The following is a 224802-nucleotide window of genomic DNA, read 5'->3' as shown; positions in this document are numbered from 1 at the left end:
GACGGTGTGAGGTCACGGCGGGGTGATTGGACCGGGACGGGGTTGGGCGGCCAGGGTCGGGGCAACAGGAGGATAGGTCATGTTGATGAAGTTGAGACGCGGACGGCCGATGATGCTGGCCATGATGATCGCGCTCGGGATCGCGGCGAACTGCGCCCCGGCGAAGGCGGCGGCCACGGAGACGGCGGTGCTGGCGGGCGGGTGCTTTTGGTGTGTGGAAGCGGATTTCGAGAAGCTGAAGGGCGTTGGCGAGGTGGTCTCCGGGTTTGCCGGCGGAACGGTGGCGAACCCGACCTACAAGCAGGTCGTTGCCGGGGGGACCGGGCACTACGAGGCGGTCGAGATCAGCTACGATCCGGCCGTGATCACATATGACCAGATCCTCCACGCCTTCTTGCGCAGCGTGGACCCGACCGATGCGGGCGGGCAGTTTTGCGACCGGGGCGAAAGCTACCGGACCGCGATTTTTGTCTCTGACTCAGCGGAAAAGAGCGCTGCGGAGGCAGCGATTGCCGATGCCGAGAAGGCGTTGGGCAAGGATGTGGTGACGCCGGTGCTGCAAGCGGCCCCGTTCTACCCGGCGGAGGCCTATCATCAGGATTACTACAAGAAGTCGGATGTGATCCTGACCCGGTTTGGCCCGAAATCGAAAGCGAGTGCCTACAAGCGCTATCGGGAGGCCTGTGGCCGGGATGAGCGTGTGCGGCAGCTCTGGGGCAGCGCGGCGCCCTTTGCTGGCGGATGAGGACCGACGAAGCGGAAGGATTCGCGCCTTAAGCGTCGGCCTCGATCTCGGCGCGGGAGGGCATGGCGGGCGCTGCACCGGGGCGCGTGACCTGGATCCCGGCAGCGGCGGTGGCCAGTTCGAGCGCATCCTTGTGCGAGAGCCCCTCCGAGAGCGCGGCGGCGATGACGCCGGTGAAGCAATCGCCCGCGCCGGTGGTATCGACCGCATCGACCTTGCGGGCGGGCACATGGGTAACGCCGCCGGTGCTCTGGTCGCGCCAAAGCGCCCCATCGGCCCCGAGCGTGACAAGCACGTGGGGCACCGGAATTTCGGCCAGGGGCATGCGGTTGCGGCGCTCCAGCTCTTCGCATTCGCCCCGGTTCATCACCAGCAGGTCGATGTAGGGGAGCATGGCGCTGACGGCGTCGGCCTCGAAGGGAGCGGCGGAATAGATGACGAAAAGGTCTCTATTCCGGCCTGATTTGGCAACTTCCTCGGTCAGCGGCGTTTCGTTCTGGAGCAGCAGGATGTCACCCGAGGCGGCATCGGACAGGGCGGCCTCGACCCGGTGGAGGGATTGCTGCGCATTCGCACCGCTCTGGATGACGATGGAGTTCTCGCCGGTGGGATCGACGTAGATGACCGCATGGCCGGTTTCGGCCTCCGGCGCTTTCTGGATGTGGGAGATATCCACGCCGTAGCCTTCGAGCTGGCCGAGGGACCAGGTGTCTTCCTGCCCGACAGCTCCGATATGCACGGTTTTGGCGCCGGCCCGTGCGGAGGCAACCGACTGGTTTGCGCCCTTCCCGCCGAGGCCGACGGAGTAGCGCGTGGCTGCGATGGTTTCTCCCGCAGCGGGCATATGCGGCACCTCGTGGATGAGGTCGCGGTTGATCGAACCGAAGTTGAAGACAGTCACGGCGCTCCCCAGGCTACCCGATTTTGGCCGCTGCCAGCACGGCCATGTTCAGAATGTCGCTGGCTGTGGAGGTTGTCGAGCAGATCTGCACCGACTTGTCGATGCCGGTCAGGATCGGTCCGATCACGGTGGCGCCCGCCATTTCCTGCATCAGCTTGGTGGAAATCGACGCAGAGTGACGCGCCGGCACCACCAGAACGTTGGCGGGGCCGGTCAGACGGCAGAAGGGATAGTTGGCCATCTGGTCGCGGTTCATCGCGACATCCACCGTCATTTCGCCATCGTATTCGAAATCCACGCCGCGGGAGTCGAGAACCTTGGGCGCAAGGTGCATCTTTTCGGCCCGCTCGGACACCGGGTAGCCGAAGGTGGAGAACGACAGGAAAGCCACGCGCGGCTCGATGCCGAGAGAGCGGGCAACGGCGGCGCCGCGCTCTGCGATGGTGGCGAGATCCTGCTCGTCGGGCCATTCGTGCACGAGGGTATCGCCGATCAGCACGATCCGGCCGCGGTGCAGCAGCGCGGTGACGGCCACGGCGCCGGATTCGGGGGTGATGTCGAAGACATTGCCGACGAGTTGCAGGGCGTGGGCCGATTTGCGGGTTGCCCCGGTGATGAGGCCGTCGCCGTGGCCGTGGGCCAGCATGAGGGCGCCGAAGACGTGGCGGTCGCGGGCAGCGAGGCGGTGCACGTCCTGCCGGTCGATTCCCTTGCGTTGCAGGCGGGCGTAGAGAAACTCCTTGTACTCGTCGAGTTGCGCGGTGTTGGCGGCATTGACGATTTCAAGCTCGCGCACGGCATCGCCCAGCCCGGCCCCTTCGAGCCGATCGCGTACATCCTCCTCGCGGCCCACCACAAGGGCCTTGCCGCAGCCCTGTCGCTGGTAGGCAACGGCGGCCCGGAGCACGCGCACGTCGTCGCCCTCGGCAAAGATCATACGGGCCTGGGCGTTGCGGGCGCGGGCGTGGATGGAGCGGAGGATGGAGGCGGTCGGGTCCATCCGGGCGCGGAGGCTGGCCTCGTATCCATCCATGTCGACGATCGGGCGGCGGGCAACGCCGGTGTCCATGCCGGCGCGCGCCACGGCGGGCGGGATGACGTGGATCAGCCGGGGATCGAACGGCGTGGGGATGATGTAGTCGCGCCCGAAGGCGAGCTTGCGGCCATAGGCCATGGCCACTTCGTCGGGCACATCGGCGCGGGCAAGCTCCGCGAGCGCCTCGGCGCAGGCGATCTTCATCTCGTCGTTGATGGCCCGTGCGTGAATGTCGAGCGCCCCGCGGAAGAGATAGGGGAAGCCGAGCACGTTGTTGACCTGGTTGGGATAATCGGAGCGGCCGGTGGCGACGATGGCATCGGGGCGGACCTCGTGGGCCTCTTCCGGGGTGATCTCGGGATCGGGGTTGGCCATGGCGAAGATTACCGGCTTGTCGGCCATGCTCATCACCATGTCCTGAGTGACGGCGCCCTTGGCGGAGACGCCGAGAAACACATCGGCCCCTTTCATGGCATCGGCCAGTTCGCGCAGGTCGGTCTTGACCGCGTGGGCCGATTTCCACTGGTTCATGCCCTCGGTGCGGCCCTGGTAGATGACGCCCTTGGTGTCGCACATGATGCAGTTGTCGTGCTGGGCGCCCATGCTCTTGAGCAGTTCGAGGCAGGCGATGCCGGCGGCCCCTGCCCCGTTGAGCACGATCTTCACGTCTTCGATCTTCTTTCCGGAGATGTGCAGCGCGTTGATGAGGCCAGCCGCACAGATCACGGCGGTGCCGTGCTGGTCGTCATGGAACACCGGGATATCCATCAGCTCCTTGAGCTGCTGCTCGATGATGAAGCACTCGGGGGCCTTGATGTCCTCGAGGTTGATGCCGCCGAAGGAGGGGCCCATGAGCTTGACGGCATTGATGAAGGCATCGGCGTCTTCCGTGTCGAGCTCGAGGTCGATGCTGTCGATGTCGGCAAAGCGCTTGAACAGCACGGCCTTGCCTTCCATCACCGGCTTGGAGGCCAGCGCGCCCAGATTGCCGAGCCCAAGGATGGCGGTGCCGTTGGAGATGACGGCCACGAGGTTGCCCTTGGCGGTGTAATCATAGGCGGCGGCCGGGTTTGCAGCGATGGCCTCGACCGGCACGGCGACGCCCGGGGAATAGGCCAGCGACAGGTCGCGCTGGGTGGTCATGGCCACGGTGGCATTGATCTCGAGCTTGCCGGGGCGCGGCTCAAGGTGAAAGCTCAGCGCCTCTTCAGGCGTGATGCGGGATTTGGCCATGTTTCTCCTCCTCTTGCGCAGGCTGGGTAACCCGCCAATCTTTGGACGTCTACCGGGGGTTTAGCCTTTCGGGCGCGGGGGCTATGGTCCGCCAAATGAGCAGGCGGGGGCAAGTGTGAGTTCTGCAGCAGTCACACCGATGATGGCGCAATACCTGGAGATCAAGGCAGATCATCCGGGGGCGCTTCTTTTTTATCGTATGGGCGACTTCTACGAGATGTTCTTCGAGGACGCCGTGGCGGCCTCGGAGGCGTTGGATATCGCGCTGACGAAGCGGGGCAAGCACGACGGCGATGACATTCCGATGTGCGGGGTGCCGGTGCATGCGGCGGAATCCTACCTGCTGACGCTTATCCGCAAGGGGTTTCGGGTGGCCGTCTGCGAGCAGATGGAAAGCCCGGAGGAGGCAAAGAAGCGCGGGTACAAATCGGTTGTGCGGCGCGAGGTGGTGCGGCTGGTGACGCCGGGCACGCTGACCGAGGAGAGCCTGCTGGAGCCGAGGCGGCACAACTACCTTGCCGCCTATGCCGAGGTGCGGGGCGAAGGGGCGCTGGCCTGGGTGGATATTTCGACCGGGGCCTTTCGGGTGGTGCGATGCGGCGCGGAACTGCTGGGGCCGCAACTGGCTCGGCTCGGCCCGCGCGAGGTGCTGGTGAGCGAGCGTGCGGAGGCGTTTCAGGCTGAAATAGTATCTGATCTTGGGACCGCGGCCACGCTGGCCTCGGCAGAGAGCTTTGACAGCGAGAGCGGCAAGGCCCGGCTTTGCGCAGCGCTGGGCGTGAAGACGCTGGATGCCTTTGGCAGCTTCGGGCGCGCCGAGCTTTCGGCCATGGGTGCGATTGTTGCCTATCTGGAGCTGACCCAGAAGGGGAACCTGCCGCTGCTGCGCCCGCCGGTGGCCGAGGACATGGGCGGCGTGATGCAGATCGACGCCGCGACCCGCCGGAACCTGGAACTGACCCGCAGCCTGAGCGGCGGGCGTGAAGGCAGCCTGATTGCCGCGATCGACCGGACATTGACCGCGGGGGGCGGGCGGCTGCTGGAGCGGCGGGTGTCTTCGCCCTCGCGGAATCTTCAGGAAGTTCACCGCAGGCTCGACACGGTGGAATGGGCGCTGGATGCCGGGGTGCGGGAGCCGCTGCGGGATGCGCTGCGGCGGGTGCCCGACATGGACCGCGCCCTTTCGCGGCTGGCACTCGACCGGGGTGGCCCGCGCGACCTTGCCGCCATTCGCAACGGTTTGGGGCAGGCCGAACTGCTGGCGGGCTCGCTCGACGGAGAGGTGCCGGAGCTTGTGGCCGATGCCGCGCAGGCGCTGCGAGGGCATGATGAGTTGGCCGACCTGCTGGATGCGGCACTGGTGGCGGAGCCGCCGCTGCTGGCCCGGGACGGCGGCTATATTGCCGCCGGCTACGACGAGGAGCTCGACGAGGTCCGGACCCTGCGCGACGAAGGGCGCGGGGTGATTGCCCGGATGCAGTCCGAGTTTGCCGAGCAGACCGGGATTTCGGCGCTGAAGATCAAGCACAACAATGTGCTGGGGTACTTCATCGAGACCACGGCGACCCATGCCGACAAGATGATGAAGCCGCCGCTCTCGGAGGTGTTCATTCATCGCCAGACAACGGCCAATGCGATCCGCTTTACGACGGTGGAGCTGAGTGAACTCGAAACCCGGATTCTGAATGCGGCCGGGCGGTGCCTGGAGATCGAGAAACGTCTCTATTCCCGCCTGAGAACGGCTATTATCGACGCCTCCGCCGAAGTGGGCGGCGCTGCGCGGGCCCTGGCGGAGCTGGACCTTGCCTGCGCCCTTGCGGATCTTGCCAGCGGCGAGGGTTGGGTGCGGCCGGTGGTGGATGAGGGCAGGGCCTTCGAGGTGGAGGGCGGACGGCATCCGGTGGTCGAGGCGGCGCTGCGCCGGGAAGGCGGGCAGGCGTTTGTGGCCAATGACTGCGGGCTGTCGGATGGTGGCGAGGGGGCACACATCTGGCTTCTGACCGGGCCGAACATGGCGGGTAAATCGACCTTCCTTCGGCAGAACGCGCTGATCGCCCTGCTGGCGCAGGCGGGCAGCTTTGTGCCAGCGAAGCGGGCGCATGTCGGGATCGTTTCGAGCCTGTTCTCGCGGGTCGGGGCGGCAGATGATCTGGCTCGCGGGCGCTCGACCTTCATGGTGGAGATGGTGGAAACGGCGGCGATCCTGAATCAGGCGGATGACAGGAGCCTGGTGATTCTCGACGAGATCGGGCGCGGGACGGCCACCTATGACGGGCTGTCGATTGCCTGGGCGGTGATGGAGCACCTGCATGATGTGAACCGGGCGCGGGCGCTTTTTGCCACCCATTACCATGAAATGACCGCCCTGTCGGCCAAGCTGGACGGGGCCGAGAACGCCACCGTTGCGGTGAAGGAGTGGGAAGGCGACGTGATTTTCCTGCACGAAGTGCGGATGGGCGCGGCGGAAGCGAGCTATGGCGTGCAGGTTGCCAAGCTGGCCGGGCTGCCCGAGGCGGTGGTGTCGCGGGCGCGGATGGTGCTGGAGCAGCTTGAGAAGGGTGAGCGCGAGGGTGGCGACAAGTCGCGGCTGATCGACGACCTGCCGCTCTTTGCCGCGATGCCGAAGGTGGCGCCGCCAGCGCCGAAAGCGGAAGTGGATGCGCTCAAGGAAAAGCTCGCCGGGGTGCTGCCCGACGAGCTGACGCCCCGAGAGGCGTTGGATGTGATCTATGAACTGAAGCGCCTGGCGGAGTAGGCGGGCAGTTTGCCCGACCCTCAGCCGGGGTTGCTGGACACACCAACCTGCGCAGGACGCAGCAGGCGGTCATGCAGCATGAAGCCCTCGGCCGCGACCTGGATGATGTCACCCTGCTTGGTGTCGGGCAGCGGGGCCTCGAACATCGCCTGATGATGCTGCGGATCGAATTTGTCGCCCACTTCGGGGGAGATCTTGGTGATTCCGTGCTTTTCGAATATATTCAGCAGCTCGCGCATGGTCAGCTCGACGCCTTCGATCAGCGCGGACATGCCCTCGCCCTTGCCATCGGAACCGCCTGCGGCCTCGAGTGCGCGCTTGAGGTTGTCGTAGACCGGCAGCATGTCGCGCGACAGCTTCGAGCCGCCATACTGCTCGGCTTCGCGCCGGTCGCGCTCGCCGCGCTTGCGGGCGTTCTCGGCATCGGCCAGGGCCCGCATGAAACGGTCGCGCATTTCATCGCGCTCGGCGCGGAGGATTTCGACCTCTTCGATCTCCTGCGGCTCCCCGGCTTCATCTGCCAGTGCGTCGATGTCGATCAGCTCTTCTGGTTCCTGCTTGGGATCCGCCATGTTCTACCCTTTGCCTCGATCCGCGATCAGCTTTCCGACGAGCTGCGCGGTATAATCCACGATTGGAACGATCCGGCCGTAGTTGAGCCGCGTGGGCCCGATGACGCCCACGGCGCCGATGATCTTCCGGTCGGCATTCATATAAGGAGAAACCACCAAAGATGAACCCGAAAGTGAGAAGAGCTTGTTCTCTGAACCGATAAAAATGCGCACACCCTCGCCCTCATCGGTCAGTTCGAGAAATTCTGCGATATCACGTTTGCGTTCGAGGTCGTCGAAGAGGGTGCGGATGCGGTCGAGTTCTTCGGGTTCCGACTCGGCAAGGAGATTCGCGCGGCCCCTTACGACAAGGCGTTCGTGGGGTTCGCCCTGCGCTTCCCAGATCGCGGTGCCCTCGGCGACCAGCTCGGCGGCGAGCGTGTCGATCTCCTGACGGCGCGCGCCGATTTCGCGGGCGATGAGGCCGCGCATCTCGGAAAGGGAGTGACCCTCTGCGAAGGAGTTCAGAAAGTTCGCCGCTTCGCGCAGGGACGAGGGCGTTTGGCCGGCGGGGGGCGTGAAGACGCGGTTTTCGACATGGCCATCGGAGAAGACCAGCACCACGAGGGCGCGCTCCGGGCCGAGCTGCACGAACTCGATGTGCTTGATCTCGGCCTCATGCTTGGGGGCCAGCACGAGACTGGCCACCTGGGTGGTGCCGGACAGTGCGGAGCCGACGCGGGCAAGGAGGCTGGAGACATCGGTGGAGCTGGTGCCGAGGGTGGCGTCGATCTTCTCGCGGTCTTCGGAGCCGAGATCGCGCACCTCGAGCAGGCCGTCGACGAACATGCGCAACCCCTGCTGGGTTGGAATGCGCCCGGCACTCACGTGCGGGCTGTTGAGCAGGCCGAGGTATTCGAGATCCTGCATCACGTTTCGGATGGTCGCGGCCGATACCTTTTCTTCGAGCACCCGGGTCAGGGTGCGCGACCCGACTGGCTCGCCGGTGGCGAGATAGCTTTCGACCACCCTGCGAAATACTTCGCGGGAGCGGTCATTCATTTCTTCCAGCAATTTTGCGGCGTTGTTCATGGGCTTTAGATAGGGACGCAAGGCGGAGAAGGTCAATCTTGCTTGCGTCTGCGAGCCGTGAGGGCCAAGAGGGGAACGACCCACGAGGAGGATATGTTATGCGCCCTTCCGGCCGCGCCCTGAGCGATATGCGCCCGATCACGATTGAAACAGATGTCACCCGTTATGCGGAGGGCTCGTGCCTGATCAAATGCGGCGAAACCCATGTGATCTGCACTGCGACCGTCGAGGAGCGGGTGCCGCCGTTTCTGAAGAACAGCGGCAAGGGCTGGGTGACGGCGGAATACGGGATGCTGCCGCGGGCGACGCACAGCCGGATGCGGCGTGAGGCGAAGAACGGACAGAGTGGAAGAACGCAGGAAATTCAACGGCTTATCGGGCGTGCGCTGCGGGCTGGCGTGGATTTTCAGGCGCTTGGTGAGCGGCAGATCCAGATCGACTGTGATGTGATTCAGGCCGATGGCGGGACCCGCTGCGCCTCGATCACCGGCGGTTGGGTTGCGCTCAAGCTGGCGGTGCAGAAGCTGATGAAGGCAGGGCTGGTGAAGACCGATCCGATCCTCGACCACGTGGCCGCCGTGAGCTGCGGCATCTACGCCGGGCAGCCGGTGGTTGACCTGGACTACGCCGAAGACAGCGAGGCCGGCACGGATGGCAACTTTGTGATGACGGGCGCGGGCAAGCTGATCGAGGTGCAGGCCAGTGCCGAAGGCGCAACCTTTGCGCGCGCCGAGATGGACGCGCTGATGGATCTGGCCGAGGCCGGCGTGGCCGAGCTGGTGAGTGCGCAGAAGGCGGCCGTGGGGGGCTGAAGGGTGCGGACGTTCGACAGCAGCAAACTGGTGATCGCCACCCACAACGCGGGCAAGCTGCGGGAGATCTCTGCACTGCTGGCGCCGTTCGACGTGGCGGTGACGAGCGCCGGTGAACTCGGGCTGGAAGAGCCGGAAGAGACCGAGGCGACCTTTATCGGGAATGCGCGGATCAAGGCGCATTTTGCCGCGAAAGCATCTGGCTACCCGGCGCTTGCCGATGACAGCGGGATCGAGGTGGATGCACTTGGCGGCCGTCCGGGGGTGTATACCGCGGATTGGGCCGAAACGCCCAATGGCCGAGATTTCGTGCTGGCGATGACGCGGGTTTGGGAAGAGTGCGAGGGCATTGCCGCGCCTCAGCCGCGCCGCGCGCGGTTTCGGGCCACGCTTTGCCTTGCCTGGCCGGACGGGCACGATGAGATCTTTGAAGGAGCCGCCGAAGGACAGCTGGTCTGGCCGATGCGGGGGAACCAGGGCTTCGGGTTCGATCCGATGTTTCTGCCAGATGGCCATGATCTGACGTTTGGCGAGATGTCCCCGGAGCAGAAGGCCCCTCTCACCCACCGAACCGCGGCTTTCGAAAAGCTCGTTGCAGGCTGCTTTGCCCGCTGATTGGCAGGCCGGGGGCTTCGGCCTTTACATCCACTGGCCGTTTTGCGCGGCCAAATGCCCGTATTGCGACTTCAACTCCCACGTCACGGCCCGGATCGACCAGTCTGCATGGCGTGAGGCCTACCTGCGCGAGATCGGGCGGGTCGGTGCGGAGACTGAGGGGCGGGTTTTGCAGTCTGTCTACTTTGGGGGCGGAACGCCGTCGCTGATGGAGCCCGAGACGGTGGATGCGATCTTGCGCGAGATCGGACGGTTCTGGCCCCGGGCCAATGATATCGAGATCACGCTTGAGGCCAATCCGTCCTCGGTCGAGGCGCGGCGGTTTGCTGGATATGCCGAGGCGGGCGTGAACCGGGTGTCTCTCGGGGTGCAATCGCTGCGCGACACGGATCTGCGGGCTTTGGGGCGGTTGCATGATGTTGCGCAGGCCAAGGCGGCGGTGGAGGTTGCCAAGGCGCATTTCGGACGGATGAGCTTTGACCTGATCTACGCGCGGCAGAACCAGACGCTTGAGGATTGGCGCAGCGAGTTGTCGGAGGCGCTCGAGATGGCGGGCGATCACCTGTCGCTCTACCAGCTGACGATCGAACCGGGCACGGCCTTTGGCGATAGGTATGCGATTGGCAAGCTGCGGGGGTTGCCGGATGATGACCTTGGGGCCGACATGTTCGAGCTGACCCAGGAGATGACGTCGGCGGCCGGGTTTGAGGCCTATGAAGTCTCTAACCATGCGCAAAGCGGCTCTGAATCACGGCATAACCTCGTGTACTGGCGGTACGGCGATTACATCGGGATCGGCCCGGGGGCGCATGGGCGTGTGACGTTTGAGGGCGAGCGGATGGCCACGGTGTGCAAGTCGATGCCTGCAGCTTGGCTTGAGGGCGTTAAGGCTGGAAATGCGGAGAGCCGGGAGCGCCTGAGTGGAGGTGATCAGGCCTCGGAGTACCTGATGATGGGGCTGCGGGTTGGAGAGGGGATCTCTCTTTCACGCTTCTCGGCGCTATCGGGCGAGGCCTTGCCGGCTGAAAAACTTGGTGAACTCGTGGGTTCCGGCCTGGTTGCGCAGGACGGTGACCGCTTGAGGGCCACGCTGCGCGGACGGATGGTGCTGAATGCGGTGATCCGGGAGTTGATGGTGTGAGATGAAGGCGATCTGGGCCACGGCGGGTTTGGTGAGCCTGTTGCTCGGGGCAATCGGGATCGTCTTGCCGCTTCTTCCCACCGTACCCTTTGTGCTCCTCGCCGCCTTCTGTTTTGCCCGCTCGTCGGAACGCCTGCACGACTGGCTCTTGGCGCATCGCACCTTCGGCCCGATGATCGCGGACTGGCGCCGCGCCGGGGCGATCCGCAGGGGGGCGAAATGGGCGGCGACAGTCTCTGTTCTTGCGGTTTTCGGGGTTTCCTTGGCGCTTCAGCTTCCGGTGAAGCTGCTGGCGATTCAGGCCGTGACGCTGAGTTGCGTGCTGCTGTTTATCTGGACACGTCCAGAGGCGTAGCCGTCAGCACGCGGCAGAGCGCGTCGAGGTCATCGAGATCCCGGTAGGAAATGGTCATCCGGCCGGCGCCGCTTGCGTCATGGTCGATGGCGACCTTGAGGCCGAGGTTGGCGGCGAGGTCTCCCTCGAGAGCGCGGGTGTCGGCATCCTTGGTCGGCGTGGGTGCTTTGGTGGCAGAGGGTTTCTTTCCGCCCTTGGCCAGCTTCTCGGTGTCCCGCACCGAAAGGCCCTTTTGCACGACCTGCTTGGCAAGTTCCGAGGCATTTTCGGCGGTGATCAGTGCGCGGGCGTGGCCGGAAGAGAGCTTGCCGTCGCGGAGAAATCTTTGAACGTCTTCAGGCAGTTGCAGCAGACGCATCAGGTTGGCGACATGGCTGCGGCTCTTTCCGAGCGCCTGCGCCAGATGCTCTTGGGTGTGACCAAAGCGGTCCACCAGCTGGCGATAGCCCTGGGCCTCGTCGATCGGGTTCAGATCTTCGCGCTGGACGTTCTCGATGATGGCAACTTCGAGAACTTCTTCGTCGGTGAATTCACGGACGATGACCGGGACATCGTGCAACTGCGCCATCTGCGCAGCGCGCCAGCGGCGCTCGCCCGCGACGATCTGGAAGATGTTGGGCTTGGACGGGTCCTTGCGCACGATCAGAGGTTGGATGATTCCGCGCTCCTTGATGGAGTCGGCAAGCTCCTGCAGCGGCTCCAGCTCGAAGTCGCGGCGCGGCTGATCGGGGTTGGGCTCGACCTGCTCGATCGGCAACCGCCGTTCAGTGGACGCAGATGTGGTGGTTTGGTCTTCCCGAGGCGCAACATCGGCCATAAGGGCAGACAGGCCGCGGCCCAGGCCTCTTTTCTTGTCAGCCATCGCTCTTCTCCCTATTGCGCCGGACGTGCCAGCAGCTCTTTGGCCAGATCCCGATACGCGACGCTACCCTTGGACGTGGGATCATAGTCCAGGACCGGCATCGCGAAACTCGGCGCTTCGCTCACCCTTACGTTTCGGGGAATGCGCGTTTGAAACACGAGGTCTCCGAGCGCTTCGCGAGCGTCGTCGTCGACCTGTTGTGACAGGTTGTTGCGTTGATCGAACATCGTCAGCACCACGCCCTCAATCCGGAGGTTCGGGTTGGCCGTCTCGCGGACTTCACGAAGGGTCAGCATGAGCTGCGACAGGCCTTCGAGCGCGTAGAACTCGGATTGCAGTGGGACCAGCACGGAATCTGCGGCGATCATGGCGTTGACCGTCAGAAGATTGAGCGAGGGCGGGCAGTCTATGAGGATGTAATCAAGCGAATAGCGGTCGATCTCGGGCTGGCGCAGGGCGTCGTGCAGCAGGTGGCTGCGGCGCTCGTTGGCGACAAGCTCAATGTCGGCCGAGCTGAGATCGGTGGTGGAGGGGGCGAGCAGCAGATTTTCGACGTCGGTTGCCAGGATCACTTCGCGGAGGGGGGCGTCATCCAGAAGGAGATCGTAGGTTGTTTTCTTGCGGTCGACCGGTTCGACCCCGAGGCCGGTGGAGGCGTTGCCCTGCGGGTCCAGGTCTACGATGAGGACGGCCTTGCCTTCAGCCGCGAGCGCAGCGCCAAGGTTGATCGCCGTGGTGGTCTTGCCCACGCCGCCCTTCTGATTAGCGACAGCAATGATTTTTGGCGCCTTGGGACGAGTCGGGTCAGACACGGGTGATGTTTCCTATGGTCAGAAGTGCGCCGGCTGGGTCGGTTTCACTGGGGTGTTTCTGAACGTCAAAGGCCCATTTTTCAAGGGCCTTCGCAAGCTCTGCTTCATGTTGCGCCCCTTTGAGAAAAAGGGCTCTGCCTGTTGGGGCAAGATGGCGTTCGGCATGTTCAAGCAGGGTGGTGAGCGGGGCGAGGGCGCGGGCGGAAAGGGCCTGGGCTGCGCAGGAATCGAGGGTTTCGACGCGGGCTGTGTGGATGATGGCCTTGATCCCGGTTTCTCTGAGGACCGTCGAGAGGAAGGTGCATTTACGCTGGTCAGACTCCACAAAGGCGAAAGTGAGGTCGGGCGCGGTATCTGCGGCGAGGATGGCGCAGATCAGGCCGGGAAAGCCGCCACCGGTACCGATATCGAGCCAGAGGCCGGTTTTGGGGCCATGGTTGAGCACCTGGGCGGAATCGAGAAAATGGCGTGACCAGAGGTCGGGCAGCGTGGCGGGGGCGACGAGGTTGATCGCCTTGTTCCACTTGGTGAGGAGGGCGGCGTAGGTGTCGAGTCGAGCCACTGTTTCACGTGAAACATTCAGCCGCGAAAGCACCTCTTCCCGTGCCGTCACGAGGCTTTCCTTTTCTGCTCGCGCCGAAGGCGGGCGAGAATGAGGCCGAGCGCGGCGGGGGTCATGCCGCCGATGCGCGAGGCCTGGCCGAGCGAAGCGGGCCTTGCGGCCTCCAGTTTGGCTTTCAGCTCGTTGGAAAGCCCGTGCAGCTCGGCGTATTCGAAATCTTCGGGAATAGGGCGCATCTCGTCGCGCTGAAGGGCGGCCACATCGAGTTCTTGGCGGGCGATGTAGTTGTGGTAGAGCGAATCCCTTTCGACCTGCGTGGCGATCTCCCGGGATACTTCGGAGAGGTCTGGGCAAAAGGGCAGGAGCTTTTGGAGGCTGGCGTCGGGTAGGGCGAGGGCCTCGATCCCGTTTCGGCGAGGTCCGTCCGCGTTGACGCGGAAGCCGGCGGTTGCGAGCTCGCGGGAGGAGAGTTTCAACTCAGACAGGGTCCTGCGGGCAGAGGTGAGCGCATCCATCTTGGCGGAGAAGGCGGATTGGCGGGCGGCACCGACGCATCCGATGTCGATGCCCTTGGGGGTCAAACGCTGGTCGGCATTGTCCGCGCGGAGGGACAGGCGATACTCGGCTCGGGATGTGAACATGCGGTAAGGTTCGGCGACGCCGTGGGTTGTCAGGTCGTCGATCATGACGCCGATGTAGGACTCCGAACGACCAAAGATCACCGGATCTTCGTCACGCGACCGGCGTGCGGCGTTGAGACCCGCGACCAATCCTTGCGCCGCGGCCTCCTCATATCCTGTGGTCCCGTTGATCTGGCCCGCAAGATATAGGTTCGGAAGAGCTCGAAGCTCGAGGGAAGAGGTAAGTGCTCTGGGGTCGATGTAATCGTACTCGATTGCGTAGCCCGGTTGAAAGAACTCCGCATGCTCCAGGCCGGCGATAGAGCGGACGTAGGCCTTCTGCACGTCTTCAGGAAGCGACGTGGAGATGCCGTTGGGGTAGATCGTTGGATCGTCGAGGCCTTCGGGCTCGAGGAAGATCTGGTGAGAGTCCTTGCTGGCGAAGCGGACCACCTTGTCTTCGATCGATGGGCAATAGCGCGGGCCGACACCTTCGATATGACCGCCGTACATCGCGCTGCGATGAAGGTTCTCGTTGATGATCTCGTGGGTGCGGGCATTGGTGTAGGTGATGCCGCAGCTTATCTGCCGGGCAATCGGGGCGTTGTTCAGGAAGGAGAAGACGGTTGGATCTTCGTCGGCGGGCTGGGACTCGAGCCCGTCCCAGTTGATGGTGCGGCCATCAAGCCGGGGTGGGGTGCCGGTTTTGAGGCGACCGAGGGGCAGGGACAGTTCTGAGAGTTGGTTGGCGAGTAGTTGGGAGCGCTCCGCGCCCATGCGACCGCCGGGATAAGACTTGTCGCCGATATGAATTGTGCCACGCAGGAAGGTGCCGGTGGTGAGAACGACTGCAGCGGCGCAGAGATTTGATCCATCTCCCAGGACCACGCCTTTGACGGCTTGATCTTCGATAACCAATCCGGAGACCTCAGCCTCGATTACGGAGAGATTCGGGGTGTTGGCGATCTCGTGGCTCATCGCCTGCCGATACAGCTTGCGGTCAGCCTGCGCGCGGGGGCCTTGGACGGCGGGGCCCTTCTTGCGGTTTAGGAGGCGGAACTGGATACCGGCTGCGTCGGCGACACGGCCCATCAATCCGTCGAGCGCGTCGATCTCACGGACGAGATGCCCCTTGCCGAGGCCGCCGATTGCCGGATTGCAGGACATTACGCCCAGATCGGTGATCCGCAACGTGATAAGCCCTGTCCGTGCGCCCATCCTTGCCGCGGCGTGGGCGGCATCGGCGCCGGCATGGCCGCCGCCAACAACGATGACGTCGAAGTCATGTTTCACGTGAAACACTCCTACTTTCCGATACAAAAACTGGAAAAGATTTCACCCAGCAGGTCTTCAACCCCGATGCGGCCCGTCAGGGCTTCGATACGGCGAAGGGCGGTGCGCAACTCTTCGGCCGCCAGTTCCGCCCTCTCGGGTCCAGCTTCTACCTCGATTCGAGCCGCCCGCAAAGCGGCGCTCGCCTCTTCTAGCGCAACACGATGACGCGCGTGTGTTGCCGTGATTTGGGCGGGCAGGCGGGATGACAGCTCGGCTTCGATCCGGGTCAGCAATTCTTCGATGCCCTGGCCAGTCAGGCCGGACAGGCCCAGGATATCTCCGGGCACATCTCCTACATCCGCCTTTGGGTGCGCGGAGATATCACCAGCCTTCAAATCAACTCCCGGAGCCTCGCCGAGGATGACCCGAAGGTCCGCCGCAACGGCACGTGACCGGGCGCGCTCGACGCCGATGGACTCCACCGTATCGAGCGTTTCGCGCAGGCCAGCGGTGTCGAGGAGGGTGACGGGGAGGCCACCGATATCCATCCTGACCTCGATGACATCGCGGGTGGTGCCGGCAACTTCGGAGGTGATTGCGGCATCGCGACCGGCAAGCCGATTGAGAAGGGTGGATTTGCCAGCGTTCGGGGGGCCGACGATGGCAACTTCGAACCCTTCGCGGATGCGTTCTGCAGCGCCGACGCCGAGAGCTTCGGCGTCGAACTCGGTGGTGAGGGCGTCGACGAGGGCGAGGACATCGGCTGTCGTGTCCTCCGGAACCTCCTCATCTGCGAAGTCGATCATGGCTTCGAGCAAGGCAGCGGCACGGATCAATCGGCTGCGCCACGCTTCGACCTTCGCGCCGAGCGCGCCGGAGAAAGTGGCTTGCGCCAGCAAACGCTGGGCTTCGGTTTCTGCTTCGATGAGATCGGCGAGGCCCTCGACCTGGGCGAGGTCCAGGCGGTCATTCTCTAATGCGCGGCGGGTGAACTCGCCGGCCTCTGCAAGGCGGAGACCTTCCATGGCGACCAGTTCGGCGATAATCGCGCGGGTTACGGCGACGGAGCCGTGGGATTGAAGCTCAACCACGGTTTCACCAGTGAAGCTCTCGCCTTCGTTGAAAACGAGCACCAAGGCCGTATCGAGCACGCCTGCGGACCCTTGCAAACGCATCAGCGTGGCGCGGCGCGCCTCGGGGACGCGCCCGGCTAATGCCTTGAGGGCAGTGAGGGCTGCGGGGCCGGAGATACGGATCACCGCAACCCCTGCGCGGCCGGGCGCAGAAGCTTGGGCGACGATGGTATCCATAGTTAACTCTTTGATTTACCTGAAATATCAGGTGTTCATGGAGTCGAAAAACTCGGCGTTGCTCTTGGTCTGCTTCAACTTCCCGATGAGGAACTCGATGGCATCTGTGGTGCCCATCGGGTTGAGAATGCGGCGCAGAACGAAGGTCTTTTGCAGGTCTTTCGAGTCGACCAGCAGATCCTCTTTCCGGGTGCCGGACTTGAGGATGTCCATCGCCGGGAAGACACGTTTGTCGGCCACCTTGCGGTCGAGAACGATCTCGGAGTTGCCGGTGCCTTTGAACTCTTCGAAGATCACCTCGTCCATCCGTGAGCCGGTGTCGATCAGGGCGGTGGCGATGATGGTGAGCGAGCCACCTTCCTCGATGTTCCGGGCGGCACCGAAGAAGCGCTTGGGACGCTGGAGGGCGTTGGCATCGACACCACCGGTCAGCACCTTGCCGGAGGACGGCACCACGGTGTTGAAGGCACGGCCAAGGCGGGTGATGGAGTCGAGCAGGATGACGACGTCGCGCTTGTGCTCGACGAGGCGCTTGGCCTTTTCGATCACCATTTCGGAGACGGCAACGTGACGGGTTGCAGGCTCATCGAAGGTGGAGGAGACGACCTCACCTTTCACCGAGCGCTGCATGTCGGTGACTTCCTCAGGCCGTTCGTCGATGAGCAGAACGATCAGGTAGCACTCCGGATGGTTCTTTTCGATCGAGTGCGCGATGTTCTGGAGCAGAACGGTTTTACCAGTCCGCGGCGGGGCCACGATGAGCGAACGCTGGCCTTTGCCGATGGGGGCCACGAGGTCGATGATGCGGGCGGAGCGATCCTTGATGGTCGGATCGTCGATTTCCATCGTCATCCGCTCGTCGGGGTAGAGCGGGGTCAGGTTGTCGAAGTTGATCTTGTGGCGGGCCTTCTCGGGCTCTTCGAAGTTGATCTGGGTGACTTTCGTCATGCAGAAGTAATTTTCGTTGTCGCCGGGTGCCTTGATGAAGCCCTCAACCGTGTCGCCGGTGCGCAGGCCATGCTGGCGGATCATCTCGGGCGACAGGTAGATATCATCCGGGCCCGGCAGGTAGTTGGCCTCGGGGGAGCGCAGGAAGCCGAAGCCGTCTTGCAGCACGTCGAGAACGCCGTCGCCGGAAATGTCCCAGCCTTCTTCTGCCCGCTCCTTGAGGATGGCGAACATCATGTCGCCCTTGCGCATGGTGGAGGCGTTGTCGATCTCGAGTTCCTCGGCCATCGACAGTAGGTCGGCCGGGGTCTTGGATTTGAGATCGTAAAGGGAAACTTGGGGTTGGGTCATCTGGCGCGCCTTCGGCAGCACTGAACACAGGGAAGCTGTGCAGCGCAAAATATCTGTACGGGAAAGTCCACGACCGGACGGTCGCTTGCGCAGGTGAAATAAGGCCGGGGGCCCGCTGAGTCAAGCTCCGGGAGGACGCGGGCTAGAACGGGCGGACGACGATGGAGATGACGATGATGACGAGAAGCAGCGTCGGCACCTCGTTCATCATTCGGTAGGTGCGGCCCGACACGGTGTTGGTGCCCGCCGCGAACTCCTTGCGCCGCCGTCCGAGCCAGTGATGAAACCAGGTGAGGCCGAGGATCCCTGCGAGCTTGGTGTAGGGCCAGATGGCGGACCAATCGACGATGCCGGGGGTCAGCGCCAGCATGAGGCCGAAGATCCAGGTGGCGATCATGGCCGGGTTCATGATGAGCCGGAGAAGTTTGAGCTCCATCGTCTTAAGCATCTCGTCCGAGTGAATGTTCTCGATCCCTTTCTCAGCATGATGCACAAAGAGACGGGGCAGATAGAACAGGCCGGCCATCCATGAGATGACCGCGAGGATGTGAAGCGTCTTGGTCCAGGGGTAGAGCCAGGCGAGAATGTCTGAGAGCACGGGAACCTCCTAGCTACTCTTCAATAATAAAATAGAATCTTAAGAAAGTTGTTTTTGTAGTAGGGGCTGGGGATATGGGGATTACTCGGTTTTCCACAGTTATGCACACAGAGGCGCAGCGATCTTGGAAGATGAGCCCGTTCCGAAAAGTTCTCTAAATTCCAGTAAGTTACGCGCATACCCTGTGGATAACTCGCGGGATAACTCGTTGGAGATTTAGGGGAAGACAAAATTCTTCAGACCCGCCGGGAGTGCTTTTCCTCATGGGGAGGAAACTTGGTCGATTGGGGAGAAGCGATGAGTTTGCCACCGGGTTGCAGCTTATCCAGAATGAGGCCACACCGGAGTCACACCTAACCCCCAGAGTCATCCACGAGGTTATCCACATGGCGGCGCCACTTCTTCTGGCTTCGGGCTCCGAGATCCGCGCGAGCCTGCTGAAAAATGCGGGCGTTCCGTTTGATGTTGAGGTTGCGCGGGTGGACGAGGCGGCGTTTCGGGCGGCGCTCGAGGCCGAGGGCGCACCGGCTCGCGATGTGGCGGACGCTTTGGCGGAAATGAAGGCGGCGAAGGTTGGCGGAAAGCGCCCGGACCGCATGGTGCTTGGCTGCGACCAGGTGCTGGAGTTCGACGGGAAGCTGCTTGCGAAGCCGGAGAGCCGGGAAGAGGCGGTGGCGCAGATCACTGCGATGGCCGGGCAGAAGCACATGCTGTTTTCGGCGGCGGTGATCTACGAAGATGGCAAGCCGGTCTGGCGCCATGTGGGTGTGGTGCGACTTTACATGCGGACGCTTTCGCCCGGTTACATCCAGGATTACGTGGACCGAAACTGGGACAGCATTCGCTGGTGCGTGGGCGGATACGAGCTGGAAAAGGAAGGTGCGCGGCTGTTCGCCCGGGTGGAGGGCGACTATTTCAATGTCCTGGGATTGCCGCTATTGGAGGTATTGAACTACCTCGCGATCAAGGGTGTGATCCCGACATGACGGAGAAGATACCGCTCGCCGGAGTCATCGGTTCGCCGATTGCACATTCCCGCTCTCCCGCGCTGCACCGGCACTGGCTGGATAGCCTTGGCCTGCGTGGCCATTACGTGCCCATGGATGTGAGCCATGAGAACCTCGCGGAGGTGCTCAAGGTGCTGCCCAAGCTGGGCTTCGTGGGCTGCAATATCACGATTCCGCACAAGGTTGCCGCGCTGAACCTGGCGGATGCGGTAAGTGACCGCGCGGCGCTGATCGGCTCTGCCAACACGCTGATCTTTCGGGATGATGGCAGTATTTATGCTGATAATACAGATGGTTACGGCTTCATTGCCAACCTGAAGGCCGGCGCCCCGGATTGGCAGGCGCAGGATGGGCCGGTGGCGATCTTCGGGGCTGGCGGGGCCTGCCGTGCGGTTTTGGCCTCATTGATAGAAGCGGGCTGCACCGACATCCGGCTGGCAAACCGCTCGCGCCCGCGGGCAGAGGCCTTGCGCACCGAGTTCGGGCCGAAGATCACGGTGTATGACTGGGTTCTCGCCGGATCGATGATCGAGGGGGCGGCCCTGATCGTGAACACCACCTCGCTGGGCATGGTGGGCAAATCGGAGTTCAAGGTGCCGCTCGATGCGTTGACCCCCGATATGGTGGTGACGGATATCGTCTACACGCCGTTGGACACCGAGCTGTTGAAGACCGCCGCTGCCAAGGGCTGCACGACCGTCGATGGGCTTGGCATGCTCATTCACCAGGGTGCGCCCGGCTTTGAGCGCTGGTTTGGTGACCGCCCGCCCGTGACAGAAAAGACCCGCGCGGCGGTGATGGGCTGGTGAGCCAGCCTTTCCGGATAGGACTGACGGGCGGAATCGGAATGGGAAAATCGACCACCGCTGCGATGTTCGCCGAGGAAGGCGTAGCCGTTTGGGATGCGGATGCGGCGGTGCATCGGCTTTATTCCAAGGGCGGTGCGGCGGTGGAGCCGATCCGGGCGCTGAACCCGGAGGCGGTTGAAGATGGTGCGGTGTCTCGGGCGGCTCTGCGACAGTGGATTGCGGAAGACAGCACGGCGTTGAAGCAGATCGAGGCGGTGGTGCATCCGCTGGTTTTGCGGGATCGGGCGGAGTTTACGGCGCATTCGGATTCCGAGATCCTGCTGTTTGATATTCCGCTGCTCTTCGAGACGGGCGCGGACGCAGAGATGAACCTTACGGTTGCGGTTTCGTGCTCTGCCGAGGAGCAGCGCCGCCGGGTGCTGGCCCGCGGCACGATGGACGACGCGGCGCTTGAGCGTATTCTGAAGGCGCAGATGCCGGACGCGGAGAAGCGGGCAAGGGCTGACAGGGTTATTGAGACAGATACGATGGAAGGCGCGCGGGCCCAGGTGAAGGCCATCGTGGCGGAGATCAGGGAAAAGACCGATGCGTGAGATCGTGCTTGATACTGAAACGACCGGGTTTGACCCGTTCAGCGGCGACCGGATCGTGGAGATCGGCGCGGTGGAGCTGGTGGGGCATATGCCGACGGGCAACCACTATCACCAATACATCAACCCACAGCGCGACATGCCGACAGAGGCCTTTGAGGTGCATGGGATCAGCGAGGAGTTTCTGAAGGACAAGCCGCTGTTTGCCGCGATTGCGCAGGATTTTCTGGATTTCATCGGGGATGCCAAGCTGGTCATCCACAATGCCGCCTTCGACATGAAGTTTCTGAACGCGGAACTTGGGTGGGTGAACAAGCCGAAAATCCCCAATGATCGGGCCATTGATACCGTGGCGATGGCGCGAAAGAAGTTTCCGGGTTCACCGGCGTCGCTCGACGCGCTGTGTCGCCGGTTTGGCATTACGACGGAACGCGAGCTGCACGGCGCTCTGCTCGACAGCCAGATTCTCGCGGATGTGTATCTGGAGCTGATCGGCGGCCGGCAACCGGGGCTGGTGCTTTCGGAAAAGACCGGCCGGAGCGAAGCCGGCATCACGGATGCGAACTGGAGGCCATCGCCACGCCCCGAGGCGCTTGCGGCACGGCTGACCGAAACGGAAAGCGCCGCGCACCAGGCCTTTGTCGAAAAGCTCGGTGACGCGGCGCTCTGGAAACGCTTCAGTTAGGCGTCGGCGCGGGGCTGGGACTCGGCGCGCTTGGCCAGTTCCTGACGGTAGAGTGCAACGAAATCAATGTTTTGCAGGTTCACCGGCGGGAAGTTCCCATCGCGGGTGACATCGGAGACGATGCGACGGACGAAGGGGAAGATCTGGCGGGGGCACTCGATCAGGAGGAAGGGGTGAAGCTGGTCTTCGGGCACGCCTTCGATCTGGAACACGGCGCCGTAATCGAGCTCGAGCAGGAAGAGCGTGGCGCTGTCGGAGCGGTTCTTGCTCTCGACCTTGCACTTGAGCGTCACCTCATACTGGTTGGGAGTGGTGCGCTTGCGGGCGTCAACGGCCACGGCCACCTGCATTTCGGGCTGCACTTCACCCTGAACGCCCTTTTGCACCACGATATTTTCGAACGACATGTCGCGGATGAACTGGGCGAGGATCTGAAGTTGAACCTGCTGAGGCTCTTGCGGCGCGGCGGCGCCGTTCTCGGGGGTGTCGGCCATGGGGCCCTCTCTGGTTTTCTCAGGTCGGGCTTGCTTTATCAGGAGCAGGCGGCGGCCTCAATGGCGTGTCCAGCCGGAGTTTCCGGGCGTGGAGTTCGTGGGGATTGACGGTTTGTCGGGCTCGACCTCGCGATAGCTGCCCTCGACCACATCGTCGCGCGATGGGCGATGCCGGGCGGGGCCGCCGGGGCCCATGGTAAAGCTCTGCACCTTCACCCGCTTGCGAAGCCAGCCGAAGGCGGCGGTGCGAAAGGCGGGGACGAGCAGAAGAAAACCGACGAAATCGGTGAAGAACCCGGGTGTCAACAACAGGGCACCCGAGAACAGGATCATGGCGCCATGTGCCAGCGGCTCTGTCGGGTCGCGCAGCTCGTTGAAGCGGCCCTGAAGCTCGGCCAGAACCTGCCGACCCTGACTTTTCACCAGCCAGGTGCCAAGGATTGCCGTAACAATGACGATGCCGAGCGTCGGCCAAAGCCCGATCAGGCCGCCGACTTGGATGAACAGGGCGATCTCGATGATCGGGACCGCGATAAAAAGCGCCAGAAGTGGCATCAAACCTCCGTATGTGTCGCATGGCGGCTGGTGGACTCGCCCCCTGCGAAGCCCTACATATGATCGGAACGTTCTAAATGCCAACTTTGTGCCCGAGGCCCCAATGAATCTTGCCGTGATCCAGCTTCTTGTGCTTGCCGGTGTAGCGATCTTTCTGATCCTGCGCCTGCGCTCCGTGCTGGGCACAAGAGAGGGCTTTGAAAAACCCCAGGCCCCGTTGCCCGGTCCGAGCCGTAGCACCGAGTCCAGCCGCCGTGACTTCGAGGTGATCGAAGGCGGGGTGGATCGCGATATTGCCGATCATGTGGATGAGGGCGAGGCGGCCGATGCGCTGGCGCGGATGAAGACGGTCGAGCCCGGATTTTCGGTTGGCGAGTTCCTGCACGGTGCGCGTGGCGCCTACGAGATGATCCTGATGGCCTTCGAGCGGGGCGATCTCGAGAGCGTTGCGCCGTTTCTGGATGAGGACGTCTTGGAGAGCTTTTCGGATGTCGTGAAGATGCGCGCCGAGAATGGCGTGACCGTGGAGGCGAGCTTTATCGGTGTTCGCGAGACCACGCTGAAACGGGCCAGCTTTGACCCGGTCGTGGGTGAGGCCGAGATTACCGTGCGCTTTGTCGGGGAGATCACCAGCGTCGTGCGTGACGCTGCCGGTGACATCGTGGAGGGTGACCCGAACGCGGTGAAGCGGCAGCGCGACGTGTGGACATTTGCGCGACAGATGGGCACGGGCGATCCGAACTGGAAGCTGGTTGCCACCGGCGAGTAAGTCGCCTTGGCCCGGATTGCCTTGGTGAACCTGCCCGGCTGGGCGGAGGATGACCACGAGGCGACACTTCAGACCTACCTTGCAACGGCCGCGCCGGATGACCCGGCCCGAAATGTTGCCGCGGGTGGGGCGCGTTTCTTCTTTGAAGAGCATTTCGAGGCCGAGCTTGTATCGGACTCTGCAACCATGACTGGCTATTTCGAACCGGTCTACCTGGGTGCGCGTGAGGCTGGTGGGCCGTTCGTTGCGCCGGTTCATGCCATTCCGGAAGGGTGGGAGCAGGGGCAGGGCTTTGCCTCGCGGCGCGAGATCGAAGAGGGCAATCTGCTGGCCGGGCGTGAATTGGCCTGGCTGACCACGCCGCTCGATGCCTTTCTGTTGCAAGTGCAGGGCTCCGGTCGGGTGCGGCTGGCGGATGGATCGGAGCTGCGGCTGGGATACGCCGGGAAGAACGGGCACCCCTATGTGTCGCTCGGGCGTTTGCTGCTGGAGCGCGGTGAACTGTCGCCTGACGATATTTCGATGCAGGCGCTCCGGGCCTGGTATGCCGCGAACCCGGAGGCGGGGGAGGCGGCGTTGCTGGAAAACCCGAGTTACGTGTTCTTCAAGGTGCTCGATGCCCTGCCGCCCGAGCTTGGGCCGATTGGCACCTCGGGCGTGCCGCTGACGCCGCAGCGGAGCATTGCCGTTGACCCCGACAGCACAGCGCTCGGCAGCCTCGTCTACATTGATCCTGCGGGTATCGACGTGCCGCCGCGGCTATGTGTGGCGCAGGATACCGGCGGCGCGATCAAGGGTTTGGGGCGCACGGATCTGTATTGCGGAACCGGTGAGGCGGCGGGCGAGATGGCCGGGTCGCTGCACATGACGGTTCGGTTCTTGCGCCTTGTTCCGAGGGTGGCCGGATGAGCCGGAAAACCCCCAAGCGCCTTTCGGCCGAAGACGAGGCGCTGTGGCGCAAGGTTGTGGCCAAGGCGACGCCGCTCACCAAGAGCCGGCCCAAGGCGGACCCGATGCCAAAGCGGGTGGTTCACGAGCCGGAGCCCAAGCCGGCCTTTGTGCCACGTCCCTTCAGCGTGGGAGAGACCGCGCAACCCAAGCCGAGCGCCACCCCCAAGCCCAACCACACGCCGACGATGGACCGCAAGGCCTTCAACCGGATGAAACGGGGCAAGCTGAAGCCGGAGGGGCGGATTGACCTGCATGGCATGACGCTTGCCGAGGCCCACCCGCGGCTGGTCCGGTTTGTGCATGGGGCATCGGCGGACGGGAAGCGGCTGGTGCTGGTGATTACCGGCAAGGGGCGCACGCGGCCTGACGATGAGGGGCCCATCCCATCGCGGCCCGGTGTGTTGCGGCGGCAGGTGCCGGACTGGCTGAGCCGCCCGCCCCTTTCAGCGCTTGTGCTTGAAGTTACCCCGGCGAGCCTTCGGCATGGCGGCGACGGGGCGTTTTACGTGTATCTACGCCGCGCGCGGTAGACGCTGGCGGGCGGCGGCGATGCCGATGGTGATGCTTGCGGCGGCGAAACAGAAATAGCCCGCGATCCAGGGCAACTGGTCTTCGAAGTCGAGGCCCGCGTCGATCAGCCAACCCGACACGCCGGGGCCGATGGCCGAACCGAACACCATGATCGCGCCCGCCATGGCCTTGATCGAGCCGATGTGCCGCGTGCCGAAGAACTCGGCCCAGTAGGAGCCGGGAAGGGTGGCCTGTGCGCCGGTGCCGATCCCGAAGATCGCAAGGCCCACGGCGGCGAGCATGAGGCTTTCGGCCTGCCAGAGCACGAGGAAGCCCAGCGCGAAGGGCAGCATGTAGAGCATCATCAGGCGCGCGGTTCCGATGCGGTCGATGAGGGCGCCGGTAACGAAGGTGGAGGCGATGGAAACCGCGGTGAACACCGGCATCAGCGCCACGTAATCGACCAGTTCCCAGCCCTTTTCGCCGGCAAAGTGAACCTGCTGGAAGAAGAGCGCCGTACCCCATGCCGGTGGGCCGAGCAGGAGCGGTATGGAGAACCAGAAGAGCGGGTGGCGGAGCACTTCGGCGCGGGTCCAGTGGTGGCTGTCCATCCCGGCGGAGGGCGTGGCATTGGCCACGGATTGCGGGGTGCGTTCGGCGCGGAGCAGGACGGCGAGCAGCGGCAGAACCGCGAGCGCCATGCCGGCGGCAACCACCCAGAGCCAACGCCAGCCGACAAAGCCGAGGGCGGCGGCGAAGCCGACCGGCAGCAGGGCCTGGCCCACTGCAAAGCCCATGGACGAGATCGACAGCGCCGTGCCGCGCCGCCCGACAAACCAGCGGGCCATGGCGACGATGGAAAGATGCGAGAACAGTCCCTGACCGAAGAGCCTGAGCGCGAAGATGACGAAGATCAGCACCACCGGCCCGGAAACAGCAGCCATGGCGAGACAGGCGAGCGCCAGCCCGGGCCCTACGACATTGGCCAGCGCCCGGACGCGAAACTTGTCGGTCAGCGCCCCGGCCCAGACCATGGTGACAGCCGAGATTGTGGTGCCGATCGTGTAGATCAGGCCCCACTGCCCGTCGGTCAGGCTGAAGGTTTCCATGATCTCGCCCGCGAAGATCGAGATGAAGAAGGTTTGCCCGTAGGACGAGGTGAAGGAGAGGAGCACTCCGGCAAGGAGGAATGGCGCGTTTCCGCGCAGGAAGCCGATGAGACCCATGCCGCTTTATTGCGCCGTCACGCGGAGATGAAAAGCCCTCAGTTCCCGGCGAGTGCGGTGACGGGAGAGAGGATGATAGAGGTTGCGCTCTGCACCGTCAGGATCGTTCCGGGCACCAGGCCTGTGCGCCCGGCATTGTCCCTGCCAAAGGCGGAATCGACCTCGGTGACGCGCCCGAGGATCTTCAGCAGGGCGGGGTTTTCGGCGGCGGTGAAGTGGTCGAGCGCGCCGGCATCGAAGCTGGATACGTCGATGAGGGTGACATCGAGATCGGCCACCTCCTCGACGTCGGAGATGTTGCCGAGCCGGGCGGGCAGGCCGGTGAGGCGGGCCGAGAGGCGGAGGGCCTTGTCGCGGCTGGAGACGAAGATGAGGAACGGCTGCGGCAGGTTTCCGATGCGTTTGGCCTGAGAGCGGAAGAGATCGACATCGAGGTCGGGCGACATGAGCACCACGCCGTTCAGCTTGGGCAGCACCTCGCGATCGCCGCGAATGGCCATTTGGCGCAAGGTTTCCATCACCACGAGAGACCCCATGGAATGGCCGACGATGGTGATGGAGCGGGTGCCGGAGCGGGACACTTCCAGCAAAAAATTCTCGAAGCCGTCGCGGGCGAAGAGGGCAGAGTCGCGGTCGTAGGCGTAGGCGAGCGGGTTTTCTGCGGAGGGCCAAGTGTAGCTGATCGGCACATCGTCGATCTTGAGATCGTGGGTGAGCTGGGTCACCCGAAAGACGGAGTCGGCCATGGTGTTGTTGTAGCCGTGCACGTAGATCACCACGCCGCGCCGCGCCTTGGGGTGTGCCTTGAAGGCCGACTGGAGGCCGGAGCGAAAGCCTTGGGGCGAAGGGAATACGGAGGATTTGGTGGCGACGAAGTCACGCTGCACATCGGGGCCCTTGCGACGCGCCGTGCGCACCTCGCCCGGCTTGTGCAGGGGTGGCACCGAGACGTTGTAGGAGAGATAGCCCAACGGAGCGCGCTCGGTGTAACGGAGCTGCTTGGAGTTCGGGTCGCGTGCCCGGGTGCTGCCGACGAAGATGGTGTAGGGCGTGCCGATACCGACGGCCGAGGGCACAAGCACCAGATTGGCGCGCGGCGCGCAGGCCGCGAGCGCAAGAATCAGCAGTGAAAGACGCAGAATCCCCTTCATGGCAGGTAAGTTAGCCCGCGGTTGGGGAAGGTTCCATTGCTATAGGACGTAGCGCGACAGATCTGTGGAGCGGGACAGCTCACCGAGGTTCTCTTCGACGTAGTCGGCGTTGATCTCGACGGATTCGCCGGCCTTGTCGGGGGCCACGAAGGACAGCTCCTCGAAGACCCGCTCGATCACGGTGTAGAGGCGGCGCGCGCCGATGTTCTCGACGCTCTGATTTACCTCGGCGGCGATACGGGCAAGTGCGGCGATGCCGTCATCCGTAAAGCTCACATCGACGCCTTCGGTCTTCATCAGGGCGGTGTACTGACGGGTCAGGGCGTTGTCGGTTTCGGTGAGGATGCGGATGAAGTCCTCTTCGGTGAGGGCGCGGAGTTCGACCCGGATCGGCAGGCGGCCCTGAAGCTCGGGCAGCAGGTCGGAGGGCTTGGCGATGTGGAAGGCGCCGGAGGCGATGAAGAGGATATGGTCGGTCTTGACCGGGCCATGCTTGGTGGAGACGGTCGTGCCCTCGATCAGCGGCAGCAGATCGCGCTGCACGCCTTCGCGGGATACGTCGCCGCCGCGGGTTTCGGCACGGGCGCAGACCTTGTCGATCTCATCGATGAAGACGATGCCGTTTTCCTGCACAGCTTCCAGCGCCGCCGCCTTGACGACCTCGTCATCGAGCAGCTTGTCGGCTTCTTCTCCGATCAGCACATCGTAGCTTTCGGACACGGTCAGCTTGCGCCGGGTGGAGCGGCCCCCGAAGGCCTTGCCGAAAAGATCCTGAAGGTTGCCCATGCCCTGGAGCCCGCCGCCGGGCTGGCCGGGGATTTCGAACATCGGCATGGAGGGGGCGGGCTCTGCGATATCAAGCTCGATCTCGGTGTTGTCGAGTTCGCCGCGACGGAGCTTGTCGCGAAACATCTCCAGGGTCTTGCCCCGGGCATCCTCGCCGGCAATGGCGCGCAGCACGCGCTCTTCGGCAGCTTCGCGGGCCTTTGCGGTAACGTCTTCGCGCATCATATCGCGGGTCTGGGCGATGGCAGAATCTACCAAATCGCGGATGATCTGCTCGACATCGCGGCCGACGTAGCCGACCTCGGTGAACTTGGTGGCTTCGACCTTGATGAAGGGCGCGCGGGCCAGCTTGGCGAGGCGGCGGGAGATTTCGGTTTTGCCGACGCCGGTGGGCCCGATCATGAGGATGTTCTTGGGATAGACTTCGTCGCGCAGATCGTCGGTGAGCTGCTTGCGGCGCCAGCGGTTGCGCAGGGCGACCGAGACGGCGCGCTTGGCGTCTTTCTGGCCGATGATGAAACGGTCGAGTTCGGAAACGATCTCGCGGGGGGTCAGGTCTGTCATGCTTGAAGCTCTCTCGGCCGCGTCCAGGGCGGCAGTCTGTCTTTTCCGGGGAAGGCGGGGAGGCCGGCCATGATGCCGCCGCGGATGGTTTCCCAGAAGGCGCCCAGGGCGACGAGGAAAACACCGAGCAGCAGGATGAAGGCCCATGTGCCGTCTTCGGCGACGAGCGTGACGAGCGCCACGACGTAGCCGATGCCGGATATGAGGAAGGAGCGGCGGTCGATCACGATGGCAAAGAGCGCCATGAGGGTGAGGAACGCCAAGAGGATTGCGTAGGCGCCCACGCCGCCCTGCTGGAAGAGCGTGAGGGCCACGGTGTTGACGATGGCGGGCGCGGCGATGACGTGAAGCCAGAAACCCTGCGAGGCGCGGCGGGTGACGCGGTGCGGGTCCGACATGTCGAACCGTAGCGCCACGGTCAGGCCGATCAGGCCGAGGGCGAGGGTGATCCAGGCAAAGCTCGCGTTGGCGGACAGCAGGAAGACATCCTGATAGCTGCCCAGCTCTGCACCACCCAGCGAGGTCAGGGCAAAAGCGCTGGCGTAGGTGGCGAGTGCAATGAGGAACATTGCGAAGGGCACCCGGAAGAGCAGCCAATAGACCAGAAGGGTGGCGGCACAGAACAGGGACGCGATGAGGACGGTGCCTTGCTGGTCGTCGGTGATGAAGGTGCCGAGGACGAAGCCTGCCTGCATTGCCGAGAGCGCGAACATGATTGCCAGGGTTATAGACGGGGCGATCATGCGGCGCCGCACCGTGAAGTAGGCCGCGAGCGCACAGCTCGTTCCCATGCCGATGAGGGCAAAGATGAACAGCGGACCCTCGGGATTGCTCGTCATGAAGGAGGAAAAGCCGGTGAGGCCGCTCCAGCCTGCGTAGAGAATCCAGAGGCCGACGACGATGAAGATCTCGTTGAAGCCCTTGAACAGCTCGAAAGGTTCATCGAGGCCATCGAGATTTTCGCGGGCGCCACGGCGGGCATCGGAGAGCGAAACGATGGCGGTGGCCTGCGCTTCGCTGATCTTGCCTGCCCCGACGGCGGCGCGAATATCATCGCGAGTGATTGTCATCCGGCGATCTTTTCCACGGTCAGGTTGCCGTTGGTGTAGACGCAGATGTCGGCGGCGATTTCCATGGCGCGCCGCGCGATGGCCTCGGCGTCGAGGTCCTGGTCGATGAGGCCGCGTGCGGCGGCGAGCGCGTAGTTGCCGCCCGATCCGATGGCGGCAATGTTGTGCTCGGGCTCCAGCACGTCGCCTGCGCCGGTAATTACCAGCAATTCCTTGCCATCGGTGACGATGAGCATGGCCTCCAGCTTCTGCAGGTACTTGTCGGTCCGCCAGTCCTTTGCCAGCTCCACGCTTGCGCGGGCAAGCTGGCCGGGGGTGGCTTCGAGCTTCTTTTCAAGCCGCTCGAGCAGGGTGAAAGCATCGGCGGTGGAGCCTGCAAAGCCGCAGACCACCTCGTGCCCGCCGGGAGAGATGCGCCGCACCTTGCGGGCAGTGCCCTTGATGACGGTCTGGCCGAGGCTCACCTGGCCATCGCCGGCCACCACGACCTCGTCGCCCTTGCGCACACCGATGATGGTGGTGCCATGCCAGCCGGGAAATTCGCTTTCGCTCATGCCGTTCTCCGTTGGTTCGGGCGTTATATGGCTATCCCCTGCGCTGGCCGCAAGAAAAAGGGGCGCCGAAGCGCCCCGTTTCGCCGCGTGAAGCAGGCCTCAGATCGACTCTTCGATCCAGCTTTGCAGCGATGCCTTGGGGGCTGCGCCGGTCTTGTTGGAAACCACCTGGCCGTCCTTGAAGAGGAACAGCGCCGGGATGCCGCGCACACCCATCTGGGCGGGAGCATTGGGGTTTTCGTCAACGTTGACCTTGACGATCTTCACCTTGCCGTCGAGCTCTGCGCTGAGCTCTTCCAGCGCCGGGCCGATCTGCTTGCAGGGGCCGCACCACTCGGCCCAGAAATCCACCACGACGGGCAGATCGGATTCCTTCACCTCGGCATTGAAGGTGTCGTCGGTCACGGCAACGGTCGCCATTTCGGCTCTCCTGATGTTTTGCGGTTCGGGTGGGGAAGGTAGGGTTGGGGAGTGGGCAGGTCAAGCAGATGCTGTGGCTTTTAGTGCATTCGTCACAAGGTCGTGTGGGAGAATATCCAGCCGGGGAATGCGGGTCCAGAGCAGGGCTGTCTGGACCTTGTGGGCGGGGTAGATCTGTACCAGCGCAGAGGCATAGGCCCCCATCTGGGCGAGCAGGCCGGAGGGGATGCTGGCCAGGTCGTCGGGAACGATCACGTTGGATTTGTAGTCGATCGCGGTGACGGTGGTTTCGGTCACGATCAGCCGGTCGATGACGCCCTGCATGGGTTGGCCGCCGAGTTCCGGCAGGTGGGCGCTGATGGGCACTTCAACCAGGGCACTGCCGGAGAAGAGGGATGCGAGCGCCGGCTCGGATAGGACCGCGAGGGCCTCTGCCACGGTTTCTGGGTCGGTGAGTGGATCATGGGCCTGCACCAGTGCGGCGGCGTGGGCCTCTCGCGCTGAGGGCGGCAGGCCGGGGAGGAATTCGAGAAGCAGGTGAAGCGTGGTGCCGCGGGCCATGGCGTCGGGGTTGCCCTCGCCCTCTGTGGGGAGGGTCTTGGGGCCCGGGAGCGAGGAGGGAGAGAGGATTTGCGCGGGCCGGGCGGGCACGGCGGCCGGGGTCAGGGCGACGGCTGGAAGCGTCACTGTTTCGTCTGAAACTGGCCTCACCGGCACTGTTTCCTGTTCCGCCGGGCGCGCATTTTCGTACCGCTGGCCGGAGCCGAAGGGAAACAGGTGGTGGACCGCGCCGACCCGCTCGAGGGCGCCCTCGGTGCGGCGATACCAGTTTTCCTTGTCTTCCTTCGCCGCGCCCGCCCCGCAGACGATCAGCCATTGCTCGGCACGGGTCATGGCGACGTATTGGAGGCGCAGGCGCTCTTCTTCCTGCTTCTCCTTCAGCGCGTCGAAGAGGGGCAGGATATCGGCCGGCGTGTCTGGCTTGGAGGGTTTCCAGAGGGGTGGAAACCCGTCGAGCAGCACGGCGCCATCTTCGCGCGGGGGCTGCCGGTCGCCACTTTCCGCGAGGATGACAATGGGCGCTTCGAGACCTTTTGCACCGTGGACGGTCATTACCCGAATGGCCCGCCCGCCACTTTCCTGGCCCCGCTTGATGTCGATCTCGCTGGATTCCATCCAGGACAGGAAACCGGAGAGGCTGGGGGTTTCGGCCTGCTCATAGGAAAGTGCTGTAGACAGCAGCAGGTCGATCGACTCCTCGGATTCTTCCCCGAGCCGCGCAAGGAGCCGGGGGCGGCCTTGGTGGTGGGTCAGAATGCGTTCGAGCAGTTCGTAGGGCCGGAGAAAGCCCGCGCTGTTGCGGAGGTCGGTGAGGATTGCGCGGGTGGTGTCACCTTCAGGGCCGTGATCGCGGAGGGCTTGCCACAGGGTGCCGAGGCGGGGTTGGGCGAGGCGGTAGAGGGCGTCTTCGCTCCAATCAAACAGGGGCGAGCGCAGGGCGGCGGCGAGCGACAGGTCGTCATCCGGCATGTCGAGAAAGGCGAGCAGGGCGAGCAGGTCTTTTACTGCCATGGCGTCGGTCAGCCGCACCCGGTCGGCACCGGCCACATGGAGCCCGGCGGCCTTGCAGGCTCGGATCACCTCGTGAAAGATCAGTTTGCGGCGCTGGACCAGGATGAGGATGTCGCCATCAATGATCCGGCGGGTTTGGTAGGAGCCGTCGACGGCCTCGAACAGTCTCTCTTCCGCCTTCATTCGCAGGATTTCCTGCGCGATCCTCTCGGCAAGCTGCACCTGCGGATCGTCCTCGCTGACCATGTCGACCGGGTTGAACCAGGGGGTATCGTCCTCGGTCTTCTCGGGTTTAGGGATGAACGGCCAGAGATCGACCCGCCCCGGCATGTCTTCGTGGAACGCGATATGGGTGAGGGCGCCGCCCATGGCGCGGGGATCGTTGGGGAAGGCCTCATCGACCACTCGCAGAACGGGCGCGGCGGAGCGGAAGGAATACTGGAGCTCCATCCGTTGAGGCGCTTCGCCCGATTGGCCCAGGCGGTCGGTGAAGGTATCGGCCATGCGCTCGAAGCCGTCAGGGTCGGCACCCTGAAAGCCATAGATCGACTGCTTTTTGTCGCCGACCACGAAAATCGTGCGTTCACCGGCCTCTCGTCGCCCGCTTCCGGAGGTGATTTCGCGGGAAATCAGGTCGATCACCTGCCATTGCGCGGGGCCGGTATCTTGCGCTTCGTCGACGAGGATGTGGTCGATGCCGCCGTCGAGCCGGAAGAGCACCCAGTCGGCGACGCCTTCGCGGCTCAGAAGATCGCGGGTCTTGAAGATCAGGTCGTCAAAATCGAGCTCTCCGCGCTGGGCCTTGGCGGCGTCATAGGCAGGGAGGAACGCCTGCGCGAAGGCATGAAGCGCGTGGGAGCGCTGGGCAAGCCGGAGTTGCTTGGCCCTGTCGTGGGCCTCGGCGACGCGCTCCATCAGGGCTTCGAGGTCGGCAAGAAGGTCGGCGGGCATCGCCTCGCGGGTTGCTTTTGTCGGGAAGCTACCGATCTTCGGGGCGCCGGCCGACTTTCCGGATTGACCGACAAGGCGCTTGTCGAGCACGGCCAAGGCAGACATACGATCGGCGGGGAGCTCCGAGAACTCGTCTCCGGCCTTGGCATCGGCGGAGCTTCCGGCGAGGAGTAAGGGGATGAGTGCTGTGAGCAGGTCGTCTTCTCCGCCGACGAACACGTCGCCAAGCAAGCGCGCTTCGGAGAAACCCGGAGGGAGGCCAAGTTGGGCGGAAATCGTCTCGAAATCTGCGGGGTCGGTGAAGGCCTCTCGCTGACCCGCGAGCTTCCTGCAGAACCCCTCGATTTCAAGTCCGGAGAACAGGGCTGCGAAGGTGTCAAACACCTGTGGTGCGGTCCGCGCCACGTGATCGAGCGCTTCCTGAAGGCGCGCCTTTGCAGAGGTGTCATCCAGCTCGGTGAAGCCCGGCGGAACCCCGGCCTCCAGCGGAAAACGGCGCAGGATGGCGGAGCAGAAGGAGTGGATCGTCTGGATCTTGAGGCCGCCCGGCGTTTCGATCGCGCGGGCGAAGAGGCGGCGGGCCTTGGCGAGACGTTCGGCACCGGGCGTGTCTTCGCCCACGGAGATGAGGGCCTCGCCCAGCGCGTGGTCGTCTAGCATCGACCAGCTGCCGAGCCGGGCGAAGAGCCGGTTTTGCATTTCGGCTGCCGCGGCCTTGGTGAAGGTGAGGCAGAGGATGTTTTGCGGCGGAACATCGCGGAGCAACAGCCGAGCGACCCGGTCGGTGAGCACGCGGGTCTTGCCGGAGCCCGCGTTGGCGGAGAGCCAGGTTGAAAACCCGGGCCGGGCGGCCTGGATCTGCGCGGCGGATGCTTCGTTGGGCGCGGTCATCGGCCCACCGGAATGGTTTTTGGCGATGCGGTGTCATCCCACTCGCCGTAGCGTGACAGGTGATCGTAGTCGCTTGCGTAGACCAGCAGCTGGGGAGCCCGACGCGCGGTGTAGCCCTTTTCGGGGTCTGAATAGGCCACGATCAGCGCCGCGAGTTCCTGCAGAACGGCGTCGGGGCGCCAGAGGCCTTCGATTTCGAGCAACTCGTCCCGCGAGTTCGCCGGGTTGCCGATGGAGATGTAGCCGACGCGTTGTGCTCTTTGTGCGCCCAGAGATTTGAAGCCGCCCGCCTCCGCGATTGCGGCCTCGAGCAGCAGTTGCTTGTCGAAGGCCTCCACCTCTTTAGCCGAGGGTGGCTTGGTAGAAGTTTTGTAGTCGAAGACGGCGCATCCACCAGTTGCCAAGGCGTCGATCCGGTCTGGTTTGGCCGCCACTTTGAAATCCACGTTTTGCAGTGGAATAGAGCCGATTTCCTCCACAATGACCGGCGTTCCGGCCGCTTGGAAACTTGCTTCGCGGCGGACCAGCTCGGGCGCGACGGCGGAGAGTCGACCAAGCCAGAGGCGGCGGGTCGCGGGCCACGGAATGTGATCGTCGATGACCTCTGATGCCAGCGCGAGAAACTCTGCAACCACCTGATCGGGATCGCCGGCGAAGGTGAAGCCATCGACCAAGCAACGCTCCATCACGGCGTGCAGCACGGTTCCGCGGAGGGCCGCATCGGCCTCGGGGGCGCGTGGCCCAAGGCGACGCAGCCTCAGGACCTGGCGGGCGTAGATGGCGTAGGGGTCGCGGATAAGCGTCGCGACGGAGGTGACGAAGAGTTCCTTGGGGCGAACGCCGGGGGGCGGGGCCGGGGAAGGGCGCGGCGCGGGCTGGGGCGACAGCGGATCTTCTGTGTGACGCGCGAGAGCCGTGGACACGGTGAGCAGGCGGGTGCCACGTTCCTGCATGGCCTCGAGCGCGGCGACCCCGGGTGTGTTCAGGCCGGTCAAGAGGTTGGTCAGCCGGTTGAGCCAGCGGGATGGGACGGTTTCGGCGTCGGCGCTGCGTGCGCTGCGGCTCAGAATGACCTCTTTCGCGCCGAGCGCGAGTTGGAAGTCGTGCGCTGCGAGGCCGACGCGCCGCTCTGGCAGGAGCATGCCTGCATCGCGCCGCATCGAGCGGTTCATCCACGGATCATGTGGCAGGGTTGCGGGCCATGTTCCCTCGTTTAGCCCGGCGAGAATGCAGAGATCGAGGGTTCTAGTCCGCGCTTCGATCGTGCCCCAGATCGACACCTGCGGGTGCGCGACCGAGGCCTCGCGCACCTCCTTCTCCCCCAGAAAGCTGCGAAATAGGCTGGAATAGTCACTGTTCGAGACGCTGCCACCATAGGCCGCCGACTCGCGCAGCTCTGTCAGAGCAAGCCCTGCCGCCTCCCCGGCCTCTTCCAGCCAGAGCGCACCCGATCCGGCTTGCCCGGGACCGGCCGCAAGCGCCTCTGCGAGGGTGAGGTGGCGGGAGAGGCGTGACTCCAGCGTTTCGGTAGAAGCCTCGGAGACGGGCTCCAGCAGGTTAGCAAGCCAGCGGGCCCAAACCTGCGTTGCCTCATCGGCTTTTGCCTTGGCCAGCCATTTGGCCAGAGTTCTCGAATCGAACCGCGGTGCCCCGGTGCGGCGGGCCCATGTTTCGAAGCGGCCGGTGAAGAGCAGGTGTTGGCCGCGGGTGGCATCGGAGGAGGCGGTGAGGGGGTGTTTCAGGAGAGAAAGCGCGGAGGCCAGGTCGAGCGGCTGGCCGAAGAGGGCGGCGGTTTCGATCAGGAAGCGCCCGGGTGGGCTTTGATGCAGGGGCAGGCCGGCGGAATCGTCGGGGATGATCGACCAACGGGCGAGGGCGGCGGTGACTTGCCGGGCCAGGGTCCTGTCCGGGGTGACGAGGGCCGCGGATTTGCCGTGCTCGACGGCCTCGCGCAGCGCAAGTGCGATGGCGCCGGCTTCCTGTCGGGGCGTCGGGGCCTCGATGAGCGTCAGGCCTTCCGTGGCTTCGGGCAAAGACTCGACGAGGAGGGGGCCGTCGCGGCGCCACTGGTCGGTGACGGGGGCCGGTCGGAGCGATAGGGATACGAGCTGGTTGCGGGCGGGCGCGGCGGGGGGCTGATCGGCCCAGGGGACAATATCGGAAGAGTTCATGCCGAGCCGGTGGAGCAGCGCGGCGAAACGGTATTGGGGGTGATCTTCCTCCGGGTGCCGGTCGGGTTGGTGGGCGGACTTGAGCAGGCTGTTCCAGACACTTTCCGGCATGTCGTCATCAACACCGGGAAGGATCACTGCCCCTTGGGGCAGGCGGGCCACGGCCTCCATGAGCAGGCGCGTGGTGCCCCGGGAGCCGGTGGACCCTGCGACGATGACCGGATCGGCAGGCGGTGCCTCATGCCAGCGGTGCAAAAGGGCCGTGAGGGCGTCGCGGTTCAGCGCGGACTGGCCGCGGAAAACGTCACTATCCTGCCCTGAAAGGATGGAAATGAGCGACAGGCTTCGTGCCCAATGTGCCGAGTGGTCGGCGACGTCGAGCTCGGAGAGGGAGGCCGGATCCACGCCCTCGTCGTCGAGTTCCTCGAGAAGTGAGGCGAGGCTGGTTGCGAGATCGAAGGCTGCTGTCGGAGGCGCGAGGTCGGGTTGCAGGTCGATCAGGCGAGACACGGCCTGGCGGAGTTGGAGACGCAGCCGGAGAGAGGGGTTTGCAGGCTCGAGACCGATCAGCCCGAGTGATTTGGCGAGGCTCGTGACGAGGTGGATACGGGGCATCAACCGGGGCGGACCCTTGGCGAACTGTTCGTCCAGATGACGGCGCATCCGGGTCGTGTTGACGAAGATCGTGACACGCCCCCAGGCCTCGGGCGGTGCATCGGATAACCGGGTTTCCAGCCCGCGCAGTAAGGCCGCGCCGAAATCGACACCGATCGGAACGCCAAAGAGGCGCGGTTTGTCGCTGGCTTCAAACATTGGCCAACATGGCCTCCGCCTCGGCAATTCCGCCGGGATGGCCGACGTCGCACCACCCCCCGGGATGAACGACCCCAAAGAGGCGGCCTTCCGGCTGCATGACATTCCAAAGCACATTGAGCGAGAATGCAGCTTCGGGAATTTGTGCGAGGCCGTCGGGCTTGATGATCTGCGCGCCCGAATAGATGAGGCCCGGCCCGCGTGTGAGCCGCCCGTCGGCGTCTTGCGAGAAATCACCCGTGCCCTCGTAGCCGCGCGCATTTGCGACCGGAATCAGGAGCAGAAGCGCATCCATCCGGTCGGGCTTCCAGGCGTTGCGGAGTGTTTGCAGCGGGTTGGGGCCGGTCCAGACCGCATCGGAGTTGAGGGTGATCACCGGCCCGGTGCCGAGCAGCGGAAGCGCATTGCGCAATCCGCCTCCGGTATCGAGGATTTCGGGCTCGTGGATGGTTTGAACGGTGCGGCCTGCGAGGTGACGCGCGATCTGGTCGCCGAGGTAGTGGGTGTTGACCACCACCCGCTCGGTGCCTTCGGTGAGGTCCAGGGCGCGATCGAGCAGCGGTTTGCCTGCGACCTTGATCAAGGGCTTTGGGCGGGTGTCCGTGAGCGGGCGCATACGGGTGCCGAAGCCCGCGGCAAAGATCATCGCGGCTTGAGGGTCGCTCATGCCGCCACCTTGCGAATGCGCTCCAGCCGGTTGGGGGTTGGTTCGGGGATGGTTTCGAGCACGGCCTCACGCAGCGTCGCGAGGTCTGGGTGGGCGAGGTCCGCCATGAGCAGGGTCCAGACCCGCGGCATGAGGGAAAGGTAGGCAGGCTTTTTCAGGACGGTGCAGAGCCGGGTAAAGACGCCGAGGATACGCAGGTTGCGCTGGGCGCCCTGGGTGGCGATTGCGGCCCGGAACAGGGCCTCGTCGAGGCCGGTCGCCGCAAGATAGTGATGAATGCAGGCTTCTTTCACTGGCTCGGGAACATCGCGGCGGACATCGCCGAGAAGCGAGGCAAGGTCGTAGGTCGGATGCCCGGCGAGGGCGTCCTGAAAGTCGAGCAGGCCGACGCGTGCGGGGCCGGCACGCTCCGGAAGCCAGAGCAGGTTTTCGGCGTGGTAGTCGCGGTGGATCAGCACCGGGGGGGCGATGTTGGTGGCGAGAAGCGCCTCTTCGAGCGCTGCCGTCAGGTGGAGCCAGCCTTCATGGGTCACGGGCTCACCGGCGGCGCGGGCGTAGTACTCTGCGGCGGGGCCGATCATCGGGGCCATTTCGGCGGGGCCGTAGAGTTGCAGGCCCTCGGGGAGCGGGGCGGCGAGGAGGGCAATCAGAACGTCGGTGGCCGCGAGGTAGAGCGCATTCTCACGGCTCGGGTCGGCGGTTGCGATCCGGGCAATCAGCCCGTCGCCCATGTCTTCCATCAGCACCAGCCCCTGATCCGGGGCGGCGGCAAGGATAGATGGCGCAGAGAGGCCCTGTGCCGTGAGGTGTTTGGCGATGGCGAGGAACGGCAGGACGTCGCCCTCGGGATCCTTCATCAGAACGGCGGTTTCCGCGCCGAGGCTGAGGCGTTCATAAGCGCGGGACGAGGCGTCACCAGCGAGGGGGCGGCGTTCGGCATTGGCCCAACCGGCGTCGGCAAGGAAGCTCTCAACGGCGTTCATGGTGTGACCTCCAAGGCAGAAGCGATGCGACTTTCCCAAGGTTTGCCGCCGGCGATGGTCAGGGTTCGGGCGTCGTCGCCTTCGCCTGTTTCGAAATGGAGCCGGAGGGCGTGGGCGGGCGGGGTTGGCAGGCGGTCGGGCCATTCGACGAGGCAGATCGCCTCTTCGAAAGCGGCGGCCAATCCGAGCTCTTCAACTTCGTCCGGGTCCGACAGGCGATAGAGGTCGGCATGCCAGAGTTCGCCATCGGGAAGCGGGTAGGTCTGGACCAGTGTGAAGGTTGGAGAGGGGACATCTTCGAGCGCATTGACACGCCGCATCCGCCAACGGATCAGACCGCGTGAAAAATGGCTCTTTCCGGCGCCGACCCGCCCGGAGAGCAGCAGCACGTCACCCGCGCCGAGCAATGGCGCCATGGCCTCGGCCAGCCGAGTGGTGTGCTCGGGTGAGGAGAGGTGGAGCGTGAGTGGAAACGAAGCACTGCGGGTCATTGCCGCCAGATTATCCGCCGTGCGGCGCAGGGCAAGGCGGAAGCAGGTCAGGCGGTTTGAGGAATGCTCTCGGCGGCGGGTGCGGGGAGCGGCAGATCCTTGTGGCCGAGCGTGAACCCGACGAGGGCATTGCCGCCTGCAACCGGCATGAAGCGACATTTCACCTTGCCGTAGGCCGCGCTTTCGATCTCGGCGCTCCAGGCCCGCCTGTCATCATTGCCTGACAGAAACCGGGTGGCGCGGCTCCAGAGTGCGTCGTCGTTGCAGAGCGCGGACCAATCGCGCACGGCATCCTGCGCGCCGATATCGGAGAGGGTGCCGACCAGTTCGCAATGCCAGAGCTCCTGATAGGCGCGGTTGCACAGAACCATGGAGCCCGTGCGGGAGAACACGGCGATGGCCTCGTCGAGGCTGTCGACCACCGCCTGGCCCATCTCGAGTTCGGAGCGGAAACGGCGGGTGAGTGACATTTCGGCTGAAATATCCTCGAACAGGAAAGCCACGGCCCCGTCGGGGTGCGGCTGTCCGGTGACACGATAGGTCTGCCCGGTGGGGAGGGACCAGATTTCCTGATGAATTCCCTCCGAGGCCGCGGACTCCAGCTCGGCAATCGACGCCCGCCATTCCTTGTAGTCCTTCGGCTCGGGCATGCGCTGTGCCTCACGGAGATGGTCGAGAAATGCCACAAGGGTGGGCCGTGCGGACAGAAACTGTGGCTCCAGCGCCGAAAGATCCGTGAGTGCCGGGTTGAAGAGGCTGAGTTGGCGGTTGCGGTCGAACACCGCGAGGCCTGTGGGGAGGTCGGCAAAGGTCTTGGTCAGGGTTTGCAGGAACTCGAGCCGCGAGCGTTCTGCCTGCACCAGCCGATCTGCCGGGGTGGCATAGACCAGAACCTCCTTGTCGATCTCCCGGGTCGTGCACTCATACCAGATCACCTGTTCGATGTAGGGGATGTTGACGGAGACCCTGTAGACAACATCCGACTCGCTCTCATGAAATGTGTGGGCGAAGGCCCGTGGTAGGGGCCATGCCAGCGTGGTTCGGTCGGGGTGCATGCGGTAGAGCAGGTCGATGTATGCTCCGTTGGCCCATGTGACGTTGCCGTCTTCGTCTTCGCGCCATGCCAGCAGGGGGGCGTCGTCGACGACGCGACGCAGGATGTCGACCTCCTCCGTCATGGCTGTGACCGAGAAGCTATCGTATTCGGGGGGCTCGATATCTTCGCCCTGATGGAGCGCGAACCTGGTCAGTCCGTTCTTCCACTCTGCCTCCAGCCGGGCCGAGCCGTCTCGAGCGCGGAGATCCATGATGCCGACCTCGGGAAGACGCGCCGCGCGGGCTCCGATATCGGGAAAGGAGCCAGCGAGCAGCGCCAGAAAGCGGGGCCAGGATGGCAGGGAGATTGGACCGTTGGCGAGGAAGGTGCGCGCCTCGTCGGTTGCATCGACCAGCTCTTCATCCTCGAAGAGAAAGGTCATGCCTTCGGTGCCGCTGCCGAACCTGTCCCATGTCACCCGGCGCTTGGGTTGGAGGAGGACTGCGACCAGCAATGCGAGAAATGCGGTGCCGAACGATGCTGCCACAAGCACCAGTGCGAACGTCCAACTCAAACCGCTCACTTTACCAGCCTCTCTCCAAACGACACCGCCTTGTCCATGTCCCAACAGACGTGAATTTGGTTAATCAGCGGTTAACTCGTCGGACGAGCAGAAAGAAAACTTAAGGTCAGGCCTGGATCGGCCGGTTGAGGCCCAAAGCGGTCCGCGCCTCGCCCTCTTCGGACACAAGTAGGGCCCTTGGCCAAGTGACCTCGACAATGGCACCGCCCCTGTCGGGGCGTTCGTCGGGGGCAAGAAACGGGTCGGACCCGTTCGCGAAAGTCAGCGCGGCACCGATCCGCTCCAACAGGGTCTTGGCGATGAACAGGCCAAGCCCCATGCCCTCATACTGCGGCCTGCGCGACCCCTCATCGGATCCGCGCCTGCGCCGCACGAACGGGTCGCCTATGCGACCGATCAGCTGGGGCGGATACCCCTCGCCATCGTCGATGACCCGCACCGTGATCCGTTCGCTTGTCCACCTCGCCTCGATCCACACGTTGCCGGCGGCAAAATCTACGGCGTTCTGGATCAGGTTGCGCACCCCGTGGATCATCTCGGAGCTCCGTTGCACCTGCGGCTGCCGCTCTTCGCCGCCCGGGCCGGGCTGCATATCGAAGTGCAACACCTTGCCCCGGTCCTGATGGGGCTCTGCCGCCTCTTCCAGCACGGATTGCAGCGGTGCGCTGCGCATGTGCAGGTCGTCCTTTCCGGCGCGACCCATGGAGCGCAGGATTTCGCGGCACCGATCGGCCTGCTCTCCGATCAGGCGTGAGTCATCCAGAAGGCTCTCGCGGTCGGCCTCGCCCTGAAGCTCGTCGGCCATTTCGGAGCTCACGAGCTTGATGGTCGCCAGGGGCGTGCCGAGCTCATGGGCTGCGGCCGCGACGACCCCGCCGAGGTCGGTGAGTTTCTGTTCGCGGGCGAGGGCCAGTTGGGTGGCCAGCAACGCGTCGCCCATGGCGGCGATCTCGGTTGTGACCTTGCGGGCATAGAGCGCGAGGAAGGAGACACCGATGACAATGGCAATCCACGATCCGAACAGGAAGATCGACGGAACGCGCAGCACGAAACCCTCCACCGTGCGCAGCGGCAGGTACTGGAACGCCACGAAGGTGACGAGCCCGATTGCCACCGCGCCGACAGTGAGCACCGCGTTCAGCCCGAGCGCCGTTGCGGCAATGGTAACGGGCGTGAGCAGGAGCAGCGCGAAAGGGTTGTGCAGCCCGCCGGTGAGAAAAATGAGCAGAGCGAGCTGGGCGAGGTCGAACACCAGCATCAGCATCGTCTCGGTTTCGTTCAGCCGCTTGTTGGCGGGATAGATGAACATGGCGACGAGGTTGGCGACGACCGACATGCCGATGGCCAGAACGCAGAGCCCGAATTCCAGCTGCAGGCCATAGAGAAAATGCGCGATGGCCACGGCAATGCTCTGCCCTGCAACGGCGACCCATCGCAGGACGATGAGCGTGCGCAGCCTGATCCAGTTGGCCCGGCGCGGGTGCTGGAAGGCGAGGTCGGATGGGCCGGTCTCGGGCATGTGACTTGCTGCTTTGGCCTGTGGTGTGACAGTCGGACCCATTGTTAGCCCGGGGCGACGGAGTCAGCAAAGGGCAAGGCTGAGCTGAGGGAGAAATCAATGCGCACGGCGATTTGGGCAACGGCGGCCACGGTGGCGATTTGCGGCTTGGTCGGCGTGACTGTGTGGAAGGTGTATCCCGGGGCGCCCGACAATGCCTTTGCCGAATGCGGTGGCGGCGCGAGTTCGGCCGCGATCGGCGGGCCGTTTGAACTGGTGAATGCCGCGGGTGAAACGGTGACGGATGCGGATGTGATCACCGAGCCATCGCTGATCTACTTCGGTTATACCTTCTGCCCCGATGTCTGCCCGCTCGACATGGTGCGCAATGCCGAGGCGGTCGATATCCTCGCCGAGCAGGGGTATTCGGTGAAGCCCGTTTTCATCACGGTCGATCCGGCGCGGGACACGCCCGAGGTTGTCGGGGACTTTGCCGACACCATCAGCGAAAGGATTGTAGGCCTGACAGGCAGCCCCGAGCAGGTTGATGCCGCGTCCAAGGCTTACCGCACCTATTACAAGGCGCATACGGAGGATGACCCCGAGTACTATCTCGTCGATCATTCCACTTTCACCTACCTCACCCTTCCCGAAACGGGGTTTGCCGGGTTCTTCCGGCGCGAACTTTCCGGCGAGCAGCTGGCGGATCAGGTGCAGTGCTTTCTGGATGCGGGATAAACGCCTGTACGGAAAGGCTTGTGGCGCTATTGCCGCCCGTATAGCGTGTTCTGACAAAACCAGCGACCAGCGGAGGGAGCGCGTGGCCGAGCGGGATCTCAGCGAGATCGGGGAAGACAAATCCCTTCTGATTGTGGATGACGACGAGCCGTTTCTGCGGCGGTTGGCAAGGGCAATGGAGAAACGCGGATTTGAGCCCGAAATGGCTGGATCCGTTGCTGCAGGACGTGCAATCGCTACTGCCCGCCCGCCGGCCTATGCCGTGATCGACCTGCGCCTCGAAGATGGCAACGGGCTCGACGTGGTTGAAACCATTCGAGAAAAACGGCCCGACGCCAAGGTGGTTGTGCTCACTGGCTATGGTGCGATTGCAACGGCCGTTGCGGCGGTGAAGATCGGGGCCACGGACTACCTGTCAAAACCCGCTGACGCCAACGAAGTGACGGCCGCCCTCCTGGCCAGTGGTGACGAACTTCCGCCGCCGCCGGAAAACCCGATGAGTGCCGACCGGGTGCGATGGGAGCATATCCAGCGGGTGTATGAGCTTTGCGACCGCAACGTCAGCGAAACCGCGCGACGGCTCAACATGCACCGCCGTACCCTGCAGCGTATTCTGGCCAAGCGTTCCCCGAAATAGGACGCGCGATGACACGGCATCTTCTGGCATTCTTCCCGGTTCTTCTTGCCGGATGCGTTGCCACCTCCGAAGGCACACAGCCTGCCGGTCCGGCGCTGGGCTACGAGCTTCGTCCGACCGGCATCGGCGTGCCGGGCTCACCGCAGGAAGTCAGCTTCGACCGGGTAAACCCCGGCGCCACCGTTGCGCTGCAAAAGCTTGCAGGGCCGGTGGTGACGGAAGAGCCCTGCGGCAACGGCCTTGGGTTGATCGGCTTTCGGGACGGGTTGGTGGTTGTCTTTCGCGGGCGGGAGCTTGTGGGCTGGATGGAGGGCGAGCGCTCGGCCGGCATAACCTGCGGCCGCACCTGAGGCGCGCCGAGCGGCGAGCTACGGCGCGCAGCCAAAGGGCACGAAGGTGCTCGCCATTCCCTCGTTCATTGTCATGACGGTCAAGAGATTGGCCAGCGCGACCTCTTCGGGAGTTTCGGCACAGACGCTTTGGCGCGTGGAGCACCCGGTTGCAACGAAGGCGTCATTTTCGGCGAGAAAGCTCTCTCGCAGACCGGAGGGCCCCTGTATGGAGAGGGCATCGGCAAAGGCCATCTCGTAGAGCTCGCATTTGCGGGCCGTCCATTCTGGGGTGACATTCTGGGCGGTGGCAGGGGTTGTGGTGAGGAGGAAGGCGGCGAGGCGGGTCATCACGCTGATGGGCGGAATGCCGTGCCTCGGGGGTTGAGCCGAACGGGTTGCTGTCATCCTGTCGAAATCCTGCGGATTGGCTGCTTGGGCGTGGCGGGCGGCATAGGATCCCTATGCAATACTAGAGATCGAACCGTTTGAGCACCTTGTCGACCACGGTGCCATCTCCCATCACATAGCCTTCGATGCGGCCGTAGTCCTCGAAGCCGCGCGATTGATAGTAGGCCAGGCCGCCTGCATTGTCGGCGCGGATATTGGCGCGGATCCAAGTGTAATCGAGACGTCTTGCGGCCTCTTGCGTAGCTTTGAAAAGCGCGGAGCCAATGCCGAGACCCGTGCGGCCCTTGCGGGCGAAGGTGGCGATTTCGGCGCAGGTTTCGGGCTCTTCGATCATCGGGTCGATCCATTGGAAGCCGAGCAACTCGCCAGTTTCGTCTTCGGCCACATGCCAGGCGGCGCGGGGCGTGGCGCGTATCTGGGCTGCGATGTCTTCGCGTTTCACCTGTCCGGTGATCGCAGTCGTGCCGCCGGCATCGACGATCTCTTGCAGGAGCTCGGTGATGGCGCGGGCGTCGGCTGGGGTGGCGGGGCGAATGTGGATCATGAGCGGGACTCGGCTCGGTTTGTGATCACATGCAGAACGGCGTTGTGCATGTCGGTCAGGATGAGGTGACCCCAGGGCTTGAGATAGGGGTTGATCGGGGTATTCAGACGGTAGGTCGTGGTTAGGGTGACGCGGGTGAGCGACGGCCCGAGCGGCTCGAAGCTGTAGCGACCTTCCAGCATGGTGACTTCAGGGCCAATGGGGGAAACGCGCGGATCGAGCGCCTTCATTAACTCCGGGTCGGGGAAGGCGAAGCGCCAGGCAAGGTCCGGGCCCGGCAGAAGGTGCTCCTCGAAGCGCACCCCCTTGGTCCAGGTGGCGTATCGGATGCCGTCCCGGGTAGCAGCCGAGACCGGCCGCGGCGCCCGCAGAAGGTTGTGGGTTATCGTCCAGATCTGCTCACTTTCGGCAATGTTAGAGACATTTTCCGCCTCGGCGCGGATCACCGACTTCGGGGCGGCGATGACGATTGAGGTGGAAACGGAGACATGCTCGGACATGTCGGGCACGGGGAGGTCGAAAAAGGGCGCAGCGAAGGGAACGGCCAGAAGCGCGAGGCAGAAATGCGCCTGACGCTCGAACCGGGCCATCAGAAGGCGGGTAAACCAGATGCCCGGAGCCGCGGCGGCGATGGCGATGGGCAGGGCCATGGCGATGCAGATCACTGTCTCAACCCAAAGGACGACCAGCAGGGCGGATACCAATAGCAGGGCGAGCGACGTGCGGCCGAGGACGGTCAGATAGCTATGGCGTCGGTGCCAGTCGAACAGGAGCTGCCCGGCGAAGCCCAGGCCGAGGCCGAGCCAGAGCAGGATGGCTATGGTTGCGACCGGGGCGGGGGTTAGAGCTTTCAGCGTCTGCGGCACATGAAAAAGTATGCCGTAGGAACAGAAGGCGTAGACGACGAAGGCCAGAGCCCGGAAGGCCGCCGGCGCCATCAGAGCGCAGCCAGCAACTGGTTGTGCCGCGCGGTAAAATCGTTGCGGACGTCCACTGGGGGCCTCAAGGTGATTTCCAGGTTCTCGATCAGCGCGGGGGCAGGCACTCCGAAGAACTTGTTGGCCTCGGCCACGGTGAACCCCGCAATTCTTGTAGCCTCCAGCCAGGCAGAGATGCGATCGGCCTTCTTGATCTGCCTTTTCACCGCCACAGGCACCTGCGCGGGCAGGCCGAAGCGAATGTGGATTGCGGAGGTGAGGCGATCATCCAGCGCGCCGTAGCCGGGGCCGACGGCGGCCTTTACGGGAGAAATCATGTCTCCGATGACGTACTCGGGCGCATCGTGCAGCAGGGCAGCCAGCTTCCACTTGACCGGGGCATCGGGGTTCATCCGGCTGTAAAGCGCTTCTACCAGAAGCGAATGCTCGGCCACGGAATACGCGAAGTCGCCATGGGTCTGGCCGTTCCACCGGGCGACGAAGGCGAGGCCGTGGGCGATATCCTCGATCTCGATATCCACTGGCGTCGGATCCAGCAGATCAAGCCTGCGACCCGAGAGCATGCGCTGCCATGCGCGGGGCGGTGCCTTGGCCATTTTCGTCTCCCTCTCGCAGGGAATTGGGTAGCGCGATCACGGCGAGGTGTAAACGCGGCGCGGAACCTCACGGGGGCTTTGGGGGTTAAGCTGCTGACAAGACGAAAAATTCACTCATGGGTCGCGCCGAGAACGAGAGGTTGGCGGCCCGAAGGACAGGATCATGAAAACCGCCCTTGCAACCACCGCACTTCTGCTCGCCTCTGCCCCCCTCGCGGCACAAACGGCTGACGGACCCTGCGGCAAACGGCAGTTCTTCGTCGACCAGCTTGTAGAGACGTATCAGGAGCAGCCCGTCGCCGGCGGCCTGCAGAGCGAGGACTCCCTCGTCGAGATCTGGGCATCGAAGGAAACGGGCAGTTTTACCATTCTCGTGACCGATCCGGGCGGCGAGACCTGCGTGGCCTTCACCGGTGAAGACTTTCATGAAGCAACCGGGTTTGTCGGCGTGAAAGGTGAAGCATCCTGAACGCCAAACGCCCTGCATTCGCCAGGTCTGGTTGATGGGGTGCGGGCCGGGTGCTATGTGCCGCTGCAAGTGAAACTTGCAGTTGGAGCGCCCAATGGCTGCCGATTACGTTGTTAAAGACATCTCTCTTGCCGAGTTCGGCCGCAAGGAGCTGGATATTGCCGAGACTGAAATGCCGGGTCTCATGGCCTGTCGGGCCGAGTATGGCGACAGCAAGCCGCTGAAGGGCGCGCGCATCGTCGGGTCCCTCCACATGACCATTCAGACTGCAGTGCTGATCGAAACGCTGGTCGCGCTGGGTGCTGATGTGCGCTGGGCAAGCTGCAACATTTTCTCCACTCAGGATCATGCTGCGGCGGCGATTGCGAAATCGGGCGTGCCGGTTTTTGCGATCAAGGGCCAAAGCCTGGAAGAGCATTGGGACTATCTCGACAAGTCGTTCATGTTCCCCGAGGGCGCGAACATGATCCTCGATGATGGCGGCGACGCCACGCTTTACGTGCTGCTGGGTGCTCGCGCCGAGGCGGGTGAAGACATCATCCCTGTGCCGCAGTCCGAGGAAGAAGAGGTCATCAAGGCGCAGATCAAGAAGCGCATGGCCGAGAGCCCCGGGTGGTTCACCAAGACTCGCGAAGCGATCAAGGGCGTGTCGGAAGAGACGACGACCGGCGTGCACCGTCTGTATGACCTGCACAAGAAGGGCCAGCTTCCCTTCCCTGCGATCAACGTGAACGACAGCGTCACCAAGTCGAAATTCGACAACAAGTATGGCTGCAAGGAATCGCTGGTTGACGGCATTCGCCGCGCCACGGACGTGATGATGGCCGGCAAGGTCGCCGTTGTCTGCGGCTACGGCGACGTGGGCAAGGGTTGTGCCGCGAGCCTTCAGGGTGCGGGTGCGCGCGTGAAGGTGACAGAGGTCGATCCGATCTGCGCGCTTCAGGCGGCGATGGACGGTTTCGAGGTGGTCACGCTGGAAGAGGTGGCCGCGAGTGCCGACATCTTCATTACCACCACCGGCAACAAGGACGTGATCCGCATCGAGCACATGCGCGAGATGAAGGACATGGCGATCGTCGGCAACATCGGCCACTTCGACAACGAGATTCAGGTGGCCAATCTGCGCAACCACAAATGGACCAACATCAAGGACCAGGTGGACATGATCGAGATGCCCGGCGGCAGCCGGATCATCCTGTTGTCCGAAGGGCGGCTGCTGAACCTTGGCAATGCCACCGGCCACCCCTCCTTCGTGATGAGTGCGAGTTTCACCAACCAGGTGCTGGCGCAGATCGAGCTGTGGACCAAGGGCGAGGAATACCAGCCCGGCGTCTACATCCTGCCCAAGCATCTCGACGAGAAGGTGGCGATGCTGCACCTCGACCGGATCGGGGTGAAGCTTTCGAAGCTCTCGACGGAGCAGGCGGCCTATATCGGCGTCACGCCGGAAGGGCCGTTCAAGCCGGAGCACTATCGGTACTGAGATTGAGGTGGGTTTTACCCTACGGATGGCGGCCTCGGGGGAGAACCCGGGGCCGTTCTCTTAGGCGCGTACTTCCAGTTTTCCGGGGCCGGGCGGAAACTTCCACGCCAGCAGGCAGCCTGCGGCCAGTATGAAGGCGTGCGGGAGCAGAACGTTGGGGAAGAGAAACACCGGCAGAACTTTTTCGCCGATAGTTCCGGCCCAGTCGCCGATGATCGCGAAGCCCTCACCGCATTCGGCTGACAGTCTCTCGAGTTCGCGCAGGCGGGGGAGGTAGGCTCGCTGGTAGGTCTTCCAGAGGCCGTCGACAATGTAGAATGGCACGGTGGAGAAGGCGGCAAGGAGCAAGGCGATGCGGCCGTTCTTCAGGATTGGCTGGCTGTAGGCCGAGAGCATCGCCGCCAGGCCAACGGTGACAGACCAGCCTTTGAGCGTGAGGGCATGCCCGTCAAAATCCGCATAGGCGCCGAAGAGCAGTTGATACTCGTTCCAGATCAGATCGCATGACATCGAAAGCCGCCCTCCGATTTGCACTAAAGCCGGGAGGGGCGCGTGGCGCAACCAGCGGGCCGCGGCTTTGCGGTTGCGCGATCTACCGTCTGGTGGAAGTTTGCCCGGGCAACAGGAGGAATGTGATGCGGATCATCGTGCACGGAGTTGGTGCAATCGGAGGAGTCGTGGCGGCGGCTCTGTCGTTGAGCGGGCAGGAGGTGATCGGCATCGCCCGCGGGGGAATGCTGGACGCGATCCGCGCCAAGGGCCTGCTGCTCGACAGTGAGCGCGGGCATGAGGTGGCGCGGTTTCCCTGTGTCGGTCATCCGAATGAGATCAAGTTTCGCGAGGACGATGCCGTTCTGCTCTGTGTGAAGGGGCAGGACACCGCAGGAGCTCTGGCCGATCTGCGGTCGGCGGGGCTGAACCGGCAACCCGTTTTCTGTTGTCAGAACGGAGTAGCCAACGAGCCTTTGGCGCTGCGGTTCTTCCCGAATGTGCATGCCGTCACGGTCATGATGCCTGCCAGCTATCTGGAGCCGGGGGAGGTTGCGATCCACTGTCAGCCGAGCTTCGGGATCTTCGACCTGGGGCGCTTCCCGTCGGGCCATGATGAAGCAGATCTGGCCATGGCAGCGGCGCTGGAGCGGGCCAATATTCCGACGTTGGTGCGCGATGACGCCATGGCTCCGAAGTATGGAAAATTGCTTCTGAACCTCGGGAACATTACCGGTGCCCTTCTGCCCCATGGTGCCGATTGCAAGCCGTTCGATGACCCGCTCCGCGAGGAGGGGAAGGCGGTGTTGGCGGCGGCAGGCATAGGCTGGGCCGACGTAGGCGATACCGAACGACGGCGCATTCATATGAAAGATCGTGAGAAGGCTGCGCAGGGTCGTGGCGGAAACTCGACAGTTCAGAGCCTGGCCCGGGGCACAGGTAGCGTCGAAACCGATTATCTCAACGGGGAGATTGTTGCCCTTGCGCGGACCTGCGGCGTGGAAGCGCCCCTCAATGAGCGGATTCAGTTGCTGTCTGTCGAGTTGATGGCGCGAGGTGGCCAGCCGGAAAGCCTTACCGAGGATCAGCTACAGGAAAAGCTCTTCGGCTAAGGCGTGCGGTGGATGGCGCCCCGCGAGTGTTCGCGGAGCGCCGGCTTTCTCAATGCTTGAACCGTTTGATCTCGCCGGACTTGAGCCGGGAGACATAGCTGTTCACCTCACGCTTGACGATCGGCATCAGCAGGTAGAGCGCGATGATGTTCACGATCGCCATGGAGAAGAGCATGGCATCGGAGAAGTCGATCACCGGGCCGAGGTTGGCGGCGGCACCGATCACGATGAAGATGCAGAAGATCACCTTGAAGAGCACCTCGGTCGTGCCGCCTTCCCCGAAGAGGTAGGTCCAGGCCTTCAGCCCGTAGTAGCTCCACGAAATCATGGTGGAGAAGGCAAAGAGCACCACGGCCACGGCCAGAAGCACCGGGAACCACGTGAAGGCCTTGGCGTAGGCTGCAGAGGTGAGTGCCACGCCGGACACATCACCTTCGGTCGCGATCCGCCCGGCTTCGGCGTTCCAGATATAGAGGCCGGTCTCGGGATCGACGTTCAGAACGCCGGTGATGACGATCACGAGGGCGGTCATGGTGCAGATGACCACGGTGTCGATGAAGGGTTCGAGCAGGGCAACGTAGCCCTCCGTCACCGGCTCCTTCGTGCGCACCGCCGAGTGGGCGATGGCGGCAGAGCCGATGCCGGCCTCGTTGGAGAAGGCTGCCCGGCGGAAACCCTGGATCAGGGCGCCGGTAAAGCCGCCCAGCACACCGAGACCGGTGAAGGCGCCCATGAAGATCTGCCCGAAGGCCCAGCCGATCATGTCGAAGTTCATCAGCAGAATGATGACCGACACGCCCACGTAGAAGATGCCCATGAAGGGCACGACCTTTTCGGTGACCTTGGCGATCGACTTGATGCCGCCGACGATGACCGCAAAGGTGACAATCGCGAGGACGAAACCGGTGATCCAACCGGGGTAGTCCCCGATCACGCCGGCAAGTTGGGCGTGAGCCTGGTTGGCCTGGAACATGTTGCCGCCGCCAAGCGCGCCGAGGATGGTGAAGATGCAGAACAGGACGGCAAGAAACTTGCCGCCCGGCAGGCCGCGCTCGGAGAAACCCTTGGTGATGTAGTACATCGGGCCGCCGGAGACGCGCCCGTCGGGGTACTCGTTGCGGTACTTCACACCCAGCGTGCACTCGGTGAACTTGGTCGCCATGCCGAAGAGGCCCGCGACGACCATCCAGAAGGTTGCGCCCGGTCCGCCGATCCCCACGGCGACCGCAACGCCGGCGATGTTGCCGAGGCCCACGGTTCCCGAAAGGGCCGTGGCGAGAGCCTGGAAATGGCTGACTTCACCAGCGTCGTTCGGGTCTGAATAGTCGCCCTTCACCAGCCGGATCGAATGGGCAAACCCTTTGAGCTGGATGAAGCCGAAATAGAACGTGAACACCAATGCGCCGACGACAAGCCAGAGCGCGATCCACGAAAAGTTGGTGCCCGGAAGGGGTGCGAAGATGAAGGAGACATACCAGCCGGTATAGTCCGCGAAGATTGTGTTGATGGTTTCGTCAATGCCCTGTGCCAGCGCCGGGAAGGGCGCGAAGATTGTGGCGAGAAGAGCGGCGAGTGCTTTTTTGAATGTCATCTGTCTGTCTCCGTCGCTCAGGGCACGATTACGGTGGGAACGGGCGCAACCTGTGCGAGCCCTATGGGCACCGAGCCGAAGACCCGTGCAGCGATGGATTGCGAGCCGGCGCGTCCGACAAAGATCATAGAGGCCCCTGTCTCGCTCGCGATCTCGACGATCTTGTCGACGACGCTGCCGTACCGAAGTTCGCACCTGGCTTCGAGGCCGGCGGCCTGCGCCCTGGCAACGGCCGGATCGAGCACGATTTCCTTCGCGCGCGACATCTCCTGCTTGCGACGACCGTGACGCTCTTCGATTTCTTCGGGCGTGAGGAAGCTGTAGGGCGACCACTCCAGAATATGCACGATAAGCAGACTGGCGCCGTCCTTCGAGGCGCGTTCCATGGCGTAGTCGAGCGTGGGCGTATCGCCTTCTTTGCCCTCGTACGCCACAATGAATGTCTCTGAACTCATTGAATATCCCCCGTGATTTTACATCTGTCGATCCCATCTCAATTCCCCGAAAAACGCAGGTTTCGATGGGCCACACTATGAGCCTGTGCGATACGTCACAGTTTTGTCACGGAATTTCTGGGGCAATTGGCGGGATTTCGGCAGTGTCTCGCCTGAATGGCGGGCATTTGGAAGCGTCACGCAATATGTCGCCTGACAACGGCTTGACCCAGCGTTCGGGGCATTTTTCCTTTGCCGCCATGGGGCTGTTGCGTATGTTTCAACGCAACGGCGGGAGAACTCGCCGGAGTGCCACCATGCGAGGGAGTGAAGCATTATGGGCAAGAGAGACGAGTTGATCGCGAAATATGCCGACGATCTGAAAAACAAATGCGGGATGACGCCCGACATGGACTTGCTGACGAAAGTCACCATCGGCTGCGGCCCGTCCATCTATAACGATGATGCTTCCACGGTTGCCGCGAGCCAGAAGAGCGAGTTGGAAACGATCGAGAAGAACTTTCTGATCAAGAAACTCGGCCTGAAAGCCGGGCCCGACCTGATGGCCGGTATCGAGAAGGCGATCGAGACCTACGGCAAGTCGGACCGCAACAAGTATCGCGCGGTCTTTTATTATCTGCTCGTGAAGCAGTTCAAGAAAGACTCCGTTTACAAGTAAGGCGGCCAGAACCCGCCGATATCGTAAACGCTGAAGACAATTGTGGCGGTGCCGCCAAGGCTCTGCCATTCAATGGGGCAACCGCCGAATGGTGGTTCCGTCTTGTGTTACAGATACTTGACCTCCTTGGGCCCGATGCGACGGCGCATCCTCGAGCGGCGCGTAACGCGCGGTGTTGGTTAACGTGACACACTCACTAACCTACTGTAAATAAGACAGTTTTCGGAACGCAACGTTTGCCTTCTTGCCCGAACTGAGGTAGAAGATTGGCAAGCGAACGGTCAGGATGACCCGGGACATACCAGATACGAGCGGTGCGATTGGGAGCTCGTGGGAAGATGGAGGGTCTCGAGGGGTCGAGGCCCTCCATGTTGTTTCAGGGCCGCCATTTGCACTCTGCCTGGATATATGACGACGGTGAACTTGGCTCCAGCGGTGACGCCACCACGAGCCTGCCGTGGTGGAGCTTTTCCAAAACCATAATAGCCGCCTGCGCCCTGCACCTCGCAAGAGAAGGACGGCTCGATCTGGATGCCGCGGCGCGAGGGCCATGGACCCTACGCCAGCTGCTGCAACACCGCGCCGGAGTGCCCTGCTATGGCGGCTTGAAGACCTACCATGACGCCGTGGCGCGACGCGATGTGCCGTGGAGCCGGGCGCGGCTGATGTCGGAGGTCGGCGAGGTCCCGAATTTCGCGCCGGGAGAAGGCTGGGCCTATTCCAACGTGGGTTACATGCTGGTGCGCGAGGAGATTGAGGCCGTCGCGAGCTGTGACATTGGCGCCTTGGCGACGGAGCTCTTTGGAGCGCGGCTGGGCCTGTCGACGATGCGACTGGCCAAGACCCCCGAAGATTTTGCCCATGTGCCCGGGGCAGATGGGTATCACCCCGACTGGGTCTATCATGGCTGCTTCATGGGGTCGCCGATGGATGCGGCGACGCTCGTGGCCGCCTTGGTTGACGACCTTCTCGACGAGGGCGTGCATCCGTTGGGGGGAGGCATCGAAGGCCGGCCCTGGACCGAAACGGCCTACGGTCTCGGGTTGATGGCGGGACGGGCGGGGGCGCTGGGCCGGGCGACGGGGCATGCGGGTGTCGGACCGTTCTCCTGCTGCAGCATTACCCGTTTCAGCGATGTGTCGCGCCCTGTGAGTGTTGCGGTGTTTGCGGAAGGGTCGAACGAGGCGATCCCGGAATGGGAGGCGGTCCGAATTGCGCGGGCCTAGGCCGATGCGCACCCTAGCGCGCCGGTTCAGAACAGTCCGAGGACGAGACCGATCACGGTAGGCCCGAGCACCGAATAGCCGCCGTCCAACAGGGTCAGTTCGCGTTTGCGGTTTGCATAGGCATAGTTCATCGCGACCCAGGGGGTGATCATGAAAAGCCCTATTCCGAGGCCGACCAGCGCCGACTTTCCCACGCCCTCGATGCCCGCCATCACCAGTATGTGCCGCAACATCCCGGCCACGAGCAGCATGGCGATGCCGGAGATCACGAAGGGCATCGGTGAAAATTCCGCCACCGGCTTGCCGCTCTCGTCGCAGGGGATCTCCGCCGCCGCCAGCCATGGCTTGGAGAGGGAAATGTACCACGCCGCGCCCACGGCGAATCCTGCGATTGCGGCGACCAGAACAGCGATAAATCCCATGACGATCCCTCCGATGTGTCGGAAGTATGGGGTAGATCAGGCTTTCTGGGAATACCCGCCAAGGGCACAGATCACCTGCCACTCGGCCTCGGATACGGGCTGGACCGACAGGCGGGTGTTGTTGACGAGCACCATCTCGGCGAGCGAGGGCTCTGCCTTGCAGTCGGCAAGGGTCACCGGTTTGGGCATGGGACCGACTGCCTTGATGTCGACGCACTCCCAGCGCTCGTCATCGGTGGTGCTGTCGGGGTGCGCTTCGGCGCAGACCTCGACGACGCCGACGATCTCCTTGTCCTTCTGGGAATGATAGAAGAAGCCGAGGTCACCCAGCTTCATCTCGCGCATGTGGTTGCGTGCCTGATAGTTGCGCACGCCATCCCATTCTTCACCGGCGTCGCCCTTGGAAACCTGGTCGTCCCAGCTCCACGTGGACGGTTCGGATTTGAAGAGCCAATAGGCCATGTGTCACTCCCTCGTCAGCGGGCGGGAGAGGAGCACCGCCATGGCTTCACCCGCAGAAAGGGTGCCCGTGGTCAATGCGGCCACCGCCTCAGTGATCGGCATTTCCAGTTTTCGCCTGCTGGCAAGCCGAAGGGTTGCCTCGGCGGTTGCGATGCCCTCGGTCGTCACGCCGGCAGGGGGCGTCTCGCCACGACCAAGCGCCAGCCCGTGCCGAAAGTTGCGGCTTTTCTCGGAGGTGCAGGTCAGCGCGAGGTCGCCGAAGCCGGACAGCCCCGCGAGGGTTTCCTTCTTGCCACCGAGGGCGGAGGCGAGCCGCGAGATCTCGGCAAATCCGCGCGTCATCAGCGCGGCGCGGGCGCTCTCGCCAAACCCCGCTCCGATGCAGGCGCCACATGCGATAGCGATGACATTCTTGAGCGCGCCGCCCAGTTCTGCCCCGATCGGATCAGTCGACAGGTAGAGCCGTAGGGTGCTGGTGGAGAGCGCCGATTGCAGCATTTCGCCTGTGCGCTTGTCGGCGCAGGCCAACGTCAGCGCCGTGGGCAACCCGCGGGCAATATCGACAGCAAAGGACGGGCCGGTGAGGATGGCAGGGATTGCCTTCCTGGCGGCCCCCTCGATGATGCCGGTTGGCCCCTTGGCACGCTCCAGGTCCACACCCTTGCAAGCGGCCACCACGCAAGACTCCCCGATATGTTCGCGGTAGGTTTCGAGCAGCCCGGAAAGGGTTTGCATGGGTGTTGCCATGATGAGGATCGGCGCGGCGAAGGCACCGTTGTCATTCACCACGGCCAATTCGGGAGGCAGGGCCACACCGGGGAGGCTTTTTGCATTCTCCCGGGTTTCGTTCATGACGGCGGCCTGTTCCGGGTCACGCGCCCAGAGAGTCACGGTCGGCCCGTTCTCGCCCGCCAACTGGCTTGCAAGTGCTGTGCCAAAGGCACCGGCCCCGATCACGGAAATATCGCTCATGCCTTTGCGCCTTTCTTGCCGGAGCCGAGCATTGGAGTAGCGGCTCTGTCAAGCGGCCAGCGCGGACGGGCCGAAAGGGTCAGGTCATCCGCCGGTGCTCCGGACCGAAGCAGTTCGATCCCGGCCCAGGCGATCATGGCGGCATTGTCGGTGCAAAGGGCTAGCGGCGGGGCGGTAAACCGGACGCCGGCCTTCTCGGCCTCGCTGGCCAGAGCCGCGCGGAGGACATCGTTGGCGGCAACCCCTCCGGCCACCGCAAAGGCGGGTTCGCTGGGCGACAGGGCGAGGTAGGCCTGTAGGGCGCGCGATGTCTTTGCGGCCAGCACGTCGCGGATGGCGGCCTGAAAGCCGGCGGCAAGATCATTGACGTCTTCTCGCATCAATCGGCTGCCGTCCTGCAGCACCGAGTCGCGGGCGCGGAGCAGGGCGGTCTTGAGCCCGGAGAAGGACATATCGCAATGCGCCTCCCGCAGCAGCGGACGGGGCAGCGCGAACCGGTCCTCATTTCCCTGCAGGGCCGCTTGCTCGATTGATGGACCGCCCGGTTGGGGTAGGCCGAGCAGGCGGGCGGACTTGTCGAAGGCCTCCCCCGGGGCATCGTCAATCGTGCCGCCGAGCCGTTCGAAGCTGTCGGGTCCGTGGGCAATGAGAAACTGGCAATGACCGCCGGACACCAGCAAAAGCAGATAGGGAAAGGCGAGGGCGTCGGTGAGGCGTGGGGTCAGGGCATGGCCCGCGAGGTGGTTGATTCCGAGGAGCGGCAGGCCGGTGGCGGCAGAAAGACCCTTCGCGCACATCACGCCAGACACCACGCCGCCGATCAGCCCGGGGCCGGAGGTGACGGCGATGGCATCGAGACCGTCCAAAGCAACATCGGCATTCTGCAGTGCGAGCTCTACCATCAGGTCGAGCCTTTCGGCATGGGCGCGTGCGGCGATTTCGGGGACCACGCCGCCGAAGGCCGCGTGCAGATCGGTCTGACCCGAGACCTCGGAGGAGAGCACATGCGCGGCGCCATCCCACCGCAGGACTGCGGCGGCTGTGTCGTCGCAGCTCGATTCTATCCCGAGAACGGTCAGGGTGCTCATATCTTGCCTTTTCAGGGGTCGCACGGCATCACCACCTCAGATGGCTGAATGTTGTTATCCCGCCGGGTGCGGCTTGTGAACCGCCTGCCCGTATTGCTAACCCGCCCGGCGCGGGGCAACGGGGAATTTGCGGAAGCCTTGCGCGGGGCCCTTGGGGCCGTCGAGATCATCGAGAACCCGTTGCTCGAGATTGTGCCGCTGGAGCCGGTTGAGTTGCCCGGGCCGGAAGACGGGGTGATCTTCACGTCCGCCCGCGCCGTGGAAGTGTTCTCGAACTGGCAAGAAGGCGCCGGGCGGCGGGCCTGGTGCGTGGGAAACCGGACAGCGGAAGCCGCGCGCGAGGCGGGGTTTGCCGCGGTGGCGGGCGACGGTGCGGCTGCGCATCTGCCGGCCCTCCTCGGTCGTGAAGACACGGTGCCGCCGCTCTGGCACCTTCGCGGTGTGCACCAGCGCCGGGACGTTGCGGCGGAGTTGCAGGCGCTGGGCTACGACTGCCGCAGTATGATCATCTATGACCAACGGGCGTTGCCTCTGGCGGCGCAAATCCGCACCCGTCTCGAGGCCGGCGAGGCCATGGTTGCCCCCCTCTTCTCACCTCGTACCGCAGGGCTATTGGCCGCAGAAGTCAAAAACATGGGTGCGAATCTCCGGGTTGTGGCGTTGAGTAGTGCGGTGGCCGATAAATGGCCCGCGCCCTCGGCCGTGGCAGAGCGCCCAGACGCGGCAGCCATGCTTGAAGCAGTGCGGCGGGAGGTTGGTTGAGCGGCTGCATCCGTCAGGCTAGGGTGGCATGCGGCAGTGCGGCGAAGTGACGAGAGGAATGCAAGTGGCGGGTTCGGACGACAAGTCGGAAGAAACAAAGGGCGAGACCGCCAAAGACGAGGCCAAGGCGCCTGCCGTCAAACGGAATAGTCGCAAGAGCACGGCAAGCAAACCCGCCGCTTCGACGACGAAAAAGGCCGTTGAGCCGAAGGATACCAAGCCCGGTGACGCTGACCCCAAGGGGGCGAACGACAGCAATGCAGCACCTGAACCGGTCGAGGCCAAGGATGCGCCGTCTGGCGATGTGACTAAATCCGATGCAGCATTTAAACAGTCCGAGCCGCTCAAGCCGGGACCGACGGACAAGGGATCGGAAGAGCCAAAGAGCGAGCCCGGTGGGGAGCCCGATGCGAAAGTCGAGGCAGAGCGCAAGGCTGAAGCAAAGCCATCGGAACCGAAAACGCCCGCTTCTGTCCCCGTGCCGGTGCCCACACCTGAACGATCCGACTTCGTGCCGATGCTTCTGGGCGGAATCGTCGCCGGGCTGATCGGTTTTGCAACGGCCTGGTATGTCTGGGGCCGAGAGGATACCAGCGCGGAGCTTTCCGCGAAGGTCGACGCGCAGGCCGAGTCGGTTGCGGGACTCGAGGCGTCGATCGCGGGCATGGCCTCTTCGGAAGAACTTTCGGCAGTGGCCGAACGTCTGGCAACGCTGGAATCCACCCCTGCGGCCGACACCGGCGCGACCGATGCCACGATCGCCGCCCAGGCAGAGGCGCTTGCGGCGCTGTCTTCGCGCATTGAGGCGCTCGAGAAGGCGCCCGTGGAAGGGTCTGCGGATCCGGCTGCGCAAGCGGCCTTGGCGGCATATGGGCGGGAAGTCGAGGCGTTGCGCAAGGAAGTCACCGACCAGATGGCGCAGATGAACGCAGCCCTGGAGGCGGCAAAGGAAACCGAGGCTCAAGCCGCCGCGCGGCAGGAAGAGGCCGCCGCCGCCGCCGCACGCGCTGCCGAACAACGCGCCCTTCTTGACGTGCAGCAGGCGCTGGAAACCGGTGCACCTTATAGCGAGGCGTTGGGCCGCATCTCCTCTGCGGAGATTCCGGAAGGGCTTGCAGGGCCAGCGGCCGATGGTGTGCCGACGCTCGACTCTCTCAAGGCGAGTTTTGCGCCCGCCGCCCGCGAAGCCCTCAAGACCGCCCGTCAGGAAACGGCTGGTGAAAACGGCGGGGGGTTCGGGTCCTGGGTGACACGGCAGGTCGGCGCCCGCTCGCTGGAGCCCAAGGAGGGCGATGACCCGGACGCCGTGCTATCTCGCGCGGAATCTGCTCTAAACGCCGGTGATCTCTCGACGTCCCTCTCCGAAATCGCAGCCCTCCCTCCGGGTGGGCAAGAGGCTATGGCCGGCTGGGTCGCCAAGGCCAGCCTTCGAAATGATGCCGTGTCCGGGGCCGATGCCCTGTCTGCCACGCTGACAAGTAACTAGGAGAAGCAGACGAATGCTCTGGTCGGTTCTCAAGATCCTGTTCTTTGTGGTGATCGTTGCGGCGTTGGCGCTTGGTGCCGGCTTCGTAATGGAAAACGGTCCCTCGGTGCTGCTGCGTGTCGGCTCCATCGAGTTTGCGCCCTCACCGCTCGTAGCCATCATCTGCGCCCTGCTACTGCTGCTCGCGGTCTGGCTCATCCTGAAGCTCGCCGGCCTTCTGGTGGCGGTTGTCCGCTTTCTCAATGGCGATGAAACCGCGATGAGCCGCTACTTCGACCGCCACCGCGAGAAGCGCGGGTATGAAGCGCTCTCGGAAGGCATGATGGCGCTGGCGTCCGGCGAGGGGCAATTGGCCCTGACCAAGGCCAACCGGGCGGAGCGTTACCTTGGAAAGCCGGAACTGACCCGGCTGCTCACGGCGCAGGCGGCGGAGCAGGTGGGCGACAGGAAGACGGCGGAAGAGGCCTATAAGGCGATGCTCACCGACGACCGCACCCGCTTTGTCGGGGTGCGTGGGATCCTGAAGCAGAAGCTTGCTGACGGAGACACCGAGACAGCGCTGAAGCTGGCCGAGAAAGCCTTTGCCATGAAGCCGGGCCACACTGAAACGCAGGATACCCTGTTGCAGCTGCAGGCTGGGCAATCTGACTGGGCCGGTGCCCGGAAGACCCTGAGTGCGAAGCTGAAGCATGGCTCCTTGCCGCGCGATGTGCACAGAAGGCGCGACGCGGTTCTGGCGCTCTCGGAAGCCAAGGATGTGATCGAAGAGGGCGGCACCATCGAGGCGCGTGAAGCCGCGATTGAGGCCAACCGTCTGTCTCCCGATCTGGTGCCTGCCGCGGTCATGGCGGCACATGGCTACATCGCCCAGGACAAGCCGAGGTATGCCACCCGCGTTCTGAAGAAGGCATGGGATGCCCAGCCGCACCCCGACCTTGCCGCTGCTTTCGCCGCCATTCAGCCTGATGAAACGCCTGAGGCACGCCTGAAACGCTTCCAGCCGCTCCTGCGCTCGCACCCCGAACACGAGGAAACGCGGCTTCTGGCCGCCGAGTTGAACCTTGCTGCCGAAGATTTTCCGGCGGCCCGCAAGGCGGTTGCCCAGATTGCCAGTGCAGAGGGGGCCAATGCACGAGCCCTTACCATCATGGCAGCCGTCGAGCGTGGCGAAGGGGGTGACGATCACGTTGTGCGCGCATGGCTAGCCCGCGCCGTCACCGCGCCGCGCGGTCCGGCATGGGTGTGTGACAACTGCCAGAACATCCACGGGCACTGGGCACCAACCTGCGATAACTGCGGTGCCTTCGACACGCTCTCCTGGCGCGAACCGCCGCGCAGCGAGGTGTCGATGCCGGGTGGCGTTGAGATGCTGCCCCTTCTGGTCGGCCCCGCGCCGAAACCGGAGCCGGAAGACGCCCCTGTGGTGTTGCACGAGGGTGAGGTGGAAGATGCCGAAACGCTGGAAACCGAAGATGACGGGCCGGTGGAAGAGAAGGCAAAATAGGGCTGGCCCGATGAGGGCAAGCGCGGTATAGACCGCGCCGGTCGCCGCTGTAGCTCAGCTGGTAGAGCACGTCATTCGTAATGATGGGGTCGGGGGTTCGAGTCCCTTCAGCGGCACCAGATTCTTCAGGCAAGTATCTGCTTTAGCCACCGTCCTTTGTGGGCGGTGATTTGCGGTGCTTGGGCCGTGCGACGATCCCATCACTTCACGATACGGCATGGGGCCGTTAACCCAGTTCCTTGATCGCTGGAGCAAGCAGAGGCGTGAGGCGATCGGTTGATAAATTGACACGCAAAATAAACTGCAATAAATGTTGCAATGAATTGCCTGTCGCCGGTTTGGATCACGCTGGTCCTCAAGGGCCGCATGCGTCGCGGAGGTCGATGGAGAGTGTGCCGGCCCAGGCCGAGATCGGGTGACTTCGCCATTGGAGGATATCGGAGAGCAAAATGCAGAAAATTCGTTACGCCGTTGTCGGCGCCGGCTGGATCTCGCAAGAGGCCTTCATGCCGGGAGCGGGGCTGACAGAGAACTCCGAGATGACCGCAATCGTTTCCGGCTCGACGGAAAAGGCCCGCAGGCTGGCAGAGTTTCACGAGGTGCCGGCAGTCTATAGCTACGAGCAGTACGACGAGATGCTCGCCGCCGATGTCTGCGATGCGGTTTACGTGGCGCTGCCCAACTCCATGCACGCCGACTACACAATCCGGGCGGCGCGGGCGGGCAAGCACATCCTTGTCGAGAAGCCCTTGGCGACGAACATTGAGGATGCCGAGGCGATGATTGCGGCGGCGGAAGAAAACGGCCTTTACCTGATGACGGCCTATCGGCTGCACAACGAGCCCGGCACCGTGGACGTGCTCGAGCGCATCCGGGCTGGCGAGATCGGCGACCCGCGTATCTTCAGCGCAATCTTCTCCTTCTTCGCGGCACCGGGCAATCACCGCCTGAAGGCGAGCCATTGGGGCGGGCCGTTGCAGGATATCGGGGTCTATTGTCTGAACGCGGTGCGCCATGTGTTTGGCGCCGAACCGGAGGAGGTGACCGCGGTGCGCAGCCATGGAAATGGGGATGCGCGTTTTGCCGAGGTCGAAGAGAGCATTGCCGTAACGCTCAAATTCCCCGAAGGCCGACTGGCGCAATTCATTGCCAGTTTCGGGGGTGACAGCCGGGACTGCTACACCGTGGTCGGGACCAAGGGCAGCCTCACGCTTGATCCGGGATTTCGCTTCGAGACCCCGATGGCGATGCAGCGGCGCAATGGCGAAGAGATCGCCTTCGAGACCTTCATGCACACCGATCACTTTGCGGGGCAGACGGCCTACTTCTCCAACTGCATCATTGGGGGCACCCCGCCCGAGGCCGATGGGGGGGAGGGGCTCGCGGACATGCGTGCTCTTCTGGCCATCGAGAAGGCCGCCGAGACTGGACAGCCGCAGAAGGTGAATACCCCGCCGCGTCCGACACATCCGACGCGGAAGATGGTTCATGAGTTTCCGCTGACCGACAAGCGCCTGCTGCTCTGAGCCCGCAACACCCCGGCAAAAGAAAAGCCCGGCCACGGAAATGCGTGGCCGCGCTTACTTGATCTCAAGCTGTGCTCAAGCCTTGCGGCGCACATCCAGCGTGTCGATCAGCGCGGCGAACTCATCCGCGCTTGTGCGCTTGGCGAGCGCTTCGCGCATCATGTCTGCGTGGGTCTTGGGTGACATTCCGCCAACCGCGGGGTCGGTATCGAGGTTTGTCGGAAAGGCGTAGCCCTCGGCACTGGCCGCAACGACACGATCGAGCTCGTCGTCGCTCAGGCCGCTGCCGACCAGCTCGGGGTAGAGCGCCTTGATCATGGAAGTGCGGTCGATTGCCTCCATTGTCCGGCCCATTGCCGAGGAGACCTGCAGCAGGTTGACCAAGCGATAGCGGTCTTCGGTGACATTGGCGCCGGCGCCGTGCATGACGGCGGGGTTGAAGAACACGGCATCGCCCTTCTTCATCGGAAGTTGCGAGCGGGCTTCCTTGAAATACTCTTGGAATTCCTCGCGCTCGAAGGCGAGGTAGCCTTCGTAGAAATTCTGGCTGTAGGGCAGATAGAGCGTCGGACCGGTTTCGATCGGCATGTCGATATGGGCCACCGCACCTTGCAGCGTGAGCATCGGCGAAAGTTCCTGCACATGGCCGGGGTAGCTCTCTTGCCGCTTGGGCGTCATGAAGCCGAGGTGATAGTCGCGGTGGGCGTCCTGCGCCTTGCCGCCGGGATTGACCCGAAAGCACTGGGCCGTCATCTGGTATCCCGGTCCCAGCCAAGCCCGGCAGGCGATGTCGATTGCTGGAAACTTGAAGTAATCGGCGAAGTTTTTCGGGTCGGCCAAGCAGTGTTTCTGGAGCGAGTTCCAGACCCTGTCGTTGGAGCCTGCGGTGATGAAATAGTCGCCGCGCGAACTGGCATCCTTTTCCTCTGCGATGATGTCGGAGAAGGTCGCGGTGGCCTTGTCGATGACCGCCTCGTCAGGGATTGCGCCGCGCAGAACGATGACCCCGGGGCCGCTGCGGAAAACCGTGGCCCACTCTGCCATAAGCGAAAGACGGGCCTCGCCCTGAAGTGCTGCTGCGTCGGCCGCGTCGTAGATCAGCACGTTCTGCTCAACCTCGACGGCATGGGGCCAGTCTTCCAAGTTGGTCGTGCGGTCGCAGATCCGCTTCAACTCGTCGAGTGAGCCATCGTTGCGGCTGATCCAGACCTGCCGGCGCCGTTCGTCCGCCGACACGTGATTTGCGTCTTTCATGGTGTCCTCCCTGGTTTGCCAACCCGTTCCTCCGCCCGGGGACAAGCGCCACGAGCTCCTCGGGATTCACGAGCCATTGCATCGAATGCATATTGTCAAAGAATAATGTTTGCAATAAAAATTGCATCGTGTTTAGATTTGGAGGTTCCGATGCGGGGGGAGGGACTCCATCGCGATCTCGGGGCGCAAACAGCAAGAACGTCGAGCGGCCTGCCAGTCATGGCGCGCGGCGGCGCAAGGGAGGATAATTCATGAAGACATTGTTCAAGGCGGTGGCGATCGCCGCCGTATCCACACTTGGCCTCGGGGCCGGAACCGTGGCGAAGGCCGAGGGCGAGAAGCTCGTTTACATCTACCATTCCGGTGACGAGGATTTTTGGTGGAACACCATCAAGAACACCCTCGACCAGGCCGAGAGCGAGCTGGGTATCACAGTCGATGTGCGCAACCCGCCCAACGGTGATTCCGCCCAGATGGCGCGGATCGTCGAGCAGGCAGCCGCCGCCGACTACGACGGCATGATCGTGACGATCGGCGACTATGACGCCCTGCGCGACGCCATCACCGGCGCAGTCGACAGCGGCATGCCCGTGATCACCGTCAACTCCGGTACCCAGGAGCAATCCGAGAGCATGGGTGCACTGATGCACATCGGCCAGCCCGAGTTTGACGCCGGAAAACTCGGTGGTGAGCGTGCCAAGGCCGATGGCGTGTCCGACTTCGTCTGCTTCAACCACCAGATGGGGAACATCCCGCTGACCGACCGCTGCGCCGGCTTTGCCGAGGGCCTCGGTCTTCCTGAGCTTGGTGACCGCATGGTCGACCTTGGCGGCGACCCGGTCGAAGCCAAGAACCGGGCCTTCGCCTACCTCAAGGCCAACCCCGACGTGGAAGCCATCCTGACGCTCGGCCCGAACGGTGGTGATCCGACGCTGCAGGCACTCGAAGAACTGGGTCTCGCCGGCGCGATCTACTGGGCGTCCTTTGAACTGAGCGATGACATGATCGGCGCACTGAAGGATGGCTCGCTGAAATGGTCCATCGACCAGCAGCAGTTCTTCCAAGGGTATCTCGCGGCAAACCTGCTGACCAACTACATCCGCTATGGCGTCCGCGTGCCGCACCACATCAACTCCGGCCCGGGGTTCCTGACGAAGGACAACATCGAACAGGTGGAGTCCCTGATCGGAACCTTCCGCTGATCCTTAACAACGAAACGACACTCGGCAGCGCCGCCTCTTGGGGCGGTGCTGTCGGCACAGCGAGGTTTGAGGCTTAGAGAATGACTGACCATACAGCAGATGCACCCGACGAGAGGGTCAAGGATCTATCCTTGTCGCAGCGCTTCCTGATGCGCCCGGAAATGGGCTCGTTCTGTGGTGTGATCCTCGTTCTGATCTTCTTTCTATTGATCGCGTCCGACAACGGCATGTTCAACCCGGACGGCATCCGCAACTGGTCGGTCGTATCTGCGCAGTTCGCGATCATTGCCGTAGGGGCCTGCCTTCTGATGATCGCGGGCGAGTTTGACCTTTCCGTCGGCTCCATGATCGGTTTTGCGGGGATGGTCCTTGCCATTTCCAACGTCCACTACGGCCTGCCGATGTGGATGGGCATCCTCGCCGCCTTCGTCCTGTCGGTCGCCCTCGGGGCCTTCAACGGGTTCCTGGTGATCAAGACAAAGCTGCCGAGTTTCATTGTAACGCTCGCCTTTCTCTACATCCTGCGCGGGCTGACGATCTACATGTCGGTCACAACGACCAGCAAGACCATCCTCAGCGGCATGAAACCCGCAGCCGAGGCGGACTGGCTGGCCCCCATCTTTGGCGGCGAGGCCTTCAAGTTCGTGTTCACCTGGATGGCCGAGCAGGGATGGATCGCGACGTTCACTCGCGGCACCTTCGAAGGGCAGCCGGTTGTGAGTGGGGTTCCCGCACTGATCCTCTGGGCCATCGGCCTGGTGATCTTCGGTCAGTTCCTTCTGACCCGCACACGCTTCGGCAACTGGATTTTCGCCTCTGGGGGCGACGCCCACGCGGCGGAGTATGCCGGCATTCCGGTGAAGCGCGTGAAGGTCCTGATGTTCATGTTCACCGCCTTCTGCGCCTGCATTTTCGCCATGTGTCAGGTTACGGAGTTCGGCTCCGCCGGGGCGGATCGCGGCCTGCTCAAGGAGTTCGAGGCAATCATCTGCGTGGTCATTGGCGGTGCTCTGCTGACGGGCGGCTACGGCTCGGTTATCGGGGCAGGACTGGGCGCCATCATGTTTGGCGTGGTGCAGCAGGGCTTGTTCTTCTCTGGAGCAGAAAGCTCGCTGTTCCGGGTCTTCCTCGGCAGCCTGCTGCTGATCGCGGTGATCACCAACACTTACATTCGTCGTCGCATCATCGGCGCAGGAGACTGAGATGAGTGAGCCAATCCTCAAACTCGAGAACATCAAGAAGCACTTCGGCTCCGTCATCGCGCTTGATGGTGTTTCCTTCGACCTCCAGCCCGGTGAGTGCCACTGCCTGCTTGGTGACAACGGCGCGGGCAAGTCGACCTTCATCAAGACCATGTCGGGGGTGCATCGCCCCAGCGAAGGCAAGATCTACTACGAGGGCAAGGAGGTGCAGTTTCACAGCACCCATGACGCCATCGAGCGCGGCATTGCCACCGTGTATCAGGACCTAGGGATGATCCCGATGATGTCGGTCAGCCGCAACTTCTTCATGGGAAATGAACCAACCTACAACCGGCTGGGAGTGAAGCTTTTCGATCACAAGCGCGCCAATGACGTCACCGTCGAAGAGATGCGGCGCATGGGCATCAACCTTCGCAGCGCCGAGCAGGCGGTAGGGACGCTTTCCGGCGGTGAACGCCAGACCGTGGCGATTGCCCGCGCCGTTCATTTCGGCGCCAAAATCCTTATCCTCGACGAGCCGACCTCGGCGCTTGGGGTCCGCCAGACATCGAACGTGCTGCACACCATCGACAAGGTGCGGAAGCAGGGGGTTGGCGTGGTGTTCATCTCACACAACATCCGCCACGCCCTTGCGGTGGGCGACAGGTTCACCGTGCTCAATCGCGGGCGCACGCTGGGCACGGCGCGGGCCGGTGAGATCGCCGAAAGCGAATTGCAGGATCTGATGGCTGGCGGACAAAAATTGGCGGTCCTCGACTCGTCACTGGGCGGGACGGTTTGAGGAGGTGCGGTCCTGCAATGATTGTTGCACCGCGCGGAGTGGTTTAATAGCCTGACCCGCAGTTTTGAGCAGGAGTGGGCAATGAAGAGTGGCAAGCAGCGGGACGGGGCGGATACGCGTCCTAAGGACTACGAAAGCCTGATCCGGCTGATCCACGAACGCCACGACTCCATGAGCAAGACTTATCAGCGGATATCGGTCTTCCTCACACAAAACCCCAACGACGTGGCCGTGCAATCGGTGAACTCGATTGCCGAGCGATGCGGCATCCACGCATCGTCCTTCGTCCGCTTCGCCCAGGCGCTTGGCTACACGGGCTTCAAGGATCTTCAACAGCTGTTCCAAAAGCGGCTGGCCACGGCTGCCCCGGGCTTCGAGGCGCGGGTGGCGGCATTGGAGGAAGAGCTTGCGACGCGCACGGATCACTCGGAGTTCGGCTTTCTGCGCGATCTCGTGGTTCGTGACATCGCATCCCTTCAGGGACTCCTCGACCAGATCGACTTTGCCGAGATCGCCCGCGCCGCCGACATGATAGATACGGCCGAGAGCGTCTACCTGATCGGCCAGCTCCGCTCGGCCCCTGTGGTAGAGTTGCTGCGCTACATCCTGACCATGCTCGGCAAGCAGGTGATCCTGCTCGATCCCGGCGGCGGGCTGGCCACACATATGGCCCGCACAATGCGCAGCAATTCGCTGCTGATCGCGGTGTCCTTCCGCTTCTATGCCAACGAGGTGGTGAACATCGTCGAGGAGGCGGAGGCTGCGGGTGTCCCGATCGTGGCGATCTCTGACAGTTCCTTGAGCCCGCTGGCGAAGTCGGCCGACATCCTCTTTGCGGTGCCCGAGCACGACTATACCTTTTCGCGCTCGCTTGCCGCGCCGATGTGCCTTGCGCAGGCGCTTACGGTGGCAGTTGCGGCTCGGGTTCAGAAGAACGCCGAGAGCCCGCGCATTCCGACGGTGACCCATCCGTAAGCGCCCTCGTGGCGTGGCTTCGGAACTTTCTGAATGGCCTCAGAGAGGCGGGCCACCGCGCATCAAGTGAACTCTCCCAGCAAGAATTGCAATGATTGTTGCAAGAGCGATTGCAAGTGGTATTGTCATTGCAACGGGAGGAGAATCAGCGATGGTGCAAGCCATTACGGTAAGTCTGAGCCGGAGCCGTGTTTGCTTCGCCGTGTACCGCTCGACAGACAAATATATCGATCACGACAGTGCCAGGTTCGATCACACGAAAGAACGTGGCGGACTTCTCCTTCCCTGACAGCCCCTAATGATCGGCTGTACCGGTGCCGGGGGCGCGCTCCCCACGAGTCTCCGGCACGACAACTCGAGCTGCGGAGCCAGCAATGACGGATAAACCCACGCTGAACGTCGGACTGATCGGCACCGGATTCATGGGCAAGGCCCATGTATTCGGCTATGCCTCGGCCCAGTGCGTTTTCGACCTGCCGAACCGGTTCACAATGCACAGCCTCGCGGACGTTACCGAAGACGTGGCCACAGCGGCGGCCCGCCAGTTCGGCTTCGGACGCGCAACCACCGATTGGCGCGAGCTGGTGAACGACCCTGAGGTCGATATCGTCAGCATCACCGCGCCCAATGCGCTTCACAAGGAGATGGCGCTGGCCGCCATTGCTGCGGGTAAACATGTCTACTGTGAAAAGCCTCTTGCCCCACTGGCCTCCGACGCCCGCGAGATGGCCGAGGCGGCAGAGGCGGCTGGCGTGAAGACGCAGGTTGGTTTCAACTATCTCTGCAACCCGATGCTGCAACTGGCTCGCGCGATGATCGAGGCCGGCGAGCTGGGTGAGATCCGCGGCTATCGCGGCATCCACTGTGAAGATTACATGGCCGATGCCACAGGCCCATTTACCTTCCGCCACGATCCGGCAGGTGGTGGCGCACTGGCCGACATCGGGAGTCATGCGCTGGCGACGGCGGAGTACCTCTGTGGCCCCGTTGCCCGCGTCATGGGCGACTGTGTGACGATGATCGACTCCCGCCGGGATGGCCGGGGCGGCCACCGTGCGGTCGAGGTTGATGATGTGGGCCGCGCCTTCCTGCGGTTCGAAAGCGGAGCGACCGGCTCGATCGAGGGCAACTGGATCGCAACCGGCCGCAAGATGCAGCATGACTTCGAGGTTTACGGCACGAAGGGTGCACTCGCCTTCAGCCAGGAGCGCTTCAACGAGCTGCAATACTTCGACACTGCCGACAGGACGGGGCGGCAGGGCTTCCGGCGGATCGAAGCCGGCCCCGACCATGCGCCCTACGGGCTCTTCTGCGTCGCACCGGGCCACCAGCTCGGCTTCAACGACTTGAAAGCCATCGAAGTGGCTGGCTTTGCCCGGGCCATCGCCGGAGAGATTGACGAGCCGTTCAATTTCCGCGCCGGCCTGCGCATCCAGCATCTTGTGGAAACCATCCAGACCTCCTCGCGCGAGGCGGCCTGGCTGGACGTATGACCCTCGGCCACGCGCCGGGAAGCTATCAAGGGAGGACAGATATGAACAAGTCAGCGACATTCCTCGACCGCTTGAGCCTTGACGACTTCAAGGCCTCGGTCGAGCGCGAAACACGCCCCGAGGATTACCCCGGTGCGGTTGATATACAGAGCAAGATTCCGGTCTATGATGGAACGGCGGTACACGACGGGCTGATCCCGGAGTGGACAAAGCTGTTCGAGCAGGGCCCAGGCGTGATGGTGCTGAAGCAGGCTTTCCGGGACAACGATGCCATCAATGCGGCCACGGAGGTCTTCCGCGAGATCATCGAAGAGGAGAAAGCCGCCGGGATTGCTGCCGCCGATCACTTCGCCAAGGCCGGGGCAAATGACCGGATTTGGAACTCGCACCAGAAGCTTTGCCTGAAAGCGCCCGAAGTCTTCCTGCGCTATGTCACCAACCCGGCGATTGATGTGCTTTACCGCGCATGGCTCGGCCCCGGCTACCAGATGGCGGCGCAGGTCAACCAGGTTCGACCCGGTGGCAAGCCGCAGAATCCGCATCGCGATTATCATCTGGGTTTCATGACCGACGCGCTCCTGCGCCAGTATCCTGAGCCCGTGCACCGCCACTCGCACCTCTTCCTGCTTCAGGGCGGTGTCGCTCATGTGAATGTGCCCGTCGAGGCGGGGCCGACCAAGCTGCTGCCCTATAGCCAAGTCTATCCGCAGGGCTATGCCGCTGCGGCGCTGCCGGAGTTCCGCAATTACTTTGAGGAGAACTTCGTGCAACTGCCCCTGGAGAAGGGTGATTGCATCTTCTTCTCGCCGGCACTGTTCCATGCCGCCGGGGAGAACCGGACCAATGACGTGGTGAGGATGGTCAACCTGCTCCAAGCCTCTTCCACCATGGTGCGCGCAATGGAATCGCTCGACCGGGCAGGCATGGCGCGAGCCGTCTTCCCGCACCTCAAGGGGCTGGATGACGAGATGCTGCGGCTGGCCATCGCCGCAACCGCCGAAGGCTATGCCTTCCCCACCAACCTTGACAGCGATCCGCCCATCGGCGGCCTGGCGCCCGAAAGCCAGCAGGGCCTTCTGTTGCGCGCCGTAAAGGAAGACTGGAGCGAAGACCAGCTCGCCGAGGCGCTCGACGCGCAGCTCGCACGCCGCCAGGCCTGAACGGGAGCATTTCACTGAATGGGTGAAGCCGCCTGAATGTGTTCCGAGGCGAAGATGATCGCAGGCTGGCTTTAATCAGCAGGCCAAAAGACGCGATCGCGCCTCGGACGCCGACCTCACTTCAGAGAACGTGACGTAGCCAGCCACGCTTCCAGCGTCCGCATACGGCTTACATACCCTTCGGAAGTTACGCAGTTGCTCGCCATGAGCCGCCACCCTCCCGGTCCACCAGGCCGATTGCAATAAGCGGAACCCAACTTGCAAGCCCGAGCTTCATCGGTGGACCTCGGGGGCCGCACGGCCTATCCCGACGGGGACTGTAGCCCTGCTCCGAGCGCCCGCCTGATGATCCGGCTTTTCTTCGAATACTACCGCCCGCACATGCGGCTCTTCTGGCTCGATTTCGGCTGTGCCGTGGCCTCGGGCCTGTTGGAACTTGCCTTTCCGCTCGCTATCGCGGGCTTCATCGACACGCTGCTGCCGCAGGGCGACTGGCCGCTTACCGTTCTGGCGGCTGCGGGGCTTGTCGCGGTCTACCTGATCAACACCGTGCTCATGGCCATTGTCACCTACTGGGGCCATATGCTGGGCATCAACATCGAGACCGAGATGCGCGCCCGTGCGTTCGACAGGCTCACACGGCTCAGCTGGTCGTGGTTCGACCGCGCCGAGACGGGCAAGCTGGTGGCGCGCGTAACCCGAGACCTCGAAGAGATCGGCGAGGTCGCGCACCATGGGCCGGAAGATCTTTTCATCGCGATCATGACCTTCATCGGGGCCTTCGCGCTCATGCTATGGCTGCACCCGCACCTCGCTCTGATCACGCTCGTGATCGTGCCGGTCATGGCCTGGTTGCTGGCCCATTACGGTGGGCGGATGACCCGGGCCTGGCAGGCGATCTATGCCCGGGTGGGCGCCTTCAACGTGCGGCTGGAAGAGAGCATCGGCGGAATCCGCGTGGTGCAGGCCTTTACCAACGAGCCGCACGAGCGCGCACTGTTCGGGGCCGACAACACACGCTACCGCACCACCAAGCTCGAGGCCTACCGGATCATGGCGGGCGTCTCAGCGCTGCACTACATGGGCCTGCGGGTTGTGCAGGTCGTGGTGATGGTGGTTGGCGCGGGCTACGTGTTTCAGGGCAGCCTCAGCACCGGTTCCTACGTGGCTTTCCTGCTGCTGGTCGGCGTGTTCTTCCGCCCGCTGGAAAAGATCGCCGCCGTTCTGGAACTCTATCCACGCGGGATCGCGGGCTTCCGCCGCTATCTGGAACTGATGGATACCGCCCCCCAGATCACAGATGCCGTGGGCGCGCGGGAAGCCCCCGCGCTGACCGGAGCGATCACCTTCGAGCGGGTGAGCTTTGCCTATGACGGCGCCCGTGGCGTGCTGCATGACATCGACCTCGAGATCGCGCCCGGCGAGCAGGTGGCGCTGGTTGGCCATTCCGGGGCTGGAAAGACCACGCTGGCGGCACTTGTGCCGCGCTTCTACGAGCCGAGCGCAGGCGAGATCCGCATCGACGGAATCCCGATCCGCGACATGACGCTGGCCTCGTTGCGCCGGCAGGTCGGACTTGTGAGCCAGGATGTGTTCCTGTTTGGCGGCACATTGCGGGACAACATCGCCTATGGGGCGCTCGGGGCGGATGAATCCGCGGTTGCCGCGGCGGTCGAGAATGCACAGCTTTCGGAGCTGGTCGGTGAGTTGCCCGATGGGCTCGATACGCTGGTGGGCGAACGGGGCGTGATGCTCTCCGGCGGCCAGCGCCAGCGGGTGGCGATTGCTCGCGTCTTCCTGAAAAACCCGCCGATCCTGCTGTTGGACGAGGCAACCTCTGCCCTCGATCGCGGCACCGAGCGCGAGGTGCAGGCCGCCCTGTCGCGGCTCTCAGAGGGGCGCACGACACTGACCATTGCACACAGGCTCAATACCATCCGCGATGCGGATCGGATTATCGTGCTCGACCAGGGCCGGATCGTGGAGATCGGCACCCACGACGAGCTTGCAGCGCGGCAGGCTGCCTATCACGCGCTCATCATCTGAGCTTGCCCTTCCGGCTGGCCCGCTGCGCCTTGGCGCGGTAGAGACACGAGGCCAGACCAGCAAGGGGACCAGCATGGAAGACCGGACCAGCGGCCGCGCCGATCTCTTTGCCAATGACGGCGACCCGGCGATGGGCGCCAACCGTGTGTGGTTCAACATGCTGCGCATCCACCGCAGCACCGGCGCCCGCATCGCCCGTGCCCTGCGCGATATCGGCGTGGGAGATCCGGTCTGGTACGAGATCCTGCTGGAGCTTGAGCGGGCCGGCCCGGACGGGCTGCTCATGGCAACGCTGGAGCGCAAGCTTTTCACCGCGCAATATGCCCTCTCGCGCCACGCCGCCCGCCTGGAAGAGGAGGGCTGGATCGCCAGCGCCGCCGCGCCTGGTCCGGGACGCGGCAAGGTGCTGAGGCTCACCGGGGAGGGCAAGGGAATGCATTCTCGGATCTGGGAGGTCTATCAAGCGGCCATCGCCGAAGAGATCGGAACCCGTCTCTCGATTGACGAAACCTACGCGCTGGCTCGCCTGCTCATCCGCCTCTACGATTGATAACGCCGCCGATGCTGGGAACCGGCGGCGTCTGTCTGCCGGATGGCTCCGGGCTCAGAACTTGGCCACGGCCACCAGCGATATGGTGCGGCCCGGCTCGCGCAACTGGGTGATCGTGCCGTATTCGCCGCCGTAGGTCGCGCGGTCGGCGTATTGCTCGTCGAACAGGTTGTTCACCTCGGCGCGGATGGTCAGGTTCGGCGTGCTCGGCGGAACATATTCGGCCCATGCGTTCACCACGGTGTAGCCATCGAAGTCGTTCAGGGACGGGTCGTCGAAATCGTAGTCCAGCGCCACGTCCAGCCCGCCACCGACCTTCAGCCCGTCAACGCGGGTTTCCTGCTCGATCTCGAAGGCAACCAGTGTACCAAGCGGTGCGCCGTAGTCCTGCGCGGTAAAGCCCTCGCCCGGCGCGCCGTTGATTTCCACGTCGCTGTGCGACAGCGTCATGCGGGCAAAGCCGGTGGTCCAGCCGTAGGTGGCACCGAGGTTGAAACCCTTGCTCTTGAAATCGAAGTTGCTGGTGCTGCTCCGCGCGTTCTTGATCTCGGTCACGAAGACCTCGCCGGAAAGCGTCAACTCGCCACGCGTCCAGTCGAACCCGATGGTCGCATTGTCGGCCCGCGCTGCCTCCAAGCCGTCATAGGCCGTTGGGGCCAGCATCCGCCAGTACTCGTAGTTGTCTTCGATCACGAGGCCGCCGAAAACGGAAGACATCCCGCCGCGCAGGGTGAGCTCCTCGGTCGCGGCGAACGCCAGCGAGGCGTTGCCGGACCAGCCGGAGAAGTCTCCCTCAAAGCCGTTCACGCCGGTAAAGCTTTGCCTGTCGTAGCGGGCGCCGAACGACACCTTCAGCCGGTCGGTTGGCTGCAGACGCGCCTGTGCAAAGATGCCGACATTCTGCGACTCTTCGGTCTGATCTTCGGAATAGGTCGGGCTCAGGTAGTTGCCGAACCGATCCTGGTAGTCGATCCCGGCCGTCACCGTGTTGCCTTCGCTGAAGTGGAAAGTGTTCTGCAAGGTGGTCGAGAAGGTGCCGGAGCGTCCGTTGCTGTCCCACGGGTCGGGCTTCACGATTTCGCTTTCGGAGTAGCCGATGTGCACCCGCGGATCCCACATGCCGGTGGCATCGGGGGTTTCGTAGACGAAGGAATAGCTCTCGCGCGTGGTGTTGTAGAGCAGCAGGTCGTCATCCACCCCGCCAAAGCCGCCGAAGTTCGCGCGCGCCTGACGCAGCGAGCTGTCCATCAGCCGCTGGGCCGAGAACTCGAAGCGGTGACCGTTGTTCTCGTAGGAGAGCTTGCCGAGGTAGCTCTCCAGCGCGGCACTTGTGCCGTAGATGCGGGTGCCATCGCCGTCTTCATAGTCCTCGCCATCGGCGGATTTGCCGTAGAGAAGCCACTCGAAGCCGCCCTGCTGACCGGCCAAGGTGAGCGCCGATTGCAGCGTCTGGCCGTTGTCGCCGAAAGACAGGCGCAGATTGCCGCCGAAGCTGTCGCCCGGTTCGAGAATGTCGGATGCATCCACGGTTTCGAACACCACCGAACCAGCGAGCGCATAGGGCCCGGCATCGGCCGGCGACACCGTGGCATCGGCGCGAACCTGCTTCAGCAGGCCGGGGTCGATCGCGTTGGCCGAAACGTGGTGAAAGGCGCGGTTGTTCTGAGCCGTGCCATCAACCGTCACCCCGAGGTTCAGCATGTCGACGCCGTTGACGAAGATCTTCTGGGTCAGCGGCAGTGCCCCGCCGACGGAGACGGAGGCGATGCCCGAGAACACGTCTTTCAGGTCGCCGGTGCGGGCGCGCTCCAGCTCACGGTCGGACACGTAGGCAGAGGTGGCGCGGTCAGCCTCATCGCCAAGCTCGTCGCGCTGCTGAACGATGATCGGATCGAGGGTGAAAACGGCGGTGGCGTCCTGCGCGTGCAGGGCACCGCTCGAGAGCGCTATCAGCGCAAACGCGGAGCAGGAAGCAGCATGAGGGTTGCGGCGGAAGATGAGTGGCATTTGTGTCCCCTGAGTGTCGTCAGTCCTGGCTGGGCTCAGAGGCTTGGCTACCCCGTGCCGTAGAGGAGGAAGTTATTTAATGCAAGTGCATGTAACCATGATTTTATGGGATTCCGGCCCTTTCCCCACGGCGCGGCCTAGCTTTCGGGCGCTGTCCAGTACGCGGCGACCTGGTATCCATCGCGCGGGGCGGCGGCCTTGGTGAGGCGTGCCCGCAGGGTCATCGCCTCACTGCGCTCTCCGGCGAAGAAACGGAAGCTTCCGTCAGTGGGCGCACCGAGTTGCTCGAAGGCTTCGAGCGGCGAAAGCCCCACGCTGCGCAGAACCCATGTCACCTCCATGCCCGGCGGATGGGCAAGCTCTTGCACATCCGCGGCGTCGGGCACGAAGAGCACGGCCTTGCCCCGCGTATCCGGCGGCTGCGCGGCGAGTTGCCGGGCGATCACCGGCACGGCAGTTTCATCGCCCACCAGCCCCACCCATCGCGGCCCCGCGATCAGCTTGCTCCCGCCGGGACCGGTAAGAGCAATGCGGGCCCCGGGTTGCAGCGTGCGGGCCCATTCCGTCACCCTTCCCCCGTCATGGACAAACACATCGAAACCGATCCGCGCAGCCGCCCCCTCGAGCGTGATCTCCCGCGTCGTGTAAACAGGGCGATGCCAGGCCTCGATGCCGCCGGGCCACCGGGTGACTCCGGATTCGTCGGTCGCAGGCAGGTCCACGCCCTCGGGGCCGAACAGCAGCCGAAAGTGAAGCCCGCCCTCCCCGAAACGGGCCAGGTCTTCACCCTCAATGACGACGCGAATGTAGGACGGCGAGAGCTGCCTGACATTGACCACCCGCGCCACGCTCAGGTTTGCAGGCCGGCGCCCTGCCACCGCACCCTTCCAAGCCGGCTTCTGCCCCATGCCCTCCAGCCGGGCGCTCAGCAGGTCGCGCATGATCTGCAGATCGCCGTCAGACTGCGCCTCGATCCGCAGCAGCGTGCCCGAGCCCTCGCCGCGAAGTTCGATCTGCCCCAGCCGGGCCTGGATCATCAGGCCGGTTTCGCTCCGGTCTGCGCTCAGGCCGTTGGCCTCGGCCACGCGGGAGAAGGCCTCGAACGACTGATCGCTCGGCAGGGAAAGGGTTGTGCAGGCTTCCGGCATCTGACTGCCCCTCAGAACGTGTAATCGAAGCGCACACCGAGCTCGCGGCGTTCGCCCAGCCATGCCGAGGCCCCCTGCCCGCCTTCGACGTATTCGTACTGGTGGTAGCGCTCCTCGAAGAGGTTGTTGGCATAGCCCGTCAGGCTCATCCCGTTGTCCCATTTGTAGCCGAGCGAGGCGTCGACCACGGTATAGGCATCAAGCATCGAGGGGTCGACCACGCCATTCTCGATCCGGCTCATGCGTTCACCCACATAGGTGGCCTGCGCTCCGCCGAACCAACCGACCTCACCCTGCCGCCAGTTGAAGCCGAGGGTGATCGTGGTTTCCGGCGCCAGCGGGAAGGGCTTGCCGGAGTAGTCCGTGCCGCCGATGGCGAAGTCCTTGAACTCGGTGTGCAGCAGGCCGAGCGAGCCGTAGAGATCAAGCCTGTCGGAGGCCGCATAGGCCAGCTCCAACTCGGCACCATAGCTCACCGACTTGCCTGCGTTGGTGATGTAGTAACTCGTGCTGTCGCCCGGGGTCTCGAGGATCTCGACCTGCTGGTTGTCCCAGTCCTGATAGAACAGGCTCGCACCCACTTTAAGGCGATCCTCCATCAACGAGCCGCGATAGTTCAGCTCGATGTTATGTGCCTGCTCGGCCTCGTATTCCCGGAGTGAGCCCGAGCTGATCTGGTAGGACGCCCCGCCGGGTCGGTAGCCCTGCTGGTAGACCAGCGAAAGCTGCTGCCTGCTGTCGATTTCCCATGTCAGCCCCAGCTTGGGGATGAACACCGTCGCCTCGTAGCTAGTGGAAGGGGCCGCCACCCCGCCCGAGCTGGCCTCCTGTTCCTGGCTGTAGCGATCCAGCCGCCCGCCCGCGATCACCCGCCAGCCGGGGGCGAATTCATAGGAGGCCTCGCCGAAGAGCGCGGTGTTCATCACGTCGATGGTGTTGCGATTTTCGGTCACCGAGCCGAACATCCAGGTATCGCGGAAAGCCTTGGTGCGTTCCTTGGCGGCATAGAGCCCTGCCACCCAGCGCAGCCCGCCATCATCGTAGTTGAGGCGGAACTCCTGGCTGAAAATCGTCTGGTCAAACTCGCCATCCACCCAGTAGTTCTCGCCCGCCGTGCCCTCGTTGATCGAGTGGCGTCCAGTGACTGAATGGGTGAGCCCGGTGATCGCCGAAAAAGCCAGCGCGCTGGAAATCTCGTGCTTCACCTCGAGGCCGAGGTTGTCTACCGTGGTTTCGCGGATTTCCTGATAGGTGATCGCCCCGGGCGACAGCGGCTCCAGCACGCCCCAATCGTCGCCGCGCATGTCGTCATACTCGATGCCAAGGCCAAACCAGCCGGGCCCGATGATGTTGTTGTAGGCCGGGCCATCGAAGCTGTGCGAATAGCTCAGGATCACATCGGTCCCGCCATTGGGCCGCCACAGGAGCTTGCCTCGGATGGTGTGATAATCGTCGGTCTTGAAGTCGTCGTAGCGGTCGTAGCCCTCCAGCGAGGGATAGGCGATGTCATTGTCTTTCTTCGACCATTCGGCGCTGAAGCGATAGGCCAGCGTGTCGGAAAGCGCATCACCGAAGGCCAGCCCGACCTGTTGCTTGTTGTTCTCGCCGTAGGTGAGTTGCACCTTGCCCGAATGGGCGAACTCCGGATCTTTCGTCCGAAGGTAAACAGCCCCGGCGAGCGCATTGCGCCCCGAAAGGGTGGATTGCGGACCACGGTAGATCTCCACCTGCTCCACGTCGAATGTGCCGCGAAAGCCCCGGCGTGTCCCCTCCACCGTCTGCTGCACCCCGTCGATGTAAAGAGAGGCCACCGGCGCGCCCGCCCCACCCGGCGTCAGCCCCTCGGAATTGACGCCACGGATGGTAAAGCCGCTTTCGTTCAGGTCGCCATCCCCGAAGTTTGGCACCCGGTCCATGATGTCGCGCCACTGCGAAAGTTGGGTGCGGCTGAGATCGACAGCCTCCACCACCGAGACACTGGCGGTGGTGCTTTGGGCATCTTCGGTGGATCGGTCTCCGTAGATCAGGATTGGTTCCAGATCGACAACCTGCTGCGCGAAGGCGGCAGAGGGTGACATGAGGGCGGAAGAACCGAGCAGCGCAGCGGCGAGTTTGGGAATGGACATTCGAGCACCTTGATCAGGTTCTCTGCGGGAGAACCGAGTTGAGTGCTGGCATGGGCTGGCGGCTGAGCGATTCCCTAGCAAATTACTCAGCTATTAGAAAGCCCTGCAATTTTGGCTGTTACAACGGTGTTTCAGTCCGGCACCACCCTGCGCGGCAGGCAGAGCGGTGTCCCGGTCTCCGGGTCGGTCAAGACTGTGGCTTCGAGGTTGAAGGCACTGCGCAAGACCTTGGGGGTGACAACCTCGCGCGGGGTGCCGCTCGCCACGATCTGCCCCGCCTTCAGCACAACCATCCGGTCGGCATGGCGGGCGGCTTGGCTGAGGTCGTGCAGCACGGCAACTACGGTGGCGCCATGCTCCCTCACCAACCGTTGCATGAGGCCCAGCACCTCGACCTGGTGCGCGAGGTCGAGGTAGGTCGTGGGCTCGTCCAGCAGCAGGATGTCGCTCTGTTGGGCCAGCACCATGGCGATCCAGGCGCGCTGTCGTTGTCCGCCCGAGAGCCTGTCGACCAGCGCGTGGCGCAGCTGGAGGAGCGAGGTCAGCCCCAGAGCCTGTTCCACTGCCGCCTGATCCCGCGCGCGCCAAGGCCCCAGCACCGAGCGATGCGGGTAGCGGCCCTGCGCCACTAACTCCTCCACCGTCATGCCCTCAGCCGGGCCTGCGCTCTGCGCCAGAAGCCCGATCTCGCGGGCGATCGCGCGGGTGGAGCGGCGGGCGATATCGCCGCCATCCAGCACCACCTGCCCCGTCGAGGGCGCATGCAACCCGGCCAGCGCCCGCAGCAGGGTGGACTTGCCACAGCCGTTCGGCCCCACCAGAGCAGTGAAGCGTCCCGGAGCGATTGCAAGGTTCAGCCCGTCGATCACCGGTGTTCGCCCATAAGCGAGCCGAAGGGTGTTGGCGGCAAGGCGGCTGTCAGTCATTGCGGCGTTTCCACAGAAGATAGGCAAAGAAGGGCGCGCCGAGCAGCGCAGTGACGAGGCCCACGGGCAGTTGCAGCGGTGGCGCGGCGGCGCGGGCGGTGATGTCGGCGCAGAGCAGAAGTCCGGCGCCCACCAGCGCCGAGGTCGGGATCAGTCTAGCGTGGCGCGGGCCGACCAGCGCGCGGGCGATATGGGGCGCGGCGAGACCCACGAAAGCCACCAGCCCCGCAGCCGCCACCGCCGCGCCCGAGAGAAGGGCGCAGGCGAGAATGGCCGTCGCCCGGGCAAGGTTCACGCTCTGGCCCCGCGCCAGTGCCACTTCATCCCCCAGCGCGATCAGGTCGAACTCGCGCGCGGCGGCCCAGACCAGGAGCGCCGGCGGCACGGCCCACAGGAGCAGATGTGGCACCCGCTCCCACCGGCTGCCCTGCAGAGAGCCCGCCAGCCAAACCATCGCACGCTGCACAGCCGCCGGCTCACCGAAGACCGAGATCGCGCTGGCCCCTGCCCCGGCCAGCGCCGAAAGCCCGATGCCAACCAGAATGATGCGCGTACCAGTGGTGCCTTGCCGCCATGCAAGGGCATGGATCAAAGCCGCCATGGAAAGCGCTCCGCCAAAGGTGAGCCATGGCAATGCCGTCTCGGGTAGGCTACCGACCTGCACGACCACCACCATCGCTGCCAGCGCCGCCCCGGCGTTGATACCCACGATCCCCGGATCGGCCAGCGGGTTGCGCATCACCGCCTGCGCGATGGCCCCCGCCACCGCCAGCGCCGCCCCCACCAGCAGCGCCATGACCGCGCGTGGCAGCCGCAGCTCGTTGACGATGACTCGCGAGGGTGTTGGCACGCCATCTGCCCCGAAGAGCGCGCTCAACACCTCTTGCGGCGGAACCGGATGATCGCCCACCACCAGCGCGGCGACAAAGGCGAGGGAGACGATGAGCGCGAGCCCGGCAATTCTCATCCCCGCACCGCTCCATGGCTGCGCGCCAGACAGATGAAGAACGGCGCGCCGATGAGCGCCAGAGTGATGCCCGCGGGCAAATCCACGCCCAGCAGTGCTCGCGGCGCGGTGTCGGCCAGCAAGGTCAGCGCCGCCGCTCCGAGAATCGAGAGCGGCACGATCCGCCCGTATCCGCCGCCAAGCGTGAGTCGCACCATATGCGGCACCACCAGCCCGACAAGCCCGAGCGGCCCGGCGATTGACACTGCCGAGCCTGCGAGGCCCACCACGCAGCCCGCTGCGATTGCCCGCCAGAGTGCCGGGTTCTGCCCGATGCTTCGGGCCACGTCTCCACCCAGGCCGAGGGTGGTGAACTGCCGGGCAAACACCAGCGCCGCAACGAGCGACGCCGCCACATAGGGCAGAACCGGCAGGATCTGTGCAAGCTGGCGGCCCTTCAGGCTGCCAGCGGTCCAGAACCGCACCGCATCCAGTGTCTGGCTGTCGATCAGGAGGATGGCGGTGGTGAGCGCGCCAAGAAAGGTGCCAACGATCACCCCGGCCAGCACAAGCCGGATCGGTGTTGGCCCGCCGCGCCCGGCCGATGCCATGGCATAGACCAGCACCGCCGTCGCGCCTGCGCCGCCGAAGGCGCACCAGGTCAGCGCTCCGCTTGCCGTCACGCCAAAGACCGAAAGCGCCAGCACCACCGCAAAAGCGGCACCCGCGTTCACCCCCATGAGGCCCGGCTCAGCCAGCGGGTTGCCGGTGACCGCCTGCATGATCGCCCCGGCCGCTCCCAGCGCCGCACCCGCCGCAACGGCCGCCACCACCCGCGGCAGCCGTACTTGCCAGAGGATCACGTCGCTGCGCCCCTCCCCCGGCGCGAACAACGCCCGCATCGCTTCGCCCACAGTAAGCCCGGCGCTTCCCGTGACCAGTGACCACAGCGCGACGAGCACGATCAGCAAAGCGAGCAGAGCAGCGGCGAGGAGGGTGCGCCTCATTGCGGGCCGATCACATAGCGTTCGAGGTCATCCAGCACTGCATGGGCCGAGGCGAGGCCCGAAAACTGCATCCAATGCCCGTGGTCGACGCGATGAACGCGACCTGCCTGCACCGCCGGAAGCATCTGCCAGAGCGGGTTGGCCAGAACCTCTTCGTGGCGGCCATCCTTGTCGCTGTCGTTGGTGCCACCGACGATATAGAGCAGCACATCGCCGTCGAGCTGCGCCAGTTGCTCCCAGTCGGGCCGCTTCAGCGCCTCCGACGGGTTGTCGGTGGTTTCATAGGTCGAGCGGTTTACCCCCGCCTGGCGCATGATGTTGAAGGGCGCATAGCCGCCCGGGCTGTCGAGGTAGACCTGAAAATCCCACGAGGTGATGCGCACCACCGAAACCGTCGTCTCCGGCATCCGTGCCGCCACTTCGGCAATCCGGTCATCCAGTGCGGAGAGCTGCGACGCAACCGCCGCCTCCCGGCCCGTGAGCCCCGCCATCAGCCTGTAGAACGCGCGCCAGTCGGTGCTGGTGTAGAGCAGCGTTGGCGCGAGTTGCGACACCATCGGATAGATCCCGCTTGCCATCGACTCGCTGCCGACGAAGCCGACGATCAGATCGGGCTGCAAAGCCACCAGCGTCTCTAGGCTGGGCTCGGTGACAAAGCCGAGCGAGGTGATCTTCGCATCCACGGCCCGCGCATGCAGCGCCGCATCGCTCATCCGTTCCAGCGGCGCGCCGACAATGGGCAGCCCCACATCCATCCCGATCCCGAGGCCGAAGCTCGCATCGAGCACCACCACCCGTCGCGGCACATCGGCAAGGCAGAGCGGCCCCGTGTAAACCCCTGAGTCCTCGATGGCGATACCCTCGCAGGCCTTGGCGGCAAGCGGGAAGATACTGAGCAATAGCACGAGAGTAGCGCGGATCATCGGGTCACTCCGTTCTGCAATCGGGAATGGCTCGAGAACATCCTCTGGCTGGCCCCATAGACCAAGGCGGGCCACTGGGAGTCAATGCGACTTGGGCAATCTGACTTTTATTCGGTCAAGTGGGAAAGGCAGCTCCATGGCGCCGCGTCCGCCACGAACCGGGCGAGGTAGACGCCCGGTCCCTTGATGGTCCGCTAGGTGTTCAGCCTTCCAGCGCAGCTTCCGGGACCGGTGCGTCATCATAGGCCCCCCAGATCGACTGGTCGAAGTTGATGATCGCGCCGGTCATCATGCCGCTGTCTTCCGAGGCCATCCAGAGCACCGCCTTCGCCACCTCGCGGGGGTCGAGGATACGCCCGAAGGGCTTGCCGGCGGCGGCGCGGTCGATGAAGCTGGCATCGCCGGTTTCCTGCTCGACGAGCTTGCGCTCATGGTCCGAGTTCATCCAGCCGATCGCGAGCTGGTTAACGTGGATGCGGTTTCGCATCAGGGCAAAACCGGCGTTCCGCGTCATCGTGGCCAGCGCACCCTTGGAGGCGGAGTAGGGCGCAAGAAAGGGCTGACCGGCGTGCTCCGACATCGAGCCGATGTTGACGATGCGGCCTTCGATGCCTTCACGGATCATGATCTTGGCCGCGTCCTGCATCAGGAAGAAGGGCGCGCGCGCGTTCACGGCGAACATCCGGTCAAAAAGCTCAGGGTCGGTCGAGAGGATGTTGCCCCGGTCGGTCAGCCCGGCCGCATTGACCAGAATGTCGACCCGACCGAAGGCGCCATCGGCGGACTCCATGATCTTGCGCACATCGTCCACATTGCCGAGGTCGGCAGAGACCATACGCACATCGGTGCCATGTGCTGCCTTGATCTCGGCGGCGACCTTCTCGCCCTTCTCCGTGCCGCGCCCGACAATAACGATCCCGGCAGCCCCGGCTTCGGCAAACAGCTTTGCAATCGCGGCCCCAAGGCCCTGCGTGCCGCCCGTGACAACGGCGACCTTTCCGTCGATCCGGTTCATGAAATCACCTCGTATCCGGCCGCGTCCATGACGCGTTTCAGTTCGGCCCGGCCCTTGATGGCCATGTCGAGTGGCGGGTTCGCCTTGGGGTCCTGCTCGGCCTCGATCACGAACCAGCCCTGATAGCCCTTCGCGGCGAGCGCCTTCACGATCGCTTCAAAATCCAGGCTACCGTCGCCGGGTACCGTGAAGGCCCCCTTGATGACGGCGTCGAGGAAACTTTCGCCGCTCCGGTCCAGGCCCGAAATCACCTCCTGGCGCACGTCCTTCGTATGAACATGAAGAATGCGAGCATGGTGGTTCTCGATCACCCTGAAGACATCGCCTCCGGCAAAGGCCATGTGGCCCGCGTCGAAAAGCAGCGGCACCGTGGAGTGCTTCATCAGCAGGTCCAGTTCCGCTTCCGTCTCCACGGCGGCGGCCATGTGGTGGTGATAGGCGATCGGCATGCCTTCCGCTGCGCACCAATCGGCGAAGTCCGAAAGCTTGCGCCCGTAGGCCGCCATTTCGGCCTCGGTGATCACCGGTTTCTGCGCCAGCGGAGTGTGCCGCTCGCCCTGAACGGAACGGGCAACCTCGCCATAGACGATGCAGGGCGCATCCACAGCCTTGAACAGCGCCAATTGCTCGGCGATCCGCTCTTTCTCGGCCTCGATATCGCCGTCCAGCAGCATGCCCGAAAACCAGCCCCCACAGACAGAAATGCCGTGCTGCGCAAGTACCGGCCCGAGGTCGGCTTCGTTCATCGGAAAGCGTCGGCCCGTTTCCATTCCGGTGAGCCCCGCCTGCGCCGCCTGGCGCAGGCATTCATCCAGCGAGACGTCGTCCGAAAGTTCTTCAAGATCGTCGTTCCACCACGCGATCGGCGCAATGCCCAGCTTCGCTTTCAACATTTGATCACACCCCCCGGCGTTGCTTGTTGCGGAAGGCTTCCTGGCCCTCACGCGCCTTGCGAACGCTTTCGCGCTCGTTGATTTCCGGCACGCCGACGTACCAATCCGCCCCGCCCGGCGTCCAAGCATGGGCGTCCGAGTTGATGGTCAGCACGGTTGTTCGGTCGGTCCCCTGCGCCCACTCCATCGCAGCCTCCAGATCGGCAAGGCTTTCGCAGTGGCGCGCTTCGGCCCCCATCGCGCGGGCGTGGGCGGCAAAGTCGACATGCGGGACGTTGCTTTTGTCCAGCACCCGCGAGTCCTTGAGCAAGTTGTTGAAACCGGGCACGCCCATGTTGGTCTGCAGCCGGTTGATCACCCCGAAGCCGCCGTTGTCACAGACCACGACGATCATCTTGTGGCCGGTCAGAACGGTCGAATAGATGTCGGAGTTCATCATCATGTAGGAGCCGTCGCCGACCATGACGATCGGCGCGCCTGTCTGCCCGTCGGGGCCGGTCTTGGCCATGGCATGGCCCCAACCTCCGGCGATCTCGTAGCCCATGCAGGAAAAGCCGAACTCCAGATCATAGGTATTGGGAGCTTTCACCCGCCAGTTCTTCGCGGTTTCGCCGGGCAGGCCGCCTGCCGCCGTCACCATGGTGTCTTCTGGCCGGGCCATCTTGTTCACCACGCCGATCACCTGCGCGTAGGAGGGCACAGCGGCGTTGGTCGGCGCTTGGCCTTCGTCGAGCAGCGTGTTCCATTCGGCGTAGAGCTTCTGCGCGTTCTCCATGTGGTTCGCGTCGCAGACCCAGTCGCCAAGCTCGGCGTCGATCTCCGAAAGGCACTCCAGCGCGTCGCCCACGACCGGCACGGCAAAGTGTTTGGAGGCGTCGAAGCGGGCCGCGTTGATGTTGAGAAACTTCGCGTCTCTGGAAAACGTCGTCCATGAACCGGTGGTGAAATCCTGCATCCGGGTGCCCACGGCGATGATCACATCCGCAGCTTCAGCCAAATCCTTGGCCGCATCGGTGCCCTCAATCCCCATTGCGCCAACATAGACCGGGTGGTCATGCACCACCGCACCCTTGCCGGCGATGGTCTCGGTGACGGGGATACCGCGACGGGCGGCAAAATCGGCCAGGGCCTCATTGGCGCCCGAATAGCGCACACCGCCACCGGAAATGATCAGCGGGTTCTTGGCGCTCTTCAACAGCTCCACCGCTGCGGCGACCTCGTTGCGCGAGGGGCGCGGGCGCGGGATCACCCAAGTCTTCTCGGCAAAGAAACTCTCGGGGTAATCGTAGGCGATTTCCTGAATGTCCTGCGGCAGGCCGATGAAGGCGGGGCCGCAATCGGCCGGGTCCAGCATGGTGCTGATCGCTTGCGGCAGCGATGACAGGATCTGCGCCGGATGCGTGATGCGATCCCAGAACCGTGACACGCAACGAAAGCCGTCGTTTACCGTGGTCGAGGGAGAGCCATAGTGCTCGACCTGCTGCAACACCGGGTCGGGCAGGCGGTTGGTAAAGGTATCGCCGGACAGGAGCAGCACCGGCAGGCGGTTGGCATGGGCCACACCTGCCGCGGTGATCATGTTGGTGGCACCGGGCCCAACCGAAGAGGCGGCAACCATGATCTGACGGCGCAGCTTGGCCTTTGCAAATCCGACCGCCGCAAGGGCCATGGATTGCTCGTTCTGTCCGCGCCAGGTTGGCAGTTGATCCTGCACCTGCTCCAGAGCTTCGGACAGGCAGGTGACGTTGCCATGGCCAAAAATACCGAACACGCCGGCAAAGAGCTGAACCCGCTCGCCGTCGATCTCGGTATACTGGTTGCAAAGGTATCGCACCAACGCCTGAGCCATGGTCAGGCGGACTGTTCTCTCGGGCATCTCGGCCTCCTCCCGCGGATGGAATCTCCTCACTGTAGAAATGTATATTGACACCGCGTGCTGTTTGCAATGATCATTGCGGCAACATGAGGGAGGAATCCATGCTTAGAATTGCAGTTCTGGGCTGCGGTCGAATTGGCCGCATGCATGCCGAAAATATCCACGCCCATCCCCGCGCTGCCCTGGCCGGGGTCTTCGATGTCGTCTCGGCCGCATCGAAGGATGTTGCCGACAAGCTCGGCGTCACCGAATTTGCCAGCGCCGAACACGTCTTTGCCTCGGATGATGTCGATGCGGTACTGATCGCCACGTCTACCGCCACCCACGTCGATTTCATCGAGGCTGCGGTCGCCGCCGGCAAGCCCTGCCTGTGCGAAAAGCCCATCGACCTTTCGGTCGATCGGGTCAAGGCCTGCGCAGAAAAGATCGCCGGCACCAGCGTGCCGATCATGCTGGGCTTCGTGCGGCGCTTCGACAACGGCCACGCCGGGGTGCGCAGGGCAATCGAAGACGGGCAGATCGGCGATGTGCATCAGGTTGCCATAACCTCCCGAGATCCCGGCATGGCGCCCGACGCCTATATCGAGGGTTCGGGCGGCATCTTCCGCGACATGACGATCCATGACTTCGACATGGCGCGCTTCATCATGGGAGAGGAATTCGAGACTGTTTCGGCCGTGGGAGCCCGCTTCGTCTCTCCGGAGCTGATGGAGCGCTGCAATGATTATGACACCGTCACCGTCACCATGACGACGGCATCGGGCAAGCAGTGCGTCATCACAAACTCCCGCCAGGCCGTCTATGGCTACGACCAGCGGGTCGAGGCGTTTGGATCGGGCGGCATGGCGATTTCCGAGAACCAGGCCGAGAACAACATGCGCCTCTATGGTGCAACCTTCACCGACCGGCAGGCGCCGCTCCTGAACTTTTTCATCGAGCGCTACCAGCAGGCCTTTGCCACCGAGATCGACGCCTTCGTCGATGCAATCGAGAACAAGACGGCCCCCGCCGTCGGTTTCGATGACGGACACAAGGCGCTCCTGCTCGCCGAAGCAGCGGGGGTTTCCGCCCAAGAGGGCCGGCCTGTCAAACTCAGCGAAATGGTATGACCATATACGACAAGTACGGATGTTTCATTGATGGCTCCTGGCGTGCCGGAGCCGGCTCGCTGCACGTGACCTCACCGGCAACCGAAAAACCTCTCGGCACCGTGGCGGCCGCCTCGGCGGATGACACCCGCGCCGCGATCCAGGCCGCTGATACCGCGCTCAAGCCTCTGCTGGACATGGGCGGCTTCGGCCGCGCCGATGCACTACACCGGATCGCCGACGAGATGATCAAGCGTGCCGATGAGGCCGCGCATATGATTTCAACCGAAACCGGCAAGCCGATCGCGCAATCCGCCCGGGAGTGGACACTCGCCTGCGACCAGTTCCGCTGGTACGCCGAGGAGGCTCGCCGCATCTATGGTCGCCTCGTCCAAAGCCGCGTTCCCGGCGGTCGCATCGAAGTGAGTCGCGAGCCGGTGGGCATAGTCGGCGCCTTTACCGCTTGGAACTTCCCCGCCGCGCTGCCCGCCCGAAAGCTGGCGCCCGCGCTCGCCGCCGGTTGCTCCGTTGTGCTGCGGCCGTCATCGCAGACGCCGGGCGTGGCGATGATCATGGTCGACTGCCTCCGCGCGGGCGGCTTGCCCGATGGCGCCGTCAACCTCGTGGTCGGCTCCACCACCAACACCTATGACCCCATCATGGCAGACGCGCGGGTGCGCAAGGTGTCGCTGACGGGCTCTACACGCATCGGCCAGCAGATGATCCGCGATGCAGCTGACACGGTGAAGAAAGTCTCGATGGAACTGGGCGGAAACGCGCCCTACATCCTTTACGACGATGCCGACTTGCAGGCCGCGCTCGACGCCACGGTGCCGATCAAGTTTGCCAACTGCGGGCAGGTCTGCGTTTCACCGGATCGCTTCTTCATCCACAGCTCGCTGCATGATGCCTTCGTCGAGGGCTTCGTGGAGCGCACCAGGGGCCTCAAATTGGGCGACGGTCTGGACGAGAGCGTGGCCATGGGTCCGCTGATCAACGCCGACCGACTGAAGGAGATTGTTAGCACCGTACAACGCGCCGTCGAAGGCGGGGCCCGTGTCGAGATCGGCGGGCAACGTGCCGCGCAGTTCAACGAAGGCCACTTCTACGAGCCCACCGTCCTGACCGGCGTGACCGACGATATGAAAGTCTTCGCCGAGGAGAACTTCGGGCCAATCGCCGCCATCACCAGCTTTTCCGACGAAGACGAGGTGCTCGCCCGCGCCAATGCCTCCGAAATGGGCCTTGCCGCATATGCATTCACCGCTTCCCCGGCTCGCGCGCGGCGCACCGTCGCTGGGCTGAAGGCCGGGATGGTCGGCATCAACTCCTTTGCGCTCGCTGCATCCGAGGCCCCGTTCGGCGGCACCAACTTTTCCGGCATGGGCCGCGAGGGCGGCTCCGAGGGGATCGAGGACTACCTCGACACCAAACTCGCGCAGATCGTGTTTTGAGCGCGGCCAAGGGAGGAAGACGATGATCAAGAACAAGGTGAAGCAACTGTGGGCCGAAGGCAAACCGGCCTTGCATGGCTGGCTGTCCATCGGCAACCCGTTCACCGCCGAGATCATGGCCGACCAGGGCTACGACGTGATCTCCGTCGATTGGCAACACGGGGCACTCGACTATTCCAATGTCCTGCCGATGTTTCAGGCCATGAGGGCTTCGGGTGTAACCCTTGGCGCGCGCGTCCCCTGGCTTGATCCGGCCGCGATCATGAAGGCGCTGGATGCCGGCGCGATGCAGATCATCTGTCCGATGATCAGCACCGCCGAGCAGGCCGCCGAGTTCGTCAGCTACCTGCGCTATCCCCCGGACGGTCAGCGCAGCTTTGGCCCAACCCGCGCGGCCTATGCACAGGGCGGGAACATCGCCGCCGAGGCCAACGACGAGATCATTGGATGGGCGATGGTCGAGACCAAGGAAGCCATGGCCAATCTCGACGCCATCGCTGCCACGCCGGGCCTGGACGGAATTTACGTCGGCCCCGCCGATCTCACATTTTCGCTTTGTGACGGCCGCTATCCACCGGGCTTCGACCGGGAAGAGCCCGAGATGGTCGACGCGCTCAAAACCATCGTCGAGACCTGCAACAAGCATGGGATCAAGGCCGCGCTCCATTGCGGCTCCGCCGAATATGCCGCCCGCGCCATCGGTTGGGGCTACAGCATGACGACGGTATCCGGCGATACCCGGCTTCTGGCCGGTGCCGCAGCGGCCTCGGTCAAGGCCTTTCGCGAGGCCGTTTCCTCCACTGGCCCAATCGGCAGCGACGACCAGGGAGGCTACTGATGCCCCACGTCCTCGTTGCCGGAAAGCTCCACCCCTCCGGCCGTGCGTTGCTGGATGCGGCGAAGGGCCTGACGGTGCGCTACATCGAAGACGTCAGCGAGGAAAGCTATGCGCCCTACGTCCACGAGGCCGATGCCCTGCTGATCCGCACCCAGCCGATGTCGGCTCCGACGGTGGCAAAGGCACAGAACCTAAAGATCGTCTCGCGCCATGGGGTGGGTTACGACGCGGTTGACCTGCCTGCACTCAACAGCAAAGGCATCGCCCTCGCGGTCTGTGGCGACGTGAACTCCTACTCCGTGGCCGAGCACGCCTGCATGATGATCCTCGCAGCATCAAAGCGGGCCCTGCGCGGCGATGCTTCCGTGCGCAGAGGCCCGTGGGGCTGGCGCAACAAGCTCGAAAGCCAGGACCTGAGAGATCGCAATCTGCTGATCCTCGGCTATGGCCGCATCGGGCGCCACACCGCCGAGATGATGTCGGGTTTTTCCATGAACATCCGTGCCTTCGATCCCTACCTTACCCGGCAAGGCTGGCCCGAAGGCCCGGTCGGCCCCGCCGAGGATCTGACCGAGGCTCTGGGTTGGGCCGATGTGATCTCGATAAGTGCGCCCAAGGCGAAGGAGCCGCTGATCGGCGCCACCGAGTTCGCCGCCATGAAGGACGGCGTTGTTCTGGTGAACACCGCGCGTGGCGGCATCGTGCATGAAGCGGCGCTTATCGACGCGCTGTTGTCGGGCAAAGTTGGCGCCGCCGGCCTCGATGTCTTCGAGGACGAGCCGCCCGCCGCGGACGACCCGCTGAAAGGCTTCGATCAGGTGATCCTCAGCCCGCATATTGCCGGTGTCACCGAAGGTGCTTCGGAACGCATGGCCCTGGGGTCGGCACAGAACATCATAGATTTCTTCGAGAACCGGATCACGCCGAACCTCGTGGTGAACCGGACAGAAATTGGCTTCGAGCAAAAGGTATGAGCGCAGCGTTCGGTAAGCCGCACATGCGTCCGGTAGCGGCTCCACTGCGCCGCAATTGCTTACGCATCGCAATCACCAAGAGGCACCATCCGACAGCCAAGCCAACGAACCGACTGAGACGATCACCCGAGTCAGGTCGTCGATCTGACGACCAGCTCACCCCGCAGTGCAATCGATTCCGGCAGCTTCCGGCCCACCACCATCTCGATCAGCTCGTCCACCATCTCGGCAAAGGGCTGGCGGTACGTGGTCAGCGAGATCGACTTGAACCCGGCCAGAGAAATGTCGTCGAAGCCCACAACGGCGACGTCTTCGGGCACCCGGAGGCCAAAGTCGTATCGCAAGGTTTCCAGCGCCGCGAGCGCGAGCAGATCGTTCTCGCAGAGGACCACATCGTAAGGTGCGCCGCCGGAGCCATCGGCGAACTGTGCCCTGATCGCGTCGCAGGCAGCCTGGAACTCATAGGCCCCGGCATTGATCTCGGGCAGGTGGTCAACACCCTTTGCCTTCCAGAATTTCCGGTATTGTTGGCGGCGCCCAACTGCCGTGTAGGCCCGCGACGGCCCGGCTACATAGACCGGGTTTCGATAGCCACGCTCGAAGGCGTGGTTGGACAGCTCCTCGATGGCGTGCCGGGGGTCGGTGAAGACACTCGGAAGCGGGTGGCTCACAGACTCGCGGGCCAGAACGAAGATTGGCTGCTGCGTCGCATCCAGCACCTGGTCGCTGATCGACGCCGGATCGTAGGCGCTGCCAAAGAAAATGATCGAGTCGATCCTCCGCTGGCGGGCATCCATGATTGCCGCGTTCTGCGAGAAGTCCTCGTTGATATTGACGAGAAAAGCCAACAGCCCTTCAGCCTGAAGCTTCGCGGTCAGGCGGCTGAGAGTTGGCAGTTTGTATGGATTCTCGAAATCATCGACGAGAATCGCGACCTGATGAGTGCGGCTGGTGGCAAGGCTCCGCGCCAGAAGGTTGGGCTGGTAATGCAAATCGCGGGCAACCGAAAGCACACGCTCCCGAGTCTCCGCCGCAATGCGCGCATCCGGCTTGAAAGCCCGAATCACCGTCCATTTCGACACACCCGCCTTCTTGGCAACGTCGGCTGCGGTCACAGTCGTTCCGTTCGGCTTCACTCTGGCTCCTTCCGCCTCGATGTTCTCTGATACGTCCCCACAAAAGCGCCTCGCAAGAGGGCGTCGCAGATTGACACATAAGAACTCAGTGTGCTACCGGTAGCACATACGATGCAACCGGTAGCACAACCCGCAAAGCTGGTGCTACCCCGCACCGTTCCCCGGGAGGCTTTTCCGCCTGAGCCTCCCGCAGTCACACAGCCAGGCGGAAACGGGAGGAAGATATGAACATCATTCGACGCGGCCTGCTTGCAGGTGCCGCTGCTGCCACGCTTGTCGCCACCGGACCGGTAATGGCCCAGGACAAGCCCGTCATCGCTGTATTGCCGAAAACGGTGATCAACGATGTTTTCATGAACAACGTTGCCGAATTCGCAAAGGCCAAGGGCGCCGAACTCGGCGTGGAAATCGAAATCCATTCGGTGTCCGGCCACGGTGCGATCGAAGAGCAGGTTTCAGCGATGGAGGCGCTGATTTCGCGCGGTGTTGATGGCATCGCGCTTGCCGCGCTTGACGGAAACGGCCTTGCCCCATCGGTAAAGCGCGCCGCCGCAGCCGGCATTCCGGTCGTCCTTGTGGATGGCGGGGTGCAAACCGACGAAGCCAACTATGTGACACTGGTTGCCACCGACAACGCTCGCGCGGCCGGTCTCGCAGCGGACTACGCCGCCTCGCTCCTGAGCTACTCGGGCAAGGTCGCGCAGCTCGAAGGCGAACCTGGCTCTGAGGCTGCCGCCCTGCGTCGCGAAGGCTTCCACGAGAGCATCGCCAAATACGACGGCATCGAGCTGGTTTCCTCGGTTACGGGCCACTGGACCACGCCGGGCGCTGTGGAAGCGACGGAGGCCATCCTTTCGGCCAATCCCGAACTCGACCTCATCTTCGCCTCCTCCGACCTCATGGCCGTCGGTGCCGCCGAAGTTCTGCGCCGAAACGACCGCCAGGACATTCTTGTCATCGGTTTTGACGGCATCCCGGAGGGCACCGATCTGATCCTTGAAGATCGCGCCGCCGGGGATGTGTCGCAAAGTGCCAAGGGCATGGGTGAAACCTCTGTCGAGATCCTCGCGGCCATCGCCGCCGGCGACAAGACCGCCGCGGATTTCCCCAAGCGGATCGACTCCGGCATGCTGCTTCTCCACAAGTGGAACGTTGCCGACTATCGCCGCGATATCCTCGGGATCGCCGAGTAATCAAGCGCGCGCGGGGCGGCGCTTTTGCCGCCCCCACCACCAGAACTCATGAAACGAGGTAAGCGATGGATATCGCCGAAAGCAGGTCCGCCGAGGGGCAGGCGCCTATCGTGTCGATGCGGGGCATCTCCAAGCACTACGGCGGCGTTGCCGCGCTCGACAATGTCGACCTTGAAGTCCGCCGCGGCGAAGTCGTTGCGTTACTGGGCGACAACGGGGCTGGCAAGTCCACCCTCGTCAAGATCCTCGCCGGGGCAGTCACAGCCGATACCGGGACGATCATGATCGACGGTGCACAGGTCGAGCTCGGCACGCCGGCCCGGGCCAAGGAACTTGGAATCGAGATCATCTACCAGGACCTCGCCCTTTGCGACAACGTTGATATCCCAACCAACATCTTCCTCGGGCGCGAGCTGCAAAAGTCCTTCGCGGGCGGGCTCGTCAAGGTCTTTGACCGCCGCAAGATGGCCGAAGAGACCCAACGCCTCCTCGGCGATCTTCGCATCAATATATCCAACATCAACGAACCCGTGCGCGATCTCTCCGGCGGCCAGCGCCAGACCATCGCCATCGCCAAGAGCGTCTATTCCGAGGCCAAGCTGATCATCATGGATGAGCCCACAGCGGCGCTTGGCGTCGCCCAGCAGGAGCAGGTGCTCAGCCTCATCGAGAATCTGCGCGCCAAGGGCGAGGCCATCGTGCTGATCAGCCACTCCATGAATGACGTGATGAGGGTGGCAGACCGGGTGGTCATCCTGAAGACCGGAACGCTCGTGACCAACCGCAGCGTCGATCTCGTCGACCGCGATCAACTGGTCCGCATGATCGTCAGCGGCATCGAAGAGCCGCCGGTGCAGAAGGAAGCGCAGACGGAGGTAGAGGCATGACCACCAAACTGGAAAACCGCACCACCATCGGCACCGGAGACGCCTCGGGCAAGGCCCGAGTGAGGGGCCTGCTCGATAAGCTCTCGACCGTCTTCGTGTTCCTCGCGATCATGGTGCTGATGGAGTTCCTGCACTCGGGCTTCGTCACCTCCAACAATCTCAGCCTGATCGCGCTGCAATCCGCCACGCGGGCGGTTCTGGCGATCGGCGTCATGCTGGTGATCATCAGCGGCGCAATCGACATTTCAGTCGGCACCGTGATGTCGCTGTCCATGGTCGTCATGGGCATTGCTGTGATCGATGCAGGGCTCCCACTTTGGCTCGGCTTCGGAGCGGCCATCGCAACCGGCACCCTGATGGGTGGCATCAACGGCTTTCTCATCGCCTATGCCCGGTTGCCCGCCTTCATCGTGACCCTCGGAATGCTTGGGATCGCGCAGGGTCTCGCACTCTTCGTATCAAACGGCCGCTCCCTCTATGGCTTCCCCGAGAGCTTTGAGGTTGTCGGCGGCGGCAAGGTCCTCGGACTGCCGGTGCCGGTGCTGATCCTGGCGGCCTTTGCGGGCCTGATGCTCTTCGTCTTCTACCAGACCAAGGTGGGCCGCTACGCCTTCACCATGGGCGGAAGCGAGGAGGGCACCCGACGCGCAGGTATCAATGTGCGCCGCTACCGAATGGGAATTTTCGCCATCTCGGGCGCCACGGCTGGCCTCGCCTCGATCATCCTCGCATCGCGGATCAACTCTGCCCACCCGGGCATCGGCTTCGGCTATGAGCTCGATGCCATCGCGGCCGTCGTCATCGGCGGTGGCAGTCTGATGGGGGGGCGCGGCACGGTCTGGGGGGCCATCATCGGCGCCTTGATCATGTCAGAAATCCGTTTCGGCCTGAACGTGCTCGGGATGTCGCCCTTCATCCAGCAAATCGTTGTGGGCGTCGTGTTGATCGCTGCTGTCTACATCGACACACTTCGCAGTGGCCCGGCACGGGCCCGGTGATGGCTTCGGCTTCGATGGAAGGAAAGAACTGATGAGTATTTCGGTAGGTGTCATCGGCACCGGTGTCATGGGCGCCAAGCACGCAAGGTTGCTCCAGACCGAAACCCGCGGAGCCGACCTGGCAGCGGTCTGCGATGCAGATACCAAACGGGCCGCCGCGTTCGGGGTGGAGGTCTTTTCAGACCCGCTCGCCCTGATCCGCTCGGATGCAGTCGAAGCCGTGGTCGTGGCCTCCCCCGACGAAACGCACGAAGCCCTCGTGATGGAGGCCCTCTCGCAAGGCAAGCCGGTGCTCTGCGAAAAGCCGCTGGCCGCCACAACCGCGCAGGCCGCCGCGATCATCGAGGCCGAGATCAAAGGGGGCCGGCGGTTGGTGCAGGTCGGATTCATGCGCCGGTTCGATCCGGCATATGCCGAGCTGCGTCATGCCTCCACGTCCGGCCGGATCGGCCAGCCCATGCTGCTGCACAACGTGCACCGCAATGCCCAGGCCCCCGAGTGGTTCACCGGCGCCATGGCAATCACCAATGCCTTTGTGCATGAGATCGACGCGAGCCGATGGCTCCTAGGGTCCGAAATGGCACGGGCCCATGTGTTCGCAGGTGCAGGTGGCGATCCGCTGATGATCCAGATGCAGACCGACCGCGGCGAGATGGTCTCGACCGAGGTCTTCCTGAACGCCACTTACGGATACCACGTCCACGCCGAGCTGGTAGGCCGCGATGGCGCGGTCTCCATGGCCACGCCCACCCATGCCTGGCTGGACAGGGCAGGCCAGCATGGCCATGGCTGGCCCGACAACTGGCTGCCGCGCTTCAACGAGGCCTACAGGCGCCAGCTCAATGCCTGGGTGCAATCCATCGCCACCGGCATCCCCACCGGAGCCAGCAGCTGGGATGGCTACGTCGCCTCGGCTCTCGCCGATCAGATCGTGGCAGGGATGCAGAGCGAGCGGCCGATCAACTTTGAGATCGGCACCAAAGACAGCTTCTACGAAGACGCACAGACCGAGGAGACCCCCTGACATGATCAGATACGCCGTCGTCGGAGCCGGATGGATATCGCAGGAAGCCTTCCTCCCGGGCGCCCATCAGACCGGAAACTCCCGTGTCACCGCCATCGTCTCCGGCAACGCCGGGCGAGCCGCCGAACTTGCCAGCTTTCACGACGTGCCGGAAGTCGTGCCCTACGCAGCCTATGACGACCTGCTCGCTAGTGACCGCATCGACGCCGTCTACATCGCCCTGCCCAATTCCATGCATGCCGATTACGCGATCCGTGCGGCACGGGCGGGCAAGCACATCCTTGTCGAGAAGCCGCTCGCCGACAATCTGCGCGATGCCGAGGCCATGGTTGCCGCCGCCCGCGAGGCAGGCGTGTTCCTGATGACGGCCTATCGCCTTCACAACGAACCCGGCAACCTCACCGTCCTTGATCACATCCATTCCGGCGCCATCGGCAAACCGATGCTCGCGCAGCTCACCTTTTCCAACACACCGGGCACCGGCAATCACCGCTTCAGCGCCGAACACTGGGGCGGGCCGATGCAGGACGTCGGGGTCTACTGCATCAACGCCGCCCGTCACATCTTTGCCGAGGAGCCCGTGGAGGTGACGGCCGTGCGCTACCAGACAACGGATGATCCGCGCTTTGCCGAAGTCGACGCTTCGGTCGCCGCGACCCTGCGGTTTCCGTCCGGCGGCATCGCCCAACTCATTGCCAGCTTCGGCGCGGCCCTCGTCGAGCACTTCCGCGTCATCGGAACCAAAGGTGACATTTCACTGGACCCGGCCTTCCGCTTCGAAGTTCCGATGCAGATGCGCCTGACGCGAAATGGCACCACAGAGCAAATAGACTTCCCCCATATCGACCACTTCGCGGGCATGACGGCCTATTTTTCCGACTGCATCACCAACGGAACCCCGCCCGAGCCGGACGGCGAGGAGGGCCTCGCCGATATGCTCGTGCTCGTCGCAATTGAAGAGGCCGCGAAGACAGGAAAAGCCGTGCAGATCTCAACACCGCCAAGGCCGTCGCACCCCAACCTGGAAATGGTCAGACGTTGCGAGCTCACACAGCGAAGGCTGGTATTCTGACCGTCCCTCAGATGGCCGGAAGGCACAACCGCACCAAACGGCGCTCAGGTCCGCCAGATAAGCCCAACCAACGCGACACCGGCCCAGGCCGAAACCCCGGTGAGGAAGCCGCCCCACAGCGTGTCGGCCACAACCTGCTGCACCGACCAGTCGCGGAGCGTCGCATAATTGGTGAACTCGTAGGTACCATAGGCCAGCAGCCCGATAAGCGCCCCATTGATGAGCGCGGCCATCGGATCGCCCGTCCGCATCGCCGGGAGCGAAACGAACCACAGCACCCCCGCGACATAGGCAAGGTAGAAGGCCGCCGCCGGTCCGAGCCGCAGCGGCGAGGCCAGAAGGTGGCCAACGTGGCGGTCGAACACTGGCTTGATCAGGAACTTGAGGCCAAGGGCGTCACCGGCAAGAAAGACGGTGGCGGTGATGGCGTAGAGGGCGAGTATCTTCATTGGCCCAGCCTTCCGGTCAGGGGGAGCGCCGCCCAGTAGGGCAGGGCGGAGAGGAGTTTGAGCGCATAGGTGAAGCGGCGCGGAAAATGCACCTCGAAGCGCCGCCGTTCGAGCCCATGGGCAATGGCAAGGGCGGCTTTCTCGGGGGTGGTGATGGCGGGCATCTTGAAGTCGTTCTGCTGGGTCAGCCGGGTGTCGACGAAACCGGGGCTGATCAGGCGCACATCGACGCCGGGGGAGAGTTCGGCGCGCAGCGACTGGGCTAGGTTGATCACCCCGGCCTTGCTGGCCGAGTAGATCTGCCCCTTGGGCAGCCCGACGTAGCCCGCCACGGAGCCGCAGAGCGCAAGCTGCCCTCCCCTGCGCAGCAGCGGCGGGGCGAGCTGGGCGATGTGGAAACTGCCGGTGAGGTTCACGGTGACGATCTGTGCGGCCTTCTCCGGGTCGAGCTCGGCCACGCGGCCCGGATCGTAGAGCGCGGCGAGGTGGATGATCCTGTCGAGCGGGCCGAGGGCGGCGATCCGGGTGGTGGCCTGCTCCACCGAGGCGCGGTCGGCCACGTCGAGTGTCACCACCTCATGGTGGCCGCCAAGGCTTGCGGCCAGCGCCGAGAGCTTGTCTTCGGAGCGGGCGGAGAGGATCAGCCGGGCGCCCTCTGCCGCGTAGTGCCGGGCCAGCGCCGCACCGATTCCGTCGCTGGCGCCGATGATCCAGATGAGTTGCGGCTCAGACATGGGCCAGCTCGACCTGCACCACATCGCAGCGCCCGGTGGCAAAGGCCGCCGTGCAGGTGCCGAGGTAGTAGCGCCAGTTGCGCAGGAAACGCTCGTCATAGCCCAGCGCCCGAACCTTGCCTGCCACCGCCTCCAGCCGGTCGTTCCAGGCGCGGCAGGTGCGGCCGTAATCGAGGCCGAAGGCGTGGTTGTCTGTCACCCGCAGCCCGGCGCGTTCGGCCTCGCGGGCGATGCGGGAATCGCTCAGCAGCATCCCGCCGGGAAAGGTATAATGGCGGATGTAATCGGAGCGCCCGGCGTAATGGTCGAAGTTCTCGTCGGGCACGGTGATGGCCTGAAGCACGGCGCGCCCGCCCTCGGCCAGACGCGCCTTGAGGGTGGCAAAATAGGTGGGCCAGTAGCGCTGGCCGACGGCCTCGATCATCTCGATCGACACGATGCTGGCGTATTTGCCCTGCACCGCGCGGTAATCCTGAAGGCGGATTTCGGCGCGCCCGTCGAGGCGGGCGTCGGCATAGCCCTTCTGGCTGGGCGAGATGGTGACGCCGGTGACGTGCTGGCCCCGGCCTGCCGCGCGCTCGGCGAAGCCACCCCAGCCGCAGCCGATTTCGAGCAGGCTCTCGGCATCGCGCACCCGGTCGAGGATGCGGTCATACTTGCGGTTCTGGGCGCGGGTGAGGTCATCGTCGCCGGGGGCGTAGAGGGCGGAGGAATAGGTCATGCCTTCGTCGAGCCAGAGCTGGTAAAACTCGTTGCCCACATCGTAATGCGCCCGGATGTTGCGCGAGGCCCCGCGCCGGGAGTTGGCGCGCAGGAGGCGGTCGGTCACGCGGAACTTCAGCCGGTTCCAGAACCCGGCGTGGGCATGACCCTGGAACTCGTGGAAGTTGCGCAGGGCCAGCTCGGCGAGGGTTTCGATCGAGGGGGTGTCCCAGAGGCATTCGACATAGCTCTCGCCAAGGCCGATGTCGCCCCGCGCGGCCAGCGAGGTGACGATCGACCAGTCGTGAATATCCATTTCGGCGGCGGGGGCGCCGGAGCCGAAGTCATGGACCTCGCCCTCGGGGGTGCGCAGGCGCAGGCTGCCGCAAGTGATGCGGGCGCAACTGTCAATAAACTCGCGGCGGGCGCGGGTGGTCAGAAAGCTCATCGGGATACCTCGGAGGATGTTACCGCAGCAGGGGGCGGCGCGGGGCGGGCACGGTAGCGGGCGCCCTTGAGACGCAGCCGCAGGGCCTGCCAGTGGATCAGGGTCATGGTGCGCAGGGCGCCGAAGGGGCGGCGCAGCGCGGCCCCGAGCAGGCGGGCGCTGGTGAGCGGGGCGCGGCGCCCGAAAAGCGCGGCGGCCACCCCCTCGGCGCCGTTGCGGTGCAGGATGGTGAAGGCGAGCCGGTCGGGCGCGAGATCGAAGCGAAACTCGTAGAGCCCGGCCACATCCTGAAACGGCGAGACATGCAGCGCCTTGGGGGCGGTGATCACCGCGTCGGGGGTGATCGGCGCGAAGCCGGGCAGGTGGCAGAGGTAGGAGTGGCGATCGCCGAAGGGGGTGGAAACCTCGGCGATGACCGCCCGCAGCGCCTCGCCCTCCAGCGCCAGCCAGAAGCTGACCGGGTTGAAGCTATAGCCCAGAAAGCGCGGCTGGGTGAGCAGCAGCAGGCGGGTCCCTGTGAGGCCATGAAGCTCCAAAACCTCGCGTGCCCAGACCGCGCCCTTACCCTCCTTAAGCGGTCCGCCGTGGTCGGTGTCATGCACGGAAGCGAGGTTGAAGCGCCCGCGAGAAAAAAGTCGGGGGCCGGGCGCGCCGTGCTCGGGGTCGATCAGCACGTAATCCACCCCGTACCGAAATCCGTGGCGTGTGGCGCCACGCCGGCTGTGGGTGGTGGTGCCCTTCAGGTGCTCGGGGGCGTGGGGCTGCGGCGCGCTCATGCCGGTTGCAGCTCCAACTGGCGGGCAATCCGGGCCGCGCTGGCAAATCCGTCTTCATGGAATCCGTGGCGGGTCCATGCCCCGGCAAACCACGTGTTGTTCCGACCGTTCATTCCGCGCAACCACTCCTGCGCCTGAAGCGCGGGCGCGTCGAAGATCGGATGGCGGAAGGTGGTTTCGTCATAGGTCAGCTCCTGGGGCACCTCGCGGGCCGGGTTGAGCGTAACAAAGAGCGGATCGGCCTCGGGGATGTCCTGAAGACGGTTCATCCAATAGGTCACGCCCACGGCGGGCGCGGGGTTGCGGGTGTCGGCGGTATAAACCCAGCTTGACCAGCAGGCGCGGCGACGCGGCATCTGTGCCGTATCGCGGTGCAGGACCATGCGGTTGTCCTGAAAGCGCACGGCGGAAAGGGCAGCTTCCTCCGCAGCGGTAGGACGGGCAAGAAGGCGCAGAGCCTGATCGGCGTGGCAGGCAAGGATGACATGGTCGAAACTCTCGGCAGTACCGCCCGCGCGCACGATGCAGCTCTCGCCGTCGCGCTCGATGGCATCCACCGGGCAGTTGGTTCGCAGCGCCACGCCGCGCCCGCGCAGGGAGTGCTCAAGGCGGCGGACATATTCGATGCTCCCGCCCTTCACCGTCCACCATTGGTGCTGCCCGCCGCGGCTGAGCAGCGCGTGGTTGCGGAAGAATTGCAGGATGGCGCGGGCCGGAAAAGCGCGGATCTGGTCGGGCGGGGTTGACCAGATCGCGCCGCAGAGCGGCACGAGGTAATAGTTCTGAAACCACGCACCCAGCTGCATCTCGTCCATCAGTTCGCCGATGGTGGTGCTGTCTTCCGCCAGCGCCTCGGCACGTGCGTTGAAGCGCAGGATGTCGCGCACCATGCGGTAAAAGCCCGGCCGGGCGAGGTTGCGCTTTTGCGCGGTGAGGGCGGAGAGGCTGCGCAGGGCATATTCAATGCGCCCATCGTCGATGGAGGCGCCAAAGCTCATGTCGCTCCGGGTCACCGGCACGTCGAGCTCCTGAAACAGCCGGGTCAGGTGCGGGTAATTGGCGTAGTTGAACACGATGAAGCCGGTGTCGACCGGCTGATCGCCCTGTCGCCCGGCGAGCACTGTGCGCGCATGTCCACCCAGTCGAGGCGCGGCCTCGTAGAGGGTGACCGCGTGCTGCGGCGCAAGCAGATGGGCCGAGGCCAGCCCCGAGATGCCGCCGCCGACAATGGCGATGCGCTGCGGGCGCGAAGGAAGGGCGTCGAGTGACATCGGGGCCTCGTTTCGGTTTCGATCAAGGGGGTTACGAGAAAGCCAACGCCCCGGATCAAAAAATGATCCGGGGTTCGCCCTGCTGCGTAAGGGAGCTATGTTGATGGAAACGCACACCAGCGCCACGGCGGGCCGGCACCCGGTTCGGATGTTGCTCAAGGAAAGGCCAGAGGTGACTTCGCCCGCTCCGAACCCGTCTGCCCAGACCGTTTGGATGATCGCCGTTCGCGACCAGCGCGACCGGACGGCCTTTGCTGCGCTTTTCGACGACTTTGCCCCCAAGCTGAAAGGCTTCATCATCCGCAGCGGAACCTCTCCGGCGCAGGCCGAAGAGATCGTGCAGGAGGTGATGCTGACGGTCTGGCACAAGGCGGGGCTCTACGACCCATCCCGCGCGCCGGTCTCGGCCTGGATCTACCAGATCGCCCGCAACAGGCAGATCGACGTGATCCGCCGCGAGGGTCGCCCCCTGCCTGAAGATATCGCGCCCGCGCCGGAGCCCGATGGCAGCGCCATGCTGGCGGTGGAGCAGGAAGCCGGGGCGCTGAAGGAGGCGCTGGGGCGGCTGAAGCCCGCGCAGCGCGAGATTATCGAGAAGGCCTATATGGGCGATCTGACCCATCAGGAGATCAGCGAGCAGACCGGCCTTCCGCTTGGCACCATCAAGTCCCGCATCCGGCTGGGCCTTGAACGGTTGCGCCATGAATTGAAAGGCATCCGTTGAGATGAAGGACACCATAACTCATCACACCCCCGACGCCCTGCTGGCGGCCTACGCCGCGGGCAGCCTGCCGCACCCCTATGCGCTGGTGGTGGCCACGCATGTCTCGCTCTGCCTGGAATGCCGTGCCGCCTACGAGGCGCATCAGGCGCTGGGCGGCGTGGTGCTGGATGCCGGGCAATCCGCTCCGATCTCGGATGGTCTCAAGGCCGATGTTCTGGCGCTGATCGAGCTGCCAGACCCTGCACCTGCCCGCCCGCGACGCCTCGGCCCGCTGCCCGGCCCCGTTGTCGAGGCGCTGGGCGGCAAGCCGCCCAAGTGGTCTACGCTCGGCAAGGGCATCCGCCAGTGCATCGTGAGCGAGAGCAGGTCCGGCTCGGTCCGCCTGCTGTCGATCCCGCCGGGACAGGCGGTGCCCGATCACGGCCATAGGGGCATGGAGCTGACGCTCGTGCTTCAGGGCAGTTTCAGCGACGAAACCGGGCGTTTCGGTGTGGGTGACCTCGAGGTTGCGGACGAAGAGCTGGAGCACACGCCGGTTGCTGATGCCGGGGAGACCTGCATCTGCCTTGCAGCGACGGATGCGCCGCTGCGGTTCTCGGCCCTCGTGCCCCGGCTCCTGCAGCGTCTCTTCCGGATCTGAGGCGCTGCCGATCAGTCTCGGTGATTGCCCTGAATTGCGCATGAAGGGCAATTCGCGCGCGTCTAAACCTGCGAACTCAACCGCTGGGGATACCCTTGGCCCGGGTCAGTCGTTTTTGGGCTGCAATGCGGAACGGCGCGTTGGGGGCACCATAGCCGGCATATCCATCCTTGCGTTGCAGGATCTCGAAAAACAGCCCGCCCGCGAAAGCCCGGCTGTAGAGCTGGAAGAACTCCCCCGAGTCATCCGCGTCGTAGAGGATATTCGCCGCCTTCAGCCGGTCGAGCATCCCGGGGTTCAGCGTGAACCGGGTCGACAGGTCGGCGTAGTAGTTGGCCGGCATCGGCAGGGATTCGAAACCTTGTGCGCTCAGGGCTTCCGCGGTGGAAAAGATGTCATCCGTCGCCAGCGCCATGTGCTGAAGCGGAGCGCCGAAGGTATCTGACAGGAAGCGCCCGGCGAGCGTGCGGTGGCTATCGGCGCCGTTAAGGGTAATCCGAAGCGAGCCGTCGGGGGCGGTGACGGCCTGGCTCCGCACAAGGCCGTCGGGGTCGATCACGTCGACCATCGGGCTTTTGTGCATGTCGAAGAGCGTTCCGTAAAACAGGGTCCAGCTCAACATGTTGTCGTAGCTCATGGTCTGAGCGAGATGGTCGATCTTGGTCAGCCCGGCCCCTGCGCCCTGCGGTTCGAGGGCTTCGAATTCCACGTCCCAGACCTTTTCCAACCCGCTGCCTTCATCGAGAAAGTGCAGCAGGCTGCCGGAAAGGCCGCGGATTGCGGGAATCTCCAGCTCACCAGGTCCGATTGGTTGCGAAAAGGTTTCGGCCCCGAGCGCCGTTGCGCGGGCGATGGTGTCGGCGGCGGAGGCGACCTGCAGGCCGATGTCGCAGACGGTGGTGCCGCGCGCCGCCCAGGCGGAGGCCGCGTAGCCTTCGGTCTCTTCGTTCAGCACGATCCGGACATCGCCCTGCTGCCAGAGAGACACCGCCTTGTTGCGGTGTTGCGCGGCGTGGCTGAACCCGAGGGTGGAAAGTAGCTTGGCCAGTTCTCGGGCCTCGTCACCGCGCGTTGCGAACTCGATGAAACCCACGCCCTCGGTGCGGATCGGCGGGGGGAATGCCGGGAGATCAATCGCCAGCTCGGGCTCGACCCGGCGGGTTTCATCGGCAAGGGCCATGAGCGAGCGGTAGCCGTCACGGGCGATGGCCTTGGTGTTGCCGCCGCGAAACTGGTCGTTGAAGATCTCAAGGCTGATCGGGCCTGAATAGCCCGTGGCTGCCACCGCCCGCATGAAATCGGTCACGGCAAGATCGCCCTCGCCGGGCATGTTGCGAAAATGGCGGGACCAGTAGAGCAGATCCATCTCGATGGCAGGCGCATCGGCGAGCTGTACAAAGAAGATCCGGTCGCCCGGGATTGCGCGGATACTCTCCGGCGAAAGCTTGCGGCCGAGGGTGTGAAAGCTGTCGAGGATGAGGCCGATGTTGGGGTGGTCGGCGCGGCGGACGATCTCCCATGCATCGCGATGGTCATTTACATGGCGGCCCCAGGCCAGGGCTTCGTAGCCAACCCGGATGCCCCGCGCCGCCGCCCGCTCCCCCAACTCGACGAAATCCGCGGCCGCACGGTCTATCCCGCCCAGCGCCTCGGGGTGGCTGGAGGAGCAGAACAGCACGAGGTCGGTGCCCAGTTCCTGCATCACGTCAAACTTGCGCTCGGCCCGGTCGAAGGCCTTGGCCCGATACGGCTCGGGCAGCCCCTCAAAGTCGCGGAAAGGCTGAAACAGCACGATCTCCAGCCCGTGGTCGCGCACCATCCGGCCCACGTCGCGCGGGCTGCCCTCGTCAGCGATGAAGTCCTGCTCGAAAATCTCGATTCCGTCGAAACCGGCTGCGGCAATGGCTTCCAGCTTCTCGCGCAGATTGCCGGAGATCGAGACAGTGGCGATGGAGGTTTTCACAGGCGGTGCACTTTCTGGCCGGTTGGTCGAAGGGAAGCGCCATGCGCAGGCGCGGGTTCATTCATGCAGCGGGAAGGGGGATAACATCCACGCTATGGCTTGTCTCCTGCTCACCCGATGTTCGGATCACGCCCTTGACGGGTGCCACATCGCCATAATCGCGGCCCACTGCAACGGTGATATGGTCCATTCCGGCGGCAATGTTGTTGGTCGGGTCGAACTCGACCCAGCCCACCTCGGCACCGCACCAGGCCCGCACCCATGCATGCATGGCATCCGCGCCTTCCAGCCGCTCCTCACCCTCGGGCGGGATGGTGCGCAGAAACCCCGAGACATATCCGGCCGGAATGCCGAGCGAGCGCAGGCAGGCGATCATGATATGCGAAAAATCCTGGCACACACCGTTGCGGGCCGCAAAGGCCTCGGCGGCCGGCGTGTCGACCTCGGTGGCCTCCGGATCAAAGGTCATTTCATCGTGCAGCGCCCGCCCGACAGCGCGCATGGCGTCGAGCACCGGCATGTCGGGTGTGACGAGGGCGGCGGCAAAGCTGGCCATCTCGGGGTTGGGCCAAACCCGGGGGCTGGGGCCGATGAAGTGGTGCGGAGCGGAGCCGTCGATGCGGCGCTCTTCGGTGATCTCGCGCGGCAGGGCCGAGAGCGGCGGCGAAATTTCCAAGCCAGGCGGTTGCAACAGCCGCTCTGCCCGCGCGGCCAGCGTCAGCGAAATTTGCTCTACCGGCTCGTGGAAGGCGATGAAGGTCATCAGGTTGCCGTAGAAGTCGAACAGGTCGCGCCGTTCGGGAGGCACCGGGTCCACGGTCAGCAGGCTGGCCGAAATGCGCTGCCGGTCGGGAATTTCGGCGGGCAGCAGGTGCAGCAGGTTTCGGGCGTGGTCCGACGAGCCCTGATATTCATACTCGATCTTGAGCTTCACGTCGTAGCGCAACAGATCACCTCAGATAGAGCGTTGAAAGCAGGTTGGAGAGATTGGCCAGATCGCGCCGCAGCGCGCGGATGGCCTTGGTGCTCAGCGCCCCGGGGTCGATCGTTTTCAGCCGGGTTTCGATCGGCATCACGGCCCGGGTGAGCGCAGAGGGCCGCCCGGGCGCGGCATTGCCCGGCAACATGCTCGAAAGCTCGTGCATCTCGACCAATTGGAAGACAACCGCGCGCGGGTTGTTCGGGTCGAGCGCAAGAAGGTCGACAACCGAGCCACGGCTGGCTTCGATCGGGTAGCGCTGGCGGTGGGTCATCAGCGCGTCGCCCAGTTCCAGCGCGATATCGAGGCTGCCCTGCGGCTGATCGGCGTCACAGAAGGTGGCAAGGATGGACGAGAGCGCGTCGGCCCGCTCCAGCGCCCGCCCGAAGGCCAGAAAGCGCCAGCCGATGGAGCGATACATGTTTTCCTGCACGAGGCCCGAAAAGCCCGTGACCTTGCGGAGGAGCACGCCCATTTCATGGGCTGCGCCATCGCCGGCGCGGGTGGAGCCGCAAATGGCAGAGAGCGTTTGCGCGAGGTCGGAAAGCGCGTTCCACCCGTCGATCGAAAACCGGTCACGCACCTTGCCGGCGCAGTTGCGAGCCGAGCCGAGCAGATCGTTCAGCGCCTTGGGCACGGGGGCCGTGATGTCGATCGCGAGCGCCTCCATGAACTTGGCAAGCTCGAGAAGGCGCGGATCCTTGCGGTCGCCGGTTTCGGCAAGGCGCAGGTGGTAGGCTCTCAACAGCCGCACCGCGCCTTCGAACCGCTCGACGTAGCGCCCGAGCCAGAACAGGTTTTCGGCCGCGCGCGCCGGGAGCGCGCCGCTGCGAGGCGAAAGCGACTCGCTGGCGCCCAGCATCGACTCGGCGGCCACCGGCGCATCGCCCATGATCCAGACGTCGGCCACCGTGCCGCCGCGCTGCATGGCCAGTGCCGACAGGTCGTTGGACGCGCCGATGCGGGCATATCCGCCGGGCATGAAGGTCCAGCCCGAGGGGGTGCGGGCCGCGGTGACCCGCACCGTCATCGGACGCGGCACGAGGCGGCCGTTCTCCCATGCGGGAGTCGTCGAGAGGGTGACGAGTTCCTGCGCCACGAGGTTGCCGCCCTCCGCCTCGATCCAGGCGTCGATCGAGGGCTGGGCACTTTCGCGAAACTCGCCGCCCGGCGCGGTGGTGGCCCCCATCTCGAAGGGCAGATCGGAGGCAAGTGCGTGGCCGATCATCATCTCGGAGGTGTTCTTGCGCACGTGTTCGCGCTCGCTTTCGGTGCCGCACCACCACGTGGCGATGTTGGGCAGCTTGAGCGACTGCCCCTTGAGCACCTCGGAGATGCGCGGCAGGAATGCCTCCAGCGCCCGCATCTCGAGCACCCCGGCACCCAGCGCGTTGACCATCGAGAGCGTGCCGAGCCGGAGCGCCTGCACCAGCCCCGGTGTGCCGAGGTAGGAGCTTTCATCCAGCTCCAGCGGGTCGGCAAACTCGCTGTCGAGCCGGCGCCAGAGCGCGCCGAGGGGCTCCAGCCCTTCAACCGTGCGCACCTTGAGCTGACCGTCATGAACGATCATGTCCTCGCCTTCGAGCAGCGCCATACCGAGGTAGCGGGCGATGTAGGTGTGCTCGAAGTAGGTGTCGTTGCCCGGGCCGGGCGTGAGGATTGCCGCGCGGCGCCCCGCGGCCCCCGCCTGCCCGTCGAGTGCCGCCCGGAAGGCCCGGAAGAACCCGGCCAGCCGGTGGATGTTGGCGCGGGGAAACGGATCCTGAAAGATGCGCGAGGTGGCCATCCGGTTCTCGAGCGCGAAGCCGGCACCGGAGGGCGCCTGGGTCCGATCCCCCAGCACGAACCACGTGCCGTCGGGGTTGCGCGAGATCTCGAAGGCCACAAGGTGCAGGAAATGCCCGGAGGCCGGCGTGATGCCGACCATCGAGCGCAGCCAGCGCGGGTTACGCGCTACCAGCTCGGCGGGCAGGTGGCCGCCGCGCACCAGTTCGGCGGGGCCGTAGAGATCGGCCATGACATGCTCAAGCAGGTCCGCGCGCTGGGCGAGGCCGTCGCAGATCGAGAACCACTCCTTCTCGTGGATTATCACGGGCACATGGCTGAACGGCCAGTCGCGCTCTGGGGCGGGATCGTTTGAATACTGCCGGAAGTACACCCCGGCATCGCGCAGGTAGTTGGTGCCCCGCGAAAAGAGATCCTCGATCTCGTCCTTCGGGAGCCGTCCGAGGGCAGAGATGAAGTTGTGCCAGACAGGGCGCATCTGCCCCTTGCCGTCAATCAGCTCGTCAGCCGTTCCGGGCCTTGGGGCATAGCCATCTAGCAGGGGAAGCTGCCTTTGGGCCCGGAGAGCATTGGGTTCATTCAAGCGTCAAGCCTCGGATCGCGCCGCAGATCGAGCGTGCAGGGAAACTCGGGGTGCGGCCGCTCGGGGGCGGGGCGGTAGGACCCCGGAGTATGGCCGTAGGGCTCAAACCGCGCCAGACGACGCGCCTCGGCCTCGTTGCCATTGACCGGGAAGGTCTCGTAATTGCGCCCGCCGGGATGGGCCACGTGATAGGTGCAGCCCCCGATCGGGCGGCCGGTCCAGTCATCATAGATGTCAAAACTGAGCGGGGTGTTAACAGGCAGCACCGGATGCAGCGCCTCGGCGGGCTGCCAGGCCTTGAAGCGCACGGCGCCAACCTGCGTGCCCGACACATTGCCGGCAGACAGCGGCACCGGGCGCTGGTTGACCATGACCCGGTAGCGGCCCTGATGCTGGGTCGTCAGCTTGACCTGAAGCCGCTCCACCGAACTGTCGGTATAGCGCACCGTGCCGCCGATGGCGCCGGTTTCGCCGAGCACATGCCATGCCTCCAATGCCTGCCGCACCTCGAGGTGCACGCCTTCCACCTCGATCTGCCCGCAGAACGGAAAGCGGAACTCGGCCTGCGCTTCGTACCATGTGGGGTCGAACTCGTAGCCATGCTGCGCGAGGTCTTCGAGCAGCTTGAGGAAGTCGGCCCAGAGGAACTCTGGCATCATGTAACGGTCGTGGAGCACCGTGCCCCAACGCACCGGCTTGCCCTGCACCGGCGCCTTCCAGCACCGGGCGATGATGGCGCGGATCAGCAATTGCTGCGCGAGGTTCATCCGGGGATGGGGCGGCATCTCGAAGCCGCGGAACTCGATCAGGCCAAGTCGCCCCGTTGGCCCATCGGGCGAGAACAGCTTGTCGATGCAGATCTCGGCGCGGTGGGTGTTGCCTGTCACGTCGGTCAGCATGTTGCGGAACAGACGGTCTACCAGCCATGGCGGGGGCATCTCGCCCTCGCCGGGAGCGGGCACCTGCGCCAACGCCATCTCCAGCTCGTAGAGCGTGTCGTGCCGGGCCTCGTCGATCCGGGGCGCCTGGGAGGTGGGGCCGATGAAGAGGCCGGAGAACAGGTAGCTGAGCGAGGGATGGCGCTGCCAGATCAGGATCAGCGATTTCAGCAGATCGGGGCGGCGCAGGAAGGGGCTGTCGTTCGGGGTGGCCCCGCCGACCACAACATGGTTGCCGCCGCCGGTGCCGGTATGGCGCCCGTCGATCATGAACTTGTCGGCCCCGAGGCGGCAATTGCGCGCCTCCTCGTAGATCGCCTCGGTCGTCGCCACGCAATCCTGCCAGTCGTAAGCCGGGTGGATGTTGACCTCGATCACGCCGGGATCGGGCGCGACGCGGATCACGTTGATGCGCGGGTCATGGGGTGGGGCGTAGCCTTCGATATGGATCGGCAGGCCCATGTCCTTGGCGGTTTCTTCGGCAGCGGTGAGCAGATCGAGGTAATCTTCGGCATCCTCGACCGGCGGCATGAACACGCAGAGCCGGCCATCGCGCGGCTCGACCGAGATCGCCGTGCGCACGGCGCCGCCGATGGTCAGCTCCTGCTCGACGATGTCCTGCGTCGGGCCGGTGGCCTTGGGCGCCGACACCGGCTGAACCCGCTCCTCGGCGCTTTCGGGCAGGTCATCCCCGGCCTCGGCGTGATAATCGGGCAGCGGGCCGCGCGGCACGCTGGGGTCGGTGACGTAGGTGTAGGGAAACTGGCTCGGCGGCACGTAGGGCAGGGTGCCCAGCGGAAGGCGGTAGCCCACGGCGCTGTCGCCCGGCACGAGGAAGACCTTGCCGCGCCGCAGTTTCCACTTTTCCGAGCGCCACTTGTGGCCCGACGCCTTGGATTGCCAGCGCTGCACCGGCAGTACGTGGCCCGCCGCCTCGGTCAGCCCGCGCTCGAACACCTTGGCGATCCGGGCGCGTTCCTCGGGGTCTTTCAGCTTGGAGTTCTCGGGGGTCACGTTCTCGGGGAGGTTGCCCTCCTTGATGATCCACTCCGCCGGGTCTTCGTAGGCGGGGGCGACATAATCGGCCTCGAGCCCGAGGCGGCCCGCCATGCCCTCCAGAAACTGCTGCGAATGCTCGGCGGTGGCGCCGGTGTCCTGCTTTTCGCCTGCGATCAGGGCATCATCGGACCAGATCGGCTTTTCGTCGCGCCGCCAGTAGAGCGAGAAGGTCCAGCGCGGCAGGGTCTCGCCGGGATACCATTTGCCCTGTCCGTAGTGCAGGAAGCCGCCGGGGGCGAAACGGTCGCGGAGGCGGCGGATCAGCTGATCGGCCAGTGCGCGTTTCTCGGGGCCGACGGCGGCGGTGTTCCACTCTTCGCCCTCGAAATCGTCGATCGAGACAAAGGTCGGCTCGCCGCCCATGGTGAGGCGGGCATCTGCGGCCTTCAGGTCTTCATCGACCTTGTTGCCAAGGGTGTTGAGCCGGGTCCAGGACTCGTCGGAGAAGGGCTTGGTGATGCGTGGGTGCTCGGCCACGCGATCGACCTTCATGTCGAAGGCAAACTCGACCTCGGGCGTGCCTGCGGCGGTGAAGCCACCGCTGATTGGCGAGGCGTTGCGGTAGTGCGGGGTGGCGGCCAGCGGAATGTGGCTTTCACCCGTCAGCAGGCCGGAGGTGGGATCGAGCCCGATCCAGCCGGCGCCGGGGATATAGACCTCGACCCAGGCGTGCAGGTCGGTGAAGTCGACCTCGGTGCCGGAGGGACCGTCGAGCGCCTTCACATCGGGCTTGAGCTGGATCAGGTAGCCCGAGACGAAGCGGGCGGCAAAGCCGAGGTGGCGCAGGCATTGGACCAGCAGCCACGAGCTGTCACGGCAGGAGCCGGATTTGACGGTGAGGGTCTCTTCCGGGGTCTGCACGCCCGGCTCCATGCGGATGGTGTAATCGACCACGCTGGAAATATGGGCGTTGAGCGCGACCAGAAAGTCGACCGTGCCGTCGGTGCCAAAGTCGAACGCGCCGATGAACTGCGCAAGCTTTGGGCCGGCGGGCTCGGGGCGGCGGTAGATGGAGAGGTCTTCGCTCAGGTCTTCGGGGTAGTCGAAGGGCCATTTCTCGGCACTCTCTTCGACGAAGAAGTCGAACGGATTGTAGACGGTCATATCGGCCGTCAGATCCACCTCGATCTTCAGCTCGGTGACCGGCTCGGGAAACACGAAGCGCGACAGCCAGTTGCCGTAGGGGTCTTGCTGGTGGTTCACGAAGTGCCCGGCGGGCGAAATCTTGAGGCTGTGCGAGAGCACCCGGGTGCGCGAGTGCGGCGCCGGGCGCAGGCGGATGATCTGCGGGGCAAGAGTGACAGGTCGGTCATACTTGTAGTGCGTCAGATGGTAGATGCTTGCGAGTATGGCCATGCCGGTTTGTGTGCTCTTGCTTTGTTTCGAACACACAATTTATGCCGCATCTGCCGATGGATGCATAGCAGGCAATCCGGCGACAGCGCGTTTCAGCCCTGCGCTGCGCCCCTCTGCATCATGCAGGCCGGGAAAGGCTCCGGCCTGCACAAGGAAGCGGCGTTCAGAGAGCCTCGGCGTCGAGGCCGACGGTGATGGCCCCGATCGGCTCGCCGGTGGCCGGGTCGCTGATCGTCATGGAAACCTGGCCCTGATAGGTGTCGGAGCTTTCATCGAACTCGACCTCGTCGACGAAAGTGGCGCCTGCTCCGGCGGCATAGGTCTTGGCGTGCTTGTCCTCGTCGCCCTGCCACATGTCGGAGGTCACGGCGGAGGCGGCGACGTTGAGGCCGTGGCTGTCCATCACGAAGACTTCACTGATGAGACCCCCGGAGGCGGCAACCTGGGTGCGCAGGAAGTCGGCGGCGGCGTTGTGCATCACCGGGTCGATGGTGGGGCCTGCGCCGCCGTCGGCCTCGGCGCGCCAGGCCTGATCCATGGCGTCGATGTCGGCCTGGGTGAAGGCGGCGCGCTCGGCATTGGCGGCCTTGATCGCGGCAACGAGCACATCGCTGGAAGCCCAGGTGGCGACGGAGGCAGAGAGATAATCGGTCATCGCGGCGTGATAGTCCTGCGCGGCGGCGGGCAGGGCGAGGGCGGCGAAGGCGGCGGCGAGGGCGGTGCTTTTGAACATGGGAACTCCGGGGTTTTGCGGTCTGCGCAATCGACGAGCGGCGACATTCGACGCGCCGCCATGGGTGCGCAGGCTAGCCGGAATCTCTTAAGGGTCGGTTTCGGGCAGAGCGGCGGGCCCTGCCATTTGCCTAAAACCTTAACCAAACCCTTCCCGTGCACCCGCAGCCTCACAACCGGGCAGCAACGGGCGCAACTGCTCAATTATTGAGCGAAACCCCGCCGCGTGCTACTCCTGATCGGGCGGCAATTCACCTTGACCGCGCGGCGTGCCTATCTCGGGGCCGCTCAACACCTGAAACGGAGGACTTCACCCGTGTTCTTTCGCACCCTTCTCGGCACTGGCGCCATCCTGGCCGCCGCCCTGACCACCCCCGGCGATGCCCGTGCCGAAAGCCACGCCATGGCCGTGCCCTTTGCGCTGGACTGGAAGTTTGAAGGCCCCTCGGCCCCCTACTTCGCCGCCATCGACAACGGCCACTTCGAAGGCGCGGGTCTCTCCGTGGAGATCACCGCAGGCTCCGGCTCGCTCGACGCGATCCCGAAAGTGGCCACCGGCGCCTTTCCCGTGGGCTTTGCCGACATCAACTCGCTCATCAAGTTCCTCGACCAGAACCCCGGCGCCCCTGTCACCGCGGTGATGATGATCTACGACAAGCCGCCCTTCGCCGTGATCGGCCGTAAGTCGCTGGGCGTCAGCGAGCCGAAGGACCTAGAGGGCAAGGTGCTGGGTGCACCGCCCCCCGATGGCGCCTGGGCGCAGTTCCCGATCTTTGCCGCCGAGAACGGGCTCGACATGAGCACGATCACGGTGGAGCCTGTGGGCTTTCCGACCCGGGAGCCGATGCTGGCCGAGGGCAACGTGGCCTCGATCACCGGCTTCAACTTCAGCTCCTATCTCAACCTCGTGCGCCTTGGCGTTCCGGAGGACGATATCTCGACAATCTTAATGGCTGATTACGGGGTGGACCTTTACGGGAATGCGATCATCGTCAACACCGAGTGGGCCGCCGAGAATGGCGATACGCTGAAGGCCTTTCTGGCCGCCATCGCTGCGGGCTGGAAAGACGCGATTGCCGATCCGGCGGCGGCCACCGCCAGCCTGATGGAGCGCAACCCGGCCGCCGATGCGGAGCTGGAGGAGCGCCGGTTGCAGATGTCGATCGATGCCAACGTGCTGACCGACTACGCCATGGAAAGCGGCTTTGGCACCATCGACGAGGACCGTCTGGCCAGCTCGGTGGAGCAGATCAAAAGCACCTACGAGTTCGTCAACGAGCCCGATGTTTCGGCCTATTTCACCGAAGAATATCTGCCCGAAGGTGGGTTTGCGCTGAAGTGATTGGTGGGTTCCACCCACCCTGCGGGGGCGGCACTGGTCGCCCCCTTTTGGGGCAAACGGCATGACGAACCTCATTGAAATCAAGGGCGTGCGCCACGCCTACCAGACGCCGAGCGGACCCCTTCCGGTGCTCGACGGGCTTGATGTTTCTGTCCCGGAGGGCGGCTTTGTGGCCGTTGTCGGCCCCTCGGGCTGCGGCAAGTCCACGCTGACACGGCTGGTGGCCGGGCTGATGAAGCCCGATGAGGGCGAGGTCTGGCTGCACGGAGAGCGCGTGAAGGGGCCGCGTGCGACGGTGGGCATGGCGTTTCAGAATCCGGTGCTGCTGGAGTGGCGGACGATCCTGAAGAACGTGATGCTGCCGCTGGAGATCGTGCCCACGAAGATGGGGCGCAAGGAGCAGGAGGAGCGGGCGCGTTACCTGCTGCACTTGGTCGGGCTGGAAGGCTTTGAAGACAAGCGGCCAAGCGAGCTTTCGGGCGGGATGCGGCAGCGGGCCAGCCTGTGCCGGGCCCTTGTGCACAAGCCCGAAGTGCTCATTCTGGACGAGCCTTTCGGGGCGCTGGATGCCTTTACCCGCGAAGACCTGTGGCAGACCATGCAGAAGGTGAAACAGGCCGAGCCGTTCACCGGCGTTCTGATCACCCACGACCTGCGCGAAAGCATCTACCTGGCCGATCAGGTCGTGGTGCTTTCGGGGCGTCCGGCGCGGACGCAATATGTGCTGGATGTGCCCGCGAGAGGCCATGACATCGAGCAGCTCTATACCAAGGAAGCGGCGGATATGCTGGCGATCCTGCGCCACCAGATCGAGGTGGCACAGGGCCGTGCGCCGGCCGAGGAGGGCGCGGCATGAACCCGAAACTGCGCAAGGTGGCGGTGCCGATCGCTGCGGTGATCGTGTTCCTCCTGCTCTGGGAATTCCTTGTTTGGGCAATGGGTTGGCCGAACTACAAGATGGCTTCGCCGTCGGACCTTGTGCCCGCTTACTCGCGCTATTGGGAGCTGTTCATCGTGATGGGATGGCAGACGCTCTGGCGGACGCTGGTGGGGCTGATCCTGGCGATCATCGTGGGCGTGGCGATTGGCATGGTGATGGGCTTTTCGCGCACCATGCGGGAGGCGCTTTACCCGTTGCTGGTGGGCTTCAACGCGATCCCCAAGGCGACCGTCGTTCCCATTGTGGCGCTGATGTTCGTTGGGGCGCATGACTTCAACACGGTGCTCATGGCCTTCATGATCTCGTTCTTTCCGATCGCGGTTTCGATCAGCATTGGCCTCTCGACGCTGGAGCCGGAATATCGTGATATTCTAAGGGCTTTGGGGGCCTCGCAGAGCACGATCTTCTGGAAGATCGCGCTGCCCAAGACGCTGCCGGAGTTCTTTGGGGCGCTGAAAGTGGCCGTCACCCTGGCCTTCATCGGGACCAACCTGATGGAGATCGTCAGCCCGCATGGGCGGGGGCTTGGGGCGTTGTTCGACAGTGGCAAGACCAACTCGGATTACCCGCTGATGTTTGCGGTTCTGATCGCCCTCGCGGCGCTCGGAATCCTGCTTTATTACATCGTGGTCTGGCTCGAGAGCATCTTTGCCGGATGGGCGGAGCGCACGCCGGGGTAGGAAAGCGGCGTTAACCCCGAAAAACGGGAGTCACATCCCGTGCACAACCCGTACACAACCTGTGCATACATCAAATGACATAGCGTGCGTTAATCTACGCGGCGCACGGTGAGCGGCGGGCGCGGTTCAGCCGGCCATGAACCTTTGCATCATGACCGCCTCCTGACCCTCCATCAGCGCGCGCGCGGTCTTCATGTGCTCGGCCATGATCGCGCGGGCCTCTTCGGACTTGCCGTCGCGGAGGGCGTCGACGAGGCGGATCTGGAACTCGCGGCCCTTCTTCCAGAGCTCGATGTTGGGCGGCGCGTAGAGCTCGCGGTAGACCGTGAGGTCGGAGAGCAGGACGACCATGAAGTCGATGGTGAAGCTCAGCAGCGGGTTGCGCGACTGGCGGGCGAGGAGGGCGTGGAACTGGAGCGAGGTGACATGCTGCTCGCGCTCCTCCTCGATGGTGCGGGAGGGCTCGGCGTAGCTGTCGATCACCGATCTCAGCTCGGCCAGAACCGCGCCCGAAAGCTTGCCGGCGAGGGTGGCGACCAGCTCGGGCTCCAGCACCTGCCGGAGCTGGTAGATGTCGGCGATGGTGAGATCCTTGAAGTAGAAGTAGTTGCCCAGCAGCGCCCGCGCCCGCTCGCGGCTGACGGAGTGGACGAAGACGCCGCCGCCGGGGCCGGTGCGGGTGCGGACGAGGCCTTGGGCCTCGAGGATGCGCATGGCCTCGCGGATGGTGCCCTTGGCCATGCCGAAACGTTCGATCAACTCCGCCTCGGCGGGGAGCCGGTCGCCCGCCTTGAGGCCGTGTTCGACAACCCAGGACTTGATGGCCTCGGCCACCTGGACCGGGCGGCTCATGCGGTGGTTTTCAGAGCGGGTGGAAACAGGCGGCAAGATGATCATCTCCCATGGCCACCAGCGGCGGCTCTTCAATGCGGCATTCGTCGGTCACGCGCGGGCAGCGGCCCGCGAAGGGGCAGCCCGGGGGCGGGTTGAGCGGGTCCGGCAGCTCGGCGGCGGCGGATTCGGGGGCGGTGAGCGGGCGGCCCACGACGGGGGCGGAGTTGGCGAGGAGCTTGGTATAGGGGTGTTTGGGCGCGCGGAAGACATCTTCGGCGCGGCCGATTTCGACCACGGCGCCGAAGTAGAGCACCATGATCCGGTCAGACACCGCCTCGACCACGGCGAGATCGTGGGAGATGAAGAGGTAGGTCAGCCCGAACTCGGCCTTGAGCCCGGCCATGAGGTTGAGCACCTGCGCCTGCACCGACACATCGAGCGCCGAGACCGGCTCGTCGAGGATGATGATTTCGGGCGACGCCGCCAGCGCGCGGGCGATGCCGATGCGCTGGGCCTGACCGCCGGAGAACTCGTGCGGATAGCGTTCGAGGAACTCCTCGCGCAGGTTCACCGAGGCGAAGATTTCCGAGATGCGGGCGTCGCGCCGGGGCTTGTCCATGCCGTGCAGGAGCTTGAGGGGGGCCTCCATGATCTGGCGGATCGTTTTGCGCGGGTTGAGCGAGGAGATCGGGTCTTGGAACATGTACTGGATCAGGCGGCCGAAGGCGGCGGGGTCGGCGTTGTCGAGCGCCTTGCCGGCGATTTGAATCGTCCCGGTGGTCGGCTCCAACAGGCCGACGAGCATGCGGGCGAAGGTGGATTTGCCGCAGCCGCTCTCTCCGACGATACCAAGGGTTTCGCCCTCGGGCACCTCGAAGGACACGGGGCGCACGGCGCGGACCCCGGCCTTGGGCTTGGAAAACAGGCCACCGCCGATGGGGAAGGTCTTGGAGAGGTTGTCGACCTTGAGGGCGAGCTTTGGGGCGGGGGCGCTATCGGACGGACTCATGCGAGGGTCTCCTCGGGGTATATGCAGCGGACGGCGCGGGGTGCGGTGCCCTCGAGCAGAATGTAACCTGTTTTACATTCTGGCGCGGCCTTGTGGCAGCGAGGCGCGAAATGGCAGCCGGGCGGCAGGTCGTTGACCACCGGGGGCAGGCCGGGGATGGCGGCCAGCTCGCGCCGCCCGCCGCCGAGTTCGGGCACGCAGGCGATGAGGCGCTTGGTGTAGGGGTGGGCGGGGGCGTCGAGCACCGATTGGGTTGGCCCCTCCTCGACGATCCGGCCCGCATACATCACCGCGACCCGGTCGCAGAGCTGGGCCACCACGCCGAAGTCGTGAGTGATGAAGATGATCGCCAGCCCGCGCTCGCGGCGCAGGTCGTTCAGCAGGGCGAGGATTTGCGCCTGCACGGTCACGTCCAGCGCGGTGGTGGGCTCGTCGGCGATGATGATGTCGGGCTCGTTGGCCAGCGACATGGCGATGCCGACGCGCTGGCGCATGCCGCCCGACATCTCGTGCGGGTAGTTGCCGAGGCGGGACTCGGGGTTGGGGATGCGGACCTGTTTCATCAGTTCCAGCGCCCGGGCGCGGGCCGCCGATCTGCTCACCCGGCTGTCGTGCACCCGGATCGCCTCGGCCAGCTGGTCGCCCACGGTGTAGAGCGGGTGCAGGGTGCTGAGGGGGTCCTGAAAGATATAGGCGATGCGGTTGCCGCGCACCGAGCGGAGCTGTTCGTAGCCGGTGGAGAGCAGATCCTGCCCGTCGAGCCGCACCGCGCCGCCGGTGATGACTCCGGGAGGCGAGGCGACGAGGCCGGTGACGGAGAGGGCGGTGACGCTCTTGCCCGAGCCGCTTTCGCCGATGATGCCGAGGCATTCGCCGGGTTTGACCGAGAGCGAGACCTTGCCGACCGCCTCATAGACGCGCTCGCCGACGTGAAACTGCGTTTCAAGCTCCTGAATGTCGAGCAGGGGGGCCTCGGCGCGGGCGGCGGGAAGGGCGCGGGACTTGGAGACCTGCGTGACCGGGAGGGGCCGGGAGAGGGCGCCGGAGCGCAGGCGCGGGTCGAGCGCGTCGCGAACGCCGTCGCCGAGCAGGTTCACCGACATGACGATCAGAAAGATCATCACGCCGGGGATGATGGAGGTGTGCGGATGGGTGGTGAAGGCGGCGCGGGCCTGTCCGAGCATGGAGCCGAGGTCGCTGTCGGGCGGCTGCGAGCCGAGGCCGAGGAAGGAGAGGCCCGCGGTTTCGAGGATCATCCAGCCGACGGTGGTGGACATGGCGATGACGATGACCGGCAGCACGTTGGGCAGCACCTCGGAGAGGATGATCCGGATGTGGCCCTTGCCTGCGAGGCGGGCGGCATCGACGAACTCGCGGTGCGAGAGGCCCACGGTGATGCCGCGGATGTTGCGGGCGAAGAAGGGGATGTTGACGGCGGCCACGGCGATCAGCGCGTTGATGAGGCCGGTGCCCAGTGCTGCGACGATGGCCAGCGCGAGGAGGATGTAGGGGAAGGCCATGAGCATGTCGATCAGGCGCATCAGGATGTTGTCGGTCCGTCCGCCGAAGTAGCCCGAGAGGATGCCGATGGCGGAGCCGAAGAAGGCGGCGAGGAAGGCGGCGATGGCGCCGACGGCGAGCGAGGTGCGGGTGCCGTAGAGCAGGCGGGAGAGCTGGTCGCGGCCCAGGTGGTCGGCGCCGAGGAGGTAGCCCTCGGAGAAGGGCTTGGCGAAGCGGTCGGCGGTGTTGGTGATGTTGGGGTCGGCCAGCGGCAGGATCGGCACGGCGAGGGCCAGCAGGAGGATGATGGAGAGCACGACGGCGCCCATGGCGGCGAGGCGGTTGCGGAAGAGGAGCTTGAGGAAGGCGGTCATGGGGAGGTTCCGTCGTGTTGGGCTGTCATCCTCGGGCCTGACCCGAGGATCTCGTGGCGGAGGGGTCCTCGGGTCGAGCCCGAGGATGACGGTGCCACGGTGGCGCGGTTGGGTTCAGAGGCTCGAGACCCGCCCGGAATCAAGCCGAAGGCGCCGGGCGAGCGCCGTCCCGCCCCCCGGGGCGGCGCTTTGGTGAGGTTGTGGCTGACTTTGGAGGGAAGAGGACAATCGCACGATAAAGTGCCCCCATCCGGGCGTTGGAGCGCCACCCCGCGGGACGGCGCTCGCCCGGCTTCCGCAGGCGCAAGGCGGGACGGCGCTGGCCCGGCTTCCACGGGGGTGCTCCGGCTCATGTCTTGATCCTCGGGTCGAGCATCGCCTGGGCCACGTCGACCACGATGTTGAAGAGCACGTAGCAGGCGGCGACCACCACCACGCCGCCCTGCACCAGCAGCACGTCGCGCTGGGAGATCGCCGTGACCAGCATTTGCCCGATGCCAGGCCAGTCGAAGACCATTTCGATATAGACCGCGCCGGACACCACGAACCCGGCCTGGATGCCGAGCACAGGGATGATCGAGACCATGGCGGCCTTCAGGGCGTGGCCCATGATCACCCGGCGCTCGCCCACCCCCTTGGCGCGGGCGGTGCGGATGTAGTCCTGCCGCAGCACTTCCAGCATGGCGGAGCGGGAGAGGCGGGCGATGACGCCGGTGGCGACGACGGCGAGCGCGGAGGCGGGGAGGACGAGGTGGTTGAGCAGGTCGCCCAGACCACCGCCGCCGTAGATGAGATACATGCCCGAGACCGGGAACATCCGCAGCTTCAGCGCGAAGAGGATGATGAGGATCATCCCCAGAAAGAAGGAGGGGATCGAGATGCCGATGAGCACGATGAATGTGATCGCCTTGTCGGCCAGCCCATACTGGCGCGCCGCCGAGACCACGCCGGCGAGGATGCCGAGGATCGAGCAGAGCACGAAGGCCACCCCGGCGAGGATGAGGGTGTTGCCGAAGCGGCCCATCACCTCGTCGATCACCGGCTTGTTCTGCGAGAAGCTGCGGCCGAAATCGCCGGTCAGCATGTTGCCGAGCCAGATGAAATACCGCTGCACCAGAGGCTTATCGAGGCCGAGGTCGGCGTTGAGCTTGGCGACGTTCTCGGGCGTGGCATAGGCCCCAAGAATGGCCAGCGCCGGATCGCCGGGGATCATCGCCATGATGAAGAACACCAGCACTGAGACGCCGATGAGCACCGGGATCGCGGCGGCAAGGCGTTTGAGGATGTAGCTTCCCATGACGGGGGTCTCCTGTCTGGCTGGGGCGCGCTTGTCCGTCCTTCGAGACGTCTTCGCGGCGGCGGCTGGAGGGGTGCGGCGGGCCGAGGGGAGGCCCCCCACCGCAGGGGTGCCCTCCGGCCCGAAAGCCGGAGGGCGAACAGTGGTTACTCGTTACTTCTTAACCACCTTCTCGAGCTGGAGCAGGAATGACGGCTCCAGAGAGAAGTTTTCGACACGGTCATTGGTGACGGCGTTCTGTTTCCAGTTGGCGATGAAGACCCATGGCGCATCTTCCTGCACGATGGTCTGCATCTCCTTGTAGAGCGCGGCCCGCTCTTCCTGATCCACCGCCGTGCGGGCGGATTCCAGCAGCTCGTCAACCTTGGGGTTGGAGTAGTAGCCGGAGTTGAAGCCGCCCTTGTCGGGCCATGCGTCGGTGCGCAGGGCGAGGTAGGGGAGCGTGTCGGGATCATTGGTCATCCAGGCCATTTCGGCCATGTCTGCCTTGCCTTCGAGGCCCGGGTTCACGTTGCCGAGGAAGGTGTTCCACTCGTAGGTTTCGATCTTCACGTCGAGCCCCACGGCGGCGAGGTCGGCCTGGATCGCGGTGCCCATGGCGACCGGATCGAGCATGCCGGAGCCGCCTTCGGTGACGTAGAAGGTGAGCGAGGCGCCCTCTGCCCCGGCTTCGGCGAGCAGGGCCTTGGCCTTCTCCGGGTCGTAGGGGTAGGGCGAGAGCTCGTCGTTGTAGGCCCAGGCGAAGGCCGGGGGCGTGGGCCCGGCGGCGACATCGGCGGTGCCTTCGAGCACATCGTTGACGATGGCTTCCTTGTTGATCGCGTAGTTCACGGCCTGACGCACCTTCTTGTCGGCCATCGGGCCTTCCTTGGCGTTCAGGATCAGGAACCAGACGTGGGGGCCGGCCTGCTCGACGACGTTGAACTCGTCACCCTGGAACTGGGAGAGCGCGGTGGGGGGCACTTCGACCATCATGTCGATGCCGCCTGCGATCATCTCGGCGACGCGGGTGTTGGCATCTTCGATCGGGCGGAAGACCACGGCCTGCGCCCCGGCGGGCTCGCCCCAGTAGTCTTCATACTTGTCGATCACCACGGCCTCGTTGGCGCGCCATTCGACGAACTTGAAGGGGCCGGTGCCCACGGGGGCGCGGCCGAAGTCGGCACCGCCTGCCTCGACGGCGGCGGGGGAGACCATGAGGCCGGTGGGATAGGCGAGGTTGGACAGGAAAGGCGCGTAGGGCGCGGAGAGCTTGAACTTCACCGTGGTGTCATCGACCGCCGTGGTCTCTTCGACCGAGGAGAAGAAGAAGGCCAGCGGGAAGGGGCCGGTGTTGTGGAAGGGGTGATCTTCCTTGAGCATCCGGTCGAAGTTGAACTTCACCGCCTCGGCGTTGAAGGGCGTGCCATCGTGGAAGGTGACGCCCGAGCGCAGCTTGAAGGTATATTCGGTGCCGTCCTCGGAGACTTCCCAGCTTTCGGCCAGACCGGGCGCCACTTCGAGCGTGCCGGGTTTGTAGCGGGTGAGGCCCTCGTAGAGGTTCACCAGGATGCGGAAGTCGTTCACCGCGGTCACGGCGGCGGGGTCGAGCGACTTGGGTTCGGCCACCTGGCCGACGATCAGCACGCCTTCGGGGGTTTGCGCTGAGGCGGCCAGCGGCGCGAGCGCAAGCGCGGCCCCGGCTGCGATCACGGCGCGGCGTGTCCAGTTGAAGAGGGTCATTGGAGCATCTCCCTGTGGTTTTTATCACGGCGATTCCCTTGCGGGCGCCGGGTGTTCGTGGAAGAAATTAATCATGATAAATTTGACCGGTCAATTTTTCATGATAAATTTCTTTCCGGAGGGTAAAGGAGCCGCATGACCTTCTCGATTCTTGTGCACGATGCTCAAACAAACGCCATTGCCGGTGCGGCAGCTACCGGAAGCCTCTGCGTGGGCGGTTGGGTTCTGCGGGGGCGATGGGGTGCGGGGATGAGTGCGAGCCAGGGCGCGGCGCCCTCGACGATCTGGGGCGAGTCGGTGCTCGACGAGATGCAGGGCGGTGCGGGTGCGGCGGAGGCTGTGCGCGAGATCACGGGCGCCGATCCGGGGCGCGAGTGGCGCCAGCTTGCGGCGCTGGGCATGGGCGGCGAGGGGGCCTGTTTCACCGGCAATCAGAACACGGCGCTGACGGCGCATCATGTTTTTGCCGGGGGTGTGGCCTCGGGCAACATGCTGGGCAGTAAGGCGGTGCCGGAGGCGATGGCACGGAGCTACCTCGAAGCAGAGGGCAACCTGCCGGAGCGGCTGATGGCCGCGCTGTGGGGCGCGGCGGAGGAGGGCAGCGACAAGCGCGGGCTTCTGTCGGCGGCGCTGCTGGTGTTGCGGTCGGATGCGCCGCCGCTGACGCTGCGGATAGATCACTCGGACACGCCGCTGGAGGCGCTGGGCGATCTGCTGCACCGGGCGACGAGTGGCGATTATGGCGACTGGGCGCGGCAGGTGCCGACCCTTGCGGCGCCCCATCGGGTGCTGGATGCGGAGCTGACCGGAACGCTGGTACCGGAGCCCGAGGAGTGAGCGACTGGGGCGCAAGGGCGGCGGGGCATCTGGAGGCGCTGGCGGCGTTCAGCGCCGAGGGGCCGGGGGTGACGCGCCTGCCCTACGGGCCGCACCATCTGGCGGCGGTGGATTACCTGACAGAGCTGATGCAGGGCGCCGGGCTGGCGGTGCATCTCGACGCGGCGGCCACGCTGGTGGGCCGGGCCGAGGGCGGCGGGGCGGGCACCTTCTATATGGGGAGCCATCAGGATTCGGTGCCTCAGGGCGGTGCGTTTGACGGGATCGCGGGCGTGGTGCTGCCGGTGCTGGCGATGCAGAAGCTGGCCGAGGAGGGGGTGGCGCTGCCCTTCGCGGTGGAGATCCTTGCCTTCGCAGATGAGGAGGGCGTGCGCTTTCCGACGGCGCTGGTGGGAAGTCGGGCGGTGGCGGGCACGGTGGATATTGCGGTGCTCGACATGGTGGACCGCGACGGCGTGAGCTTGCGAGCCGCCCTCGAAGGCTTTGGCTGCGATCCCGAGGGGATACCGGCGCTGGCGCGGGAGCGGGGCAGCGCGCTGGGCTACCTTGAGGCGCATATCGAGCAGGGGCCGGTGCTGGAGGCCGAAGGCGAGGCGCTGGGCGTTGTGACCGGGATCTGCGGGATCGAGCGGCACGCGCTGCGCCTTGTCGGGGAAACCGGCCATGCGGGCACGGTGCCGATGGCGGCGCGCAAGGATGCGCTGGTGGGCGCGGCGCGGGTGATTTCCGAGGTGAACCGGCTGGCGCAGGCGACGCCGGGGCTGCGGGCCACGGTGGGGCAGGTCGACGTACGGCCCGGCGCGGTGAACGCAGTGCCGGGCGAGGTGCGGATGCCGGTGGAGCTGCGCTGCGAGGATGACACGACACGGGAGGAGGCGGGCGAGGCGATTGCCGCCTTTGCCAGCCTCGTGGCCGCCGAGATGGGCCTGAAGCTGGAAGCGCGGCGCACCTACGCGCAGCCCGCCGCGCCCTGCGACACCGCGCTGAGGGCGGCGCTGGTGCAGGCGGTGAAGGCCGGTGGCGGCAGGGGGATGGAGCTGACCTCGGGTGCGACTCATGACGCGAGCGCCATCGCGGACCTCTGCCCAATCTCGATGCTTTTCGTGCGGTGCCGGGGTGGAGTTAGCCACCGACCGGACGAATTTGCCGCCCCGGCGGACCTTGGCGCGGGGGTTTCCGCCATTGCGGAGACCTTACGCCGCGTTGCCGATGCCTAAAAATCGGGCAATTTCCGCGCGATACCTGCGTTTGCGTCATTTCGCTTTGTAAAGCCTTCTGGGACGTGGATAATCGTCCCAATGACAACAACATTCGATGAGATGTGGGGGAAGGAAGAGCGGCTGAGGTCGCCCTACTCCCAATTCGGTCAGTGGTTCGAGGGCGAAGACCCGGCGCGCCTGCGGGCCAAGCAACGCGAAGCGGAAGAAGTCTTCCGCCTCACTGGCATCACCTTCAACGTCTACGGGCAGGCGGCCGCCGAGGAACGGCTGATTCCCTTCGACATCGTGCCGAGAATCATCAGCGGCGCCGAATGGAAGAAGCTGACCCGGGGGATCGAGCAGCGGGTGCGTGCGATCAACGCCTTCCTGCACGATATCTACCACCGCCAGGAGATCGTCCGGGCCGGGCGGCTGCCGGTGGAGATGATCAAGAACAACGAGGCCTACCTGCCCGAGATGATCGGCGTCACGCCGCCGGGCGGGGTCTATACCCATATTGTCGGCATCGACCTGGTCCGCACCGGGGATGACGACTTTTACGTGCTGGAGGACAACGCCCGCACGCCGAGTGGTGTGAGCTACATGCTCGAAAACCGCGAGACCATGTACAAGATGTTCCCCGAGCTGTTTGCGCAGACCAAGGTGCAGCCGGTGAGCCAGTATCCGCGCTCGCTGCTGCGCTCGCTCTCGGCCTGCGCCCCGGCCTGCGCCGGAGAGACGCCGACCGTGGCCGTGCTGACGCCGGGGAGCTACAACAGCGCCTATTTCGAGCACGCCTTTCTGGCCGACCAGATGGGCGTGGAGCTGGTGGAAGGCTCCGACCTGCGGGTTGTGGATGGCCGCGTGGCGATGCGCACGACGCTGGGCTACAAGCCGATCGACGTGATCTATCGCCGGATCGACGACGCCTTCATCGACCCTCTCAGCTTCAACCCCGAGAGCGCGCTGGGCGTGCCGGGGATCATGGATGTCTACCGGGCCGGCAACGTGGCGATTGCCAATGCGCCGGGCACCGGGATTGCCGACGACAAGGCGATCTACAGCTACATGCCCGAGATCGTGGAGTTCTACACCGGCGAGAAGGCGATCTTGCAGAACGTGCCGACCTGGCGCTGCAACGACCCCGAGAGCCTGAAGTACGTGCTCGACAACCTTCCCGAGCTGGTCGTCAAGGAAGTGCATGGCTCGGGCGGCTACGGGATGCTGATCGGGCCGACCGCCTCCAAGAAGGAGATCGCGGAGTTCCGCAAGAAGCTGGAGTCGCGCCCGGGCAACTACATTGCCCAGCCGACGCTCAGCCTGTCGACCGTGCCGATCTTGACCAAGGCGGGCCTTGCCCCGCGCCATGTGGACCTGCGCCCCTTCGTGCTGGTGAGCCCGGAGGGGGTGAACATCACCCCTGGCGGGCTGACGCGGGTGGCTCTGAAGAAGGGATCGCTGGTGGTGAACTCCAGCCAGGGCGGAGGCACCAAGGACACCTGGGTGCTGGAGGACTAGGCGATGCTGGGAAAGACCGCAGGCGGCCTGTTCTGGATGTATCGTTACCTTGAACGCGCCGAGAACATCACCCGGATGGTGGAGACCGGCCAGCGCATTGCGCTGACCCGGAACCAAGATAACGACGACGAATGGGCCAGCGTGTTGCAGACGGCCTCGGTGGATCTCGGCTACTTCGAGAAGCACGACGAGCTGACCAAGGAAGCGGTCATCGACTGGATGCTGCGCGACCGCGACAACCCCTCCTCGGTGCTGAGCGCGGTGGAAGCGGCCCGCAGCAATGCCCGGCAGGTGCGCACCGCCCTGACCGATGAGGTCTGGGAAGCCATGAACATGTGCTGGATGCGCCTCAAGGAGGTGCTGAAGCGCAAGGTCAACGAGCGCGACCTGCCCCATGTGCTGGGCGCCGTCCGCCAGCGCACCGCGCTGGTGCGGGGCACGACCCATGGCACGCTGCTGCGCAACGACATCTACGATTTCGCCCGGATCGGCACTTTCCTCGAGCGGGCCGACAACACCGGGCGCATTCTCGACGTCAAATACTACGTGCTGCTGCCCGCCGCTGCCGCCGTGGGCTCGCGGCTGGACAACGTGCAGTGGGAGACCATCCTGCGCTCGGTCAGCGGCGAGAGCGGCATTCGGATGGTCTATGGCCACAACCCGACCCCGCGGGAGATTGCGGCCTTCCTGATCCTCGACGGGCGGATGCCCCGCTCGCTCTACTTCTGCGCCAAGAAGTTGCAGGACAATCTCAGCTACCTGGCCCATGACTACGGCACCACCGCCACCAGCCACGACTTGGCCGTGCAGCTTGGCAAACGACTGAAGGAACACAGCATCGACGAGATCTTCGACACCGGGCTGCACGAGTTCATCCAGGAGATCATCGTTGCCTTGGGAGACCTCAGTCGTCAGATTGAAGTGGACTTCCGGTTTTATGAATAGGCCCCCGGCATGCGCCTGAAAATCGCACACGAAACCCGCTACAGCTTTTCGGAGCCTGTGCGCTACGGGTTGCAGCAGATGCGCAAGCTGCCGAAATCCTATCGAAACCAACGGGTTTTGAGTTGGGAGACCTCGGTGATCGGCGGCAAGAAAGAGCTGCAATACGAGGACCAGCACCGCAACACGGTGGAGCTTGTCAGCATCTCCCCCGGCGAGACCGAGCTGCTGTTGCGCAGCGAGGGCGAGGTGGAGGTGGAGGAGAACAACGGCGTGATCGGCCCGCATCAGAGCCTGACGCCGCTGTGGCTGTTCGACCGGCAGACCCCGCAGACCAAGCCCGGCCCGCTGGTGCGCGAACTCGCGCGCAGCATTTCGGACCGCGACGGGCTGGACCAGTTGCACACGCTGATGTCTGCGGTGGGCAAGGCGGTGGTCTATACGACGGGCTCCTCGCAGTCCGACTGGAGCGCCGAGAAGGTGCTGGATGCGGGCAAGGGCGTGTGCTCGGACCAGACCCATGTGTTCATCTCCGCCGCCCGCCATCTGGGCCATCCGTCGCGCTATGTGTCGGGTTACCTGATGCTGGATGACGCGGTGAGCCAGGATGCCATGCACGGCTGGGCCGAGGTGCATGTGGAGGCGCTGGGCTGGGTCGGGTTCGATGTGAGCAACGACATGTCTCCCGACACACGCTATGTTCGCGTTGCGACAGGGCTGGACTATGCCGGTGCCGCACCGGTAACTGGTACGCGCACGGGCGGCGAGGAGGAGTCTCTCTCCGTTGCCATCGAGGTTGCGCAACAGATGAGCCAGAGCCAAGAACAGTAAAATGACCTATTGCGTCGGAATGAAGCTCGATCGCGGCCTCGTGTTCATGTCGGACACGCGCACCAACGCGGGTGTCGATAACATCAGTGTTTTCAAGAAGATGCACTCGTGGGAGCAGCCGGGCGACCGGGTGATCACGCTGATGAGCGCGGGCAACCTTGCCACGACGCAGGCGGTGGTTTCGATCCTCGAGGAGCGCACCAAGGCGCCGGGCGAGCGCAGCCCCTCGCTGTTGGAAGCGCCCAGCATGTTTCAGGTTGCGCGGATGGTGGCGAAGGTCCTGAAGGACGTGATTGCCGAGCATGAGCAGGCCGGGCAGCAGGCGAGCGCCTTCGGGGCCACGCTCATTCTGGGCGGGCAGATTGCCGATTCCGCGCCACGGCTGTTCCTGATCTACCCGGAAGGCAACTTCATCGAGGCGGGCGACGACACGCCGTTCTTCCAGATTGGCGAAACCAAGTATGGCCGCCCGATCCTGGTGCGGGCCTACCGCCCGGAAATGTCCTTTGCCGAGGCGGTGAAGCTGTTGATGGTGAGTTTCGATTCCACCGTGAAGGCCAACCTGACCGTCGGCCTGCCGCTGGACCTCCAGTTCTACGAGGAGGGCAGCCTGGTGCAGGGTATGCAGAAGCGGATCGAAGCGAGCGACCCGGATTTCCAGCGCATCAGCAACGGCTGGGGCGAGGCCCTGACCGCCGCGCTCGACAGCCTGCCGGATATCGAGATCTGACGGCTGGTGGGTTTCACCCACCCTACAGCCTGCCGCAACTGCTTGGAGTGGCGGGAATAAGGCGGTAAGCAGGGGAGAAAGACCCGTTGAAAGGCCCGCTCCGTTGAACCAGGACGCCCCCAAGCCCATCCCGCCGCGCCGCCCGCTGACCCTGAGGGACGTTTCGGAGGCCAGCGGCGTCAGCGAAATGACGGTGAGCCGGGTGTTGCGCAACCGGGGCGATGTGAGCCAGGCCACGCGGGAGCGGGTGCTGGCGGCCGCCAAGCGGCTGGGATACGTGCCCAACAAGATCGCCGGCGCGTTGGCGAGCAGCCGGGTGAACCTTGTGGCGGTGGTCATTCCGTCGCTCTCCAACATGGTCTTCCCCGAGGTGCTGACGGGCATTGGCGCGGTGCTGGATGACACCGATTTGCAGCCCGTCGTGGGCGTGACCCATTACAAGCCCGAGCGCGCCGAGAAGGTGCTGTACGAGATGCTCTCATGGCGGCCCAGCGGCGTGATCGTGGCCGGGCTGGAGCACACCGATGCGGCCCGCGCGATGCTGGCGAATGCGGGCTGCCCGGTGGTTGAGATCATGGATGTGGACGGCGAGCCGATCGATTCCATGGTGGGAATTTCCCACCGCCGCGCGGGGCGGATGATGGCCGAGGCGATCGCGGGCGCGGGCTATCGGAACATCGGGTTTGCGGGCACCAAGATGCCGCTGGACCACCGGGCGCGGAAGCGCTTCGAGGGGTTCACCACCGCCCTCGCCCGTGCCGGGCTGGAGGTGCGGGACCGCGAGTTTTATGCGGGCGGCTCGGGCCTTGCCAAGGGCCGGGAGATGACGGCGACCATGCTCAAGCGCAGCCCGGAGCTGGATTTCATCTATTATTCCAATGACATGATCGGTGCGGGCGGGATGCTGCATTGCCTGACCTCGGGCATCGACATTCCCAACGAGCTGGGGCTTGCCGGGTTCAACGCGCTGGAGATGCTGGCCGCCTTCCCGCAGAAGCTGGCCACAATGGACGCCTGCCGCCGCGAGATCGGTGAGGCGGCCGCCAAGATCATTGCCGAGCGCACGGCGAGCGGCGATCTGGCGGGTGAGGGCGGCGGCACGGTGACGGAGCTCGAGCCGGTGCTGGCGCTGGGCGACACGCTGAAGCGGGGCTGAGGACATGAGCGCGCCGCAGGTTTCGGTGGTGATCCCTATGATGAACGAGGCGGAGAACGTCGCGCCGCTGATCGGGCGGATCGTGGCGGCCTGTGGGGATGTTGCCTTCGAGGTTGTGGCCGTGAATGACGGCTCAACCGATGGCACCGGCGAGGAACTGCTCAAGCTGGCGCGGGCCGATGGGCGCGTGCGGGTGTTGCAGCACCCGAGGCCTGCCGGGCAGAGCGCCGCCGTGCATTCGGGCGTGAAGGCCGCCCGCGCCCCGATCTGTGTGACCCTGGACGGCGACGGGCAGAACCCGCCCGAGGAGCTGCCGAACCTCTATGGCCCGCTGATGGCCGACACCACGGGCAGGCTCGGCCTTGTGGCCGGGCAGCGGGTGGACCGGCAGGACACCGCCAGCAAGCGCTGGGCGAGCAAGGCAGCCAATGGGCTGCGCGCCCGCATCCTGAAGGACGGCACGCGCGACACCGGCTGCGGGCTCAAGGGCTTTCGGCGGGATGCCTTTCTTGGTTTGCCTTTCTTCAACCACATGCACCGCTACCTGCCCGCGCTGATGCGGCGGGACGGCTGGGAGGTGGCGCATGTGGATGTGACCCATGCCGAACGCGCGGCGGGCAAGAGCAAGTACAACAACCTTGGCCGCGCCCTCGTGGGGATTTACGACCTGATCGGCGTGGCCTGGCTGATCCGGCGGCGGAAGACCGAGGCGCCGACCGAGGTGACGCCCGATGTTTGAGTGGCTCTTTGCGGTGCTCCATGTCGAGACCTGGGTCGAATTCTGGTGGGTCATCATCGGGCTGGGCGGGCAGTTGATGTTCACCGCCCGGTTTCTGGTGCAGTGGATCGCCAGCGAGCGGGCGCGGGCCTCGGTGGTGCCGCTGGCCTTCTGGTACTTCTCGATCGGCGGCGGGGTGATCCTGCTGGCCTATGCGCTCTATCGGAAAGACCCGGTGTTCGTGCTGGGGCAGGCGATGGGGCTCGGTATCTACCTGCGCAATCTCTACCTGATTCATGTCAGCAAGCGCGAAGCCTGAGCGCCCCTGGTTCGGCACTGCCTTTGCGGTGGTGGCGGCGCTGGTGATCTTTCGCCTTGCGCTGCTGCCGCTGGCGCGGGCCGAGGTGTTTGTGGACGAGGCGCAATACTGGCTCTGGGGGCAGGAGCTGGCCTTTGGCTACTATTCAAAGCCGCCGATGATCGGCTGGCTGCTGCGCGCCGTGACCGAGCTGGCGGGGAGCGACAGCGCCTTCTGGCTCCGGGCGCCTGCGGTGCTGCTGCATGGCGTGACGGCGCTGCTGCTGGCCGGGCTGGCCAACGAGCTGGCCGACAGGCGCACGGCGATCCTCGTGGCGGCGAGCTATATCACCTTGCCGCTGGTGGCGGTGGGCAGCTTTCTGATCAGCACCGACACGGTGATGTTCCCCTTCCTTGCAGGCGCGCTCTGGGCCTGGGTGCGGGTGATCCGCGAGCAGAGCCGGGGGGCGGCGCTGCTGGCCGGCGCGCTGGTGGGGTTGGCGGTGATGAGCAAATACGCCGGGCTCTACTACGTGCTTTGCGCGGGACTGGCGGCGGTGTTCGTGCCGGGCGCGAGGGTGCGCTGGAGCGATGCGGGGCTGGCGCTGGGGGCGCTGCTGGTGGTGATTTCGCCAAACATCATCTGGAACATCCAGAACGGGCTTTCGACCCTTGAGCACACGATGGACAACGCCGACTGGGTGCGCGACCCCGGCGCAAGGGCCAGGTTGAACTGGGCGGCGCTGGGGGAGTTCGCGGGCAGCCAGTTCGTGGTGTTCGGGCCGGTGCTGCTGGTGGGCCTGCTGTGGTCGGCGGTGAAGAGGCGCAGCGCGATGCTGCTGTGGTTTGCCCTGCCGATCCTCCTGCTGGTCTGCGGGCAGGCGCTGCTGTCGAAGGCCTATGCCAACTGGGCGGCGGCGGCCTACCTCGCGGGCACCATTGCCGCCGTCATCACGGTGCGGGGCTGGGGCCGCTGGGCGATGGGGGCGAGCCTTGCGCTGGGCGCGGGGTTTGCCGTGGTGCTGGTGCTGGCCACGGTCTTTGCGCCCGTGCTGCGACTGGGCGACGGGCCGCTGCTGATGGAGCGCTACCTTGGGCGGATCGCGATGAGCGCGACCATCGCGGCGCGGGCCGAGGCCGAGGGCGTGACGGTCGTGGTGGCCGATGACCGCGATGTGCTGGCCGACCTGTTCTACCGCATCCGGGGCCGGAGCGTGGCGGGCAAGATCATGGGGCTGGAGGCCTATGCCCGGCCCGAGCGGGGCCGCCCGCCGAACCACTACGTGCAGAGCCATGCCTTTGCCGGCAGCCCCGGCGATGTGCTCTATGTCAGCCGAAGCGCTGCGCCGCCGGCCTGCGAGGGGGCGGTGGCACTGGCGCCGATCGCCCCCGGCGAAGGCGCGTTTCGGCGCAGGCCGCAGACTGTCTGGCGGGTGCCGGGCGATTGTTGGAAAGAAGGAGCCAGACCATGACGCGCACCGCTCTCGTGACCGGCTCGGCCGGGTTCATCGGCTCGCATGTCGCCCGCCGCCTGCTGGATGACGGCTTCAGGGTGATCGGGCTGGATGCGATGACCGATTACTACGACGTGAGCCTCAAGCAGCGCCGCCACCAGCGGCTGATGCAGAGCGAGGGCTTCAGCGCCGTGGAGGCGCGGCTGGAGGAGCCGGGGCGGCTGGAGGCGCTGCTGGAAGAGCACGCGCCGGATGTGGTGATCCACCTCGCGGCGCAGGCGGGCGTGCGCTACTCGATCGACGCGCCCGAGAGCTACGTGGAGGCCAACCTGATCGGCACCTTCCGCCTGCTGGAGGCCGCCCGCGCCCATCCGCCCGCCCATATGCTGATGGCCTCGACCTCGAGCGTTTACGGTGCCAACGAGAAGATGCCCTATGCCGAGACCGACCGGGTGGCGCATCAGATGAGCTTCTATGCCGCCACAAAGGCCGCGAACGAGGCGATGGCGCACAGCTATGCCCATCTCTACGACCTGCCTGTCACCATGTTCCGGTTCTTCACCGTCTATGGCCCCTGGGGCCGGCCGGACATGGCGCTGTTCAAGTTCGTGAAGGCGATCCGGGCGGGGGAGCCGATCGACGTGTACAACCACGGCCGGATGCGCCGGGATTTCACCTATATCGACGATCTGGTCGAGGGCATCCGCAGGCTGGTGGATGTGCCGCCCGAGCGCGGTGCCCCGGTGGGCGAGGCCGACAGCCTGTCGCCCGTCGCGCCGTGGCGGGTGGTGAACATCGGCAATGCCGCGCCGGTGGAGCTGGGCACCTTCATCGAGGCGATCGAGGCCGCTCTTGGCGCGCGGGCCGAGAAGAACATGATGGAGATGCAGCCGGGCGATGTGCCGGCCACATGGGCCGATACCGCCCTGCTGACGGCGCTTGTGGGCGAGCTGCCCCAGACCTCGCTGGAAGAGGGCGTGGGGGCCTTCGTGGCGTGGTATGACCGGCACTACACCTAGGCCCTTGCCGGAGAGCCCCACAGCACAGCGCCCGCCGGGGTGATCGGGCGGGCGCGGGGCAGTTGGCTCGGGCGGCGGGGCGTGCCTAGCCGGCGAAATTCTGTGCGATGAAGAGCGACCCGCAGGCACGGCCCTTCGGGTCCAGCGCGACGGCGGAGGCGGCGATCTTGTACTTGCGGCCGAGGATGTTGACCCGGTGGTCGGGCGAGTTCATCCAGAGGCCCACGGTGTAGCGCGCGACCGAGGCATAGCTGTGCCGCCCGATGGGCTGGCCCGCGGGGGTGGCGAAGGCGCAGGCGGCGGCGTCGACGATCCTGTAGCCGGTGCGGCCCTCGACCTTGTAGAGCGCCACGCGGGCGATGTTTTCGGAGCCGCGGCGGATACGCAGGCCCGACGACAGGATCCGCGCCTTCACGGTGGCCCGGCCCGGGCGGGTGGAGTGGTGGCTGAGGGTGCCGGAGGCGGCCATCCAGCGGGCGTGATCCAGCGCGGGGGCGCGCAGGGCCGGTGCACCGGAGAGGGCGGACAGCCCGTTGCGGCAGCGCTGGTGGTTCACTTCGGAGGCGATGGCGGCGTCCAGCAGGGGCTGGTCCAGCCGCGCGGGATTGATCGTTGCCTCGGCCCCCGGCACCGCGGCGCGGGTGCAGGCGTTGGCTGCGGTTGACAGGCTCGCCACCGTCATCATGGCTCCGAGAGCCAGGCGAATTGCCTTCTGCATCAGTTACCTCAAGCGTCCGGCCCCCACCATCAGCTCAACTGTCGAAACAAACCCCCCGATCTGGCCAGAATAAGGCGCGATTGGGGAAACACCGTTGCACAGGTTGCTTTTGCCCGCCGCTCCCGCCATTCAGGGGGCGGGCACAACCGCTAGACTGAAGGATGGGCGGACCATGAAAATCGCGATGATCGGTACGGGCTATGTGGGCCTTGTCTCTGGCGTATGCTTCTCGGATTTCGGGCATGAGGTTGTCTGCGTCGACAAGAACCCCGAGAAGGTGGCCAAGCTGAACGCGGGCGAAGTGCCGATCTACGAGCCTGGTCTCGACGTGCTGATGGCCAAGAACGTGGCCGCCGGTCGCCTGAGCTTCACCGAGGAGCTGGCCCCCGCCGTGGCGGGCGCCGATGCGGTGTTCATCGCAGTGGGCACCCCGACACGCCGGGGCGATGGCCATGCCGACCTGAGCTATGTCTTTGCCGCCGCCGAGGAGATTGCCCAGTCGCTCGACGGCTTCACCGTGGTTGTCACCAAGTCGACGGTGCCCGTGGGCACCAACCGCAAGGTCTATGAGATCATCGCCAAGACCTGCGAGGAAGGCAGCTTTGATGTGGCCTCCAACCCCGAGTTTCTCCGCGAGGGCGCCGCGATCGACGATTTCATGCGCCCCGACCGCGTGGTTGTGGGCGTGGAGACGCCGCAGGCCAAGGCGGTGATGGGCGACATCTACCGCCCGCTGTTCCTGCGCGATTTCCCGATTGTCTACACCGACCTCGAGAGCGCCGAGACGATCAAATACGCCGCCAACGCCTTTCTAGCCACCAAGATCACCTTCATCAACGAGATCGCCATGCTCTGCGAGCGCGTCGGGGCCGACATCAAGGCGGTGAGCCGGGGGATGGGCCTGGATGGCCGGATCGGCAACAAGTTTCTGCATGCGGGCCCCGGCTATGGCGGCTCCTGCTTTCCGAAGGACACCAAGGCGCTGGCCCGGATCGGGCAGGACATTGCCGTGCCGCTCCAGATCACCGAGACGGTCATTGCCGTGAACGAGGAGATGAAGCGGCGGATGATCGAGAAGCTGCGCGACCTCTGCGACGGCTCCTTCAACGGCAAGAAGATCGCCGTGCTCGGCGTGACATTCAAGCCCAACACCGACGACATGCGCGAGGCCCCGAGCCTCACCATCGTGCCGGCGCTGGTGGGCGGCGGGGCCGAGGTGCGGGTGGTCGATCCGCAGGGCCGGCGCGAGGGCGAGGCGCTGCTGCCCGGGGTGATCTGGGAGGATGACCCCTACGTTGCCGCCGATGGTGCCGATGCGCTGGTGCTCCTGACCGAGTGGAACGAGTTCCGCGCCCTCGATCTCGAGCGGGTGGCCAAGGACATGCGCAGCGCGAAGATGGCCGACCTGCGCAACATCTACTCGGCCGAGGATGCCGGGGCTGCCGGGTTTGACAGCTACATCTGCGTGGGCCGTCCTGATGCGCTCGGGCTTTCCGGCACGCCAGCCGTCGCGGCGGCCGGCTGACGCGGCGGCGCGCGGGCGGTGGTGGTCAAGCGGATCTTCGATCTGACGCTGGCCACCCTGCTGCTGATTCCGGGCCTGCCGCTGATGGGCGTGCTGTGGTGCGTCGTGGCGCTGCGCGACGGTCGGCCGGCGCTTTACACCTCGGAGCGGATGAAGGCTCCGGGCCTGCCCTTCGATCTCTACAAGTTCCGCACCATGGCGACGGGCGCGGCCCGCAGGGAAACCGGCGTTTCGGGCGGTGACAAGGCGGGGCGGATCACGCCGCTCGGGCATCGGCTGCGCCGGTTGCGCCTCGACGAGCTGCCGCAGCTGTTCAACGTGCTGCGCGGCGACATGAGCTTTGTCGGCCCGCGCCCGCCGATGCGGCAATACGTCGAGCAGTTTCCGGCGGTCTATGCGGAGGTGCTGAAGAGCCGCCCCGGGATCACCGGGCTGGCGACGATCCTGCATCACAGCCACGAGGAAATGCTGCTGAAGGCCTGCCGGACGGCGGCGGAGACCGAGGAGGTCTATACCCGGCGCTGCGTGCCGCGGAAGGCGCGTCTCGACAGGCTCTATACCCGCCGCCAGAGCCTCGGGCTCGACCTCTACATTCTCTACCTGACCGCCGGAAAGCTGATGCCGCTGCCCGGCGCGCGGCTGAACCGTCTGCGGGCAAAGGCGGCGCGGATCTGAAAGTCGGCTGACAAACCGCATTGTGGTTAATCCTCTGTAGAGACTCGGGTTGTAGGGTGCCTGTCAGACGCGCCGTGCGGGTGCTCGAGGTCGACTGCCCGCAAGCGCCGCGATGGAGAGCATGATGCCGGATCGGAGCCAGAGATGAGATTGGTGATTACCGGCGCCCTCGGGTTCATCGGGCAGAACCTGGCGCATTTCCTGCGCCGCTCGGGCCATCCGGCCACGCTGGTGGGGATCGACCGCTACCGCGACGGGCCGGCGGCCGAGCGGGCGGTGTTCGACCACTTCCACAGCGGGTGCTTTGCCTCCGACGAGGGGCTGGCGCTGGCGGCCAGTGGCGATGCGGTGGTGCACCTTGCGGCCCAGGCCTCGGTGCGCGAGAGCATGATCGACCCGATCGGCACCTTCGAGACCAATGCCGCCCAGTCCCTGCGCCTGATCGACTACCTGCGTCGCCACGCGCCCGACACCCACTTTGTGTTTGCCTCCACCGGCGCCGTCTCGCAGGACGCCGGGCCGATGGACGAGAGCGCAAGGCCCAACCCGGCCTCGCCCTACGGAGCCTCGAAGCTCTGCGCCGAGGCGATGCTGCGGGCCTATGCCAGCGCCTGGGGGCTTGCCGCGGTGTCGCTGCGGTTTTCCAACGTCTACGGCCCGCATTCACGGCGACAGGGCGGGGTGATTCCGCAGTTTTGCCGCCAGGTGCTGGAAGGCAGCTGCCTGCGGATCAACGGCGACGGGCGGCAGACCCGCGATTACATCTATGTCGACGATGTTTCGCGCGCGATTGCTGCAGCGATCGAGGCCCGTGCCGAAGGGCTGTTTCAGCTTGGCACCGGGGTGCGGACCTCGGTGATGGAGGTGGCGGAGATCTTTCGCACGCTCGCCCCGGGGCGGATGCCCGAGGTGGTGCACGGCCCGGCGCTTGCCGGCGAGATCCGCAACAACCTTGCCAATATCGCCCACGCCCGCGCCGAGCTGGGCTTTGTGCCACAGCACAGCTTGCAGGACGGCATTGCCCGCACCCTCGCGTGGTATCAATCGGAGCTGGTGGGATGAGGGCGGAGGGTTTGCACGGATGAAACTTCTGGTGTTCGGAGAAACCGGACAGGTCGCAAGAGAGCTGGCAGCGCTGGTGCGCGATGACCGCAGGATCGAGACGGTGCCCCGCAGCCGCGCCGACCTTGCCCGCAGCGGTGAGGCGGCGGAGGTGGTCGCCCGATGCGACGCAGATGCCGTGATCAACGCCGCCGCCTACACCGCCGTGGACCGGGCCGAGGAGGAAGAGGCGCTGGCGCTTCGGGTCAACGGCGCGGCGCCGGGAGAGATTGCCGAGGCCTGCGCGGCCCGGGGGCTGCCGCTGGTGCACATTTCCTCTGACTACGTGTTCGACGGCAGCGGCATGGCGGCGCGCGCGCCGGGCGCCGCAGTGGCTCCGCTCGGTGCCTATGGCCGCAGCAAGCTGGCCGGCGAGGAGGCGGTTCGCGCGGCGGGCGGGGCCCATGCCATCCTGCGCACCTCCTGGGTGTTTTCGGCCCATGGCACCAACTTCGTGAAGACCATGCTGCGCCTCGGGGCAGAGCGCGCGCGGTTGTCGGTTGTCGATGACCAGCACGGCGGCCCGACGGCGGCGGCGGATATTGCAGCGGCCTGCGTGGCCATCGCTGCGGCCCTTCGGGGCGACCCCGCGAAGACGGGCACCTACCACTTTTCCGGCAGCCCCGACGTGAGCTGGGCCGGTTTCGCCGAGGAGATCTTTGCGCGGGCCGGTTTGCCCTGCGAGGTCGAGCGCATCCCCGGCAGCAGCTACCCGACCCCGGCGCAACGCCCGCTGAACTCGCGGCTCGACTGTACCGAAACGCAGGCCCGCTTCGGGCTGGCCCGCCCTAACTGGCGCCCGGCCCTCTCCCGCGTGCTCGGGAAGTTGGGTGCCGTCAAGCTTGGGAAAACCGCGCCAGGCGGCATGCCGGAGCGCGCCGGAACGAGGGAGCGCGCCACGCCATGAAGATCGAAAACATCCCCCTGCCCGGCGTCGTCGTCATCACCCCGCGCCGCTTTGGCGACCATCGCGGCTTCTTTGCCGAAACCTACTCGCGGCCTAAGCTGGCTGAGGCCGGGATCGACACGGTTTTCGTGCAGGACAACCATTCGCTCTCCCGCAGCGCGCCAACCCTGCGGGGGCTGCACTTTCAGGCCCCGCCCCGGGCGCAGGACAAGCTGGTGCGCTGCGGCCGCGGTGCCCTGTTCGACGTGGCGGTCGATATCCGCCGGGGCAGCCCGACCTATGGCAAGTGGTTCGGCGTGGAGCTGACCGAGGAGAACGGCGTGCAGCTGTTTTTGCCCGCCGGCTTTGCCCATGGCTTCGTGACCCGGGTGCCCGACACCGAGATCATCTACAAATGCTCCGACACCTACGCCCCCGAAACCGAGGGCGCGCTGGCCTGGAACGACCCGGATATCGGCATCGACTGGGGCCTCGGCGGTGCCGCGCCCGTGCTCTCGGACAAGGACGCCGCCGCCCCGCCGCTCGTCGGGTTCGAAAGCCCCTTTGCATGGGAGGGCGGAGCATGAAGCTGCTGGTGACGGGCGGCGCGGGGTTCATCGGCTCGGCGGTGGTGCGACGGGCCATTGCCGATGGGCACGAGGTGGTGAACCTCGATGCGCTGACCTATGCGGCCTGCCTCGCCAACCTCGCCAGCGTGGCAGATGACCCGTGCTACAGCTTCGTGAAGGCCGACATCCGCGACCGCGCCGCGCTCGACGCGGCGCTCGCCCGGCACCGGCCGGATGCGATCATGCACCTCGCCGCCGAAAGCCACGTCGACCGCTCCATCGACGGGCCCGCCAGCTTCATCGAGACCAATGTGCTCGGCACCTTCCACCTGCTCGAAGCCGCCCGCGCCTACTGGCAGGCCGAGGGGCAGCCCGAGGGCTTCCGGTTTCATCACGTCAGCACCGATGAGGTCTTCGGCTCGCTCGGCGCGGAAGGCCAGTTCACCGAGGCCACGCCTTACGACCCGCGCAGCCCCTACAGCGCCTCCAAGGCCAGCTCCGACCACCTCGTGCGCGCCTGGCACGAAACCTACGGCCTGCCCGTGGTGATGACCAATTGTTCCAACAATTACGGGCCTTTCCACTTCCCCGAAAAGCTGGTGCCGGTGGTGATCCTGAATGCGCTGGAGGGCCGGCCGATCCCGGTTTACGGGCGCGGCGAGAACGTGCGCGACTGGCTCTACGTCGAAGATCACGCCGACGCCCTGCTGGCGGTGATCCGGCGCGGCGCGCCGGGCCGGAGCTACAACATTGGCGGCGAAAACGAGGCCTGCAACATCGACCTCGTGCGGATGATCTGCGCCCTGCTCGACGAGGCCCGCCCGGCACCGAGCCCGCGCGAAGAGCTCATCACCTTCGTCGCCGACCGGCCCGGCCACGACCTGCGCTATGCGATCGACCCGAGCCGCATCGCCACCGAGCTGGGCTGGCGCCCGAGCGTGACACTGGAAGAAGGGCTGCGGCGCACCGTGGCCTGGTTTCTCGACAATGAACCCTGGTGGCAGGCGCTGCGCGACCGCGCCGGCCTGGGCCAGCGGCTGGGTTTATCCGCCTGAGGAGGCACCGATGACGGAACGCAAGGGCATCATTCTGGCCGGGGGCACCGGCTCGCGGCTCTATCCGATCACCATCGGCGTCTCCAAGCAGCTCCTGCCGATCTACGACAAGCCGATGATCTACTACCCGATCTCGGTGCTGATGCTGTCGGGCATCCGCGAGATTGCGGTGATCACCACGCCGGAGGACGCCGGGCAGTTCCGGCGGCTGCTGGGCGACGGCAGCCAGTGGGGCCTGACCTTCACCTACATCGCCCAGCCCTCGCCGGACGGATTGGCGCAGGCCTTCATCCTGGCCGAGGATTTTCTGGCCGGGGCCGCCTCGGCGCTGGTGCTGGGCGACAACATCTTTTTCGGCCACGCCCTGCCCACCATGCTCGCCAGCGCCGACAGCAAGCCCTCCGGCGGCACTGTCTTCGGCTACCGGGTGGCGGACCCGGAGCGCTACGGGGTGGTGGATTTCGACGCGGCGGGCAAGGTTCGGGCGATCATCGAGAAACCCGCGCAGCCGCCCTCCAACTACGCCGTGACCGGGCTGTACTTTGTCGACGGCACCGCCCCCGAACGCGCCCGGCGGGTGCAGCCCTCGGCCCGGGGCGAGCTGGAGATCACCTCGCTGCTGGAAAGCTACCTTGCGGATGGCGACCTCGACGTGGAGCTGATGGGACGCGGCTATGCCTGGCTCGACACCGGCACCCACGGCAGCCTGCTCGACGCGGGAAATTTCGTGCGCACGCTGGAGGTGCGGCAGGGGCTGCAGACCGGCTCGCTGGAGGAGATCGCCTTCAGCAAGGGCTGGATCACCCGGGAAACCCTGATCTGCCGGGCAGAGATGTTCGCCAAGAACGACTACGGCACCTACCTGAGCGCACTGCTGCCCTGACCCGGGCGGAAGGCGGGCCGCGCGGCGCCTGCCTGCCTTGGCCGTGACTTCGGCGGTCAGCAGAATTAACCGGGATTTCATGGCTTTCTGGCAGAAGCGGGTGGAGCGCCATCGGGGCTGGTTCGATGCGGTGACGGAGGGGCGTTCTCTCGCCCTCGGGGCCGCCTTGGGCTCGGAGGCATGATGCCGATCGCAAGCGGGGCAGACCATGTTGCAGGTGACACCGGATTCTCAGAACGGCGCGCTGGGCTATGCGGCCTCTCACCCGTCGCCGCCTGTCACCGTGCTGATGGCGGTGCATCGCGGAGCACCCCATCTGCAGGACCAGCTCGACAGTCTCGCCGGCCAGCAGCACCCAAACTGGCGCCTTGTCGCCAGCATCGACGGCGCCGACGACGGCTGCGCGGAGATTCTCGACCGCCACCCCGCGCGCGACCGGATCCGCCGGATCACCGGGCCGGGGCAGGGCTCGGCGGCGAATTTTCTGCACCTGATGCGGCAGGTCGCGCCGGGGGCCTATTGGGCGTTTTCGGATCAGGACGACGTCTGGCTGCCGCACAAGCTGGCGCGCGCGATTGCCGAGCTCGAGACGGTGAGCTGGAACCGGCCGGCGATGTATCACAGCCGTAGCCTTGTCACCGATCAGGCGCTCGAAAACCGCCGGATCTCGCCCGCCCGCCCGAAGCCGCCGAGCTTTGCCAATGCGGTGGTCCAGAACATCGCGGGCGGCAATACGATCGTGCTCAACCCCGCGGCCACCCGGCTTGCCCAGTCGGCGGCGCGGCACGTGGGGGAGGTGCCGGTGCATGACTGGTGGCTCTACCAGCTCATCACCGGCGCGGGCGGCATCGTGCTGCATGATGACGCGCCGGGCCTGCTCTATCGCCAGCACGGTGCCAACCTGATCGGCGCGAATGACGGCATGAGGGCGCGTGCGCGACGGCTGAACATGGTGCTCGACGGCACCTATCGCCGCTGGATGGAAACCAACCTGAAGGCGATGGCGGCCTGTGCGCCCCATTTCACCCCGGAGAACCGGCGACTGCTGCGCCGCCTCGGCTCGGCCCGCCGCCAGCCGCTGGCGGTGCGGATGAAGATGCTGCGCGAGCTGGGTATTCACCGGCAGACGCAGTTTGCCAGCTCGCTGATGTGGCTTTCGGTCGTGCTCGGGCGGTTCTGAGCCCGCGCTGCGCGGATCAGGCGGCGCCCTTGGCCGCCTCGGGCGCGGCGGCGGGTTGGGGCAGGCGGTTGTCGTAGCCGAATTCTTCCAGCAGGGCGGCGTTGTGATGCTCGAACACCGCCTCGATCCAGGCCACGCGATCTTCGGTACGGCCGCTGTCGGGCTGGCTGGGCAGATGCAGTGCGGCCTTCACCGCCTCGACGATCCGGCGGCCCGGCACATCGCCCGCGGCGATCATGGCGGCGATGCGGTCGCAGTCTTCGGTGCGTAGCGAGGGGTTGGTGAGATGGCGCGGCACCTCCCAATCGAGCGGCACCGGCCCGAGCATGGGCTCGACCGTGGCGCGGATGGCGCGATGGCTTGCGAGGGTGAACCCGGCGCCGGGCAGCACCTCGCGCCAGGCCCGCATCCAGCCGCGCGGGTTCATCTGGCGGGAGCGGGAGACCACGAACTGCTGGAAACTCTTGCCGCCATAGCCCGCACCGGCCGCGATATAGGTGCGGAAGTGCTGTTTCATCATCTGCGAGTAGTCACCGAAGATATACTCGCTGAACGGCCGGACGAAGGCGACGATCTGCACCTCGGCCCCCAGTTCCGCCACCGCCCTGGCAAAAGGACGGGCCTTGCTGCCGAGCGAGATCAGGTCTTCGAAGGAGAGGGCGAGCCGGTCGTGGGGGCCGAAGAGCGCGGCGAGACGCTCTGCCCGCGCGGTTTCGATGCCCGCGGCGTTGCCGGGGTGGCCGGTGCCGTCGTGGGGATAGGCGATGCCCGCATCTGCCAACGCCGCCTGATTGCGCAGGAGCACCTGTTGCAGGTAGGTCGAGCCGCATTTGTGCATTCCGATATGCAAAAGGATCGAGCGGGTCATGCTGCGCTGGCCTCCGTTGCCAAGAGCGGGCGCAGCTCGGCGGAGAGCCGTTCGAGCAGCGCGTCCATGGAAAGGCCGAGCACCGAGAGGTCGATCTCGCGCATCGGCTGGGGAACCGGGCCGGCCGACCATGCGCGCGCGAGCGCCTCGGCCAGGGCCTCAGGGGTGGGGGCGGCAGAGAGGATGGCGGGCGACAGGCGCCCCAGATCCTTGCCGCCAAAGCTGTTGGTGACGACCCGCACCCCGGAGGCCGCCATTTCGATCGGCGGGTGGCTGGGGTGGGGCGAATACATCAGGGACAGGCCCAGATCGACGCCGAGGAGGAAGGCCGGATAGGCCTCCCACGGGAGCTTGCCCCGGCTAGTCAGCCGCGCCCCGGTGGAAAACTCGACCGGCTCGTGCTGGAGCCCGACCGAGACCAGCTCGATCTCCTTGCGACCCAGCCCCTCGGCCTGAAGGAACCGCTCCAGCGCCTCCACGGCCATGGGGAACATGTTGCGCTCGACCTCGGGCCGCCCGTAGAGCGCCAGCCGGCGCGGGCCGCTGCGCGGCGCGCGCGCCCCGGCGGAGTAGCGCGACACCTCGATGGAGGGGCGGAAGGCGAGGGCCTGGGGAGAGCAGAGCCCGAGGGCGGCGAAGTGATCACGCAGGAGGGTGGTGTTGAAGATCGGGGTGTAATCCATCGCGTAGCTGGCGGCGGCATCGGCATAGACCGTGCCCCAGGGATAGAAGTTGGGCTCGAAATCCTGGATCAGGTAGAGAAACCGGCTGTGGTGCATGGGCTGCGCCCGGATCAGCCGTTGTGCCACATGGGCCGTCCACCAGGCGGTGGCGAGGAACACGTCGCCGGGGTGATGGGAGATGCCGGGGCCGTCCGGGCCGGCATGGTCGCCGGTGATGCCGCAGTGCAGGGAGATCCGCGCCGCCGCCCCGGCCTGCGCCGCGCCGGCGCGATTGTCGACGAACTCGCGGGAGGCGGCGGGGTTGGCCATGGGCAGGTCGGTGGCGATCATCCGGACGCGGTGCCCGCGTGCGGCAAGGCCGATGCCGATGTCGATCGCGGTGGCGATTCCGGCGAAGGCCTCGGAGGGGTTGAGGGTAGGGACCAGCAGCACGAGCGCCGGTTCGGCGGCGTCGAGCCGCGGGGTCCAGGAGGGGCGCTTGCGGGCGTCGATGTATTCGACGGCGGGGCGGATACGCTGGCTGGCGGGGGGCTCGGGAGCAAGGGCAAGCTCCTGCTGCACGACGTTGCCGGCGGAATCGAGCGCGGGCGGGGCGAGGCCGGGGGAGAGCGAGAACAGCCGGGTATCGAAGCGGGCGAGCGCCGCGAGCAGGCCGGGGCCGAGGGCCTCGCGGAGCGACCATGCGAGGCGCCCGGCGGTGATGGTGAAGTGGCTTGCGGCGATCCGGGCAAGATCGGGATGGCCTACGAGCAGGAGGCGCAGCGCGTCGGCCAGGTGGGGCAGGCCGAGCCCGCGCCGCCTGAGGTAGGGCCGCAGCGGCTCGGTATCGGAGGCGCCGGGCTGGAGCAGGGTGCCGATCACCGCCTCGGACATGCGGGCCTGCACGCAGCGGGCGAGGTAGCGGGCGAGGGCGTAGCTGGTGGCCTTGCGGCGGAACCAGTGGTGGAGCGCCTTGCGTGACATCCGCGGCAGGCGCCACCCGCCGGCGCGGTCGACGGCGCCCACGGCATTGCCCCCGTGCTGGCGATAATCCACCAGCGCCTCGTCGATCCGCGCCACCCGCCCGGTGGCCTCGGCCAGAAGGCCGAGCCAGAGGTCGTGATAGAAGTGCACCCCGGCCTGCCCCGGGAAGGGCAGCGAGATCTGCGCCAGTTCGCGGCGGAACAACATGGTCATGCCGGTGACGGTGTTTCGGTAGAGCAAGCCGCGCAGCCCCGGAGCCTTGCGCCGCCGTTCGAGGGCAAAGAGCGAGGGGTGCAGCACCTTGCCCTCTGCATCCACCACACGGGCGTTGGAATGCACGAGGCTCACCGCCGGATCGGCCAGAAGCGCGGCCCCGCGGGCAATGCGGGTGGGGTGCCAGATGTCATCCTGATCGGCCAGCGCGATGAGGCTGCCGGGCGCGATCAGCGGCACCACGGCGGCCAGACCGGCGGCAAAGGCGCGGGGCGCATCGAGCCCCTGTTCGGGCACCACAAGCTCACAGGGCAGCCCGTGCCCTGCCGCCACCTGCTCCACCAGCGGCCCCGACTCGAGGTCGGCTATGACGCAGAGCAGCAGGGTGGGCCGCAGGCTTTGCCGTGCAAGGCTGGCAACCTGCGCCTCGAGCTGCGCCGGGTCGGGGCGGAACACCGCCATAACAACCGCCACCCTGGGCGGCGCCTGCGCCGAATCGGCCTGCCCCGACGCCGCGGGGAGCGTGGTGGATTTGAGGACATTCTGCCCTGAACTGCACGTTTTGGTCATTCCTGCGCCCTATGGTCGTCGTCGGGCCCCGGCGTGGTGGGGCCGCCAATGCAGTGCGTCGGCACTGCGCTCGGGCACACAATGAATGGGAATGGTTTAAAATGTGTCATTACTGCTTGGAGCTTTCTCCCCAGCTTGCGATTTCTCCCGTCTACGGCGTGCTGCAGGGCGCACCGCTGACCCGGCATCTGGTCAACGATCTGCCCGATGCCGACCATCAGGAGGCCGCCGACGCCGCCGCCGGAACGGGCACGGCCTATTCGGTCACGCTGGGCGACAGTTTTGCCGGAGAGATCGGCTCTGGCTCCGATGTGGATTGGGTGCAGATCGAGCTGACCGAGGGCGACAACCTGGTGCTGACGGTGTTCGGCACCAACGGCTCGCTCGCCGGGATCGAGAACACCGGGCTGGCGCTGTATGATTCATCGGGCAGCCAGCTTGCCTACAACGATGACGCCTATTTTACCGACAATGGCTATGCCTATGACGACACCTATTTTTCGCTGATCGAATACACGGTGGAGGCGACGGGCAGCTACTTCATCGGGGTCAGCGGCGTGTCTGGCGTGGCGGGCTTTGGGGACAGTGGCGACTACATCCTGCGCACCGCGACCGACATGTTCCGGACCGAAGACATCGTAAGCCAGATCACCGAGTTCGGCTGGGGCATTCCGACGGCGATCGGGCATGACGAGAACACCGGCGACACGATCCGGGTCTACCTTGAAGAGCTCACCGCGGAGGGCCGGGAGCTGGCGCTGCTGGCGCTGGAGCAGTGGTCGGTGGTGACCGGGATCACCTTTGAGGAAACCGCAGATATAGGCGCATCCGACATTGATTTTGACGATTCCCAACCCGGCGCCTTTGCCGGGCCGGGCTCCTACATGCCGAGCACGGGGGTCATCAACTGGGCCAATGTGAACGTGGGGACCGGGTGGCTCTCGTCCTATGGCACCACGGTCGACAGCTACTCGTTCCTGACCTACATGCACGAGATCGGCCATGCGCTGGGGCTCATGCATTCGGGCAATTACAACGGCAGCGCCACCCACGGGGTCGACAACCACTTCGTCAATGACAGCACGCTGGCGACCGTCATGTCCTACTTCGACATGTCCGAGGCCGGGCTGGCCTCCTATGCCAGCGTCATCACCCCGATGATCGCGGATATCGCCGCCGTCTGGGCGCTTTACGGCACGCCGGCGGAGGTGGAGGGCGGCGATACCACATGGCTGGCCAACACCACCGTGGGCGGGCTGACCGGCACTGTGATGGGGGCGGTGTGGAACGGTGCCGAGGTGTCTTCGGCGCTGTTTGGTGGCGGTGCCATCGCGATGACGGTGCTCGACACCGGCGGGATCGACACCTTCGACCTGTCGACCTCCATCGCCGGCAATATCGTCGACCTTGCGGAGGGCGCCCTGAGCACGCTGGGCGGCACTGACGAGCGCCATGCCGGCAACCTCGTGGTGATCGCGGAGGGCACGGTGATCGAGAACGCGCTGGGCGGGGCTGGCGACGACGAGATTGCGGGCAACGAAGCCGGGAACGCGCTGTGGGGCATGGGCGGGGATGACAGGCTCGTGGGCCGGGGCGGGGACGACCTGCTGGAAGGGCGCGCGGGCGACGACGTGATGGAGGGCGACGCCGGCTCCGACACGCTGCTGGGCGGCGCGGGCCGGGATGTGCTGCACGGCGGCGAGGGTGGCGACGTGCTGGCGGGCGGCTCGGACCGGGACTTTCTCTATGGTGGCGGTGGCAACGACCAGATGAACGGCGGGGTCGGGCATGATGCGCTCTGGGGGCAGACCGGCAATGACTATGCCTCGGGGCGCAACGGCAACGATGTTATCAGGGGCGGCTCCGGGCAGGACTGGCTGGCGGGCAATGCCGGGGAGGACGCGCTCTGGGGCGGCGGCGGTCATGATGCGCTGTATGGCGGCACCGGGAATGACGCGCTCGACGGCGGCGCGGGCAACGATGTGCTGAAGGGCGGTGGCGATGACGACTGGCTTGCGGGCCGGTCGGGCAGCGACGTGCTGACCGGCGGCATGGGGGCGGATACCTTCGTGTTCACCGAGTTCGACCCGGGCGACCGTGACAGGGTGACGGATTTCAGCTCTGCCGAGGGCGACGTGCTGCACCTCGGCGGTGTGCCCGGGCTGACGGCGCTGGACCAGTTTGCCAGCCTGAGCATCGGCCAGAATGGCGCCGATGCCGAGATCAGCTGGGCCGGAATGACCGTGGTGCTCGAGAATGTCTCCGCCGCCTCGCTGCTGGTGAGCGATCTCGAGTTCGTCTGACGGTGCCGCGCCCGCCCTACCCCCGGTCGATGATGTTGCGGTGATGGCGCCGCAGAAACAGCAGCCCCAGCGCCATGGGCACCCCGCCGACGGCCAGCACGTAGCCGACCGAGGCATAGCTGGCATCGTAGGTGGCATAGATCCCGGCCCGCACCAGACCGACGCAGTGGATCAGCGGGTTGAACCAGAGCCAGTCCTGATAGGGCTGGGGCACGTCATCGAACACGAAGAGCACACAGGACAGGATGAACAGCGGGCGGTTGAGAATGGCCCAGCTCCGCTCCCATGTGGGGAAGCTGGAGAGCAAATAGGCGTTGAGCGTGCCCACCCCCAGCGCGAGCCAGACCGCGAGGCCGAAGCCTAGGGCGAGATGCGGAATGTCGAGAATCACCCGCAGGTCGAAGGCGATGATGATGCCGGTGAGCAGGATCATCAGCACCAGCGCCTGGGTGATGGTGTTGAGCAGGAATCGGGCGGCGAGCGCATCGACGAAGGTGACGCCGGGATAGTGCAGCAGCTGGCGCGAGAAGCGCAGCGAGAGCGCGACCTTCTGGCTGATGTCGAGATAGGCCATGAAGGGCAGCAGGCCGGAGGCGTAGAACAAGGCGAAGTTGGTGCCGAGCGAGGGCGCCCGGAAGGCCAGGGAAAACACCAGCGACAGCAGGGCGATGCCGGCCACAGGCTCGAGCACGGCCCAGGCATAGCCCATGGCGTTGCGCCCGTAGGTGGTGGACATCTCGCGGATGAACAGCGCGGCCACCGCCCGCCCGGTGCGAAACCGGGCGGGGCGGGAGGCGGGGGGCAACTGGCCCGGCGTTAACGAAATATCATCTGTCATCCTTTAGCCAACTTAGAGCCAAAGGGTTCTCAAACCCTTGATGGCGTCGATGGAAAATGAAGGACAGCGCAGATGCAGGGGCAGGTTTTGCGACAGGTGGCACCGCAGAAGGGTGCCGCCGCGCGGGTGGCCCGGGTGGCCGCCACGCCAAGCGCCCGCCCCGCCCGCGCCCGGCGTCGGCACTGGGGCCTGCTGTTGTCTCTGCTCGCCATGGTCGTGGCCCCGATGGCCCTTGCCGGGTGGTATCTGTTCACCGTTGCGGAAGACCAATACGCCAGCCGGCTCGGCTTTTCGGTGCGCAAGGAAGACACCGGCAGCGCGGTGGAGATCCTTGGCGGCATCACTGACCTCACCGGCGGCTCCTCGACCAATGACACCGATATCCTGTTCGAATACATCCAGAGCCCCAACATGGTGCGCGCGGTGATGCAGCAGGTCGACCTCGTGGCCGCCTACACCCGGCCGGACGACCCGGTTTTCTCGCTGGGCGAGGACACCCGCATCGAGGCGGTCTCGGACTACTGGACGCGGATGGTGCAGGTGTATTTCGACCGCTCCAGCCACCTGATCGAGATCCGGGTCAGGGCCTTTGCCCCGGAGGATGCGCTGGCCATTGCCCGCGCCATCCGCGCCGAGAGCGACCGCACGATCAATGCCCTCTCCGCCGTGGCCCGCGAGGACGCCACGCGCTATGCCCGCGCCGAGCGGGACCGGGCGCTGCAACGGCTGAAGGCGGCGCGCACGGCGCTGACGGAGTTTCGCACCAAGCACCAGATCGTGGACCCGGAGGCCGATATCCGGGGACGGATGGGGCTGCTGAACACGCTACAGGCCGAGCTGGCCAATGCGCTCATCGAGCTGGACCTGCTGCGCCAGAACAGCCGGGCCGACGACCCGCGGATCGTGCAGTCGGAGCGGCGGGTTCTGGTGATCCGCCAGCGGATCAGCGAAGAGCGCGCCCGGTTCTCGCAGGATGGCGACGCGAGCGAGGAGCAAGAGGCCTACTCGCGGCTCATCGGCCAGTACGAGGCGCTGGCGGTGGACCAGAAGTTTGCCGAGGAGGCCTATGTTGCCACCCTCGCCGCCTATGATGCGGCGGTGGCCGAGGCGCAGCGGCAATCGCGCTACCTTGCCACCTATATCGAGCCGACCGCCGCCGAAACGCCGCTGTTTCCGCAGCGCTGGATCCTGCTGCTGACGCTGCTCGGCGCGCTTGCCACCGCCTGGACCGTGCTGACGATGGTCTACTACTCGCTGCGCGACAGGCGATGAGCCCGGGCCTGCCGCCACGATGATCGAGCTGCGCAACCTCACCAAATCCTACAATGTCCGGGGCCAGCGGAAGATGGTGGCCGACGGGCTGACCCAGCGCTTTCCGCCGCGCACGGCGGTGGCGATCCTGGGCCGCAACGGGGCAGGAAAGTCGAGCCTGCTGAAGATGATCTCGGGCGCGATGGAGCCGGACCGGGGCGAGGTGCGGATTCGGGGGACGGTGTCGTGGCCGGTGGGGTTTTCGGGGAGCTTTCACCCCGAGCTGACCGGGCTTCAGAACATCCGCTTCATCGGCAGGGTCTATGGCGTGGACACCGATGAGCTGGTCGAGTTCGTCGAGGATTTTGCCGAGCTGGGCGGGCATTTTCGGATGCCGGTGCGCACCTATTCCAGCGGCATGCGCTCGCGCCTCGCCTTCGGGGCCTCGATGGGCATTCACTTCGACACCTATCTGATCGACGAGATCACCGCCGTTGGGGATGCCTCGTTCAAGGCGAAATCGGAGGCGGTGATCCGGGCGCGGCTGGAGCAGGCGGGGGCGATCTTTGTCAGCCACGCGCTGCCGCAAGTCCGGCGGCTGTGCAGCGAGGGTGCGGTGCTGGAGGAGGGGAAATTGTTTTATTACAAGGACGTGCGGGATGCGATTGCGCATCACAAGGAGATCATGAAGGCCGGGCCGGACGAGGAGTGAGGCGCGCCCGCTCCCGCGCGCGGGGGCGAGTCGGGCGGTGCCAGATCAGACGAAAACGAACTCGCTCGTGCCAAGATCCGCGAGGGAGACGTCTTCGAGGAGAATGCTGTGGCCGCCGAAGCCGAGCAGCACGTCGTCGCCCGACTGGATGGCCCCCAGCGCGTCGATCCGGTCGGCCTTGGAGCCACCGGGAATGCCGCTGAACTGAAGCACATCGGCCTCGGCGGCGTCGAAATCGGTGATGATGTCGAGCTCGCCGCTGCTCAGGGTCGCAAAGACGAAAGTGTCGGCCCCGGCGCCGCCCGAGAGCAGATCGTTGCCGGTGCCGCCGTTGATCCTGTCGCTGCCGCCGCCGCCGTTGATCACATCGTTCCCGCCGCCGCCGTTGAGCACATCGCTGCCGCTCTGGCCCCAGATCTCGTCGGCCCCGTCGCCCGAGCCGATCGTGTCGTTGCCGCCGCCGCCATAGATCGCATCGGCCCCGGCCCCGCCGCCAATGCTGTCATCGTCCTTGCCGCCTTCGATGTGGTCGCTGCCGGCGCCGCCCGCGATGGCATCCTTGCCGTCACCGCCGAAGACCCGATCGCTGCCGTAACCGGCGGTGAGCGTGTCATTGCCGGTGCCGCCATCGAGCAGGTCGTGGCCCTGACCCCCGGCGATCTCGTCCCGGCCGTCATCGCCGAACAGCGCGTCATCGCCATCGCCGCCGCCGATAAGGTCGTCGCCGGTGCCGCCGTGGATCTCGTCGTTGCCATTGGCGCCGGGGAGGTTGTCGTTGCCCGCGCCGCCGTCGATGAAGTCGTTGCCGTCGCGGCCGAGGATCTGGTCGTTTCCCTCGCCGCCGATCAGGACATCGTCGCCCTCCAGCCCATCGAGCCAGTCGTTGCCGCCGCCGCCCTCGAGGCGGTTGGCCTCGGCGCTGCCGGTGAGGTGATCGCCGTAGGTGCAGCCGATCACGCCCTCGATGCCGTAGAACAGGTCGCCCGCCGCTTCGCCCGCGTTCAGCCCGGTGTCGGAGAGGTTCACGACAACCCCGCCCGCCGCGCCGGTGTAGCTGACCACATCCATGCCCGAGCCGCCCCAGAACCCGTCGACCCCGCCGCCCGAGATCATCAGGTCATCGCCGCCGCCCGCGTGCATGTCGTCATCGCCGGCGGTGCCTTGAAGCACGTCGTCCTCGAGGGTGCCGAAGAGGTCGGTGCCGGGCTCGGCCTGCGGCTCTTCGAGCGGGGCGCGCACCACCTCGTAGCTGCTGGAGAAGGTGAAGCTGATGTTGGCGAAGTCTTCGAAGGTGAGCGGCTCGCCGTCGGCCGAGAAGATCTCGAGGCTTTCGGCCCCGTAGTTGATCCGCAGCGCGCCGTTGCTCCACTCGTAGACGTCGAGCCAGGCGGTGCCGTAGCACATGCTCCAGTCGGAGAGGTCGATGGTGTCGATGCCGACCTCGAAGTCCATCACCCGGTCGCGCTCGAGGTCGCCGCCTGTGAGCACGAAGGTATCGGCCCCGGCCTCGCCGTAGAGCCTGTCGCGCCCGGCGCCGTCGACGATGATGTCGTCGCCATCGCCGCCGTAGATGAACAGGGGGCCGGATGAGTCGGAGACGATCAGATCGTCCTTGGCGGTGCCGGTGTGGCCGCTGGTGGTGGCGAAGTCGAGATCTTCGAGGCTGGAGATGTTGAGCGTGAACTGCACCACGCCGGGGGCACCCTCGGTGGTGACGAAGAGGTCGAGCCGGGTGCCGGTGAGGTTGGTGCCGATGCCGGAGATCCGGTCGAGCCCGGCGTCGAGGCTGCCCTCGATCGTCTGGAAGGGCAGAAGGTTGCCGTCGGGCAGGAGGGTATAGACCGAGAGCCCGCCGTCATTGCCGCCGGCGATGACCAGCGTGCGCCCGCCGCCGAGATCGACCACCTCCAGCGCGGTGACGCCGGAAAAGCGGGTGTCGAGACTGTCGACCACATGGGTGGCCGGGGCGAGGCTGCCGCCCGGCTGCACCTCGAGCACGGTGAGCGAGCTGGAGCCGGAGGAGGCGACGACGACATAGGCGGTGCCGTCGATCACCGTGCTGTCCATCGCGGTGACGGTCTGCACCGGCAGGCTCTCGTCGCGGCCGAAGCTGTCGACCTCGGTGAGCGTGCCGTTGTTGGCGACGCGATAGGCGGTGACGCCGTGCTCGGTGGCCGAGCCCGCCAGCAGGTAGGTGGTGCCGCCGACCTCGACCACCGACATCGACGAGACGTTGGCGGCGTAGTGGCTGGCGGTGTCGGGCTGGCTCTCGGCCAGTGTCAGGGTGTTGCCGTTGTTGGTGACGGCATAGGCGGCCACGCCGGCGCCGTTTTGCGGCGCGACGAAGAGATAGTCGGTGCCGCCGACGTTGGCACAGATCAGCGTGGCGGCATTGGCTTGGCTCTCGGTGGTGGAAAGGAAGGCGCGGTCGGAGCCGCGATTGCCGGCGGCCAGCTCGTCGAGCGCGCCGTCGATCACCCGGCCGGAGAGGCTGACGCTCTCGCCGAAGAGGGTGAAGTTGACGCGCCCGCCCAGCGACAGGGTGCCGCCTACGCCGGCAAGGCCCGAGCCGGTGGCGTCATAGTCGCGGACCACGTTGTTGCCGTGGTTGATGAGGGTGATGCCGGAATTGGTGTTGATGATGCTGCCGAGCATCGTCGGATGCTGGGCGCTACCGCCCGTCAGGATACCCTTGAACTCGAATTCAGCCATGCTGCCCGCCCTTGCCCTTGCGACCGGGCTGTTGTGCAGGGCGCTCGGGGCGCCGGGCGGGGCGGGATTGTGGCTGAACGGCGCAGGATGCCGACAAGGTGTCGAAAATACCATTGAAATCGAGGAGGTTTGCAGGCGGATAATTTGGCCCGTGGCGGCAGGGTGCCGCAACGCCAAGGCCGCATCATCTTGGTTGACCTTGCGACGGCATACACTCTATTTTGTGTGCAAGTTGCGGCACGCAGACCGCAGCAGACGAGAGCGAAGGGCAGCTGCGTTGAAAATTCTCCGGCCATTGATCGTGCTGCTGCTGTTGGCTGCCTGTTCGCTGCCGCGCGGTGCCGCGATTTCGAACGAGGTGCTGAAGGCGCAGAACTCGGAGAATCCGCAGATCGCCGTTTACCCGGTGACTCGCGCCCTGTTGCCGCGCTTTGCCGCATGGCCCTACACCGGCTCGGGTATGCGCTCGGAAGGCTGGCTGCGCGGGTCGGGGCGCTCCGGGGAGCCGCGCATCAAGCCCTATGACCGGGTCGACCTGATCATCTGGGATTCGGAGGACAACTCGCTGATCGCCCCTGCCGGCGCCAAGCTGGTGGAAATGCGCAACCTGCGGGTCAACCAGAGCGGCCATATCTTTGTGCCCTACCTCGGCGAGCAGCGGATTGCCGACAAGACCGCCGATGCCGCCCGTCGCCAGCTTGAAAGCCAGATGATCGAGATCGTGCCCTCGGCGCAGGTGCAGCTGAACGTGCTGCCCGGCACCGGTAGCGCGGTTTCGCTGGTGGGCGGCGTGAACGCGCCCGGCACCGTGGCGCTGCCCGACGGCGGCTTTACCGTGCTCGGGCTGATCGCCCAGGGTGGCGGCCCGCAGGCGGGCCTGCGCAACCCGCGGGTGCGGCTGATCCGGGGCGGCCACACCTATGCCACTTCGCTCGAACGGCTCTATGACAACCCAGGGCTCGACACCACGCTGACCGGCGGTGACAAGGTGATGCTGGTTGCGGATGACCGCTACTTCCGCGCCCTCGGGGCCAGCGGCAAGGAGCAGCTGATCTACTTCGAGAAAGAGCATATTTCGGCGCTGGACGCGATGTCGCTCATCGGCGGGCTCGAGGATACGCGGGCCAACCCGAAGGGGGTGCTGATCCTGCGGCACTACAGCCCGCGCGCCGTTCGGGCCGATGGGGTGAAGGGGCCGCAGAACGTGCGGACCGTGTTCACCATCGACCTGACCAGCGCGGATGGCCTGTTTTCGGCGGAGAAGTTTGCCATTCATCCGCAGGACACGGTGCTGGTGACGGAGAGCCCGGTGACGAATGCCCGCACGATCTTTTCGCTGGTGGGCAGCGCGGTGGGCGTCAGCAACGCGATCTCGAACTGACGCCTTCAGGGGCCGAAGCGGTGCCCGCTGGCGGGCGCGCGACTTAGCTTTTCAGAGAAATCCGAGTCTTTCGATCGCCTGTCGGGCGAGCTGGCGCGAATCGTCGGAGCCGTGGCTCGCGCCGTCGTTGAGCAGGTGAAGCTTGCCGCTCAGGCGCTTCTTGGACACTTCGGTTCGAATGAAATCAGCCACTTCCATGTCGCCGAGCGACAGGATGTGCTGCGCAACGGCCTCAACAGATTTGTCCGGCATTTTGGTCCCCTGAAATGCACATGAAACTCCCCGGTGAAAGGGTATGGAAAACGAGTGCAGATCGCAACGGCTGTGCCGAGTTGGGGGCTTTTCTATGCCGCGGGGCGTGCGATAACGGGCGGATGACAGGGGATCGGGCAATCGGGTGTGACGGAGGCGGCAGCGGTGCGCGGCTTGCGCTGTTGTGGGATGGCCGGCGCCACGAGGCGAAGGGCGGGCCGGCCAATGCCACCTCGGATTTTGCCGGTGCGGTGGCGGAGGTGCTGGCGCTGCTGGAGCGGGTTGCGGCCCAGGCGGGGCTTGCGATTGACGCGCTGCGCGGGGTGCCGGCCCATTTTGCCCTCGCCGGTGTTGTGAACGACGAGATCGCCCGGGCGGTTGCCGCCGCGCTGCCCTTGGCCGCCGTGGTCGAGGAAGACCGCCGCGCAGCCGTGCGCGGAGCGCTGGGCGCGGGGGCCGGATACGTGGCGGGCATTGGCACCGGCTCCTACATTGCGCGGCAGGGGCCGGAGGGGTTTGCGTCGATCGGCGGGCACGGGCTGGTGCTGGGGGATGAGGCCTCGGGCGCCTGGGTGGGGCGAGAGCTGCTGCGCGCGGTGATCGCGGGGGCCGACGGCTTGGCGGAGGGCTCGGACCTGACCCGCGCTGTGGCACAGGAGATGGGCGGCGCGGCGGGCGTGGTCGGCTTTGCCGCCAGCGCCGGGCCGCGGGATTTTGCCCGGCTCGCGCCACGGGTGTTTGACGCCGGGGAGGATGCTGTGGCCGGGCAGATCATTGCGAGGGGTGCGGATTACATTGCCCGCGGCGTGGCGCGGCTGGGTTGGCAGGCGGGCGACGTGCTGTGCCTGACCGGCGGGGCCGGGCCGCGCTATGCGGCCGCGTTGCCCGCGCAGATGCAGGCCGCGCTTGTGCCCGCGCAGGGCACGGCGCTGGAGGGGGCATTGGCGCTGGCCCTGGAGCAGCGTCCATGAGCGCAACCGCCTATATCGCCGGGGCCGTGCATGACGGCGTGGCGCTGCGCCGGGGCGTGGCGCTGGTGGTGCAGGGGCCGCAGGTGGTGATGCTGGCCGAGCCGGGCGATCTGCCCGAGGGCTGCGCCATGGTGGAGACCGGGGCCGAGATCCTCGCGCCGGGCTACGTGGATTTGCAGGTGAACGGCGGCGGCGGGGTGATGCTGAACGATGGCCCCACCGCGGCGCGGCTCGAGACCATGGCCCGCGCCCATGCGGCCTGCGGCACGACCTCGATCCTCCCCACGCTCATCACCGCCACGCCGAAGATGACGGAGGCGGCGCTGGCGCTGGCGGGATCGACGGTGCGCGGCGTGATCGGGCTGCACCTTGAGGGGCCGCACCTTGACCCGGTGCGCGCCGGGGCCCACAGCCCGGCGCTGATCCGCGAGATGGGCGAGGACGACCTTCAGCGCCTGCTGGCCGCGCCGGGGCGGCTGAAGGTAACGCTGGCCCCGGCCTCGGTCAGCCCGGCGCAGGTGGCGCGGCTGGTGGCGGATGGGGTGCTGGTGTCTCTCGGGCACAGCGATTGCAGCTATGAGGAGGCGCGGCGCTACGTGGAAGCAGGCGCGACCTGCGTGACCCATCTGTTCAACGCGATGAGCCAGATGGGCAGTCGCGCGCCGGGGCTGGTGGGCGCGGCGCTGGCGGAGGGGCGGCTGAGCGCGGGGGTGATCTGCGACGGCATCCATGTGCACGCCGAAACCCTGCGCCGGGCAAGGGCCGCCAAGCAGGCGGCCGGGCGATGGCCGGGTTTCCGGCGAGCGCGGTGGCACGGCGGCGCCATGGCCTGCTCGTGGGTGAACGTGCAGCGGGCGAGCTTTATGAGGCATTGCCCGCCTCGGTGGGTGTCGCGCTGGTGCGATGGTTTGGCCTCGGCCAGAGGGTCAGAGAGAGCGGCATATTGCACGCCTCCGCTCTGTGCGGTGACAGCCACCGAGATCTGGTTCCAGCCTGCGGTCAGGTCAGGGCAGGTTGTGGATTGCGGGCAAGGCGGGCCTCTTGTGGTGGAGCCGGTGGGTTGGCAGGGTAGGGTCGGGCGGGGTAATTGACAAGCATGCTTATAGTAAGTATGCACACCAATAACGCCGGAGGGAGGAACCATGGCACAGCTCGGAACACTCGAAGAGCTTCCGGAGGATTACCGGGAGGATATGGCCGCGGCGGGGGTTGCCCCGCTCTGGCCGATGATGCGCAACGTGCTGCCCCATGGCGCGCCCAACCCGCAAACCAAACCCGGCCACTGGCGCTACCAGGCGATCCGCCCGCTGCTGCACCGCGCGGGCGAGCTGACGCCGGTGGAAAAGGCCGAGCGGCGGGTGCTGGTGCTGAGCGATCCGGGGCGCGGCGTGGGGGCGATGCAGGCGACCTCCTCGATCTACCTTGGCCTTCAGTTCCTGCTGCCCGGCGAGACCGCCCCGGCCCATGTGCACACCCCCAGCGCGGTGCGGATCATCGTGGAGGGCGAGGGCGGCTACACGGTGGTGGACGGAGAGAAGCTGCCGATGCAGGAGGGCGACCTTGTGCTCACCCCCGGCGGCGAGTGGCATGACCATGGCCATGAGGGAAAAGACCCGGTTGTCTGGCTCGATGCGCTGGACCTGCCGCTGTTTGTTTACCTCGAAGGCTCCTATGCCGAGGAAGGCCCGTTGCAGAACCAGCGCAACCGGCCGGATGCCAGCCAGATAGATTATCGCGCCGCGGGCCTTGCCCCGGCCCGCAAGCTGGGGGCCAAACCGCGCCGCTATCCGATGGCGCGCTACCCATGGGCGCGGACCCGTGAGGCGCTGGTGGAGACGATGAAATACGACGGCGGCCCGGTGGTGGAGCTGGATTACATCAACCCCGAGACCGGCGCCGACATTCTGCCGACCATGGGCTTTACAGCGATGATGGTGGAGGCCGGGGGCGAGGAGCGCCCGCCTCTGCGAAGCTGCTCCAGCGCCTTTCACGTGATCGAGGGCAGCGGGCATTCCATCGTCAACGGCCAGCGCATCGACTGGGCCGCGAAAGACACCTTTACCGCGCCGGTCTTTGCCGAGATCACGCACCATGCCGACGCGGAGTCTTTCCTCGTTCGCATCCATGACCGCCCGCTTCAGGAGAAGCTGGACTATTACGAGGAACGCAGCCGATGACCGACTATCTCTTTGCCGCCCCCGAGGTGCAGAGCATCCCCGTGAAGGGCGAGGCCGCCGAATACCCGATTCACCGGATCTTCTGCGTCGGGCGCAACTATGCCGCCCATGCCGAGGAGATGGGCTTCGAGGTGGACCGGGAGGCGCCGTTTTACTTTTCCAAGCAGTTGCACTCGGTTCTGGCGACGGGCGGCACCCTGCCCTACCCGCCGGGGACCGAGGATTTCCATTACGAGATGGAGCTGGTGGTGGCGCTGGGGGCGGAGGTGTTCAAGGGCACCGCGGAGCAGGGCGCGGCGGCGGTCTATGCCTTTGGCTGCGGGCTGGACATGACCCGGCGCGACCAGCAGATCGCCTCGCGCAACAAGAAGCGTCCGTGGATGCTGGGCAAGGATGTGGAGGGCTCCTGCGTGCTCTCGCCGCTGACCAAGGCGGGCGAGTTTGCGGTGGACGCGCAGCGGATTCATCTGGAGGTGAACGGGGTCTCGAGGCAGGACAGCACGCTCGACCTGCTGATCCACAAGGTGCCCGAGGTGATTGCGCATCTGTCGAAGTTCTACCACCTGCGCCCCGGCGATATCATCCTGACCGGCACGCCGGAGGGGGTTGGCCCGGTGGTGGCGGGTGACAAGATCACCGGCGGGATCGACGGGCTGGACCCGATTGCACTGGATATCGGGCCGGCGGAATGAGGTTTCATGGCTATTTCCGCTCGTCGAGCAGTTATCGCTGCCGGATTGCCTGCAACCTGAAGGGCGTGGGCTATGACTTTGTGTCGGTGCATCTGGCGCAGGGACAGCAGAAGGCGGAGGGCTTCAAGGGGTTGAACCCGCAGGCACTCGTGCCCGCCTTCGAGCTGGACGGCGGCGAGGTGCTGACGCAGAGCCCGGCCATTCTGGAGTGGCTGGACGAGACCCACCCGGAGCCGAAGCTGCTGCCCGATGACCCGATCGAGCGGGCGCATGTGCGGGCCTTCTGCGCTGCCATCGCCTGCGAGATTCACCCGCTGCAAAACCTGCGGGTGCTGCAATACCTGCGGGCCGAATACGGGCAGGATCAGGAGGGCGTGGAGGCTTGGTGCCAGCGCTGGATTGGCGACGGGCTGGCGGCCTGCGAGGCGCTTCTGGCGAAGGCCCCGGCGCGGCAGTTCTGCTTTGGTGAGACGCCGGGCATGGCCGATGTCTACCTCGTGCCGCAGGTGTTTTCGGCGGCGCGGTTCAAGGTGGACCTGAGCGGGATGCCCAATGTCACCCGCATCGCAGAGGCCTGCAACGCGCTGCCGGCCTTTGCCGAGGCGCATCCGAGCCAGCAGCCGGACGCGGAATAGCCAACCGGGGGAGGAGACCCGATGCGCAACGACCGTTACGTGATTGCAGGCGGCGGGATCGGCGGGCTCGCGCTGGCCATTGGGCTGGCGCAGAAGGGGCTGCGCTCGATCGTGCTGGAAAAGGCCAGCAGGCTGGGGGAGATCGGCGCGGGCATTCAGCTTGGGCCGAACGCCTTTCATGCCTTCGACTACCTCGGGGTGGGCGACACCGCGCGGGAGATGGCCGTTTACATCGACAACCTGCGCCTGATGGATGCGATGAGCGGCGACGAGATCACCCGGATTCCGCTGGGCGAGGATTTTCGCACGAGGTTTGGCAACCCCTATGCGGTGGTGCATCGGGGCGATCTGCACGGGGTGTTTCTGCGGGCCTGCGAGGCGCATGAGCTGGTGGAGCTGCGCACCTCCTGCGAGGTGACGGGCTATGTGCAGGACGCAGGCAGCGCCAGCGCGGTGCTGGCGGGCGGCGAGCGGGTGACGGGCACGGCGCTGATCGGGGCGGACGGGCTGTGGAGCAATATCCGCCAGCAGCTTGTGGGTGACGGGATGCCACGGGTTTCGGGGCATTCGACCTATCGCTCGGTGATCCCGACCGACGACATGCCCGAAGACCTGCGCTGGAACGCGGCAACGCTCTGGGCCGGGCCGAAGTGCCATATCGTGCATTACCCGCTTCAGGGCGGGGAGAGCTGGAACCTCGTGGTGACCTATCACAATGACGCGCCGGAGCCGGTGGCCGGAAAGCCGGTGACCCATGAGGAGGTGGCGAAGGGGTTTGAGCACATCAGCCCCAAGGCGCGGCAGATCATCGAGAAGGGGCGGGACTGGAAGGTTTGGGTGCTGTGCGACCGTGACCCGGTGCTGAACTGGGTCGACGGGCGGGTGGCGCTGCTGGGCGATGCGGCCCATCCGACGATGCAATACTTTGCGCAGGGCGCCTGCATGGCGATGGAGGATGCGGTGGCGCTCTCACACCTGGCGGCGGAGGGCGGCGAGATGGGAGCCATGCTGAGGCGCTACAACGAGATGCGTCGGCAGCGCACGGCGCGGATTCAGCTCCAGAGCCGCGAGATCGGCACCCATGTCTACCATCCCGAGGGCGCCCATGCGGAGCTGCGCAACACGGTTATGAGTGCCAAATCGCCCGAGGACTGGTATGACGCGGTGGCCTGGCTTTACGGCTCCACCGGGCTCGAGGGCGCGGTGTCTTCCGAGACATTGGGACGCGCCTGAGGGAAATGGGCTTTACAGGGCCACCTCCGGTATAGTTATGTGGCATAACGATTTTTTGCGTTGATTGCGCGGCCGCATGAATCTTGCGGGAGCGCCATTCGAAAAGCGCAGGAAATGCTGGATTTGGCGGGCGGGGCAGGCTAGGGGAGTTCGGCTTCCGGCCGTAAAGAAACAAGGCCTGGCAGACCCTTGGGGAGGGGGAGAGCAGTGCTTAAATTCATGACAGGCCTCGCGCGTGGCATGGCATTGACGGGGGGCATCGTGCTGGTGTCGCTTGTCATTCTGACCTGCATCAGCGTCTTGGGCCGCGGGTTGAACACCTTCGCGCATTCCGACTTTCTGAAGGGCCTCTCGCAGAGCCTTTCCGACACGATCCTTGCCGCCGGGGCCGGACCTGTGAACGGCGACTTCGAGATCGTCGAGGCGGGCATCGCCTTCACGATCTTTTCCTTCCTGCCGATCTGCCAGCTCTTCAGCGCCCATGCGACGGTGGATGTGTTCACCTCCTTCCTGTCCAAGCGGCGCAACGATGTCATCATCGCCTTCTGGGAAGTGGTCTTCACCGTGATCGTGCTGCTCATCACCTGGCGGCTCTACTACGGCCTAGAAGACAAGATCGGCAATGGCGAGACCTCGCTGCTGTTGCAGTTCCCCATCTGGTGGGCCTTCCTCGCCAGCTTCATCGCCGCGATCGTGGCGTCACTGGTGGCGGTCTACTGCGCCGTGGGGCGCATCATGGAGCTGACGACCGATCAGCACTGGCTTCCGAAGGCAGAAGGAGCGGCACATTGAGCGTGCTTGAACTTGGATACCTGTCGTTCCCGATCCTGCTTGTCATGATCTTCCTGCGGGCCCCGATCGGGCTTGCCATGCTGGTCGTCGGCCTTGGCGGGCTGTTCTATGCTACCGGCGGGACCACGGTGTTTTTGGCGAAGCTGAAGAGCGAGGTTTACACCACCTTTTCCAGCTATTCGCTGAGCATCATCCCGATGTTCCTGCTGATGGGGCAGTTCGCCACGCTCTCGGGCATGTCGACGGCGCTGTTCAAGGCCGCCGAAAGCTGGCTGGGCCATCGCAAGGGCGGGGTGGCCATGGCCTCGGTGGGGGCCTGTGCGGGCTTCGGCTCGATCTGCGGATCCTCGCTCGCCACCGCCGCCACCATGAGCCGGGTCGCGCTGCCCGAGCTGCGGCGCTACGGCTACTCGGGGGGCTTTTCCACCGCGACGTTGGCGGCGGGCGGGACGCTGGGCATTCTCATCCCGCCTTCGGTGATCCTCGTGATCTACGCGATCCTGACCGAGCAGAACATCGCCAAGCTGTTCCTCGCTGCCTTCATCCCCGGCATCCTCGCCGCCATCGGCTACATGATCACCATCAGCATCTACGTGCGGATGTATCCAGACGCGGCCGGCACCCGCGAGCCGGTGCCCTATGCCGAGCGCATCCGGGCTTTGCTTGATGTCTGGCCGGTGCTGCTGGTGTTCGGCCTCGTGGTGGGCGGCATTTACCTTGGCTGGTTCACCCCGACCGAGGGTGCCGCCGTGGGTGCGGCGGGCACCGGGCTGATCGCGCTGGTGAGCGGCCAGCTCGACTGGACACGGTTCAAGGAAAGCATCATCAGCACCGCGCAGGCGACGGCGATGATTTTCTTCATCGTGCTGGGCGCGGGCTTCTACAACTCGTTCCTCGCCCTGAGCCAGGTGCCTCAGGAGCTTTCGAACACCATCGTCGGCCTCGGCTGGAGCCCTTGGATGGTGCTGATCCTGATCCTCGCCTTCTATCTCGTCTTCGGCTGCCTGATGGACAGCCTCAGCATGATCCTGCTGACGATCCCGATCTTCTTTCCGATCATCTCCAACCTCGATTTCGGGCTGGTCTCGCTGCACGCGCTTCAGGAGGCCCGTTTTGAAAGCTGGTTCGCGGAGGCGCAGATGTGGTTTGAGGGGCTACAGGCCGGGGCCATAGAAGGCATGCGCGAAAGCCGGTTCGAGCGGGCGCTGGCGGAGGCCAACGAGCACATGGCGGTGCTGGGCCTCGGCACGGTGGCCGATGCTGCCAACCTTGCCCCGGCGCAGGTGGCGGCGATCTTCGGCGAAACAACGCCCGAGGTGGTTCAGGCCGCCCGCGCCTCGCTGGAGGCCGGTGGAACGCTGGATGGCGACGTGATGCAGGAGATCGGCCTGCGCGGCGCGACCGAGGCCAACCTGGCGCGGGTCTCGCTGGAGCATGTGGCGATCTGGTTCGGGATCCTTGTGCTGATCGTGGTCGAGGTGGGGCTGATCACGCCGCCGGTGGGGATGAACCTGTTCATCATCAACGCGATGGACCGCACCACGCCCATGGTCGAGACCTACAAGGCGGTGATCTGGTTCGTCACTTCCGACATCGTGCGGGTTGCGATCCTTGTCGCTTTCCCGATCATCACCCTCTTTCTGATCCCGCTCTAGGGCGCGCCGATGGCAGCGCGCCCGGCTTGCGCAAAATTAGGTATGAGATATAACAGTCTCAAATTCGTCTGGGAGGACTCATGGATATCAGCGGAAAAGTGGCTCTTGTCACCGGCGGCGGCAGCGGGCTGGGCGCGGCAACGGTGCGGCATCTGGCCGGGCTGGGCGCCAAGGTGGCTGTGCTCGACTTCAACGCCGGGGCGGCAGAGGCCGTGGCGGCAGAGGTGGGCGGCGCGGCCTGTCCGGCGGATGTGAGCGATGAGGCAGCGGTGCAGGCCGCAGTCGAGAAGGCGGCGGCCGATCTGGGCGAAGCGCCGCGCATCGCGGTCAACTGCGCCGGGCTCGGGCTGGCGGCGCGGATCGTGGGCCGCGAAGGCAAGCTCTCGACTGATCTCTTCGAGAAGGTGCTGCGGGTCAATCTCTTTGGCACCTACTACGTGATGTCCCACGCCGCCCGGCTGATGCAGGCCCTTCCGGCCGACAACGAAGACGGCGAGCGCGGCGTGATCGTCAACACCGCCAGCGCCGCCTATCAGGACGGCCAGTTGGGCCAGGCGGCCTATGCGGCCTCCAAGGGCGCGGTGGCCTCGATGTGCCTGCCCGCGGCCCGCGAGTTTGCCAAGACCGGCATCCGGGTGAACGCCATTGCGCCGGGCCTCTTCAACACCCCGATGATGGAGAGCCTGCCGGAGGAGACGACTGCCGCCATCGTCGCCAACGTGCCCTATCCGCACCGGCTGGGCCATCCGCGCGAATACGCGCTGCTGGTGCAGCACATGGTTGAAAACCCCTACCTGAACGGCGAAGTGATCCGGTTGGATGGCGCAACCCGTTTGCCGCCCCGATAAGGAAACCCGATGAGTGACATGCTGAAGATCGAGGTGAAGGACGGGATTGCCGTGCTCACCATGAACCGCCCCGGCAAGCGCAACGCCATGTGCGACGAGCTGCTGGAGGCGATTGACGGCTTCTTCCGCGCCCCGCCCGAGGGCGTGCGCGTGGTGGTGCTGACCGGGACGGAGGGCCACTTTTGCTCGGGTCTCGACCTCAGCGAGCACAAGGCGCGCGATGCCGAGGGCACCATGCGCCATTCGCGCGGCTGGCACGAGGTGATGGAGCGCATCCAGTTTGGCGGGCTGCCGGTGGTGTCGGCGATGTTCGGCGCGGTCATTGGCGGCGGGCTGGAGCTGGCGACCTCGACCCATGTGCGGATTGCCGAGCCTTCGACGATCTTCCAGTTGCCCGAGGGGCGGCGCGGGATTTTCGTGGGCGGCGGCGCGACTGTGCGGGTGGGCCGCATCCTTGGCGCCGACCGGATGATCGAGATGATGCTGACCGGCCGGAAGTATGGCCATGAAGAGGGCAAGGCGCTCGGCCTCGCGCATTACGCGGTGGGCGAGGGGGAGGCGCTGGCGCTGGCGATGGATCTGGCCGCCAAGATCGCCTCCAACGCGCCGCTCTCTAACTACATCATGGTGCAGGCAATTGCCCGGATCGAAGACATGGCCAAGGCCGACGGGCTCTTTACCGAAAGTCTCTGTGCCGCCCTGACACAGACATCGCCCGACGCGCTGGAGGGGCTTGCCGCCTTCCTCGAAAAGCGCGCGCCGAAGTTCAGCTGATGCCCGCGCCGCGCCACCAGCTCGTGCAGCCCGACCCTTCGGACGAGGGGCTGCGCGGCCATGTCGGCTACAACATGAAGCGGGCGTTTCACATGATCCAGATCGACGTGAACGCCACGCTGGCCGCTTACGGCCTGCGCATGGTGACCTTCTCGGCGCTGGTGGTGGTGGCCGAAAACCCCGGGCTGCGGCAATCGCAGCTGGCCGAGATCCTTGCCATCGAGCGGCCCAACCTGGTGGTGATCCTCGATGAGCTGGAACAGGCCGGGATGCTGACACGCGACCGCGCACCCGACGACCGCCGCGCCTATGCGCTGCACGTCACAGCGCAGGGCCTTGCCGTGGTCGAGGAGGCGCGGCTGGCGGTGCAAGAGCACGACCGGCGGATGACGGAGGGGTTGAGCGAGGCGGAGCTGAACCTGCTGATCTCGGCGCTGCGCCGGATCGAGAGAAACGGACGGGACGGGAGGACCACCGGATGACCGACGACACGCGCTACCGCGCCCACAAGGTGCGCCGGGAGGACCGGGCGGACGGAAGCATTCTGCTGCACTCGGGATACGAGATCAGCCCCATTGCCAAGACCACCGGCGACTGGCTGCACGGCTGGGCCGAAACCGCGCCCGACCGGGTGTTCATCGCCGAGCGGTCGGGGCCGGGCTGGCGCGAACTGAGTTATGCCGAGGTGCTGCAACAGGTTCGGGCCATCGGGGCCGCGCTGGTGGGGCGCGGCATGGGGCCGGGCACGCCGATTCTGGTGATGTCGGGCAACGGGGTGGACCACGGGCTGCTGGCCCTCGCGGCGCAATATGTCGGCATTCCGCTGGTGCCGGTGGCCGAGCAATACGCCCTGATCCCGGGCGCCCACGGGCGGCTGAAGCACGCAGTGGAGCTGGTGAAGCCCGGCATGGTCTATGCCGATGACGCCACTCGCTATGCCGATGCGCTGGCGCTGCCCGAGATCGCGGCGCTGGACCGGCTGGTGTCGGCCAACGCGGGCCCGGGGATGCTGCGCTTCGAGGAGCTGCTGAAGGGCGACGCGGGCGTTGAAATCGACACTGTGCATGCCGGAATAGGGCCTGACACGGTGGCGAAATACCTGCTCACCTCTGGCTCCACATCGAACCCGAAAGCTGTGATCACAACCCATGGGATGATGTGCGCCAACCAGGCACAGCTGCTAGACGCCCTGCCTTTTCTTGGCGCACAGCCGCCCCGGATCGTGGACTGGCTGCCGTGGAACCACGTGTTCGGCGGTTCGCACAACTTCAACATGATGCTGGCCAATGGCGGTTCTCTCTATATCGACGACGGCAAGCCGACGCCGGCGCTGATCGGGCGGACGCTGGAGAACATGTCGATGAAGGCGGGCACGATCTGGTTCAACGTGCCGCTCGGCTTCGGCATGGTGACGGAGGCGATGAAAAGCGACGAGGCGCTGCGACGCGCGGTGTTTTCGGAACTCGACATGATCTTCTACGCGGGCGCCTCGCTGCCGCAGGACGTTTGGACGGCGATGGAGGACATGGCCCGCGAGGTGCGCGGCGCGCTGCCGCTGATGACATCCTCCTGGGGGCTGACCGAAACCGCCCCGGCAACCATGCTCCAGCACGAGCCTACCGACCGCTCGGGCATTGTCGGCGTGCCGCTCACCGGCGTGACGACCAAGCTCATCCCCGACGCCGACATGCGCTGCGAAGTGCGGGTGAAGGGGCCGAACATCATGCCAGGTTACTTCGAGGACGCGGCAAAGACGGCGGAGGCCTTTGACGAGGAGGGCTTCTTCATCACCGGCGATGCGATGGTGTTCGTGGACCCCGACGACATGTCGAAGGGCATGAAGTTTGACGGGCGGATCTCGGAGGACTTCAAGCTGCAAACCGGCACCTGGGTGCGAGCCGCGGGGCTGCGGATGGAGGCGCTGAAGCTGCTGGACGGGATCGCCAGTGATCTTGTGATCACAGGGGCGGATCGCAAGGAGATCGGGCTGCTGATCTTCCCGAACCTCGGGGCCTTGAAAAAGGCCGGTTTCGAGACGGATACGGCGGAAAATGCGCTGATCGGGCCGAAGCTTCGGGAAGAAATCAAGCGGCGCCTCGTCGAACGCGCCGGGGAGGCCACCGGCTCCGCCGCGCTCATCACCCGCGCGCTGGTTCTGGCCGAACCGCCCTCGATGGGCGATGGCGAGATGACCGCGAAGGGCAACCTTAACTTCCGCAAGGTGCTCACCCGCCGGGCGGAGCTGCTGGAACGGCTCTATGATGATGCCGACCCGGCTGTGATCACAATCAAGGAGGGCTGACATGGTCGATATCACCAAGGTCCGCGCCATCGACATTCATACCCATGCCGAGGAGCCCTGCGGCTGCCACCCGGATGACGGCTATGACGAGCTGCAAACCACCATGGCGAAATACTTCCGCGCCCCTTGGGAGCATCCGCCGACCATCGCAGAGACGGCGGCGCATTACCGCGAGCAGAACATCGCGGCGGTGATCTTTCCGGTCGATGCCGAGCGGGAGACGGGCTATCGACGCTATTCCAACGACGAGGTGGCCGAGCAGGTGGCGGAGAACAGCGATGTGCTGATCCAGTTTGCCTCGATCGACCCGTGGAAGGGCAAGATGGCCGCCCGCGAAGCGCGGCGGCTGATCCGTGAGTACAAGGTGAAGGGCTTCAAGTTTCACCCGACGATGCAGGGGTTCTTTGCCAACGACCGCATGGCCTATCCGCTTTACGAGGTGATCGAGGAGGAGGGCTGCATCGCGCTGTTCCACACCGGGCAGACCGGGGTTGGCTCGGGGATGCCGGGCGGCAACGGGATGCGGCTGAAGTACTCGAACCCGATGTACATGGATGATGTGGCGGTGGACTTCCCCGACCTGAAGATCATCCTCGCGCACCCCTCCTTCCCCTGGCAGGAGGAGGCGCTGGCGGTGGCGCAGCACAAGCCGAATGTCTACATCGACCTGTCGGGCTGGTCGCCGCGCTACTTCCCCGAGATCCTCGTGCGCTACTGCAACTCGATCCTGAAGAAGAAGGTGCTGTTCGGCTCCGACTGGCCGATGATCACGCCGGAGCGCTGGCTGGCCGATTTCGAGGGCATCGCCATCAAGGACGAGCTGCGCGCGGATATCATCAAAGGCAACGCGGCACGGCTTTTGGGGCTGGGTTAGAGCCTGTTCGCAAGGCGGGACAAGTCCCGCCCTACGGGAGCATCTTGCCGGGGTTGAGAATACCCTTGGGGTCCATCGCCGCCTTGATCGCCCGCATCGGCGCAAGCGCCGGGCCGTGCTCGGCCTCCATATACTTGCGCTTGCCGAGGCCGATGCCATGCTCGCCCGAGACGGTGCCGCCAAGACGCAGGGAGGTTTCGGCCAGCGTGGCGGAAAAGCTCTCTATCATGGCCAGTTCGGCGGGGTCGGCCGGGTCGAAGCCGATGCCGGTGTGAAAGTTGCCATCCCCGACATGGCCGACGATGACCGGCTCGAGGCCCAGCTCGCGGGCCGCGCCTTCGGCGGCCTCGACTGCCTCGGCCAGGCGCGAAATCGGCACGCAAACATCGGTCGCCAGCATCCGCTTGCCAGGGTAGAGCGCCTTTGAGGCATGGTGGGCATTGTGGCGCATCGCCCAGAGGGCGTTGCGATCTTCCAGTCGGGTGGCGCGGGTGAAATCCTGCGCATCGAAGTCTGCGGCGATCTCTCCGAACAGCTCGGATTGCTCGGATACCGCAGAGTCAGAGCCTGAAAACTCCAGAAACAGGTGCGGCTCCTCGGGCATGTCGCCACCGCCGTGCAGGTTGAAGCCGCGGACCATGGTGGCGTTGACCAGCTCGATCCGGGCCATGGGAATCCCGGCCTGAATGGTTGTGATCACACAGTTCACCGCGTTCTCGACAGAGGGAAAGCGGCAGGTGGCGGCGAGGATGCTCTCGGGCTGGCCGTGGAGTTTGAGGGTCAGCTCGGTGATGATGCCAAGCGTGCCCTCGGAGCCGATGAGTAAGTGGGTAAGGTCGTAGCCCGACGACGACTTGCGGGCGCGGGAGCCGGTGCGAATGATCCGGCCATCGGCCAGCACGGCCTCCAGCGCGAGGATGTTCTCGCGCATGGTGCCATAGCGCACGGCCATGGTGCCCGAGGCCCGCGTGGCCGCCATGCCGCCGAGCGAGGCATCGGCGCCGGGATCAATCGGGAAGTAGAGGCCGGTGGCGCGCAGCTCGTCATTGAGCTGGCTGCGGGTGACGCCGGGCTGCACGGTGACATCCATATCGGCATCATGCACCGCGAGGATGCGGTTCATCAGGGACAGATCCAGCGTCAACCCGCCCTCAACCGGCAGGTGATGGCCTTCCAGGGAGGTGCCGGTGCCATAGGGCGTGACCGGCATGCCCTCGGCATGGGCCACCTTCATGATCTCCGAGACTTCCTCGGTGCTCTTGGGGTAGGCCACCGCATCCGGGAGGGCCTGCGGGAAATGCGCCTCGTTCTCGCCATGGGCCGCGCGCTCGGCATCGGAGCGCTTCAGGCGCGCGCCAAGGAGCGATTCCACCAGGGTTAGAGCCTTTTCGTGTGCCATTCAGCCCTCCAGAACCTTGCCGATGCGGGACAGCGCCTCGCGAATGTTGTCCTCGCTGTTGGCATAGGAGAAGCGCAGGAAGCCTTCGCCATGGGCGCCAAAGCTGGTGCCGGCGACGGTGGCGACGCCGCAGTCTTCCAGGAAGCGATCCTGTGCCTCGCGGGCGGTAAGGCCGGTGCCTTCGATGTTGGGGAAGGCATAGAAGGCCCCGGCGGCATCGGCGCAGCGCACGCCGGGCAAGGCGTTCAGCCCGTCGACGATAACGGAGCGGCGGCGGTCGAAGGCCTCGACCATTTTCACCACCTCGTCCTGCGGGCCTTCCAGCGCCGCGATTCCGGCGAACTGGGTGGGGGCGTTGACGCAGGAATGATCGTTGATGCAGAGCCGGGTGGCGTGGTCGACCAGGGCATCGGGCCAGACGGCATAGCCGAGGCGCCAGCCGGTCATCGCGTAGGTCTTCGACCAGCCGTCGAGCATGATCAGGCGGTCGCGGATTTCGGGGTAGTTCAGCAGCGAGGTGTGCTGGCGGCCGCCGTAGAGCATGCAGGAATAGATCTCGTCCGACATCAGCACCACATCGGGGTGATCGGCGAGGCCCGCGACCAGCTTGTCGATCTCTTCCTTGGGGGTCACGCCGCCGGTGGGGTTGGCGGGGGAGTTGATGATGATCAGCCGGGTGCGCTCGGTGATCTGGCCCAGCACCTCTTCGGCGGAGAAGGCAAAGCCCTTGTCTTCGCGCAGCGCGATCGGGACCGGGGTGGCGCCGGAATACTTGATGACGCTTTCGTAGATCGGAAAGCCGGGGTTGGGATACATGATCTCGGCGCCCGGCTCGCCAAGGAGCATGCAGGCAAAGAACATGGTCGGTTTGCCGCCGGGCTGGACGACCACGTTGTCGGGGTTCACCTCGGCGCCGTGGCGGCGGTGCAGATCGGCGGCCACTGCCTCGCGCAGGGCGGGCAACCCGTTGGCGGGTGTGTAGCCGTGGTGGCCGTCGCGCAGGGCCTTGATTCCGGCCTCGACGATATGCGCCGGCGTCTGGAAATCGGGCTGCCCGATGCCGAGGTTGATGATGCTCTTGCCCTGCGCGGCGAGCTTTCCGGCGCGGGCGAGCACCTCGAACGCGCTTTCGGTGCCAAGGCGGCCGGTGCGCTGCGAAACTGTGACCATGAGTGTTCCTCCTTGGCTGAGGTTTTGGCCCGCCGGGGCAGAAATGAAAAGACCCGACCCCTCAGGGGCTTTTAAGCAAGGCTTCAGGATTGATCGACCCGCCCGCGCGGGCTAAACCCTGCCCGGCGTGGTCCCGTGGCTCAACTGGATAGAGCAGCCCCCTCCTAAGGGGCAGGTTGCAGGTTCGAATCCTGCCGGGATCACCAGTTCTGCCCACGCTCCAACCGCGCGCCCTGTGCCAGACAGCAAAAGGCAGGCGGGGCCGGTGGGCCGCGCCTGCCTTGTTTATCGCGTTGGGGCCGCCGTGCGGTTGCCCCCGGGAGCGGGCCTTACTCGGCCAGCTTCTCGTCGAGAATCTCGGCGAACTTCTCGTAGGCCATGTTGGTGTACTTCTCGCCGTCGATGATGAAGGACGGGGTGGAACTGATGTCGTCCGCCTCGGCGTTCTTGAGGAAGAGGGCATACATCGCCTGGGCCTTGTCGGCATCGGCGAGGCAGGCGTCGACCTGGTCGCCATCGAGGCCAGACTTCAGGGCGAGCTTGCGCAGGTCGCCGTGGATGCCGGCCAGCTCACGCGAGGCGAGCCATTCGCTCTGTTCGGTGTAGATCGCATCGGAAATGCCGAAGTAGCGCATCGGGCCGGCGCAGCGGGCGACCATCCCGGCCCAGAGGCCCGGCTTGTCGAAGTAGATCTCGCGGTAGATGAAATGCACCTTGCCGGTGTCGATGTAGTTTTCCTTCAGCTTCTTGAACGCAGTGGCATGGAAATTTGCGCAATGCGGGCAGGTGAAGGAGGCATATTCGATCACGGTGACGGGGGCGTTCTCGTCGCCCAGCGACATTTCCTCGATCGAGGAGGTGTCGACCTCTTCGGCGCTCTGGGCCTGTGCGGCGAGGTCGAACCCGGTGCCGCCCGGCGTGCTGTTGCGGCCGATGGCGAAATAGGTGCCGGCGGCAATGGCCACGGCGAAGACGGCGGAATAGAGGTACTTGTTGTTCATCAGGGGCCTTTCGGTCTTCTCTGCTCGGCTCTCTCAGCCGCGTTCGGATTTGTGGATGACATGGGCGCCGAGGCGGCTCAAGGCCGCTTTCAGTGCGGGATCGGTGATGCCCTCGGCCAGGCTGGCGGCCGCTTCGCGTTGGGCGGGCGCGGGCTGGGGCCGGGTTTTGGGGGCGTGGTTGAAATCGGCCTGCCCCTCGGCAAAGCCGGTGGGCGCGGTCTGGGTGAACTGGATGCGGGTGATGGCGGCATAGCCATAGACCGCATTGATCCGCTCGCGGAGCTGCTCTTTCTGCATTTCGAGCATCGGCGCATGGGCCCCGGTGGTGAGCACCCGCAGGGTTGCGCCAAAGCTGCCGCGGCCGAACTTCACATCGACGGGGCGGGTGACGGCGGCGGTTTCATCGCCCACGATCTCGGCCCAATGGGTGAGCACGCGCATTTCGGCAAAGCCACGCTTCTCGCTCGCCTTGCGGATATCCGCAGTGACGAACTTTGCCGTTTGGGCAAAGCCGCGCATGTGGCGCTTGAAGGTTTTTGCAGGTGCCTTGGCCATGGCCTCGCAATTCGGGTTGTGCGGCTTTATCTTACCGCCCGCGGCCCTGCCGGGGCCAGCCAAATGCGGGCAGGGGAGCCATAAACATTGCGTGACGAGAGCATGAGCGCGGCGCTGCTGGAGTGGTATGATGCCCACGCCCGCGTGTTGCCATGGCGGGTGCCGCCGGGCAGCGGGGAGCGGGCCGATCCTTATCGCGTGTGGCTCTCGGAGGTGATGCTTCAGCAAACCACGGTGGCGGCGGTGAAGGACTACTTTGCCACCTTCACCCGGCTCTGGCCCACGGTGGAGGCGCTGGCGGCGGCGAAGGACGAGGACGTGATGGCCCGCTGGGCCGGGCTTGGCTATTACGCCCGCGCCCGCAACTTGCTGAAATGCGCCCGCGTGGTGGCCGGGCGAGGCGGCTATCCCGATACGGCGGAGGGGCTGCGCGAGCTTCCGGGCATCGGCCCCTATACCTCTGCCGCGATTGCCGCGATTGCCTTCCAGCGGCCCGAGGTGGTGGTGGATGGCAACGTGGAGCGGGTGATGGCGCGGCTTCATGCGGTGCAGCAGCCGCTGCCTGCGGCCAAGCCTGTGCTCACCGCCCATGCCGCCGCGCTGACGCCGCAGCGGCGCCCCGGCGATTATGCGCAGGCGGTGATGGACCTTGGCGCCACCATCTGCACCCCCAAGAGCCCGGCCTGCGGCATCTGCCCGTGGCGCGCGCCCTGCGTGGCGCGGGCCGAGGGCATTGCCGCCGAGCTGCCGAGGAAGACCCCGAAGAAGCCCAAGCCGGTGCGGCTGGGCCATGCCTATGTGATCCGCCGGGCCGACGGGGCCTACCTGCTGGAACGGCGGCCCGCGCGGGGCCTGCTGGGCGGAATGCTGGGCTGGCCTGGAGCGGAGTGGCGCGAGACGGCGGCAGAGCCTGCGCCGCCGGTAGAGGCGGCGTTGGAGGAGATCGGGGAGGTGCGCCACACCTTCACCCATTTTCACCTGATCCTGCGGGTTCATGCCGGACGGGCCGAGGCGGAGGCGCCGGAGGGGCTGCATTGGGAGCGGCTCGCCCCGGCCGCCCTGCCCACGGTGATGCGCAAGGCCTATGACCTTGCGGCCACGTCGCCCGCACTGAATGTCGCAGGCGATTGAAACGCCGCTCCGCGCTCGTATGATCCGGGCGGGGCACGCATGAGCATCGGGAGAGGGCCAATGGCCTCTGCATCTTTCACCAGCTTCCGGGCTGCGGCGCCTTTCTGGGTGTCGCTGCTGACGGTGCCGCTGGTGCTGGCCTCCGCCGCATGGGGCGGGCTCTGGGTGGTTTCGGTGCCGGTGTTCACGCTGCTGGGCTTCACCCTGCTCGACGGCTTCACCGGGCTGAACCTCGAGAACCCCGAGACCGAGACGGAGGAGGCGCAGCTGTTCTGGTATCGGCTGGTCACGCTGGTCTGGTGCCCGGTGCAGGTGGCGCTGCTGCTGACGATGCTGGCCTGGGTGCCGGGAGCGGAGCACCTGAACGTGCTGGAAAAGATCCTGGTGTTCTTTGGCCTCGGCGTGACCAACGGCGCGATCGGGATCGTCTATGCCCATGAGCTGGTGCACCAGCGCAACCGGCTGGAACGCTGGCTGGGCGATGTGCTGCTGGCCTCGGTGCTCTACAGCCATTTCCGCTCGGAGCATCTGCTGGTGCATCACTTGCATGTGGGCACCCGGCGCGATGCGGTGACGGCGCGCTATGGCGAGAACTATTGGCGGTTTCTGGCCCGCGTGGTGCGCGAGGAGCCGGTGAGTGCGTTTCGGGCCGAGAAGGCGATGCTGGCGCGGAAGGGCTTGCCGTGGTGGCACCGGAGCAATCCGCATTGGCGCTACTGGGGCCTGCAACTGGCCTTCGTGGTGGCGGCCTGCGTGCTGGGCGGTTGGGCCGGATTCCTGCTGTTTCTCTATCAGGCGGGAACGGCGATCTGGCTGCTGGAGCTGACAAATTACATCGAGCATTACGGGCTGACCCGGAAGCACATCGGCAATGGCCGCTACGAGCCGGTGCGCCCGCATCACTCATGGAACGCGGCGCATAAGGCGACGAACTGGCTGCTGATCAACCTTCAGCGCCATTCGGACCATCACTACAAGCCGTCGCGCCGGTTTCCGCTTTTGCAGACCTATGACGAGGGCGAGGCGCCGCAGCTGCCCTATGGCTATCCGGCGATGGGGTTTATGGCTCTGGTGAGCCCGCTGTGGTTCAGGGCGATGAACCCGAGGGTGCGGAAGTGGCGGGCGATGTATTATCCGGAGATCACCGATTGGGGGCCCTACAAGCGGGGCGAGTTGCCGCTGCCGGGGTGATGAGGCGCGCCCGCCCGATGCGCGCCGCAGGCGCCGGGCAGCGCCGTCCCGCCCCCCGGGGCGGCGCTTCGGTGAGGTTTGGGCCTACCCCTGAGGGAAGATGACGACTGCGCCATAAAGTGCCCCGAACCACCGTTGCTGGCGCCACCCCGCGGGACGGCGCTGCCCGGCGCCCGCTCACACCATCCGGATCACGTCCTTGTCGATGGCGAGCATGTAGCCGCGCCGCGCGATGTTTTTCACCAGTAGTTCCGAGACCATCTGGTTGCCGAGCGAATCGCGCAGGCGCTTGATGCGGGTCGCGCCGGCTGCCTCGTCGCAATCGGCTTCGGGCTTGCCCTGGATGACGCCCTCGATGGCGGCGCCGCTCAGAACGTCTTCGTCCATCCGGGCTTCGGCCAGCACGGCGAGGGTTTCGATCGCGGCTTCGGTGAGCTTGAATTCCATGTTGTTCAGCAACACGACCCGCTCTTCGCGCGAGATCACCAGGCTCGACACCTGAATGCCGCTGCGCTCGATCTCGCCCATCCGCTTGTTCAGCGCGATGATGGTGACGAGAAACACCAGCGAGGCGATCAGGAGCGCGGTGGAGAAGATCAGCAGCACGAAGATGACGATTCGGTAGCTTGCCAGCACCTCGCCGAAGGCGGTGCCGGACTGGGCCAGGATCTCCAGCAGCTTGACCGCATCGGATGTGACCAGCGCGTCGTTCTCGGTGAAGATCTGTTCGACCCGCGCATTGAAGGCGTTGCCGTCGGGCAGGGTCAGAAACAGGAACAGCGCCGCCAGCCCGAGGATCACCACGATGGCGGCGATTCCGAAGGTGACAACGCGGCTCCCGGTACTGCGCAGGTCAGTAGCGAAGGAAGTTTGATCCGGCATTCTGCTGCTGCGCCTTGCTTGGGGTGCCCTCGAAGAGCGAGATGACATTGAGTAGCACCCAACCGCCCTGCTGCAAACGGGCAGCCACGGTGGACTGCGCCTTGCTGCCGGGCGGGCATGTGTTGCCAAGCTCCATCACACCGTAATGCAGCTTGAGCGGATTATCCTGCTTTGCCTTGTACTCGGCGTAGCAGGCGGCCCCCGCAGGGGCGGCCGCCAGCGCAAGAGCGAGCGCGGCGGCAGGGAGGGTGAGAAGCGTTTTCATGCGTATACTCATGCGGTTGGCGGCCTCGCTATTCAATAGCAAACCCCCGTTTGAGGCCTGATATGCGATAGCCCGGCGGCGATATTGTTTGACCGGCCGGATCACCCCCATCCTCACCTCATCACCGCCCCGGCGCGTCTCCGATCAGACGCCCCCACCGGGCTTCAGAGACACGCAAAGAGGATAAAGCCATGTTCAAGACACTCACCGCAACCGCCGCTGCCGCTGCCATTGCCCTCACCTCCTTTTCCGCTCCGGCGCAGGCCGAGATGGACCGGGGCGAGACCCTGCGCCTGCTTCTGGGCCTTGGGGCCGTGGGCGCGCTGATTGCCGCCAACGAGCGCAGCAAGGACCGCTCCAGCGCATCGCGCTCCGACAACCGGGTGATCGACGTGACCCCCGGCTACGGCCGCGGCGGCGACCGTCATGGCAACAAGGGCCGCAGGGTCCGGATGCCGCAGCAGTGCGAAACCGTCGTGCCGACCCGTCGCGGAAACCAGGTGTTCTACGGCCAGCCCTGCCTGAACCGCAACGGCTTCCGGGCGCAGCTGCCGCAGGCGTGCCGCTACACGCTCGACCTGGGCCGCAAGCGGGTGCAGGCATTCGAGCAGCGCTGCCTGCGCCGCAACGGCTACCGCACCTGAGTTTTGAGATCAGGCAAGGCGCGTCCCGGTCTCCTGGGGCGCACCTGTCAGCAGTGCACGGCTGTCATCCCCATGGGGCCGTGCTGGACTTGGGGCAGAGGGTGAGGCTCTCTGCCCCCTTTTTTTCATTGCGCCCGTCGCCTGCACGGGCGAATTGGGGGCATGAAGACCTTTCCTGATTTCCTGCTGGAAGAGGCCGCCATGGCCCGAGGCCTCGCCCGCGTGGCGGGGGTGGACGAGGTGGGGCGCGGCCCCCTGGCCGGGCCGGTGACGGCGGCGGCGGTGGTGCTGGACCCTGCGAATATTCCGCCGGGGCTGAACGACTCCAAGAAGCTCACCGAGAAGCGGCGGCTGGCGTTGAACGAGGCGATCCTTGCGAGCGCGGCGGTGAGCATTGTGCATGTGAGCGTGGAAGAGATCGACCGGATCAACATTCTTCAGGCCTCGCTCACGGCGATGATGCGGGCCGTGGCCGCCTTGCCCGAGGCGCCCGGCCATCTTCTGATCGACGGCAACCGGCTGCCCGAGGGCTGCGGATCGGCGGAGGCGGTGGTGAAGGGGGACGGCAAATCACTCTCGATCGCGGCGGCGTCGATCGTGGCGAAAACCGCGCGCGACGCGCTCATGGTGGATTTGGCGCAACAGCACCCCGGCTACGGCTGGGAGAGCAACGCGGGCTACGGAACGAGTGTGCACTTGAGGGCACTCCAAGAGTTGGGGGTCACACAACATCATCGGCGTTCCTTTGCACCGATACGCAATATCTTGTTGCAACCAAAATCTGCAAACCCCTGATTCAAAAAAGAAATTGACCACGAATCGGGTCTGACTCATGCTTCTGTCAACAACACCGAGCGCCAAAAGAGCGCGGGGACAGAGGCAGACACATGACGAAGACGACGACCCGCAGAGGGCAGCAGGAGCTGCCACTGAACCGGATCCTTCCGGGTGACTGCATCGAGGAGATGAACAAGCTCCCCGAAGCATCCGTAGATCTCATCTTTGCCGACCCCCCCTACAACCTGCAGCTCAAGGGCAACCTCCACCGCCCGGACAATTCGCAGGTCGATGCCGTCGACGATCACTGGGACCAGTTCGACAGCTTCAAGGCCTACGACAGCTTTACCGAAGCCTGGCTGGCGGCTGCGCGGCGGATTCTGAAACCAGATGGTGCGATCTGGGTGATCGGGAGCTACCATAACATCTTTCGCGTCGGGACCAAACTACAGGATGCCGGTTACTGGATCCTGAACGATGTGGTCTGGCGCAAATCCAACCCCATGCCCAACTTCCGCGGCATGCGGCTGACCAACGCCCATGAAACCATGATCTGGGCGAGCAAATCCGAGGGTGGCAAGTACACCTTCAACTACGAGGCAATGAAGGCGCTCAACGACGACGTGCAAATGCGGTCGGACTGGGTGCTTCCCATCTGCAATGGCCATGAGCGGCTCAAGAACTCCAGGGGAGAGAAGGCGCATCCGACGCAAAAGCCGGAAGCGCTGCTCCATCGTGTTCTGCTCGCCACGACCAACCCTGGCGACGTGGTGCTGGACCCATTCTTCGGGACCGGCACCACTGGCGCCGTGGCCAAGATGCTTGGCCGTGATTTCATCGGCATCGAGCGCGAGGCCGAATACAGGGAAGTTGCAGAGAAACGTATTGGAAACGTGCGAAAAATCGACAGCGACGCGCTGAAGGTGAGCACCAGCAAACGCGCCGAACCGCGCGTGCCCTTCGGCCAGCTGGTGGAGCGCGGGATGCTGCGCCCCGGCGAGATGCTGGTGAGCGGCAATGGCAAGAATGCCGCCAAGGTGCGGGCCGACGGCACGCTGGTTGCCGATGATGTGAAAGGCTCGATCCACAAGGTCGGGGCGCATCTGGAAGGCGCGCCGAGCTGCAATGGCTGGACCTATTGGCACTTCAAGAAGGATGGCAAGCCGGTGAGCATCGACGTGCTTCGCCAGCAGATCCGCGCCGAGATGCGCGACTAGGATAACTCCGAGTTCACAAAGTTACCGCCGGTGCCTGTGGCCTGACACATGGCACGACCTCTGGCCCCGTTCGCCCCAGTGGCAACGGGGCCCCTTTTTTGCGCGGTTCGGGGGTCGGAAGGCGGGTGGCGGACCTTGTGTTAACCCATAGGGATTAACCACGAAAAGTTGGGATTCACATCCCGTGCACAGCCGGTACACAACCTGTGCATACATTTTTTGACATAGCGGGCGTTAATCAATGCACCGCGCGGTGGTCAGGGCGCGGAGAGGCCGAGGGCGGCGAGCGCGGCATCGAGCGGGGAGCAGTCGGAGAGTTCGAGGCGCACGGGGAGGGTCAGCACCTTCTGGCGGAAGTCGGCGGGCAGGCGGACGGCGTCCTTTTCGGTCGTGACGAGCTGCGCGCCGAGCGCCGCCGCCTCCAGCTCCAGCCGGGCCATGAGCGCGGGGGTGAGGGGCTGGTGATCGTCGAGGGGTTCGCCGCGCAGCAGGTTGGCGCCGAGGCCGCGCAGGGTGGCGAAGAACTTTTCGGGGTGGCCGATGCCGGCGAAGGCGAGGGTGGGCAGCCCCTCCCAGTCCATGCCGGTCTGGAGCGGTGCGAGGTGGCCGGTGAGGTGGGGCACGGTGATGGCGCTGTGCCATTGGCTGGCAAACTGCGCTTGCGCTGCCTCGGGGCCGATGGAGAGCAGCAGGCTGGCGCGGGCCATGCCGGCGGCGACCGGCTCGCGCAGCGGCCCGGCGGGCAGGCAGCGGCCGTTGCCGAAGCCGCGATGGGCATCGACCACCACCAGCGAGAGATCCTTGACCACCGAGGGGTTTTGAAACCCGTCGTCGAGGATCACTGCCCGTGCCCCGGCGGCCTCGGCGGCCCGCACCCCGGCGGCGCGGTCCTTGGCGACCCATGTGGGCGCGAAGGCGGCGGTGAGCAGGGGCTCGTCTCCGACCTGCGAGGCTGTATGGCTGCGTTCATCGACCCGCACCGGGCCGGGCAGGCTGCCGCCATGGCCGCGCGACACCACGTGGACGCCGGGAATGCGCTGGGCGAGGGCGATGGTGGTGGGGGTCTTGCCGGTGCCGCCCGCGTTGATGTTGCCGACGCAGATCACCGGCACCGCGGCGCGGTAGCCGGGCTGCCGGAGGCGGCGGGCGGTGGCGGCGGCGTAGAGCGCGCCGAGCGGGGCGAGGGCGCGGGCCTGCCATGCGGGCGCGGCGGGCGGGGTGAACCAGTAGAGCGGTGTTTGCATCAGAGGGCCCCGCGGGTTTCGAGCTGGATCGAAAGGTGGGCGGCGAGCCGGGCGATGACGGCGGCGCCCTCTGACAGCTCGCTCCAGGCGGCGGTGGCGAGTTCGGCGGCGCGGTCGGGGGCGAGAAGCTCTGCGACGGCGCCGGGCAGGGCCTCGCCGCTGGCCAGCGCGCGGGCGGCCCCGGCCCCGGCGAGGCGGGCCATCATGCCGGCCTCCGCCCCGCCGTGCGGCCCGAAGGCGATGGCGGAGCCCAGCGCGGCGGCGGGGGCGGCGGGCTGGACCGCGCCGCCGGGGGTGAGGGTGCCGCCGAGAAAGCAGAGCGGGGCGAGGCGGAACCAGAGGCCGTCTTCCTCGGGGGCGAGGCGGTCGGTCAGGTAGATTTCGGTGCTGTCGGAGGGCTCGTCGCCCTCGGCGCGGCAGGCGGTGGTGAAGCCCTGCGCGGAGAGGTCCGCGGCCAGCGCGGCATCATCCGGGCAGTCGGGGCCGGGCATGAGAAGCAGCAGAGCACGGTGGGCGATGGCCAGCGCGGAGCGGTGGGCGGCGAGCACGTGGGGCAGCTCCTCGGCCAGCGGGCGGGCAGCGAGCCAGACCGGGCGGGCCGAGAGCCGCTCGGCCAGGTCGGCGCGATCGCTCTCGATGCAGGGCGGCGGCGCGGGCGGGGCGATGAGCGGGCCGGTGAGGCGGATGCGCGAGGGCCCCATGCCCGCCGCGCGGGCGGCTCCGGCCGCGGCGGCGCTGCTGACCCAGAGTTCGGACACCAGCCGCAGCGCGGCGCGGGTCACGCGATTGGCCCCCGCGAGCCCCTCCTCGCCCGGCGCGATCAGCGTGGTGGGGCAGGCGGTGCCGAGGGCCGAGAGCAGCGCGGCATTGTCGGGCGGGCCGATCCAGAGCGCGGCATCGGGGCGCCAGGCGGCGAAGAAGCTGCGCAGCGCCGTGCGCCCGGTGTCGGGGGGCGGGCGGAAGAGCAGGGTGGCGTCCTGGGTCTGCTCGGGCTCCAGCACGCCGAGCCCGGTCACCAGCAGGGTGACGGGGTGGGTGTCGGCCATGTTGGCGGCGAGTTCGCGCAGGGTTGCCAGCGTGTCGCCGCCCGCCACATGCGCCCAGACCAGCCGCCCGGGCGGGCGGCGCTCGGCCAGGGCGGGCACCCCCGGCGGGGTGCTGCGCCCGGTGAGCCCGGCGAAGGCCCGGGAGAGCGGATTGCGACTCATCTGGTGCCGGGGGCGGGCGAGGGGATCAGCCCAGTTCCTCGGTTGGGGAGGCCTCTGCCTCTTCATCGCGCAGCCGGTGGATGTGGGCGATGTAGTAGCGCATGTGGGCGTTATCCACGGTGCGCTGGGCGGCGGCCTTCCAGGCATCGAAGGCGGAGGCGTAGTCGGGGAACATGCCGACGATGTCGATGGCGTCGACGTCCTTGAAGGCGCTCTTGGCGGGGTCGATCAGCTCGCCGCCGAAGACGAGGTGCAGGCGTTGGGTCATGGGGTTCTCCGATGGTTCGGGCAGTTGGGTGCGAGGGTAGAGGATTATGCCGGAGGGTTGAAGAAGGGTTGAGAGGGGCCGGGGCTGCGCCGATTTGCCCGTGCCGGGGTGTCTTTACGGCGGGGGGCGCTTTGGGCTATCTGCGGGGAAACGGAATTCGCGGAGTGAGACTCATGGCCGACCACAAACATGGCGAGATGGATACCAGCGTTCAGGAAGCCACCTTCGACGGGTTCATGAGCTTTGTGACCAAGTCGGTTGTCGTGATCCTCGTGTTCCTCGTCTTCCTCGCTCTGGTCAACGGCTGACGAGCGGTTAAACTCTCCCCGGCCCCGCGCGGGCAAGGGGTGGAGGGTTGATTTCATGATACGGCTGATCGTGCTGTTGCTGGTGCCGCTGGTTCTTGCGGCCTGCGGCGGGGCAGCGCCTGTCTGGGCGCCTGACGACGAGGTGGCGCGGGCGCGCTATCGGCATGACGGCCCGCCGTCGCTGACCCTCATGACGATGATCAACAACGACAGCGGCGCGGGCGGCCATACGGCGCTTGTGGTGAACGGCAGCCAGCGGGTGATCTTTGACCCGGCGGGCAGCTTCAGCAGCCCGGCGGTGCCTGAGCGCAACGACGTGGTGATCGGGGTGAACCCGCGGGTGATGGCTTTCTACATCGACTACCACGCCCGGCCCGAGTGGCGGGTGGTGACGCAGGAGGTGCGGGTCAGCCCCGAGGTGGCGCAGCGGGCGCTGGCGCTGGTGCAGAACAACGGCGCGGTGGCCAAGGCGCATTGCGCCAAGACGACCTCGGCGCTGCTGCGGCAGATTCCGGGCTTCGGCCATGTGCGGCAGACCTGGTATCCGTTGCAGGTGATGGAGGATTTCGCCCGCATCCCTGGCGTGAAGACCGAGGAATTCCGCGATCCGGTGGAGGAAGAGCAGGGCTACGTCGACCCGAACCGCGAGTTCTACCGCTAGCAGGCGAGGCCCGGTCAGAGCCCGAGCGCGGTTGCCCCGTAGAACACCGCCAGCCCGGCGAGAATGGCGAACAGCAGCGATTTCATCCGCCAGCCGACCACCACGGTGGCGAGGGCGGCGAGCAGGCGGGCCGGGTCGGCCTCTCCCCCGGTGGCGGCGGGCCAGGCCAGCATGGGGGCGACCAGCGCGGGCAGCACCGCCACGGGCGTGTAGCGCAGGTAGCGCAGCAGGGTTTCGGGCAGGGGGCGGGAGCCGGCCAGCCCGATGAAGGAAAAGCGGATCAGGAAGGTGCCGACGGCCAGCGCGGCGATGATGAGCCAGATCGGGTAGTCCTGCATCAGCCTGCCCCCCGTGCCGCGAGCGCGCGTTCGGTTTCGGCCCCCGCCACCATGCCCAGCATCCCGGCGACGATCACCCCGGTGGAAAACGGCATCCAGGCCAGCAGCAACGAGGCCACCAGCGCCACGAAGGCGGCGGCCATGTGGGCGGGTGTGCGCAGCCCCGGCGCGACGATGGCCAGAAAGGCCAGCGGCACCGCCACATCGAGCGACCAGCTCTCGGGGATCGCCGTGCCCGCCAGTGCCCCGGCGAGCGTGCCGAGATACCACATCGGCGCAACCGGCGTGATGGTGCCGAGGAAGTAGGCGACCTTGGTGCGCACGTCCCACTGGGGTTTTTCTTCGTACTTCAGCACCGAGGCGGCATAGCTCTGATCGACCAGCAAGTAGCTGATGAGCGCCTTCTGCCAGAGCGGCGCGGTGCCCACGTGCGGGGCCATGGAGGCGGAATACATCGCCATGCGCGCGTTCACCGCCAGCGCCGTGGCCAGCACGATGACGGTGGGCGCGTTGTCCTGCATCAGTTGCAGCGCGGTGATCTGCGCCCCGCCCGCGATGACCAGCACCGAAAAGCCCATGACCTCGACAAGGTTCAGCCCGGCCTCCATGCCGATCACGCCGAAGATCGCGCCGAAGGGCACGACAACGATGAGGAAGGGCAGCCCGGCGCGGATGCCGGAGGCATAGGCTTTTTTCGGTGTGGTGGATGGCATCGGGGGCCTCTAGCATGGGCCGCGAGGTGGCCCGTTGGGGGAGAGGATGGCAGCAAACTTGAGCACGTCAAGTAATTACCTGGTGGCTCCTGACACCGGGGCCGAAGGGCTGACCCGGCGCGTCACCGGGCGCGACCAGGAGGGCCGCGCCGTGGAGATGCAGGTGGTGGAGGAGCGCCCGCTGACGATCTACCTCAACCGCACCGAGATCGTGACCGCGATGACCATTGGCGACCACCCGGAGCTGCTGGCGATGGGGTTTCTTGCCAACCAAGGGATGCTGCGCCCCGGCGAGATGACCGGCGTGGACCATGATGCCGAGCTGGGCGTGGTGGTTGTGCGGACCGCAGGGGAGACCGATTACGAAGCCAAGTTGGGCCGGAAGGTGCGCACCAGCGGCTGCGCTGTGGGCACGGTTTTTGGCGACATGATGGAGGGGCTGGAGGGGCTGACCCTGCCTGCGACGCGGGTGAAGGTGGCCGACCTCTATGCGCTGGCCAAGGAGATCAACACCACGCCATCGCTCTACCTTGAGGCCGGGGCGATCCATGGCACGGTGCTCTGCGAGGGGCCGCAACCGCTTGTTTACATGGAAGATGTCGGGCGTCACAACGCGGTCGACAAGGTGGCGGGCTGGATGCTGCGGGAGGGCGCGGATCCGGATAGTAAAACACTTTACACTACCGGGAGACTCACGAGCGAGATGGTGATCAAATGCGCGCTCATGGGCATTCCGGCCCTCGTCAGCCGTTCGGGCTTTACCGCCTGGGGCGTGGAGATTGCCCGGCAGGTGGGGCTCACCCTGATTGGCCGGATGCGCGGCGAGCGGTTTGTGTGCCTCTCGGGCGAGGAGCGGCTGGAGTGGCCAAAATGAGCGAGCTGCCGGAGCCGATGGAGCTGCACTGCCGCCTCAGCCGCGAACAGATGGCGCAGGCGCTGAAGGTGAGAGACAGCGGCAACCAGGTGTTCTGGGGCTATGTCGGGGCTGGCGCGGCGGTGGTGCTGGGGCTTTCTGCGCTGCTGATTTTCAAGAGCGACTGGGGGCTTTCGCCGGAGGCCGGGATATTCCTTTTCCTCGGTGCGGCCCTCAGCGCGGGGATGAGTGCGGCCCTGCTGGCGATGCACCGAAAGGGCGTGATCGAGCAGGAGATGGCTTGGCAGGCTCAGGATGGCGGTTACTGGCTGCGCTTTGGGCCGGAGGGGATTGAGCAGCGCGGCGCGCTGGTGGAATGGCGCGGGCGCTGGTCGCTTCTGCGCGAGGTGCGGGCGATGGGTCAGAGCACGGCGCTGCTGCTGGACCGGGGCTTGATACTGGTGCCGAATGGGCAATTGCCCGAGGGGACATCGCCCGAGAAATTCCGGGCCGCGCTGATAGCTTGGAAGGAGGCGGCATGACGGTGATCGAATGCCGCTACCGGGTGTCGCCCGAGATGCTGATGGCGGCGATCGGGGCGGGCAGAACGCCACGCGGCGGGCGCAGGAGGCCGGGCTGGTTCTTTCCGCTCTGCGTTGCGGGGGGCGTGGTGATCGGCCTGCTGGCGGTGGCGGTGCAGGAAGCGCTGGGCGTGGCGATTTCGGGCGCGGTGGTTTTGGCCTTCTGCCTCGGGTTCCTGGCCGGGCTGGGGCTGTGGCAGATCAGCTGGATGCGGCGCGCAAGGCAGATTGCCGCGGCGCATGAGGAGGTGGCGGAGGCGGCGGGCGACGTGGTGAGCCGGTTCGGGCCGGAGGGGATAGAGAGCCGGTCGCAGGTGGGGCAGAGCTTTCATCACTGGGGCGCGGTGACGGGGATCAGCGAGATTGCCGGGGGCACCGCGCTGCGGCTGGGGGCGATTGCGATGCCGGTGCCGGATTCGGCGCTGCCCGAGGGCATGGGGGGGGCGGTGTTTCGGGCGGCGCTGGAAGGGTGGAAGGGGGCGGCATGAGCGAACAGTCGATCGAACTGGCCTTTGCGCCGACATGGCAGGAGGCCCGCGCCGCGATGGCCACGCTTGGCCGCCGGGCGAGGCCGCGCCCGGTGTGGAAGCCGCTGGCCTTCCTGCTTGGCGTAATGGCGCTGGTGGGCCTCGGGATCTGGCTGTGGCCCGGGTGGTTTGGCCGCTGGCTGACGTTGCCGACCCTGTTTGCCTTCGTGGCCGGGATCTACGTGATGCTGGGCGTGGTGATCTGGAAGGGCCGCTGGCAGTGGCGGCACCTTGGCGCGCGGTGGGAGGCGCATCAGGCGCGGCTTGGCACGTGGCGGATGGGATTTGGCCGCGCGGGATACCACATCCGCACCGAGGTGAGCGAGGTCCGGGCGGGCTGGGATATTGTCTCGGAGGTGGTGTCGCTGCCGGGCGGCACCGGGTTGCTGGTGGGCACCGCGATCTTGACGGTGCCGGACAAGGCGCTGCCGGAGGGGCTGACGCCCGAGGCGTTCCGGGCGCGGCTGGAGGCATGGAGGGCGGCATGAAGGTTGTGGGCGTGATCCTTGCCGGAGGGCAGGCAAGGCGGATGGGCGGCGGTGACAAGGGGTTGCTGGAGCTGGGCGGCGTGCCGTTGTTGCAGCGCGTGGTGCAGCGGCTGGCGCCGCAGGTGGAGGCGCTTTGCCTGAATGCCAACGGCGATGCGGCGCGGTTTGCCGGATACGGGCTGCCGGTGGTGGCAGACCCGGTGGAGGGCTTTGCCGGGCCGTTGGCGGGGGTGCTGGCCGGGATGCGCTGGGCGCAGGCGGAGGGGGCGAGCCATGTGGTGAGCGTGGCCGCCGACACGCCGTTCTTTCCGCGAGACCTTGCCGAGCGGCTCATCGCCGGCGCGTCCGGGTCTTCGCCGGTGCTTGCGGCGGTGCGCGAGGCCGGGCGGGTGCGCCGCCAGCCGACCTTCGGGCTCTGGCCGGTGGCGCTGGCCGATGATCTTGAGGCGGCGCTGGGGGAGGGGCTGCGCAAGGTGGTGCATTGGACCGAGCGGCATGACGGGCGCGAGGTGGTTTTTGGCTCGTCGGATGCCTTCTTCAACGTGAACACGCCGGAAGACCTCGCCGCGGCGGAGCTGATGCTGTGAAGGTCTTTGGGGTCGTTGGCTGGAAGAACAGTGGCAAGACCGGGCTGATGGAGCGGCTGGTGGCCGAGATCACCGCGCGGGGCTTCAGCGTGAGCACGGTGAAGCACGCGCATCATGCCTTCGACGTGGACCGGGAGGGCAAGGACAGCTGGCGGCACCGGCAGGCCGGCGCGCGCGAGGTGCTGGTGGCCAGCGGCGCGCGCTGGGCGCTGATGCACGAGGGGGCCGCGCCGGGGCTGGAGCAGCTTCTGGGCAAGCTCGGCCCGGTCGATCTGGTGCTGGTGGAGGGGTTCAAGCGCGAGGGACATGGGCGGATCGAGGCGCATCGGGCGGCGACGGGGGCGGGGCTGCTGGCGCGGGAGGATGCCGGGATCGTCGCGGTGGCGAGCGATGTGCCGGTGGAGGTTGGGGTGCCGGTTTTCGAACTGGATGATACCGGGGCGATTGCGGATTTCGTTCTGGCGCAGGTCGGGCTGGGCGCGGCGGAAGGCGCCACAAGCCCTGCCCTGCGGGACGACTGCTTCGCCCTGCCGCCGGGGGTCGACTGGGTGCCGGTGGGGGAGGCGTTGGCGCGGCTCAGGGGGCGCCTTTCGGGCGTGGTGGCGCGGGAGGAGGTGCCGGTGGGGCGGGCCTCGGGGCGGGTGCTGGCGGCGGATGTGGCGGCGGTGCGGAGCAATCCGGCGGGGGCGAATGCGGCGGTGGATGGCTGGGGGTTTGCCCATGGCGGGCTGCCTGCGCCGGGAGCCGGTGGGCGGATCACCATGGACATCGCGCCGGGGCGGGCGGCGGCGGGGGTGCCTTTTGGCAGCGCGGTTCCGGCGGGCAAGGCGCTGCGGATCCTGACCGGGGCGCTGCTGCCGGAGGGCGTGGATACGGTGGTGTTGCAGGAGGATGTGACCGAAACGGGCGGGCAAATTGCCTTTGGCGGCGCACCCAGGGCGCGGGCCAACACCCGGAAGGCGGGCGAGGATGTGAAGGCCGGGGCGGCGCTGTTTGAGGCGGGGCATAGGCTGCGCGCACCCGACGTTGCGCTGATCGCGGCCACAGGCGTGGCCGGGGTGAGCGTGCATCGGGCGTTGCGGGTGGGCGTGCTTTCGACCGGTGACGAGATCGTGGAGCCGGGGGCGGGTGCCGCCATGCATGAAACCTATGACGCCAACCGGCCGATGCTGCTTGCGATGGTGGCAGGCTGGGGCCATGCGGCGGTGGACCTTGGCCGGGTGGGCGATGACCGCGACGCGCTGCGGGCCAGGCTGGACGCGGCGGAGGTGGATGTGATCATCACCTCGGGCGGGGCCTCGGCGGGGGAGGAAGACCACCTCTCGGCGCTGCTGCGCGAGGAGGGCGAGCTGACGGCATGGCGGATCGCGCTGAAGCCGGGCCGCCCGCTGGCGCTGGGGCGCTGGGCGGGCAGGCCGCTGTTCGGCCTGCCGGGCAACCCGGTGGCGGCGCTGGTCTGCGCCGCGCTCTTTGCCCGCCCGGCGCTGGAGGTTCTCGCAGGCGGGCGCTGGCTGGAGCCGCATGGGTTTGACGTGCCCGCCGCCTTCGAGAAGCGCAAGAAGCCGGGGCGGCGCGAATACCTGCGGGCCCGTATGGGGCCTGAGGGGGTGGAGGTGTTCGGCTCGGAAGGCTCGGGGCGGATCAGCGGGCTGAGCTGGGCCGAGGGGCTGGTGGAACTGGCGGAACCGGCGCGCACTGTGGCGCGGGGCGATCTGGTGCGCTTCATCCCCTATGCCGCGCTCGGGCTGTGATGGAGCTGCGCCCCGGATTTGACGAGGCGCACCGAGACGAGGTGGCGCGGCTGTTCTGGGGGGCGTTCCGGGGCAAGCTGGGACGCATTCTCTGGCCGGAGCGCAAGGCGCTGGCCTTCATCGCGCAGATCATCCAGCCGGGGTTCGCGATTTCGGCGGTGGAGGAGGGCAGGCTGCTGGGGGTGGCCGGGTTCAAGACGCCGGGGGGCGGGTTTATGGCGGGGAGCATGGCGGACATGGCGCGGCAATACGGCTGGTTCGGCGCAGGCTGGCGGGGGCCGGTGCTGGAGCTGTTCGAGCGCGAGCTGGTGTTCGGGCAGTTGCTGATGGACGGGATCTTCGTGGCCGAGCACGCGCGGGGGCGCGGGGTGGGCACGGCGCTGATTGGCGCGATCAAGGCGGAGGCCGTGGCGCGGGGCTGCCGCGAGGTGCGGCTGGACGTGGTGGAGGGCAACACGCGGGCGCAGGCGCTTTATGCGCGCTGCGGCTTCGAGGCGCGGGGCGAGGTGCGGGCGGGGTGGCTTGCGCCGGTGCTGGGGTTTCGTCGGGCCACGACGATGGTGGCGACGGTTGGCTAAGTGGTGGGTTTCACCCACCCTACAAGCGGTTTAGACGGGCCGAATGAGCTATGACGTCATCATATTGGGCGCGGGCGGTGCGGGGCTGATGGCGGCGGCCACCGCCGGTCAGGCCGGGGCGCGGGTGCTGTTGCTGGACCATGCGGAGAGGGCCGGGAAAAAGATTTTGATCTCGGGCGGGGGGCGCTGCAACTTCACCAACCTCGGGATCGAGCCGGGCTGCTACCTGTCGGAGAACCCGCATTTCGCCAAGTCTGCCCTGAGCCGCTACACGCAATGGGACTTCATCGAGATGGTCGAGCGGCATGGCATTGCCTGGCATGAGAAGACGCTGGGGCAGCTTTTTTGTGACGGCTCGGCGCGGCAGATCGTGGCGATGCTGGAGGCGGAATGCGCCAAGGGCGGGGTCGAGACCCGGCTGGGGGTGAGCGGCACGGCGGTGCGCCACCGTGAGGGCCGGTTTGAGGTGGCGGGCGAGGCTGCGCCGCGGTTGATCGTGGCGACGGGCGGGCCTTCGATTCCGAAGATGGGGGCGAGCGGGCGGGCCTATGAGATCGCCGCGCAGTTCGGCCTCGAGATGGTTGCGCCGCGCCCGGCGCTGGTGCCCTTCACGCTGCCCGAGGCGGACCGGCTGTTTACCACGATTTCAGGCGTTGCGGTGCCTTCGGTGGCGACGGCGGGGGGCGCCTCTTTCGAGGAGGCCACGCTGTTTACCCACCGGGGGCTTTCGGGACCGGCGATCTTGCAGGTGTCGAGCTATTGGCGCGCGGGCGAGGCGGTGCGGCTGAACCTGCTGCCCGGTGCCCTCGAGCGGCTGAAGGCGGCGCGGGCCAAGGCGCCGCGGGCCGGGCTGAAGGCGGCGCTGGCGGAGCATCTGCCGGGGCGGCTGGCCGAGGCACTGGCGGAGCGGATCGGTTTTGCCCGCGAGATGGGCAACGTGCCGGATGCCGAGCTGGAGCGGGCGGCGGGGGTGCTGGAGGGGCTTGAGTTTTACCCCGACGGGACAGAGGGTTACGCCAAGGCGGAGGTGACGGCGGGCGGGGTTTCGACAGCCGAGCTTTCGAGCAAGACGATGGAAGCCAAGACGGTGCCGGGGCTCTACTTCATCGGCGAGGCGGTGGATGTGACAGGCTGGCTCGGGGGCTACAACTTTCAGTGGGCCTGGGCGAGCGGCGTGGCGGCGGGCAAGGCTGTGGCGGAGGGGCTGTAGCGGGCGCGGCGCTCAGAGCGCCTTTGCCAGCAGGATGACGGCGGAGAGCGTCGCCAGCCCGAGCGCCCAGGGGCGGATCGAACCCTTTTCGAAGCGCGCCACCAGCGGGCGCACCGCCACCAGCGTCAGCGGGACGAGGGGCGCGAGGGTGACGGCCAGCGCGATCTGCGGCGCGCGCATCAGGCCCGCGAAGGCGAGCGCGGCGATGGAGATGACCATTCCGAAGCCGAAGAAGGCGTTTTGCGTGGCGGCCGACCGGCGCGCCTCGACGCCGGAGTAGAGAATGGCCATGGGCGGCGCGCCGATCCCGGTGAGGGTGCCCATGACCCCGGCCACCGCCCCCGCGCCGAAGAGGGTTTTGGGGGTGATGGCGATGGAGAGGCCGGCGAGGTTGAGGGCGACCGCGAGCAGCACGACGAGCGCGACGATGACCGGCAGCATGTCGGTGCCGACGACGGCACTTGCGATGAAGGCGGCGAAGACCGCACCGAGCAGGCGGCCTGCAAAGCCGGGGGGCAGGTCGGAACGGATGACGGCATCGCGGGTGCCCAGAAACGAGCCGATGCCCGAGAGGACGCCGAGCAGCAGGATGGTGCCCGGCACCCAGTCGGGCGCGGCGAGGGTCATGGTGGGAGCGGCGATCATGCCGAAGCCCGCCCCTGCGAGCTTCTGGAGCACGGTGCCGCAGATCACGGCCATGGCGCAGACGAGCCATGGAAGGAGGGGCGGAAGCAGCTGGGTGAGGTCTATGGCCACGGTGGGAGGGGCTCCGGGGGCTCTGGGGCGGGACGGACGCCGGGGACGAGGCGGCGCAGGATCGGCCGGGGCCTAGTCGAAGGTGCCCGAGACCTTGCCGAGCAGCATGAAGGCGCGGGCGGTGCGGGTTTCGGAGACCGAGAGAATCTCTGTGTCGGAGGCGGTTTCGGCGAAGGCGGCGAAGGTCTGGTCGAACTTGCGCAGGAAGTGGTGGGCGGCGTCGCGGAAGATCGGGTCGGCGCGCATCCGGCCCGATGTCAGGGCGAGGCAGGAGCGGTCGCGCACGCCGTCCATGCCGGCGATCTCCTCGCCGCGACGGCCCTCGCCGAACTTGCGCCAGACCGCGGGGCGGGCGGGTTCGGGGGTGAGGTCGTCCATGTAGATGCCGTCTTCGGAGAGCAGGGTGAGCACGTCTTGCGCCGAATGCACCAGCCCCGAGATCGTGGGGTCGCGCAGGGCCTTGCGGAGCGCGGCGAAGCCGGCCTTGTCCTTTTCGTTCTCGGGGAAGTTCAGCGCGCGGGTGAACTCCTCGACCGAGATCGGCGCGGCCCCGGTGACGGCGGGTGTGCCGAGGTCGAAGGTGGGCTGGGCCTCGGCCTCGGGGGCGGGCTCGGGGCGGGAGAGGGCGGGCTTGCCGGGCAGGGGCACCTCGGCGGCCAGACCGGCGCGGGAGGCGATGCGCGCCAGCGCGGCCTCGGAATTGCGCTGGGCGGTTACCAGCTCGTCGAGCTTGCGCTCCACCGCACCGGAGCGGGCATCGGGGCGCTCGCCCTGGGCCTGGCTGACATAGCTGGAGCGCAGGGCATCGACGGCGGCGGTCAGGCGGGTGCTCTCCTCGCGCATGATCCGGGCGTTGCGGGCGGCGGTGATGCCGACCCAGATCAGCGCCACCGGCATGAAGACGGCGAAGAGGGTCATGGTGAAGATGATCGGGTCGAAGGCGGCCTCGCCCTCGGGGATCAGCAGGAAGAACCCGCCGACCAGCAGGCCCCAGACGAGGGTGAGGCCGATACCGATGAACTCTGCCGAGCCGAAGCCGCGCCCCCCCGCCTCCGGCCCGCCCTGGGCCGTGCGGATGGGGGCGGGCTGCACCCGCATGGGCTGGCCCGTCATGCTCGCTGTGGAGCGTGTGCTGTTCTCGGCCTCGCTCACGCCCCGCAGGCTCCTGTCAGACGTATTTGATGCTCAGGACTTCGTAGCTCTTGTCGCCGCCCGGTGTGCGAACCTCGACGCTGTCGCCCTCGTCCTTGCCGATCAGCGCCCGCGCGATGGGCGACTTGATGTTGAGCAGGCCGCGCTCGATGTCGGCCTCGTGCTCGCCCACGATCTGCCAGGTCTTTTCCTGGTCGGTGTCTTCGTCGGCCACGGTGACGGTGGCGCCGAACTTGATGGTGCCCGAGAGGCGCGACGGGTCGATGACCTCGGCCAGCGAGAGCACGCCCTCGATCTCCTTGATCCGTCCCTCGATGAAGCTCTGCTTTTCCTTGGCGGAATGATACTCGGCATTTTCCGAGAGGTCGCCATGCTCGCGGGCCTCCGCGATCGCCTTGATGATCGCCGGACGCTCAACGCTCTTGAGCTTCTTGAGTTCGGTATCAAGCGCGGTATGGCCCGCGCGGGTCATCGGTATCTTGTCCATCGGATTGGCGGAACTTTCACTGGGAGAAAGGGCAACACTCAGGCTGTTAACTCAATCGGGGCGGGGAAAGTCAATAGTCCGGAAAGGGTTGCCGGGGTAGGATGGCGGAAAACGGGCAGGGCCGGAACAGGGCAGATACAGGTGGGCGGTTCATGCGCAACTTCCTGAGATTCGTGGCGATCTACTTTCTCGCGGGCATCGTCTTCGTGGCGCTGGTGCGCGATGATCCGGTGGCGCTGATCGGTGGTCTGGTGGCCGCACTTCCGGCGACGGTGCTGTTTTTCTTCCAGAAGGCGTGGTGGCTGGTGCTGGCCTTTGCGGCGCTGTTCCTGGTGCTGCCGCGGGGCGAGTTCATGGCGCGGATTCCGCGCGCCGTGATCGTGCTGATGGTGTGCAACCTGTTCTTCCTGACCTTCACGTTGGTCAAGACCAGCCTGCCCTATGCCCTGCCGTTCTGGGCCGACCCGGCGCTGGCCGGGATCGACCGGGTGCTGCATGGCGGGGTGGACCCCTATGTGCTGACCCATGCCGTGGCCGCATGGATCCCGCCCGCCGCGGCGGTGACGCTCTACATGGGCATCTGGATCGTGCCGGCGATGTATCTGCCGGTGATCCTCGTGCTGTTCGACGGCGACCGCGCGCGGGTGGGCCGCTTTTTGCTGCTCTATGCCGTGGGCTGGGCCGTGCTGGGCTCGGGGCTGGCGCTGGCCGGCATGTCGGCCGGGCCGGTTTACTACGACCGGCTGCTGGGCGGCGACCGCTTTGCCGGGCTGGCGCAGGCCTTGGCCGACAGCGGGATTGCCGCCAGCATGACCGGGCAGGTGCAGGACTTCCTGTGGGGCGTTTACGACAGCGGCACCCAGGGCGTGGGCTCGGGAATATCGGCCTTTCCGAGCGTACATGTGGGCATGGCCTGCGTGCTCTCGCTCTATCTCTACGAACGCGCCCGCTGGCTGGCGCCGGTGGCGGTGGCGCTGACGGCGGCGTTTCAGATCCTGTCGGTGCATCTGGGCTGGCATTACGCGGTGGATGGCTATGCCTCGATTGCGGTGACCCTCACCACATGGGCCGTGGTGCGGCGCCGGCAGGCGGCGCGATCCGCCCCGGAAATGGCCGAATTGAGCCCCGAAACCATCTGATTTTTCTGGCACCACCCCGGAAGGATGACGCCCGACGCGCGGGCGACTGGGGCTATCGAGGGGTTTGCGGCCATGATCGGCACGGCGATTGCACATCTGCGCAGGGGGGCGGACGAGCCCTTCGAGGCAGGCGTGGTCTCGTGGTTCTTGCGGTTTGCGCTGATCTACCTCGTCGCCGCCATGGTGGCCGTGGGCTGCCTTGTGGACTTCCAGTCGATGGTGAGCCCGGCCCTGGGCGGCGGGAGCCGGTTCTTTCACTTCATCCGCGATGTGCTGCTGGGGATCTTCCCTGTGCTGCTGGTGCTGTTCTTCGTGATCGGCTGGCAGCGGATCCGGCTGCGGGGCGCGGCGCTGGCCAAGGTCTTTGTGGCCTGCGTGGCGTTGCAGACCGGCTTCACCATGATGAAGAGCGTGATGCCGATGATCCTGCCGTTCTTTGCCGACCCTTTCCTTGCCGATCTCGACGAGGCGCTGCATGGCGGCGCGCCCTGGGTCTGGGCGCACGGGCTGATCGGCATGGGCGAGGGGCAGAGGCTGTTTCTGGCCTATACCAAGATCTGGGGCGTCTGGGCGCTGCTGTTTCCGGTGCTACTGGTGCTGCTCGACAGCGACCGGGCGCGGGTGAAGCGCTTTCTGGTGCTCTACCTCGTGGCCTGGGTCGTGATCGGCAATGTGCTGGCGCTTTCGGGCCTGTCGGTGGGGCCGATCTTTTATGACCGGCTGCTGGGGGGCGAGCGCTTTGCCGGGCTGATCGAGGTGCTGGAGGACGGCGGCATCGGGCAGACCGTGATCGGGATGACCCAGCAGGCGCTGTGGGAGCTTTACGCGACCGGGAACAACTATATCGGCCCCGGCATCTCGGCCTTTCCGAGCGTGCATGTGGCGGTGGCCGGCGTGGCGGCGATCTACCTTGCCGAGCGCAGCCGGTGGCTGGGGGTGGCGGGGCTTCTTTACCTTGCGGTGGTGCTCTTCCTGTCGGTCTACACCGGCTATCACTACGCGGTGGACGGCTATGCCTCGATCGCGGTGGTCGGGCTGGTCTGGGCCGCGCTGAAGCGGCGCGACGGCCGGCGGGCGGCAGACCCGGCCGGAGCGATGGCCCCGGCCGAGTAGGGGCGAGCTTCAGAGCAGGGTGCCGCCGGAGGCCTCGATCCGCTGGCCGGTGATCCAGTTGCTCGGCCCGGCGAGCAGGGCGGCGACCGCGTTGCCGATGTCCTCGGGCAGACCGGGGCGGCCCATGGCCGACATTTCCGACACGCGGGCCTTCATCTCGGGGTCGTCGCGGACCATGCCGCCGCCGAAGTCGGTTTCGATCGCGCCGGGGGCCAGGGTGTTGACGGCGATGCCGCGGGGCCCGAGTTCGCGGGCCATGTAGTGGGTCATCACCTCGACCGCGCCCTTGGCCATGGCATAGGCCGCCATGCCGGGGAAGGAAAACCGGGTGAGGCCGGAGGAGACGTTGAGCACCCGCGCGCCGTCGGAGAGCAGGGGCAGCAGGGCTTGGGTGAGGAAGTAGGGGCCTTTGACGTGCACTTGCATCATCGCGTCGAAGTCGGCCTCGGAGGTTTCGCCGATCAGGGTGTGGGCGCCGTAGCCGGCGTTGTTCACCAGAATGTCGAGCCGGGTGCCGCCGAGGGTGGCGAGGGTCTCGGGGAGGGCCTGCGCGAAGGCGGCGAAGCTGGCGGTGTCTTCGGTGTCGAGTTGCAGCGCGGCGGCCTCGACCCCGGCGGCGCGGGCGGCGGCGAGCACCTCATCGGCAGCCTCGGTGTTGGACTTGTAGGTGATGATCGGCGCGACCCCGGCTTGCGCGAGGTGGGTGGCCATGGCGCGGCCGAGGCCGCGGCTGCCACCGGTGATGAGGGCGATGGGGGTTTTGGTAGGCATGGTCTGATGTCCTGCGTTGTGTCGATGCCGCTGAAATGGGCCGCCCCTGCCGCCTCGGCCTGCTGCATCCTCCGCCGAACCTGCCCGATCCTCCGAAACCGGGCGGCGCCCCCTGTTGAAAGCCGCCGCCTCTGCCGCATCTTCCTGAAGACCACCAGAGGAGCCGTGCCGATGGAGCACCGCGCGTTGATCGCTGCCCTGAACGACCATGCCGACCGACTTGGCGGCGGTGACATGCCAATGCCCGTCGGCGTGCCGGGGCTGATGCTGATGCGCTGCGAGCAGGTGACGGAGCTGGTGCCGGTGGTTTACGAGCCGGTGCTCTGCGTGGTGCTGCGCGGCGCCAAGGAGGTGTGGTCACGCGAGGTGCCCTATGCCTTCCGGGCGGGCGAGAGCTCGTTGATTTCCTTCGATCTGCCGACCCGGGCGCGGGTGCTGGAGGCGCCCTACCTGTCGCTGGCGCTGAAGATCGACGTCGGCCTGCTGGCCGAGCTGTCGGCAGGCGGCGAGACCACGGCGGAGGGGCCGGTGGAGCCGGTGAGCCAGGGGGTGGCGGATGCGGCGCTGATGGACGGGCTGACGCGGCTGTTCCGGCTGAAGGACACGCCCGCCGCGATCGGCCAGCTTGCGCCGCTGATCCTGCGGGAGCTGCATTTCTGGCTGCTGAACTCGTCGCACGGCCCCGCATTGGCCGCATTGGCGCGGCACGACAGCCACGTGGCGCGCATCGCCCGCGCCACCGCCGAGATCCGCCGCAGCTACACCGCGCCGCTGCGGGTGGCGCCGCTGGCGAAGCTGGCGGGCATGTCGGCCTCGACCTTCCATGACCACTTCAAGACCCTGACCGGCACCACGCCGCTCCAGTTCCAGAAGCAGTTGCGGCTGGTGGAGGCGCGGCGGCTGATCGAGGCGCAGGGGCAGGGTGTGAGCCAGGCGGCCTTTGCGGTGGGCTACGAGAGCCCGACCCAGTTCAGCCGCGAGTTCAGCCGGATGTTCGGCGCGCCGCCGAGCCGGGTGATGCGCGAGGCGGTGCGGGTCTGAGCGACCCTGCGCCGGAGCCTCCGGGGCTTGACCGAGCGGAAATGGCCTGCCAGCCTTGCGCGCGTTAGACCAAGTCATTCAACCGGAGACATTTCCATGAAGCGCATTGTTGCGGCTCTTGCCCTATCGACCACCCTTGCCCTGCCCGCCGCCGCCAACCTGCCCTCGGGCGGCCTTGGCGGATTTTCCCTCAGCCCCGATGGCGCCACCCTGCTGGCGGGCGGCGACAACCGGGTGATCTATGTGATCGACGCCGCAACCTTCGAGGTGAAGGAGCGGATCTGGAGCCCGGCGATGCCGGTTTGGATGGATCACTCGGCCGACGGCAGCCTTGTCTACGTGCTCGACAGCGACGACATGCTGACCGCCTATGCCGCCGCCGACATGAGCAAGAAATGGGAGATCCAGCGGGTGCGCGACATGGCGTTCCGCCCCGAGGCGAACCGGATCGTGACCTGGCGCGGGGTGTCGGGCGGATCGGAGATCACGGTGATCGACGCCACCACCGGCGGGCAGCAGAAGACCGTGGCGACGCCGGAGGGAACGCAGATCGACAGCGCGGGCCTCAGCGATGACGGCACCATGCTCTATGCGATCACCCGGCAGGAAAAGAGCGAGGACGAGACCAAGGAAAAACCGGGCGACGATGTGAAGGGGCTCGACAAGGAGATCTTTCGCAAGAAGCACGATGGCTACGTGGCGCAGCTTCTGAAGGTCGATCTGGAGGCGGGCACGACCGCGGCGACCGGGAGCTGGTACAGCGGCTCGAACTTTGACGATGTGCGCGCGGTGGGCGAGCAGGTGTTCTACCTCAAGCCCGGCAGCGACCCGATGGTGGCGGATGCCGCCGGCGAGGTGACGATGCTCGACCTCCAGCGCACCAATGGCGATTATGCCGAGATCAGCCCCGATGGCACCGAGATCGTGGCGGGCGATGGTGGCAAGGTGAGCTTCATCCCCGTCGCCGGTGGCGCCCCGCTGACGCTGGGCGTGGAAGACCTGCCCGGCTGGTTCGAGAAGACCCAGGGCTTCGAGTACCTGCCCGATGGCCGGGTGGTGGCGGTGACCGATGGCTGGCGGCTGGTGGTGATCGACCGGGCGGCGGGCACGGCGACGGCATATCCGGTCTACTGAGCAGGGGGAGTGCGCGCCACGGTGCCGCGTGATGCGGCACCGTGAGCCTTGAAATCGCCACGCGAAGCCCGTAAGTGCCCCCGGAACGATACCCGAGGAAAGAGCACCCCATGGCCAGCGCCAATCCGCTTCAGTTCATCCAGCAGGTCCGCACCGAGGTGGGCAAGGTCGTGTGGCCGAGCCGCCGCGAGGTGGTGCTGACGACGGTGATGGTGTTCATCATGGCGCTGCTGACCGGCGTGTTCTTCTTTTTCGTCGACTGGATGATCCGCACCGGGCTGACCCAGATCCTCGGGCTGTTCGGGTAGGATGCGTTTGGTGGGTTTCACCCACCCTACTTGAAATCACCGGCCCATCGGTTTATCCCGCTTTCAATCCCCGAAAACATGGCGCGCCCGAATCGACGGCGCGCCCGTTTTTTATCGGGGAGTCGGATTGACGCGCCCCGGTGAGGGGCCAACAGACAAGCAGGTTTGACATGGCGAAGCGGTGGTATTCGGTGGCGGTTCTCTCGAACTTCGAGAAGAAGGTGGCCGAGCAGATCCGGACGGATGCGGAGGCCGGTGGGCTGACCGACGAGATCGAAGAGGTGCTGGTGCCGACCGAAGAGGTCATCGAGGTGCGCCGGGGCAAGAAAGTCACCGCCGAGCGGCGGTTCATGCCCGGCTACGTGCTGGTGCGGATGGACATGAGCGATGCGGGCTATCACCTGATCACCTCGATCAACCGGGTCACCGGGTTTCTGGGGCCGCAGGGCCGCCCGATGCCGATGCGCGACAGCGAGGTCGAGGCGATCTTGGGCCGTGTCGAGGAGAGCGATGCCGCGCCGCGCAGCCTGATCACCTTCGAGGTGGGCGAGAATGTGAACGTGACCGACGGGCCGTTCGAGGGCTTCAGCGGCAACGTGGAGGAGGTCGACGACGACGGCCAGCGCCTGAAGGTGACCGTGTCGATCTTTGGCCGGGCGACGCCTGTCGAGCTGGAGTTCACCCAGGTCACGAAGCAGACCTGAGGGCATGAGCTTTGGCGAGGCCCTGACCCGCGCCGAAGCCGCGCTGACCGAGACCGAGGGGCTGGAGGCCGCGCTTTCAGAGCTAAAGGCCAGCCGCCCATCCGAAGTGAAAGCCGCCGAGTTCCGGCGGCTTTTTCATGTCTGCTACAGGGTGCTGGGGCTGAACGGCCCGCCGCCCGCGCTGTCCGCCGACTGGCCGGGCGAGCGCATTCGCCGCAAGGCGGCGGAGCTGATCACGACCAGTTTCTTTGACGAGGGTGCGCGGCACCGGGCGCATGTGCAGCACGCGATCACCCGCGCCGTGGCGCTGGGCCGGGAGATGCCGGCGGGCGCGCCGGCGGAGCCGGTGCCCGTGCCCCATGTGCCGCTCGACAGCGACGAGGCCCGCGCCCTTGCGCGCCCCTGGCTCGACCACCTCGCCGCCGCCTTTGGCGACAGGCCGCTGGCGCATCTTTCCTTCTGCTGGACGGCGCATGAGTTTCCGCTCGCCCCCTTTGCGCAGATCATCGACGCCTGGCTGGCGGAGGTGGCCCCCGCCGACCATGCCGCGTTGCACCGGGCCTTTGCCCTGTCGACCCTCGCCGAGCAGGGCAGCCAGCGGCTGACGTGGGAGAATTGCGTGGCCGAGGTGCTGCCGCAGCTCGAAGACCCGCATCCGCTGGTGGCCGGGGCCGCCGGGGTCTATTTCGGCACGCTCTACGCCTTTGAGCTGTTCACCCGCTCCACCCCCAAGCCACTGCCTTGGGCGCTCGACCACATCTCGGCCGTGAAGGGCCATCGGCGGATCGTGGCGGGGGGGTTCCTGCAGGGGATCGACGCCGACATGGGCGGGCCGTTCGACATGCTGCAAAAGGAGCTGCCGAGGTTCGACGTGCAGGGCTGGGTGCTGGAGGTTCTGTCGAAGGGGGACGAGGAGCCCTATCTGCCGAGTGCGCAGAGCTTCTGGTTCTATGTGCACGAGGGGTTTTGCCATGCGCCCGCGTTCATCACCCGGATGATCGACGCGGGCCACGGCTGGGAGGCGATGATGTGCGCCACCGAGATGCAGGCGCGGGTGGAGGGGATGGCCCCGGTGCTGGAGCGCCTCGCCGCGATGGAAGACCCCGAGGTCAACGGGCCGGCGCAGCGGACCCTGAAGGCCCATTACTCACATTGAGGACACGCATCGAGGCAGACGCGGAAAGGCCGGGCAGCGGAGGCCCGGCCGTGAGATGTGTGGCCGCCGGCGGTCAGGCGGCGGCGGGATCGGCGCGGGAGATCGCGGTGAAGCCGCTGTAGCTGGTGCCTTCGACGGTGCTGCGGATCACCGCTTCGGCGCGGTCGGCATCGGCCACGGAAAAGCCGATCCAGAGGGCGCCGGTGTCGTCGCCGTTGGGCATTTCCTGGGTGCCGGTGCTCCGGCCCAGCTCGGCCATTTCCAGCGAGGCCTCGATCAGCACCATGGCCTCTTCGCAGAACTCGCGGGCGGTGGTGCGGCCCGGGGTGGCGCCGCGGATGTCGTCGAGACGGTAGCTCACGGCAAGCCAGGCGCCTGCGGGGTTGGCGGCTTTGAAGGTTTCGCTGTCTGAATGCATCATCTGAACGGCTCCTTGCCTGGTGCTATCGCTACCTGACCCACAATAAGCCCGCATCCGGCGGGATCGGGGCGGGATTGCGGCAATCCTGCGGCTGGGGAGATGTCGTTGCGTCAGCGTGACAGGCCGGTGGGCGGAAGGTGGCGGGCGGCGGTGGCAGGTGTGGCAAGGCCGGGCCATTGAGCGTTTGACGCAAGGGCGAAATGCTCCTATGACGCGGCTTCCTTCGTCCCCCGCCGCCATGGCGGGGCCGAATCGCGTGGGAGGGGCGGCGCTCGCGGGTGCCAAGCCGGACCACGTCAACAGACAGGCGGCCCGTCGCGTTGGGCTGCCGTTGAGCAAAGGAGGCCCAAATGGCCAAGAAGATTGCCGGCACCATGAAGCTTCAGGTGCCCGCCGGACAAGCAAACCCCTCTCCGCCGGTTGGTCCGGCGCTGGGTCAGCGCGGCATCAACATCATGGAATTCTGCAAGGCGTTCAACGCCAAGACGCAGGAAATGGAGCAGGGTGCCCCCTGCCCGACCGTGATCACCTACTACCAGGACAAGTCGTTCTCGATGGATATCAAGACGCCCCCCGCGTCTTACTATCTGAAGAAGGCGGCCAAGGTGAAATCGGGGGCCAACAACCCCTCCCGCGAGACTGTCGGCAGCGTGACCGTTGCCCAGGTGCGCGAGATCGCCGAAGCCAAGATGAAAGATCTGAACGCCAACGACATCGAAGGCGCGATGAAGATCATCGTCGGTTCTGCGACGTCCATGGGCATCGAGGTGAAGTAAGATGGCAAAACTCGGAAAACGTACCCGCGCCGCCCGCGAAGCCTTTGAAGGCAAGCTGGACCTGACCGTGGAAGAAGCCGTGGCCCTGGTGAAGGGCAATGCGAGCGCCAAGTTCGACGAGACCGTCGAGATTGCCATGAACCTCGGCGTCGACCCGCGCCACGCCGACCAGATGGTGCGTGGCAAGGTTGCCCTGCCCAACGGCACCGGCAAGGAAGTTCGCGTGGCCGTGTTCGCCCGTGGCGACAAGGCTGACGAGGCCAAGAAGGCCGGCGCCGACATCGTGGGCGCGGAAGACCTGATGGAAATCGTTCAGGGCGGCAAGATCGACTTCGATCGCTGCATCGCCACCCCCGACATGATGCCGATCGTCGGCCGTCTGGGTAAGGTGCTTGGTCCGCGCAACCTGATGCCGAACCCCAAGGTCGGCACCGTGACGATGGACGTGAAGGAAGCCGTGGAAGCCGCCAAGGGCGGTGAAGTGCAGTTCAAGGCCGAGAAGGCCGGGGTTGTGCATGCGGGCATCGGCAAGGCCTCGTTCGACGAGGGCAAGCTGGTTGAAAACGTGCGCGCCTTCGTGGACGCCGTTTCCAAGGCCAAGCCGACCGGTGCGAAGGGCACCTACATGACGAAGATCGCGATTTCTTCGACCATGGGCCCGGGCGTGACCATCGAAGTGGACAACGCGCTGGGCAACTGAGCCCGGACAGCGAATGAGTTTGAGAGGGGCGGGCCGGGTGGCTCGCCCTTTTTCGTTGGTGCGGCGGGTGACCTGCGTGGCCTGCGCATCCTTTTGCTCTTTACGCGCCTTTGGCGCGATGACACCCCACCCGCCGTCCCTTGGGCTGCGACACATCGGGCGCTTCCCCATGGCCGCCATTTGCGGCATCACCGCGCCATGACCCGCGCGTTTCGCCAGACCCTGATTGCCTATGCCGCCGCCTTGATGTTGGCGGTGATGGGGGCGGTTTCGGCGCATCACATGGGGCCGCCTTCGGAGGCCGCAATTGAAGCGGCGGAGATTTCGGCGCTCGGGTTCGAGGTGGATGACCTTTGCGGCGAGATGGCCCTCGGCGGGGCCTATCACTGCCCGTTCTGCCACAAGCTGCCCGAGCCGCCGCGCCTTGCCGCGCCCGATGCGGTGGACCGTCTGGCGCGGGTGATCCTCGAGCAGCGCGGCACCGACCTGCTGCGCGGGCCGCAGCACATTGCCGATCACGTGACCACGCGGGCGCCGCCGCGCCTCTCCTGAGCTTTCCGAACGACTGACCTTATTGGCGCGGGGCGGACCTGCGCCCGGATTCTCATGGAGACGAAGATGTTGACCAGATCGACCGGGGCCCTGCTTGCCCTCGGCCTGCTTGCCGGTGCGGCGCAGGCCCATGCCACCCTTGAACAGAGCGAAGCCGCCATTGGCGCGACCACCAAGATCACCCTGCGGGTGCCCCACGGTTGCGAGGGGGAGGCGACCGAGGCGGTGCGGATCGAGATCCCCGAGGGGTTCTACGCGGTGAAGCCGATGCCCAAGGCGGGCTGGGTGCTGGAAACCGAGACCGGCCCCTATGCCACCCCCTATGACAACCACGGCACCGAGATGGCCGAGGGGGTTCGGGCGGTGACGTGGCGCGGGGGCGATCTGCCGGATGCCTTCTATGACGAGTTCACCCTGCGCGGCGCGGTTGGCCCGCAGATGGAGGCGGGCGCGGTGATGTTCTTTCCGGCAGTTCAAACCTGTGCCAATGGCACGGTGGAGTGGACCGACACCAGCGGGGCGGAGGGCGTGGCCGGGCCTGCGCCGGGCGTAAGGCTCGTGGCCGGCGATGGCGGGCATGGTCGTGCGTCGGAGAAGGCGGTGCTGGGGGCGCTGGAGATCACCGCGCCTGCGGCGGCGGCGACCCTGCCAAACCAGCCGGTGGCCGGGGGCTTCATGACCATCACCAACACCGGGACGCAGGGCGATGTGCTGATCGGCGCGCGCAGCTCCATGGCCGGGCGCGTGGAGGTCCACGAGATGGCGATGGAGCGCGACGTGATGAAGATGCGCGCGCTGCCCGGTGGCCTGCCGATCCCTGCCGGGGAGACGGTGGTGCTGGAGCCGGGGGGCTTTCATCTGATGTTCACGGAGCTTTCGGGGCCGTTGGTCGCCGGGGAGGTGGCCGAGGTGACGCTGGTCTTCGAGACGGCAGGTGAGCTGCGCTTGCGGTTTCCGGTGAAGCCGCGGGGTGAGATTGGCGGTGGTGGGCACGGCGGGCGTGGTGCCCATGCCGGGCATGGTGGCAACTGATGGGCGGGGCGCAGAAGTTGGCCTTGTCGCTCACCGCGGGGCTGGGGCTGCTGGCGCTGGCGTCGGTGGGCTGGTTTGCCTGGCTCTCGCCACGGATGAACGCGGAGGCTTCGATTGATCTCGGGCACGGGGATTACGTGCTGGAGGGGACCGACGGCGCGGCCTTCACCGAGGCCAGCCTGCGGGGCGCGCCGACGGCGGTGTTCTTCGGCTTTGCCCATTGCCCCGAGGTCTGCCCGACGACGCTGGGGGATATCGACCTCTGGCAGGCAGAGCTGGCCGAGGAGGGGCGCGACCCGTTGCGCACCTATTTCGTGACGGTCGACCCGGAGCGGGACACGGTGGAGGTGATCGGGGACTACGTGTCCTGGGTGCCGGGCGTGGTGGGCGTCTCGGGGGCGCGCGAAGAGATCGACAAGGCGATTGCGGCGTTCCGGGTCTATGCCTCGAAGGTGCCGCTGGAGGGCGGGGGCTACACGATGGACCACTCGGCCTTCGTGCTGCTGTTCGACGATCGCGGCAATTTCTTCGAGCCGATCCGCTACCAGGAGGAGCTGGAGAGCGCGATGGGCAAGATCCGGCGGGTGCTGGAGAAGTGAGCCCTGGCGGAAGGGGCGGGGGTCCGCTCCTTCCGCGATGGGGCTGCTAGCTGCAGACGTTGCCGGGCACGATGTTGCCCTGGCTCAGGGTGGCGCCGCCGAGCATGTCGACGAAGACGGCGCGGGTGCCGTTGATCTGGACGAATTGGCAGTCTGTCGCCTCGCCTGTGTAGGTGTAGCAGATCGAGTCGCCGTTCATGCGCCAGGTGCCGGCGTAGACCTCTGTGTCGCGGCCCACCACAAGCCCGCCGGGGTCGTGGAACTCGCAGTAGGAGGTGCCATCGGCGAGCGCGCCGACGACGCTGGCGCCGGAAAGCATTTGCTGGACGGTCGCGCCGGGGGTGCGGGCGACCTGTGGCAGGCTGAGACAGGCAGTGAGGGCTGCGAGGGCAAAAAATGGAATGCTGCGGGCAATGGGCATTATGTAATCCTCCGTTAATCCGACAAGAATGCACGATGACCCAAGGGAAAGCACGATGTTTCTGCATTTGTGCACTTACCGACGGGGCGCGGCGGCCCGCGCCTGCGCTGCGGCGGCAAATGGCCGGGGCACTTGTGACCGGGATCGGATGGCGTATAGCTGCGCGCGACGTGTCCCGGTGCGGGGCGGATGCATTGGAGAAAGCGAGAGCATGGACAGAAGGACGGTAATGTTGGGCGGGAGCGCGCTGGCTCTGATGGCGGCGGCGCCCCGGGTGTCTCTGGCGAATTATGCCCCCAAGCCCGCGGGCTGGCGCAGCTTCGAGATCACCACGAAGGTGGTTTTGCCGCGCGGTGGCAAGGCGGCGCAGGCCTGGGTGCCGGTGCCGGCACTGGCGGCGGAGGGCTGGTCGCGGCCCGGCGAGACGCTGTGGATGACCAATGCGCCCGAGGCGGAGCTGGTGGAAGACACGGAGCAGGGCGCGAGCTTTGTTCATGCAAGCTGGCCCGAGGGCGAGGGCAATGCCGAGATCGAGGTGATCTCGGTTGTCGCCACGCGGGACCGTGCGGTGTCGCTGACTGAGGGCAGCGAGGCAGTGCTGAGTGCGGAGGATCGCGCCCATTTCACCGCGCCGACCGCGCTCATTCCGACCAATGGGATCGTGCTGGAAACCGCGCAGGGCATCGTTGCCGGGCTGGACGGCGAGCTGGAGAAGGCCCGTGCGATCTATGACTGGGTGGTCGAGCAGACCGAGCGCAACCCCGAGACTCGGGGCTGTGGCCTTGGCGATGTGGCCTCGATGCTGCACATGGGCGACCTCACCGGCAAATGCGCCGATCTGAATTCGCTCTACGTCGGGCTGGCCCGGGCGGCCGGTTTGCCGGCGCGCGACCTCTATGGCATCCGCGTTGCGCCCTCGGCCTTTGGTTACAAGAGCCTCGGTGCGGGCTCGGAGGTGGTGACGAAGGCGCAGCACTGCCGCGCCGAGGTGTTCATCGACGGGATCGGCTGGGTGCCGGTCGACCCGGCGGATGTGCGCAAGGTGGTGCTCGAAGAGCCGCCGAAGACGCTGACGCTGGGCGACGAGAAGGTGCAGGACGTGCGCGCGGCGCTGTTCGGGGCCTCGGAGGGCAACTGGATTGCCTTCGGCGATGCCCACGACGTGGTGCTGCCCGGCGCGCAGGACGACACGCCGCTGCCGTTCCTGATGTATCCGCAGGCCGAGATCGACGGCACGCGGCGGGACGAGCTGGCGCCGGACGAGTTTGTCTACACCATCACCGCGCGCGAACTGACGGCCTGACGCGCGCGCCGCAGCTTGCTGGCCCCGCGCCCGGCAGATAGGATTCATCCACCTTGTCTGCCGGGCGCACGCCGATGCTGAAGCTCTATGGCCACCCCTTTGCCTCCTTCTGCTGGAAGGCGCTGATTGCGCTTTACGAGCGCGAGGTGCCCTTCGACTTCCTGATGGTAGACCCGGAGCATCCGGATAATGCCGCCTTTGTGGCGCAGGCCGCGCCGACCGGGCAGTTTCCGGTGCTGGTGGACGGGGCGCGGGTGGTGATCGAGAGTGCGCCGATCATCGAGTATCTCGACCTGCACCATGGCGCGGCCGCACCGCTGGTGCCCGCAGATCCGCGCGCGGCGATCGAGGCCCGGCAGATGGATGGCGTCTTCGACGATTACGTGATGGCGCCGCTCACCCGCATGGTGCTGAACCGGATCCGGGGCGCGGCGCACGACCCGCTGGCCGACGAGGAGGCGCAGGCCGTGCTCGACAAGGCCTATGCCTGGCTCGATCTCTGGATGGCGGAGCGCGACTGGGCGGCCTGCGGGCGTTTCACCCTTGCGGATGTCGCCGCCGGACCGGCGCTGCACTATGCCCACTGGGGCCACCCGATTGCCGCCCGCCACACCGCGCTGCTGGCCTATCGCGCCCGGCTGATGGCGCATCCCTCGATTGCCCGCGTGGTCGACGAGGCCCGCCCGATGCGCTGGATGTTTCCGCTGAAGGACAATGGCAGCCCGGATTGAGCGCCCGCGCCGCTCGCGGCGGGATCGAACAAAGTTGATCGCCCCGCGCCGGTTTGTGGCTCCGGGGACTTGCCCTTGGCGGCCCATGCCACTAAACCGCCCCCTGCAACCCAGCGTGCGATTCGTCGTGCGCTGTTTTGCGTTTCGTCCAAGACGGTGGGTGGCGTTCGTCCGAACCCCTTAATTTCCTGCCTGAGACGGGTCAGAACATGTTTTCCCGCGAGGCTTCTCTCGGGCGAACTTGGCTTCAGCCCCGTAGTACGGACCTGAGTGTTGGCTTCGGCCAGCAAAAAAGAGCCGGGCGGGGATGATCCTGCCCAAATTGGAGTGAAACTGTGGATAGAGCCCAGAAAGAGAAAGTGGTCGAGGAACTCGGCCAGATTTTCGAAAGCTCTGGCGTCGTTGTGGTCTCCCACTACGAGGGTCTCACGGTTGCCGAGATGCAGGACCTGCGCGCGCAAATGCGCGAAGTTGGCGGGTCCGTACGTGTCGCCAAGAACAGGCTCGCCAAGATCGCCCTGGAAGGAAAGCCTTGCGCCAGCATTGCCGATCTTCTGACGGGTATGACCGTTCTCGCCTACTCTGAAGATCCTGTGGCTGCGGCCAAGGTTGTTCAGGCGTTTTCCAAGGACAACTCGAAGCTCGAGATCCTCGGTGGTGCCATGGGTGAGAGCGCTCTGGACGTCGCTGGTGTCAAAGCCGTGGCCGCCATGCCGTCTCGCGAGGAGCTCATTGCTTCCATCGTGGGCTGCATCGGTGCCCCCGCCTCGAACATCGCCGGCGCCATTGGCGCACCTGCCTCGAATATCGCGTCCATCCTTTCGACTATCGAAGAGAAGGCCGCGTAAGGCAACGAATGAGAGCCGCGTAGGGGTTGATTACCTCGCGTTGGAACACATCTAGACAGACGGAAAGCGAAAAATGGCTGATCTGAAAAAACTTGCTGAAGAGATCGTGGGTCTGACCCTTCTCGAAGCCCAAGAACTGAAAACCATCCTCAAGGACGAGTACGGCATCGAGCCCGCAGCTGGCGGCGCAGTGATGATGGCCGGTCCCGCTGGCGGCGACGCCGGTGCTGCGGAAGAAGAGAAAACCGAGTTCGACGTGATCCTGAAGGCCGCTGGCGCCCAGAAGATCAACGTCATCAAAGAAGTCCGCGCCATCACCGGCCTGGGCCTCAAGGAAGCCAAGGAACTGGTCGAAGCCGGCGGCAAAGCTGTCAAAGAAGGCGTCGACAAGGCCGAAGCCGAAGACATCAAGGGCAAGCTGGAAGCAGCTGGCGCCGAGGTGGAACTCAAGTAATCGGCTGCCGCCCGTCACGGGTGGCCCGATAGAGAATTGGCTGGATCCGGGCAAAAATCCGGGTCCAGCCGAATGCGTCTCGGCAAGCGCCTCTGCAAGAGGTTCTTTCCAAGGCGCGTTCGACTGGATCGGGTGCCTGCCGGTGGGACGGTGGGCTGGTATTGATCCCGGACGCTCCTTCATTCGTGAGCCGCGCCCTCCCGGTGCCCCGACGGGAATGCGTGCGGCGACAGACGAAAGGTGACACACCGCTATGGCTTCGACCCTCCTCGGCCACAAACGTTTCCGCCGTTACTACGGCAAAATCCGCGAAGTTCTGGAGATGCCGAACCTCATCGAGGTTCAGAAAAGCTCCTATGACCTGTTCCTGAATTCCGGCGATCAGCCCCAGCCGACCGACGGCGACGGCATCATGGGCGTCTTCCAGGGCGTCTTCCCGATCAAGGACTTCAATGAGACAGCTGTTCTCGAGTTCGTGAAATACGAGCTGGAGAAGCCCAAATACGATGTTGAAGAGTGCCAGCAGCGCGACATGACCTACAGCGCCCCGCTGAAGGTCACCCTGCGGCTCATCGTGTTTGATGTGGACGAGGATACCGGCGCCAAGTCGGTGAAGGACATCAAGGAACAAGACGTGTTCATGGGCGACATGCCCCTGATGACCCCGAACGGCACCTTTGTTGTCAACGGCACCGAGCGCGTCATCGTTTCCCAGATGCACCGCTCCCCCGGCGTGTTCTTCGACCATGACAAGGGCAAGACCCACGCCTCGGGCAAGCTGCTGTTTGCCTGCCGGATCATCCCCTACCGTGGCTCGTGGCTGGACTTCGAGTTCGACGCCAAGGACATCGTCTTTGCGCGCATCGACCGTCGCCGCAAATTGCCCGTGACCACCCTGCTCTATGCCCTCGGGCTGGACCAGGAGGCGATCATGGACGCCTATTACGACACGGTCAGCTACAAGCTGAAGAAGAACAAGGGCTGGGTGACCAAGTTCTTCCCCGAGCGGATGCGCGGCACGCGGCCTGCCTATGATCTGGTCGACGCCAAGACCGGCGAAGTGATCGCCGAGGCCGGCAAGAAGGTTACCCCGCGCGCGGTGAAGAAGATCATCGACGAGGGCAAGATCACCGAGCTGCTGGTGCCGTTCGACCGGATCGTTGGCAAGTTCGTGGCCAAGGACATCATCAACGAGGAGACCGGCGCGATCTACGTCGAGGCCGGCGACGAGCTGACCTGGGAAACCGACAAGGACGGCGACGTGACCGGCGGTTCCCTGAAGGAGCTGGTGGACGCGGGCATCACCGACATTCCGGTGCTCGACATCGACGGCATCAACGTGGGTGCCTACATCCGCAACACCATGGCGAACGACAAGAACATGAACCGCGACACCGCGCTCATGGACATCTACCGCGTCATGCGCCCCGGCGAGCCGCCCACCGTGGAGGCCGCCTCCACCCTGTTCGACAGCCTGTTCTTCGACAGCGAGCGCTACGACCTCTCGGCCGTGGGCCGCGTGAAGATGAACATGCGCCTCGATCTCGACGCCGAAGACACCCAGCGCACGCTGCGCAAGGAAGACATCGTGTCCTGCATCAAGGCGCTGGTCGAGCTGCGTGACGGCAAGGGCGAAGTGGACGACATCGACCACCTCGGCAACCGCCGTGTGCGCTCCGTCGGCGAGCTGATGGAGAACCAGTACCGCGTGGGTCTGCTCCGCATGGAGCGGGCGATCAAGGAGCGCATGTCGTCGGTCGAGATCGACACCGTCATGCCGCAGGATCTGATCAACGCCAAGCCGGCGGCCGCCGCCGTGCGCGAGTTCTTCGGCTCCAGCCAGCTGTCGCAGTTCATGGACCAGACCAACCCGCTTTCGGAAGTCTCCCACAAGCGTCGCCTTTCGGCGCTTGGCCCGGGCGGCCTGACCCGTGAGCGTGCCGGCTTCGAGGTGCGCGACGTGCACCCGACCCACTACGGCCGGATGTGTCCGATTGAAACGCCGGAAGGCCCGAACATCGGCCTGATCAACAACCTCGCCAGCTTTGCGCGGGTCAACAAGTATGGCTTCATCGAAACCCCCTACCGCCGTGTCGAAAACGGCCAGGTGACCGATGAAGTGCACTACATGTCGGCCACCGAAGAGATGCGCCACACGGTTGCACAGGCCAACGCCAGCCTCGACGAGAACGGCAAGTTCACCAACGAGATGGTCAACACCCGTCAGTCCGGTGAATACACGCTGGCTCCCAACGAGAACGTGGACCTGATCGACGTGAGCCCGAAACAGCTGGTTTCGGTCGCCGCCTCGCTCATCCCCTTCCTTGAGAACGACGACGCCAACCGCGCCCTCATGGGCTCGAACATGCAGAAGCAGGCGGTGCCGCTGCTGCAGGCCGAGGCTCCGCTTGTGGGCACCGGCATCGAGCGCAAGGTGGCGATCGACTCCGGCGCTGCCATTCAGGCGTTCCGCGGCGGGATCATCGACCAGGTCGACGCGCAGCGGATCGTGATCCGTGCCACCGAAGACCTCGAGCCGGGCGATCCGGGCGTGGACATCTACCGTCTGCGCAAGTTCCAGCGTTCGAACCAGAACACCTGCATCAACCAGCGTCCGCTGGTGAAGGTGGGTGACAAGGTGGTGAAGGGCGAAGTGGTTGCCGACGGTCCGTCGACCGACATGGGGGAACTGGCGCTCGGCAAGAACGTCGTCGTCGCCTTCATGCCGTGGAACGGCTACAACTACGAAGACTCGATCCTCATCTCCGAGCGCATCGCCAAGGATGACGTGTTCACCTCGGTCCACATCGAAGAGTTCGAAGTGGCCGCACGTGACACCAAGCTCGGGCCGGAAGAGATTACCCGCGACATTCCCAACGTCGGCGAGGAAGCCCTGCGCAACCTCGACGAGGCCGGGATCGTCTACATCGGTGCCGAAGTGGGCCCCGGCGACATTCTCGTCGGCAAGATCACCCCGAAGGGCGAGAGCCCGATGACCCCGGAAGAGAAGCTGCTTCGCGCGATCTTCGGCGAAAAGGCCTCCGACGTGCGCGACACCTCGCTGCGTCTGCCCCCGGGCGACTTCGGCACGGTGGTGGAAGTGCGCGTGTTCAACCGCCACGGCGTTGAAAAGGACGAGCGGGCGCTTCAGATCGAGCGTGAAGAGGTCGAGCGCCTCGCACGTGACCGTGACGACGAGCTGGCGATCCTCGATCGCAACATCTACGCCCGTCTTCAGGGCATGATCATGGGCAAGACGGCCGTGAAAGGCCCGAAGGGCGTGAAGCCGAACTCGGAAATCACCGAGGACCTGCTGGAGCAGCTCTCCAAGGGTCAGTGGTGGCAGCTCGCGCTGGGCGACGAGGCCGAGGCCCAGATGGTCGAGGCGCTGCACGAGCAGTACGAGGCGCAGAAGCGCGTGCTCGATGCCCGTTTCGAGGACAAGGTCGAGAAGGTCCGCCGCGGCGACGATCTGCCCCCGGGCGTGATGAAGATGGTCAAGGTCTTCATCGCCGTGAAGCGCAAGCTTCAGCCGGGTGACAAGATGGCCGGTCGTCACGGGAACAAGGGTGTCATTTCGCGGGTCGTGCCCGTGGAAGACATGCCCTTCCTCGGTGACGGCACCCCGGTCGACTTCGTGCTCAACCCGCTGGGCGTGCCCTCGCGCATGAACGTCGGTCAGATCCTTGAAACCCACATGGGCTGGGCCTCTCGCGGGCTTGGTATCCACGTGGACGAGGCCCTGGGTGAATACCGCCGCTCCGGCGACATGACCCCGGTGCGCGACGCGATGAAGCTGGCCTATGGCGAAGAAGCCTACAGCGATCACATCCAGTCGCTCGACGAAGACCTGATCCTCGAGGCGGCGGGCAACGTGACCCGCGGCGTGCCGATTGCGACCCCGGTTTTCGACGGTGCCAAGGAAGTGGACGTGAACGATGCGCTCAAGCGCGCGGGCTTCAACGAAAGCGGCCAGTCGGTGCTGTTCGATGGCCGGACCGGCGAGCAGTTTGCGCGCTCGGTGACGGTGGGCATCAAGTACCTGCTGAAGCTGCACCACCTCGTGGACGACAAGATCCACGCACGTTCGACCGGCCCCTACAGCCTCGTCACCCAGCAGCCGCTCGGTGGTAAGGCCCAGTTCGGTGGCCAGCGTTTCGGGGAGATGGAAGTCTGGGCTCTGGAAGCCTATGGCGCCGCCTACACCCTGCAGGAAATGCTGACCGTGAAGTCGGACGACGTGGCTGGCCGGACCAAGGTGTACGAGTCGATCGTCAAGGGCGAGGACAACTTCGAGGCGGGCATTCCCGAGAGCTTCAACGTGCTCGTGAAGGAAGTCCGCGGCCTCGGCCTGAACATGGAACTCCTGGATGCGGAGGGCGAGGAGTAGATCATTCAGCCGACCCCGTGCTTGCCATGGGGTCGGCACAAGAACCGGACGAGTTGTGACACGCGGACGGCAAACTTGTTGATAGGTATCGAAGCAGGTAGTGAAATGACCACAGTTCATCAGACAGCAGACATCGCCAGCAAGTCGGCCGGACACTCCGGTGCGGCGGAAGAGGCGTTGTTTGTGATGACCTGCCAAAAGTACGAGCGCTACCTGAATGCATCACTTCAGAACCTCGATGAGTTCTGGCCTGAGCACCCCCCTGCCTATGTCGTCACCGATGGGGCGATTGAAGGCGAAAGGGTATTTCGCAAACCCGGCAGCAATTTTGTGGAATTGCTCTCTCATGCGCTGGACGAGCTTGAACAGCACATGCCGGAATGCGGGCATGTTTTTCTGATGCTCGAGGATCTGGCGCCTTTGGCTCCCGTAGACGATGACTACCTGACCAAGGTGAGGGACCTCATTCGCACCCAGAACAAGAAGTACTTCTTTGTCCTCTGGAATACGGATGACGCGATTGAGGGCTGCGACTTTTCGGAGCCGGCCGATGACCTGGGGGAGGACGCCGAGGCGCTTTCTCTCAGAACCATCAACGCCGATTACCGTGCGTTCAACTCGCTTGTGGTTTGCTATTGGGAGATCGGACATCTTCGCGATGTCCTCTCGTACAAGTTGACCGCAGGCGAGACGGACCCGTGGCGGTTCGAGTTTCCGGCTCTTGGTCTGAATGAAGATCACTATCACACTAAGCCGATGTGGCCGACCTTTCAGAGCGGTGTTCTGAAAAGGGGAGCGATCTCGGCAGCCATCAAGAAACCCCACGCGTTCGGACCTTCGCCACTGCTGACACAAGTGCAGAAAGAACTGAGCTCCAGCTCACGAATATTGTGGGACATCCGAAGAGAAATCGGCCTCTGGAAGGAAAAACGGAGACTTTCTTCTCTGAAGAAGAGGATAGGCCATTGACCCGAGCCACACCGAATACCCTTTCCAGATATGCAGCCCCTGCGCAGGGCACCCAGGGCGCCAAAGGAATATGATATGAACCAGGAACTGACCAACAACCCGTTCAACCCGCTCACCCCGCCGAAGGTGTTTGATGAGATCAAGGTCTCGCTCGCTTCGCCGGAGCGGATCCTGTCTTGGTCTTTCGGTGAGATCAAGAAACCCGAGACGATCAACTACCGGACCTTCAAGCCCGAGCGTGACGGTCTGTTCTGTGCCCGTATCTTCGGGCCGATCAAGGACTACGAGTGCCTCTGCGGCAAGTACAAGCGGATGAAGTATCGCGGCGTTGTCTGCGAGAAATGCGGTGTGGAAGTCACGCTGCAGAAGGTCCGCCGCGAGCGCATGGGCCACATCGAGCTGGCCGCCCCGGTCGCGCATATCTGGTTTCTGAAGTCGCTCCCCAGCCGGATCGGCCTCATGCTGGACATGACGCTCCGTGACCTCGAGCGCATTCTCTACTTCGAGAACTACGTCGTCATCGAACCGGGCCTGACCGACCTTCAGTACGGTCAGCTGATGACCGAAGAAGAGTTCATGGACGCGCAGGACGCCTACGGGATGGACGCCTTCTCGGCGAACATCGGCGCCGAGGCGATCCGCGAGATGCTCAGCCAGATCGACCTCGAGGCCGAGGCCGAGCAGCTGCGTGCCGACCTGAAGGAAGCCACCGGCGAGCTGAAGCCCAAGAAGATCATCAAGCGTCTGAAGATCGTCGAGAGCTTCCTTGAATCCGGCAACCGCCCCGAGTGGATGGTGCTGACCGTGATCCCCGTGATCCCGCCCGAGCTGCGCCCGCTGGTGCCGCTGGACGGTGGCCGCTTTGCGACCTCCGACCTCAACGACCTGTATCGTCGCGTGATCAACCGGAACAACCGTCTGAAGCGCCTGATCGAGCTTCGTGCGCCCGACATCATCATCCGCAACGAAAAGCGGATGCTGCAGGAGTCGGTCGATGCTCTGTTCGACAACGGTCGCCGTGGCCGCACCATCACCGGTGCGAACAAGCGTCCGCTGAAGTCGCTCTCCGACATGCTCAAGGGCAAGCAGGGCCGCTTCCGTCAGAACCTTCTCGGCAAGCGGGTCGACTTCTCCGGTCGTTCGGTGATTGTGACCGGCCCCGAGCTGAAGCTGCACCAGTGCGGCCTCCCCAAGAAGATGGCGCTCGAGCTGTTCAAGCCCTTCATCTACTCGCGGCTGGAGGCCAAGGGCCTTTCGAGCACCGTGAAGCAGGCGAAGAAGCTGGTGGAGAAAGAGCGCCCCGAGGTGTGGGACATTCTCGACGAGGTGATCCGCGAGCACCCGGTTCTGCTGAACCGTGCGCCCACGCTGCACCGTCTCGGCATTCAGGCATTCGAACCCCAGCTGATCGAAGGCAAGGCCATCCAGCTTCACCCGCTGGTCTGCTCGGCCTTCAACGCCGACTTCGACGGCGACCAGATGGCCGTGCACGTGCCGCTCTCGCTGGAAGCCCAGCTTGAAGCCCGCGTGCTGATGATGTCGACCAACAACGTTCTGTCTCCGGCGAACGGCGCACCGATCATCGTGCCGTCGCAGGACATGATCCTTGGCCTCTATTACATCACGATGGAGCGCGAAGGCATGAAGGGCGAAGGCATGGTCTTCGGCTCGGTCGAGGAGGTGGAGCACGCGCTGAATGCCGGCGAGGTGCACCTGCACTCCAAGATCAAGGCCCGGATCAAGCAGATCGACGACGAAGGCCAGGAAGTGTTCGAGCGCTTCGACACCACGCCGGGCCGCATGCGCCTCGGCGCGCTGCTGCCGCTGAACGCAAAGGCCCCCTTCGAGCTGGTCAACCGCCTGCTGCGGAAGAAAGAGGTGCAGCAGGTCATCGACACCGTCTACCGCTACTGCGGGCAGAAGGAGTCGGTCATCTTCTGTGACCAGATCATGACCATCGGTTTCCGCGAGGCCTTCAAGGCGGGCATTTCGTTCGGCAAGGACGACATGGTGATCCCCGACAACAAGTGGACCATCGTGGACGACACCCGCGAGCAGGTGAAGGACTTCGAACAGCAGTACATGGACGGCCTGATCACTCAGGGCGAAAAGTACAACAAGGTTGTCGATGCCTGGTCGAAGTGTAACGACCGCGTCACCGACGCCATGATGGAAACCATCTCTGCCATCAAGAAGGACGAGAACGGCGCCGAAGCGGAGCCGAACAGCGTTTACATGATGGCGCACTCCGGTGCCCGTGGCTCCGTGACCCAGATGAAGCAGCTGGGCGGGATGCGCGGCCTGATGGCCAAGCCTTCGGGCGAGATCATCGAGACGCCGATCATCTCGAACTTCAAGGAAGGCCTGACCGTGCTGGAGTACTTCAACTCCACCCACGGGGCTCGGAAGGGTCTGTCGGATACCGCTCTGAAGACGGCGAACTCGGGTTACCTGACCCGCCGTCTGGTGGACGTGGCGCAGGACTGCATCATCCGTCAGCACGACTGCGGCACCGAGCGGGCCATCACCGCTGCCGCCGCCGTCAACGACGGCGAGGTGGTGAGCAGCCTTGCGGAGCGTATCCTTGGCCGCGTGGCCAACGAGGATATCATCCACCCCGGCACCGAAGAGGTGCTGGTGGCGCGCAACGAGCTGATCGACGAGCGCAAGGCCGACATGGTCGAGCAGGCCAACGTGGCCACCGTGCGGATGCGCTCGCCCCTCACCTGTGAGGCCGAGGAAGGCGTTTGCGCCATGTGCTACGGGCGCGACCTTGCCCGCGGCACCATGGTCAACACCGGCGAGGCTGTCGGCATCATCGCCGCGCAGTCGATCGGTGAGCCCGGCACCCAGCTGACGATGCGGACGTTCCACATCGGCGGCGTTGCCCAGGGTGGTCAGCAGTCGTTCCAGGAGGCCTCTCAGGAGGGCACCGTGGAACTGCGCAATGCCACGCTCCTCGAGAACGAGGCAGGCGAGCAGATCGTGATGGGCCGGAACATGGTGATGGCGATCATCGACGCCAACGGCACCGAGCGGGCCAGCCACAAGGTGACCTACGGCTCCAAGGTCTTCGTGACCGACGGCCAGAAGGTTGCCCGCGGCGACAAGCTCTACGAGTGGGACCCCTACACCCTGCCGATCATCGCGGAGAAGGCCGGTACGGCCAAGTTTGTCGACCTCACGACCGGCATTGCCGTGAAGGACGAGACCGACGACGCCACCGGCATGACCCAGAAGATCGTGATCGACTGGCGGACTGCACCCAAAGGCAACGAGTTGAAGCCCGAGATCATCATCGTGGGCGAAGACGGCGAGCCGATGCGCAACGATGCCGGCAACCCTGTGACCTACCCGATGTCCGTCGACGCCGTTCTGTCGGTGGAAGAGGGCCAGGAAGTGAAGCAGGGCGACGTGGTGGCACGCATCCCGCGGGAAGGTGCGAAGACGAAGGACATCACCGGTGGTCTGCCGCGTGTGGCCGAACTCTTCGAAGCCCGCCGTCCCAAGGACAACGCGATCATCGCGGAGGCCGACGGCTACGTGAAGTTCGGGCGCGACTACAAGAACAAGCGCCGGATCTCCATCGTGCCGGGTGACGAGAGCCTCGAGCCGATCGAGTACATGGTGCCCAAGGGCAAGCACATCCCGGTGCAGGAAGGCGACTTCGTGCAGAAGGGTGACTACATCATGGACGGCAACCCGGCGCCGCATGATATCCTGTCGATCATGGGTGTCGAAGCGCTGGCCGAATACATGATCGACGAGGTGCAGGACGTCTATCGCCTTCAGGGCGTGAAGATCAACGACAAGCACATCGAGGTCATCGTTCGGCAGATGCTCCAGAAGTGGGAGATCCTCGACTCGGGCGACACGACGCTGCTGAAAGGCGAGCACGTGGACAAGGCCGAGTTCGATGCCGCCAACGAGAAGGCCGTGGCCAAGAGCGGCCGTCCGGCACAGGGCGAGCCGATCCTGCTCGGGATCACCAAGGCGTCGTTGCAGACCCGCAGCTTCGTTTCGGCGGCCTCGTTCCAGGAGACGACCCGTGTGCTCACCGAGGCTTCGGTGCAGGGCAAGCGCGACAAGCTCGTGGGCCTGAAGGAAAACATCATCGTGGGCCGCCTCATTCCGGCGGGCACCGGTGGTGCGACCCAGAAGGTGCGCCGCATCGCGACCGAGCGCGACCAGAAGGTGATCGACGCGCGTCAGGCCGAGGCGGAAGCCGCGGCGGCGCTGGCGGCTCCGATGGACGACGACATCGTGGGTGGCGACGAGTTCGACACGCTGGTGGATACGCCCGAGAGCCGGTAAGCGCCGGCCATCGACAGACACGCAAGGGGGCCTCGCAGCGATGCGGGGCCCCTTTGGCATTTCAGCGGCAGTGTCGGGTCAGAAGCCGAAGAGGCCGAAGGTGGCGGCGTAGGCGGCAAAGAGCAGGGCATCGCTCAGCAGCGCCACGACCAGCAGCAGCAGGCCGGCGATGACCTTGCGCCCGTGGTGGATCATGCCGGCCAGCAGGGCCAGCAGGCCGCTGACCGCGAGGGAGGCCAGCAGCGCGATCATCGCCTGGCTCTCGTGCTTGGCGACATCGGGGCTGCCGGGGGCCATCAGGTAGAGGCAGGCGGCGGCGAGCATGGCGAGGGCCAGAATGGCCTTCCAGCTTGCGGGCATGCGGTGGAGCTTCCACCAGGCGCGCCTTCTGGGCTGGTCGCCGACGTGGTCGAAAGGGTCAGGCAAGTGACTTCTCTCACAGAATATGGCGTTGAAATTCCTCACTAGTTACGCTTGGGAAACTGGCGGGTTTCCGCCGGGAACACCAGTGAAACCCCTTGGACTCGCGGGAATTAACGTGAAAAATACAGCTTGCATGACGTTATGGTAAGTTTTGCTCAACTTCGGGGAGAAAAGGGGCAGAAAATGGCTGGTGGATGGTCGAAGGATGGGGCGGTCAACGAGCAGATCGAAGCGTCGATCAGCGACGAGCTTCAGCGGATGCGGGCCAAGGCCGGGCCGCGGGGCGAGAGCCTGACCCATTGCGCGGAATGCGAGGAGGAGATCCCCGAAAAGCGCCGCGAGGCGATCCCCGGCGTGAAGCTCTGCATCGACTGCCAGCAGGAGCGCGACGGGCGGTTCGAGGCGCGGGCCGGGATCAACCGGCGCGGCTCGAAGGACAGCCAGCTGAAGTGACGCCGCCCGGGGCGGTCGGCGGGTGCAGAGAGACACTTGCGCCTGTCACATAATCCCCCTACCGCTGCGGCCATGGCCGACCTCAACGAAAACCTCCGGGGTGCGATGCTGATGACGGCCTCGATGGCCGCGTTCACCATCAACGACACCTTCGTCAAATCGCTCGCCGGCGAGCTGCCGCTGTTTCAGACCGTGTTCCTGCGCGGCCTCGCGGTAACGCCTCTGCTGGTGCTGCTGGCCTGGTCGCGCGGGGCGCTGCGGCTTCGGATGTCGCGGCGCGATGCGGTGTTGCTGGCGTTTCGCAGCCTGTCGGAGGTTCTGGCCGCGCTGTTCTTTCTGACCGCGCTCTACAACATGCCCCTGGCCAACGCGACGGCCATCCTCCAGGCCGCGCCGCTGATGGTGACGCTGGCCGGCGCGCTGTTCTTTGCGGAGGCGATCGGGATCTGGCGGATGTCGGCCATTCTGGTCGGCTTCGTCGGGGTGCTGCTGATCGTGCAGCCGGGCGGCGAGGGCTTTACCGGCTATTCGATCTGGGCGCTGGCGGCGGTGGTGGCCGTGGTGGCGCGGGACGTGCTGACGCGGATGATGTCGGGCGCGCTGCCCTCGCTCACCGTGGCCACGGTTACCGGCTTCAGCGTGGGGGCGGCGGCCGGACTGGCGGCGCTGTTCGAGCCATGGGTGCCGGTCAGCGGCACCTCGGCGCTGGCGCTTGCCGGGTCGGTGGTGTCGATCCTGTTCGCCTACATGTTCTCGGTCACGGCGGTGCGGATGGGGGACATGGGGTTTGTCGCCCCGTTCCGTTACACCGGGCTGGTCTGGGCGCTGGTGCTGGGCTTCGTGGCCTTCGGCGACTTCCCCGGCCCGCTGACCCTGTTCGGCTCCGCGGTGGTGATCGCCGCCGGGCTCTTTACCTACCTGCGCGAGAGGCGGCTTGCGATTCGGCGGCGTGAAATTTCTCAAGCGCCTCCTCGGTGATCCCGAAGCTCTTCGACAGCGCCCGCGCCACATCGCCCTCGATCGGCACCATCTCCTCGAAGTCCTTCTTCTTGAAGGGGGTGCCGTTGGTCGAGTTCAGCCCGCGCACGAACATGTCTTCGCCTGTGTAGGTGAGCGTGGTCATCTGGCGCCAGATCGTGTCGTGCCGGAAGTGCACCACGGTCTTGTCGACATGGGGGCGGATGTAGACGCCGAGCGCCGGCGTCCAGTACTGCCGCTGTTGGGCGCAGGCGCGGATGCCCTGCTCGTCGATGCAGACGGTGTAGCCCTGGTTGAAGTCGACGGCGAAGCGGTGCTCGCGCTTCATCACCTCGTGGCCATCGTCGAAGGCCTCGCGGAAGCGCTCGACGAAGCGGTAGCTCACCCCGTCGTCGTCATCGAGCCGGAACTGGCCGGTGACGCCGCCCTCGGGGTCGATGTGCTCCTGCATCGCCTTGAGGCAGGCCTCGCGGTGGTTGAGCGGCTCGTACTGGCAGAGCCGGGCCTGGGGCAGGGTGGCGAGCAGATCCTTCAGGCGTTCGTCATAGGCCTTGGGGAGCTGGTTGCCGGTGAGCACGATGAACTTGAAGTCCTCGTCGGTCTGGAGCCGCAAGCCGGGCAGGGTGAAGGTTTCGAAGTAGCGAAACCGCTCCTCGAGGCGCTCTTCGCCATAGAGAAAGTCGATCCGGTCCTGGATGGTGGCGTGCTCGCGCCGGAAGCCACCGAAACAGGGATAGGAAAACCTGCAAATACCGAGAATCTGTACGATGTGACTGGTCCTTGACGTCTGTGCACTGCCCCCGCGGCAGGGTAGGGGGGCGGAGGAGACGTGGCAAGGGGCAGGGCCCGTGCGGCGCCCCCTGCCGGGGCCTTCTAAATCCCGGGATTTTGCCGGTGCGGACAGGTTTGGCTTGATTCCCTGTGGGCAAACAGCCGATACACGCACAAGCCTGCCCCACAAGGGCCCGCAGGTGTTGACAGCCTCCCCGACTCCCCCTATACGCCGCGCTCACGGGACACGTGCGGGCAAACCTGCGCGACATTCCGTATCAAAATCGAAGTGGCCACGATCCAGGCAGCACGTGCCTCGATCCTCTGAGATTCCACCGCGTCGTTTCCGGCAGAGGAAACGGGAGCGGTATTTGCGTTTGGCATTCCGCCTTTCGCGCAAGACCTGAACCGGCGCCGGGCGGTGCACAGCCCGCGCCTTAGATGAACGAACGAGCGAGACGGGGAAAACCGGAATGCCGACGATCCAACAGCTGATCCGCAAGCCGCGGCAGCCCAAAGTCAAACGATCCAAGTCGCAGCACCTTGAAGGCTGCCCGCAGAAGCGTGGTGTTTGCACCCGCGTCTACACCACCACACCGAAGAAGCCGAACTCGGCCATGCGGAAGGTTGCCAAGGTGCGCCTGACCAATGGTTACGAGGTCATCAGCTACATTCCCGGTGAAAGCCACAACCTTCAGGAGCACTCCGTGGTTCTGATCCGTGGCGGCCGTGTGAAAGACCTTCCCGGCGTTCGTTACCACATCCTGCGCGGCGTGCTCGACACGCAAGGCGTCAAAGACCGTAAGCAGCGCCGTTCGAAGTACGGCGCCAAGCGTCCGAAGTAAGAGGAATCACAGATGTCCCGTCGTCACGCTGCCGAGAAGCGCGAAGTCCTGCCTGACGCCAAGTATGGCGATAAGGTTCTGACGAAATTCATGAACAACCTGATGGTCGACGGCAAAAAATCCGTCGCCGAACGCATCGTCTACAACGCGATGGACCGGGTTGAGACCAAGCTGAAGCGGTCGCCCATCGAGGTGTTCGAAGAGGCGCTCGACAACATCAAGCCGTCGGTCGAGGTTCGCTCCCGCCGGGTTGGTGGCGCCACCTACCAGGTGCCCGTCGAAGTGCGCCCCGAGCGTCGCGAAGCGCTGGCCATCCGCTGGCTCATCATCGCCGCGCGGAACCGCAACGAGAACACCATGGAAGAGCGTCTGGCCGGTGAGCTGATCGACGCTGTCCAATCGCGTGGGACCGCTGTGAAGAAGCGTGAAGACACCCACAAGATGGCCGACGCGAACAAAGCGTTCAGCCACTACCGCTGGTAAACCAAGCACACTCCTGAGGACGCATCCAATGGCCCGCGACTACCCCCTCGACCGATACCGCAACTTCGGCATCATGGCGCACATCGACGCCGGCAAGACCACTTGCTCCGAGCGGATCCTGTTTTACACCGGCAAGAGCCACAACATCGGTGAGGTGCATGACGGCGCCGCAACGATGGACTGGATGGAGCAGGAGCAGGAACGCGGGATCACCATCACCTCGGCTGCGACCACCACCTTCTGGGAGCGCACCGAGAACGGCACCGAGCCCGACAGCCCGAAGCACCGCCTGAACATCATCGACACCCCCGGCCACGTTGACTTCACCATCGAAGTCGAGCGTTCGCTGGCCGTGCTCGACGGTGCCGTCTGCGTGCTCGACGCCAACGCCGGCGTGGAGCCCCAGACCGAGACCGTCTGGCGCCAGGCCGACCGCTACAAGGTTCCGCGGATGGTGTTCGTCAACAAGATGGACAAGATCGGCGCCGACTTCTTCAACTGCGTCCGCATGATCGAAGACCGCACCGGCGCCCGCGCCGTGCCGGTCGGCATTCCGATCGGTGCCGAGACCGAGCTTGAAGGTCTGATCGACCTCGTGACCATGGAAGAGTGGCTGTGGCAGGGTGAAGACCTTGGCGCATCGTGGGTGAAGGCCCCGATCCGCGACAGCCTCAAGGACATGGCCGACGAATGGCGCGGCAAGATGATCGAGGCCGCCGTCGAAGAAGACGACGACGCCATGATGGAATACCTCGAAGGCAACGAGCCCGACGTGAAAACCCTGCGCGCCCTGCTGCGCAAGGGCACCCTCGCGCTGCACTTCGTGCCCGTGCTTGGTGGCTCCGCCTTCAAGAACAAGGGTGTTCAGCCGCTGCTCAACGCCGTGATCGACTACCTGCCGAGCCCGCTCGACGTGGTCGACTACATGGGCTTTGCCCCCGATGACGAGACCGAAGAGCGCAACATCGCCCGCCGTGCGGACGACGACATGCCCTTCGCCGGCCTCGCCTTCAAGATCATGAACGACCCCTTCGTCGGCTCGCTCACCTTCACCCGGATCTACTCGGGCAAGATGAACAAGGGCGACAACATCCTGAACTCGACCAAGGGCAAGAAAGAGCGCATCGGTCGGATGATGATGATGCACTCGAACAACCGCGAAGAGATCGAAGAGGCATTTGCCGGCGACATCATCGCGCTGGCCGGTCTGAAGGACACCACCACCGGTGACACGCTCTGCGCCCAGAACGCGCCGGTCGTCCTCGAGACCATGACCTTCCCCGATCCGGTCATCGAGATCGCCGTCGAGCCGAAAACCAAGGCCGACCAGGAGAAGATGTCCCAGGGCCTCGCGCGGCTTGCCGCCGAAGACCCGTCCTTCCGCGTCGAAACCGACCTCGAGTCGGGCCAGACCATCATGAAGGGCATGGGCGAACTTCACCTCGACATTCTCGTCGACCGCCTGAAGCGCGAGTTCAAGGTCGAAGCCAACATCGGTGCGCCTCAGGTGGCCTACCGCGAGACCATCGGCCACGAGATCGAGCACACCTACACCCACAAGAAACAGTCGGGTGGTTCGGGTCAGTTCGCCGAAGTCAAAATGGTCATCTCGCCGACAGAGCCCGGCGAAGGCTACTCCTTCGAGTCCAAGATCGTTGGTGGTGCTGTTCCGAAGGAATACATCCCCGGCGTCGAGAAGGGCGTGAAATCGGTCATGGACTCCGGTCCGCTTGCCGGCTTCCCCGTGATCGACTTCAAGGTCGCGCTGCTCGACGGCAAGTTCCACGACGTGGACTCCAGCGTTCTCGCCTTCGAGATCGCCTCCCGGATGTGCATGCGTGAAGGTCTCAAGAAGGCCGGCGCCAAACTGCTCGAGCCGATCATGGCCGTGGAGGTGGTGACGCCCGAAGAGTATACCGGTGGTATCATCGGTGACCTGACCTCCCGTCGCGGGCAGGTTCAGGGCCAGGAAAATCGCGGCAACGCGATTGCCATCGACGCCTTCGTGCCGCTGGCCAACATGTTCGGCTACATCAACAACCTGCGCTCCATGTCCTCGGGCCGGGCGAACTTCACCATGCAGTTCGACCACTACGAGCCGGTGCCGCAGAACATCAGCGAAGAAATCCAGGCGAAATACGCGTAAGCGTCCGCCCGCAGAGACAAGGAGGCCATCATGGCTAAGGAAAAGTTTGAACGTAACAAGCCGCATGTGAACATCGGCACGATCGGTCACGTTGACCACGGCAAGACGACGCTGACGGCTGCGATCACCAAGCAGTTTGGCGACTTCAAGGCCTATGACGAGATCGACGGCGCGCCCGAAGAGAAGGCCCGCGGCATCACCATCTCGACCGCCCACGTGGAGTACGAGACCGACGCGCGTCACTACGCCCACGTCGACTGCCCCGGCCACGCCGACTACGTGAAGAACATGATCACCGGTGCCGCCCAGATGGACGGCGCGATCCTGGTCGTGAACGCCGCCGACGGCCCGATGCCCCAGACCCGCGAGCACATCCTGCTCGGCCGTCAGGTTGGCATCCCGAAGATGGTTGTCTTCATGAACAAGGTCGACCAGGTCGACGACGAAGAGCTGCTCGAGCTGGTCGAAATGGAGATCCGCGAGCTGCTGTCGTCCTACGACTACCCGGGCGACGACATTCCGATCATCGCCGGTTCGGCCCTGGCCGCCCTCGAAGGCCGTGACGACAACATCGGCGCCGAGAAGATCGCCGAGCTGATGAAGGCCGTCGACGACTACATCGACACCCCCGAGCGCGCTGTCGACCAGCCGTTCCTGATGCCGATCGAGGACGTGTTCTCGATCTCCGGTCGTGGCACCGTGGTTACGGGCCGCATCGAGCGTGGCGTTGTGAACGTGGGCGACGAGCTTGAGATCGTCGGCATCAAGGACACCACCAAGACGACCTGCACCGGTGTGGAAATGTTCCGCAAGCTGCTGGATCGTGGTGAGGCCGGCGACAACATCGGCGCGCTGCTGCGTGGTATCGACCGTGAAGCCGTTGAGCGGGGCCAGGTGCTCTGCAAGCCGGGTTCGGTGACCCCGCACACCAAGTTCGAGGCCGAAGCCTACATCCTCACCAAAGAGGAAGGTGGCCGTCACACGCCGTTCTTCGCGAACTACCGCCCGCAGTTCTACTTCCGCACCACGGACGTGACCGGGACGGTGACGCTGAAGGAAGGCACCGAGATGGTCATGCCCGGCGACAACGTGTCGTTCACCGTTGAGCTGATCGCCCCGATCGCCATGGAAGACGGCCTGCGCTTCGCCATCCGCGAAGGCGGCCGTACCGTCGGCGCCGGCGTCGTGTCGAAGATCATCGAGTGATCGATTTGTAGGGTGCGCCTCCGGGCGCACCTTCCGAGATGCCCGGTCCGCCGGGTTGACTGAAACCGGTTCGAAGAGGGGCGGCTGCAATCGCCCCTCCTCTCAATCGTAAAGGAACGCAAAAAATGGCCATTCAAAGCCAGAATATCCGCATCCGCCTCAAGGCGTTCGATTACCGCGTGCTGGACGCCAGCACCCAGGAGATCGTGAACACCGCCAAGCGGACCGGCGCGCAGGTGCGCGGGCCCATCCCGCTGCCGAACAAGATCGAGAAGTTCACCGTTCTGCGCGGCCCGCACATCGACAAGAAGTCGCGCGACCAGTGGGAGATCCGCACCCACAAGCGCCTTCTCGACATCATCGACCCCACTCCGCAGACCGTGGACGCGCTCATGAAGCTCGACCTCGCCGCCGGCGTGGACGTTCAGATCTCGGTCTAAGGGAGGGCTACGGATATGTTGCGCTCTGGAGTGATCGCAAAGAAAGTCGGCATGACCCGGCTGTTCATGGAAGACGGAAAGCAGATTCCGGTGACGGTCCTGCAACTCGATGCCCTGCAGGTGGTGGCCAAGCGCACCGCCGAGAAGGATGGCTACTCTGCCGTTCAGCTCGGCGCCGGCACGGCCAAGGCCAAGCGCACCTCCGCGCCGATGCGCGGTGTGTTCGCGGCCTCCAAGGTTGCGCCCAAGCGCAAGCTGGCCGAGTTCCGCGTCGACCCCGAGAACCTCATCGAAGTGGGCGAGGAGATCACCGCCGACCACTACTTTGAAGGTCAGTTCGTGGACGTCTCCGGCACCTCGATCGGTAAGGGCTTTGCCGGTGCGATGAAGCGGCACAACTTCGGTGGCCTTCGGGCCTCCCACGGTGTGTCGATCTCTCACCGTTCGCACGGCTCCACCGGCCAGTGTCAGGACCCGGGCCGCGTGTTCAAAGGCAAGAAGATGGCTGGCCACATGGGCGCTGCCCGCGTGACCACGCAGAACCTTCAGGTTGTCCGCACCGACAGCGGCCGTGGCCTCATCATGGTCAAGGGCGCGGTTCCGGGCTCCAAGGGTGGCTGGGTGACGATCAAGGATGCGGTGAAGAAGCCGTTCCCCGAGAACGCCATTCTCCCCGCCGCGCTGAAGTCTGCCGGTGAAGCCGCTGCGAAGGCCGCTGAAGAAGCCGCCGCCGCCGCTGCCGCCGAGGCCGAAGCCGAAGAGAAGCGCCTGGCCGAAGAAGCCGCTGCCGCCGAGGCCGCAGCCCTTCAGCAAGCCGAAGCTTCGATCGAAGCCGACAAGGCCGAGGACGGTGACGCCGCCCCCGCAGCCGACGAAAAGAAGGACGGTGACGAATGAAACTCGACGTGATCAAACTGGACGGCGGCAAGGCCGGGTCGGTCGATCTGGGCGACGAGGTCTTTGGCCTCGAGCCCCGCGCCGATATCCTGCACCGTGTCGTCCGTTGGCAGCGCAACAAGGCGCAGGCCGGCACCCACAAGGTGAAGACCCGTCGCGAGACGAGCTACTCGACCAAGAAGATTTATCGCCAGAAGGGCACCGGCGGCGCACGCCACGGTGACCGCAACGCGCCGATCTTCCGCAAGGGTGGTATCTACAAGGGTCCGACCCCGCGCAGCCACGGCCACGATCTTCCCAAGAAGATCCGTGCCCTCGGCCTCAAGCACGCACTCTCGGCCAAGGCCGCAGAGGGCAAGCTGGTGATCCTGGAAGACGCCAACATGGCCGAAGCCCGGACCGGTCAGCTCGCCAAGCAGTTCAAGGAGCTGGGCTGGAAGAAGGCGCTGGTGATCGACGGAGCCGAAGTGAACGAAAACTTCCTCCGCGCCTCCGCCAACATCGACGGTCTGGATGTGCTGCCCTCGATGGGCGCCAACGTCTACGACATTCTGAAGCGTGACACCCTCGTTCTCACGAAGGCGGGCGTCGAAGCTCTGGAGGCTCGACTGAAATGAGTGCCAAGGCAGAACATTACGACGTGATCGTGAAGCCGATCATCACCGAGAAGGCCACCATGGCCTCCGAGGCGAATGGTGTGGTTTTCGAGGTCGCCATCGACGCCAACAAGCCGCAGATCAAGGAGGCCGTCGAAAGCCTCTTCGGTGTGAAGGTGAAGGCCGTGAATACGACCATCACCAAGGGCAAGACCAAGCGTTTCCGGGGCCAGCCCGGCAAGCGCAAGGACGTCAAGAAGGCCTATGTGACCCTCGAAGAGGGCAACACGATCGACGTGTCCACCGGGCTCTGATCCGGGCGGTGGGGTCGCCCCCACCAAGATAGATAGCTGGAAGGCCTCGCGGTTCGCGGGGCCTTTCGCGTTTGGGGCCAGGGGAAGAGCGTGGCGGATGCTGTTGGTGCGGGGGGCCACGGTGACGCAGCGGCAACATC

216 protein-coding genes and 2 tRNA genes are annotated in these 224802 nt (G+C 65.5%); 129 read left to right on the top strand and 89 right to left on the bottom strand.

Annotation, left to right across the window (positions count from 1 at the left end; translation table 11 throughout):
* Positions 1–79 precede the first annotated feature (79 nt).
* Positions 80–745, top strand: a complete 666-nt coding sequence (gene msrA / locus GTH22_RS15930; protein ID WP_252946504.1) for a peptide-methionine (S)-S-oxide reductase MsrA — start codon at positions 80–82, stop codon at positions 743–745.
* 28 nt (positions 746–773) lie between these two features.
* On the opposite strand, the gene GTH22_RS15925 is transcribed toward msrA, so the two are convergent.
* Positions 774–1646 (bottom strand): PfkB family carbohydrate kinase, encoded by an 873-nt coding sequence (locus GTH22_RS15925; RefSeq protein WP_252946503.1) that lies wholly within the window; start codon positions 1644–1646, stop codon positions 774–776.
* Between the two features lie 13 nt (positions 1647–1659).
* Positions 1660–3915, bottom strand: coding sequence for an NADP-dependent malic enzyme (locus GTH22_RS15920; RefSeq protein ID WP_252946502.1), 2256 nt, complete (start codon positions 3913–3915; stop codon positions 1660–1662).
* Between the two features lie 139 nt (positions 3916–4054).
* On the opposite strand from GTH22_RS15920, the gene mutS reads away from it, so the two are divergent.
* On the top strand, positions 4055–6670 hold the full coding sequence (mutS, locus tag GTH22_RS15915; RefSeq protein ID WP_252947655.1) for a DNA mismatch repair protein MutS: 2616 nt from the start codon (positions 4055–4057) through the stop codon (positions 6668–6670).
* A gap of 20 nt (positions 6671–6690) precedes the next feature.
* On the opposite strand, the gene GTH22_RS15910 is transcribed toward mutS, so the two are convergent.
* Entirely contained in the window at positions 6691–7242 is a 552-nt protein-coding gene (locus GTH22_RS15910) for a nucleotide exchange factor GrpE (protein ID WP_252946501.1), read from the bottom strand.
* A 3-nt stretch (positions 7243–7245) separates the two neighbouring features.
* The gene (hrcA, locus tag GTH22_RS15905) at positions 7246–8313 is read right to left on the bottom strand and encodes a heat-inducible transcriptional repressor HrcA (protein WP_252947654.1); all 1068 of its coding nucleotides are present in this window, start codon (positions 8311–8313) and stop codon (positions 7246–7248) included.
* A 98-nt stretch (positions 8314–8411) separates the two neighbouring features.
* On the opposite strand from hrcA, the gene rph reads away from it, so the two are divergent.
* Genes rph through GTH22_RS15885 form a run of 4 tightly spaced genes read left to right on the top strand, consistent with a single transcriptional unit; the run spans position 8412 to position 11236 of the window.
* Positions 8412–9125, top strand: coding sequence for a ribonuclease PH (gene rph / locus GTH22_RS15900; protein WP_252946500.1), 714 nt, complete (start codon positions 8412–8414; stop codon positions 9123–9125).
* A 3-nt stretch (positions 9126–9128) separates the two neighbouring features.
* Positions 9129–9740 (top strand): RdgB/HAM1 family non-canonical purine NTP pyrophosphatase, encoded by a 612-nt coding sequence (rdgB, locus tag GTH22_RS15895; protein ID WP_252946499.1) that lies wholly within the window; start codon positions 9129–9131, stop codon positions 9738–9740.
* Complete coding sequence (hemW, locus tag GTH22_RS15890; protein WP_252946498.1) at positions 9730–10881, top strand: radical SAM family heme chaperone HemW; 1152 nt, start codon at positions 9730–9732, stop codon at positions 10879–10881. Before rdgB ends, hemW begins: the two co-directional genes overlap by 11 nt.
* A gap of 1 nt (position 10882) precedes the next feature.
* Positions 10883–11236 (top strand): YbaN family protein, encoded by a 354-nt coding sequence (locus GTH22_RS15885; RefSeq protein ID WP_252946497.1) that lies wholly within the window; start codon positions 10883–10885, stop codon positions 11234–11236.
* Here GTH22_RS15885 and GTH22_RS15880 read toward each other — a convergent pair.
* The 7 genes from GTH22_RS15880 to hemJ all read right to left on the bottom strand — a co-directional run bounded on the left by GTH22_RS15880 (position 11211) and on the right by hemJ (position 18574).
* Positions 11211–12098: a ParB/RepB/Spo0J family partition protein gene (locus GTH22_RS15880; protein WP_252946496.1), complete on the bottom strand. Its 888-nt coding sequence runs from the start codon at positions 12096–12098 to the stop codon at positions 11211–11213. The two genes, GTH22_RS15885 and GTH22_RS15880, sit on opposite strands and share 26 nt — an antisense overlap.
* Positions 12099–12109: 11 nt before the next feature.
* Positions 12110–12910: an AAA family ATPase gene (locus GTH22_RS15875; RefSeq protein ID WP_252946495.1), complete on the bottom strand. Its 801-nt coding sequence runs from the start codon at positions 12908–12910 to the stop codon at positions 12110–12112.
* Positions 12903–13523 (bottom strand): 16S rRNA (guanine(527)-N(7))-methyltransferase RsmG, encoded by a 621-nt coding sequence (gene rsmG / locus GTH22_RS15870; protein ID WP_252946494.1) that lies wholly within the window; start codon positions 13521–13523, stop codon positions 12903–12905. Before rsmG ends, GTH22_RS15875 begins: the two co-directional genes overlap by 8 nt.
* Positions 13520–15394, bottom strand: coding sequence for a tRNA uridine-5-carboxymethylaminomethyl(34) synthesis enzyme MnmG (mnmG, locus tag GTH22_RS15865; protein ID WP_252946493.1), 1875 nt, complete (start codon positions 15392–15394; stop codon positions 13520–13522). The genes rsmG and mnmG overlap by 4 nt, the downstream gene beginning before the upstream one ends.
* Before the next feature lie 2 nt (positions 15395–15396).
* The gene (gene mnmE, locus GTH22_RS15860) at positions 15397–16677 is read right to left on the bottom strand and encodes a tRNA uridine-5-carboxymethylaminomethyl(34) synthesis GTPase MnmE (protein WP_252946492.1); all 1281 of its coding nucleotides are present in this window, start codon (positions 16675–16677) and stop codon (positions 15397–15399) included.
* A gap of 27 nt (positions 16678–16704) precedes the next feature.
* Positions 16705–17976 (bottom strand): transcription termination factor Rho, encoded by a 1272-nt coding sequence (gene rho / locus GTH22_RS15855; protein WP_252946491.1) that lies wholly within the window; start codon positions 17974–17976, stop codon positions 16705–16707.
* A 142-nt stretch (positions 17977–18118) separates the two neighbouring features.
* Entirely contained in the window at positions 18119–18574 is a 456-nt protein-coding gene (gene hemJ, locus GTH22_RS15850; protein WP_252946490.1) for a protoporphyrinogen oxidase HemJ, read from the bottom strand.
* Between the two features lie 386 nt (positions 18575–18960).
* Here hemJ and GTH22_RS15845 point away from each other — a divergent pair, with 386 nt between their 5' ends.
* Genes GTH22_RS15845 through dnaQ form a run of 4 tightly spaced genes read left to right on the top strand, consistent with a single transcriptional unit; the run spans position 18961 to position 21665 of the window.
* Positions 18961–19560 (top strand): nucleoside triphosphate pyrophosphatase, encoded by a 600-nt coding sequence (locus GTH22_RS15845; RefSeq protein WP_252946489.1) that lies wholly within the window; start codon positions 18961–18963, stop codon positions 19558–19560.
* Positions 19557–20390 carry a shikimate dehydrogenase gene (locus GTH22_RS15840; RefSeq protein WP_252946488.1) on the top strand — a complete coding sequence of 278 codons (834 nt, stop codon included), beginning with the start codon at positions 19557–19559 and terminating at the stop codon, positions 20388–20390. The genes GTH22_RS15845 and GTH22_RS15840 overlap by 4 nt, the downstream gene beginning before the upstream one ends.
* Positions 20387–20983, top strand: a complete 597-nt coding sequence (coaE, locus tag GTH22_RS15835) for a dephospho-CoA kinase (RefSeq protein WP_371928360.1) — start codon at positions 20387–20389, stop codon at positions 20981–20983. Before GTH22_RS15840 ends, coaE begins: the two co-directional genes overlap by 4 nt.
* Complete coding sequence (dnaQ, locus tag GTH22_RS15830; protein WP_252946486.1) at positions 20976–21665, top strand: DNA polymerase III subunit epsilon; 690 nt, start codon at positions 20976–20978, stop codon at positions 21663–21665. Before coaE ends, dnaQ begins: the two co-directional genes overlap by 8 nt.
* Here dnaQ and secB read toward each other — a convergent pair.
* Positions 21662–22159 carry a protein-export chaperone SecB gene (secB, locus tag GTH22_RS15825; RefSeq protein ID WP_252946485.1) on the bottom strand — a complete coding sequence of 166 codons (498 nt, stop codon included), beginning with the start codon at positions 22157–22159 and terminating at the stop codon, positions 21662–21664. The two genes, dnaQ and secB, sit on opposite strands and share 4 nt — an antisense overlap.
* Positions 22160–22216: 57 nt before the next feature.
* The gene (locus GTH22_RS15820) at positions 22217–22714 is read right to left on the bottom strand and encodes an FxsA family protein (RefSeq protein ID WP_252946484.1); all 498 of its coding nucleotides are present in this window, start codon (positions 22712–22714) and stop codon (positions 22217–22219) included.
* 103 nt (positions 22715–22817) lie between these two features.
* Here GTH22_RS15820 and GTH22_RS15815 point away from each other — a divergent pair, with 103 nt between their 5' ends.
* The 3 genes from GTH22_RS15815 to GTH22_RS15805 are packed head-to-tail and all read left to right on the top strand — an operon-like array spanning position 22818 to position 24964.
* Entirely contained in the window at positions 22818–23483 is a 666-nt protein-coding gene (locus GTH22_RS15815) for a Tim44/TimA family putative adaptor protein (RefSeq protein ID WP_252946483.1), read from the top strand.
* A 6-nt stretch (positions 23484–23489) separates the two neighbouring features.
* The gene (locus GTH22_RS15810; RefSeq protein WP_252946482.1) at positions 23490–24392 is read left to right on the top strand and encodes an MltA domain-containing protein; all 903 of its coding nucleotides are present in this window, start codon (positions 23490–23492) and stop codon (positions 24390–24392) included.
* The gene (locus GTH22_RS15805) at positions 24389–24964 is read left to right on the top strand and encodes a Smr/MutS family protein (RefSeq protein WP_252946481.1); all 576 of its coding nucleotides are present in this window, start codon (positions 24389–24391) and stop codon (positions 24962–24964) included. The genes GTH22_RS15810 and GTH22_RS15805 overlap by 4 nt, the downstream gene beginning before the upstream one ends.
* Here GTH22_RS15805 and GTH22_RS15800 read toward each other — a convergent pair.
* From GTH22_RS15800 to regB, 13 genes are all read right to left on the bottom strand, one after another.
* Positions 24947–26170 carry an MFS transporter gene (locus tag GTH22_RS15800; protein WP_252946480.1) on the bottom strand — a complete coding sequence of 408 codons (1224 nt, stop codon included), beginning with the start codon at positions 26168–26170 and terminating at the stop codon, positions 24947–24949. The two genes, GTH22_RS15805 and GTH22_RS15800, sit on opposite strands and share 18 nt — an antisense overlap.
* A gap of 38 nt (positions 26171–26208) precedes the next feature.
* On the bottom strand, positions 26209–27321 hold the full coding sequence (locus tag GTH22_RS15795) for an alpha/beta hydrolase (RefSeq protein ID WP_252946479.1): 1113 nt from the start codon (positions 27319–27321) through the stop codon (positions 26209–26211).
* Positions 27322–27360: 39 nt separating this feature from the next.
* Positions 27361–28671, bottom strand: coding sequence for an ATP-dependent protease ATPase subunit HslU (gene hslU / locus GTH22_RS15790; protein ID WP_252946478.1), 1311 nt, complete (start codon positions 28669–28671; stop codon positions 27361–27363).
* A complete protein-coding gene (locus GTH22_RS15785; protein ID WP_252946477.1) occupies positions 28668–29741 on the bottom strand; it encodes a hypothetical protein in 1074 nt (357 codons plus the stop codon). The genes hslU and GTH22_RS15785 overlap by 4 nt, the downstream gene beginning before the upstream one ends.
* Positions 29738–30295 (bottom strand): ATP-dependent protease subunit HslV, encoded by a 558-nt coding sequence (hslV, locus tag GTH22_RS15780; protein WP_252946476.1) that lies wholly within the window; start codon positions 30293–30295, stop codon positions 29738–29740. The genes GTH22_RS15785 and hslV overlap by 4 nt, the downstream gene beginning before the upstream one ends.
* Before the next feature lie 99 nt (positions 30296–30394).
* The gene (gene trxA / locus GTH22_RS15775) at positions 30395–30715 is read right to left on the bottom strand and encodes a thioredoxin (protein ID WP_252946475.1); all 321 of its coding nucleotides are present in this window, start codon (positions 30713–30715) and stop codon (positions 30395–30397) included.
* 60 nt (positions 30716–30775) lie between these two features.
* Positions 30776–34129: a double-strand break repair helicase AddA gene (addA, locus tag GTH22_RS15770; RefSeq protein WP_252946474.1), complete on the bottom strand. Its 3354-nt coding sequence runs from the start codon at positions 34127–34129 to the stop codon at positions 30776–30778.
* On the bottom strand, positions 34126–37113 hold the full coding sequence (addB, locus tag GTH22_RS15765; protein WP_252946473.1) for a double-strand break repair protein AddB: 2988 nt from the start codon (positions 37111–37113) through the stop codon (positions 34126–34128). Before addB ends, addA begins: the two co-directional genes overlap by 4 nt.
* Positions 37106–37780 (bottom strand): nucleotidyltransferase family protein, encoded by a 675-nt coding sequence (locus GTH22_RS15760; protein ID WP_252946472.1) that lies wholly within the window; start codon positions 37778–37780, stop codon positions 37106–37108. Before GTH22_RS15760 ends, addB begins: the two co-directional genes overlap by 8 nt.
* On the bottom strand, positions 37777–38763 hold the full coding sequence (locus GTH22_RS15755) for an aminoglycoside phosphotransferase family protein (RefSeq protein ID WP_252946471.1): 987 nt from the start codon (positions 38761–38763) through the stop codon (positions 37777–37779). Before GTH22_RS15755 ends, GTH22_RS15760 begins: the two co-directional genes overlap by 4 nt.
* Positions 38760–39254, bottom strand: coding sequence for a tRNA (adenosine(37)-N6)-threonylcarbamoyltransferase complex ATPase subunit type 1 TsaE (tsaE, locus tag GTH22_RS15750; RefSeq protein WP_252946470.1), 495 nt, complete (start codon positions 39252–39254; stop codon positions 38760–38762). The genes GTH22_RS15755 and tsaE overlap by 4 nt, the downstream gene beginning before the upstream one ends.
* 47 nt (positions 39255–39301) lie before the next feature.
* Positions 39302–40804 carry a PAS-domain containing protein gene (locus GTH22_RS15745; protein ID WP_252946469.1) on the bottom strand — a complete coding sequence of 501 codons (1503 nt, stop codon included), beginning with the start codon at positions 40802–40804 and terminating at the stop codon, positions 39302–39304.
* Between the two features lie 175 nt (positions 40805–40979).
* Positions 40980–42392, bottom strand: coding sequence for a sensor histidine kinase RegB (gene regB, locus GTH22_RS15740; RefSeq protein ID WP_252946468.1), 1413 nt, complete (start codon positions 42390–42392; stop codon positions 40980–40982).
* Positions 42393–42491: 99 nt separating this feature from the next.
* Here regB and GTH22_RS15735 point away from each other — a divergent pair, with 99 nt between their 5' ends.
* The 3 genes from GTH22_RS15735 to GTH22_RS15725 all read left to right on the top strand — a co-directional run bounded on the left by GTH22_RS15735 (position 42492) and on the right by GTH22_RS15725 (position 44096).
* Positions 42492–43109, top strand: coding sequence for an SCO family protein (locus GTH22_RS15735; RefSeq protein ID WP_252946467.1), 618 nt, complete (start codon positions 42492–42494; stop codon positions 43107–43109).
* Positions 43110–43191: 82 nt separating this feature from the next.
* The gene (locus GTH22_RS15730) at positions 43192–43746 is read left to right on the top strand and encodes an ActR/PrrA/RegA family redox response regulator transcription factor (protein ID WP_252946466.1); all 555 of its coding nucleotides are present in this window, start codon (positions 43192–43194) and stop codon (positions 43744–43746) included.
* Positions 43747–43754: 8 nt separating this feature from the next.
* Positions 43755–44096, top strand: a complete 342-nt coding sequence (locus GTH22_RS15725; protein WP_252946465.1) for a hypothetical protein — start codon at positions 43755–43757, stop codon at positions 44094–44096.
* An 18-nt stretch (positions 44097–44114) separates the two neighbouring features.
* Here the strand turns inward: GTH22_RS15725 and GTH22_RS15720 are convergent, their stop codons facing one another.
* From GTH22_RS15720 to GTH22_RS15705, 4 genes are all read right to left on the bottom strand, one after another.
* A complete protein-coding gene (locus GTH22_RS15720) occupies positions 44115–44426 on the bottom strand; it encodes a hypothetical protein (RefSeq protein ID WP_252946464.1) in 312 nt (103 codons plus the stop codon).
* A 121-nt stretch (positions 44427–44547) separates the two neighbouring features.
* The gene (locus GTH22_RS15715) at positions 44548–45030 is read right to left on the bottom strand and encodes a GNAT family N-acetyltransferase (protein ID WP_252946463.1); all 483 of its coding nucleotides are present in this window, start codon (positions 45028–45030) and stop codon (positions 44548–44550) included.
* Positions 45027–45968, bottom strand: a complete 942-nt coding sequence (locus tag GTH22_RS15710; protein WP_252946462.1) for a hypothetical protein — start codon at positions 45966–45968, stop codon at positions 45027–45029. Before GTH22_RS15710 ends, GTH22_RS15715 begins: the two co-directional genes overlap by 4 nt.
* Positions 45968–46564: an HD family hydrolase gene (locus GTH22_RS15705; RefSeq protein ID WP_252946461.1), complete on the bottom strand. Its 597-nt coding sequence runs from the start codon at positions 46562–46564 to the stop codon at positions 45968–45970. The genes GTH22_RS15710 and GTH22_RS15705 overlap by 1 nt, the downstream gene beginning before the upstream one ends.
* 163 nt (positions 46565–46727) lie before the next feature.
* Between GTH22_RS15705 and GTH22_RS15700 the strand changes: the two genes are divergently transcribed.
* Positions 46728–47033: a hypothetical protein gene (locus GTH22_RS15700; protein WP_252946460.1), complete on the top strand. Its 306-nt coding sequence runs from the start codon at positions 46728–46730 to the stop codon at positions 47031–47033.
* A gap of 94 nt (positions 47034–47127) precedes the next feature.
* Positions 47128–48516, top strand: a complete 1389-nt coding sequence (gene ahcY, locus GTH22_RS15695; RefSeq protein ID WP_252946459.1) for an adenosylhomocysteinase — start codon at positions 47128–47130, stop codon at positions 48514–48516.
* Between the two features lie 60 nt (positions 48517–48576).
* Here the strand turns inward: ahcY and GTH22_RS15690 are convergent, their stop codons facing one another.
* Positions 48577–49026, bottom strand: a complete 450-nt coding sequence (locus tag GTH22_RS15690) for a hypothetical protein (RefSeq protein ID WP_252946458.1) — start codon at positions 49024–49026, stop codon at positions 48577–48579.
* Positions 49027–49151: 125 nt separating this feature from the next.
* Between GTH22_RS15690 and GTH22_RS15685 the strand changes: the two genes are divergently transcribed.
* Positions 49152–50117: a ketopantoate reductase family protein gene (locus GTH22_RS15685; RefSeq protein WP_252946457.1), complete on the top strand. Its 966-nt coding sequence runs from the start codon at positions 49152–49154 to the stop codon at positions 50115–50117.
* A 49-nt stretch (positions 50118–50166) separates the two neighbouring features.
* Here GTH22_RS15685 and GTH22_RS15680 read toward each other — a convergent pair whose 3' ends face one another.
* Both GTH22_RS15680 and GTH22_RS15675 read right to left on the bottom strand, forming a co-directional pair.
* The gene (locus GTH22_RS15680; protein WP_252946456.1) at positions 50167–51708 is read right to left on the bottom strand and encodes a sodium:alanine symporter family protein; all 1542 of its coding nucleotides are present in this window, start codon (positions 51706–51708) and stop codon (positions 50167–50169) included.
* 17 nt (positions 51709–51725) lie between these two features.
* Positions 51726–52163: a universal stress protein gene (locus tag GTH22_RS15675; protein ID WP_252946455.1), complete on the bottom strand. Its 438-nt coding sequence runs from the start codon at positions 52161–52163 to the stop codon at positions 51726–51728.
* Positions 52164–52479: 316 nt separating this feature from the next.
* On the opposite strand from GTH22_RS15675, the gene GTH22_RS15670 reads away from it, so the two are divergent.
* Both GTH22_RS15670 and GTH22_RS15665 read left to right on the top strand, forming a co-directional pair.
* A complete protein-coding gene (locus tag GTH22_RS15670; RefSeq protein WP_252946454.1) occupies positions 52480–52821 on the top strand; it encodes a DUF2853 family protein in 342 nt (113 codons plus the stop codon).
* A gap of 389 nt (positions 52822–53210) precedes the next feature.
* Positions 53211–54047, top strand: a complete 837-nt coding sequence (locus GTH22_RS15665) for a serine hydrolase (RefSeq protein WP_252946453.1) — start codon at positions 53211–53213, stop codon at positions 54045–54047.
* Between the two features lie 26 nt (positions 54048–54073).
* Here GTH22_RS15665 and GTH22_RS15660 read toward each other — a convergent pair whose 3' ends face one another.
* The 4 genes from GTH22_RS15660 to tsaD are packed head-to-tail and all read right to left on the bottom strand — an operon-like array spanning position 54074 to position 56991.
* Entirely contained in the window at positions 54074–54469 is a 396-nt protein-coding gene (locus tag GTH22_RS15660) for a DUF1761 domain-containing protein (RefSeq protein WP_252946452.1), read from the bottom strand.
* A 36-nt stretch (positions 54470–54505) separates the two neighbouring features.
* Entirely contained in the window at positions 54506–54931 is a 426-nt protein-coding gene (locus GTH22_RS15655) for an EVE domain-containing protein (RefSeq protein ID WP_252946451.1), read from the bottom strand.
* A 3-nt stretch (positions 54932–54934) separates the two neighbouring features.
* A complete protein-coding gene (locus GTH22_RS15650; RefSeq protein ID WP_252946450.1) occupies positions 54935–55903 on the bottom strand; it encodes an NAD(P)H-dependent glycerol-3-phosphate dehydrogenase in 969 nt (322 codons plus the stop codon).
* The gene (tsaD, locus tag GTH22_RS15645) at positions 55900–56991 is read right to left on the bottom strand and encodes a tRNA (adenosine(37)-N6)-threonylcarbamoyltransferase complex transferase subunit TsaD (protein WP_252946449.1); all 1092 of its coding nucleotides are present in this window, start codon (positions 56989–56991) and stop codon (positions 55900–55902) included. Before tsaD ends, GTH22_RS15650 begins: the two co-directional genes overlap by 4 nt.
* A 48-nt stretch (positions 56992–57039) precedes the next feature.
* On the opposite strand from tsaD, the gene GTH22_RS15640 reads away from it, so the two are divergent.
* The 5 genes from GTH22_RS15640 (at position 57040) to GTH22_RS15620 (ending at position 62269) form a co-directional block, all read left to right on the top strand.
* Complete coding sequence (locus GTH22_RS15640) at positions 57040–57753, top strand: uroporphyrinogen-III synthase (protein ID WP_252946448.1); 714 nt, start codon at positions 57040–57042, stop codon at positions 57751–57753.
* A 58-nt stretch (positions 57754–57811) separates the two neighbouring features.
* The gene (locus GTH22_RS15635; RefSeq protein ID WP_252946447.1) at positions 57812–59239 is read left to right on the top strand and encodes a hypothetical protein; all 1428 of its coding nucleotides are present in this window, start codon (positions 57812–57814) and stop codon (positions 59237–59239) included.
* Between the two features lie 13 nt (positions 59240–59252).
* The gene (locus GTH22_RS15630; protein WP_252946446.1) at positions 59253–60743 is read left to right on the top strand and encodes a heme biosynthesis protein HemY; all 1491 of its coding nucleotides are present in this window, start codon (positions 59253–59255) and stop codon (positions 60741–60743) included.
* Between the two features lie 43 nt (positions 60744–60786).
* Positions 60787–60862 (top strand) — tRNA-Thr (locus tag GTH22_RS15625).
* Positions 60863–61192: 330 nt separating this feature from the next.
* On the top strand, positions 61193–62269 hold the full coding sequence (locus tag GTH22_RS15620) for a Gfo/Idh/MocA family protein (protein ID WP_252946445.1): 1077 nt from the start codon (positions 61193–61195) through the stop codon (positions 62267–62269).
* 75 nt (positions 62270–62344) lie between these two features.
* On the opposite strand, the gene GTH22_RS15615 is transcribed toward GTH22_RS15620, so the two are convergent.
* Positions 62345–63523, bottom strand: a complete 1179-nt coding sequence (locus GTH22_RS15615) for a phytanoyl-CoA dioxygenase family protein (RefSeq protein ID WP_252946444.1) — start codon at positions 63521–63523, stop codon at positions 62345–62347.
* A gap of 251 nt (positions 63524–63774) precedes the next feature.
* Here GTH22_RS15615 and GTH22_RS15610 point away from each other — a divergent pair, with 251 nt between their 5' ends.
* The 8 genes from GTH22_RS15610 (at position 63775) to GTH22_RS15575 (ending at position 72932) form a co-directional block, all read left to right on the top strand.
* On the top strand, positions 63775–64725 hold the full coding sequence (locus tag GTH22_RS15610) for a sugar ABC transporter substrate-binding protein (RefSeq protein WP_252946443.1): 951 nt from the start codon (positions 63775–63777) through the stop codon (positions 64723–64725).
* An 80-nt stretch (positions 64726–64805) separates the two neighbouring features.
* Complete coding sequence (locus GTH22_RS15605) at positions 64806–65927, top strand: ABC transporter permease (RefSeq protein WP_252946442.1); 1122 nt, start codon at positions 64806–64808, stop codon at positions 65925–65927.
* Between the two features lies 1 nt (position 65928).
* Positions 65929–66708 carry an ATP-binding cassette domain-containing protein gene (locus GTH22_RS15600; protein WP_252946441.1) on the top strand — a complete coding sequence of 260 codons (780 nt, stop codon included), beginning with the start codon at positions 65929–65931 and terminating at the stop codon, positions 66706–66708.
* Positions 66709–66789: 81 nt separating this feature from the next.
* Positions 66790–67683: a MurR/RpiR family transcriptional regulator gene (locus GTH22_RS15595; protein ID WP_252946440.1), complete on the top strand. Its 894-nt coding sequence runs from the start codon at positions 66790–66792 to the stop codon at positions 67681–67683.
* 374 nt (positions 67684–68057) lie between these two features.
* Complete coding sequence (locus GTH22_RS15590) at positions 68058–69176, top strand: Gfo/Idh/MocA family protein (RefSeq protein ID WP_252946439.1); 1119 nt, start codon at positions 68058–68060, stop codon at positions 69174–69176.
* Positions 69173–70336 carry a phytanoyl-CoA dioxygenase family protein gene (locus tag GTH22_RS15585; RefSeq protein ID WP_252946438.1) on the top strand — a complete coding sequence of 388 codons (1164 nt, stop codon included), beginning with the start codon at positions 69173–69175 and terminating at the stop codon, positions 70334–70336. Before GTH22_RS15590 ends, GTH22_RS15585 begins: the two co-directional genes overlap by 4 nt.
* Before the next feature lie 345 nt (positions 70337–70681).
* A complete protein-coding gene (locus GTH22_RS15580; protein WP_252946437.1) occupies positions 70682–72382 on the top strand; it encodes an ABC transporter ATP-binding protein in 1701 nt (566 codons plus the stop codon).
* Positions 72383–72455: 73 nt separating this feature from the next.
* On the top strand, positions 72456–72932 hold the full coding sequence (locus tag GTH22_RS15575; protein WP_252946436.1) for a MarR family winged helix-turn-helix transcriptional regulator: 477 nt from the start codon (positions 72456–72458) through the stop codon (positions 72930–72932).
* Positions 72933–72986: 54 nt separating this feature from the next.
* On the opposite strand, the gene GTH22_RS15570 is transcribed toward GTH22_RS15575, so the two are convergent.
* From GTH22_RS15570 to iolD, 10 genes are all read right to left on the bottom strand, one after another.
* Positions 72987–74939, bottom strand: a complete 1953-nt coding sequence (locus GTH22_RS15570) for a TonB-dependent siderophore receptor (RefSeq protein ID WP_252946435.1) — start codon at positions 74937–74939, stop codon at positions 72987–72989.
* A gap of 137 nt (positions 74940–75076) precedes the next feature.
* On the bottom strand, positions 75077–76087 hold the full coding sequence (locus GTH22_RS15565) for a siderophore-interacting protein (protein ID WP_252946434.1): 1011 nt from the start codon (positions 76085–76087) through the stop codon (positions 75077–75079).
* Positions 76088–76098: 11 nt separating this feature from the next.
* Complete coding sequence (locus GTH22_RS15560) at positions 76099–78213, bottom strand: TonB-dependent receptor (protein ID WP_252946433.1); 2115 nt, start codon at positions 78211–78213, stop codon at positions 76099–76101.
* Positions 78214–78344: 131 nt separating this feature from the next.
* Positions 78345–79139: an ABC transporter ATP-binding protein gene (locus GTH22_RS15555; RefSeq protein WP_252946432.1), complete on the bottom strand. Its 795-nt coding sequence runs from the start codon at positions 79137–79139 to the stop codon at positions 78345–78347.
* Entirely contained in the window at positions 79132–80106 is a 975-nt protein-coding gene (locus GTH22_RS15550; RefSeq protein WP_252946431.1) for an iron ABC transporter permease, read from the bottom strand. The genes GTH22_RS15555 and GTH22_RS15550 overlap by 8 nt, the downstream gene beginning before the upstream one ends.
* Complete coding sequence (locus tag GTH22_RS15545; RefSeq protein ID WP_252946430.1) at positions 80103–81092, bottom strand: iron ABC transporter permease; 990 nt, start codon at positions 81090–81092, stop codon at positions 80103–80105. Before GTH22_RS15545 ends, GTH22_RS15550 begins: the two co-directional genes overlap by 4 nt.
* Positions 81089–82015, bottom strand: a complete 927-nt coding sequence (locus GTH22_RS15540; RefSeq protein ID WP_252946429.1) for an iron-siderophore ABC transporter substrate-binding protein — start codon at positions 82013–82015, stop codon at positions 81089–81091. The genes GTH22_RS15545 and GTH22_RS15540 overlap by 4 nt, the downstream gene beginning before the upstream one ends.
* A gap of 202 nt (positions 82016–82217) precedes the next feature.
* Positions 82218–83030: an SDR family oxidoreductase gene (locus GTH22_RS15535; RefSeq protein WP_252946428.1), complete on the bottom strand. Its 813-nt coding sequence runs from the start codon at positions 83028–83030 to the stop codon at positions 82218–82220.
* The gene (iolE, locus tag GTH22_RS15530) at positions 83027–83923 is read right to left on the bottom strand and encodes a myo-inosose-2 dehydratase (RefSeq protein WP_252946427.1); all 897 of its coding nucleotides are present in this window, start codon (positions 83921–83923) and stop codon (positions 83027–83029) included. Before iolE ends, GTH22_RS15535 begins: the two co-directional genes overlap by 4 nt.
* A gap of 4 nt (positions 83924–83927) precedes the next feature.
* Positions 83928–85799, bottom strand: a complete 1872-nt coding sequence (iolD, locus tag GTH22_RS15525; protein ID WP_252946426.1) for a 3D-(3,5/4)-trihydroxycyclohexane-1,2-dione acylhydrolase (decyclizing) — start codon at positions 85797–85799, stop codon at positions 83928–83930.
* A 101-nt stretch (positions 85800–85900) separates the two neighbouring features.
* Between iolD and iolG the strand changes: the two genes are divergently transcribed.
* From iolG to GTH22_RS15505, 4 genes are read left to right on the top strand one after another with little or no spacing between them, the layout of a single operon-like run.
* The gene (gene iolG, locus GTH22_RS15520) at positions 85901–86908 is read left to right on the top strand and encodes an inositol 2-dehydrogenase (protein WP_252946425.1); all 1008 of its coding nucleotides are present in this window, start codon (positions 85901–85903) and stop codon (positions 86906–86908) included.
* Positions 86905–88341: an NAD-dependent succinate-semialdehyde dehydrogenase gene (locus tag GTH22_RS15515; protein ID WP_252946424.1), complete on the top strand. Its 1437-nt coding sequence runs from the start codon at positions 86905–86907 to the stop codon at positions 88339–88341. The genes iolG and GTH22_RS15515 overlap by 4 nt, the downstream gene beginning before the upstream one ends.
* A 22-nt stretch (positions 88342–88363) precedes the next feature.
* The gene (locus tag GTH22_RS15510; protein WP_252946423.1) at positions 88364–89179 is read left to right on the top strand and encodes an HpcH/HpaI aldolase/citrate lyase family protein; all 816 of its coding nucleotides are present in this window, start codon (positions 88364–88366) and stop codon (positions 89177–89179) included.
* On the top strand, positions 89179–90153 hold the full coding sequence (locus GTH22_RS15505; RefSeq protein WP_252946422.1) for a hydroxyacid dehydrogenase: 975 nt from the start codon (positions 89179–89181) through the stop codon (positions 90151–90153). The genes GTH22_RS15510 and GTH22_RS15505 overlap by 1 nt, the downstream gene beginning before the upstream one ends.
* 131 nt (positions 90154–90284) lie before the next feature.
* Here the strand turns inward: GTH22_RS15505 and GTH22_RS15500 are convergent, their stop codons facing one another.
* Entirely contained in the window at positions 90285–91289 is a 1005-nt protein-coding gene (locus GTH22_RS15500) for a substrate-binding domain-containing protein (RefSeq protein WP_252946421.1), read from the bottom strand.
* A gap of 224 nt (positions 91290–91513) precedes the next feature.
* On the opposite strand from GTH22_RS15500, the gene GTH22_RS15495 reads away from it, so the two are divergent.
* The 5 genes from GTH22_RS15495 to GTH22_RS15475 all read left to right on the top strand — a co-directional run bounded on the left by GTH22_RS15495 (position 91514) and on the right by GTH22_RS15475 (position 96463).
* Positions 91514–92482 carry a sugar ABC transporter substrate-binding protein gene (locus tag GTH22_RS15495; RefSeq protein ID WP_252946420.1) on the top strand — a complete coding sequence of 323 codons (969 nt, stop codon included), beginning with the start codon at positions 91514–91516 and terminating at the stop codon, positions 92480–92482.
* A gap of 65 nt (positions 92483–92547) precedes the next feature.
* A complete protein-coding gene (locus GTH22_RS15490) occupies positions 92548–93369 on the top strand; it encodes an ATP-binding cassette domain-containing protein (RefSeq protein ID WP_252946419.1) in 822 nt (273 codons plus the stop codon).
* A complete protein-coding gene (locus GTH22_RS15485) occupies positions 93366–94367 on the top strand; it encodes an ABC transporter permease (RefSeq protein WP_252946418.1) in 1002 nt (333 codons plus the stop codon). The genes GTH22_RS15490 and GTH22_RS15485 overlap by 4 nt, the downstream gene beginning before the upstream one ends.
* A gap of 31 nt (positions 94368–94398) precedes the next feature.
* Entirely contained in the window at positions 94399–95391 is a 993-nt protein-coding gene (locus GTH22_RS15480) for a Gfo/Idh/MocA family protein (RefSeq protein WP_252946417.1), read from the top strand.
* 1 nt (position 95392) lies between these two features.
* Entirely contained in the window at positions 95393–96463 is a 1071-nt protein-coding gene (locus GTH22_RS15475) for a Gfo/Idh/MocA family protein (protein WP_252946416.1), read from the top strand.
* A gap of 44 nt (positions 96464–96507) precedes the next feature.
* Here the strand turns inward: GTH22_RS15475 and GTH22_RS15470 are convergent, their stop codons facing one another.
* From GTH22_RS15470 to GTH22_RS15450, 5 genes are read right to left on the bottom strand one after another with little or no spacing between them, the layout of a single operon-like run.
* The gene (locus GTH22_RS15470; protein ID WP_252946415.1) at positions 96508–96912 is read right to left on the bottom strand and encodes a DUF2177 family protein; all 405 of its coding nucleotides are present in this window, start codon (positions 96910–96912) and stop codon (positions 96508–96510) included.
* Complete coding sequence (locus GTH22_RS15465; RefSeq protein ID WP_252946414.1) at positions 96909–97646, bottom strand: SDR family oxidoreductase; 738 nt, start codon at positions 97644–97646, stop codon at positions 96909–96911. The genes GTH22_RS15470 and GTH22_RS15465 overlap by 4 nt, the downstream gene beginning before the upstream one ends.
* Entirely contained in the window at positions 97639–98796 is a 1158-nt protein-coding gene (locus GTH22_RS15460) for a cyclopropane-fatty-acyl-phospholipid synthase family protein (protein WP_252946413.1), read from the bottom strand. The genes GTH22_RS15465 and GTH22_RS15460 overlap by 8 nt, the downstream gene beginning before the upstream one ends.
* Positions 98793–99572: a DUF1365 domain-containing protein gene (locus GTH22_RS15455; RefSeq protein ID WP_252946412.1), complete on the bottom strand. Its 780-nt coding sequence runs from the start codon at positions 99570–99572 to the stop codon at positions 98793–98795. Before GTH22_RS15455 ends, GTH22_RS15460 begins: the two co-directional genes overlap by 4 nt.
* The gene (locus tag GTH22_RS15450; RefSeq protein WP_252946411.1) at positions 99569–100843 is read right to left on the bottom strand and encodes an NAD(P)/FAD-dependent oxidoreductase; all 1275 of its coding nucleotides are present in this window, start codon (positions 100841–100843) and stop codon (positions 99569–99571) included. The genes GTH22_RS15455 and GTH22_RS15450 overlap by 4 nt, the downstream gene beginning before the upstream one ends.
* A gap of 148 nt (positions 100844–100991) precedes the next feature.
* Between GTH22_RS15450 and GTH22_RS15445 the strand changes: the two genes are divergently transcribed.
* Together GTH22_RS15445 and GTH22_RS15440 are read left to right on the top strand one after the other, a co-directional pair.
* Positions 100992–101567 carry a sigma-70 family RNA polymerase sigma factor gene (locus GTH22_RS15445; protein WP_305884667.1) on the top strand — a complete coding sequence of 192 codons (576 nt, stop codon included), beginning with the start codon at positions 100992–100994 and terminating at the stop codon, positions 101565–101567.
* A gap of 1 nt (position 101568) precedes the next feature.
* Positions 101569–102207 (top strand): ChrR family anti-sigma-E factor, encoded by a 639-nt coding sequence (locus tag GTH22_RS15440; RefSeq protein ID WP_252946409.1) that lies wholly within the window; start codon positions 101569–101571, stop codon positions 102205–102207.
* 76 nt (positions 102208–102283) lie between these two features.
* Here GTH22_RS15440 and GTH22_RS15435 read toward each other — a convergent pair whose 3' ends face one another.
* From GTH22_RS15435 to GTH22_RS15415, 5 genes are all read right to left on the bottom strand, one after another.
* Complete coding sequence (locus GTH22_RS15435; RefSeq protein ID WP_252946408.1) at positions 102284–104170, bottom strand: TIM barrel protein; 1887 nt, start codon at positions 104168–104170, stop codon at positions 102284–102286.
* A gap of 61 nt (positions 104171–104231) precedes the next feature.
* The gene (locus GTH22_RS15430) at positions 104232–105116 is read right to left on the bottom strand and encodes a transglutaminase family protein (protein ID WP_252946407.1); all 885 of its coding nucleotides are present in this window, start codon (positions 105114–105116) and stop codon (positions 104232–104234) included.
* A gap of 4 nt (positions 105117–105120) precedes the next feature.
* A complete protein-coding gene (locus GTH22_RS15425) occupies positions 105121–107412 on the bottom strand; it encodes a circularly permuted type 2 ATP-grasp protein (protein ID WP_252946406.1) in 2292 nt (763 codons plus the stop codon).
* Between the two features lie 101 nt (positions 107413–107513).
* Complete coding sequence (locus tag GTH22_RS15420; protein ID WP_252946405.1) at positions 107514–110870, bottom strand: DUF2126 domain-containing protein; 3357 nt, start codon at positions 110868–110870, stop codon at positions 107514–107516.
* A gap of 163 nt (positions 110871–111033) precedes the next feature.
* Positions 111034–111603 carry a hypothetical protein gene (locus GTH22_RS15415; protein WP_252946404.1) on the bottom strand — a complete coding sequence of 190 codons (570 nt, stop codon included), beginning with the start codon at positions 111601–111603 and terminating at the stop codon, positions 111034–111036.
* A 402-nt stretch (positions 111604–112005) separates the two neighbouring features.
* Here GTH22_RS15415 and GTH22_RS15410 point away from each other — a divergent pair, with 402 nt between their 5' ends.
* From GTH22_RS15410 to GTH22_RS15400, 3 genes are all read left to right on the top strand, one after another.
* Positions 112006–112944, top strand: coding sequence for an ABC transporter substrate-binding protein (locus GTH22_RS15410; RefSeq protein WP_252947653.1), 939 nt, complete (start codon positions 112006–112008; stop codon positions 112942–112944).
* 61 nt (positions 112945–113005) lie between these two features.
* The gene (locus GTH22_RS15405; protein WP_252946403.1) at positions 113006–113800 is read left to right on the top strand and encodes an ABC transporter ATP-binding protein; all 795 of its coding nucleotides are present in this window, start codon (positions 113006–113008) and stop codon (positions 113798–113800) included.
* The gene (locus GTH22_RS15400; protein WP_252946402.1) at positions 113797–114564 is read left to right on the top strand and encodes an ABC transporter permease; all 768 of its coding nucleotides are present in this window, start codon (positions 113797–113799) and stop codon (positions 114562–114564) included. The genes GTH22_RS15405 and GTH22_RS15400 overlap by 4 nt, the downstream gene beginning before the upstream one ends.
* Before the next feature lie 126 nt (positions 114565–114690).
* Here GTH22_RS15400 and GTH22_RS15395 read toward each other — a convergent pair whose 3' ends face one another.
* The 5 genes from GTH22_RS15395 to GTH22_RS15375 all read right to left on the bottom strand — a co-directional run bounded on the left by GTH22_RS15395 (position 114691) and on the right by GTH22_RS15375 (position 121300).
* A complete protein-coding gene (locus tag GTH22_RS15395) occupies positions 114691–115416 on the bottom strand; it encodes a FadR/GntR family transcriptional regulator (RefSeq protein ID WP_252946401.1) in 726 nt (241 codons plus the stop codon).
* Positions 115417–115426: 10 nt separating this feature from the next.
* Positions 115427–116407, bottom strand: coding sequence for an ABC transporter ATP-binding protein (locus tag GTH22_RS15390; RefSeq protein WP_252946400.1), 981 nt, complete (start codon positions 116405–116407; stop codon positions 115427–115429).
* The gene (locus GTH22_RS15385; RefSeq protein ID WP_252946399.1) at positions 116404–118281 is read right to left on the bottom strand and encodes a dipeptide/oligopeptide/nickel ABC transporter permease/ATP-binding protein; all 1878 of its coding nucleotides are present in this window, start codon (positions 118279–118281) and stop codon (positions 116404–116406) included. Before GTH22_RS15385 ends, GTH22_RS15390 begins: the two co-directional genes overlap by 4 nt.
* 349 nt (positions 118282–118630) lie before the next feature.
* Positions 118631–119578, bottom strand: a complete 948-nt coding sequence (locus GTH22_RS15380) for an ABC transporter permease (RefSeq protein ID WP_252946398.1) — start codon at positions 119576–119578, stop codon at positions 118631–118633.
* Positions 119579–119731: 153 nt separating this feature from the next.
* On the bottom strand, positions 119732–121300 hold the full coding sequence (locus GTH22_RS15375) for an ABC transporter substrate-binding protein (RefSeq protein WP_252946397.1): 1569 nt from the start codon (positions 121298–121300) through the stop codon (positions 119732–119734).
* A 135-nt stretch (positions 121301–121435) separates the two neighbouring features.
* On the opposite strand from GTH22_RS15375, the gene GTH22_RS15370 reads away from it, so the two are divergent.
* The 11 genes from GTH22_RS15370 to GTH22_RS15320 all read left to right on the top strand — a co-directional run bounded on the left by GTH22_RS15370 (position 121436) and on the right by GTH22_RS15320 (position 132001).
* Positions 121436–122137: a DUF1028 domain-containing protein gene (locus tag GTH22_RS15370; protein ID WP_252946396.1), complete on the top strand. Its 702-nt coding sequence runs from the start codon at positions 121436–121438 to the stop codon at positions 122135–122137.
* Positions 122134–123354 (top strand): hydantoinase/carbamoylase family amidase, encoded by a 1221-nt coding sequence (locus tag GTH22_RS15365; RefSeq protein WP_252946395.1) that lies wholly within the window; start codon positions 122134–122136, stop codon positions 123352–123354. The genes GTH22_RS15370 and GTH22_RS15365 overlap by 4 nt, the downstream gene beginning before the upstream one ends.
* 81 nt (positions 123355–123435) lie before the next feature.
* Entirely contained in the window at positions 123436–124854 is a 1419-nt protein-coding gene (locus tag GTH22_RS15360; RefSeq protein ID WP_252946394.1) for a circularly permuted type 2 ATP-grasp protein, read from the top strand.
* Positions 124855–124857: 3 nt separating this feature from the next.
* A complete protein-coding gene (locus GTH22_RS15355; RefSeq protein WP_252946393.1) occupies positions 124858–125799 on the top strand; it encodes an alpha-E domain-containing protein in 942 nt (313 codons plus the stop codon).
* Between the two features lie 9 nt (positions 125800–125808).
* The gene (locus GTH22_RS15350; RefSeq protein ID WP_252946392.1) at positions 125809–126627 is read left to right on the top strand and encodes a transglutaminase family protein; all 819 of its coding nucleotides are present in this window, start codon (positions 125809–125811) and stop codon (positions 126625–126627) included.
* Position 126628: 1 nt separating this feature from the next.
* Positions 126629–127357 (top strand): proteasome-type protease, encoded by a 729-nt coding sequence (locus GTH22_RS15345; RefSeq protein WP_252946391.1) that lies wholly within the window; start codon positions 126629–126631, stop codon positions 127355–127357.
* 103 nt (positions 127358–127460) lie between these two features.
* A complete protein-coding gene (locus GTH22_RS15340) occupies positions 127461–128513 on the top strand; it encodes a LacI family DNA-binding transcriptional regulator (RefSeq protein WP_252946390.1) in 1053 nt (350 codons plus the stop codon).
* Positions 128514–128517: 4 nt separating this feature from the next.
* Positions 128518–129252, top strand: coding sequence for a glycosyltransferase family 2 protein (locus tag GTH22_RS15335; protein ID WP_252946389.1), 735 nt, complete (start codon positions 128518–128520; stop codon positions 129250–129252).
* Positions 129245–129550, top strand: a complete 306-nt coding sequence (locus GTH22_RS15330) for a lipid-A-disaccharide synthase N-terminal domain-containing protein (protein ID WP_252946388.1) — start codon at positions 129245–129247, stop codon at positions 129548–129550. Before GTH22_RS15335 ends, GTH22_RS15330 begins: the two co-directional genes overlap by 8 nt.
* Positions 129528–131000 (top strand): glycosyltransferase family 39 protein, encoded by a 1473-nt coding sequence (locus GTH22_RS15325; protein WP_252946387.1) that lies wholly within the window; start codon positions 129528–129530, stop codon positions 130998–131000. The genes GTH22_RS15330 and GTH22_RS15325 overlap by 23 nt, the downstream gene beginning before the upstream one ends.
* Positions 130997–132001, top strand: a complete 1005-nt coding sequence (locus GTH22_RS15320; RefSeq protein WP_252946386.1) for an NAD-dependent epimerase/dehydratase family protein — start codon at positions 130997–130999, stop codon at positions 131999–132001. Before GTH22_RS15325 ends, GTH22_RS15320 begins: the two co-directional genes overlap by 4 nt.
* Positions 132002–132086: 85 nt before the next feature.
* On the opposite strand, the gene GTH22_RS15315 is transcribed toward GTH22_RS15320, so the two are convergent.
* Positions 132087–132719: a CAP domain-containing protein gene (locus GTH22_RS15315; RefSeq protein ID WP_252946385.1), complete on the bottom strand. Its 633-nt coding sequence runs from the start codon at positions 132717–132719 to the stop codon at positions 132087–132089.
* 172 nt (positions 132720–132891) lie between these two features.
* On the opposite strand from GTH22_RS15315, the gene GTH22_RS15310 reads away from it, so the two are divergent.
* The 8 genes from GTH22_RS15310 to GTH22_RS15275 all read left to right on the top strand — a co-directional run bounded on the left by GTH22_RS15310 (position 132892) and on the right by GTH22_RS15275 (position 140593).
* Positions 132892–134244: a UDP-glucose/GDP-mannose dehydrogenase family protein gene (locus GTH22_RS15310; protein WP_252946384.1), complete on the top strand. Its 1353-nt coding sequence runs from the start codon at positions 132892–132894 to the stop codon at positions 134242–134244.
* 21 nt (positions 134245–134265) lie between these two features.
* A complete protein-coding gene (locus GTH22_RS15305; protein ID WP_252946383.1) occupies positions 134266–134919 on the top strand; it encodes a sugar transferase in 654 nt (217 codons plus the stop codon).
* Positions 134920–135063: 144 nt separating this feature from the next.
* Entirely contained in the window at positions 135064–135981 is a 918-nt protein-coding gene (locus tag GTH22_RS15300) for an NAD(P)-dependent oxidoreductase (protein ID WP_252946382.1), read from the top strand.
* Positions 135982–136000: 19 nt separating this feature from the next.
* Positions 136001–136927 (top strand): dTDP-4-dehydrorhamnose reductase, encoded by a 927-nt coding sequence (gene rfbD, locus GTH22_RS15295; RefSeq protein WP_252946381.1) that lies wholly within the window; start codon positions 136001–136003, stop codon positions 136925–136927.
* Positions 136924–137493, top strand: a complete 570-nt coding sequence (gene rfbC / locus GTH22_RS15290; RefSeq protein WP_252946380.1) for a dTDP-4-dehydrorhamnose 3,5-epimerase — start codon at positions 136924–136926, stop codon at positions 137491–137493. Before rfbD ends, rfbC begins: the two co-directional genes overlap by 4 nt.
* Entirely contained in the window at positions 137490–138530 is a 1041-nt protein-coding gene (rfbB, locus tag GTH22_RS15285; protein ID WP_252946379.1) for a dTDP-glucose 4,6-dehydratase, read from the top strand. The genes rfbC and rfbB overlap by 4 nt, the downstream gene beginning before the upstream one ends.
* A 10-nt stretch (positions 138531–138540) precedes the next feature.
* Positions 138541–139413 (top strand): glucose-1-phosphate thymidylyltransferase RfbA, encoded by an 873-nt coding sequence (gene rfbA / locus GTH22_RS15280; RefSeq protein ID WP_252946378.1) that lies wholly within the window; start codon positions 138541–138543, stop codon positions 139411–139413.
* A 217-nt stretch (positions 139414–139630) separates the two neighbouring features.
* The gene (locus tag GTH22_RS15275) at positions 139631–140593 is read left to right on the top strand and encodes a glycosyltransferase (RefSeq protein ID WP_252946377.1); all 963 of its coding nucleotides are present in this window, start codon (positions 139631–139633) and stop codon (positions 140591–140593) included.
* 16 nt (positions 140594–140609) lie between these two features.
* Here the strand turns inward: GTH22_RS15275 and GTH22_RS15270 are convergent, their stop codons facing one another.
* Both GTH22_RS15270 and GTH22_RS15265 read right to left on the bottom strand, forming a co-directional pair.
* On the bottom strand, positions 140610–141461 hold the full coding sequence (locus tag GTH22_RS15270) for a hypothetical protein (protein WP_252946376.1): 852 nt from the start codon (positions 141459–141461) through the stop codon (positions 140610–140612).
* Positions 141458–143794 (bottom strand): glycosyltransferase, encoded by a 2337-nt coding sequence (locus GTH22_RS15265; RefSeq protein WP_252946375.1) that lies wholly within the window; start codon positions 143792–143794, stop codon positions 141458–141460. Before GTH22_RS15265 ends, GTH22_RS15270 begins: the two co-directional genes overlap by 4 nt.
* A 212-nt stretch (positions 143795–144006) precedes the next feature.
* On the opposite strand from GTH22_RS15265, the gene GTH22_RS15260 reads away from it, so the two are divergent.
* A complete protein-coding gene (locus GTH22_RS15260; RefSeq protein WP_252946374.1) occupies positions 144007–146193 on the top strand; it encodes a M10 family metallopeptidase C-terminal domain-containing protein in 2187 nt (728 codons plus the stop codon).
* Positions 146194–146209: 16 nt separating this feature from the next.
* On the opposite strand, the gene GTH22_RS15255 is transcribed toward GTH22_RS15260, so the two are convergent.
* Complete coding sequence (locus GTH22_RS15255) at positions 146210–147031, bottom strand: ABC transporter permease (RefSeq protein ID WP_252946373.1); 822 nt, start codon at positions 147029–147031, stop codon at positions 146210–146212.
* 72 nt (positions 147032–147103) lie between these two features.
* Here GTH22_RS15255 and GTH22_RS15250 point away from each other — a divergent pair, with 72 nt between their 5' ends.
* Together GTH22_RS15250 and GTH22_RS15245 are read left to right on the top strand one after the other, a co-directional pair.
* Positions 147104–148303: a sugar transporter gene (locus GTH22_RS15250; RefSeq protein WP_252946372.1), complete on the top strand. Its 1200-nt coding sequence runs from the start codon at positions 147104–147106 to the stop codon at positions 148301–148303.
* Positions 148304–148322: 19 nt separating this feature from the next.
* The gene (locus GTH22_RS15245; RefSeq protein WP_252946371.1) at positions 148323–148994 is read left to right on the top strand and encodes an ABC transporter ATP-binding protein; all 672 of its coding nucleotides are present in this window, start codon (positions 148323–148325) and stop codon (positions 148992–148994) included.
* Between the two features lie 45 nt (positions 148995–149039).
* Here the strand turns inward: GTH22_RS15245 and GTH22_RS15240 are convergent, their stop codons facing one another.
* Positions 149040–151706 (bottom strand): calcium-binding protein, encoded by a 2667-nt coding sequence (locus GTH22_RS15240; protein ID WP_252946370.1) that lies wholly within the window; start codon positions 151704–151706, stop codon positions 149040–149042.
* 277 nt (positions 151707–151983) lie between these two features.
* Here GTH22_RS15240 and GTH22_RS15235 point away from each other — a divergent pair, with 277 nt between their 5' ends.
* Positions 151984–153087 carry a polysaccharide biosynthesis/export family protein gene (locus tag GTH22_RS15235; RefSeq protein ID WP_252946369.1) on the top strand — a complete coding sequence of 368 codons (1104 nt, stop codon included), beginning with the start codon at positions 151984–151986 and terminating at the stop codon, positions 153085–153087.
* A gap of 51 nt (positions 153088–153138) precedes the next feature.
* Here GTH22_RS15235 and GTH22_RS15230 read toward each other — a convergent pair whose 3' ends face one another.
* Positions 153139–153339, bottom strand: coding sequence for a hypothetical protein (locus GTH22_RS15230; RefSeq protein ID WP_252946368.1), 201 nt, complete (start codon positions 153337–153339; stop codon positions 153139–153141).
* A 122-nt stretch (positions 153340–153461) separates the two neighbouring features.
* On the opposite strand from GTH22_RS15230, the gene GTH22_RS15225 reads away from it, so the two are divergent.
* The 13 genes from GTH22_RS15225 (at position 153462) to GTH22_RS15165 (ending at position 166292) form a co-directional block, all read left to right on the top strand.
* A complete protein-coding gene (locus tag GTH22_RS15225) occupies positions 153462–154310 on the top strand; it encodes an ATPase (protein ID WP_252946367.1) in 849 nt (282 codons plus the stop codon).
* Positions 154307–155401, top strand: coding sequence for an N-acetylglucosamine-6-phosphate deacetylase (locus GTH22_RS15220; protein WP_252946366.1), 1095 nt, complete (start codon positions 154307–154309; stop codon positions 155399–155401). The genes GTH22_RS15225 and GTH22_RS15220 overlap by 4 nt, the downstream gene beginning before the upstream one ends.
* A gap of 51 nt (positions 155402–155452) precedes the next feature.
* Positions 155453–156487 carry a cupin domain-containing protein gene (locus GTH22_RS15215; protein WP_252946365.1) on the top strand — a complete coding sequence of 345 codons (1035 nt, stop codon included), beginning with the start codon at positions 155453–155455 and terminating at the stop codon, positions 156485–156487.
* A complete protein-coding gene (locus GTH22_RS15210; RefSeq protein WP_252946364.1) occupies positions 156484–157179 on the top strand; it encodes a fumarylacetoacetate hydrolase family protein in 696 nt (231 codons plus the stop codon). The genes GTH22_RS15215 and GTH22_RS15210 overlap by 4 nt, the downstream gene beginning before the upstream one ends.
* Positions 157176–157814 (top strand): maleylacetoacetate isomerase, encoded by a 639-nt coding sequence (maiA, locus tag GTH22_RS15205; protein WP_252946363.1) that lies wholly within the window; start codon positions 157176–157178, stop codon positions 157812–157814. The genes GTH22_RS15210 and maiA overlap by 4 nt, the downstream gene beginning before the upstream one ends.
* A 21-nt stretch (positions 157815–157835) precedes the next feature.
* Positions 157836–159047 carry a 3-hydroxybenzoate 6-monooxygenase gene (locus tag GTH22_RS15200; protein WP_252946362.1) on the top strand — a complete coding sequence of 404 codons (1212 nt, stop codon included), beginning with the start codon at positions 157836–157838 and terminating at the stop codon, positions 159045–159047.
* 219 nt (positions 159048–159266) lie between these two features.
* Positions 159267–159839 carry a TRAP transporter small permease gene (locus GTH22_RS15195; protein ID WP_252946361.1) on the top strand — a complete coding sequence of 191 codons (573 nt, stop codon included), beginning with the start codon at positions 159267–159269 and terminating at the stop codon, positions 159837–159839.
* Positions 159836–161494 carry a TRAP transporter large permease gene (locus tag GTH22_RS15190; RefSeq protein ID WP_252946360.1) on the top strand — a complete coding sequence of 553 codons (1659 nt, stop codon included), beginning with the start codon at positions 159836–159838 and terminating at the stop codon, positions 161492–161494. Before GTH22_RS15195 ends, GTH22_RS15190 begins: the two co-directional genes overlap by 4 nt.
* An 80-nt stretch (positions 161495–161574) precedes the next feature.
* Positions 161575–162342: an SDR family NAD(P)-dependent oxidoreductase gene (locus GTH22_RS15185; protein ID WP_252946359.1), complete on the top strand. Its 768-nt coding sequence runs from the start codon at positions 161575–161577 to the stop codon at positions 162340–162342.
* A gap of 9 nt (positions 162343–162351) precedes the next feature.
* The gene (locus GTH22_RS15180) at positions 162352–163116 is read left to right on the top strand and encodes a crotonase/enoyl-CoA hydratase family protein (protein WP_252946358.1); all 765 of its coding nucleotides are present in this window, start codon (positions 162352–162354) and stop codon (positions 163114–163116) included.
* On the top strand, positions 163116–163598 hold the full coding sequence (locus GTH22_RS15175; protein WP_252946357.1) for a MarR family winged helix-turn-helix transcriptional regulator: 483 nt from the start codon (positions 163116–163118) through the stop codon (positions 163596–163598). The genes GTH22_RS15180 and GTH22_RS15175 overlap by 1 nt, the downstream gene beginning before the upstream one ends.
* Positions 163595–165418 (top strand): feruloyl-CoA synthase, encoded by a 1824-nt coding sequence (locus GTH22_RS15170; RefSeq protein WP_252946356.1) that lies wholly within the window; start codon positions 163595–163597, stop codon positions 165416–165418. The genes GTH22_RS15175 and GTH22_RS15170 overlap by 4 nt, the downstream gene beginning before the upstream one ends.
* Position 165419: 1 nt before the next feature.
* Positions 165420–166292, top strand: coding sequence for an amidohydrolase family protein (locus GTH22_RS15165; protein WP_252946355.1), 873 nt, complete (start codon positions 165420–165422; stop codon positions 166290–166292).
* 31 nt (positions 166293–166323) lie between these two features.
* Here GTH22_RS15165 and GTH22_RS15160 read toward each other — a convergent pair whose 3' ends face one another.
* On the bottom strand, positions 166324–167691 hold the full coding sequence (locus GTH22_RS15160; protein ID WP_252946354.1) for an FAD-binding oxidoreductase: 1368 nt from the start codon (positions 167689–167691) through the stop codon (positions 166324–166326).
* On the bottom strand, positions 167692–168861 hold the full coding sequence (locus tag GTH22_RS15155) for a pyridoxal phosphate-dependent aminotransferase (RefSeq protein WP_252946353.1): 1170 nt from the start codon (positions 168859–168861) through the stop codon (positions 167692–167694).
* Positions 168862–168990: 129 nt separating this feature from the next.
* Between GTH22_RS15155 and GTH22_RS15150 the strand changes: the two genes are divergently transcribed.
* Positions 168991–169067, top strand: a tRNA-Arg gene (locus tag GTH22_RS15150).
* Positions 169068–169190: 123 nt separating this feature from the next.
* Here the strand turns inward: GTH22_RS15150 and GTH22_RS15145 are convergent.
* Both GTH22_RS15145 and GTH22_RS15140 read right to left on the bottom strand, forming a co-directional pair.
* Positions 169191–169862 (bottom strand): DsbA family protein, encoded by a 672-nt coding sequence (locus tag GTH22_RS15145; RefSeq protein WP_252946352.1) that lies wholly within the window; start codon positions 169860–169862, stop codon positions 169191–169193.
* A gap of 33 nt (positions 169863–169895) precedes the next feature.
* Entirely contained in the window at positions 169896–170417 is a 522-nt protein-coding gene (locus GTH22_RS15140; RefSeq protein ID WP_252946351.1) for a DUF721 domain-containing protein, read from the bottom strand.
* 102 nt (positions 170418–170519) lie between these two features.
* Between GTH22_RS15140 and GTH22_RS15135 the strand changes: the two genes are divergently transcribed.
* Together GTH22_RS15135 and GTH22_RS15130 are read left to right on the top strand one after the other, a co-directional pair.
* Positions 170520–171548 carry an A/G-specific adenine glycosylase gene (locus GTH22_RS15135; RefSeq protein WP_252947652.1) on the top strand — a complete coding sequence of 343 codons (1029 nt, stop codon included), beginning with the start codon at positions 170520–170522 and terminating at the stop codon, positions 171546–171548.
* Between the two features lie 60 nt (positions 171549–171608).
* The gene (locus GTH22_RS15130; protein WP_252946350.1) at positions 171609–172739 is read left to right on the top strand and encodes an alkane 1-monooxygenase; all 1131 of its coding nucleotides are present in this window, start codon (positions 171609–171611) and stop codon (positions 172737–172739) included.
* Positions 172740–172916: 177 nt separating this feature from the next.
* Here the strand turns inward: GTH22_RS15130 and GTH22_RS15125 are convergent, their stop codons facing one another.
* Positions 172917–173621: a hypothetical protein gene (locus tag GTH22_RS15125; protein WP_252946349.1), complete on the bottom strand. Its 705-nt coding sequence runs from the start codon at positions 173619–173621 to the stop codon at positions 172917–172919.
* Positions 173593–173886 carry a hypothetical protein gene (locus tag GTH22_RS15120; RefSeq protein ID WP_252946348.1) on the bottom strand — a complete coding sequence of 98 codons (294 nt, stop codon included), beginning with the start codon at positions 173884–173886 and terminating at the stop codon, positions 173593–173595. The genes GTH22_RS15125 and GTH22_RS15120 overlap by 29 nt, the downstream gene beginning before the upstream one ends.
* A gap of 191 nt (positions 173887–174077) precedes the next feature.
* Here GTH22_RS15120 and GTH22_RS15115 point away from each other — a divergent pair, with 191 nt between their 5' ends.
* The 3 genes from GTH22_RS15115 to GTH22_RS15105 all read left to right on the top strand — a co-directional run bounded on the left by GTH22_RS15115 (position 174078) and on the right by GTH22_RS15105 (position 176524).
* Positions 174078–174530, top strand: a complete 453-nt coding sequence (locus GTH22_RS15115) for a hypothetical protein (protein WP_252946347.1) — start codon at positions 174078–174080, stop codon at positions 174528–174530.
* A 162-nt stretch (positions 174531–174692) separates the two neighbouring features.
* Positions 174693–175325, top strand: a complete 633-nt coding sequence (locus GTH22_RS15110; RefSeq protein ID WP_252946346.1) for a ribonuclease HII — start codon at positions 174693–174695, stop codon at positions 175323–175325.
* A 92-nt stretch (positions 175326–175417) separates the two neighbouring features.
* A complete protein-coding gene (locus GTH22_RS15105) occupies positions 175418–176524 on the top strand; it encodes a site-specific DNA-methyltransferase (protein ID WP_252946345.1) in 1107 nt (368 codons plus the stop codon).
* 257 nt (positions 176525–176781) lie between these two features.
* Here the strand turns inward: GTH22_RS15105 and lpxK are convergent, their stop codons facing one another.
* The 3 genes from lpxK to GTH22_RS15090 are packed head-to-tail and all read right to left on the bottom strand — an operon-like array spanning position 176782 to position 179244.
* Positions 176782–177768, bottom strand: coding sequence for a tetraacyldisaccharide 4'-kinase (gene lpxK, locus GTH22_RS15100; protein WP_252946344.1), 987 nt, complete (start codon positions 177766–177768; stop codon positions 176782–176784).
* Positions 177768–178976, bottom strand: a complete 1209-nt coding sequence (locus GTH22_RS15095) for a hypothetical protein (RefSeq protein ID WP_252946343.1) — start codon at positions 178974–178976, stop codon at positions 177768–177770. The genes lpxK and GTH22_RS15095 overlap by 1 nt, the downstream gene beginning before the upstream one ends.
* 25 nt (positions 178977–179001) lie before the next feature.
* Positions 179002–179244, bottom strand: a complete 243-nt coding sequence (locus tag GTH22_RS15090; RefSeq protein WP_252946342.1) for a DUF4170 domain-containing protein — start codon at positions 179242–179244, stop codon at positions 179002–179004.
* Positions 179245–179417: 173 nt separating this feature from the next.
* Between GTH22_RS15090 and GTH22_RS15085 the strand changes: the two genes are divergently transcribed.
* Positions 179418–179552: an aa3-type cytochrome c oxidase subunit IV gene (locus tag GTH22_RS15085; protein ID WP_252946341.1), complete on the top strand. Its 135-nt coding sequence runs from the start codon at positions 179418–179420 to the stop codon at positions 179550–179552.
* Positions 179553–179607: 55 nt separating this feature from the next.
* Positions 179608–180213 (top strand): hypothetical protein, encoded by a 606-nt coding sequence (locus GTH22_RS15080; protein WP_252946340.1) that lies wholly within the window; start codon positions 179608–179610, stop codon positions 180211–180213.
* A 14-nt stretch (positions 180214–180227) separates the two neighbouring features.
* On the opposite strand, the gene GTH22_RS15075 is transcribed toward GTH22_RS15080, so the two are convergent.
* Together GTH22_RS15075 and GTH22_RS15070 are read right to left on the bottom strand one after the other, a co-directional pair.
* Positions 180228–180551, bottom strand: coding sequence for an AzlD domain-containing protein (locus GTH22_RS15075; protein WP_252946339.1), 324 nt, complete (start codon positions 180549–180551; stop codon positions 180228–180230).
* Entirely contained in the window at positions 180551–181264 is a 714-nt protein-coding gene (locus GTH22_RS15070) for an AzlC family ABC transporter permease (RefSeq protein WP_252946338.1), read from the bottom strand. The genes GTH22_RS15075 and GTH22_RS15070 overlap by 1 nt, the downstream gene beginning before the upstream one ends.
* Before the next feature lie 46 nt (positions 181265–181310).
* Here GTH22_RS15070 and GTH22_RS15065 point away from each other — a divergent pair, with 46 nt between their 5' ends.
* Genes GTH22_RS15065 through GTH22_RS15030 form a run of 8 tightly spaced genes read left to right on the top strand, consistent with a single transcriptional unit; the run spans position 181311 to position 187839 of the window.
* On the top strand, positions 181311–182138 hold the full coding sequence (locus tag GTH22_RS15065) for a formate dehydrogenase accessory sulfurtransferase FdhD (RefSeq protein ID WP_252946337.1): 828 nt from the start codon (positions 181311–181313) through the stop codon (positions 182136–182138).
* Positions 182135–182659 (top strand): hypothetical protein, encoded by a 525-nt coding sequence (locus tag GTH22_RS15060; protein ID WP_252946336.1) that lies wholly within the window; start codon positions 182135–182137, stop codon positions 182657–182659. The genes GTH22_RS15065 and GTH22_RS15060 overlap by 4 nt, the downstream gene beginning before the upstream one ends.
* The gene (locus GTH22_RS15055) at positions 182656–183186 is read left to right on the top strand and encodes a YcxB family protein (RefSeq protein WP_252946335.1); all 531 of its coding nucleotides are present in this window, start codon (positions 182656–182658) and stop codon (positions 183184–183186) included. Before GTH22_RS15060 ends, GTH22_RS15055 begins: the two co-directional genes overlap by 4 nt.
* The gene (locus GTH22_RS15050; protein WP_252946334.1) at positions 183183–183713 is read left to right on the top strand and encodes a hypothetical protein; all 531 of its coding nucleotides are present in this window, start codon (positions 183183–183185) and stop codon (positions 183711–183713) included. Before GTH22_RS15055 ends, GTH22_RS15050 begins: the two co-directional genes overlap by 4 nt.
* On the top strand, positions 183710–184300 hold the full coding sequence (mobA, locus tag GTH22_RS15045; protein WP_252946333.1) for a molybdenum cofactor guanylyltransferase MobA: 591 nt from the start codon (positions 183710–183712) through the stop codon (positions 184298–184300). The genes GTH22_RS15050 and mobA overlap by 4 nt, the downstream gene beginning before the upstream one ends.
* A complete protein-coding gene (locus tag GTH22_RS15040) occupies positions 184297–186051 on the top strand; it encodes a bifunctional molybdopterin-guanine dinucleotide biosynthesis adaptor protein MobB/molybdopterin molybdotransferase MoeA (protein ID WP_252946332.1) in 1755 nt (584 codons plus the stop codon). Before mobA ends, GTH22_RS15040 begins: the two co-directional genes overlap by 4 nt.
* Positions 186051–186629 carry a GNAT family N-acetyltransferase gene (locus tag GTH22_RS15035; protein ID WP_252946331.1) on the top strand — a complete coding sequence of 193 codons (579 nt, stop codon included), beginning with the start codon at positions 186051–186053 and terminating at the stop codon, positions 186627–186629. Before GTH22_RS15040 ends, GTH22_RS15035 begins: the two co-directional genes overlap by 1 nt.
* Before the next feature lie 43 nt (positions 186630–186672).
* Entirely contained in the window at positions 186673–187839 is a 1167-nt protein-coding gene (locus tag GTH22_RS15030; RefSeq protein ID WP_252946330.1) for an NAD(P)/FAD-dependent oxidoreductase, read from the top strand.
* Between the two features lie 12 nt (positions 187840–187851).
* Here the strand turns inward: GTH22_RS15030 and GTH22_RS15025 are convergent, their stop codons facing one another.
* From GTH22_RS15025 to greA, 3 genes are all read right to left on the bottom strand, one after another.
* Positions 187852–188595, bottom strand: a complete 744-nt coding sequence (locus GTH22_RS15025; RefSeq protein ID WP_252946329.1) for a TSUP family transporter — start codon at positions 188593–188595, stop codon at positions 187852–187854.
* Positions 188596–188667: 72 nt separating this feature from the next.
* Entirely contained in the window at positions 188668–189747 is a 1080-nt protein-coding gene (locus GTH22_RS15020; protein ID WP_252946328.1) for a hypothetical protein, read from the bottom strand.
* A gap of 16 nt (positions 189748–189763) precedes the next feature.
* Positions 189764–190234: a transcription elongation factor GreA gene (gene greA, locus GTH22_RS15015; protein WP_252946327.1), complete on the bottom strand. Its 471-nt coding sequence runs from the start codon at positions 190232–190234 to the stop codon at positions 189764–189766.
* Positions 190235–190386: 152 nt separating this feature from the next.
* Between greA and GTH22_RS15010 the strand changes: the two genes are divergently transcribed.
* Positions 190387–191373 (top strand): phosphatase PAP2 family protein, encoded by a 987-nt coding sequence (locus GTH22_RS15010; protein WP_252946326.1) that lies wholly within the window; start codon positions 190387–190389, stop codon positions 191371–191373.
* 24 nt (positions 191374–191397) lie between these two features.
* Positions 191398–192486, top strand: coding sequence for a phosphatase PAP2 family protein (locus GTH22_RS15005; protein ID WP_252946325.1), 1089 nt, complete (start codon positions 191398–191400; stop codon positions 192484–192486).
* 9 nt (positions 192487–192495) lie between these two features.
* Here the strand turns inward: GTH22_RS15005 and GTH22_RS15000 are convergent, their stop codons facing one another.
* A complete protein-coding gene (locus tag GTH22_RS15000) occupies positions 192496–193257 on the bottom strand; it encodes an SDR family NAD(P)-dependent oxidoreductase (RefSeq protein ID WP_252946324.1) in 762 nt (253 codons plus the stop codon).
* Positions 193258–193263: 6 nt separating this feature from the next.
* On the opposite strand from GTH22_RS15000, the gene GTH22_RS14995 reads away from it, so the two are divergent.
* The 5 genes from GTH22_RS14995 to GTH22_RS14975 all read left to right on the top strand — a co-directional run bounded on the left by GTH22_RS14995 (position 193264) and on the right by GTH22_RS14975 (position 197600).
* Entirely contained in the window at positions 193264–194298 is a 1035-nt protein-coding gene (locus GTH22_RS14995) for an AraC family transcriptional regulator (RefSeq protein WP_252946323.1), read from the top strand.
* A gap of 96 nt (positions 194299–194394) precedes the next feature.
* On the top strand, positions 194395–195432 hold the full coding sequence (locus GTH22_RS14990; protein WP_252946322.1) for a PQQ-binding-like beta-propeller repeat protein: 1038 nt from the start codon (positions 194395–194397) through the stop codon (positions 195430–195432).
* Between the two features lie 110 nt (positions 195433–195542).
* Positions 195543–195740 carry a preprotein translocase subunit SecE gene (secE, locus tag GTH22_RS14985; protein WP_252946321.1) on the top strand — a complete coding sequence of 66 codons (198 nt, stop codon included), beginning with the start codon at positions 195543–195545 and terminating at the stop codon, positions 195738–195740.
* A gap of 170 nt (positions 195741–195910) precedes the next feature.
* Positions 195911–196444, top strand: a complete 534-nt coding sequence (nusG, locus tag GTH22_RS14980; RefSeq protein ID WP_252946320.1) for a transcription termination/antitermination protein NusG — start codon at positions 195911–195913, stop codon at positions 196442–196444.
* 4 nt (positions 196445–196448) lie between these two features.
* Complete coding sequence (locus GTH22_RS14975; protein WP_252946319.1) at positions 196449–197600, top strand: hypothetical protein; 1152 nt, start codon at positions 196449–196451, stop codon at positions 197598–197600.
* A gap of 73 nt (positions 197601–197673) precedes the next feature.
* Here the strand turns inward: GTH22_RS14975 and GTH22_RS14970 are convergent, their stop codons facing one another.
* Positions 197674–198021, bottom strand: a complete 348-nt coding sequence (locus tag GTH22_RS14970) for a hypothetical protein (RefSeq protein WP_252946318.1) — start codon at positions 198019–198021, stop codon at positions 197674–197676.
* A gap of 350 nt (positions 198022–198371) precedes the next feature.
* Here GTH22_RS14970 and rplK point away from each other — a divergent pair, with 350 nt between their 5' ends.
* The 5 genes from rplK to GTH22_RS14945 all read left to right on the top strand — a co-directional run bounded on the left by rplK (position 198372) and on the right by GTH22_RS14945 (position 201680).
* Complete coding sequence (rplK, locus tag GTH22_RS14965; RefSeq protein WP_252946317.1) at positions 198372–198797, top strand: 50S ribosomal protein L11; 426 nt, start codon at positions 198372–198374, stop codon at positions 198795–198797.
* Position 198798: 1 nt separating this feature from the next.
* Positions 198799–199497 carry a 50S ribosomal protein L1 gene (rplA, locus tag GTH22_RS14960; RefSeq protein ID WP_252946316.1) on the top strand — a complete coding sequence of 233 codons (699 nt, stop codon included), beginning with the start codon at positions 198799–198801 and terminating at the stop codon, positions 199495–199497.
* Between the two features lie 198 nt (positions 199498–199695).
* Positions 199696–200049 carry a hypothetical protein gene (locus GTH22_RS14955; RefSeq protein ID WP_252946315.1) on the top strand — a complete coding sequence of 118 codons (354 nt, stop codon included), beginning with the start codon at positions 199696–199698 and terminating at the stop codon, positions 200047–200049.
* Between the two features lie 66 nt (positions 200050–200115).
* Positions 200116–201081, top strand: a complete 966-nt coding sequence (locus GTH22_RS14950; RefSeq protein WP_252946314.1) for a DUF1775 domain-containing protein — start codon at positions 200116–200118, stop codon at positions 201079–201081.
* 23 nt (positions 201082–201104) lie between these two features.
* On the top strand, positions 201105–201680 hold the full coding sequence (locus tag GTH22_RS14945) for an SCO family protein (RefSeq protein ID WP_252946313.1): 576 nt from the start codon (positions 201105–201107) through the stop codon (positions 201678–201680).
* 46 nt (positions 201681–201726) lie between these two features.
* Here GTH22_RS14945 and GTH22_RS14940 read toward each other — a convergent pair whose 3' ends face one another.
* Entirely contained in the window at positions 201727–202101 is a 375-nt protein-coding gene (locus tag GTH22_RS14940; RefSeq protein ID WP_252946312.1) for a hypothetical protein, read from the bottom strand.
* A 229-nt stretch (positions 202102–202330) separates the two neighbouring features.
* Here GTH22_RS14940 and GTH22_RS14935 point away from each other — a divergent pair, with 229 nt between their 5' ends.
* From GTH22_RS14935 to rpoC, 7 genes are all read left to right on the top strand, one after another.
* Complete coding sequence (locus tag GTH22_RS14935; RefSeq protein ID WP_252946311.1) at positions 202331–203404, top strand: transglutaminase-like domain-containing protein; 1074 nt, start codon at positions 202331–202333, stop codon at positions 203402–203404.
* 53 nt (positions 203405–203457) lie between these two features.
* A complete protein-coding gene (locus GTH22_RS14930; RefSeq protein ID WP_252946310.1) occupies positions 203458–204135 on the top strand; it encodes a glutathione S-transferase family protein in 678 nt (225 codons plus the stop codon).
* 335 nt (positions 204136–204470) lie between these two features.
* Positions 204471–204983, top strand: a complete 513-nt coding sequence (gene rplJ, locus GTH22_RS14925; protein ID WP_252946309.1) for a 50S ribosomal protein L10 — start codon at positions 204471–204473, stop codon at positions 204981–204983.
* A gap of 73 nt (positions 204984–205056) precedes the next feature.
* Positions 205057–205437, top strand: a complete 381-nt coding sequence (gene rplL / locus GTH22_RS14920; RefSeq protein ID WP_252946308.1) for a 50S ribosomal protein L7/L12 — start codon at positions 205057–205059, stop codon at positions 205435–205437.
* Between the two features lie 253 nt (positions 205438–205690).
* Complete coding sequence (gene rpoB / locus GTH22_RS14915; protein ID WP_252946307.1) at positions 205691–209827, top strand: DNA-directed RNA polymerase subunit beta; 4137 nt, start codon at positions 205691–205693, stop codon at positions 209825–209827.
* 105 nt (positions 209828–209932) lie between these two features.
* The gene (locus GTH22_RS14910; RefSeq protein ID WP_252946306.1) at positions 209933–210796 is read left to right on the top strand and encodes a hypothetical protein; all 864 of its coding nucleotides are present in this window, start codon (positions 209933–209935) and stop codon (positions 210794–210796) included.
* 75 nt (positions 210797–210871) lie between these two features.
* Positions 210872–215110, top strand: coding sequence for a DNA-directed RNA polymerase subunit beta' (rpoC, locus tag GTH22_RS14905; protein WP_252946305.1), 4239 nt, complete (start codon positions 210872–210874; stop codon positions 215108–215110).
* A gap of 78 nt (positions 215111–215188) precedes the next feature.
* Here the strand turns inward: rpoC and GTH22_RS14900 are convergent, their stop codons facing one another.
* Entirely contained in the window at positions 215189–215536 is a 348-nt protein-coding gene (locus GTH22_RS14900) for a hypothetical protein (RefSeq protein WP_252946304.1), read from the bottom strand.
* A gap of 180 nt (positions 215537–215716) precedes the next feature.
* Here GTH22_RS14900 and GTH22_RS14895 point away from each other — a divergent pair, with 180 nt between their 5' ends.
* Together GTH22_RS14895 and GTH22_RS14890 are read left to right on the top strand one after the other, a co-directional pair.
* Complete coding sequence (locus GTH22_RS14895) at positions 215717–215986, top strand: DksA/TraR family C4-type zinc finger protein (RefSeq protein WP_252946303.1); 270 nt, start codon at positions 215717–215719, stop codon at positions 215984–215986.
* Positions 215987–216058: 72 nt separating this feature from the next.
* Positions 216059–216964, top strand: a complete 906-nt coding sequence (locus GTH22_RS14890; RefSeq protein WP_252946302.1) for a DMT family transporter — start codon at positions 216059–216061, stop codon at positions 216962–216964.
* Here the strand turns inward: GTH22_RS14890 and GTH22_RS14885 are convergent.
* Complete coding sequence (locus tag GTH22_RS14885) at positions 216897–217910, bottom strand: glycosyltransferase (protein ID WP_252946301.1); 1014 nt, start codon at positions 217908–217910, stop codon at positions 216897–216899. The two genes, GTH22_RS14890 and GTH22_RS14885, sit on opposite strands and share 68 nt — an antisense overlap.
* A gap of 298 nt (positions 217911–218208) precedes the next feature.
* On the opposite strand from GTH22_RS14885, the gene rpsL reads away from it, so the two are divergent.
* The 8 genes from rpsL (at position 218209) to GTH22_RS14845 (ending at position 224662) form a co-directional block, all read left to right on the top strand.
* Positions 218209–218580: a 30S ribosomal protein S12 gene (gene rpsL / locus GTH22_RS14880; protein ID WP_074257494.1), complete on the top strand. Its 372-nt coding sequence runs from the start codon at positions 218209–218211 to the stop codon at positions 218578–218580.
* A gap of 12 nt (positions 218581–218592) precedes the next feature.
* The gene (rpsG, locus tag GTH22_RS14875) at positions 218593–219063 is read left to right on the top strand and encodes a 30S ribosomal protein S7 (protein WP_252946300.1); all 471 of its coding nucleotides are present in this window, start codon (positions 218593–218595) and stop codon (positions 219061–219063) included.
* Positions 219064–219091: 28 nt separating this feature from the next.
* A complete protein-coding gene (gene fusA / locus GTH22_RS14870; RefSeq protein WP_252946299.1) occupies positions 219092–221209 on the top strand; it encodes an elongation factor G in 2118 nt (705 codons plus the stop codon).
* Between the two features lie 30 nt (positions 221210–221239).
* Complete coding sequence (gene tuf / locus GTH22_RS14865) at positions 221240–222415, top strand: elongation factor Tu (protein WP_252946298.1); 1176 nt, start codon at positions 221240–221242, stop codon at positions 222413–222415.
* A gap of 131 nt (positions 222416–222546) precedes the next feature.
* Positions 222547–222855, top strand: coding sequence for a 30S ribosomal protein S10 (gene rpsJ, locus GTH22_RS14860; RefSeq protein ID WP_074258233.1), 309 nt, complete (start codon positions 222547–222549; stop codon positions 222853–222855).
* Positions 222856–222870: 15 nt separating this feature from the next.
* Entirely contained in the window at positions 222871–223752 is an 882-nt protein-coding gene (gene rplC, locus GTH22_RS14855; protein WP_252946297.1) for a 50S ribosomal protein L3, read from the top strand.
* A complete protein-coding gene (gene rplD, locus GTH22_RS14850; RefSeq protein WP_252946296.1) occupies positions 223749–224369 on the top strand; it encodes a 50S ribosomal protein L4 in 621 nt (206 codons plus the stop codon). The genes rplC and rplD overlap by 4 nt, the downstream gene beginning before the upstream one ends.
* The gene (locus GTH22_RS14845) at positions 224366–224662 is read left to right on the top strand and encodes a 50S ribosomal protein L23 (RefSeq protein WP_252946295.1); all 297 of its coding nucleotides are present in this window, start codon (positions 224366–224368) and stop codon (positions 224660–224662) included. The genes rplD and GTH22_RS14845 overlap by 4 nt, the downstream gene beginning before the upstream one ends.
* Positions 224663–224802 lie beyond the last annotated feature (140 nt).

The organism is Oceanicola sp. 502str15, assembly GCF_024105635.1.
GTDB lineage: Bacteria > Pseudomonadota > Alphaproteobacteria > Rhodobacterales > Rhodobacteraceae > Vannielia.
This window is presented reverse-complemented; position numbering and strand designations above follow the sequence as displayed.

Excerpts from the sequence above, each read along its gene's own strand:
- GTH22_RS15225 (WP_252946367.1), top strand. The coding sequence starts at position 153,462 with ATGACAGGGGATCGGGCAATCGGGTGTGACGGAGGCGGCAGCGGTGCG.
- GTH22_RS15080 (WP_252946340.1), top strand. The coding sequence starts at position 179,608 with ATGATACGGCTGATCGTGCTGTTGCTGGTGCCGCTGGTTCTTGCGGCC.
- GTH22_RS15415 (WP_252946404.1), bottom strand. The coding sequence starts at position 111,603 with ATGTTCAAAAGCACCGCCCTCGCCGCCGCCTTCGCCGCCCTCGCCCTG.
- GTH22_RS15680 (WP_252946456.1), bottom strand. The coding sequence starts at position 51,708 with ATGACATTCAAAAAAGCACTCGCCGCTCTTCTCGCCACAATCTTCGCG.
- GTH22_RS15010 (WP_252946326.1), top strand. The coding sequence starts at position 190,387 with ATGCGCAACTTCCTGAGATTCGTGGCGATCTACTTTCTCGCGGGCATC.
- rfbD (WP_252946381.1), top strand. The coding sequence starts at position 136,001 with ATGAAACTTCTGGTGTTCGGAGAAACCGGACAGGTCGCAAGAGAGCTG.
- GTH22_RS15605 (WP_252946442.1), top strand. The coding sequence starts at position 64,806 with ATGACTGACCATACAGCAGATGCACCCGACGAGAGGGTCAAGGATCTA.
- rplA (WP_252946316.1), top strand. The coding sequence starts at position 198,799 with ATGGCAAAACTCGGAAAACGTACCCGCGCCGCCCGCGAAGCCTTTGAA.
- GTH22_RS15440 (WP_252946409.1), top strand. The coding sequence starts at position 101,569 with ATGAAGGACACCATAACTCATCACACCCCCGACGCCCTGCTGGCGGCC.
- GTH22_RS15720 (WP_252946464.1), bottom strand. The coding sequence starts at position 44,426 with ATGACCCGCCTCGCCGCCTTCCTCCTCACCACAACCCCTGCCACCGCC.
- GTH22_RS15815 (WP_252946483.1), top strand. The coding sequence starts at position 22,818 with ATGAATCTTGCCGTGATCCAGCTTCTTGTGCTTGCCGGTGTAGCGATC.
- tuf (WP_252946298.1), top strand. The coding sequence starts at position 221,240 with ATGGCTAAGGAAAAGTTTGAACGTAACAAGCCGCATGTGAACATCGGC.
- GTH22_RS15670 (WP_252946454.1), top strand. The coding sequence starts at position 52,480 with ATGGGCAAGAGAGACGAGTTGATCGCGAAATATGCCGACGATCTGAAA.
- GTH22_RS15095 (WP_252946343.1), bottom strand. The coding sequence starts at position 178,976 with ATGAGTCGCAATCCGCTCTCCCGGGCCTTCGCCGGGCTCACCGGGCGC.
- GTH22_RS15470 (WP_252946415.1), bottom strand. The coding sequence starts at position 96,912 with ATGAAGATACTCGCCCTCTACGCCATCACCGCCACCGTCTTTCTTGCC.
- GTH22_RS15490 (WP_252946419.1), top strand. The coding sequence starts at position 92,548 with ATGGATATCGCCGAAAGCAGGTCCGCCGAGGGGCAGGCGCCTATCGTG.
- GTH22_RS15370 (WP_252946396.1), top strand. The coding sequence starts at position 121,436 with ATGACCTTCTCGATTCTTGTGCACGATGCTCAAACAAACGCCATTGCC.
- GTH22_RS15595 (WP_252946440.1), top strand. The coding sequence starts at position 66,790 with ATGAAGAGTGGCAAGCAGCGGGACGGGGCGGATACGCGTCCTAAGGAC.
- GTH22_RS15385 (WP_252946399.1), bottom strand. The coding sequence starts at position 118,281 with ATGACCGCCTTCCTCAAGCTCCTCTTCCGCAACCGCCTCGCCGCCATG.
- GTH22_RS15510 (WP_252946423.1), top strand. The coding sequence starts at position 88,364 with ATGATCAAGAACAAGGTGAAGCAACTGTGGGCCGAAGGCAAACCGGCC.
- GTH22_RS15515 (WP_252946424.1), top strand. The coding sequence starts at position 86,905 with ATGACCATATACGACAAGTACGGATGTTTCATTGATGGCTCCTGGCGT.
- rpoB (WP_252946307.1), top strand. The coding sequence starts at position 205,691 with ATGGCTTCGACCCTCCTCGGCCACAAACGTTTCCGCCGTTACTACGGC.
- GTH22_RS15475 (WP_252946416.1), top strand. The coding sequence starts at position 95,393 with ATGATCAGATACGCCGTCGTCGGAGCCGGATGGATATCGCAGGAAGCC.
- GTH22_RS14995 (WP_252946323.1), top strand. The coding sequence starts at position 193,264 with ATGTCCTGCGTTGTGTCGATGCCGCTGAAATGGGCCGCCCCTGCCGCC.
- GTH22_RS15455 (WP_252946412.1), bottom strand. The coding sequence starts at position 99,572 with ATGAGCGCGCCGCAGCCCCACGCCCCCGAGCACCTGAAGGGCACCACC.
- GTH22_RS15085 (WP_252946341.1), top strand. The coding sequence starts at position 179,418 with ATGGCCGACCACAAACATGGCGAGATGGATACCAGCGTTCAGGAAGCC.
- GTH22_RS15425 (WP_252946406.1), bottom strand. The coding sequence starts at position 107,412 with ATGCGCCCTGTCTGGCACAACTTCATCTCTGCCCTCGGACGGCTCCCG.
- rph (WP_252946500.1), top strand. The coding sequence starts at position 8,412 with ATGCGCCCTTCCGGCCGCGCCCTGAGCGATATGCGCCCGATCACGATT.
- GTH22_RS14910 (WP_252946306.1), top strand. The coding sequence starts at position 209,933 with ATGACCACAGTTCATCAGACAGCAGACATCGCCAGCAAGTCGGCCGGA.
- iolE (WP_252946427.1), bottom strand. The coding sequence starts at position 83,923 with ATGTTGAAAGCGAAGCTGGGCATTGCGCCGATCGCGTGGTGGAACGAC.
- maiA (WP_252946363.1), top strand. The coding sequence starts at position 157,176 with ATGAGGTTTCATGGCTATTTCCGCTCGTCGAGCAGTTATCGCTGCCGG.
- GTH22_RS14950 (WP_252946314.1), top strand. The coding sequence starts at position 200,116 with ATGTTGACCAGATCGACCGGGGCCCTGCTTGCCCTCGGCCTGCTTGCC.
- GTH22_RS15145 (WP_252946352.1), bottom strand. The coding sequence starts at position 169,862 with ATGAACAACAAGTACCTCTATTCCGCCGTCTTCGCCGTGGCCATTGCC.
- addA (WP_252946474.1), bottom strand. The coding sequence starts at position 34,129 with ATGACCGCGCCCAACGAAGCATCCGCCGCGCAGATCCAGGCCGCCCGG.
- GTH22_RS15710 (WP_252946462.1), bottom strand. The coding sequence starts at position 45,968 with ATGGCGCCGGCGGCCTTCCGGGCTCTGGCCTTCGTCGTCTACGCCTTC.
- GTH22_RS15070 (WP_252946338.1), bottom strand. The coding sequence starts at position 181,264 with ATGCCATCCACCACACCGAAAAAAGCCTATGCCTCCGGCATCCGCGCC.
- iolD (WP_252946426.1), bottom strand. The coding sequence starts at position 85,799 with ATGCCCGAGAGAACAGTCCGCCTGACCATGGCTCAGGCGTTGGTGCGA.
- GTH22_RS15920 (WP_252946502.1), bottom strand. The coding sequence starts at position 3,915 with ATGGCCAAATCCCGCATCACGCCTGAAGAGGCGCTGAGCTTTCACCTT.
- hslV (WP_252946476.1), bottom strand. The coding sequence starts at position 30,295 with ATGAGCGAAAGCGAATTTCCCGGCTGGCATGGCACCACCATCATCGGT.
- GTH22_RS14955 (WP_252946315.1), top strand. The coding sequence starts at position 199,696 with ATGACCCGCGCGTTTCGCCAGACCCTGATTGCCTATGCCGCCGCCTTG.
- GTH22_RS15350 (WP_252946392.1), top strand. The coding sequence starts at position 125,809 with ATGCGCCTGAAAATCGCACACGAAACCCGCTACAGCTTTTCGGAGCCT.
- GTH22_RS15705 (WP_252946461.1), bottom strand. The coding sequence starts at position 46,564 with ATGGCCAAGGCACCGCCCCGCGCATGGCAGCGCATGCTCTCGGGTCGC.
- GTH22_RS15075 (WP_252946339.1), bottom strand. The coding sequence starts at position 180,551 with ATGCAGGACTACCCGATCTGGCTCATCATCGCCGCGCTGGCCGTCGGC.
- GTH22_RS15335 (WP_252946389.1), top strand. The coding sequence starts at position 128,518 with ATGAGCGCGCCGCAGGTTTCGGTGGTGATCCCTATGATGAACGAGGCG.
- GTH22_RS15405 (WP_252946403.1), top strand. The coding sequence starts at position 113,006 with ATGACGAACCTCATTGAAATCAAGGGCGTGCGCCACGCCTACCAGACG.
- dnaQ (WP_252946486.1), top strand. The coding sequence starts at position 20,976 with ATGCGTGAGATCGTGCTTGATACTGAAACGACCGGGTTTGACCCGTTC.
- GTH22_RS14970 (WP_252946318.1), bottom strand. The coding sequence starts at position 198,021 with ATGATGCATTCAGACAGCGAAACCTTCAAAGCCGCCAACCCCGCAGGC.
- GTH22_RS14975 (WP_252946319.1), top strand. The coding sequence starts at position 196,449 with ATGAGCTTTGGCGAGGCCCTGACCCGCGCCGAAGCCGCGCTGACCGAG.
- GTH22_RS15230 (WP_252946368.1), bottom strand. The coding sequence starts at position 153,339 with ATGCCGGACAAATCTGTTGAGGCCGTTGCGCAGCACATCCTGTCGCTC.
- GTH22_RS15155 (WP_252946353.1), bottom strand. The coding sequence starts at position 168,861 with ATGGTCACAGTTTCGCAGCGCACCGGCCGCCTTGGCACCGAAAGCGCG.
- GTH22_RS15115 (WP_252946347.1), top strand. The coding sequence starts at position 174,078 with ATGTTCAAGACACTCACCGCAACCGCCGCTGCCGCTGCCATTGCCCTC.
- GTH22_RS15465 (WP_252946414.1), bottom strand. The coding sequence starts at position 97,646 with ATGTCTGAGCCGCAACTCATCTGGATCATCGGCGCCAGCGACGGAATC.
- GTH22_RS15395 (WP_252946401.1), bottom strand. The coding sequence starts at position 115,416 with ATGAGCCGCCCGGTCCAGGTGGCCGAGGCCATCAAGTCCTGGGTTGTC.
- GTH22_RS15135 (WP_252947652.1), top strand. The coding sequence starts at position 170,520 with ATGAGCGCGGCGCTGCTGGAGTGGTATGATGCCCACGCCCGCGTGTTG.
- rplC (WP_252946297.1), top strand. The coding sequence starts at position 222,871 with ATGTTGCGCTCTGGAGTGATCGCAAAGAAAGTCGGCATGACCCGGCTG.
- GTH22_RS14935 (WP_252946311.1), top strand. The coding sequence starts at position 202,331 with ATGTTGGGCGGGAGCGCGCTGGCTCTGATGGCGGCGGCGCCCCGGGTG.
- GTH22_RS15000 (WP_252946324.1), bottom strand. The coding sequence starts at position 193,257 with ATGCCTACCAAAACCCCCATCGCCCTCATCACCGGTGGCAGCCGCGGC.
- lpxK (WP_252946344.1), bottom strand. The coding sequence starts at position 177,768 with ATGCAAACACCGCTCTACTGGTTCACCCCGCCCGCCGCGCCCGCATGG.
- addB (WP_252946473.1), bottom strand. The coding sequence starts at position 37,113 with ATGTTTGAAGCCAGCGACAAACCGCGCCTCTTTGGCGTTCCGATCGGT.
- GTH22_RS15725 (WP_252946465.1), top strand. The coding sequence starts at position 43,755 with ATGACACGGCATCTTCTGGCATTCTTCCCGGTTCTTCTTGCCGGATGC.
- hslU (WP_252946478.1), bottom strand. The coding sequence starts at position 28,671 with ATGACAGACCTGACCCCCCGCGAGATCGTTTCCGAACTCGACCGTTTC.
- GTH22_RS15675 (WP_252946455.1), bottom strand. The coding sequence starts at position 52,163 with ATGAGTTCAGAGACATTCATTGTGGCGTACGAGGGCAAAGAAGGCGAT.
- GTH22_RS15480 (WP_252946417.1), top strand. The coding sequence starts at position 94,399 with ATGAGTATTTCGGTAGGTGTCATCGGCACCGGTGTCATGGGCGCCAAG.
- trxA (WP_252946475.1), bottom strand. The coding sequence starts at position 30,715 with ATGGCGACCGTTGCCGTGACCGACGACACCTTCAATGCCGAGGTGAAG.
- GTH22_RS15005 (WP_252946325.1), top strand. The coding sequence starts at position 191,398 with ATGACGCCCGACGCGCGGGCGACTGGGGCTATCGAGGGGTTTGCGGCC.
- secB (WP_252946485.1), bottom strand. The coding sequence starts at position 22,159 with ATGGCCGACACCCCCGAGAACGGCGCCGCCGCGCCGCAAGAGCCTCAG.
- GTH22_RS15215 (WP_252946365.1), top strand. The coding sequence starts at position 155,453 with ATGGCACAGCTCGGAACACTCGAAGAGCTTCCGGAGGATTACCGGGAG.
- GTH22_RS15130 (WP_252946350.1), top strand. The coding sequence starts at position 171,609 with ATGGCCTCTGCATCTTTCACCAGCTTCCGGGCTGCGGCGCCTTTCTGG.
- GTH22_RS15380 (WP_252946398.1), bottom strand. The coding sequence starts at position 119,578 with ATGGGAAGCTACATCCTCAAACGCCTTGCCGCCGCGATCCCGGTGCTC.
- rpoC (WP_252946305.1), top strand. The coding sequence starts at position 210,872 with ATGAACCAGGAACTGACCAACAACCCGTTCAACCCGCTCACCCCGCCG.
- GTH22_RS15410 (WP_252947653.1), top strand. The coding sequence starts at position 112,006 with ATGGCCGTGCCCTTTGCGCTGGACTGGAAGTTTGAAGGCCCCTCGGCC.
- GTH22_RS15270 (WP_252946376.1), bottom strand. The coding sequence starts at position 141,461 with ATGACCCGCTCGATCCTTTTGCATATCGGAATGCACAAATGCGGCTCG.
- rfbA (WP_252946378.1), top strand. The coding sequence starts at position 138,541 with ATGACGGAACGCAAGGGCATCATTCTGGCCGGGGGCACCGGCTCGCGG.
- GTH22_RS15575 (WP_252946436.1), top strand. The coding sequence starts at position 72,456 with ATGGAAGACCGGACCAGCGGCCGCGCCGATCTCTTTGCCAATGACGGC.
- GTH22_RS15140 (WP_252946351.1), bottom strand. The coding sequence starts at position 170,417 with ATGGCCAAGGCACCTGCAAAAACCTTCAAGCGCCACATGCGCGGCTTT.
- GTH22_RS15445 (WP_305884667.1), top strand. The coding sequence starts at position 100,992 with ATGTTGCTCAAGGAAAGGCCAGAGGTGACTTCGCCCGCTCCGAACCCG.
- GTH22_RS15630 (WP_252946446.1), top strand. The coding sequence starts at position 59,253 with ATGCTCTGGTCGGTTCTCAAGATCCTGTTCTTTGTGGTGATCGTTGCG.
- GTH22_RS15560 (WP_252946433.1), bottom strand. The coding sequence starts at position 78,213 with ATGTCCATTCCCAAACTCGCCGCTGCGCTGCTCGGTTCTTCCGCCCTC.
- GTH22_RS15180 (WP_252946358.1), top strand. The coding sequence starts at position 162,352 with ATGAGTGACATGCTGAAGATCGAGGTGAAGGACGGGATTGCCGTGCTC.
- GTH22_RS15755 (WP_252946471.1), bottom strand. The coding sequence starts at position 38,763 with ATGAACGCCGTTGAGAGCTTCCTTGCCGACGCCGGTTGGGCCAATGCC.
- GTH22_RS15545 (WP_252946430.1), bottom strand. The coding sequence starts at position 81,092 with ATGAGGCGCACCCTCCTCGCCGCTGCTCTGCTCGCTTTGCTGATCGTG.
- GTH22_RS15485 (WP_252946418.1), top strand. The coding sequence starts at position 93,366 with ATGACCACCAAACTGGAAAACCGCACCACCATCGGCACCGGAGACGCC.
- GTH22_RS15420 (WP_252946405.1), bottom strand. The coding sequence starts at position 110,870 with ATGGCCATACTCGCAAGCATCTACCATCTGACGCACTACAAGTATGAC.
- GTH22_RS15065 (WP_252946337.1), top strand. The coding sequence starts at position 181,311 with ATGGCAGCAAACTTGAGCACGTCAAGTAATTACCTGGTGGCTCCTGAC.
- GTH22_RS15585 (WP_252946438.1), top strand. The coding sequence starts at position 69,173 with ATGACCCTCGGCCACGCGCCGGGAAGCTATCAAGGGAGGACAGATATG.
- GTH22_RS15505 (WP_252946422.1), top strand. The coding sequence starts at position 89,179 with ATGCCCCACGTCCTCGTTGCCGGAAAGCTCCACCCCTCCGGCCGTGCG.
- GTH22_RS15185 (WP_252946359.1), top strand. The coding sequence starts at position 161,575 with ATGGATATCAGCGGAAAAGTGGCTCTTGTCACCGGCGGCGGCAGCGGG.
- GTH22_RS15175 (WP_252946357.1), top strand. The coding sequence starts at position 163,116 with ATGCCCGCGCCGCGCCACCAGCTCGTGCAGCCCGACCCTTCGGACGAG.
- rpsL (WP_074257494.1), top strand. The coding sequence starts at position 218,209 with ATGCCGACGATCCAACAGCTGATCCGCAAGCCGCGGCAGCCCAAAGTC.
- GTH22_RS15160 (WP_252946354.1), bottom strand. The coding sequence starts at position 167,691 with ATGGCACACGAAAAGGCTCTAACCCTGGTGGAATCGCTCCTTGGCGCG.
- mobA (WP_252946333.1), top strand. The coding sequence starts at position 183,710 with ATGAAGGTTGTGGGCGTGATCCTTGCCGGAGGGCAGGCAAGGCGGATG.
- rfbB (WP_252946379.1), top strand. The coding sequence starts at position 137,490 with ATGAAGCTGCTGGTGACGGGCGGCGCGGGGTTCATCGGCTCGGCGGTG.
- GTH22_RS14845 (WP_252946295.1), top strand. The coding sequence starts at position 224,366 with ATGAGTGCCAAGGCAGAACATTACGACGTGATCGTGAAGCCGATCATC.
- GTH22_RS14990 (WP_252946322.1), top strand. The coding sequence starts at position 194,395 with ATGAAGCGCATTGTTGCGGCTCTTGCCCTATCGACCACCCTTGCCCTG.
- GTH22_RS15640 (WP_252946448.1), top strand. The coding sequence starts at position 57,040 with ATGTTGTTATCCCGCCGGGTGCGGCTTGTGAACCGCCTGCCCGTATTG.
- GTH22_RS15635 (WP_252946447.1), top strand. The coding sequence starts at position 57,812 with ATGCAAGTGGCGGGTTCGGACGACAAGTCGGAAGAAACAAAGGGCGAG.
- GTH22_RS15110 (WP_252946346.1), top strand. The coding sequence starts at position 174,693 with ATGAAGACCTTTCCTGATTTCCTGCTGGAAGAGGCCGCCATGGCCCGA.
- GTH22_RS15565 (WP_252946434.1), bottom strand. The coding sequence starts at position 76,087 with ATGCCGGAAGCCTGCACAACCCTTTCCCTGCCGAGCGATCAGTCGTTC.
- GTH22_RS15330 (WP_252946388.1), top strand. The coding sequence starts at position 129,245 with ATGTTTGAGTGGCTCTTTGCGGTGCTCCATGTCGAGACCTGGGTCGAA.
- rfbC (WP_252946380.1), top strand. The coding sequence starts at position 136,924 with ATGAAGATCGAAAACATCCCCCTGCCCGGCGTCGTCGTCATCACCCCG.
- mutS (WP_252947655.1), top strand. The coding sequence starts at position 4,055 with ATGATGGCGCAATACCTGGAGATCAAGGCAGATCATCCGGGGGCGCTT.
- rho (WP_252946491.1), bottom strand. The coding sequence starts at position 17,976 with ATGACCCAACCCCAAGTTTCCCTTTACGATCTCAAATCCAAGACCCCG.
- GTH22_RS15580 (WP_252946437.1), top strand. The coding sequence starts at position 70,682 with ATGATCCGGCTTTTCTTCGAATACTACCGCCCGCACATGCGGCTCTTC.
- fusA (WP_252946299.1), top strand. The coding sequence starts at position 219,092 with ATGGCCCGCGACTACCCCCTCGACCGATACCGCAACTTCGGCATCATG.
- GTH22_RS14890 (WP_252946302.1), top strand. The coding sequence starts at position 216,059 with ATGGCCGACCTCAACGAAAACCTCCGGGGTGCGATGCTGATGACGGCC.
- GTH22_RS15300 (WP_252946382.1), top strand. The coding sequence starts at position 135,064 with ATGAGATTGGTGATTACCGGCGCCCTCGGGTTCATCGGGCAGAACCTG.
- GTH22_RS15685 (WP_252946457.1), top strand. The coding sequence starts at position 49,152 with ATGCGGATCATCGTGCACGGAGTTGGTGCAATCGGAGGAGTCGTGGCG.
- hrcA (WP_252947654.1), bottom strand. The coding sequence starts at position 8,313 with ATGAACAACGCCGCAAAATTGCTGGAAGAAATGAATGACCGCTCCCGC.
- GTH22_RS15885 (WP_252946497.1), top strand. The coding sequence starts at position 10,883 with ATGAAGGCGATCTGGGCCACGGCGGGTTTGGTGAGCCTGTTGCTCGGG.
- GTH22_RS15090 (WP_252946342.1), bottom strand. The coding sequence starts at position 179,244 with ATGACCCAACGCCTGCACCTCGTCTTCGGCGGCGAGCTGATCGACCCC.
- GTH22_RS15615 (WP_252946444.1), bottom strand. The coding sequence starts at position 63,523 with ATGAAAGACGCAAATCACGTGTCGGCGGACGAACGGCGCCGGCAGGTC.
- GTH22_RS15795 (WP_252946479.1), bottom strand. The coding sequence starts at position 27,321 with ATGAAGGGGATTCTGCGTCTTTCACTGCTGATTCTTGCGCTCGCGGCC.
- GTH22_RS15910 (WP_252946501.1), bottom strand. The coding sequence starts at position 7,242 with ATGGCGGATCCCAAGCAGGAACCAGAAGAGCTGATCGACATCGACGCA.
- GTH22_RS15030 (WP_252946330.1), top strand. The coding sequence starts at position 186,673 with ATGAGCTATGACGTCATCATATTGGGCGCGGGCGGTGCGGGGCTGATG.
- GTH22_RS15800 (WP_252946480.1), bottom strand. The coding sequence starts at position 26,170 with ATGGGTCTCATCGGCTTCCTGCGCGGAAACGCGCCATTCCTCCTTGCC.
- GTH22_RS15165 (WP_252946355.1), top strand. The coding sequence starts at position 165,420 with ATGGTCGATATCACCAAGGTCCGCGCCATCGACATTCATACCCATGCC.
- tsaD (WP_252946449.1), bottom strand. The coding sequence starts at position 56,991 with ATGAGCACCCTGACCGTTCTCGGGATAGAATCGAGCTGCGACGACACA.
- GTH22_RS15105 (WP_252946345.1), top strand. The coding sequence starts at position 175,418 with ATGACGAAGACGACGACCCGCAGAGGGCAGCAGGAGCTGCCACTGAAC.
- GTH22_RS15360 (WP_252946394.1), top strand. The coding sequence starts at position 123,436 with ATGACAACAACATTCGATGAGATGTGGGGGAAGGAAGAGCGGCTGAGG.
- GTH22_RS15400 (WP_252946402.1), top strand. The coding sequence starts at position 113,797 with ATGAACCCGAAACTGCGCAAGGTGGCGGTGCCGATCGCTGCGGTGATC.
- GTH22_RS15375 (WP_252946397.1), bottom strand. The coding sequence starts at position 121,300 with ATGACCCTCTTCAACTGGACACGCCGCGCCGTGATCGCAGCCGGGGCC.
- GTH22_RS15570 (WP_252946435.1), bottom strand. The coding sequence starts at position 74,939 with ATGCCACTCATCTTCCGCCGCAACCCTCATGCTGCTTCCTGCTCCGCG.
- GTH22_RS15845 (WP_252946489.1), top strand. The coding sequence starts at position 18,961 with ATGGCGGCGCCACTTCTTCTGGCTTCGGGCTCCGAGATCCGCGCGAGC.
- GTH22_RS15210 (WP_252946364.1), top strand. The coding sequence starts at position 156,484 with ATGACCGACTATCTCTTTGCCGCCCCCGAGGTGCAGAGCATCCCCGTG.
- GTH22_RS15200 (WP_252946362.1), top strand. The coding sequence starts at position 157,836 with ATGCGCAACGACCGTTACGTGATTGCAGGCGGCGGGATCGGCGGGCTC.
- GTH22_RS15535 (WP_252946428.1), bottom strand. The coding sequence starts at position 83,030 with ATGAACCGGATCGACGGAAAGGTCGCCGTTGTCACGGGCGGCACGCAG.
- GTH22_RS15540 (WP_252946429.1), bottom strand. The coding sequence starts at position 82,015 with ATGATCCGCGCTACTCTCGTGCTATTGCTCAGTATCTTCCCGCTTGCC.
- GTH22_RS15345 (WP_252946391.1), top strand. The coding sequence starts at position 126,629 with ATGACCTATTGCGTCGGAATGAAGCTCGATCGCGGCCTCGTGTTCATG.
- GTH22_RS15820 (WP_252946484.1), bottom strand. The coding sequence starts at position 22,714 with ATGCCACTTCTGGCGCTTTTTATCGCGGTCCCGATCATCGAGATCGCC.
- regB (WP_252946468.1), bottom strand. The coding sequence starts at position 42,392 with ATGCCCGAGACCGGCCCATCCGACCTCGCCTTCCAGCACCCGCGCCGG.
- iolG (WP_252946425.1), top strand. The coding sequence starts at position 85,901 with ATGCTTAGAATTGCAGTTCTGGGCTGCGGTCGAATTGGCCGCATGCAT.
- GTH22_RS15550 (WP_252946431.1), bottom strand. The coding sequence starts at position 80,106 with ATGAGAATTGCCGGGCTCGCGCTCATCGTCTCCCTCGCCTTTGTCGCC.
- GTH22_RS15390 (WP_252946400.1), bottom strand. The coding sequence starts at position 116,407 with ATGAGTCCGTCCGATAGCGCCCCCGCCCCAAAGCTCGCCCTCAAGGTC.
- msrA (WP_252946504.1), top strand. The coding sequence starts at position 80 with ATGTTGATGAAGTTGAGACGCGGACGGCCGATGATGCTGGCCATGATG.
- GTH22_RS15320 (WP_252946386.1), top strand. The coding sequence starts at position 130,997 with ATGACGCGCACCGCTCTCGTGACCGGCTCGGCCGGGTTCATCGGCTCG.
- GTH22_RS15700 (WP_252946460.1), top strand. The coding sequence starts at position 46,728 with ATGAAAACCGCCCTTGCAACCACCGCACTTCTGCTCGCCTCTGCCCCC.
- GTH22_RS15055 (WP_252946335.1), top strand. The coding sequence starts at position 182,656 with ATGACGGTGATCGAATGCCGCTACCGGGTGTCGCCCGAGATGCTGATG.
- GTH22_RS15655 (WP_252946451.1), bottom strand. The coding sequence starts at position 54,931 with ATGGCCTATTGGCTCTTCAAATCCGAACCGTCCACGTGGAGCTGGGAC.
- rplD (WP_252946296.1), top strand. The coding sequence starts at position 223,749 with ATGAAACTCGACGTGATCAAACTGGACGGCGGCAAGGCCGGGTCGGTC.
- GTH22_RS15495 (WP_252946420.1), top strand. The coding sequence starts at position 91,514 with ATGAACATCATTCGACGCGGCCTGCTTGCAGGTGCCGCTGCTGCCACG.
- GTH22_RS15060 (WP_252946336.1), top strand. The coding sequence starts at position 182,135 with ATGAGCGAGCTGCCGGAGCCGATGGAGCTGCACTGCCGCCTCAGCCGC.
- GTH22_RS14895 (WP_252946303.1), top strand. The coding sequence starts at position 215,717 with ATGGCTGGTGGATGGTCGAAGGATGGGGCGGTCAACGAGCAGATCGAA.
- GTH22_RS15035 (WP_252946331.1), top strand. The coding sequence starts at position 186,051 with ATGGAGCTGCGCCCCGGATTTGACGAGGCGCACCGAGACGAGGTGGCG.
- GTH22_RS15805 (WP_252946481.1), top strand. The coding sequence starts at position 24,389 with ATGAGCCGGAAAACCCCCAAGCGCCTTTCGGCCGAAGACGAGGCGCTG.
- GTH22_RS15240 (WP_252946370.1), bottom strand. The coding sequence starts at position 151,706 with ATGGCTGAATTCGAGTTCAAGGGTATCCTGACGGGCGGTAGCGCCCAG.
- GTH22_RS15650 (WP_252946450.1), bottom strand. The coding sequence starts at position 55,903 with ATGAGCGATATTTCCGTGATCGGGGCCGGTGCCTTTGGCACAGCACTT.
- GTH22_RS15250 (WP_252946372.1), top strand. The coding sequence starts at position 147,104 with ATGCAGGGGCAGGTTTTGCGACAGGTGGCACCGCAGAAGGGTGCCGCC.
- GTH22_RS15760 (WP_252946472.1), bottom strand. The coding sequence starts at position 37,780 with ATGAGCGACCCTCAAGCCGCGATGATCTTTGCCGCGGGCTTCGGCACC.
- GTH22_RS15245 (WP_252946371.1), top strand. The coding sequence starts at position 148,323 with ATGATCGAGCTGCGCAACCTCACCAAATCCTACAATGTCCGGGGCCAG.
- rplK (WP_252946317.1), top strand. The coding sequence starts at position 198,372 with ATGGCCAAGAAGATTGCCGGCACCATGAAGCTTCAGGTGCCCGCCGGA.
- GTH22_RS15460 (WP_252946413.1), bottom strand. The coding sequence starts at position 98,796 with ATGAGCTTTCTGACCACCCGCGCCCGCCGCGAGTTTATTGACAGTTGC.
- GTH22_RS15170 (WP_252946356.1), top strand. The coding sequence starts at position 163,595 with ATGACCGACGACACGCGCTACCGCGCCCACAAGGTGCGCCGGGAGGAC.
- rpsG (WP_252946300.1), top strand. The coding sequence starts at position 218,593 with ATGTCCCGTCGTCACGCTGCCGAGAAGCGCGAAGTCCTGCCTGACGCC.
- rplL (WP_252946308.1), top strand. The coding sequence starts at position 205,057 with ATGGCTGATCTGAAAAAACTTGCTGAAGAGATCGTGGGTCTGACCCTT.
- greA (WP_252946327.1), bottom strand. The coding sequence starts at position 190,234 with ATGGACAAGATACCGATGACCCGCGCGGGCCATACCGCGCTTGATACC.
- GTH22_RS15590 (WP_252946439.1), top strand. The coding sequence starts at position 68,058 with ATGACGGATAAACCCACGCTGAACGTCGGACTGATCGGCACCGGATTC.
- GTH22_RS15610 (WP_252946443.1), top strand. The coding sequence starts at position 63,775 with ATGAAGACATTGTTCAAGGCGGTGGCGATCGCCGCCGTATCCACACTT.
- GTH22_RS15620 (WP_252946445.1), top strand. The coding sequence starts at position 61,193 with ATGCAGAAAATTCGTTACGCCGTTGTCGGCGCCGGCTGGATCTCGCAA.
- GTH22_RS15735 (WP_252946467.1), top strand. The coding sequence starts at position 42,492 with ATGCGCACGGCGATTTGGGCAACGGCGGCCACGGTGGCGATTTGCGGC.
- GTH22_RS15450 (WP_252946411.1), bottom strand. The coding sequence starts at position 100,843 with ATGTCACTCGACGCCCTTCCTTCGCGCCCGCAGCGCATCGCCATTGTC.
- GTH22_RS15050 (WP_252946334.1), top strand. The coding sequence starts at position 183,183 with ATGAGCGAACAGTCGATCGAACTGGCCTTTGCGCCGACATGGCAGGAG.
- GTH22_RS15195 (WP_252946361.1), top strand. The coding sequence starts at position 159,267 with ATGACAGGCCTCGCGCGTGGCATGGCATTGACGGGGGGCATCGTGCTG.
- GTH22_RS15220 (WP_252946366.1), top strand. The coding sequence starts at position 154,307 with ATGAGCGCAACCGCCTATATCGCCGGGGCCGTGCATGACGGCGTGGCG.
- GTH22_RS15880 (WP_252946496.1), bottom strand. The coding sequence starts at position 12,098 with ATGGCTGACAAGAAAAGAGGCCTGGGCCGCGGCCTGTCTGCCCTTATG.
- GTH22_RS14940 (WP_252946312.1), bottom strand. The coding sequence starts at position 202,101 with ATGCCCATTGCCCGCAGCATTCCATTTTTTGCCCTCGCAGCCCTCACT.
- GTH22_RS15690 (WP_252946458.1), bottom strand. The coding sequence starts at position 49,026 with ATGTCATGCGATCTGATCTGGAACGAGTATCAACTGCTCTTCGGCGCC.
- GTH22_RS15315 (WP_252946385.1), bottom strand. The coding sequence starts at position 132,719 with ATGCAGAAGGCAATTCGCCTGGCTCTCGGAGCCATGATGACGGTGGCG.
- GTH22_RS15125 (WP_252946349.1), bottom strand. The coding sequence starts at position 173,621 with ATGCCGGATCAAACTTCCTTCGCTACTGACCTGCGCAGTACCGGGAGC.
- tsaE (WP_252946470.1), bottom strand. The coding sequence starts at position 39,254 with ATGACCCGCAGTGCTTCGTTTCCACTCACGCTCCACCTCTCCTCACCC.
- GTH22_RS15310 (WP_252946384.1), top strand. The coding sequence starts at position 132,892 with ATGAAAATCGCGATGATCGGTACGGGCTATGTGGGCCTTGTCTCTGGC.
- GTH22_RS15555 (WP_252946432.1), bottom strand. The coding sequence starts at position 79,139 with ATGACTGACAGCCGCCTTGCCGCCAACACCCTTCGGCTCGCTTATGGG.
- nusG (WP_252946320.1), top strand. The coding sequence starts at position 195,911 with ATGGCGAAGCGGTGGTATTCGGTGGCGGTTCTCTCGAACTTCGAGAAG.
- ahcY (WP_252946459.1), top strand. The coding sequence starts at position 47,128 with ATGGCTGCCGATTACGTTGTTAAAGACATCTCTCTTGCCGAGTTCGGC.
- GTH22_RS15120 (WP_252946348.1), bottom strand. The coding sequence starts at position 173,886 with ATGAAAACGCTTCTCACCCTCCCTGCCGCCGCGCTCGCTCTTGCGCTG.
- secE (WP_252946321.1), top strand. The coding sequence starts at position 195,543 with ATGGCCAGCGCCAATCCGCTTCAGTTCATCCAGCAGGTCCGCACCGAG.
- mnmE (WP_252946492.1), bottom strand. The coding sequence starts at position 16,677 with ATGGATACCATCGTCGCCCAAGCTTCTGCGCCCGGCCGCGCAGGGGTT.
- GTH22_RS15355 (WP_252946393.1), top strand. The coding sequence starts at position 124,858 with ATGCTGGGAAAGACCGCAGGCGGCCTGTTCTGGATGTATCGTTACCTT.
- GTH22_RS15325 (WP_252946387.1), top strand. The coding sequence starts at position 129,528 with ATGTCAGCAAGCGCGAAGCCTGAGCGCCCCTGGTTCGGCACTGCCTTT.
- GTH22_RS15785 (WP_252946477.1), bottom strand. The coding sequence starts at position 29,741 with ATGACAATCACTCGCGATGATATTCGCGCCGCCGTCGGGGCAGGCAAG.
- GTH22_RS15660 (WP_252946452.1), bottom strand. The coding sequence starts at position 54,469 with ATGGGATTTATCGCTGTTCTGGTCGCCGCAATCGCAGGATTCGCCGTG.
- GTH22_RS15840 (WP_252946488.1), top strand. The coding sequence starts at position 19,557 with ATGACGGAGAAGATACCGCTCGCCGGAGTCATCGGTTCGCCGATTGCA.
- GTH22_RS15715 (WP_252946463.1), bottom strand. The coding sequence starts at position 45,030 with ATGATCCACATTCGCCCCGCCACCCCAGCCGACGCCCGCGCCATCACC.
- GTH22_RS15600 (WP_252946441.1), top strand. The coding sequence starts at position 65,929 with ATGAGTGAGCCAATCCTCAAACTCGAGAACATCAAGAAGCACTTCGGC.
- GTH22_RS15255 (WP_252946373.1), bottom strand. The coding sequence starts at position 147,031 with ATGACAGATGATATTTCGTTAACGCCGGGCCAGTTGCCCCCCGCCTCC.